Annotated in this window: 208 protein-coding genes, 6 tRNA genes and 1 pseudogene (2 of these 215 cut by a window edge); 99 read left to right on the top strand and 116 right to left on the bottom strand. The window is 72.2% G+C overall.

What is annotated here, in order from left to right; genetic code table 11:
* Positions 1 to 1,636, bottom strand: the 5' portion of a protein-coding gene (locus ABD126_RS02680) for an ATP-binding protein (RefSeq protein ID WP_343931955.1). It extends 1,283 nt beyond the left edge of the window; the window shows 1,636 of its 2,919 coding nt (coding positions 1-1,636); it begins with the start codon at positions 1,634 to 1,636; its stop codon lies off the left edge, out of view.
* A 41-nt stretch (positions 1,637 to 1,677) separates the two neighbouring features.
* Positions 1,678 to 2,265 (bottom strand): TetR/AcrR family transcriptional regulator, encoded by a 588-nt coding sequence (locus ABD126_RS02675; protein ID WP_343931954.1) that lies wholly within the window; start codon positions 2,263 to 2,265, stop codon positions 1,678 to 1,680.
* A 79-nt stretch (positions 2,266 to 2,344) separates the two neighbouring features.
* On the opposite strand from ABD126_RS02675, the gene ABD126_RS02670 reads away from it, so the two are divergent.
* Both ABD126_RS02670 and ABD126_RS02665 read left to right on the top strand, forming a co-directional pair.
* Positions 2,345 to 3,226 (top strand): SDR family NAD(P)-dependent oxidoreductase, encoded by an 882-nt coding sequence (locus ABD126_RS02670; protein WP_343931953.1) that lies wholly within the window; start codon positions 2,345 to 2,347, stop codon positions 3,224 to 3,226.
* Positions 3,219 to 3,857, top strand: a complete 639-nt coding sequence (locus tag ABD126_RS02665) for a class I SAM-dependent methyltransferase (protein ID WP_343931952.1) — start codon at positions 3,219 to 3,221, stop codon at positions 3,855 to 3,857. The genes ABD126_RS02670 and ABD126_RS02665 overlap by 8 nt, the downstream gene beginning before the upstream one ends.
* Positions 3,858 to 3,958: 101 nt before the next feature.
* Here the strand turns inward: ABD126_RS02665 and ABD126_RS02660 are convergent, their stop codons facing one another.
* Positions 3,959 to 6,040 (bottom strand): putative bifunctional diguanylate cyclase/phosphodiesterase, encoded by a 2,082-nt coding sequence (locus ABD126_RS02660; protein WP_343931951.1) that lies wholly within the window; start codon positions 6,038 to 6,040, stop codon positions 3,959 to 3,961.
* 1 nt (position 6,041) lies between these two features.
* On the bottom strand, positions 6,042 to 6,860 hold the full coding sequence (locus tag ABD126_RS02655) for an SAM-dependent methyltransferase (protein WP_343931950.1): 819 nt from the start codon (positions 6,858 to 6,860) through the stop codon (positions 6,042 to 6,044).
* A 155-nt stretch (positions 6,861 to 7,015) separates the two neighbouring features.
* Here ABD126_RS02655 and ABD126_RS02650 point away from each other — a divergent pair, with 155 nt between their 5' ends.
* From ABD126_RS02650 to ABD126_RS02635, 4 genes are all read left to right on the top strand, one after another.
* Positions 7,016 to 8,341 (top strand): cytochrome P450, encoded by a 1,326-nt coding sequence (locus ABD126_RS02650; protein ID WP_343931949.1) that lies wholly within the window; start codon positions 7,016 to 7,018, stop codon positions 8,339 to 8,341.
* 14 nt (positions 8,342 to 8,355) lie between these two features.
* Positions 8,356 to 9,354: an alpha/beta hydrolase gene (locus tag ABD126_RS02645; protein WP_343931948.1), complete on the top strand. Its 999-nt coding sequence runs from the start codon at positions 8,356 to 8,358 to the stop codon at positions 9,352 to 9,354.
* Between the two features lie 150 nt (positions 9,355 to 9,504).
* Positions 9,505 to 10,407, top strand: a complete 903-nt coding sequence (locus ABD126_RS02640; protein WP_343931947.1) for a bifunctional DNA primase/polymerase — start codon at positions 9,505 to 9,507, stop codon at positions 10,405 to 10,407.
* A 31-nt stretch (positions 10,408 to 10,438) separates the two neighbouring features.
* Entirely contained in the window at positions 10,439 to 11,662 is a 1,224-nt protein-coding gene (locus ABD126_RS02635; RefSeq protein ID WP_343931946.1) for an SGNH/GDSL hydrolase family protein, read from the top strand.
* Positions 11,663 to 12,326: 664 nt separating this feature from the next.
* Here the strand turns inward: ABD126_RS02635 and ABD126_RS02630 are convergent.
* From ABD126_RS02630 to hpaD, 8 genes are read right to left on the bottom strand one after another with little or no spacing between them, the layout of a single operon-like run.
* Positions 12,327 to 12,713, bottom strand: coding sequence for a nuclear transport factor 2 family protein (locus ABD126_RS02630; protein WP_343931945.1), 387 nt, complete (start codon positions 12,711 to 12,713; stop codon positions 12,327 to 12,329).
* Between the two features lie 8 nt (positions 12,714 to 12,721).
* A complete protein-coding gene (locus ABD126_RS02625; RefSeq protein WP_343931944.1) occupies positions 12,722 to 13,471 on the bottom strand; it encodes a molybdenum cofactor biosynthesis F family protein in 750 nt (249 codons plus the stop codon).
* 9 nt (positions 13,472 to 13,480) lie between these two features.
* Positions 13,481 to 14,275, bottom strand: coding sequence for an SDR family NAD(P)-dependent oxidoreductase (locus tag ABD126_RS02620; protein WP_343931943.1), 795 nt, complete (start codon positions 14,273 to 14,275; stop codon positions 13,481 to 13,483).
* Entirely contained in the window at positions 14,272 to 15,750 is a 1,479-nt protein-coding gene (hpaE, locus tag ABD126_RS02615; RefSeq protein WP_343931942.1) for a 5-carboxymethyl-2-hydroxymuconate semialdehyde dehydrogenase, read from the bottom strand. The genes ABD126_RS02620 and hpaE overlap by 4 nt, the downstream gene beginning before the upstream one ends.
* A complete protein-coding gene (gene dapA / locus ABD126_RS02610) occupies positions 15,747 to 16,679 on the bottom strand; it encodes a 4-hydroxy-tetrahydrodipicolinate synthase (protein WP_343931941.1) in 933 nt (310 codons plus the stop codon). The genes hpaE and dapA overlap by 4 nt, the downstream gene beginning before the upstream one ends.
* Positions 16,676 to 17,341 (bottom strand): GntR family transcriptional regulator, encoded by a 666-nt coding sequence (locus ABD126_RS02605; RefSeq protein ID WP_343931940.1) that lies wholly within the window; start codon positions 17,339 to 17,341, stop codon positions 16,676 to 16,678. Before ABD126_RS02605 ends, dapA begins: the two co-directional genes overlap by 4 nt.
* Entirely contained in the window at positions 17,338 to 18,735 is a 1,398-nt protein-coding gene (locus ABD126_RS02600) for a fumarylacetoacetate hydrolase family protein (RefSeq protein ID WP_343931939.1), read from the bottom strand. Before ABD126_RS02600 ends, ABD126_RS02605 begins: the two co-directional genes overlap by 4 nt.
* Positions 18,732 to 19,595: a 3,4-dihydroxyphenylacetate 2,3-dioxygenase gene (hpaD, locus tag ABD126_RS02595; protein WP_343931938.1), complete on the bottom strand. Its 864-nt coding sequence runs from the start codon at positions 19,593 to 19,595 to the stop codon at positions 18,732 to 18,734. The genes ABD126_RS02600 and hpaD overlap by 4 nt, the downstream gene beginning before the upstream one ends.
* Before the next feature lie 254 nt (positions 19,596 to 19,849).
* Here hpaD and ABD126_RS02590 point away from each other — a divergent pair, with 254 nt between their 5' ends.
* Together ABD126_RS02590 and ABD126_RS02585 are read left to right on the top strand one after the other, a co-directional pair.
* A complete protein-coding gene (locus ABD126_RS02590) occupies positions 19,850 to 20,815 on the top strand; it encodes an AraC-like ligand-binding domain-containing protein (protein WP_343931937.1) in 966 nt (321 codons plus the stop codon).
* A gap of 132 nt (positions 20,816 to 20,947) precedes the next feature.
* Positions 20,948 to 22,372, top strand: coding sequence for an aldehyde dehydrogenase family protein (locus tag ABD126_RS02585; RefSeq protein ID WP_343931936.1), 1,425 nt, complete (start codon positions 20,948 to 20,950; stop codon positions 22,370 to 22,372).
* A gap of 2 nt (positions 22,373 to 22,374) precedes the next feature.
* Here the strand turns inward: ABD126_RS02585 and ABD126_RS02580 are convergent, their stop codons facing one another.
* The 12 genes from ABD126_RS02580 to ABD126_RS02525 form a co-directional block, all read right to left on the bottom strand.
* Positions 22,375 to 23,403, bottom strand: a complete 1,029-nt coding sequence (locus ABD126_RS02580; RefSeq protein ID WP_343931935.1) for a helix-turn-helix transcriptional regulator — start codon at positions 23,401 to 23,403, stop codon at positions 22,375 to 22,377.
* 81 nt (positions 23,404 to 23,484) lie between these two features.
* Positions 23,485 to 24,441 carry an alpha/beta hydrolase gene (locus ABD126_RS02575; protein WP_343931934.1) on the bottom strand — a complete coding sequence of 319 codons (957 nt, stop codon included), beginning with the start codon at positions 24,439 to 24,441 and terminating at the stop codon, positions 23,485 to 23,487.
* Positions 24,441 to 25,172: an SDR family NAD(P)-dependent oxidoreductase gene (locus ABD126_RS02570; RefSeq protein WP_343931933.1), complete on the bottom strand. Its 732-nt coding sequence runs from the start codon at positions 25,170 to 25,172 to the stop codon at positions 24,441 to 24,443. The genes ABD126_RS02575 and ABD126_RS02570 overlap by 1 nt, the downstream gene beginning before the upstream one ends.
* A gap of 19 nt (positions 25,173 to 25,191) precedes the next feature.
* Complete coding sequence (locus ABD126_RS02565) at positions 25,192 to 26,304, bottom strand: zinc-binding dehydrogenase (RefSeq protein WP_343931932.1); 1,113 nt, start codon at positions 26,302 to 26,304, stop codon at positions 25,192 to 25,194.
* Position 26,305: 1 nt separating this feature from the next.
* Positions 26,306 to 27,052 (bottom strand): dienelactone hydrolase family protein, encoded by a 747-nt coding sequence (locus tag ABD126_RS02560; RefSeq protein ID WP_343931931.1) that lies wholly within the window; start codon positions 27,050 to 27,052, stop codon positions 26,306 to 26,308.
* Positions 27,053 to 27,069: 17 nt separating this feature from the next.
* A complete protein-coding gene (locus ABD126_RS02555) occupies positions 27,070 to 27,936 on the bottom strand; it encodes a branched-chain amino acid ABC transporter permease (RefSeq protein WP_343931930.1) in 867 nt (288 codons plus the stop codon).
* A 2-nt stretch (positions 27,937 to 27,938) separates the two neighbouring features.
* The gene (locus tag ABD126_RS02550; protein WP_343931929.1) at positions 27,939 to 29,093 is read right to left on the bottom strand and encodes an ABC transporter substrate-binding protein; all 1,155 of its coding nucleotides are present in this window, start codon (positions 29,091 to 29,093) and stop codon (positions 27,939 to 27,941) included.
* Between the two features lie 16 nt (positions 29,094 to 29,109).
* A complete protein-coding gene (locus ABD126_RS02545; protein WP_343931928.1) occupies positions 29,110 to 30,834 on the bottom strand; it encodes a branched-chain amino acid ABC transporter ATP-binding protein/permease in 1,725 nt (574 codons plus the stop codon).
* A 1-nt stretch (position 30,835) separates the two neighbouring features.
* Complete coding sequence (locus ABD126_RS02540; protein WP_343931927.1) at positions 30,836 to 31,516, bottom strand: ABC transporter ATP-binding protein; 681 nt, start codon at positions 31,514 to 31,516, stop codon at positions 30,836 to 30,838.
* A 281-nt stretch (positions 31,517 to 31,797) separates the two neighbouring features.
* Complete coding sequence (locus ABD126_RS02535; RefSeq protein WP_343931926.1) at positions 31,798 to 32,904, bottom strand: class II histone deacetylase; 1,107 nt, start codon at positions 32,902 to 32,904, stop codon at positions 31,798 to 31,800.
* Between the two features lie 761 nt (positions 32,905 to 33,665).
* The gene (locus tag ABD126_RS02530; protein ID WP_343931925.1) at positions 33,666 to 34,310 is read right to left on the bottom strand and encodes a hypothetical protein; all 645 of its coding nucleotides are present in this window, start codon (positions 34,308 to 34,310) and stop codon (positions 33,666 to 33,668) included.
* 25 nt (positions 34,311 to 34,335) lie between these two features.
* Positions 34,336 to 35,079 (bottom strand): ABC transporter ATP-binding protein, encoded by a 744-nt coding sequence (locus ABD126_RS02525; RefSeq protein ID WP_343931924.1) that lies wholly within the window; start codon positions 35,077 to 35,079, stop codon positions 34,336 to 34,338.
* Between the two features lie 154 nt (positions 35,080 to 35,233).
* Here ABD126_RS02525 and ABD126_RS02520 point away from each other — a divergent pair, with 154 nt between their 5' ends.
* On the top strand, positions 35,234 to 38,065 hold the full coding sequence (locus ABD126_RS02520; RefSeq protein WP_343931923.1) for an aconitate hydratase: 2,832 nt from the start codon (positions 35,234 to 35,236) through the stop codon (positions 38,063 to 38,065).
* 96 nt (positions 38,066 to 38,161) lie between these two features.
* The gene (locus tag ABD126_RS02515; protein WP_343931922.1) at positions 38,162 to 39,352 is read left to right on the top strand and encodes a hypothetical protein; all 1,191 of its coding nucleotides are present in this window, start codon (positions 38,162 to 38,164) and stop codon (positions 39,350 to 39,352) included.
* Here ABD126_RS02515 and ABD126_RS02510 read toward each other — a convergent pair.
* The 9 genes from ABD126_RS02510 to ABD126_RS02470 all read right to left on the bottom strand — a co-directional run bounded on the left by ABD126_RS02510 (position 39,349) and on the right by ABD126_RS02470 (position 50,615).
* Positions 39,349 to 40,956, bottom strand: a complete 1,608-nt coding sequence (locus ABD126_RS02510) for an alpha/beta hydrolase (protein WP_343931921.1) — start codon at positions 40,954 to 40,956, stop codon at positions 39,349 to 39,351. The two genes, ABD126_RS02515 and ABD126_RS02510, sit on opposite strands and share 4 nt — an antisense overlap.
* A gap of 691 nt (positions 40,957 to 41,647) precedes the next feature.
* Entirely contained in the window at positions 41,648 to 42,622 is a 975-nt protein-coding gene (gene egtD / locus ABD126_RS02505) for an L-histidine N(alpha)-methyltransferase (RefSeq protein WP_343931920.1), read from the bottom strand.
* The gene (gene egtC, locus ABD126_RS02500) at positions 42,619 to 43,362 is read right to left on the bottom strand and encodes an ergothioneine biosynthesis protein EgtC (RefSeq protein ID WP_343931919.1); all 744 of its coding nucleotides are present in this window, start codon (positions 43,360 to 43,362) and stop codon (positions 42,619 to 42,621) included. The genes egtD and egtC overlap by 4 nt, the downstream gene beginning before the upstream one ends.
* Position 43,363: 1 nt before the next feature.
* A complete protein-coding gene (egtB, locus tag ABD126_RS02495; protein WP_343931918.1) occupies positions 43,364 to 44,692 on the bottom strand; it encodes an ergothioneine biosynthesis protein EgtB in 1,329 nt (442 codons plus the stop codon).
* Positions 44,689 to 45,951 (bottom strand): glutamate-cysteine ligase family protein, encoded by a 1,263-nt coding sequence (locus ABD126_RS02490; RefSeq protein WP_425542717.1) that lies wholly within the window; start codon positions 45,949 to 45,951, stop codon positions 44,689 to 44,691. The genes egtB and ABD126_RS02490 overlap by 4 nt, the downstream gene beginning before the upstream one ends.
* A gap of 148 nt (positions 45,952 to 46,099) precedes the next feature.
* A complete protein-coding gene (locus ABD126_RS02485) occupies positions 46,100 to 46,945 on the bottom strand; it encodes a hypothetical protein (protein WP_343931916.1) in 846 nt (281 codons plus the stop codon).
* Entirely contained in the window at positions 46,942 to 47,838 is an 897-nt protein-coding gene (locus ABD126_RS02480; protein ID WP_343931915.1) for an IPT/TIG domain-containing protein, read from the bottom strand. The genes ABD126_RS02485 and ABD126_RS02480 overlap by 4 nt, the downstream gene beginning before the upstream one ends.
* A 62-nt stretch (positions 47,839 to 47,900) precedes the next feature.
* On the bottom strand, positions 47,901 to 49,919 hold the full coding sequence (locus ABD126_RS02475) for a PQQ-dependent sugar dehydrogenase (RefSeq protein ID WP_343931914.1): 2,019 nt from the start codon (positions 49,917 to 49,919) through the stop codon (positions 47,901 to 47,903).
* 96 nt (positions 49,920 to 50,015) lie between these two features.
* Positions 50,016 to 50,615, bottom strand: coding sequence for a DUF5753 domain-containing protein (locus ABD126_RS02470; RefSeq protein ID WP_343932183.1), 600 nt, complete (start codon positions 50,613 to 50,615; stop codon positions 50,016 to 50,018).
* A gap of 131 nt (positions 50,616 to 50,746) precedes the next feature.
* Here ABD126_RS02470 and ABD126_RS02465 point away from each other — a divergent pair, with 131 nt between their 5' ends.
* Genes ABD126_RS02465 through ABD126_RS02455 form a run of 3 tightly spaced genes read left to right on the top strand, consistent with a single transcriptional unit; the run spans position 50,747 to position 52,387 of the window.
* On the top strand, positions 50,747 to 51,337 hold the full coding sequence (locus tag ABD126_RS02465; RefSeq protein ID WP_343931913.1) for a TetR/AcrR family transcriptional regulator: 591 nt from the start codon (positions 50,747 to 50,749) through the stop codon (positions 51,335 to 51,337).
* A gap of 35 nt (positions 51,338 to 51,372) precedes the next feature.
* Complete coding sequence (locus tag ABD126_RS02460; RefSeq protein WP_343931912.1) at positions 51,373 to 51,888, top strand: hypothetical protein; 516 nt, start codon at positions 51,373 to 51,375, stop codon at positions 51,886 to 51,888.
* A gap of 10 nt (positions 51,889 to 51,898) precedes the next feature.
* Positions 51,899 to 52,387, top strand: a complete 489-nt coding sequence (locus ABD126_RS02455; protein ID WP_343931911.1) for an acyl-CoA thioesterase — start codon at positions 51,899 to 51,901, stop codon at positions 52,385 to 52,387.
* A 66-nt stretch (positions 52,388 to 52,453) separates the two neighbouring features.
* Here the strand turns inward: ABD126_RS02455 and ABD126_RS02450 are convergent, their stop codons facing one another.
* Positions 52,454 to 53,710 carry a TetR/AcrR family transcriptional regulator gene (locus ABD126_RS02450; protein WP_343931910.1) on the bottom strand — a complete coding sequence of 419 codons (1,257 nt, stop codon included), beginning with the start codon at positions 53,708 to 53,710 and terminating at the stop codon, positions 52,454 to 52,456.
* A gap of 423 nt (positions 53,711 to 54,133) precedes the next feature.
* Between ABD126_RS02450 and ABD126_RS02445 the strand changes: the two genes are divergently transcribed.
* A complete protein-coding gene (locus tag ABD126_RS02445; RefSeq protein WP_343931909.1) occupies positions 54,134 to 55,405 on the top strand; it encodes a cytochrome P450 family protein in 1,272 nt (423 codons plus the stop codon).
* 161 nt (positions 55,406 to 55,566) lie between these two features.
* Entirely contained in the window at positions 55,567 to 56,862 is a 1,296-nt protein-coding gene (locus ABD126_RS02440) for a cytochrome P450 (RefSeq protein ID WP_343931908.1), read from the top strand.
* Positions 56,863 to 56,980: 118 nt separating this feature from the next.
* Here the strand turns inward: ABD126_RS02440 and ABD126_RS02435 are convergent, their stop codons facing one another.
* Positions 56,981 to 57,973 (bottom strand): GlxA family transcriptional regulator, encoded by a 993-nt coding sequence (locus ABD126_RS02435; protein ID WP_343931907.1) that lies wholly within the window; start codon positions 57,971 to 57,973, stop codon positions 56,981 to 56,983.
* A 164-nt stretch (positions 57,974 to 58,137) separates the two neighbouring features.
* On the opposite strand from ABD126_RS02435, the gene ABD126_RS02430 reads away from it, so the two are divergent.
* A complete protein-coding gene (locus ABD126_RS02430; RefSeq protein WP_343931906.1) occupies positions 58,138 to 58,725 on the top strand; it encodes an HD domain-containing protein in 588 nt (195 codons plus the stop codon).
* Between the two features lie 45 nt (positions 58,726 to 58,770).
* On the opposite strand, the gene ABD126_RS02425 is transcribed toward ABD126_RS02430, so the two are convergent.
* Positions 58,771 to 60,246 carry a peptide MFS transporter gene (locus ABD126_RS02425; protein ID WP_343931905.1) on the bottom strand — a complete coding sequence of 492 codons (1,476 nt, stop codon included), beginning with the start codon at positions 60,244 to 60,246 and terminating at the stop codon, positions 58,771 to 58,773.
* Positions 60,247 to 60,427: 181 nt separating this feature from the next.
* Between ABD126_RS02425 and ABD126_RS02420 the strand changes: the two genes are divergently transcribed.
* The gene (locus ABD126_RS02420) at positions 60,428 to 60,961 is read left to right on the top strand and encodes a TIGR03086 family metal-binding protein (RefSeq protein WP_343931904.1); all 534 of its coding nucleotides are present in this window, start codon (positions 60,428 to 60,430) and stop codon (positions 60,959 to 60,961) included.
* A 338-nt stretch (positions 60,962 to 61,299) separates the two neighbouring features.
* Here ABD126_RS02420 and ABD126_RS02415 read toward each other — a convergent pair whose 3' ends face one another.
* The 5 genes from ABD126_RS02415 to ABD126_RS02395 form a co-directional block, all read right to left on the bottom strand.
* Positions 61,300 to 61,815, bottom strand: coding sequence for a DUF4262 domain-containing protein (locus ABD126_RS02415; RefSeq protein WP_343931903.1), 516 nt, complete (start codon positions 61,813 to 61,815; stop codon positions 61,300 to 61,302).
* Between the two features lie 57 nt (positions 61,816 to 61,872).
* Positions 61,873 to 62,625 carry a YebC/PmpR family DNA-binding transcriptional regulator gene (locus ABD126_RS02410; RefSeq protein WP_343931902.1) on the bottom strand — a complete coding sequence of 251 codons (753 nt, stop codon included), beginning with the start codon at positions 62,623 to 62,625 and terminating at the stop codon, positions 61,873 to 61,875.
* Between the two features lie 20 nt (positions 62,626 to 62,645).
* Positions 62,646 to 63,251, bottom strand: a complete 606-nt coding sequence (gene pdxT / locus ABD126_RS02405; RefSeq protein ID WP_343931901.1) for a pyridoxal 5'-phosphate synthase glutaminase subunit PdxT — start codon at positions 63,249 to 63,251, stop codon at positions 62,646 to 62,648.
* A gap of 348 nt (positions 63,252 to 63,599) precedes the next feature.
* Positions 63,600 to 65,018, bottom strand: a complete 1,419-nt coding sequence (locus ABD126_RS02400; protein WP_343931900.1) for an amino acid permease — start codon at positions 65,016 to 65,018, stop codon at positions 63,600 to 63,602.
* A 21-nt stretch (positions 65,019 to 65,039) separates the two neighbouring features.
* Positions 65,040 to 66,245 (bottom strand): trans-sulfuration enzyme family protein, encoded by a 1,206-nt coding sequence (locus ABD126_RS02395; RefSeq protein WP_343931899.1) that lies wholly within the window; start codon positions 66,243 to 66,245, stop codon positions 65,040 to 65,042.
* 77 nt (positions 66,246 to 66,322) lie between these two features.
* Here ABD126_RS02395 and ABD126_RS02390 point away from each other — a divergent pair, with 77 nt between their 5' ends.
* The 4 genes from ABD126_RS02390 to ABD126_RS02375 all read left to right on the top strand — a co-directional run bounded on the left by ABD126_RS02390 (position 66,323) and on the right by ABD126_RS02375 (position 70,158).
* Entirely contained in the window at positions 66,323 to 66,796 is a 474-nt protein-coding gene (locus tag ABD126_RS02390) for an Lrp/AsnC family transcriptional regulator (RefSeq protein ID WP_170199195.1), read from the top strand.
* 38 nt (positions 66,797 to 66,834) lie between these two features.
* Positions 66,835 to 68,685, top strand: coding sequence for an acyl-CoA dehydrogenase family protein (locus tag ABD126_RS02385; protein ID WP_343931898.1), 1,851 nt, complete (start codon positions 66,835 to 66,837; stop codon positions 68,683 to 68,685).
* 19 nt (positions 68,686 to 68,704) lie between these two features.
* Positions 68,705 to 69,073, top strand: coding sequence for a DUF6292 family protein (locus ABD126_RS02380; RefSeq protein ID WP_343931896.1), 369 nt, complete (start codon positions 68,705 to 68,707; stop codon positions 69,071 to 69,073).
* A gap of 179 nt (positions 69,074 to 69,252) precedes the next feature.
* Complete coding sequence (locus ABD126_RS02375; protein WP_343931895.1) at positions 69,253 to 70,158, top strand: hypothetical protein; 906 nt, start codon at positions 69,253 to 69,255, stop codon at positions 70,156 to 70,158.
* Here the strand turns inward: ABD126_RS02375 and ABD126_RS02370 are convergent.
* The gene (locus ABD126_RS02370) at positions 70,140 to 70,448 is read right to left on the bottom strand and encodes an AzlD domain-containing protein (protein ID WP_343931894.1); all 309 of its coding nucleotides are present in this window, start codon (positions 70,446 to 70,448) and stop codon (positions 70,140 to 70,142) included. The genes ABD126_RS02375 and ABD126_RS02370 overlap by 19 nt on opposite strands.
* Positions 70,445 to 71,128, bottom strand: coding sequence for an AzlC family ABC transporter permease (locus tag ABD126_RS02365; protein WP_343931892.1), 684 nt, complete (start codon positions 71,126 to 71,128; stop codon positions 70,445 to 70,447). The genes ABD126_RS02370 and ABD126_RS02365 overlap by 4 nt, the downstream gene beginning before the upstream one ends.
* Before the next feature lie 57 nt (positions 71,129 to 71,185).
* On the opposite strand from ABD126_RS02365, the gene ABD126_RS02360 reads away from it, so the two are divergent.
* Entirely contained in the window at positions 71,186 to 71,743 is a 558-nt protein-coding gene (locus tag ABD126_RS02360; RefSeq protein ID WP_343931891.1) for a helix-turn-helix domain-containing protein, read from the top strand.
* Positions 71,744 to 71,880: 137 nt separating this feature from the next.
* On the opposite strand, the gene pdxS is transcribed toward ABD126_RS02360, so the two are convergent.
* Both pdxS and ABD126_RS02350 read right to left on the bottom strand, forming a co-directional pair.
* On the bottom strand, positions 71,881 to 72,789 hold the full coding sequence (pdxS, locus tag ABD126_RS02355) for a pyridoxal 5'-phosphate synthase lyase subunit PdxS (protein ID WP_343931890.1): 909 nt from the start codon (positions 72,787 to 72,789) through the stop codon (positions 71,881 to 71,883).
* Between the two features lie 121 nt (positions 72,790 to 72,910).
* Positions 72,911 to 73,756 carry a PaaX family transcriptional regulator C-terminal domain-containing protein gene (locus ABD126_RS02350; RefSeq protein WP_343931889.1) on the bottom strand — a complete coding sequence of 282 codons (846 nt, stop codon included), beginning with the start codon at positions 73,754 to 73,756 and terminating at the stop codon, positions 72,911 to 72,913.
* Between the two features lie 49 nt (positions 73,757 to 73,805).
* Here ABD126_RS02350 and ABD126_RS02345 point away from each other — a divergent pair, with 49 nt between their 5' ends.
* The 3 genes from ABD126_RS02345 (at position 73,806) to ABD126_RS02335 (ending at position 77,995) form a co-directional block, all read left to right on the top strand.
* Positions 73,806 to 74,762 (top strand): alpha/beta hydrolase family protein, encoded by a 957-nt coding sequence (locus tag ABD126_RS02345; protein ID WP_343931888.1) that lies wholly within the window; start codon positions 73,806 to 73,808, stop codon positions 74,760 to 74,762.
* The gene (locus ABD126_RS02340) at positions 74,759 to 75,823 is read left to right on the top strand and encodes a saccharopine dehydrogenase family protein (RefSeq protein ID WP_343931887.1); all 1,065 of its coding nucleotides are present in this window, start codon (positions 74,759 to 74,761) and stop codon (positions 75,821 to 75,823) included. Before ABD126_RS02345 ends, ABD126_RS02340 begins: the two co-directional genes overlap by 4 nt.
* A gap of 108 nt (positions 75,824 to 75,931) precedes the next feature.
* Positions 75,932 to 77,995 carry an elongation factor G-like protein EF-G2 gene (locus tag ABD126_RS02335; protein WP_343931886.1) on the top strand — a complete coding sequence of 688 codons (2,064 nt, stop codon included), beginning with the start codon at positions 75,932 to 75,934 and terminating at the stop codon, positions 77,993 to 77,995.
* Between the two features lie 4 nt (positions 77,996 to 77,999).
* Here ABD126_RS02335 and ABD126_RS02330 read toward each other — a convergent pair whose 3' ends face one another.
* From ABD126_RS02330 to ABD126_RS02315, 4 genes are all read right to left on the bottom strand, one after another.
* Entirely contained in the window at positions 78,000 to 78,962 is a 963-nt protein-coding gene (locus ABD126_RS02330; protein WP_343931885.1) for an anti-sigma factor RsbA family regulatory protein, read from the bottom strand.
* Entirely contained in the window at positions 78,959 to 79,276 is a 318-nt protein-coding gene (locus ABD126_RS02325) for an STAS domain-containing protein (protein WP_343931884.1), read from the bottom strand. The genes ABD126_RS02330 and ABD126_RS02325 overlap by 4 nt, the downstream gene beginning before the upstream one ends.
* Positions 79,277 to 79,461: 185 nt before the next feature.
* Positions 79,462 to 80,952: a CoA-acylating methylmalonate-semialdehyde dehydrogenase gene (locus ABD126_RS02320; RefSeq protein WP_343931883.1), complete on the bottom strand. Its 1,491-nt coding sequence runs from the start codon at positions 80,950 to 80,952 to the stop codon at positions 79,462 to 79,464.
* Positions 80,949 to 82,229: an aspartate aminotransferase family protein gene (locus tag ABD126_RS02315; protein ID WP_343931882.1), complete on the bottom strand. Its 1,281-nt coding sequence runs from the start codon at positions 82,227 to 82,229 to the stop codon at positions 80,949 to 80,951. Before ABD126_RS02315 ends, ABD126_RS02320 begins: the two co-directional genes overlap by 4 nt.
* A gap of 107 nt (positions 82,230 to 82,336) precedes the next feature.
* Here ABD126_RS02315 and ABD126_RS02310 point away from each other — a divergent pair, with 107 nt between their 5' ends.
* Positions 82,337 to 83,947, top strand: a complete 1,611-nt coding sequence (locus ABD126_RS02310) for a PucR family transcriptional regulator (protein WP_343931881.1) — start codon at positions 82,337 to 82,339, stop codon at positions 83,945 to 83,947.
* Between the two features lie 44 nt (positions 83,948 to 83,991).
* Here ABD126_RS02310 and ABD126_RS02305 read toward each other — a convergent pair whose 3' ends face one another.
* The 3 genes from ABD126_RS02305 to ABD126_RS02295 all read right to left on the bottom strand — a co-directional run bounded on the left by ABD126_RS02305 (position 83,992) and on the right by ABD126_RS02295 (position 87,149).
* On the bottom strand, positions 83,992 to 84,438 hold the full coding sequence (locus tag ABD126_RS02305) for a hypothetical protein (RefSeq protein WP_343931879.1): 447 nt from the start codon (positions 84,436 to 84,438) through the stop codon (positions 83,992 to 83,994).
* Between the two features lie 222 nt (positions 84,439 to 84,660).
* A complete protein-coding gene (locus ABD126_RS02300) occupies positions 84,661 to 86,076 on the bottom strand; it encodes a S1 family peptidase (protein WP_343931877.1) in 1,416 nt (471 codons plus the stop codon).
* A gap of 98 nt (positions 86,077 to 86,174) precedes the next feature.
* Positions 86,175 to 87,149 carry a LysR family transcriptional regulator gene (locus ABD126_RS02295; protein ID WP_343931876.1) on the bottom strand — a complete coding sequence of 325 codons (975 nt, stop codon included), beginning with the start codon at positions 87,147 to 87,149 and terminating at the stop codon, positions 86,175 to 86,177.
* A 232-nt stretch (positions 87,150 to 87,381) separates the two neighbouring features.
* Between ABD126_RS02295 and ABD126_RS02290 the strand changes: the two genes are divergently transcribed.
* From ABD126_RS02290 to ABD126_RS38755, 12 genes and pseudogenes are all read left to right on the top strand, one after another.
* Positions 87,382 to 88,884, top strand: a complete 1,503-nt coding sequence (locus ABD126_RS02290; RefSeq protein ID WP_343931875.1) for an NCS1 family nucleobase:cation symporter-1 — start codon at positions 87,382 to 87,384, stop codon at positions 88,882 to 88,884.
* Entirely contained in the window at positions 88,881 to 89,723 is an 843-nt protein-coding gene (locus ABD126_RS02285; RefSeq protein ID WP_343931874.1) for a nitrilase-related carbon-nitrogen hydrolase, read from the top strand. Before ABD126_RS02290 ends, ABD126_RS02285 begins: the two co-directional genes overlap by 4 nt.
* On the top strand, positions 89,720 to 91,105 hold the full coding sequence (gene hydA, locus ABD126_RS02280) for a dihydropyrimidinase (protein ID WP_343931873.1): 1,386 nt from the start codon (positions 89,720 to 89,722) through the stop codon (positions 91,103 to 91,105). Before ABD126_RS02285 ends, hydA begins: the two co-directional genes overlap by 4 nt.
* Before the next feature lie 13 nt (positions 91,106 to 91,118).
* Positions 91,119 to 92,114, top strand: coding sequence for a TIGR03842 family LLM class F420-dependent oxidoreductase (locus ABD126_RS02275; protein WP_343932182.1), 996 nt, complete (start codon positions 91,119 to 91,121; stop codon positions 92,112 to 92,114).
* Positions 92,115 to 92,302: 188 nt separating this feature from the next.
* On the top strand, positions 92,303 to 94,318 hold the full coding sequence (thrS, locus tag ABD126_RS02270) for a threonine--tRNA ligase (RefSeq protein ID WP_343931872.1): 2,016 nt from the start codon (positions 92,303 to 92,305) through the stop codon (positions 94,316 to 94,318).
* Positions 94,315 to 94,857 (top strand): HIT family protein, encoded by a 543-nt coding sequence (locus tag ABD126_RS02265; protein WP_343931871.1) that lies wholly within the window; start codon positions 94,315 to 94,317, stop codon positions 94,855 to 94,857. Before thrS ends, ABD126_RS02265 begins: the two co-directional genes overlap by 4 nt.
* A 156-nt stretch (positions 94,858 to 95,013) precedes the next feature.
* Positions 95,014 to 95,853, top strand: a complete 840-nt coding sequence (locus ABD126_RS02260; protein WP_343931870.1) for a helix-turn-helix domain-containing protein — start codon at positions 95,014 to 95,016, stop codon at positions 95,851 to 95,853.
* A gap of 679 nt (positions 95,854 to 96,532) precedes the next feature.
* Positions 96,533 to 97,141, top strand: a complete 609-nt coding sequence (gene pgsA / locus ABD126_RS02255; RefSeq protein WP_343931869.1) for a phosphatidylinositol phosphate synthase — start codon at positions 96,533 to 96,535, stop codon at positions 97,139 to 97,141.
* Positions 97,138 to 98,070 carry a phosphatidylinositol mannoside acyltransferase gene (locus ABD126_RS02250; protein ID WP_343931868.1) on the top strand — a complete coding sequence of 311 codons (933 nt, stop codon included), beginning with the start codon at positions 97,138 to 97,140 and terminating at the stop codon, positions 98,068 to 98,070. The genes pgsA and ABD126_RS02250 overlap by 4 nt, the downstream gene beginning before the upstream one ends.
* Positions 98,067 to 99,185, top strand: a complete 1,119-nt coding sequence (locus ABD126_RS02245) for a glycosyltransferase family 4 protein (RefSeq protein WP_343931867.1) — start codon at positions 98,067 to 98,069, stop codon at positions 99,183 to 99,185. The genes ABD126_RS02250 and ABD126_RS02245 overlap by 4 nt, the downstream gene beginning before the upstream one ends.
* A gap of 32 nt (positions 99,186 to 99,217) precedes the next feature.
* Positions 99,218 to 99,685: pseudogene (locus tag ABD126_RS38760) on the top strand (exopolyphosphatase); the annotation flags it as partial.
* Between the two features lie 21 nt (positions 99,686 to 99,706).
* On the top strand, positions 99,707 to 100,168 hold the full coding sequence (locus ABD126_RS38755) for an NUDIX hydrolase (RefSeq protein ID WP_425542727.1): 462 nt from the start codon (positions 99,707 to 99,709) through the stop codon (positions 100,166 to 100,168).
* 358 nt (positions 100,169 to 100,526) lie between these two features.
* On the opposite strand, the gene ABD126_RS02235 is transcribed toward ABD126_RS38755, so the two are convergent.
* The 5 genes from ABD126_RS02235 to ABD126_RS02215 all read right to left on the bottom strand — a co-directional run bounded on the left by ABD126_RS02235 (position 100,527) and on the right by ABD126_RS02215 (position 103,388).
* The gene (locus tag ABD126_RS02235) at positions 100,527 to 100,901 is read right to left on the bottom strand and encodes a PH domain-containing protein (RefSeq protein WP_121219447.1); all 375 of its coding nucleotides are present in this window, start codon (positions 100,899 to 100,901) and stop codon (positions 100,527 to 100,529) included.
* Complete coding sequence (locus ABD126_RS02230; protein ID WP_343931865.1) at positions 100,898 to 101,434, bottom strand: DUF4240 domain-containing protein; 537 nt, start codon at positions 101,432 to 101,434, stop codon at positions 100,898 to 100,900. The genes ABD126_RS02235 and ABD126_RS02230 overlap by 4 nt, the downstream gene beginning before the upstream one ends.
* A 38-nt stretch (positions 101,435 to 101,472) precedes the next feature.
* On the bottom strand, positions 101,473 to 102,447 hold the full coding sequence (locus tag ABD126_RS02225; RefSeq protein ID WP_343931864.1) for an aldo/keto reductase: 975 nt from the start codon (positions 102,445 to 102,447) through the stop codon (positions 101,473 to 101,475).
* A gap of 61 nt (positions 102,448 to 102,508) precedes the next feature.
* The gene (locus ABD126_RS02220) at positions 102,509 to 103,174 is read right to left on the bottom strand and encodes a Clp protease N-terminal domain-containing protein (protein WP_343931863.1); all 666 of its coding nucleotides are present in this window, start codon (positions 103,172 to 103,174) and stop codon (positions 102,509 to 102,511) included.
* Positions 103,161 to 103,388, bottom strand: coding sequence for a helix-turn-helix domain-containing protein (locus tag ABD126_RS02215; protein ID WP_343931862.1), 228 nt, complete (start codon positions 103,386 to 103,388; stop codon positions 103,161 to 103,163). The genes ABD126_RS02220 and ABD126_RS02215 overlap by 14 nt, the downstream gene beginning before the upstream one ends.
* Positions 103,389 to 103,522: 134 nt before the next feature.
* Here ABD126_RS02215 and ABD126_RS02210 point away from each other — a divergent pair, with 134 nt between their 5' ends.
* A complete protein-coding gene (locus ABD126_RS02210; RefSeq protein ID WP_343931861.1) occupies positions 103,523 to 104,065 on the top strand; it encodes a hypothetical protein in 543 nt (180 codons plus the stop codon).
* Between the two features lie 2 nt (positions 104,066 to 104,067).
* Here the strand turns inward: ABD126_RS02210 and ABD126_RS02205 are convergent, their stop codons facing one another.
* From ABD126_RS02205 to ABD126_RS02185, 5 genes are read right to left on the bottom strand one after another with little or no spacing between them, the layout of a single operon-like run.
* Positions 104,068 to 104,769 carry a FadR/GntR family transcriptional regulator gene (locus ABD126_RS02205; protein ID WP_343931860.1) on the bottom strand — a complete coding sequence of 234 codons (702 nt, stop codon included), beginning with the start codon at positions 104,767 to 104,769 and terminating at the stop codon, positions 104,068 to 104,070.
* Positions 104,769 to 105,536, bottom strand: a complete 768-nt coding sequence (locus ABD126_RS02200; protein WP_343931859.1) for a 3-oxoacyl-ACP reductase — start codon at positions 105,534 to 105,536, stop codon at positions 104,769 to 104,771. The genes ABD126_RS02205 and ABD126_RS02200 overlap by 1 nt, the downstream gene beginning before the upstream one ends.
* Positions 105,537 to 105,550: 14 nt before the next feature.
* Positions 105,551 to 106,909 (bottom strand): aldehyde dehydrogenase family protein, encoded by a 1,359-nt coding sequence (locus ABD126_RS02195; RefSeq protein WP_343931858.1) that lies wholly within the window; start codon positions 106,907 to 106,909, stop codon positions 105,551 to 105,553.
* Complete coding sequence (locus ABD126_RS02190; protein WP_343931857.1) at positions 106,906 to 107,601, bottom strand: gamma-glutamyl-gamma-aminobutyrate hydrolase family protein; 696 nt, start codon at positions 107,599 to 107,601, stop codon at positions 106,906 to 106,908. The genes ABD126_RS02195 and ABD126_RS02190 overlap by 4 nt, the downstream gene beginning before the upstream one ends.
* Positions 107,582 to 108,922, bottom strand: a complete 1,341-nt coding sequence (locus tag ABD126_RS02185; protein ID WP_343931856.1) for a glutamine synthetase family protein — start codon at positions 108,920 to 108,922, stop codon at positions 107,582 to 107,584. Before ABD126_RS02185 ends, ABD126_RS02190 begins: the two co-directional genes overlap by 20 nt.
* A 156-nt stretch (positions 108,923 to 109,078) precedes the next feature.
* Here ABD126_RS02185 and eat point away from each other — a divergent pair, with 156 nt between their 5' ends.
* Positions 109,079 to 110,491: an ethanolamine permease gene (gene eat / locus ABD126_RS02180; RefSeq protein WP_343931855.1), complete on the top strand. Its 1,413-nt coding sequence runs from the start codon at positions 109,079 to 109,081 to the stop codon at positions 110,489 to 110,491.
* Positions 110,492 to 110,650: 159 nt separating this feature from the next.
* The gene (locus tag ABD126_RS02175) at positions 110,651 to 111,514 is read left to right on the top strand and encodes a 3-hydroxybutyryl-CoA dehydrogenase (protein ID WP_343931853.1); all 864 of its coding nucleotides are present in this window, start codon (positions 110,651 to 110,653) and stop codon (positions 111,512 to 111,514) included.
* Positions 111,515 to 111,563: 49 nt separating this feature from the next.
* Here the strand turns inward: ABD126_RS02175 and ABD126_RS02170 are convergent, their stop codons facing one another.
* Entirely contained in the window at positions 111,564 to 112,553 is a 990-nt protein-coding gene (locus ABD126_RS02170) for a tryptophan dimethylallyltransferase family protein (protein WP_343931852.1), read from the bottom strand.
* Between the two features lie 263 nt (positions 112,554 to 112,816).
* On the opposite strand from ABD126_RS02170, the gene ABD126_RS02165 reads away from it, so the two are divergent.
* The gene (locus tag ABD126_RS02165; RefSeq protein ID WP_343931851.1) at positions 112,817 to 114,178 is read left to right on the top strand and encodes a flavin-containing monooxygenase; all 1,362 of its coding nucleotides are present in this window, start codon (positions 112,817 to 112,819) and stop codon (positions 114,176 to 114,178) included.
* A gap of 118 nt (positions 114,179 to 114,296) precedes the next feature.
* Here ABD126_RS02165 and ABD126_RS02160 read toward each other — a convergent pair whose 3' ends face one another.
* The 7 genes from ABD126_RS02160 to ABD126_RS02130 all read right to left on the bottom strand — a co-directional run bounded on the left by ABD126_RS02160 (position 114,297) and on the right by ABD126_RS02130 (position 122,961).
* A complete protein-coding gene (locus ABD126_RS02160) occupies positions 114,297 to 114,890 on the bottom strand; it encodes a GTP-binding protein (protein ID WP_343931850.1) in 594 nt (197 codons plus the stop codon).
* The gene (locus ABD126_RS02155) at positions 114,871 to 115,179 is read right to left on the bottom strand and encodes a DUF742 domain-containing protein (protein WP_246030183.1); all 309 of its coding nucleotides are present in this window, start codon (positions 115,177 to 115,179) and stop codon (positions 114,871 to 114,873) included. The genes ABD126_RS02160 and ABD126_RS02155 overlap by 20 nt, the downstream gene beginning before the upstream one ends.
* 62 nt (positions 115,180 to 115,241) lie before the next feature.
* On the bottom strand, positions 115,242 to 115,676 hold the full coding sequence (locus tag ABD126_RS02150; protein WP_343931849.1) for a roadblock/LC7 domain-containing protein: 435 nt from the start codon (positions 115,674 to 115,676) through the stop codon (positions 115,242 to 115,244).
* 44 nt (positions 115,677 to 115,720) lie between these two features.
* Positions 115,721 to 118,219 (bottom strand): sensor histidine kinase, encoded by a 2,499-nt coding sequence (locus ABD126_RS02145; protein WP_343931848.1) that lies wholly within the window; start codon positions 118,217 to 118,219, stop codon positions 115,721 to 115,723.
* A gap of 238 nt (positions 118,220 to 118,457) precedes the next feature.
* A complete protein-coding gene (locus ABD126_RS02140) occupies positions 118,458 to 119,381 on the bottom strand; it encodes an SMP-30/gluconolactonase/LRE family protein (RefSeq protein WP_343931847.1) in 924 nt (307 codons plus the stop codon).
* A 152-nt stretch (positions 119,382 to 119,533) separates the two neighbouring features.
* Complete coding sequence (locus ABD126_RS02135) at positions 119,534 to 119,659, bottom strand: hypothetical protein (RefSeq protein ID WP_343931846.1); 126 nt, start codon at positions 119,657 to 119,659, stop codon at positions 119,534 to 119,536.
* 344 nt (positions 119,660 to 120,003) lie between these two features.
* Positions 120,004 to 122,961 carry an AfsR/SARP family transcriptional regulator gene (locus tag ABD126_RS02130; RefSeq protein WP_343931845.1) on the bottom strand — a complete coding sequence of 986 codons (2,958 nt, stop codon included), beginning with the start codon at positions 122,959 to 122,961 and terminating at the stop codon, positions 120,004 to 120,006.
* A gap of 263 nt (positions 122,962 to 123,224) precedes the next feature.
* On the opposite strand from ABD126_RS02130, the gene ABD126_RS02125 reads away from it, so the two are divergent.
* Complete coding sequence (locus ABD126_RS02125; RefSeq protein WP_343931844.1) at positions 123,225 to 124,373, top strand: hypothetical protein; 1,149 nt, start codon at positions 123,225 to 123,227, stop codon at positions 124,371 to 124,373.
* A gap of 117 nt (positions 124,374 to 124,490) precedes the next feature.
* Here ABD126_RS02125 and ABD126_RS02120 read toward each other — a convergent pair whose 3' ends face one another.
* The gene (locus ABD126_RS02120; RefSeq protein ID WP_343931843.1) at positions 124,491 to 126,569 is read right to left on the bottom strand and encodes an ATP-binding protein; all 2,079 of its coding nucleotides are present in this window, start codon (positions 126,567 to 126,569) and stop codon (positions 124,491 to 124,493) included.
* 155 nt (positions 126,570 to 126,724) lie between these two features.
* Between ABD126_RS02120 and ABD126_RS02115 the strand changes: the two genes are divergently transcribed.
* Positions 126,725 to 128,137 carry a DUF1996 domain-containing protein gene (locus tag ABD126_RS02115; RefSeq protein WP_343931842.1) on the top strand — a complete coding sequence of 471 codons (1,413 nt, stop codon included), beginning with the start codon at positions 126,725 to 126,727 and terminating at the stop codon, positions 128,135 to 128,137.
* Between the two features lie 2 nt (positions 128,138 to 128,139).
* Positions 128,140 to 128,493 (top strand): Imm1 family immunity protein, encoded by a 354-nt coding sequence (locus ABD126_RS02110; RefSeq protein ID WP_343931841.1) that lies wholly within the window; start codon positions 128,140 to 128,142, stop codon positions 128,491 to 128,493.
* Between the two features lie 116 nt (positions 128,494 to 128,609).
* Here ABD126_RS02110 and ABD126_RS02105 read toward each other — a convergent pair whose 3' ends face one another.
* Both ABD126_RS02105 and ABD126_RS02100 read right to left on the bottom strand, forming a co-directional pair.
* Complete coding sequence (locus ABD126_RS02105) at positions 128,610 to 128,990, bottom strand: hypothetical protein (protein ID WP_343931840.1); 381 nt, start codon at positions 128,988 to 128,990, stop codon at positions 128,610 to 128,612.
* A 10-nt stretch (positions 128,991 to 129,000) separates the two neighbouring features.
* Entirely contained in the window at positions 129,001 to 130,455 is a 1,455-nt protein-coding gene (locus ABD126_RS02100; protein WP_343931839.1) for a PucR family transcriptional regulator, read from the bottom strand.
* 177 nt (positions 130,456 to 130,632) lie between these two features.
* Between ABD126_RS02100 and uraH the strand changes: the two genes are divergently transcribed.
* From uraH to ABD126_RS02050, 10 genes are all read left to right on the top strand, one after another.
* A complete protein-coding gene (uraH, locus tag ABD126_RS02095; protein ID WP_358247091.1) occupies positions 130,633 to 130,941 on the top strand; it encodes a hydroxyisourate hydrolase in 309 nt (102 codons plus the stop codon).
* Positions 130,941 to 131,813, top strand: coding sequence for an FAD binding domain-containing protein (locus ABD126_RS02090; RefSeq protein WP_343931837.1), 873 nt, complete (start codon positions 130,941 to 130,943; stop codon positions 131,811 to 131,813). Before uraH ends, ABD126_RS02090 begins: the two co-directional genes overlap by 1 nt.
* Positions 131,814 to 131,816: 3 nt before the next feature.
* Positions 131,817 to 132,287 carry a (2Fe-2S)-binding protein gene (locus tag ABD126_RS02085; RefSeq protein WP_343931836.1) on the top strand — a complete coding sequence of 157 codons (471 nt, stop codon included), beginning with the start codon at positions 131,817 to 131,819 and terminating at the stop codon, positions 132,285 to 132,287.
* The gene (locus ABD126_RS02080) at positions 132,284 to 133,639 is read left to right on the top strand and encodes an 8-oxoguanine deaminase (protein WP_343931835.1); all 1,356 of its coding nucleotides are present in this window, start codon (positions 132,284 to 132,286) and stop codon (positions 133,637 to 133,639) included. The genes ABD126_RS02085 and ABD126_RS02080 overlap by 4 nt, the downstream gene beginning before the upstream one ends.
* Positions 133,636 to 135,852, top strand: coding sequence for a molybdopterin cofactor-binding domain-containing protein (locus ABD126_RS02075; protein WP_343931834.1), 2,217 nt, complete (start codon positions 133,636 to 133,638; stop codon positions 135,850 to 135,852). The genes ABD126_RS02080 and ABD126_RS02075 overlap by 4 nt, the downstream gene beginning before the upstream one ends.
* Before the next feature lie 19 nt (positions 135,853 to 135,871).
* Positions 135,872 to 136,354 carry a nucleoside deaminase gene (locus ABD126_RS02070; RefSeq protein ID WP_343931833.1) on the top strand — a complete coding sequence of 161 codons (483 nt, stop codon included), beginning with the start codon at positions 135,872 to 135,874 and terminating at the stop codon, positions 136,352 to 136,354.
* A gap of 254 nt (positions 136,355 to 136,608) precedes the next feature.
* Complete coding sequence (locus ABD126_RS02065; RefSeq protein ID WP_343931832.1) at positions 136,609 to 138,033, top strand: NCS2 family permease; 1,425 nt, start codon at positions 136,609 to 136,611, stop codon at positions 138,031 to 138,033.
* Between the two features lie 13 nt (positions 138,034 to 138,046).
* On the top strand, positions 138,047 to 139,105 hold the full coding sequence (locus tag ABD126_RS02060; protein WP_343931831.1) for an XdhC family protein: 1,059 nt from the start codon (positions 138,047 to 138,049) through the stop codon (positions 139,103 to 139,105).
* On the top strand, positions 139,014 to 139,403 hold the full coding sequence (locus ABD126_RS02055) for an allophanate hydrolase-related protein (RefSeq protein ID WP_343931830.1): 390 nt from the start codon (positions 139,014 to 139,016) through the stop codon (positions 139,401 to 139,403). The genes ABD126_RS02060 and ABD126_RS02055 overlap by 92 nt, the downstream gene beginning before the upstream one ends.
* Before the next feature lie 10 nt (positions 139,404 to 139,413).
* Positions 139,414 to 140,064 (top strand): hypothetical protein, encoded by a 651-nt coding sequence (locus tag ABD126_RS02050; RefSeq protein ID WP_343931829.1) that lies wholly within the window; start codon positions 139,414 to 139,416, stop codon positions 140,062 to 140,064.
* 38 nt (positions 140,065 to 140,102) lie between these two features.
* Here ABD126_RS02050 and ABD126_RS02045 read toward each other — a convergent pair whose 3' ends face one another.
* The 5 genes from ABD126_RS02045 to ABD126_RS02025 are packed head-to-tail and all read right to left on the bottom strand — an operon-like array spanning position 140,103 to position 145,542.
* The gene (locus ABD126_RS02045) at positions 140,103 to 142,076 is read right to left on the bottom strand and encodes a HEAT repeat domain-containing protein (protein ID WP_343931828.1); all 1,974 of its coding nucleotides are present in this window, start codon (positions 142,074 to 142,076) and stop codon (positions 140,103 to 140,105) included.
* Positions 142,077 to 142,086: 10 nt separating this feature from the next.
* A complete protein-coding gene (locus ABD126_RS02040; protein ID WP_343931826.1) occupies positions 142,087 to 142,710 on the bottom strand; it encodes a response regulator in 624 nt (207 codons plus the stop codon).
* Positions 142,707 to 143,906, bottom strand: coding sequence for a sensor histidine kinase (locus tag ABD126_RS02035; protein WP_343931825.1), 1,200 nt, complete (start codon positions 143,904 to 143,906; stop codon positions 142,707 to 142,709). Before ABD126_RS02035 ends, ABD126_RS02040 begins: the two co-directional genes overlap by 4 nt.
* Positions 143,907 to 143,914: 8 nt before the next feature.
* On the bottom strand, positions 143,915 to 144,640 hold the full coding sequence (locus tag ABD126_RS02030; RefSeq protein ID WP_343931824.1) for an ABC transporter permease: 726 nt from the start codon (positions 144,638 to 144,640) through the stop codon (positions 143,915 to 143,917).
* Positions 144,637 to 145,542 (bottom strand): ABC transporter ATP-binding protein, encoded by a 906-nt coding sequence (locus tag ABD126_RS02025; RefSeq protein ID WP_343931823.1) that lies wholly within the window; start codon positions 145,540 to 145,542, stop codon positions 144,637 to 144,639. The genes ABD126_RS02030 and ABD126_RS02025 overlap by 4 nt, the downstream gene beginning before the upstream one ends.
* A gap of 175 nt (positions 145,543 to 145,717) precedes the next feature.
* On the opposite strand from ABD126_RS02025, the gene ABD126_RS02020 reads away from it, so the two are divergent.
* Positions 145,718 to 146,260, top strand: coding sequence for an EF-hand domain-containing protein (locus ABD126_RS02020; protein WP_343931822.1), 543 nt, complete (start codon positions 145,718 to 145,720; stop codon positions 146,258 to 146,260).
* A gap of 53 nt (positions 146,261 to 146,313) precedes the next feature.
* A complete protein-coding gene (locus ABD126_RS02015; RefSeq protein ID WP_343931821.1) occupies positions 146,314 to 146,715 on the top strand; it encodes a hypothetical protein in 402 nt (133 codons plus the stop codon).
* Here ABD126_RS02015 and ABD126_RS02010 read toward each other — a convergent pair.
* On the bottom strand, positions 146,712 to 147,296 hold the full coding sequence (locus ABD126_RS02010; protein WP_343931820.1) for a TetR/AcrR family transcriptional regulator: 585 nt from the start codon (positions 147,294 to 147,296) through the stop codon (positions 146,712 to 146,714). The genes ABD126_RS02015 and ABD126_RS02010 overlap by 4 nt on opposite strands.
* An 81-nt stretch (positions 147,297 to 147,377) precedes the next feature.
* On the opposite strand from ABD126_RS02010, the gene ABD126_RS02005 reads away from it, so the two are divergent.
* On the top strand, positions 147,378 to 147,692 hold the full coding sequence (locus ABD126_RS02005) for an antibiotic biosynthesis monooxygenase family protein (RefSeq protein WP_343931819.1): 315 nt from the start codon (positions 147,378 to 147,380) through the stop codon (positions 147,690 to 147,692).
* Positions 147,693 to 147,705: 13 nt separating this feature from the next.
* On the opposite strand, the gene ABD126_RS02000 is transcribed toward ABD126_RS02005, so the two are convergent.
* Entirely contained in the window at positions 147,706 to 148,329 is a 624-nt protein-coding gene (locus ABD126_RS02000) for a DUF305 domain-containing protein (protein WP_343931818.1), read from the bottom strand.
* A 150-nt stretch (positions 148,330 to 148,479) separates the two neighbouring features.
* Between ABD126_RS02000 and ABD126_RS01995 the strand changes: the two genes are divergently transcribed.
* Positions 148,480 to 149,979, top strand: a complete 1,500-nt coding sequence (locus tag ABD126_RS01995; protein WP_343931817.1) for an LVIVD repeat-containing protein — start codon at positions 148,480 to 148,482, stop codon at positions 149,977 to 149,979.
* Positions 149,980 to 150,034: 55 nt separating this feature from the next.
* Here the strand turns inward: ABD126_RS01995 and ABD126_RS01990 are convergent, their stop codons facing one another.
* The 5 genes from ABD126_RS01990 to ABD126_RS01970 all read right to left on the bottom strand — a co-directional run bounded on the left by ABD126_RS01990 (position 150,035) and on the right by ABD126_RS01970 (position 154,349).
* A complete protein-coding gene (locus tag ABD126_RS01990) occupies positions 150,035 to 150,433 on the bottom strand; it encodes a VOC family protein (RefSeq protein WP_343931816.1) in 399 nt (132 codons plus the stop codon).
* Positions 150,434 to 150,517: 84 nt separating this feature from the next.
* The gene (locus ABD126_RS01985) at positions 150,518 to 151,555 is read right to left on the bottom strand and encodes an ABC transporter ATP-binding protein (RefSeq protein WP_343931815.1); all 1,038 of its coding nucleotides are present in this window, start codon (positions 151,553 to 151,555) and stop codon (positions 150,518 to 150,520) included.
* Positions 151,555 to 152,328, bottom strand: coding sequence for an ABC transporter permease (locus ABD126_RS01980; protein ID WP_343931814.1), 774 nt, complete (start codon positions 152,326 to 152,328; stop codon positions 151,555 to 151,557). The genes ABD126_RS01985 and ABD126_RS01980 overlap by 1 nt, the downstream gene beginning before the upstream one ends.
* Positions 152,319 to 153,224, bottom strand: coding sequence for an ABC transporter permease (locus tag ABD126_RS01975; RefSeq protein ID WP_343931813.1), 906 nt, complete (start codon positions 153,222 to 153,224; stop codon positions 152,319 to 152,321). Before ABD126_RS01975 ends, ABD126_RS01980 begins: the two co-directional genes overlap by 10 nt.
* Before the next feature lie 3 nt (positions 153,225 to 153,227).
* Positions 153,228 to 154,349, bottom strand: a complete 1,122-nt coding sequence (locus tag ABD126_RS01970; RefSeq protein WP_343931812.1) for an ABC transporter substrate-binding protein — start codon at positions 154,347 to 154,349, stop codon at positions 153,228 to 153,230.
* A 444-nt stretch (positions 154,350 to 154,793) separates the two neighbouring features.
* On the opposite strand from ABD126_RS01970, the gene ABD126_RS01965 reads away from it, so the two are divergent.
* From ABD126_RS01965 to ligD, 14 genes are all read left to right on the top strand, one after another.
* Complete coding sequence (locus ABD126_RS01965) at positions 154,794 to 157,052, top strand: hypothetical protein (protein ID WP_343931811.1); 2,259 nt, start codon at positions 154,794 to 154,796, stop codon at positions 157,050 to 157,052.
* 83 nt (positions 157,053 to 157,135) lie between these two features.
* A complete protein-coding gene (locus tag ABD126_RS01960) occupies positions 157,136 to 157,750 on the top strand; it encodes a hypothetical protein (protein WP_343931810.1) in 615 nt (204 codons plus the stop codon).
* Positions 157,751 to 158,290: 540 nt separating this feature from the next.
* Positions 158,291 to 159,529, top strand: a complete 1,239-nt coding sequence (locus ABD126_RS01955) for an ATP-grasp domain-containing protein (RefSeq protein WP_343931809.1) — start codon at positions 158,291 to 158,293, stop codon at positions 159,527 to 159,529.
* Positions 159,526 to 160,296, top strand: a complete 771-nt coding sequence (locus tag ABD126_RS01950) for a Rossmann-like domain-containing protein (RefSeq protein ID WP_343931808.1) — start codon at positions 159,526 to 159,528, stop codon at positions 160,294 to 160,296. Before ABD126_RS01955 ends, ABD126_RS01950 begins: the two co-directional genes overlap by 4 nt.
* Positions 160,297 to 160,299: 3 nt before the next feature.
* A complete protein-coding gene (locus tag ABD126_RS01945; protein ID WP_343931807.1) occupies positions 160,300 to 161,361 on the top strand; it encodes a PLP-dependent cysteine synthase family protein in 1,062 nt (353 codons plus the stop codon).
* Positions 161,358 to 162,404: a dipeptide epimerase gene (locus ABD126_RS01940; RefSeq protein WP_343931806.1), complete on the top strand. Its 1,047-nt coding sequence runs from the start codon at positions 161,358 to 161,360 to the stop codon at positions 162,402 to 162,404. Before ABD126_RS01945 ends, ABD126_RS01940 begins: the two co-directional genes overlap by 4 nt.
* Entirely contained in the window at positions 162,401 to 163,579 is a 1,179-nt protein-coding gene (locus ABD126_RS01935) for an MFS transporter (protein ID WP_343931805.1), read from the top strand. Before ABD126_RS01940 ends, ABD126_RS01935 begins: the two co-directional genes overlap by 4 nt.
* Positions 163,576 to 164,352, top strand: a complete 777-nt coding sequence (locus ABD126_RS01930; protein ID WP_343931804.1) for a class I SAM-dependent methyltransferase — start codon at positions 163,576 to 163,578, stop codon at positions 164,350 to 164,352. The genes ABD126_RS01935 and ABD126_RS01930 overlap by 4 nt, the downstream gene beginning before the upstream one ends.
* Positions 164,353 to 164,363: 11 nt before the next feature.
* Positions 164,364 to 165,878, top strand: coding sequence for an ABC transporter substrate-binding protein (locus tag ABD126_RS01925; protein ID WP_343931803.1), 1,515 nt, complete (start codon positions 164,364 to 164,366; stop codon positions 165,876 to 165,878).
* Positions 165,875 to 166,813: an ABC transporter permease gene (locus ABD126_RS01920; protein WP_343931802.1), complete on the top strand. Its 939-nt coding sequence runs from the start codon at positions 165,875 to 165,877 to the stop codon at positions 166,811 to 166,813. The genes ABD126_RS01925 and ABD126_RS01920 overlap by 4 nt, the downstream gene beginning before the upstream one ends.
* The gene (locus ABD126_RS01915) at positions 166,810 to 167,565 is read left to right on the top strand and encodes an ABC transporter permease (RefSeq protein WP_343931801.1); all 756 of its coding nucleotides are present in this window, start codon (positions 166,810 to 166,812) and stop codon (positions 167,563 to 167,565) included. Before ABD126_RS01920 ends, ABD126_RS01915 begins: the two co-directional genes overlap by 4 nt.
* Positions 167,562 to 169,037 (top strand): ABC transporter ATP-binding protein, encoded by a 1,476-nt coding sequence (locus tag ABD126_RS01910; RefSeq protein WP_343931800.1) that lies wholly within the window; start codon positions 167,562 to 167,564, stop codon positions 169,035 to 169,037. Before ABD126_RS01915 ends, ABD126_RS01910 begins: the two co-directional genes overlap by 4 nt.
* Positions 169,034 to 169,600: a GNAT family N-acetyltransferase gene (locus tag ABD126_RS01905; RefSeq protein WP_343931799.1), complete on the top strand. Its 567-nt coding sequence runs from the start codon at positions 169,034 to 169,036 to the stop codon at positions 169,598 to 169,600. The genes ABD126_RS01910 and ABD126_RS01905 overlap by 4 nt, the downstream gene beginning before the upstream one ends.
* A 134-nt stretch (positions 169,601 to 169,734) precedes the next feature.
* Positions 169,735 to 170,697, top strand: a complete 963-nt coding sequence (gene ligD / locus ABD126_RS01900) for a non-homologous end-joining DNA ligase (RefSeq protein WP_343931798.1) — start codon at positions 169,735 to 169,737, stop codon at positions 170,695 to 170,697.
* Positions 170,698 to 170,699: 2 nt separating this feature from the next.
* Here the strand turns inward: ligD and ABD126_RS01895 are convergent, their stop codons facing one another.
* Positions 170,700 to 171,335 (bottom strand): hypothetical protein, encoded by a 636-nt coding sequence (locus ABD126_RS01895; RefSeq protein WP_343931797.1) that lies wholly within the window; start codon positions 171,333 to 171,335, stop codon positions 170,700 to 170,702.
* A 257-nt stretch (positions 171,336 to 171,592) separates the two neighbouring features.
* Between ABD126_RS01895 and ABD126_RS01890 the strand changes: the two genes are divergently transcribed.
* Both ABD126_RS01890 and ABD126_RS01885 read left to right on the top strand, forming a co-directional pair.
* Positions 171,593 to 173,026 (top strand): MFS transporter, encoded by a 1,434-nt coding sequence (locus ABD126_RS01890; RefSeq protein WP_343931796.1) that lies wholly within the window; start codon positions 171,593 to 171,595, stop codon positions 173,024 to 173,026.
* Between the two features lie 129 nt (positions 173,027 to 173,155).
* Positions 173,156 to 173,974 carry a sirohydrochlorin chelatase gene (locus tag ABD126_RS01885; protein ID WP_343931795.1) on the top strand — a complete coding sequence of 273 codons (819 nt, stop codon included), beginning with the start codon at positions 173,156 to 173,158 and terminating at the stop codon, positions 173,972 to 173,974.
* Here ABD126_RS01885 and ABD126_RS01880 read toward each other — a convergent pair.
* The 6 genes from ABD126_RS01880 to ABD126_RS01855 form a co-directional block, all read right to left on the bottom strand.
* The gene (locus ABD126_RS01880) at positions 173,862 to 174,803 is read right to left on the bottom strand and encodes an ABC transporter permease (RefSeq protein WP_343931794.1); all 942 of its coding nucleotides are present in this window, start codon (positions 174,801 to 174,803) and stop codon (positions 173,862 to 173,864) included. The genes ABD126_RS01885 and ABD126_RS01880 overlap by 113 nt on opposite strands.
* The gene (locus tag ABD126_RS01875) at positions 174,790 to 175,590 is read right to left on the bottom strand and encodes an ABC transporter ATP-binding protein (protein WP_343931793.1); all 801 of its coding nucleotides are present in this window, start codon (positions 175,588 to 175,590) and stop codon (positions 174,790 to 174,792) included. Before ABD126_RS01875 ends, ABD126_RS01880 begins: the two co-directional genes overlap by 14 nt.
* Positions 175,587 to 176,771, bottom strand: a complete 1,185-nt coding sequence (locus ABD126_RS01870; RefSeq protein ID WP_343931792.1) for an ABC transporter substrate-binding protein — start codon at positions 176,769 to 176,771, stop codon at positions 175,587 to 175,589. The genes ABD126_RS01875 and ABD126_RS01870 overlap by 4 nt, the downstream gene beginning before the upstream one ends.
* Before the next feature lie 2 nt (positions 176,772 to 176,773).
* Positions 176,774 to 178,078, bottom strand: coding sequence for a sulfate adenylyltransferase subunit 1 (locus tag ABD126_RS01865; protein ID WP_343931791.1), 1,305 nt, complete (start codon positions 178,076 to 178,078; stop codon positions 176,774 to 176,776).
* A gap of 2 nt (positions 178,079 to 178,080) precedes the next feature.
* A complete protein-coding gene (gene cysD / locus ABD126_RS01860) occupies positions 178,081 to 178,998 on the bottom strand; it encodes a sulfate adenylyltransferase subunit CysD (RefSeq protein WP_343931790.1) in 918 nt (305 codons plus the stop codon).
* Between the two features lie 96 nt (positions 178,999 to 179,094).
* A complete protein-coding gene (locus ABD126_RS01855; protein ID WP_343931789.1) occupies positions 179,095 to 179,793 on the bottom strand; it encodes a phosphoadenylyl-sulfate reductase in 699 nt (232 codons plus the stop codon).
* Positions 179,794 to 180,127: 334 nt separating this feature from the next.
* On the opposite strand from ABD126_RS01855, the gene ABD126_RS01850 reads away from it, so the two are divergent.
* The 5 genes from ABD126_RS01850 (at position 180,128) to ABD126_RS01830 (ending at position 185,960) form a co-directional block, all read left to right on the top strand.
* Positions 180,128 to 181,801, top strand: a complete 1,674-nt coding sequence (locus tag ABD126_RS01850; RefSeq protein ID WP_343931788.1) for a hypothetical protein — start codon at positions 180,128 to 180,130, stop codon at positions 181,799 to 181,801.
* Complete coding sequence (locus tag ABD126_RS01845; protein WP_343931787.1) at positions 181,798 to 183,048, top strand: hypothetical protein; 1,251 nt, start codon at positions 181,798 to 181,800, stop codon at positions 183,046 to 183,048. The genes ABD126_RS01850 and ABD126_RS01845 overlap by 4 nt, the downstream gene beginning before the upstream one ends.
* 17 nt (positions 183,049 to 183,065) lie before the next feature.
* Positions 183,066 to 184,727: a nitrite/sulfite reductase gene (locus ABD126_RS01840; protein ID WP_343931786.1), complete on the top strand. Its 1,662-nt coding sequence runs from the start codon at positions 183,066 to 183,068 to the stop codon at positions 184,725 to 184,727.
* Positions 184,728 to 184,839: 112 nt separating this feature from the next.
* The gene (locus ABD126_RS01835) at positions 184,840 to 185,196 is read left to right on the top strand and encodes a nuclear transport factor 2 family protein (protein WP_343931785.1); all 357 of its coding nucleotides are present in this window, start codon (positions 184,840 to 184,842) and stop codon (positions 185,194 to 185,196) included.
* A gap of 164 nt (positions 185,197 to 185,360) precedes the next feature.
* Positions 185,361 to 185,960 (top strand): TetR/AcrR family transcriptional regulator, encoded by a 600-nt coding sequence (locus ABD126_RS01830; protein WP_343931783.1) that lies wholly within the window; start codon positions 185,361 to 185,363, stop codon positions 185,958 to 185,960.
* A gap of 270 nt (positions 185,961 to 186,230) precedes the next feature.
* On the opposite strand, the gene ABD126_RS01825 is transcribed toward ABD126_RS01830, so the two are convergent.
* From ABD126_RS01825 to ABD126_RS01810, 4 genes are read right to left on the bottom strand one after another with little or no spacing between them, the layout of a single operon-like run.
* Positions 186,231 to 186,725 carry a nuclear transport factor 2 family protein gene (locus ABD126_RS01825; protein WP_343931782.1) on the bottom strand — a complete coding sequence of 165 codons (495 nt, stop codon included), beginning with the start codon at positions 186,723 to 186,725 and terminating at the stop codon, positions 186,231 to 186,233.
* A complete protein-coding gene (locus ABD126_RS01820; protein WP_343931780.1) occupies positions 186,722 to 188,347 on the bottom strand; it encodes a long-chain-fatty-acid--CoA ligase in 1,626 nt (541 codons plus the stop codon). Before ABD126_RS01820 ends, ABD126_RS01825 begins: the two co-directional genes overlap by 4 nt.
* A complete protein-coding gene (locus ABD126_RS01815) occupies positions 188,334 to 192,350 on the bottom strand; it encodes a type I polyketide synthase (RefSeq protein WP_343931779.1) in 4,017 nt (1,338 codons plus the stop codon). Before ABD126_RS01815 ends, ABD126_RS01820 begins: the two co-directional genes overlap by 14 nt.
* Before the next feature lie 20 nt (positions 192,351 to 192,370).
* Entirely contained in the window at positions 192,371 to 192,682 is a 312-nt protein-coding gene (locus tag ABD126_RS01810) for an acyl carrier protein (protein WP_343931778.1), read from the bottom strand.
* 152 nt (positions 192,683 to 192,834) lie between these two features.
* Here ABD126_RS01810 and ABD126_RS01805 point away from each other — a divergent pair, with 152 nt between their 5' ends.
* Positions 192,835 to 193,560 carry a 2OG-Fe dioxygenase family protein gene (locus ABD126_RS01805; RefSeq protein WP_343931777.1) on the top strand — a complete coding sequence of 242 codons (726 nt, stop codon included), beginning with the start codon at positions 192,835 to 192,837 and terminating at the stop codon, positions 193,558 to 193,560.
* 105 nt (positions 193,561 to 193,665) lie between these two features.
* Here ABD126_RS01805 and ABD126_RS01800 read toward each other — a convergent pair whose 3' ends face one another.
* Complete coding sequence (locus ABD126_RS01800) at positions 193,666 to 193,968, bottom strand: hypothetical protein (RefSeq protein ID WP_343931776.1); 303 nt, start codon at positions 193,966 to 193,968, stop codon at positions 193,666 to 193,668.
* A complete protein-coding gene (locus ABD126_RS01795; protein WP_343931775.1) occupies positions 193,953 to 194,945 on the bottom strand; it encodes a bifunctional lysylphosphatidylglycerol flippase/synthetase MprF in 993 nt (330 codons plus the stop codon). The genes ABD126_RS01800 and ABD126_RS01795 overlap by 16 nt, the downstream gene beginning before the upstream one ends.
* Positions 194,946 to 195,279: 334 nt before the next feature.
* Between ABD126_RS01795 and ABD126_RS01790 the strand changes: the two genes are divergently transcribed.
* The 3 genes from ABD126_RS01790 to ABD126_RS01780 all read left to right on the top strand — a co-directional run bounded on the left by ABD126_RS01790 (position 195,280) and on the right by ABD126_RS01780 (position 197,997).
* Positions 195,280 to 196,341, top strand: a complete 1,062-nt coding sequence (locus ABD126_RS01790) for an acyl-CoA dehydrogenase family protein (protein ID WP_343931774.1) — start codon at positions 195,280 to 195,282, stop codon at positions 196,339 to 196,341.
* A gap of 39 nt (positions 196,342 to 196,380) precedes the next feature.
* Positions 196,381 to 196,893 carry a hypothetical protein gene (locus tag ABD126_RS01785; protein ID WP_343931773.1) on the top strand — a complete coding sequence of 171 codons (513 nt, stop codon included), beginning with the start codon at positions 196,381 to 196,383 and terminating at the stop codon, positions 196,891 to 196,893.
* Positions 196,894 to 197,016: 123 nt separating this feature from the next.
* Positions 197,017 to 197,997 (top strand): ferritin family protein, encoded by a 981-nt coding sequence (locus ABD126_RS01780; protein ID WP_343931772.1) that lies wholly within the window; start codon positions 197,017 to 197,019, stop codon positions 197,995 to 197,997.
* A gap of 129 nt (positions 197,998 to 198,126) precedes the next feature.
* Here the strand turns inward: ABD126_RS01780 and ABD126_RS01775 are convergent, their stop codons facing one another.
* From ABD126_RS01775 to ABD126_RS01765, 3 genes are all read right to left on the bottom strand, one after another.
* Positions 198,127 to 199,182 carry an iron-containing redox enzyme family protein gene (locus tag ABD126_RS01775; protein ID WP_343931771.1) on the bottom strand — a complete coding sequence of 352 codons (1,056 nt, stop codon included), beginning with the start codon at positions 199,180 to 199,182 and terminating at the stop codon, positions 198,127 to 198,129.
* A 72-nt stretch (positions 199,183 to 199,254) separates the two neighbouring features.
* Positions 199,255 to 199,337: transfer RNA gene (locus tag ABD126_RS01770), tRNA-OTHER, on the bottom strand.
* Positions 199,338 to 199,356: 19 nt separating this feature from the next.
* Positions 199,357 to 199,442: transfer RNA gene (locus tag ABD126_RS01765), tRNA-OTHER, on the bottom strand.
* 170 nt (positions 199,443 to 199,612) lie between these two features.
* Here ABD126_RS01765 and ABD126_RS01760 point away from each other — a divergent pair.
* Positions 199,613 to 199,993: a cupin domain-containing protein gene (locus ABD126_RS01760; protein WP_343931770.1), complete on the top strand. Its 381-nt coding sequence runs from the start codon at positions 199,613 to 199,615 to the stop codon at positions 199,991 to 199,993.
* Between the two features lie 146 nt (positions 199,994 to 200,139).
* Entirely contained in the window at positions 200,140 to 201,534 is a 1,395-nt protein-coding gene (locus ABD126_RS01755; protein WP_343931769.1) for a pyridoxal phosphate-dependent decarboxylase family protein, read from the top strand.
* A gap of 66 nt (positions 201,535 to 201,600) precedes the next feature.
* Here ABD126_RS01755 and ABD126_RS01750 read toward each other — a convergent pair whose 3' ends face one another.
* Complete coding sequence (locus tag ABD126_RS01750; protein ID WP_343931768.1) at positions 201,601 to 202,392, bottom strand: AfsR/SARP family transcriptional regulator; 792 nt, start codon at positions 202,390 to 202,392, stop codon at positions 201,601 to 201,603.
* A 770-nt stretch (positions 202,393 to 203,162) separates the two neighbouring features.
* Positions 203,163 to 204,131 (bottom strand): MmcQ/YjbR family DNA-binding protein, encoded by a 969-nt coding sequence (locus tag ABD126_RS01745; RefSeq protein WP_343931767.1) that lies wholly within the window; start codon positions 204,129 to 204,131, stop codon positions 203,163 to 203,165.
* A gap of 97 nt (positions 204,132 to 204,228) precedes the next feature.
* On the opposite strand from ABD126_RS01745, the gene ABD126_RS01740 reads away from it, so the two are divergent.
* Complete coding sequence (locus tag ABD126_RS01740) at positions 204,229 to 204,753, top strand: methyltransferase family protein (RefSeq protein WP_343931766.1); 525 nt, start codon at positions 204,229 to 204,231, stop codon at positions 204,751 to 204,753.
* A 4-nt stretch (positions 204,754 to 204,757) separates the two neighbouring features.
* Here ABD126_RS01740 and ABD126_RS01735 read toward each other — a convergent pair whose 3' ends face one another.
* The 3 genes from ABD126_RS01735 to ABD126_RS01725 form a co-directional block, all read right to left on the bottom strand.
* Positions 204,758 to 205,261, bottom strand: a complete 504-nt coding sequence (locus ABD126_RS01735) for a hypothetical protein (protein WP_343931765.1) — start codon at positions 205,259 to 205,261, stop codon at positions 204,758 to 204,760.
* Between the two features lie 521 nt (positions 205,262 to 205,782).
* Complete coding sequence (locus tag ABD126_RS01730; RefSeq protein ID WP_343931764.1) at positions 205,783 to 206,181, bottom strand: hypothetical protein; 399 nt, start codon at positions 206,179 to 206,181, stop codon at positions 205,783 to 205,785.
* A 306-nt stretch (positions 206,182 to 206,487) separates the two neighbouring features.
* A complete protein-coding gene (locus ABD126_RS01725; RefSeq protein WP_343931763.1) occupies positions 206,488 to 206,871 on the bottom strand; it encodes a hypothetical protein in 384 nt (127 codons plus the stop codon).
* Here ABD126_RS01725 and ABD126_RS01720 point away from each other — a divergent pair.
* The gene (locus tag ABD126_RS01720; protein WP_343931762.1) at positions 206,858 to 207,631 is read left to right on the top strand and encodes a site-specific integrase; all 774 of its coding nucleotides are present in this window, start codon (positions 206,858 to 206,860) and stop codon (positions 207,629 to 207,631) included. The genes ABD126_RS01725 and ABD126_RS01720 overlap by 14 nt on opposite strands.
* On the opposite strand, the gene ABD126_RS01715 is transcribed toward ABD126_RS01720, so the two are convergent.
* The 4 genes from ABD126_RS01715 to ABD126_RS01700 all read right to left on the bottom strand — a co-directional run bounded on the left by ABD126_RS01715 (position 207,605) and on the right by ABD126_RS01700 (position 209,578).
* Positions 207,605 to 207,676 (bottom strand) — tRNA-Val (locus ABD126_RS01715). The two genes, ABD126_RS01720 and ABD126_RS01715, sit on opposite strands and share 27 nt — an antisense overlap.
* A 59-nt stretch (positions 207,677 to 207,735) precedes the next feature.
* Entirely contained in the window at positions 207,736 to 208,167 is a 432-nt protein-coding gene (locus ABD126_RS01710; RefSeq protein WP_343931761.1) for a TIGR02611 family protein, read from the bottom strand.
* The gene (locus ABD126_RS01705; protein WP_486374849.1) at positions 208,164 to 208,985 is read right to left on the bottom strand and encodes an anti-sigma factor; all 822 of its coding nucleotides are present in this window, start codon (positions 208,983 to 208,985) and stop codon (positions 208,164 to 208,166) included. Before ABD126_RS01705 ends, ABD126_RS01710 begins: the two co-directional genes overlap by 4 nt.
* Positions 208,940 to 209,578, bottom strand: a complete 639-nt coding sequence (locus ABD126_RS01700) for an RNA polymerase sigma factor (RefSeq protein WP_343931759.1) — start codon at positions 209,576 to 209,578, stop codon at positions 208,940 to 208,942. Before ABD126_RS01700 ends, ABD126_RS01705 begins: the two co-directional genes overlap by 46 nt.
* A 244-nt stretch (positions 209,579 to 209,822) precedes the next feature.
* On the opposite strand from ABD126_RS01700, the gene ABD126_RS01695 reads away from it, so the two are divergent.
* The 4 genes from ABD126_RS01695 (at position 209,823) to ABD126_RS01680 (ending at position 210,670) form a co-directional block, all read left to right on the top strand.
* Entirely contained in the window at positions 209,823 to 210,248 is a 426-nt protein-coding gene (locus tag ABD126_RS01695) for an SsgA family sporulation/cell division regulator (protein WP_073893954.1), read from the top strand.
* A gap of 146 nt (positions 210,249 to 210,394) precedes the next feature.
* Positions 210,395 to 210,467: transfer RNA gene (locus tag ABD126_RS01690), tRNA-Gly, on the top strand.
* Between the two features lie 58 nt (positions 210,468 to 210,525).
* Positions 210,526 to 210,597, top strand: a tRNA-Cys gene (locus ABD126_RS01685).
* A gap of 1 nt (position 210,598) precedes the next feature.
* Positions 210,599 to 210,670, top strand: a tRNA-Val gene (locus ABD126_RS01680).
* Here ABD126_RS01680 and ABD126_RS01675 read toward each other — a convergent pair.
* From ABD126_RS01675 to ABD126_RS01655, 5 genes are all read right to left on the bottom strand, one after another.
* On the bottom strand, positions 210,644 to 210,931 hold the full coding sequence (locus tag ABD126_RS01675; RefSeq protein ID WP_343931758.1) for a hypothetical protein: 288 nt from the start codon (positions 210,929 to 210,931) through the stop codon (positions 210,644 to 210,646). The two genes, ABD126_RS01680 and ABD126_RS01675, sit on opposite strands and share 27 nt — an antisense overlap.
* A 21-nt stretch (positions 210,932 to 210,952) precedes the next feature.
* Positions 210,953 to 211,528, bottom strand: coding sequence for an SUKH-3 domain-containing protein (locus ABD126_RS01670; protein WP_343931757.1), 576 nt, complete (start codon positions 211,526 to 211,528; stop codon positions 210,953 to 210,955).
* A gap of 155 nt (positions 211,529 to 211,683) precedes the next feature.
* The gene (locus ABD126_RS01665) at positions 211,684 to 213,759 is read right to left on the bottom strand and encodes a N,N-dimethylformamidase beta subunit family domain-containing protein (RefSeq protein ID WP_343931756.1); all 2,076 of its coding nucleotides are present in this window, start codon (positions 213,757 to 213,759) and stop codon (positions 211,684 to 211,686) included.
* Position 213,760: 1 nt separating this feature from the next.
* Complete coding sequence (locus ABD126_RS01660) at positions 213,761 to 215,056, bottom strand: FG-GAP repeat domain-containing protein (protein ID WP_343931755.1); 1,296 nt, start codon at positions 215,054 to 215,056, stop codon at positions 213,761 to 213,763.
* 43 nt (positions 215,057 to 215,099) lie between these two features.
* Complete coding sequence (locus tag ABD126_RS01655) at positions 215,100 to 216,410, bottom strand: C40 family peptidase (protein ID WP_343931753.1); 1,311 nt, start codon at positions 216,408 to 216,410, stop codon at positions 215,100 to 215,102.
* A 109-nt stretch (positions 216,411 to 216,519) separates the two neighbouring features.
* Here ABD126_RS01655 and ABD126_RS01650 point away from each other — a divergent pair, with 109 nt between their 5' ends.
* The 7 genes from ABD126_RS01650 to ABD126_RS01620 all read left to right on the top strand — a co-directional run bounded on the left by ABD126_RS01650 (position 216,520) and on the right by ABD126_RS01620 (position 224,761).
* Positions 216,520 to 219,417 carry an AfsR/SARP family transcriptional regulator gene (locus tag ABD126_RS01650; RefSeq protein ID WP_343931752.1) on the top strand — a complete coding sequence of 966 codons (2,898 nt, stop codon included), beginning with the start codon at positions 216,520 to 216,522 and terminating at the stop codon, positions 219,415 to 219,417.
* Positions 219,418 to 219,481: 64 nt separating this feature from the next.
* Positions 219,482 to 219,925: an XRE family transcriptional regulator gene (locus ABD126_RS01645; RefSeq protein WP_343931751.1), complete on the top strand. Its 444-nt coding sequence runs from the start codon at positions 219,482 to 219,484 to the stop codon at positions 219,923 to 219,925.
* Entirely contained in the window at positions 219,912 to 220,439 is a 528-nt protein-coding gene (locus ABD126_RS01640; protein ID WP_343931750.1) for a hypothetical protein, read from the top strand. Before ABD126_RS01645 ends, ABD126_RS01640 begins: the two co-directional genes overlap by 14 nt.
* The gene (locus ABD126_RS01635; protein WP_343931749.1) at positions 220,436 to 221,611 is read left to right on the top strand and encodes an MAB_1171c family putative transporter; all 1,176 of its coding nucleotides are present in this window, start codon (positions 220,436 to 220,438) and stop codon (positions 221,609 to 221,611) included. The genes ABD126_RS01640 and ABD126_RS01635 overlap by 4 nt, the downstream gene beginning before the upstream one ends.
* 265 nt (positions 221,612 to 221,876) lie before the next feature.
* On the top strand, positions 221,877 to 222,032 hold the full coding sequence (locus ABD126_RS01630; protein ID WP_343931748.1) for a hypothetical protein: 156 nt from the start codon (positions 221,877 to 221,879) through the stop codon (positions 222,030 to 222,032).
* 74 nt (positions 222,033 to 222,106) lie between these two features.
* Positions 222,107 to 222,487, top strand: a complete 381-nt coding sequence (locus ABD126_RS01625) for an effector-associated constant component EACC1 (RefSeq protein ID WP_343931747.1) — start codon at positions 222,107 to 222,109, stop codon at positions 222,485 to 222,487.
* A gap of 3 nt (positions 222,488 to 222,490) precedes the next feature.
* Positions 222,491 to 224,761, top strand: a complete 2,271-nt coding sequence (locus tag ABD126_RS01620) for a caspase, EACC1-associated type (RefSeq protein ID WP_343931746.1) — start codon at positions 222,491 to 222,493, stop codon at positions 224,759 to 224,761.
* A 24-nt stretch (positions 224,762 to 224,785) separates the two neighbouring features.
* Here ABD126_RS01620 and ABD126_RS01615 read toward each other — a convergent pair whose 3' ends face one another.
* Positions 224,786 to 225,709 carry the 3' portion of a hypothetical protein gene (locus ABD126_RS01615; protein WP_343931745.1) on the bottom strand. 915 nt of this gene lie beyond the right edge of the window, so the window shows 924 of its 1,839 coding nt (coding positions 916-1,839); its start codon lies off the right edge, out of view; its stop codon occupies positions 224,786 to 224,788.

Here is a 225,709-nt window from a genome sequence, read left to right as displayed (position 1 = left end):
GGCGGGCGACGTCGGCCAGCTCCGCGGTCAGCGCCAGCCGCTTGTGCGCGGTGCCCAGGCCCCACGCGATGTCGTGCGCGGCCCACAGGCCGTCGGCCAGCGCGTCGTCGTCCTGCCCGGACCGGGCGAGGTCGGCGACCTGCACGCTCAACGCGCGCGCCAGCACGTCCTCGGGCTCGTCCGGCGGCGGGCCGATCAGCCCGGCGTAGGCGTCGCGCAGCAGCTCGCGGGTCTCGTCGTCGTGCGCGGCGAACCGGATGCGGGTCAGCGCCACCCGGGCCAGCGCGACCGGGTCGTCCAGCGTGCGGGCCAGGTCCACGGCGGCGGCGAACGCCTTCGCGGACTCCTCGGGCGCGCCGCAGTGGAACAGCTCGTGGCCCAGGCCCAGTTCCAGCTTCATCCGCAGCCGGGGGTCGGCGGCCCGGTCCAGGGCGCGCCGGTAGTGCCCGATGGCCTCCTCCACGGCGAGCCGGCCGCTCGCGTCCCGCGCGGCGGCGACCATCAGGTCCACCGCGCGCTCGGCGGGCAGCCGGTCGCCCGCGAGGTGGGCGTGCCGGGCCAGGTCGGTGGGCAGCACGTGCGCCGTCAGGTCCCCGGTGACCGCGTCGAGCACGGCGGCGTGCCGCACGTCCTTGTCCGCCACCGAGTCGTAGAGGGTCTCGCGGACCAGGTCGTGCGCGAAGGCGAACCGCCCGCCGCCCAGCGCCCGCACCAGCCGGGCCTGCGCGGCCTGGTCGAGCAGGCGGTCCGCGTGCGGCACGGGCAGCCCGGCGGTCGCGGCCAGCACCCGCCGGTGGAACTCGCGGCCCAGCACGGAGGCGGCGGTGAGCAGCTCGCCGACCCGCGGCGGCAGCAGGGAAAGCCTGCGCTCCAACGCGTCCCGCACACCCGGCGCGATGGCGGTGACCGGGTTGCCGCCCTGCCACAGCCGCGCGGTCTGCTCGACGTAGAACGGGTTGCCGCCGGTGCGCTGGTGCACGGCGGCGACCAGGTCGGCGTCCGGCGAGCGGCCCGCGGTGGCGGCCATCAGCTCGCCCACCTCGGCCTCGGACAGCCCGGTGAGGGTGACCGCGGTGGCGCGGCTGATCAGCGGGGTCACCAGCGGGCGCAGCGGGTGCCCGTCGGCCTCGACCTCGACGTCCCGGTAGGTGCCGACCAGCAGGACGCGTTCGAACCAGGTGTGCTGCGCGGCGAACTCCAGCAGCTTCAGCGACGCCGGGTCGGCCCAGTGCAGGTCCTCCAGCACGACGACCACCGGCCGCCGCTGCGACACCGCGACCAGCGCCGAGGACACCGCGTCGTAGAGCGGGAAGCTCTCCGGGGTGTGCTCGGCCGACCCCTCGCCCAGCAGCGCCGACAACCGGGGGTGCCACTCCTCGCCGGTCGCGGCCCGGCGCAGCGCCCGGACCACCTGCACCCACGGCCAGTAGCCGGGCGCGGTGTCGGAGTCCCAGCACGACCCCGCGAGCACCAGCGCGCCCTGCCGGCGGGCCTGGTCGGCGGCGCCGGTCACCAGGGTGGTCTTGCCGATGCCCGCCTCGCCGGCGACCAGGACCAGCCCGCCGTGGCTGTGCGCGGCGCGTTCGACCTCCGCGCGCAGCACGCCACTGGGGTGGTCCCGTCCGATGAGTCGCATGACAGCACGAACCTAGTCCACCCGGGTGGTCGCGCACGGCCTTATCGGCGCGACAAGCCGATCAGCTGTTCGAACGCGTCCTCCAGCGCGGCGGGCAGGGCGACCGGGTCGGAGCCCGCGACGTGCCGGGCGGTGCGGTAGCAGGCGAGGGCGAGCTGGGGCGCGAGGGTGGCGGCCGGTTCGGGGGTGCCCTTGGCGCGCAGGTTCTCGCTCATCGCCTCGACCAGGCGCTGGTACTTGCGCGTGGCGCGGTCGGCGAGCTCCGGGTTGGCCGCGAGCAGGCGTTCGTGCTGGAGGAAGTGGTCGGCGTCGGCGGTCATCTCCCGGACCAGGGCGACGGTGAACCCGCGGGTCTGGTCGAGCGCGGTCGGCAGGTCGGGGGCGGGCGGGAGCGCGCGGTGCCGGGCGACCCAGTCGTCCATGAGCGCCTGCTCCTCGGAGAAGACGACCTCCTGCTTGTCGCCGAAGTAGCGGAAGAACGTCGTGCGCCCGACCTCCGCGCGCTCGGCGATGTCGGCCACCGTCACGTCGGCGAACCCGCGTTCGGCGAACAGCTCGAAGGCGGCGGCCACGATCTGGTCGCGGGCGCGCTGCCGCTTGCGCTGGCGCAACGGGGGTCGGATCGACATGGGGTGAGCATAGCGGTCCTGGGACTTCGTCCGTTATGGTACTGAGTACCAGTTAGAACTACGTACCAGGAGGTGCCCGATGGGCACGACGTTGATGACCGGCGCGACCCGGGGTCTGGGCCGCTACGCCGCCGAGCACCTGTTGCGGTCGTCGGAGCACTTGGTGGTGTTCGCGCGGGGCGAGGTGCCGTTGGCGGGGCCGAACCTGACGGTGATCCCGTGCGACTTGACGTCGTTCGCCGACATCCGGCGGGCGTGCGAGGAGTTCTCCGATCTGGACCTGCCGCCGTTGACCCGGTTCGTGGGCAACGCTGGGGTGCAGCACACGTCCACTTCGGACCGGACGGTCGACGGGTTCGAGCGGACCTTCGCGGTGAACGTGCTGGCCTACCACCTGATGCTGCGGCTGTTGATGGACCGGTTCGGTGCGGGGTCGCGGGTCCTGGTGGTCGGCAGCGACGTCCACTTCGGCACCTGGCAGCACGGGTTCGGGGCGATCCCGCCGCCGCGGTGGGACGACGTGCGCAAGCTGGCGGCTCCGCGTCCCGGTGGGGCCCGGGAGGGGCGGCGTGCTTACGCGACGAGCAAGTTGGGCGTGATCTACCTGGTGCACGCCTTGCAGCGCCGCCTGCCCGAGGGGGTGGACGCGTACACGTACAACCCGGGTTTCGTGCCGGGGACGGGGTTGGTCCGCGACGCCCACCCGGTGGGCCGGGCGGTGGTGGCGTCGATCGGGCAGGTGCTGCGGCTGACGCCCAAGGCGATGGGGCAGGAGCGGGCGGGACGCGTCCTGGCGGAGACGGTGGTCGGGGCGCGGCTTTCCGAGGGCGGGGCCTACATCGACCGGGGGCGGGTGGTGCCGTCGTCGGCGGAGTCGTACGACGTGGAGCGGGAGGAGGAGCTGTGGCGGGTGGCGGACGAGCTGTGCGGGGTGGCGGGCTACCGTGCCGATCATGGATGAGTGGTTGGCCGACACGGCGGCTTCCTACGACACTGTTGCGGGCAGCTATGCGGAGTTCGTGCGGGGTGCGCTTGAGCGGGAGCAGTACCTGAGCGCGGCTTTGACGGTGTTCGCCGGCGCGGTGCGGGCGGCGGGTGGTGGCCCGGTGGCGGACGTGGGGTGCGGGCCCGGGCAGGTCACGGCGCACCTGAGGGGGCTGGGGGTGGACGCGTTCGGCGTCGACCTGTCGCCGGGGATGGTCGAGCTGGCCCGGCGCGAGCATCCCGGGGTGCGGTTCGAGGTCGGGTCGATGACGGCGCTGGAGCTGCCGGCGGGGTCGGTGGCCGGGGTGCTGGCGTGGTGGTCGTTGATCCACGTGCCGGACGACGAGGTGCCGGTGGCGTTGGGGGAGTTCCGGCGCGTGGTGCGGCCGGGCGGGCTGGTGCAGCTGGGGTTCCACGTGGGGGACGTGTCGCGGCTGAAGACCGAGGGGTACGGCGGGCACCCGATGAGGGTGCACGTGCACCGGCGGCGGCCGGAGAAGGTGGCCGGGTGGCTGCGGGAGGCCGGGTTCGCGGTGGACGCGCAGTGGCTGATGCAACCGGACACGGAGGTGCCGCAGGCGATCCTGTTCGCCCGTCGGGAGCCCTGACGGTGGCGCGTCCGGCCGGTATCGGGAGCCGGTCGGCGCGGACCTCCTGTCGTCCGGCCGGCGCTCACAGCCGGTCGGCGACGACTACCGGTGGCCGGCGCTCACAGCCGGTCGGCGATGGCCTCCGGCGGGCCGGCCGGGGCGAACAGCGGGCCCGAGGCCGTTTCCGCCCCGACCTCCCGCCACCACCGCGCCTGCACCGAGGTCGTCACGTCGGCCACCGACACCGCGATCCCCGCCGACCGCAGGACCTCCAGCAGCTGCGCCAACGCCCGGGCCACCAACGGCGCCGGCTGGTCGGTCAACGGACGGCACACCCGCACCGCCCGAGCCGGGAACCCCGCCACCGCCACCAAGTCCGCCGGCGCGGCGGTGAACCCGTCGACCTCCACCGCCACGCCCATGTCCGCCAGGATGCGCAGGTTGTCCGCCGCCTCCCCGTCGGCCAGCACCACCTCCGCCGGCGCGCCCAACCACAGCGACCCGGCCGCCAAACCGGTGTCCCGCAACGCCTCCCGCACCGACCCGACCAGCTCCGGGTCGGCCGCCTGCCGCGCGGTCAGCGACACCCGCACCGGCGCGGACCACTCCGCGGCCTGCGCGCACGCCGCCCGCAGCAGCCACGTCCCCAGCGGCACCACCAGACCCGTGTCCTCGGCCAGCGCCAGGCACTGCCCGTGCGGCACGACGCCCAGGCGCGGGTGGTCCCAGCGCAGCAACGCCTCGCCGGCGACCACCCGCTCGTCGGCCAGGCGCACCAGCGGCTGGTAGCGCACCGCCAGTTCGCCCAGCTCCCACGCGCCCGCCATGGTCGCCGCCAGGCTGAACGTCCGGCGGTCGCGGGTGTCCTGGGCCGGGTCGGCCAGTTCCCACTGCCGGCGGCCGTTGCCCTTGGCCCGGCGCAGGGTCAGGTCCGCCGAGTCCAGCAGGTCGTGCGGTGACGCGTCGCGGGGCGGGCGGTGGACCACGCCGATCGTCGCCGAGCACGCGACCAGTTCGCCGCGCACCGCGAACGGCTCGGACAGCCGGTCGTTGATCCGCCGCACCATCGTCACCACGTCCGGCGTCGTGGCCGAGTTGCGCACCAGCACCGCGAACTCGTCGAACCCGAACCGCGCCACCATCGCGTCCTCGTCGGCGACGACCTGCTCCAGCCGTTCGCCCACGACCTTGAGCAGGTGGTCGCCCACCGGCCGCCCCAACCCGCCGGTCACCAGCGAGAAGCCGTCCAGGTCCAGGTGGTAGACGGTGACGCCGTGCGCCGGGTCGGCGTCGCGCAGCGCCTGCTCCAGCCGGCTGGTGAAGTACTGGCGGTTGGGCAGCCTGGTCAGCACGTCGTGCAGCGACTGGTGGTTGAGCTGGCCCTGCAGCAGGTTGACGTCGGTGGCGTCCTCGGCCAGCACCACCACCTGGTTGTCGCCCTCCTGGCGGCGCAGCGGGGACAGCGTGAGCGCCACCCACGCCAGTTCGTCGTCGGCGCGCAGCAGCCGGTGCGGCTGGGTGACCGAGGTCGTGCCGCCCGCCGCCAGGCGCGCGAAGTCGGACCGCAGCGCCTCCCGCTCGTCCTCGTGCACCAGGTCGAACAGGGTCGCGCCGGTCAGCTCCGCCACCGGCCGGTCGACGATGCGGCCCAGCGCCCCGTTGACCTTGACCAGCTCGCCGGACAGGTCGGCGGTCGCGACCCCGGTGGAGGTCCCGTTCTCCAGCAGGTCGCAGCGGGACCGGGTGAGCTGGAGGTCCACCTGCGCCTGCCGCATCGCCCGGTACAGCGAGCGGCCCAACTGCTCCTGCTGCTCCAACGTGGAGGTCTTCACGCGCTGCGCGAACCCGGCCGCCAGCGCGGCGATCACGTCCACGACCCGGTCGCGCGCCTTGTCCCCGTCGCCGCTGGGCGGCATCGTCAGCAGGCCCTTGGCGACGACCTCGACCGTGCACTGGAGGCCCTCGGGTCCGGTGCAGTTGAGGTCCACCAGCGCCGCGCCGACCTCGTGCCCGACCTTCTGCGCCAAGGCGTCGCTGCCCGCCGCCACCCACAGCCGTTCGACCAGGCCCAGCAGGTGCCGTTCCAGCTCGGGGGTGCTCAGCGGGACGAACGTCCGCGCGCTGAGCAGGTAGGCCCACTTCCTCGCGAGCTTCGCCCGAGCCCGCGGTCCGGCCGCGTCCTGGGGGAGCGCAGCGGTCATGTCAGGCGGCTCCCGCCCGGGGTTTGCGGCCGACACCGACGTAGACCTGGGTGTTGTCGTCGGGGTCGTCGGAGATGTCGCCCATGCCGTCGGGCCGCCACAGGGCGACGCCGACCACGCCGGGCTCCACCAGGTCGAAGCCGGTGAACAGCTCGGTGACCTCGCCGTGCGTGCGGTAGACGAGGTTGTCCTGGGAGTTGCTGCGCCGCACGGTGGCCGCGGCCTCCCGCATGGTGTCCACGCGGCGGTCGGCGGTGGCGTGCGAGATCACCAGGGCGCTGCCGGGCGCGAGCCGGTCGCGGTAGCGGCCCAGGTAGCCGACCGGGTCCTCCGAGTGCGGCGAGAAGTGCAGCACCAGCAGCATGAGCACGGCGATCGGGCGGTCGAAGTCCAGCAGCCCCACCACCTCCGGGCGGGACAGGACGTCCTCCGGCTCGCGCATGTCGGCCTGCACGACGGTGGCGCGGTCGGTGCCGGCGAGGATGAGCCGGCTGTGCGCGACCGCGACCGGGTCCTTGTCGACGTAGACGACCTTCGCGGCGGGCGCGATCTCGTGGACGTTGCCGACGGTCGGGATGCCGGACCCGATGTCGAGGAACTGGTCGACGCCGTCGGCCACCAGGTGGGTGACCGCCCGGCGGAGGAACGCGCGGTTGATCCGCACCAGTCTTCGCGCGCCGGGGAGGACTTTCAGCATTTCGTCACCCATTCGGCGGTCCACCGCGAGGTTGTGCGCGCCGCCGAGCAGGTAGTCGTACGTGCGCGCCACGCTCGGGACGTTCATGTCGATGCCGTCGGGCACCCAGTCGAGATCGGTCATGGCGCACTCCCGTGTGGTTGCGTGACCACAACATCCAACCGTCTACGCAACACAGAAGCCAGCCGATCCAACAACTTAACTCGAATGCGCGATCCCCAGGGCCTCCGAACGGCGCATAGAGTGCTCGCGGTCAATCCCCGGCTGGAGGCCATGCGATGACCACCGGAACGCGAAAACGTGAGGCACCCACAGTTCCCGGACGATTACCCCTGATCGGTCACACCCCCGCCATGCTGCGACAACGGCTCGCGTTCACCGCGAAATTGCGGTCCCACGGCGATCTCGTGCGGGTGTGGCTCGGACCGCTGCCGGTCCACTTCGCGACCACCCCCGAATTGGTCCACCAGGTGCTTTCCGGTCCCGGCGAGAAGTTCCGCAAGGGCCTGCTGGTCGACAAACTGCGCCGCGCGTTCGGGAACGGCCTGGTCAGCACCGACGGCGAATTCCACCGCCGACAACGTCGGATGATCCAACCCGCGTTGCGCCAACCCGCCCTGGAACGCCACGCGGCGGTGATGACCGAATCCGCCGCCGATCTGGTCGATTCCTGGCGACCCGGACAACCGCTCCGGTTCGACCGGGTCGTGCAGGACTTCACCATCGGCGTCGTCGGCCGGACGCTGTTCTCCACCGATTTCGACCCGCGCGTCAGCGCCGAGATCCGCCGGCACACCTCGACCATGCTCCGGCTGGGCGTGGTCCGCGCGCTCGCGCCGGGCCCGCTGGCCCTCCCGGTCAACCGCCGGTTCGACGACGCCGTCGCGCGCGTCCACCGGGTCGTGGACGACATCGTCGCCCACCGCCGCACCGACCGCGCCGACCTGCTGTCCACCCTGGTCGAGGCGCGCGACGAGCACGGCCTGCCGATGAACGCCCGCCAGGTGCGCGACGAGGTGGTGACCCTGCTGGTCGCGGGCAGCGAGACCACCGGCGTGGCGCTGTCCTGGCTGTTCCACGAGCTGGCCGCCAACCCCGACGTCGCCGACCGCGTGCACGACGAGGTGGACGAGGTGGTGGGGCGGCGGCCCGCGACCCTGGCCGACGTGCCGGAGCTGCGCTACACGCGGCGGGTGATCACCGAGGTGCTGCGCAAGTACCCGCTGTGGATCATGATGCGCCGCACCGGCGCCGACGTGACGTTGGGCGGCGTGGACCTCCCGGCCGGCGCGGACGTGGCGTTCAGCCCGCACGCCCTGCACCACGACCCGCTCTCGCACCCCGCGCCCGAGCGGTTCGACCCCGACCGCTGGTCACCCGACCGCGCCGCCCGGGTGCCGCGCGGCGCGTACGTGCCGTTCGCGGGCGGCCTGCACCACTGCCCCGGCCACCAGTTCGCCCAGTACGAGCTGGCCATCGCCACCGCGACCATCGCGGCCCGGTGGCGGCTGGTCCCGGTGCCCGGCACACCCGTGCGCCCCAAGGTCGTCGGCCTGATCCACCCCGACCGACTGCCGATGACCGCTGTTCCCCGTTCTCACTAGGAGGTCGTTCTTCCTTGCGGTACTCACTGGCCGCCGGCGCCGTCGCGCTGCTCGTGGCGTCGTCCCTGACCACCGCGTCCGCCGCCGGCGCGACCTGCCGGGACGTCTACGCCCCGGTCCGGGTCCTCGAACAGCAGCACACGGTGCACGGCGAGCTGTGCACGCCCGCCGGCGGCGCGTCGACCGTGCAGGTCCTGGTCCCCGGCGCCACCTACAACAGCGCGTACTGGAACTACTCCGACGGCACGCACTCCTTCCGCGCCGCCCAGAACGCCGCGGGCTTCGCCACGTTGACCGTGGACCGGCTGGGCACCGGCGCGAGCTCGCGGCCCCTGGCGGTGGCGCTCACCGGGTTCGTGCAGGCCGACGCCCTGCACCAGGTGGTGCAGGGCCTGCGGTCCGGCGCGTACGGCCGGTCGTTCGACAAGGTGATCACCGGCGGCCACTCGCTGGGCGCGGCGATCGCCGTGCTGGAGGCGGGCGCCTACCGCGACGTTGACGGCGTCCTGGTGACGGGCATGACCCACCGCGTCAACCCGGCCGGGGTGGCGGCGGCGTTCGCCAACTTCGTGCCCGCGAACCTGGACCCGAAGTTCGGCCTGCTCTACCCGGTCGGCTACCTCACCACCGCGCCCGGCACGCGGTACGAGAGCTTCCACGCCCCCGGTTTCCTCGCCCCGCCGCTGGAGGAGGAGGAAGAGTCCACAAAGGACGTCTTCTCGGCGACCGAGGCCGCGGACGGCCTGGGCGTGTCGGTGCTGCTGCCCTACAGCCTGCTCATCGACGTGCCGGTGATGGTGGCCGTGGGCAGCCGGGACGCGGCCGTGTGCGGCCCGCTGGCCACGGACTGCTCGACGTCCCAAACCCTGCTGGACGCCGAGGCCCCGTACTACGGCGGCCCGGTGCGGGCGTTCAGCCTGCCCGACCACGGCCACTCGATCAACCTCGCCCCCAACGCGGGCGAGTACTACTCGGCCGCCGCCGCCTGGGCCGCCCAGGAAGTCGGCCGGTGACCGTCGCGCGGGGTCCGCACGCGCCGCGGACCCCGCGCGACGGGTGGCCCACCCCCGAACGGACGCCTGTACGCACGGCCTCCCACCAGGGAGAATGAAGGTGCGGCGCGCTTCCCCCACGCCGAGCCGGCGAGGCGAGGGGGTTTCGGCATGGGCGCGTTCGAGGCGAGGTTGGCGGCGGCGATGGCCGCGGTCGAGCGGGGGTGGCCGGTCTTCCCGCTGCGGCCGTTGGGCAAGGTGCCGGCGCTCAAGGACTGGGACCGGCGGGCGACGCTGGACCGGGACCGGGTCGAGGCCTGGTGGCGGCACCGGCCCTACAACATCGGGATCTCCTGCCGGGCGGCCGGGCTGCTGGTGGTGGACCTGGACCAGGGTGTTCCGCACGGCCGGGACGTGCTGGCGGAGCTGGCGCGGCGCCACGGCGCCGAGGACCCCGTCGACACCTACACCGTGTTCACGCCCAGCGGGGGAGAGCACCGGTACTTCAGAGCGCCGGAGATCCCCTTGCGCAACACGGTCGGCAAGCTCGGGCGGCACGTGGACACGCGGTCGGCGGGCGGGTACGTGGCGGCGGCCGGGTCGATCCGGCACATGACCAGCGGGTTGCGGCTCTACAAGGTCGTGCGGGACGTCGAACCGGCTCCCGCGCCGGCCTGGCTGGTCCGCCTGCTCAGCCCACCGCCGCCGCCACCGCCCCCGACGGCGTCCGCCGTGCCCGCGCCGCGCCGCGTGCGCGCGTACCGGGCCGCCGCGCTGGACGGCGAGGCGCACCGGGTGCGCACCGCCCTGCCCGGGACGCGGGCCAACGCGCTGTTCACCGCCGCGTGCCGGTTGGGCGAACTGGTCGGCGCGGGCTGGCTGGACGAGCAGGACGCCGCCGCCACCCTCCTCGACGCCGCCGCCCGCCACAACGGCGTCGAGGGCTGGACCGAGCGGGAGGCGCGCCACCACGTCGCCAACGGCCTGGCCACCGGTCGGCGCAACCCCCGCGTCATCCCCGACCGCGCGGTCCCCGAGCCGCGCGCGCCCGAGGCCGGACGAGTAGATTGGTGATCATCGATCAACGCCTACTGGGGGCACAGCGATGAAGAAGTTCGGCGCACTCCTGCTCACCGCGGTGGTGGGAGTGGCACTGGCGCCCGCCGCGGCGGCCGACCACGCACGCGGGTTCACCGCGATCTGGGGGGCCGCGCAGCACGCGCCCAGCGACGGGTTCGGCCCGACCTGGGGAGTGACCGGGTTCGACAACCACACGCTGCGCCAGGTGGTGCGGCTCAACGGCGGCGGCCCGGCGCTGCGCATCCGCCTGTCCAACACCTACGGCACGCGCCCGCTGGAGGTGACCGGTGCGACGATCGCCCGCACCGACTCCGGGGCGGCCGTGCAGCCGGGATCGGTGCGGCACCTGCGGTTCCGCGGTGACCGTTCGGTCGTGGTGCCGGCCGGGGCGCAGACCGTCAGCGACGTGGCGGTGTTCCCCGTCGCGCCGCTGTCGAAGGTGACCGTCACGCTGTACCTGGCGTCGCCGACCGGTCCCGCCACCGGTCACTTCTTCGCCAACGCCACGTCGTACCGCGCGGTCGGCGACCACCGGTCCGCCGTGGACGGGGAGGCGTTCACCGAGACCTCGCAGTCGTGGTTCTACCTGGCCGGGGTGGAGGCGGTGGACGCGTCGCCGCGCCGCGACACGGTGGTGGCCTTCGGCGACTCGATCACCGACGGCGCGCTGTCCACGGTCGACGCCGACAACCGCTACCCCGACGAGCTGGCGGAACGCCTGCGGGGCCGCAAGAACGTGGTGAACGCGGGCATCGGCGGCAACCGGGTGCTCACCGACTCGACGTGCTTCGGCGAGAAGGCCACCACGCGGTTCGCGCAGGCGGCACTGGCCCAGCCGGACGTCCGCACGGTGATCGTGCTGGAGGGCATCAACGACATCGGCTTCCCGCAACTGGGCCACGCCTGCGCGCTCCCGGCCCCGAAGGTGACGGCGGCCCAACTCATCGAGGGCCACCGCGAACTGATCCGCCAGGCCCACGCGAAGGGCGTGCGCATCCTCGGCGCGACCCTGCTGCCGTACAAGGGCGCGGCGTACTTCACCGAGGAGGGCGAGACCACCCGGGACGCGCTGAACGAGTGGATCCGCACGTCGGGCGAGTACGACGGCGTGATCGACCTGGACCGGGCCCTGGCCGACCCGACCGACCCGGACCGCATGCTGCCGGCCTACGACAGCGGCGACGCCCTGCACCCAGGCGACGCGGGTTACCGAGCGATGGCCGAGGCCGTGGACCTGTCCCTGCTTTAAAGCATGGGCCCCGCTCACGCTGTAAGGGCTGTGTGCCGTCCCAGGGCGGCACACAGCGCCACAGGGGCACGCTTTTCCTCTGGGCTATTTAGCCACGGGAAGGGCCTCGGTCTCCCTCCGTACGGCCTGGGCGCAGCCCAACCACGGATCGCCGGGGTCGGCCTGAAAAAGTTTCGCGAGGAACGAGCGAAAGTTTTTTGGACGACCCCGGCGATCTGTGGTTGCCTCCGGCAGGCCGTGCGGAGGGAGACCGACGCTCTTCCCCTCCGGGGGCCTGCCCGCCGGCGAGGCTCTTTTTTCTTTCGAGCGCGCAGCGCGTTCGCTTGGGAGCGCTACGCGCGTTGCTCAAAGAGCTTCAAGCGCTTGAACAGCGCAAACGCGCTGACGCGCTCGAAAGAAAAAGAGCCTCGCCGGCGGGCAGGCCGCCGGGGAGGAAAAGCGAAAAGCGGGGGCTTTTCCGTCCTCCCCGTATGGCCTGGCGGAGCCGACCACAGATTTCCCCGGGTGCCGCTAAAATTTTTGCTCGTTCCTCACAAAAATTTCGGCCGCACCCGGGGAAATCTGTGGTAGCCCTTCGGGCAGGCCATACGGGGAGGACGGAAAAGCCCAAAAGCAGGCGCGCTGGCGCGCGCCCCACGAGACAAGGGCGCGCGCTGCGCGCGGTTCAGTTTTCCGCAGCCCTGATCAGCGCGGTGTCGGCTACCTGTTCGAACGACGTCACCCGGCCGTCCGCCACCCGCCACACGTGGGTGAACCGGGCCGTCATCGCCTTGCCCGTCGCTCGGTGGACCCCGACGTAGTCGCCCAGCGCCACCACCGTGTCGCCGGCGGCGAGCACCTCCGACACGTTGGCGCTGAACGTCACCCACTCGGCCCCGATCCGGTGGAACACGTTCTCCCGGATCGCGTCCACGCCGAAGTAGGTGCCCGCGTACGTGGACCCCGCCGCCTCCGTCCACCGGGCGTCCGGGGCCAGTGGGGCGAGCATCCCGTCCAGGTCACCCCGTTCCGAGGCGGCGTAGTGGGCCTGAACGACTTCCAGTGCAGACATCGGTCCCCTCACACGGGCTGGTCGTCGCCGGGGTAGGTGACCCGGCCGAGTGGGATGATGTGCGCCCCGCCGGGGGCGTGGCGGACCTCGCCCGAGCCGTTCAGGCCGAAGAACACGCCGGTGGTGCGCATCGCGTCGAGGTCGTACAGCCACGTCGTGGCGACCGGGATGCGGAACTCGCGGAAGGTGAACACGTACCGGTTCTCGCCGATCTTCCACGCCGTCGCCAGGTCGACGTCACCGTGTCCCCGCTGCTCGCCCACCAGGCACTGCCAGGCGTAGCGCTCCGAGCTGAGGTACACGTGCTCGTACAGGTGGTTGGGGCTGTACCGGTAGAGCGCCCGCCACCCGATCAGGTCGCGGGTCTCCTCGGGCGCCTTCCCCGACGGCTCCTCGCCGGTGTCCAGGACGCCGGGTCGGAACTCCTGCGACACCTGCGGGACCCCTGGTGTCGCCTCCTCCGCGATGGTGGAGGTGACGGTGAGCGTGCGCAGCGTGTTGACGTCCGCGATCACGACCTCCGCCCGCCGGGGCGCGTCGCCGAACGTCCGGGAGACGAAGAACGTCCCCGGCGCGCCCTCGACCGCCTCGTACGGGTCACCGCTGTCCAAAGTGGACTCGTCGGTGAAGGTCAGCGCCGTGGTGCCACCGTCGTCGTGCCGCACGGTCCACTTCAAGCCCGCCAACGCGTTGCTGCGCGGCAACCGGTTGCCGTCGATGCCCGCCGCGAAGTCGTCGACGGTCTTCCACTCCGACATGCGTCCTCCCTAGGCCAGTGCGATGGTGGGCAGGTCGACCGCGCTCGCGCCCGCGTCCGCGGTGACCACGGCCCCGGTGACGATCGAGGCGTCCGGCGAGGCCAGGAACGCGATGAGCGCGGCCACCTCGTCGGCCTCGGCGGGCCGGCCCAGCGGGGTGTTGGACGTGACCAGGGCGTACGCGCCGGCCCGGTCCAGGCCCTTGGCGGCGGCGAAGCGGTCCATCTGCTCGTCGGCCATCGTGGTGCGGACCCAGCCGGGGCACACCACGTTCGCCCGCACGCCCAAGCGCCCGTAGTCGCGCGCGATGGACCGGCTCAGCCCCACCAGGGCGTGCTTGGTCGAGGTGTACCCAGCGACGCCCGGCCCGGCGAACAACCCGGCCAGCGACGACACCAGCACCACCGACCCGCCGCCGTCGGTCAGCTGGGGCAGCGCCTCCCGGATGGTGACGAAGGCGCTGGTCAGGTTGGCGTCCAAGGACAACCGCCACGCCTCGTCGGTGGTGTCGCCGGCGGCCCCGACGCCGTGCCCGCCGGCGTTGGCCACGACGACGTCCACGCGCCCGAACCGCTCGGCCGCCCGCGCCACCACGTCGGCCATCGCGCGCCCGTCGGCGGCGTCGGCGGGCAGCGCCAGCGCCGAGTCGCCCAACGGCCCGGCGACCTCCTCCAGCGGCCTCGGCCGGCGCCCGGTCAGCACGACCCGGCCGCCCTCGGCGACGATCCGGCGCGCGGTCGCCGCGCCGATGCCCGTGCCCGCGCCGGTGATCAGGGCCACCCGGCCCGCGAAGCGGTCGCTCACCGCGCCGCCCCGAACCGCGGCGGCTTCAGGTCGCCGACCGCCACGTGCACGGCCCGCAGGTCGCTGTAGAAGTCGATGCTGTGCGCGCCGCCCTCCCGGCCGACGCCGCTGGCCTTGATGCCGCCGAACGGCGTGCGCAGGTCCCGGACGTTGTGGGAGTTCACCCACACCATGCCCGACTGCACCGCCCGCGCCACCCGGTGCCCGCGCTGGAGGTCGGAGGTCCACACGTACCCGGCGAGCCCGTACTTGGTGGCGTTGGCCAGCGCCACCGCCTCCTCCTCGGTGTCGAACGGCGTCACGCACACCACCGGCCCGAAGATCTCCTCCTGGAAGACCCGCGCGTCCACCGGCACGTCGGCGAACACGGTGGGGGACAGGAAGTTCCCCTCGTCCAGCCCGGCGGGCCGCCCGCCGCCCGCGACCAGCCGCGCCTCGCGCTTGCCGGTCTCCACGTACTCCATGACCCGCGCGTGGTGCTCGGGGTGGATCAGCGCGCCCACCTCGGTCGCCGGGTCCGACGGCAGCCCGACCCGCACGGCCGCCGCCCGCGCCGCGAGGGCGTCCACGAACGAGTCGTAGATCTCCCGCTGCACCAGCACCCGCGACGACGCCGTGCAGCGCTCGCCGTTGAGGGAGAACACGCCGAACACGGCCGCGTCCACCGCCCGGTCGAAGTCGGCGTCGGCGAAGACCACGCACGGCGACTTGCCGCCCAGCTCCATCGACACCTCCTTGAGGTGCTCGGCGGCGGTGCGCATGATGATCTGGCCGGTGCCGCTCTCGCCGGTGAACGACAGGCGCGGCACGTCCGGGTGCGCCACCAGCGCCGCGCCGGCCGACTCGCCGATGCCGTGCACCAGGTTGAACACGCCGTCCGGCACGCCGGCCTCGGCCATGATCCCCGGCAGCAGGCTCGCCGACAGCGGCGACCACTCGGCGGGCTTGAGCACCACCGTGCACCCGGCCGCCAGCGACGGCGCGAGCTTCCAGGTCTCCAGCATGAACGGGGTGTTCCACGGCGTGATCAGCCCGGCGACGCCGGCCGGCTGCCGGATCGCGTAGTTGACCTGCTTGTCGCCGACCAGGTACGCCTCTTCGTGCTGCGCCACGATGACGTCGGCGAAGTAGCGGAAGTTCTCCGCCGCCCGGTGCGCCTGGCCGCGGGCCTGGGTGACCGGGAGGCCGGTGTCGAAGGTCTCCAGCTCGGCCAGCCGCTCGGCGCGGGCCTCGATGGCGTCGGCGATCCGGACCAGGACCTTCGCCCGCTCGCGCAGGGACAGCCGGGGCCACGGCCCGTCGGTGAACGCCCGGCGCGCGGCGGCCACGGCCAGGTCGATGTCGGCCGGCCCGCCGGCGGCCACGCGGCCGTACTCGGTGTTGGTGACCGGGTCGGCGACGCCGAAGGTGGCGCCGTCGACGCTGGGCACGTCCTTGCCGTCGATGTGGTGCAGCAGTTCGTTCGGGATGTTCATGCGGTGACTCCGGCGGGTTCGAGGAGGTCGGCGGCCTGGGCGCGCAGCGCGTCGATGCGGGCGAGGCCTGCGGGGGTGGGGGAGACCAGGGGCGGGCGGACGTGGCCGCTGGCGATGCGCCCGAGGTCGGCCAGCACGTGCTTGGCGGGGGCCGGGTTCGTCTCCACGAACAGCAGCTCCACCAGCGGGTGCAGGCGGTAGTGCAGGTCGATCGCGGCGTCGTGGTCGCCCGCCGCGTACAGCTCGTACATCCGCGCCACGGCGGCCGGCGCGAGGTTGGCCAGGGCGCTGACGAACCCGGCGCCGCCGATCGCGAGCAGCGGCAGGCACAGCAGCTCGATGCCCGACCACATCAGGAAGTCCCGCCCGCACTTGTGCAGCACGTGCGAGAAGTGCTCGAAGTCCTTGGTGGTCTCCTTGATGCCCACGATGTTGGAGTGGGCGTGGCGGAGCTTGGCCACGGTGTCGGGCGCGATGTCCACGGCCGTGCGCGACGGCACGTTGTAGATCACGATCGGCAGGTCGGGGAACTCCCGCGCCACCGCGTCGTACCAGGCGAACAGCCCTTCCTGGGTGGGGCGGCTGTAGTACGGCGTGATCACCAGCGCCAGGTCCGCGCCCAGCCTGCGGGCCTGGTCGGTCAGCTCCAGCGTCTGCTTGAGCGTCGCCGCGCCGGTGCCGGGCAGGAACGGGATGGCGTCGCCGGTCTCCTCGGCCACCACGCGCATCGCCGTGACGCGCTCCTCCAGCGACTGCGCGCTGGGCTCGCCGGTCGAGCCGCCGATGGACACGCCGTGCGAACCGGCTTCCTTCTGCCAGCGCACCAGCGCGCGCAGGCTGTCGGTGTCCAGCTCGCCCTCGGCGGTGAACGGGGTGACGACCGGCGCGATCGAGCCGCGGATGGCCGCCGGGTCGGAACGGAACCTCATGTGTGGAACTCCCCTGGGAACGGGGCCGCGGTCACGGCCCGGAGGGTGTTGAGCTTGTGGTCGCGGGCGTAGCGCTCCACCTGGTCGGCGGGGGCGCCGGCGCGCAGCAGCCGCAGCAGCTCGGCGTGTTCGGCGACGGACTCGTGCGCCCGGCCGGGCACGAGGGTGAACGTGGTGCGCCGGCTCAGGTCCAGCCGCGACCACTCGGTGGTGATCAGCTCGCGCAGCCGCGGGTTGGGCGACGCGCCGCACAGCAGCAGGTGGAACTCGCGGTTGAGCCGGGTGAAGCCCAGCGGGTCGAACTCCACCAGCGACGCGGCCATCAGGTCGTTGAGGTGCGCGGCCCGGTCCAGCAGACCGCGGGTGAGCACCGCGCCCGCGACGGCGTGGCCCTCCAGCAGGGCGAGGGTCTCCATCGTGTGCCGGTAGCCGTCCGGGTCGAACTCGGCGACCTGCGCGCCGACGTTGGGCTCGAACACCACCCAGCCCTCGGCCTGCAACCGCCGCACGGCCTCGCGCACCGGCACGGGGCTGACCCCCAGCTCGCGGGCGATCCGGTCGAACACCAGCCGCGCGCCGGGCCCGTACCGGCCCTGCACGATCCGGTCGCGCAGGGTCTCGTACGCGTACTGGGTCTTGGACTTCGTGGCGGGGACGGTCATCCGTCCCACCGCTCGTACTCGGCCCGCGCGGCCTCCCCCAGCGGGTAGAGCCCGTCCACGGACGCCCCGGCGGCGACCCGTTCGAGGATGAACCGCTCCTCGCGCTCCATCGCCAGCGAGTCGGCGGCCACCTCGTCCACCAGCGCCGGCGGGATGAGGACGACCCCCTCGGCGTCGCCGACCAGCACGTCACCGGGCCGCACCAGCACCCCGGCGCACGCCACGTCCACGCCGACCTCCCACGGCACGTGCCGCCGCCCCAGCACCGCCGCGTGCGCGCCGGCGCTGTAGGCGGGCAGGTCCAGCTCGGCGAAGGCCGGGCTGTCCCGCAGGCACCCGTCGGTCACGACGCCGGCCGCGCCGCGCCGCAGCGCCCGCATCGCGAGGATGTCGCCGAGCGTGCCCGCGCCGTGGTCCTCGCGGGCGTCGATGACCAGCACCTGGCCCGGCCCGATCGCCTCGACGGCCCGCTTCTGGGCGTTCATGCCGCCGCCGCGCTCGGCGAACTGGTCCTCGCGCAGCGGCAGGAACCGCAGGGTGTGCGCGACGCCGACCATGCGCAGGTCCGGCCGCGCCGGGGCCAGCCCGGTCAGGAACGTGTGGTTCAGGCCGCGCTTGCGCAGCTGGCTGGACAGGGTCGCCGTGGACACCTGCCGCAACGCGGCCTCGGTCTCGGGCTTGATGGCGGGCACCTCGCCGCCGACCGCCGCCGCCCGGTCCGCGACCGTCACGCGGGGCCGTGCGCCGGGACCTTCGAGCGCGGCGCCCTCCCGGACCACGTTGCGCAGCCGCGCGGTGTCGTTCAACGCCACTTCCACGACGTCGTCGGGGGAGACCACGGTCGCCCCGGTGGGCGTGCCGGTGAGGATGACGTCCCCGGCCTCCAGCGTCACGTTCCGGCTCAGGTCCGCGATGAGGTAGGCGAAGTCGAACAACAGCTCACCCGAGTTGTCGTCCTGCACAAGTTCGCCATTGATCCACGTTCGTAGACGAATGTCGTGCAGGTCCACTTCGCGCGGGTCCAACAACACCGGACCGATCGGCGTGAACCCGTCGGCGCCCTTGGACCGCAGGTTCGACCCGCGATCGGCATAACGCAGATCGTGCACACCGAAGTCGTTCGCGGCGGCGATACCGCCGATGTGTTCCGCCGCGTCCTCACGCGACACCCGGGAAGCGCGCTTCCCGATCACCACGGCGATTTCGCCCTCGAATGCCGCCAACTCCGTGCCCGCCGGCCGGACCAGGTCACGCCCGGTCCACGACAACGACGACGGCGGTTTGAGGAAATAGGACGGTTCCTCCGGGAACCGGCCCCGTTCGGCCGCGCGGCTGCGGAAGTTCAGGTGCACCGCGATGATTTTCGACGGTTGTAGACCCAAAGGGTGTGTCATGCCTTCAGCCCGTCCGGGATGGGGAAGTCGACGATGACCTGACCGGTGCCGCTGCTGGGGAAGTAGTCGCACAGCTGCTCCCCGTGACCGGTGTAGGCGTCCCAGCCCAGGATGCCGAACAGCATCGCGGTGTCGGCCATGGCCGCCTCGCCGGTGAACCGCTCGTTGTAGGCGGGCAGCGCGGCCAGGAACTCCGCGATCCGCCCGGACCGCCACTGCTCCAGCACGAGCCGGTCGGCCTGCTCGTTGATGGGGTTGCTGATCCGGTCCAGGTAGCGCGAGGACACCTCGTTGGGCGGGAACTGGTGCGACAGCGACCCGCTGGCCAGGAACGCCACCTTGCGGTCGCTGCGCAGCACCGCCCGCGCGATGGCCTCGCCGACCCGCCGGTTCTCGTCGATGGACGAGTAGATGTTGCACCCCACCGGGACCACGGCGATCGGGTCGCCGTCGCGGTTCATGAAGTGCATCGGGACCAGCGTCGCGTACTCCAGGCCCAGGTCCTTGACGTCGTGGACCATCGCCTTCTGGCCGCCCGCGGTGATCTCCTCGCCGATCAGCGCGGCCAGCTCCGGGCAGCCGGGGTAGTCGTACTCCAGGTCCCGGATGAAGTGCGGCAGCTCGTGCGAGGCGTAACTGCCCTGGTGGCGAGCTTTTCCGTTGATGTGGAAGCTCATGCTGTTCATCCAGTGCGAGTCGGCCACGACGAAGGTGTCCGCGCCGCGCTCCTTCGCGCGCCGCCCCACCTCCGCCAGGCCCAGCTCGGCGGGCCTGCGGATGCCGTGGTGCTTGCCGGGGTGGATGGACAGCCAGATCGACGGAACATGCGTGATCTTGGCGGCCAACACGACCTCACCCATGGTCACCTCCGCATCGGGGATCGTGTAGCGGATCGAATACGATCCGCGCTCGGCACGTGTCCACGCGCCGGCCATCCAGGTCTAACAGGACGGTCCTGACCTGCGGTTGACCGCCGGCGCACGCTGTTTGACCCACCGCGCACCGCTGGTTGAACTTTTTACGACTCGGCAACAACCCCTTGACGAACAGCGGAACGCGGACGACCGTGCCCATCACCGATCTCACGCAGCGTCACGAGCCCTGGAGGGCGACGATGTCCTACGTGCTGACCACCGCGGGGGTCCCCGCGACCCAGCAGTTCGACCTCTGGCAGTCGGCGGTCTCGCAGACTTTCGTTCCCCTGGAGGCCACCACCGGCGAGCACTCGGCGTTCCGGGGCCGCCTGCGCGGCCGGAACCTGGGCAGCGTGGCCGTCTACGAGGCCTCCGCCGACGCGCACACCGTCCGCCGGACCAGCCGCACGATCTCCCGTGCGGCCCCGGAGTACTACAAGCTGAGCCTCCAGCTGCACGGCACGGCGAAACTCAGCCAGGACGGCCGTCAGGCGGCACTGCGGCCCGGCGACTTCGCCATCTACGACACGACCCGGCCGTACTCGCTGGCGTTCGACGACGTGTCGTCCACGCTCGTGCTGATGTTCCCGCGCTCCATGCTGTGCCTGCCGACCGGTCAGGTCGAGCAGCTGACCGCGATCCGGTTCGCCGGCGGCCAGGGCGTGAGCGGCATCGTGAGCACGACGCTGGTGCAGCTGGCGCGCAACCTGGACGACCCGCTGGTGCACGGAAGTGTCCGCCTGGCGCGCAACGTCGTGGACCTGTTGGGCACGGCGCTGGCCGACCAGGTCGATTTCCCGGACGTGCCGGCGGAAACGTCGCGGGCCGCGATGCTGGTGAAAATCAAGTCCTACGTGGAATCGCACCTGGAGGACCCGGACCTTTCCCCGGGCGACATCGCGGCGGCCCACCACATCTCCACGCGGTACCTGCACAAGTTGTTCAGCGAAGCGGGCACGACGGTTTCGGCGTGGATCCGCCACCGCCGGCTGGAGCGTTGCGGGCAGGACCTCGCCGATCCCGGCAAGCACCAACTGGCCATCGGCGTGATCGGCGCGCGGTGGGGCCTGGTGGACGCCTCCTACCTGAGCCGGGCGTTCAAAACCGAATACGGCCTTTCCCCGTCGGAATACCGCCGCCGCAGCGTCGAACACCGCACCGCCTAGGCGCCGACCGACAACGGCGGGACACCGCACCGCCTAGGCACCGACCGACAACCGCAGTGCACCCGCAGCCAAGCCGAGCGCCCCGGACGGCCCCCACACTGGCCGCGTTCAGCCAGTCAGAGGGGAGTCGACATGCGCGCGACAGGTCTTTTCATCGGCGGCCGGTGGGTGGCGGCGACGGACACCTCCACCACCACCGACCCGGCCACCGGCGAGCCGCTGGCCGAGGTGGCCGACGCGACCGCCGCCGACGTGGACGCGGCCGTGGCGGCGGCCCGGGACGCCCTGCCCGCGTGGCAAGCGCTGCCCGCGACCGAGCGGGCGGCCCTCCTCTGGCGCCTGGCCGACCTCGTCGAGGCCGACGCGGAGAAGCTCGCCGAGCTGGAGACCCGCGACCAGGGGCAGCCGCTGCCGGTGGCCCGCAACGTCAGCGTGACCGGCGCGGTCGAGCACTTCCGCTACTACGCGGGCTGGGCGACCAAGATCGACGGCGCGGTGCGGCAGGTGTCGTTCCCCAACACCCTCCAGTACGACAAGCGCGTCCCGGTGGGCGTGTGCGCGCTGATCGCCCCGTGGAACTTCCCGCTCATGATCATGGCGTGGAAACTGGCCCCCGCCCTGGCGTGCGGCAACACCGCGGTGATCAAGCCCGCCGAGCAGACCCCGCTGACCACCATCCGCCTGGTCGAGCTGTGCGTGGAGGCGGGCTTCCCGCCCGGCGTGGTCAACCTGGTCACCGGCGGTCCCACCACCGGTCAGGCGCTGGTGCGCCACCCCGGCGTGGACAAGGTCTCCTTCACCGGCTCCACCGCCGTGGGCCGGGAGATCGTCGCCGCGTCGGCGCACGACCTCAAGCGCGTGACCCTGGAACTGGGCGGCAAGACGCCGACCGTGGTGGCCCGGGACGCCGACGTCGACGCGGCCGTGTCCGGCGCCATCGCCGGCGGCTTCCTCAACACCGGCCAGGTCTGCGCCGCCTACGCCCGCCTGTACGTGGACCACAAGCGCCAGGACGAGTTCGCCACCAAGCTGGCCGACGCCGCGTCGAGACTGCGCCTCGGGGCGGGCCTGCACCCCGACACCGACCTGGGCCCCCTGGTCAGCTCGGAGCACCGCTCCCGGGTGGACGGCTACGTCCGGGGCGCGGTCGCCGAGGGCGCGGACCTGCTCACCGGCGGCTCCTTCGGCGACGGCCCGGGGCACTTCTACCGGCCGACGGTCTTCGGTTCAGTGGCCGACACCATGACCATCGCCCGCGAGGAGGTCTTCGGACCGGTCCTCGCGGTCCTGTCCTACGACGACGAAGACGAACTCCTGCACCGCGTGAACGACTCGCCGTACGGCCTGGCGGCGTCGGTGTGGAGCAACGACCTGCGCACCGCGCACCGCCTGGCCGACGGCATCCGGGCGGGCGCGGTGTTCGTGAACATGGCCTGCATCCCGGACGCGGCGGCCCCGTGGGGCGGCTTCCGCACCAGCGGCTGGGGCCGCGAGATGGGCCCGTACGCCATCGACGCCTACACGGAGATCAAGGGCGTCTGGATGCACCACGGCTGAGGTCAGATCCAGTAGGGGTCGGCTCCGCGCGTCAACCTGGCGAGCGGGCCGACCCCGTCGTCGTCCGCCGAAGGGCGCACGAACCCCGCCCGAGCGGCCACCCCCGCCGCCTCACCCCGGGACTGGCAGTCGAGCTTGGTCAACAGCCGCTCCACGTACGTCTCCACCGTCCGCCGGCTGACCACCAGCGCCTCGGCGATCGCCTGGTTCGACAGCCCGGCCACCAACCCGGTCGCGATGTCCAACTCGCGCGCGGTCAAGCCGGACGGGTTCTCGAAGGGCGTGCAGGCCACCACGACCCCGACCCGGGCCCCGTCCACCACGCGCAGCAGCCGCACCCGCCACCACCCGTCCCTCGACGGCCACAGGAACGGCACGGTCCGCACGCCCAACGCGGCGAACGTCTCCGCCAGCTCCCGCACCCCCGGGTCGTCCGCGACCGGGGCCGGCGCCCGGCCCGCCACCGCGCCACCCGCCGGCACGACCCAGCTGGCCGTCCACTCCGGACCGAACCAGGCGTCCAGGTTGGGGCAGTGCAACGGGTCCACGCGGCGGGCCAGCGCCGTGCCCACGGTCGCCGTGAACGCGCGCGCGGCCTCGCCGAACGCGCCCCGGACGGGCGCGTTGGCGTGCAGCACCCCCATCACCCGCGGCGAGCTGCCCACCCGCAGGACCGCGGACAACCCGTCGTCGAACCCGGCCGGCCGCAAGCGCTCCTGGTAGTGCGGGGAATCGCGGAAGTTGTGCGGCATGTCGTCCATCAGCAGCGGCACGGCGGAGTCGAACAGCTGGCCGCCCCAACGCGTCCGCGGCAGCTCGTGGGCCAGCTCCTGGCTGATGCTGTGGTTGTAGCCGTCCTCGGCGAGCACCACGAAACCGCGGGCGACGGGGTCCCAGCCGGTGACCTGCACGGCGCACAGGTCCGGCAGCGCCGCGCGGAGGGCGGCGAACACCTCGCCCCACTCCACGGCCGCGCCGCTGCCCAGGGCGGAGCCGATGCGGACCGCCGAGGCGAGCATCGTGGTGTCCATCACGCCTCCTCGGTAGGCGGACAACCTACGGTGCGTGACGGGACGCGGGCAACACCGAGGAGTCGTCGGGTGCGCTGCCGGTCAACCACCGGTCCCGTGGGGCCAAGGCACCTCCTGCGCGAACGCCGCCCGCAACGCCGCCGCCGCGCGGGCGTGCGCCTGGGCCGACACCGACAGCCGGTCCACCAGCAGCGCGAAGAACCCGTGGATCTGGCCCTCGTAGCGCAGCAGCGTCACCGGCACGCCCGCGTCCAGCAGCCGGTGCGCGTACTCCTCGCCCTCGTCGCGCAGCGGGTCGCACTCGGCGGTCATGACCAGGGCCGGCGGCAGGCCGCGCAGGTGGCCCGCGGCCAGCGGGGCCAGGTAGGGGTCGTCCAGGTCGCCCTCGTCGCGCGGGTACTGCCGGAAGAACCACTCCATGCCCTCGCGGCTGAGGAAGTGCCCCTCGCCGTAGTCCACGTAGGACTTGCGGTCGCTGGGCGGGGCCATCACCGGCGCGGCCAGCAGTTGCAGCGAGATGCGCGGCCCGTCGTGGTCGCGCGACATCAGGCTGACCACGGCGGCCAGGTTGCCGCCGGCGCTCTCGCCGCCGACCGCGAGCCGCCCGTCCACGCCGATCTCGCCGGCGTGCGCGGCCACCCACGTCAGCGCCGCGTAGGCGTCCTCGACGGCGGCGGGGTAGCGGTGCTCGGGCGCGAGCCGGTAGGCCACCGACACCACGACCATGCCGACCGCGTTGCACAGCGCCCGGCAGGTGGCGTCGTTCTCGTCCACCGACCCGACCACCCACCCGCCGCCGTGGAACCACACCATCGCCGGGAACGGCCCGTCCCCGTGCGGCCGGTAGATCCGCACCGGGATCGCGCCCGCCGGGCCGGGGATGGCCCGGTCCCGCACGGAGTCCACGACCTCGCCCCGCCCCGAGGACCGCCACGCCTCGGCGAAGCGGGCCCGCACCTCCGCCGCCGGCGCGTCGAACCGCATCAGCGCGGCGGCGCTGTCCTCCAGCACCGCCCGCGCCTCGGGGTGCAGGGCCATCACACGCTCCTCAGCAGCTGTCCGCCGTCGATGGGCAGGACGGTCCCGGTCACGTGCCGCGCCTCCAGGGAGGTCAGCAGCAGCACGGCGGGCACCAGGTCGTCGGTGGTCGCGAGCCGGCCCAGCGGGATGCGCTCGACCCACGGCGCGCGGGCCGCCGGGTCGGCCAGGGCGGCGGCGGTCAGCGGCGTCTCCACCGGGCCGGGCGCGACGGCGTTGACCCGGATGCCGTGCGGCGCGAGTTCCAGCGCGGCCGAGCGGACCAGGGCGTTCATCGCCGCCTTGGTGGCCTCGTAGTGGCCGAGACCGACGGTGGGCTGGAACGACCCGGCCGAGCTGATGTGCACCATCGCCCCGCCCCGCCGGGCGGTGATCATCGCCTCCCCGACCACCCGGGTCAGCAGGAACGTGCCGCGCACGTTCACCGCGTAGGCGGCGTCCAGCGCCGCCACGGGTAAGGCCAGCAGCGGCCCCACCCCGCCGACCACGCCCGCCGCGTGCACGAGCACGTCGATCGGGCCCAGCTCGGCCACGGTCTTCGCCACCCCCTCGCGCACGGCCGCCTCGTCGCGCACGTCCATCTCCACGGGCAGCGCGCCGAACTCGTCGGCCTTGCGCGCCAGCCCCACGGGGTCGACGTCCGCCACCGCCACCCGGTGCCCGCGCCCGGCCAGGGCGGTCGCGATCGCCCCGCCGATGCCGCCCGCGCCACCCGTCACCAAAGCCACCATCACGCAACCCCCCGCATCTCTAGTCCAGTCCCGGGTCGACGACGGCCTGCACCGCCGCCATCGACGCCGTCTCGCTGATCGCCCGCCCCGCCCCCGACAACCCGACCGGGGGCGAGAACAGGGCGTCCCACTCGAACCGGCCCGCGCAGGCCGACAGGAAGCGCAGGCCCAGGAACAGGTCCGACACGTCGCCGTTGAGCGACCCGACGACCCGGACCTCCCGCATGAGCACCACGTCCAGCGGCACCGCCGCGGCCTGCGCGCCGGCCAGCCCCACCACGACGTGGGTGCCGCGCGGCGCGCACATCAGCACGCCCTCGCGGTTCGCGGTGGGCCCGCCCGCGAAGTCCAGCACCAGGTCCGCGCCGCGCGCCTCGGTCAGCTCCTCCACCTGCGCGACCCGCTCGTCGGGGTCGGTCACCGCCGTGACGTCGATGACGTGGTCCGCGCCGAACGCGGCGGCCACCGCCAGTCGGTGGGCCGGCCCGCCCAGCGTGATCACCCGCCCGGCGCCGGCCACCCGCGCGTAGGCGGTGGCGACCAGCCCGAGCGGGCCCGCGCCCTGCACCACCACCGCCGCGCCCGGCCGCACCCCGCCCGCGTTGGCGAACGCCCGCACGACCGTCTTGACGGCGCACCCCGCGGACGCCGCCCATGTGTCGGGCACCTCCGGGGCCACCACCAGCCGGTGCGCGCCCGGCGGCAGGTAGGCGTACTCGGCCAGCCCGCCGACCGCGTAGGGCCACCGGTCGGCGCGCTGCCCGAACCCGTACCCGCGGTGCTCGCACAGCACCGGTTCGCGCAGCACCGTGCACGCCCGGCACCGCCCGCACACCGACTCCGACCACACCACGCGGCTGCCGACCGCCACCGGCCGGCCGACGGCGTCCGAGCCCGCCCCGGCGCCCAGCGCCACGACCGTGCCGACCATCTCGTGCCCCAGCACGATCGGCAGCCGCACGAACGGCAGCGCGCCCCGCCACAGGCCCGCGTCCGTCCCGCACAAGGTGGTGCACGAGATCCGCACCAACGCCGACCCGGCGGGCAACTCCTGCGGCAACGGCAGTTCGGTCACCTCCAGCGGGGCGCGGAACTCGCGCAGGACCGCCGCGCGCGTCGACGTCGGCCGCACGTCAGCCCGCCGTGGCCCGCAGGAACGCCAGCACCCGGGCCCACGCGTCGGCGGCGTTGTCGGCCTGCTCGGGCAGCGCGCCGTCGAAGAACGAGTGCGGCGCGTCGGGGTAGAGCCGGAACTCGTGCGGCACGCCGGCCTCGGACAGCTCCAGGTCGAACGCCCGGTTGTCCTCGACCGTGGTGAGCACGTCCGCGCCGGCGGCGAGCACGAGCAGCGGCCGGGTCATCCGCCCGATCAGCTCCCGGCACTCCGCCGGCCGCCCGTAGAAGCCGGCGACCCCGGCGAGGCGGGGCTGCAACGCCGACTGCGCCCACGACATCGCCCCGCCCAGGCAGAACCCGACCGTGAACGGCGCGGTCACCGGACCCATCTCGCCGGAGACCAGGTAGTCCACCGCGGCGACGATGTCGTCCTGCGTCCGCTCCCGGTCCAGCTTCGCTACCAGGGAGAACCCGTCGAAGTCGGCGTCGCGGACGTCGTTGTCGGCGATCCGGCCGTAGTAGTCCAGGACCAGCGCGGCGACGCCCGTGGAGGCGAACCGCCGCGCCAGGTCCCGGTAGAACTCGTGCGCTCCCCGCACGTCGGGCAGCAGCACGACGCCGGCCCCGGTCGGGGTCTCCGGGACGGCCCGGTAGGCCAGGAACCCGGCCCCGTCGGCCGAGGTGAGCCGCAGTTCTCCGGCTTCGGCGACGGCACTGGTGGCCTCGGGCGGCGCCGGGGGACGCGACTCGTCAGCGTGACACATGAGATTCCCTTTCGGTGTTATGCGGCGGAGTCCCACCGGTCCCGGCGGCGCGTCCAGAGCAGGACGACGAGGACCACCAGGAACGGCAGGACGCCGCGGTAGTGCTGGAGCGCGACGACGGTGCTCGCGAGGCCCTGGAGCACCCCCAGGGCGACGCCGCCGACGAACGTCCAGGTGAAACTGCGGAAGCCGCCGACCAGGGCCGCCGCGAGCGCGGGCGTGACGAGCAGGGCCTGCGCGCCGAAGTCGCCGGCCAGCTGCGGCGCGACGACCATGACGGCCAGCGCGCCCGCCGCGCCGGCCACCGCCCACACCGCCAGCGACAGCCGGGGGACCCGGATGCCGACCAGTTGCGCCGTGGTGGGCCGCTCGGCCGCCGCGCGCAGCAGCAACCCGACCCGGGTTCGGCGCAGCACGACCGCCGGCAGCACGGCGAACAGCGCGGCCAGCAGCATGGTGACCACCGCCGCCCACGTCACCACCACGCCGCCCAGGGTCAGCGCCGGCCCGCCCAACGGGTTGGGGAACCGGCGCGGGTGCTGCGCGCCGAACAGCCGCAGCCCCAGCGCGACCAGCCCGGTGTAGGCGGCGATGGTCACCGCGGCCTTGACCCCGACGCCGGCCTCGGCGAACCACCGCACCACCACCGCGCCCAGCCCCACGTGCAGCGCCGCGGCCACGACCAGGCCGCAGGGCGCCGCCACCGCGAGCGGCACGCCCGCGTCGAACAGCACGACCATCGTGAACGCGCCGAACGCGCCCACGGCGGCCTGGGCGAAGTTGACCACCGCGACGAGCCGGTGGGTGAGCAGCGTGGACAGCCCCAGCAGGGCGTAGGCCCCACCGGTGGCCAGTCCCGCGACGGCGGCGGACAGCAGCAGCACGGTCAGGCGCCGGGGACGGTGATGAACGTGTCGTCCACGACCACCCAGCGCAGCCCGGTGAGGCGGACGATCTTGGAGCCCTGGTTGGGCGCGTGGGTCTCGCCGGGCCCGAACTCCCACGGCGTGCCCAGCATCGGGTCCTCGATGGGCGTCATGTCGCGCAGCGCGGCGTTCACCGAGTCGCGGGTGACCTCGCCCTTGACGGTCTTGAGGACCTCGACGGTGAATTTCGCCGCCAGGTACCCGCCCTGGGAGAACGCGGTGGCCTGCGCGTCGGCCCGGGTGACGGTGGCCCGCCAGCCCTTGTTGGCCAGGCTGTCGGAGGTGAACGGCTCGAACTCGCTGCCCGCGTAGACGTTCAGGCCCAGCCCGCCGACGGCCTTGGCGACGCTGTCGGTGTAGGCGGGGGCCAGCAGCAGGAAGTCCACGTCGTCCATGCCCTGGGTCTTGGCGGCCTGCAACCACGGCACGACCAGCGACTCCGCCGGGTTGAACAGGACCGCGTCGCACCGCGCCTGCTTGGCCTTGAGCAGGTAGGGGGTCAGGTCGCCGCTCTGCGGCACGGTCATGTCGTTGACGACGAGCTGCTGCCCGCTGAGCTGCTCCCACCGCTCCAGCGCGACCTTCACGGCTTCCTCGCTGCCGGGCAGCACGACGGTGAAGTTGCAGACGCGCTTGTCGTTGAGCTTCTGCGAGGCGTGCAGCAGCACCGCGGTCATCAGGGTGAACGGGCCGACGTTGACCGGGGCGATGTTGGGGCTCTGGAAGCACTTCGGGGTCGCGGCGACCGCCATGACCGAGCTGATCCGGGCCTGCCGGTAGAAGGCGTCGTTGACGTCGCAGTCGGTGAAGCTGGCCGACCCGGCCATCGCGACCACGCCCGCGTCGGCCAGTTCGCGCGCCACCTGGGCGGCGCGCTGCGGGTTGCCCGCGTCGTCCTTGACGACGTACTCGATCTTCTTGCCGTTGACGCCGCCCTTCTCGTTGGCGTCGTCGAAGACCTGTTGGGCGGTCTTGACCACCTCGGCGGTGATGAACTGGCCGGTCAGCCCCGCGATGGCGCCGATCTTGATCGTGTCGTCGCCGCCGCTGCCGCAGCCCGCCAGCGCGGACGCCGCCAACGCGGCGGCGGCGAGGACCGCTTGGTGCCTTCTCATCGTCAGGTCGTTCCTCTCAGGGGGTTGCGGAACCCAGGTAGGCCGCGACGACCGCGGGGTCGGCGAGGACGTCGTCGGGCGGGCCGACGGCGATGACGCGGCCGAAGTCCAGGACCACCACGGAGTCACACGTGGCCCGGACGAGTTCGATGTCGTGCTCCACCAGCAGCACGGCGGTGTCGAAGCGCTCGGGCACCTCGGCGACGCGGCGCTGCACCAGTTCGGTCTCCGCGCCGGAGTGGCCCGCGGCGGGCTCGTCCAGCAGCAGCACCGCCGGGCGGCCCGCGGTCAGGCCCGCGACCTCCAGCAGCCGGCGGGTGGCGACGTCCACGCACGCGATCGGCACGTCGGCGGCGGGCAGTTCGAACAGCGCGAGCTGCTCGTCCACGTCGGTGGCGTCGAGGGTTCGACCGGCGGCGACCTGGAGGTACATGCCGACGGTGAGCGCCTCGGGGACGCGGAGCTGCTGGAAGGAGCGGCGCAGGCCGGCGCGGGCGCGGCGGTGGGCGGGCAGGGCGTCGACGGGCTCCCCGTTCAGCAGCACCGCGCCGTCGTAGTGGTCGGCGAACCCGGTGACCGCGTTGATCAGCGTGGACTTGCCCGCGCCGTTCGGGCCGACCAGGCCGACGACGTGGCCCTTGGGGACGACCAGGTCCACGCCGTCCAGGGCGGTCAGCGCGCCGAACCGCACCCGCAGGCCGCGCACCTCCAGCGCGGGGGTGGCGTCGGCGCATTCGAGGGGCGCGCGCAGGCGCAGCGGCACCAGCGGCCTGGGGTTGGCGGCCGGGATGGGCAGGTCCCCCGTCTGCCGCCGGCGGCGGCGCGCGGCGCGCAGCAGGTCGGTCTGGCTGCCGCCCAGCCGCAGCACCTGCACCGCGCCGACGCCGAAGAACAGGGCGGCGAGGTCCTGCGGGATGCCGACCGCGTCCAGCAGCAGCGGGAAGAACGCGCCCATCAGGCCGCCCGCGACGGCGCCCTCGATGTTGTGGGTGCCGACGAACAGGGCGATCGCGAACAGCGACACGGACGCGAACGTCGTGAAGTTGCCCGCCGCGACCACGCCGAGCTGCCCGGCCATCAACCCGCCGCCGACCCCGGCCACGAACGCGCTGAGCGCGAACGCGGCGAGCTTGCCGCGGGCGACGCTGGTGCCGTGCGCGGCGGCGGCCCGTTCGGAGTGGCGGATCTCCAGCAGCGCGCCGCCCACCCGGCTGCGGTCCAGGGCGCGCAGCCCGAGGAAGATCGCGGTGACGACGGCGAGCGTGAACACGAAGTAGCCGCTGTCGCCGGTGAACCCGTCGGGGCGGCGGACGAAGGTGAAGTCGTCCTGACCGGGGAAGGCCAGGCCACCGAACACCACGTCCAGCGCGGTGGCGAAGGCGAACGTGGCCACGGCGAGGTTGACCCCGCGCAGCCGCAGCGCGGGCAGCCCGATCAGCAGGCCCGCGACCGTCGCGGCCAGCCCGCCCAGCGGCAGCCAGGCGTAGAAGCCGCCCGGGACGTCGGCGACGTTCGCCCAGCCCACCACCCACGCGCCGATCGCGGCGAAACCGAGTTGGCACAGCGAGATCACGCCCGCGCGGCCGGTGATCAGGCCGTAGCTCTGCATGAAGACGGTGGTGATGGCCGCGCCGGTGAGCAGGAACGTCAGGTAGCTGGACGCGAACCCGGCCACCAGCGCCGCGAGCAGGGCCGCGCCGAGGACGCCGGCCACCACCGGGCGCTTCACGACGATGTCCACTTCAGACTCCGCTCCCCAGGTACAGCGCCCGCAACAACTCCGCGTCGGCGCGCAGGTCGGCGCCGCGGCCGTGGAACACGACCTCGCCGCGCGCCAGCACGTACGCGCGGTCGGCGATCTCCAACGCGAGCGCGGCGAACTGCTCGACCAACAACACCCCGACCCCGCCGTCGGCCAACTCCCGCACCGCCCGCGCCAGCCGCCGCACCACGATCGGGGCCAGCCCCAGCGACATCTCGTCGATCACCAGCACCTTGGGCCGGGTGAGCAGCGCTCGGCCGACCACCAGCATCTGCTGCTCGCCGCCCGAGAGCAGCCCGGCCGGCACGTGCGCCTGCTTGCGCAGCTCCGGGAACAGCTCGAACACCGGCTCCGCGTCGCGACCGGCGGTCCGCAGGTTGTCCAGCGCCGACATCTCCCGGAACACGGCCCGGTCCTGCTCGACGTGCGCCAACCCGTGCCGGACCCGCTTCCAGGCAGGCCACCCCTCGACCCGCTCGCCGTCCAGCACGATCCGCCCGGTCACCGGCACGACCCCGGCGACCCCTTCGAGCAACGTCGTCTTGCCCGCGCCGTTGGCCCCGAGCAGCGCGACGACCTCACCCGAGCCGACCCGCAACGACACGCCGCGCACGATCGCCAACCCGGCCCGGTCGACCGAGACGTCCTCAATGGACAGCACAACTCACTCCTGCGCCAGCACTTCGGGGGTGGTGGGCACAGAGTGGTCCGGCGGGAGGCGTTCAGCGGTCCGTAAAAATACCGAAGTCCGCTGTTAACGCAGGTGAGGACTGCTCGCAAGCATGCCTCAAGCGGACGGGTCGCGATCCGCCGGCGGTCCACCGGACCGGTCGTCGCGCAGGGCGAACCCGGCCGGCGACCACCCACGATTCCCCGGCCCGGACCGCCCGTGCGGCGTAGTACGCCTCAGCCCGCGCAACCAGTCGGCGGGCGGGCTGAGGCTCAGCCGATGTCGGCGACCAGTTTCTCCGCCGCCGCGATGGCCGCGTCCTGGTGCGGTTGCAGCTCCTGCTGGCCCTGGTTGTCGAAGTTCACCGCGAACGGGTCCTCCAGCGGCTCCTCGACGCCCGCCAGCACCTCGATCACCGCGTGCGCGCAGAACGGCACGTACACGGGGTCGTACCCGCCTTCGTGCGCGAACGCGATCCGTCCACCGCACAGCGCCGCCGCCTCGTCCACCAGCATCCGCCCGATCTCCCGGTACCCCGACGCGGTCACCATCATCCGCGCCAACGGGTCCACGGCGTTCGCGTCGAACCCGGCCGCCACCAGGATCAGGTCGGGTCGGAACCGGCGCAGCGCGGGCAGCACGACCCGCCGCACCGCCTCCAGGTAGCCGCCGTTGCCCGTCCCGGGCGGCAGCGGGAGGTTCAGCGCGTACCCGAACCCGGCGCCCGAACCGCGCTCGGTCACGTGCCCCGAGTCGGGCGGGAACACGCGGTCCTGGTGCACCGAGATGGTCAGCACGTCCGGGTCGTCCTCGAACGCCGCCTGCGTGCCGTTGCCGTGGTGCACGTCGATGTCCACCACCGCGATCCGCCCCACGCCCCGTGACCGCCGCACCGAGGCCGCCGCGATGGCGACGTTGCCCAACAGGCAGAACCCCATCCCGACATCGGCCAGCGCGTGGTGACCGGGCGGGCGGACCAGGGCGTAGGCGTTGTCCACCTCGCCGTCCACCACCGCCTCCACCGCACGCACCACGCCCCCCGCCGCGAGCCGCGCGACGTCCAGCCCGCCGGGCCCGAACGGGCTGCCGCCGTCCCCGGCGTCGCCACCGGTGTCGTTGGCCGCGACCAGCCGGGCGAGGTGGCCGGGCGTGTGCACCAGCAGCACCTCCTCGTCGGTGACCGGGCGCGGGGCGAGCCGGGTCAGCCGGTCGACCAGCCCGCTGACCACGACCAGTTCGTGCACGCGCCGCTTGGCCTCGGCGTTCTCGAAGTGGCGGTGCGGCTGGAGCCCCCGCCGGGGGTCGGCGGGCAGCAGTCCGGCGTGCGTTCCGGTGTCGTGCCAGCCGTAGACCTCGTGGTACACGTAACCCGTCGACATGCGTCGGATCCTGGTCGCGGCGGGGGCGACGCGCTTGTCCACCAGCGCCCGGCGGTTGACCGTCGGCGATCGGCTCTTCCTCCCGGCGCAGGTGCGCTCCCGCGCCGCCGGCGCGCTGCTCCCGCGCCGCCGGCGCGGTGGGTTTCGCGCCGAAGGCGCGACGCCGTGCTGCAAGCCCACGGGAAGGGCCTCGGTCTTCCTCCGTACGGCCTGGGCGCAGCCCAACCACGGATCGCCGGGGTCGGCCTGAAAAAGTTTCGCGAGGAACGAGCGGGAGTTTTTTGGACGACCCCGGCGATCTGTGGTTGCCTCCGGCAGGCCGTGCGGAGGGAGACCGACGCTCTTCCCCTCCGGGGGCCTGCCGCGCGGCGAGCGCCGCTTTTCATCTTGAGAGCGCGCAGCGCGTTCGCTTGGGAGCGCTACGCGCGTTGCTCAACGCGCTTCAAGGGCTTGAACAGCGCAAACGCGCTGACGCGCTCGAAAGAAAAAGAGCCTCGCCGGCGGGCAGGCCGCCGGGGGAGGAAAAGAAAAAGAGGGGGCTTTTCCGTCCTCCCCGTATGGCCTGGCGGAGCCGACCACACTTTCCCGGGGTTGGTCGAAAAACTTTTGCTCGTTCCTCGCAAAACTTTTTGGCCCAACCCCGGGAAAGTGTGGTAGCCCTTCGGGCAGGCCATACGGGGAGGACGGAAAAGCCCAAAAGCAGGGGCGCTGCGCGCCCCGGAGGGCCTGGCGCTGCGCGCCCACGAAGCAAGAGCGTGCACTCAGGTTCGCCTTGGGCCGAGGGTGCGGGCCAGCCACGTCGCCCCGGTGGTCAAGGCCAGTGCGCACACGGCGGAGATGGTCAGGGCGGTGGGGATTCCACTGTCGCGGCCGAGTGCGCCCAGGATGTTGCCGATCGGTGGCACCTGGCCGAACAGGAACGCGGCGAACACCAGAGTCACCGCGAGCAGCACCGACCAACCGTGCTGGGTCACCACCGGACGCGCGCACAGCACGCCCACGCCGACGCCGGTCAGGCCGCACACCGTCATCGCCGCGAATCCGATCGCGATCACCGACAACGGGTACGACCGGGGCTGGGTCAACAAGGGCGCGAGAGTTGCCAAGATCACCACCAGGAGTGTGGCCAGTCCCGACAGCACCGTCACCGCCGCGTGCACCCGACCCCACCCGGCCGTCGCCACGGTCACCGTCCGCCGCACCGGGTCCTCCGCCGTCGCGATCACGATGGTCAGCCACACGGCCACCGGGTAGACGAACACGCACGTCCCCGCGTAGGCCGACAGCGGCGGGCCGGCGTCGGAGGAGTTGAGCATCGCCAGCACCGCCCCGAACAGCAGCAACGGCGGCAGCCAGCGCTGCGTGCGCAGCACGTCGGCCAGCAGGTAACGCACCAGCGCCGTCACGACCGCACCCTCCGCACCAACGCCGTCACGACCGCACGCTCCGCACCGAGCACCCCAGTTCCAAGACGGCCGCCAGCACCCGGTCGCTGTGCGCGGCGGCGACCTCGACCCGGGCTCCTGTGCCGACCGCCGCCGCCGAGAGCACCCCCTCCAGCGCGCTGACCTCGGGCAACAGCTCCCCCACCCGGGCCAGCTCGATCACCACCCCGGTCGCGGCGGCGCCCAGTGGCAGGACGCGGGCGCCGGGGAGGTCGTGGCCGTGGTGGTCGGTGACCAGGACCGACGCCGGAGTGGAGGCCAGGAAGGAACGCAGGGTGGAGGCGGCGGCCACGTCCAGGCCCGACCACGGCTCGTCCAGGACCAGCAGGTCACGTGCCGTCAACGCCTGGACCAGCGCGATCTTCTGGGTGTTGCCCTTCGACAAGGTGGCCATCGGGGCGTCCGGGTCGCCCACGAAGCCCAGCGCCTCGACCAGGTCCCACCGCGCCGGGACGCCGCGCACGGCCGCCTGGTGCCGCAGGTAGTCGCGGGCGCTCAACCGCACGCCCGACGGGAACCGCTCCGGCAGCCACCCCACCGACCGGGGCCGGGACACGGCGCCGACCGACGGCCTGCTCAGGCCGGCGGCGATGCGCAGCAGGGTGGACTTGCCCGAGCCGTTGCCGCCGGTGACGACCACCGCCTCGCCGGGTTCCACGGACAGCGACACGTCCCGCAGCACCCACGGACCCCGGCCGTACCGCTTCCCGATTCGATCAAGACGGACCACGGGTGTGATGATGCTCCGATCTACGTGGGGCCGGCTTGAAGCCGAATACAGGACACGCGTACTGTTTAGGTCGAGAGCGCGCCGCACTCCCGGGTGCGGAAGACTCACCAGAAGTTCCCAAACCGACTTTGCGCGTCACCAGATGGAGTTTCACGTGACTGCACCAGCGAGCAAGGACAGCTTCGGCGCCCGCGGCACGCTCACCGTGGGGGACGCCTCGTACGAGGTGTTCCGGCTGAGCGCGGTCGAGGGCGCCGAGCGTCTGCCGTACAGCTTGAAGATCCTGCTGGAGAACCTGCTGCGCACCGAGGACGGCGCGAACATCACCGCCGACCACGTGCGCGCCCTGGGTTCCTGGGACCCGTCCGCCGAGCCGGACACGGAGATCCAGTTCACCCCCGCCCGCGTGGTGATGCAGGACTTCACCGGCGTGCCCTGCGTGGTGGACCTCGCCACCATGCGCGAGGCGGTCACCCAGCTCGGCGGCGACCCGTCGAAGGTCAACCCGCTGGCCCCGGCCGAGCTGGTCATCGACCACTCGGTCATCGCCGACATCTTCGGCCGCCCGGACGCGTTCGAGCTGAACGTCGACCTGGAGTACGAGCGCAACAAGGAGCGCTACCAGTTCCTGCGCTGGGGCCAGACCGCGTTCGACGAGTTCAAGGTCGTCCCGCCGGGCACCGGCATCGTGCACCAGGTCAACATCGAGCACCTGGCGCGGGTGGTCATGGTCCGCGGTGGCCAGGCCTACCCGGACACGCTGGTCGGCACCGACTCGCACACCACGATGGTCAACGGCATCGGCGTGCTGGGCTGGGGCGTCGGCGGCATCGAGGCCGAGGCCGCCATGCTGGGCCAGCCGGTGTCGATGCTGATCCCGCGCGTGGTCGGCTTCAAGCTGCACGGCGAGCTGCCCGCCGGCGCGACCGCGACCGACCTGGTGCTCACGATCACCGAGATGCTGCGCAAGCACGGCGTGGTCGGCAAGTTCGTCGAGTTCTACGGCTCGGGCGTGGGCGCGGTGCCGCTGGCCAACCGCGCCACCATCGGCAACATGAGCCCGGAGTTCGGCTCGACCTGCGCGATCTTCCCGATCGACGGCGAGACCATCGACTACCTGAAGCTGACCGGCCGCTCGGCCGAGCAGCTCGCGCTGGTCGAGGCCTACGCCAAGGAGCAGGGCCTGTGGCACGACCCGGCGCACGAGCCGGTGTACTCCGAGACGCTGGAGCTGGACCTGTCGACGGTCGTCCCGTCGATCGCCGGCCCCAAGCGCCCGCAGGACCGCATCGAGCTGGCCAACGCCAAGGAGGCGTTCCGGCAGGCGCTGGGCGCGTACGTGACCGACACCGAGGACCACTCGAAGTCCACTGTGGACGAGGCCGTGGACGAGACGTTCCCGGCCAGCGACCCGATCTCGGTGTCCGACGGTGACGCGGGCGGCGAGCCGCGGGTGTTCCACTCCGCCGCCGAGGGCGCGCAGGGCCGGCCGTCCAACCCGGTGAAGGTGACCGTGGACGGCGCGGAGTTCGAGCTGGACCACGGCGCGGTCGCGATCGCCGCGATCACCTCGTGCACCAACACGTCCAACCCGTCGGTGATGATCGGCGCGGCGCTGCTGGCGAAGAAGGCCGTGGAGAAGGGCCTGGAGCGCAAGCCGTGGGTCAAGACGACCCTCGCGCCGGGCTCCAAGGTCGTCATGGACTACTACGAGCGCGCCGGCCTGCTGCCCTACCTGGAGAAGCTGGGCTTCCACCTGGTCGGCTACGGCTGCACCACGTGCATCGGCAACTCCGGCCCGCTGCAGGACGAGATCTCGGCCGGCATCAACTCCGGCGACCTGGCGGCGGTGTCGGTGCTGTCGGGCAACCGGAACTTCGAGGGCCGGATCAACCCCGACATCAAGATGAACTACCTCGCGTCCCCGCCGCTGGTGGTGGCCTACGCGCTGGCCGGTTCGATGGACAAGGACATCACCACCGAGCCGCTGGGCACCGACCAGCAGGGCAACCCGGTGTACCTGTCCGACATCTGGCCGTCGCCGCAGGAGATCTCCGAGGTCGTCGCGTCGTCGATCTCGCCGGAGGGCTTCACCAAGGGCTACGCGGACGTGTTCGCGGGCGACCAGCGCTGGCAGTCGCTGCCCACGCCGACCGGCAAGACCTTCGAGTGGGACGCCGAGAGCACCTACGTGCGCAAGCCCCCGTACTTCGAGGGCATGGAGATGCAGCCGAAGCCGGTCACCGAGATCGGCGGCGCGCGCGTGCTGGCGCTGCTGGGCGACTCGGTCACCACCGACCACATCTCCCCGGCCGGCGCGATCAAGGCCGACTCGCCCGCGGGCAAGTACCTCACCGAGCACGGCGTGGAGCGCAAGGACTTCAACTCCTACGGTTCCCGCCGCGGCAACCACGAGGTGATGATCCGGGGCACGTTCGCCAACATCCGCCTGCGCAACCTGCTGCTCGCCGACGAGAACAACGGGCAGGGCGTGCAGGGCGGGTTCACCCGCGACTTCCTGGCCGACGGCGCGCCGCAGACCACCATCTACGACGCGTCGGTGGCCTACGCCGAGGCCGGTGTGCCGCTGGTGGTGCTGGCGGGCAAGGAGTACGGCTCCGGCTCGTCCCGCGACTGGGCGGCGAAGGGCACCTCGCTGCTGGGCGTGCGGGCGGTCATCGCCGAGTCCTTCGAGCGCATCCACCGGTCGAACCTGATCGGCATGGGCGTCCTGCCGCTGCAGTTCCCGGCCGGCGAGTCCGCGTCGTCGCTGGGCCTGGACGGCACGGAGACCTACGACTTCACCGGCATCACCGCCCTGAACGACGGTGAGACGCCGCGCACGGTCAAGGTCGTGGCCACGAAGGCGGACGGCGCGAAGGTGGAGTTCGACGCGGTGGTCCGCATCGACACGCCGGGTGAGGCCGACTACTACCGCAACGGCGGCATCATGCAGTACGTGCTGCGCAAGATGGTCCGCAGCTAGTCGCTCGACGTGGAGGGGCCGTCCACCCGTTCGGGGTGGGCGGCCCCTTTGTCGTGATCGGGCTCGCTAGGGTGAACGCCTTCGAGGGGGTCGAGGATGTTCGCGTTGGTGTCGGTGGGGCTGCTCAGCACGCTGTGGGAGTACGGGCCGCTGGTCGGCGCGGGTGTGCTGGCGGTGGTGACCGGGTGGACCCGGTCGGTGCGGTTGGGGGCGGCCACGGCGGCGTTCCTCGTGGCGGCGCTGGTCGGGGACCAGCCGTTCCCGGCGGTGGTCGCGTTGGCCGGGGCGTTGCTGCTCGCGGCGCACGACGTGCACGCGCGGCGGCCGGGTGAGTGGTTCGGGTTGCTGGCGATCGGGGTGGGCGTGCTGGTCGCGTTCCTCGGCGCGGAGTGGCAGGCGTTCCCGCTGGTCCTGGAGGACAGCTCCGCCGACATCACCTTCTACGCGGTGCACGTGGAGCGGTCGGCGTCGACCGTGTTCGCGGGCGGGACTTCGATGTCGGACTGGGCGTTGTCCGTGGTCGTCGCGCTGGTGGTGGCGGTGGGGTTGGCGTTGTGGGCGTGGCGGGCGCGGAGCCTCATGGTGCTCGCGACCGCCTCCGGTTACCTCGCCGCCGCCTGGTACGTCCAGCCCGAGGTGTCCGCGCCGGGGATGCAGTTCCTGAGCCAGCGGCAGTTCGAGGCGGCGCTCGCCACGGCGGACGCGGCCGTGCGGCCGGAGGTGGTGCTGCTCGCCGGGGCGGCGGTGGCGTTCGCGGTGGCGCACGGCCGGCGGGACTGGGTGCCGCTGGCGGTCGTCGGGCCGTTGAGCACGCTGTGGGAGTACGGGGTGGCCGTGGGGACGCCCGTGCTGCTGGTCCTGGCGTGGCGGTGGCGCAGCACCCGGCTGGCCGGCGCGGCGGCGGCCTTCGCGGTCGCGGGGCTCGTCGGGACGCAACCCGTCCCGGCCCTGGTGGCGCTCGCCGGCGTGGTGGTGATCGCGGCGCACGACCTGCACGCCCGCCGGCCCGGGGTGTGGTTCCCGTTGCTCGTGGTCGGCACCGGGCTGTTCCTCGTGGCCGCCAACTGGTTCGCGGCGGCGGGGACCGAGACCTCCGGCTGGTTCGCCTACATGCCGCTGACCCCGACCCCCGACTTCCACATGGGGTGGGTGGACGGGCGGGTGCGCGAGCTCCCGCCGTGGTGGTTCAGCGTGGACCCGCTGGTGGTGTTCTACCCGTCGGCGCTGGTGCTGGCCGGTGCGGCGGTCGCGCTCGTCCTGCGCGACCGCCGCACGCGAACCCTTTAGAACGGCTGGACGTTGGGCTGGAAGACCTGCCCGGCGGCCGGCGTCTTGAGGTTCACCAGGTAGTCGGTCACCGCGGTGTCCGCACCCGCGCTGTCACCCAGGATGCAGTGGCCGAACGCGTCCACGCTCAGCAGCACCGCGTTGCCGAGCTGACGGGTCATGCGCTGGGAGAACTTGTACTGCGTCGCCGGGTCGTAGTAGTTGCCCACCACGACGACCGGGTTCTTGGTGCGCTTGTTCCACGGACCCGCGTACCGGTCCGGCTTGGGCACCGGCCACGACGCGCAGGTCAGCAGGTCGGACGCGGCTTGCTGGCGGCCGAACGTGGGCGACTCGCGCTCCCACTTCGCCGCCACGTACGGGAACAGCTCCGGGATCCGCAGGAACGGCTTGTCGGTGCAGTTCACGCCGTAGTACGAGTCGTCGGACAGGTACTCCGCGTCCGCCAAGCCCGCCCGCACGTCGGCCATGCCGTGCTTGTTGGCCAACGGCTTCTCCAGCTCCGGCTCCGCCTGCGCGGTCAGCGCGGCGGACGGGTGCAGCACGCCGTAGATCGACTGCAGCCACGCCGCGAGCGCCTTGAACCGGGTCGGCGCGTACAGGTCGCCGGTGACCCGGCCGATGTAGCCGGCGTAGGTCACGACCTGGCCCGAGGGCAGGGTGATCGGCGCCTTGCGCAGCGCGTCGCGCACCTCGTCGAACTTGGCCCGCGGGTCGCCGTCGCTGTACGCGCACTTGGCGCCCTCGGCGTCGCAGCGCTTGAGGAACGCGTCCAGGGCCAGTTCGAAGCCCTGCGCGCGCTGCCGGTCGTACTCGGCGCCGTTGCTGGTGCGCAGCGCCGGGTCCACGTTGCCGTCCAGCACCAGCGCCCGCGACCGCTGCGGGAACAGGTTGGCGTAGGTCGCGCCGAGCAGCGTGCCGTAGGAGAAGCCGACGAAGGTCAGCTCGCGGTCGCCCACGCCCTGGCGGAGCAGGTCGAGGTCACGCGCCACGTCCTCGGTGGACATGTGGTGCAGCAACGGCCCGGCGACCTTGGCGCACGAGTCGGTGTAGTCCTTGGTCGCGTCCATCGTGTCGCGGATCTCGGTGCGGGTGACCGGGACCGGCGACATGCGCCCGAAGACGGCGTTGGCCTCTTCCTCGGTCTTGAAGCAGCGCAACGGGGTGCTGCGCCCGACACCCCGCGGGTCGAACCCGATGAGGTCGAACCGCTGCATGACCTCGGGCTGGAAGAACGAGCTGCCGTACGCGGAGTAGATGAGCCCGGCGCCACCGGGTCCACCGGGGTTGATGAACAGCGAGCCGACCTTGTTGGCCTGGTCGGTCGCGGGCGCCTTCATCAGGGCGATGGTGATCTTCTCACCGCGCGGCTTGCGGTGGTCCAGCGGAACGGGGTGGTTGGCACAGGTGACCCGTTCCCGCTGGGCGGCGGGGATCTGCGCCAACACGTCGTCGGCGCACTTGCTCCACTGGACGGGCGCGCCGGCCAGGGCGTCCCGGGCGTCCTGCCCGTCCTGCGCGACGGCGGAACCGGTCGCCACGAGCCCGGACACCGCGGTGCCCAACGCCAGCGCGGCGACCAACGTTCTAGAACCAAACTTCACGAGCGGTGCTCCCTCGCGTCCGAGTCGGTGCCGCCCCTCGTCGAAATTCCACGGCACCGTCGCGCGAGGCTCCCACCCGCGGGGAACGGGGAACACCCGCAGAACGGAGGGTTTCCACCGACCGATCGGCCCACTGCGCCGGAGGGGAGGGCTGTCCCGGGTTGCGCGGGCTGTGCGGTCGGCGGTCAGGCCTGCGCCACACCGGCCCCCACACCCACCCCGCGCCACACGAACCCCCACACCCGCCCCGCGCCACAACACCCCGCGCCACACGCGCCCCGCCACACGCGCCTCGCGCCTTTGCTGCCTGCGCCGCCTAGAGCTGAGGCTGTGTCGCTTCGGGCGTTCCGCCCGCCCACCCCCACCCAGGCCACCCCGCAAAAGCCCCAACTGCACCGCCTTCGGCGGGGCCGCCTGCGGCGGCCGGCACGGCCTGGCTTCGCCGGCCGTGCGACCCGAGCGCGCAGCGCTCGGGTCTGCGCGCGAAGCGCGCTTGGCGCGCCCCGCGCGCCTGGCGCGCCCCGCGCGCCTGGCTTGTGCGGGGTCGGCCTGGGTGGGGGTGGGCGGGCGGAACGCCCGAAGCGACACGGCCCGCTCAACGCCCAGAAGCCGCGCGGGGCGGGGCGTCGCGTCACGCCGCGGCCCGACGGGCCGGGGGAAGGGCACGCGCCTCCCCCGGCCCGGTCAGGGGTCAGCCGAGGGCGCGGGCCAGGGACAGTGCGAACCGGCCCTGCTCGTCGGTCCACCACCGGTGCAGTTCGAAGCCCGCCTCCGCCAGCTCCCGCGTCACGCCCTCCCGCCGGAACTTGGCCGACACCTCCGTCCGCAACTCCTCCCCCGCCGCGAACTCGACGTCCAGCCCCAACGCCTCGACGTGGACCGAGGCCGCCCGATCGGCCCGCAGGCGCATCTCGATCCACTCCTCCTCGGCGTTCCACAGGGCGATGTGCCGGAACCCCTCGGGCACGAAGTCCGCCCCCAGCTCCCGGTTGAGCACCCGCAGCACGTTGCGGTTGAACTCGGCGGTCACGCCGCGGGCGTCGTCGTAGGCCCGTACCAGCACCTCCGGGTCCTTCACCAGGTCCGTGCCCAGCAGCAGCCACTCCCCCGGCTCCAGCACCTCCCGCACCGAGGCGTAGAACTTCTCCCGCTCCTCCGGGATCAGGTTGCCGATAGTGCCGCCCAGGAACGCCACCAGCCGCGGCGACGCCCCCGGCAGCAGGCCGAGGTGCTCGGTGAAGTCGCCGACCACGCCGTGCACCTTCAGTCCCGGGTAGTCGGCCATGATCTGCTTCGCCGCGTCGGTCAGGGCCGACACCGACACGTCCAGCGGCACGAACTCGTTGAGGGTTCCGTGGTCGCGCAACGCGTCCAGCAGCAGCCTGGTCTTCTCCGAGGACCCCGAACCCAGCTCCACCAGCGCGTGCGCGCCGGTGGTCGCGGCGATCTCGCCCGCGCGGGCCACGAGGATCTCGCGTTCGGCCCGCGTCGGGTAGTACTCGTCCAGCCGGGTGATCTCCTCGAACAGGTCGCTGCCCACGGCGTCGTAGAACCACTTCGGCGAGACCCACTTCGGGCTCGCGGTCAGGCCCGCCTTCGCCTCCGCCCGGAGCGCGACCGCGGCCTCCTCCGGGGTCAGGTGCACGTCCAGCACTGGCTCGGTCATCGTCGTCCCATCGGTTGAACGTCCACTGTGGAGGGATCCGCCACGACCACGTGCCCCTCGGGCACCTCCCGCCAGCGCGGGTCGTCGTCGAGCGGTTCCGAGGACACGGTCACCGCGTCGTCGGCGCGGCGGACCCACAGCGAGTGGGTCCAGGTGGTGCCGACGAGCACGGAGCCGTTGGTGAGCAACAGGTTCAGCCGCGAGCCGGGAGCGGCGGCGGCCACTTCGGCGACCACGTCCGCCACGGCTCGCGCCGGCGGCGTGGTGGCCAGGCGCGCCCGCACCAGCGCCCACAGCAGGGCGGAGTCGGTGGGCGCGTCCAGGGTCAGCAGGTCGGTGGTGGGCAGGGTCTTGGCCAGGTCGGCGACCGATCCCGGCCAGTCGGTGACGCGGCCGTTGTGGCTGAACAGCCACTGGCCGTCGGTGAACGGCGCGCACGCGGTCTCCACGACCGGCATGCCGACCGTGGCCGAGCGGACGGCGGCCAGGACCGCCGGCGAGACCAGGACCCGGCTCAGCGCAGCCAGGTTCTCGTCCGCCCACAACGTCCCGACCCGGCGGTAGCGCACCGCCCGGCCCGGCGCCGGGTACCACCCGACGCCGTAGCCGTCGACGTTCACCGTGCCGCCGCCGCGCATGTCCCGCGGCGCGTAGGACTGGTGCAGCAGCGAGTGCGGCGGGTCGTGCACGAGACTCGCGACGGGCACGGCGGGGCCGAGGTAACCCAGGTGGCGGCACACGTCAGGACAGCTCCTCCGGCCGCGCGTCCCGCGCGCAGCGGAAGCCCGCGAAGATCTGCCGCCGGATCGGGTAGTCCCAGTTGCGGAACGTGGCCCGCACCGCCGCCTGGTCGCTGCCGAACGACCCGCCGCGCAGCACCTTGTAGTCCGGTCCGAAGAAGACCTGCGAGTACTCCGCGTACGGGAACACCTCGAACCCGGCGTAGCCGTGGAAGTCCGAACTGGTCCACTCCCACACGTCACCGATGAGCTGGTGCACGCCCAACGGCGACGCGCCCGCCGGGTACGCGCCCACCGGGGCCGGGGACAGGTGCCGCTGGTCGAGGTTGGCGTGCGCCTCCGTCGGGTCCTCGTCGCCCCACGGGTAGCGCCGGGACCGGCCGGTCGCCGGGTCGAAGCGGGCGGCCTTCTCCCACTCGACCTCGGTGGGCAGCCGCTTGCCCGCCCACTTCGCGTACGCCTCGGCCTCGTGGTAGCAGACGTGGACCACCGGCTGGTCCGGGTCGAGCGGCGCGGTGACGCCGAACGCCGTGCGGAACCACTGGTCCCCTTCGCGCTCCCAGAACCTCGGGGCCACCAGGGAGGCCTTCTGGACGTGCGCCCAGCCGGCCTCGGACCACCAGCGGGGGTCGGTGTAGCCGCCGGCGGCGATGAACTCGGCGTAGGCGCGGTTGGTGACCGGGGTCGTGTCGATGAAGAACGGGTCGGTGAACGCCTGGTGCGCGGGGCGTTCGTTGTCCAGCGCCCACGCCTCGGTGGACGTGCCCATGGTGAAGGGGCCGCCGGGCACCAGCACCTCCGGCGGGCCGACCGGGCCGCCGCGCGGCGGTGGCGGCGCGTCGAGCACCGGCGGGCCGACGCGCAGCTGGTGGGTGGCCAGCATGGTCTCGTCGTGCTGCTGCTCGTGCTGCACGATCATGCCGAACGCGAACCCGCCGTCGAGCAGGCGGCGGCCCTCCAGCGGGCTGGTCTCCAGCACGTCGAAGACCTTGTCCCGCACCTCGGTGACGTACTTGCGGGCCTCCGCCGGGCCCAGCAGCGGCAGCTCGGGGCGCACCGCGCGGGCGTGCTTGAACGCGTCGTAGAGCTCGTCGATGTCCTGGCGCACCGGCTCGCGCCCGCCGACGTCGCGGACGAGCCACAGCTCCTCCTGGTTGCCGATGTGGGCGAGGTCCCACACCAGCGGCGACATCAGCTTGGAGTGCTGGCGCACCAGGTCGTGGTCGTCCACCGCGCTGGTGAGCAGCTCGCTGCGCCGCCGCGCGCGGGTGAGCTGCGCGGCGACGTGGTCGCGGACCCGTTCGGTCCCCTCGGTGAACTGGCTGGTCATGATCGGCCCCCTCCGGTCTTCTCAGCTCCGGTCTTCTCGGCGAGTTGTCGGTGCAGTCGCGCGGCGATGGCGTCGGTCTGGCCCACGGGCAGGTCCGTGCGGTGCAGCGCCGCGCAGCCCAGCTCGACCACGTCGCGCGCGGCCCGCGCCAGCACCGGGTCGGCCAGGCCGTGGCGGGCGGCGGCCAGCCAGCGGTTCGCGGCGGTCTCGGTGGCGGCGAGCACACCGTCCACCACGGACCGGTCGCTGAACAGCGCGGCCAGCAGCACCACCGGCGGCTGCCACTGCCCGTCCGGCGGCGTGTCGAGGTAGCGGACCTCCAGGTAGCCGCGCGGGCGCACCGGCGGGAACTGGAGGGTCAGGTGGTAGTCGAGGTCGTCGGTGGTGGGCTGGACCGGCAGGGCGCCGTCGATCCAGTCGGCGAAGGAGAACGTGTGCGGCGGGAACCAGTTGGGCCCCGGCCTTCGCACGACGATCACCGGGGTGTCCAGCACGCGCCGCGCGTAGGCCGCCGCCGGGTCCGCGCAGACCGCCGCCGGGCGGGTGCGGACCGGGTCGGTGGCGTAGAGGCTGCGCATGCGGGCGCTGGCCCACTCGGTGCGCCGGCCGCCGACGCCGGGCGAGTTGGCGAACAACGCCATGAGCACGGGGCCGAGCGCGTGCACGGCGGCCCAGCGCGCGGGCAGGTCCTCCTTGAGGCCGAAGTCCAGGCACACCTGGAGACCGGCCGTGCTGCACATCATCGTGAGGCCTTCGGGGCCCAGGGGGGCGAAGGCCTGTTCCATCGCCGCGTACCGGGGGACCCGCAACACCCGGCGCGGTGGTCGGTGGGGATCGGCGCCGCGGTGCCCGAGGACGAGGCCGTGGGGCTCCAGCAGGCGGGTGAGGTGGTCGATGTCGTCCGCGACGGTCCCCAGCAGCTCGGTCAGGGAGGTGCTCGGCGGGGTGGAGATCTCGACCTGGCCGCCCGGTTCGACGGTGAGCGGCGTGCCGCCGGGAAGCGGCTGTTGGGGGCTGTCGGGGACCAGCGTGGGTGGCGCGTGCTTGCCCAGAGCGGCTGCCAGTGCGGTCGCGTCGACGGGCTTGCTGTGGTCTTCTCGGTGGTGGACGGTCCATTCGATCTCGACTCCGAGCAGCCTCGGAGGTCCGTGCTTGAAGCAGACCGAGGCGACGTAGGCCTCGGCCTCCGCTCGGTCCCGGAACACCGCCGGGCTCGGCCCCGCGGGCGGGGTGTTACGGACAGCAGTCACTTTCGGCACTCCCCGTGATCACACTCGTCGTTCCGACGCTACACGGGGGGACCGACAATCGCATGCCCGGAAAAGCCTTGCGCACCAAGGACAACCGCCGTTCGCGTGATGTATTCGGGGCGTTTCGGACAGTGTCCGCTCCGGGTGAACCCGGCGCTCACCGGGAGAACTGCCAGCGGACGGTCTCGTTGTCGGGCAGCACGACGACCCGGCCGTTCACGGGGTTCCACCGGTCGTGCAGCAGGAACACCCGGCCGCCCGAGCGCACCAGCAGGCGCAGGCCGGTGGTGCGGTGCCGGCCGGTGTCCAGGCGCTCCTCCACCACGTTGGGCGCCTCGATGCCCAGGCTCTCGCCGCTGTAGGCGGTGGCGCGCGGCAGGGTGTGGACGGTCGCGGCCAGCTCGTCGGCGTAACCGCGCCCGGTCACCCCCGCGTACAGGGACAGCTCCCAGAACAAGGCGAGCGTGATCATGCTGCCGACCATCAGCTTGCGCAGGGCGTTGTGCCACGGCGGCGCGGGCGCTTTCGCGTCGCCGGTGACCCGGGTCAGCCACGCCCCGTAGGCGGCGACCACCGTCCCCACGGCGAGCACCAGCGGCACCACCAGCGGGAGGAAGGCGCGTTGCACCGTGGCCACGACGACCACGGCCGCCAGCGCCGCCAGGCCCGTCGCGAACAGGGCGCGTCCGGCCACGCGCAGGCCTCGCCGGCGGGTCTCCAGCACCTTCAGCACCCGGTGGTGCACGGCCAGCCAGCACAGGACGGCGGCGGCCACCACGAGCAGCGGGATGTAGAGCGTGCGGATGCTGCGCAGCACGTAGTCCTGGGTGCTGTAGCCGAACAGGCTGACATCGACGCCCATGAACCGCGCCTGCTCGGCCGTGCGCGCCCACCCGAAGTACAGCATCAGCGAGGTCGCGATGGTGACCGGCGGGGCCAGCGCCCCGACCGCCGAGGCGACCCCGGCGAGGGCGGACAGGTCCCGGCCCTGCTCGTCGCTCATGACGTCGGCACCACCTCTGCCTCGTACTCGAACACCTCCGAGACGACGACCCGCTGCCCCCGGCTGACCACCTCCAGCCGCACGGCCCCCGGCCCGTCCGCCGCCGGTGTCCGGACCGCGACCTGGGTGGTCGTGGCGTAGTCGGGTGTCGCCGCCCGGCCGCCGACCAGGACGGTGACCTCCGCCGAGTCGAACCCCGAGCCGCAGAAGGTCAGCGCGGTGCCGCCGGCCACCGGTCCCCGCAACGTGCTCTCGACGTCGCAGCCCTCCTCCGGGCCGGCCACCCCGGTCACCACCGGCGGGCACGCGGTCCCCTGGCCAGGTTGGGCGAACGTGACGGCCGGGCGGCGGTCCGGGTTGCGCTCGTGCCAGGCCACCGCGCGCTCCAGCAAGGCGCGGGCGGCGCTCTCCAGGCACGGCATCTTCCCCGGACCCGCCACCACTCGCACGTCCGACCACCGGCCCACGTCGCCCTCGACCACGACCGCGCACAGCGCTCGCATCGCCGCCCAGAGCGGCACGTCCGCCGACCCGTCGTCCGGGCACTCGCCCGACTGGAGCCGCCCGTACCACTGGATCGGCGGCGGGTCGCCGGGGTCGGCCGGGCCCCACGGCAGCCACGCGAACCCGCTCTCTCCGGGCGACTGCTTGGTGGTAGTGGTGGTCCTGGTCGTCCGGTCGGCCGGCGGGACGATCGTGCCGACGCGGGTCGTGCCCGCGGCCGTGTCCGTCGTCGTCTCGGCTGCGGGTGCCGTCGAAGCCGTCGCCCTCGCGGGCTCCGCCGCGGGCGGCTCCCCGCCCGCCACCACGGCGGCGACGACGCCGCACACCAAGGCGACGGCCGCCGCCGAAGCGACGGCGGCCCGCCTCCGGGTAAGCCATCTGGGTGCCATACGTGCAGGAGGCACCCGCGAGCCCGAGAAATCCGGGATTCACCCGTTCGTGCGAACCCGGGTCACCCGGAGTAGACGACGTCCACGCGCAGCACGCGGTCGTTGTTCGCGGTGCCGTCCTTGTCGGTGGTCGTGGTGAGCCAGAGGTCGCCGTCGCGGTCCACCTCGACCGTCCGCAGCCGCCCGTAGGCGCCCTGGAAGTAGGTCCGCTGGTCCACCAGGTTCGCCGACGCGTCGATGCGCAGCCGGTACACCCGCTGCCCGACCGTCGTGGCGACGAAGAGGTGGTCGTTGACGATGGTCAGGCCGCTGGGCGAGGCCGAGGAGGTGGACCACGTCCGCTTCGGCGCGACCGTGCCGGAGCACGAGCCGGACGTGCCCTCGCACGCGGGCCAGCCGAAGTTGCCGCCCTTCTGGATCAGGTTCACCTCGTCCTGGCCGGAGTTGCCGAACTCGGTCGCCCACAGCCGGCCCTTCGAGTCGAAGTCCAGGCCCTGGACGTTGCGGTGGCCGTAGCTCCAGATCGCCTTGCCCGCGAACGGGTTGTCCGCCGGGATCGACCCGTCGGGGTGGACGCGCAGGACCTTGCCCGCGTTGTTGTTCAGGTTCTGGGCGTTGTCGCCGTTCTGGGCGTCGCCGGTGGAGATGAACAGGTACCGGCCGTCGGGGCTGAACCGCAGCCGCCCGCCGTTGTGGAACCGGCTCTTGGGCACGCCCGACAGCAGCGTGGTCCAGCCGGTGAGGGTCGTGCCCTCCAGCTTCGCGCGCACGAGCTGGTTGCCCGTGGACGCCGTGTGGTAGACGAACACGTGCCCGTCGGTGGCGAACGTGGGCGACACCTCGATGCCCAGGACGCCGCCTTCACCGCCGGTGGTCTGCGCGCCCGGCACCTTGCCGAGGTTGGTGCGCTGACCCGATCCGGTGAGCCGGTAGACGGTGAAGGCCTCCCGTTCGGTCACCAAGGCGGAGCCGTCGGGCAGGAAGGCCACGCCCCACGGGACGTCCGTGCCGTTGAGGATCGTCGTCACCGTGCCGGGGTCGGGGGTGCCGGGCGGGGTGGTGCCACCGGGTATGGCGGTGATCTCGTTGCTGAACGCGGAGAGGTTGCCCGCCGCGTCGCGCGCCCGCACGGTGAACCGGTAGGTCGTGCCCGCGGTGAGGCCGCCGACCGTGGTGGACGTGCCGTCCGCGGTTCCGGCCTGCGCGCCGTCGAGGAAGACCTGGTAACCGGTGACGGCCACGTTGTCGGTGGCCGCGGTCCAGGCCAGGTCCACCGACGTGGCGGTGCGGCCGGTGGAGCGCAGGTTCGTCGGCGCGGTGGGCGCCTGCGTGTCCGGGGGCGCGGGGTCGGTGCGGACCAGGACGTTGTTGCTGGCCGGTGAGACGTTCGGCGCGGCGTCGCGGGCGAACACCGTCCAGTCGTACTCGGTGTCCGGGGTCAGGCCGGTGACCGTGGCGCTGAGCGTGGTGACGCTCTTCATCAGCTGGCCGTGCTGGTAGACGTCGTAGGCGACGACGCCGACGTTGTCGGTGGCCGCGTCCCAGGCGAGGGAGACGCTGGTCGCGGTCTTGCCGGTGGCGCGGAGGTCGCGCGGCGGGGTGGGGGCCTCGGTGTCGGCGGGGCTGACGGTGAGGCGGTCGGCGTTGGGGCCGCCGCTTGCGGTGGTGGCGGTGGCGCGGACCTTGTTGGCGCCCGCTTTGAGGGTGACCGTGGTGGTGACGTCGCGCCACGTCGTCCACGCGCCCGTGCCGGGGAACGAGACGGTGGTCGCGCCCGCGCCGTCCACGGTCACCGACAGCGGGCGGTCGGTCGTGGTGCCGTTGGCGTAGCGGAACACCAGCCGGTGCGGACCGGCCTGCGCGGCGCTCACGGTGTACTCGACGTGGCTGCCCACGACGTTGTCGTAGTTGACGAACCCGGTGCCGGAGTAGCCGGCGTGGTCGGCCTCCACGACGGCGCGCGACAGCGCGGCGGACTCGGCTTCGTGGACGGTCGGCGCGGCCGTCGCCGCGCCCGGCGGAGCGATCAGGGCGAACGCCGTCAGCGCGACGACGCCGCCGCGCGGGTACCTCGGTGCCACTTCGGTGCCTCCACGTCGGCAGGGGAGCACGAGCGGCGGCGGTGTATAGAAAAGAAACTTTCCAAACTGTGGCCGATCACAGCACCGGTGTCAAGGTCACCGGGCCGCCTCCACCGGGCCCGCGAACACCCGCCGGGACTCCTCGACGTCCAACGAGCACCGCCGCAGCACGTCGACCGCGGCCTGGAACCGCGCCACCGCGTCCACCCGCTCGGACAACCCGTCCGCGTGCACCGCCGGACCGCCCACCGCGAAGGCCAGCAACGTGAACGAGTGCCGCAGCTCCGGCGCGCAGCCGGCGGTGAACGGCACCAGCCGCACGTCGTCGCGCCGGGCCAGCGCCGCGAGCTGGTCGTCGAGCACGCGCCGGTCCCCCGCCCAGGCGTGCAGGGCCGTCTCGTGCACGAAGAACTCGCACGCGGGCGGCACGTGGCGGCGCAGGACCTCGGCGCGCCCCGGGTCGTTGCCCAGGAAGCCCGCGTACTCCGGCGTCTGGAGCAGCGCGGGCACCGCCAGGGCGTCGTAGGCGACGATGCGGGTGGCGCGGCGTTCGGCGGCGCGCAGCGCGTCCGGGCCGTCGGGGTCGGCGAGGTCGTAGTGGGCGAGGCGAACCAGGTCGATCAGGTCGATCCCGCGCCGCACGTCGCCGTCGGCCGGGTGCCGGCCCAAGCGCGCGAACCGGCTGATGTCCTTCATCACGGTGCGCCACCGTAGTGACCCTTGACCAGCGGTTTCGACTCCGGCGCGGGAAGACCACCCCAAAGTGGGTCCGACCAATCCGTACGTACTGATTGGAATTTCTCAGCCGGTCCTGACAACATCGACCGGTGCCCAGGGTGAGCCAGGACCACCTCGATGCCCGCCGCCGCCAGATCCTGGACGGCGCGCGTGCGTGTTTCGCGCGCTACGGCTACGAGGGTGCCACCGTACGCCGTCTGGAAGAGGCTACCGGTCTGTCCAGGGGAGCGATCTTCCACCACTTCCGCGACAAGGAGTCGTTGTTCCTGGCGCTGGCCGAGGACGACGCGCTGCGGATGGCCGACGTGGTGGCGCGGCAGGGTCTCGTGCAGGTGATGCGCGACCTGCTGTCCGCGCCCGAGCCGGACGCCGACCACCCGGCCGACTGGCTGGGCACCCGGCTGGAGGTGTCGCGCCGGCTGCGCACGGACCCCGAGTTCCGGGGCCGGTGGGCCGAGCGGTCGCGGCAGCTCACCGACGCCACCCGGCAGCGCCTCGTGCGGCAGCGCGAGGCGGGCAACCTGCGCGACGACGTGGACATCGACGTGCTGACGTCGTTCCTGGAGCTGGTGCTGGAAGGGCTCGTGTCGCACCTGGCGATGGGGTTGCCGGCCGACGACCTGGAGCCGGTGCTGGACCTGGTCGAGGAGTCCGTGCGCCGGCACCGCCGTTCGGGTTGACGGGTGCTTTAGGACGCGGGGTTCCCCGGTACCTGGTGTCGGCGGGGCTCGCGCGGTTCGCCGACGAGATGGTCGGCGTGTCGGTGGTGCTGCTGGTGTTGGCGCGCACCGGGTCGTCCGTGCTGGCGGGGGCGGCGGTCGCGGCCTACACGATCCCGTCGGTGCTGTCCGGGCCGTTGCTCGGGGCGTGGCTGGACCGGACGCGGCGGCCAGTGCCGGCGTTGGCGGGCAACCAGTTCGTGCTCGCGGCGGTGGCGTGCGGGTTGGTGGCGGTGTCCGGGGTGCTGGTGGCGGTGTGGGGGCCGACCCTGACGTCCGTCATCACCGCGCGGCAGGTCTACACGCCGGCGGCGCTGCTGGGGCAGGTGTCCACGACGGGGGCGAGCCTCAAGCTGGACGGGTTCGCGATCGGTGCGGCGGTCGGCGGCGTGCTGGTGGTCCGGACGGGCGCGACGACGGTGATCTTGCTGGTCGCGGCGGTGCACCTGGTCGCGGCCGGGCTTGGCTCGCTCGCCGCGAGGCCGTCGCGAGCCCTTCGGGTGACCCCATAGGATCACCGACATGGCTGACCCGCGACCTGCCGCTCACGTGCACCGGGTGCGGGTGCGCCCGGTCGACTGCGACCGCCAGGGGATCGTGCACGCGTCCCGGTACGCCGTGTTCTTCGAGGCGGCGATGGTCGAGACGCTGCGGTCCCTGCTCGGGTCGTACAAGGAGTTGGAGAAGCACGGCATCGACTTCGTGATGGCGGAGACGTCCATCCGCTACCTGAGCCCGGCGCGGTTCGACGACCTGCTGCGGATCGGGGTGCGGGTGCGGACGCTGGGGACGACGACGTTGACGATGGGGTTCGACGCGGACGTGGACGGGACGCCGGTGGCGACCGGCTGGAACCGGTACGTGTCCTTCGGGACCCCGGAGCTGCGTTCCACCCCGATCCCGGAGGACTTCCGCAAGCTCTTCCAACCCCGCCGCCCGACGCCCCGCCCCCTGACGCGGACAGCCGAGCGCTCGCCCGCCTCACCGACCCCCCGCTCCGCCACCCGCTGACTCCCAGCCCCTTCCAGCCCCGGTCGTCGACTCCGGCTGCCGGCTCCGGCCGTCAGGTTCCGGCCGTCAGGCTACGGCCGCGGCGATGGCGTGACAGGCGGCGAACCCCTCGGCCCGCGCCACGATCCGCCCGCCGGCGACCCGGATCGCCACCTCCGTCTCGTCACTGACCGCCGGGACGCCCGCGGCCCGCGCGATTTCCCCGGTCTCGTCGCACACCACGCGCACGTCCGGCCAGGTCGGTTCCGGGAAGGCCTGGCGGAGCGGTCCCGTGAGTTGGGCCAGCGTCAGGCGCGCCAACGGTCCCAGCTCCTGCGGTGAGCCGGTGACCAGGACGACGGTCGTCTTCCCGAGGCGGGCCGCCTGCTCGACGCTGGAGAGCCGGTTCAGCCCCAGGACCGCCACCACGCCGTCCGCCACCTCGTGCGGGGTGCCGCGCACCAGGTCGGTGGCCGACGGCGGTGCCCAGACGTCGTCGGTGCGCCGGACCGGCGGTTCGGAGGTCGGCGGGGCCCAGTAGTCGTTGATCGGCAGGTCGGCGAGCCGTTCGACAGCGGTCACCACGTCGTAGGGCTCCAGGAAGTCCGGTGCCGTGGCGGCGAGCTGGGTGGCTCCGAGCAGCGTGGTCAGCAGTGCGCGGGCGTGGCGGACCAGGCGGGTCGGCGGCGCGGCGGGGTCGGGGTTGGGCGGGCGGAGGCGTTCCAGGGCGAGGGCCAGCAGCAGCGCGTCCAGTTCGAGCAGTTGCGTGTAGGGCCGCCGAAGCTCGTCGGCGAGCAGCTCAGCCCCCAGATCCCGCCCCAACCAGTCGTCGGCGACCAGCGGCCGAACCCAGGCCAGCGCCAACGCCCCCAAAATCCGCCGATAAGCCCCCTCCACCCGAATTCCCTCGACCAGGGCTTCCCCGACCAGAGCTTCCCCGAGCCGAACTCCCCCACCCCCGACTCCCCGGTCCCCGACTCCCCCGCCCCCGGACCGACGCCCTTCGCCTTTCTCGCCCGGACCATCCGCACGGAAAGCGCTTTCCCGCCCCTCACTCGCATCCTTCAGCGCAAAAGCCCCACCCTCAGGCCCCACCCCGGCGAAAACCCCGCCGGCACCCGCAGGCGGATAAACCCGCTCAGCCATCTCGGCGAGCACGGCGAAGTACAACGCCCGCTTCCCGGGAAAGTTCGAATACACCGCCCCACGGGTCAACCCGACCCGCTGAGCGATCACATCGACTTTGGCGTCGCGAAACCCTCGCTCGGCGAACTCCTCCCGAGCAGCCGCCAACACCTTCCCGCGATTCCGCTCCTGCGCCTCCGCCCGACTGACCCGCGCCATCAACTCAACCTCCACCCACCCACTACAGACCACCGCCGACCCGGCCGACCGCCACAGAGCGCACGGCCGCCAGAGCCGCGCCGCCACCTTTCCACGCCGCTAACACCAGGCCACCGCCGCCGCACCGCCGGACCGCCGAACCGCCACACCGCCGGGTCGGCCGCACCGCCGGGCCGCCACACCGCCGGGTCGCGCCGCACCGCCGCACCGCCGGGTCGGCCGCACCGCCGGGCCGCCGCACCGCCGGGCCGCCGCACCGCCGGGCCGCCGCGCCGCCGGACCGCCGGACCACCCGACGCCACCCGCCTGACCTGCGACTACTCAACCGCGCTTGCCTCCGCTCCAAGATCCACGATAACGTCCGCACTCAGATGATGAGAACATCTGGTGTGAACATATGGCTATAACATCTGGAGTGAACACATGACCGTCCCCGAGATCGACCCCACCGACCCGAGCGTCCTGTTCGACCCGTTCGCCACCTACGACACCGCGCGGGAGGCCAGTCCGATCGCTCGGATGCAGGTCCCGGGCATGGGCTCGCTCTGGATCGCGACCCGGTACCAAGACGCGCGGGAGGTGCTCGGCGGAGGCCGGTTCGAACTCTCCGGCAGCAGCTTCATGCGGCCACCCGGCATCCCGGAGCACTGCCTCCGCTACCTCCGCACCATGGCCGAGATGGAAGGCCCCGAGCACCTGCGCCTCCGGACGCTCGCCGCTCCCGCCTTCACCGCCAGTCGAGCACGAGCGTTCCGCCCGCGCATCGAACGCATCGTCAACGGCCTCCTCGACGGCCTCCACGACGCACTCCCCCACACCCGCCCCCACACCCGCCCCGACCGGCTCCCCGACGAACCGATCGACCTCATCGAGCACTTCGCGCGACCACTGCCCATGGACGTCATCTGCGAACTGGTGGGCATCCCGACCGAAGACCGTCCACAGTGGAGGGACTACGGCACGGCGGTGGTCAGCGGCTTCGGACCGGCGTTCCTCGACGCCATCCCGCGCATCATCGAAGGTGCCCAGAAGGCCGTGGCCGACAGGAAGGCCCTCGCCGACAGGAAGGCCCTCGCCGACAAAATGGGCGTCTCGGCCAAGAAAGCCGAGGCCGGCGACGACCTGATCTCCACCCTGCTCCAGGTCCGGTCCGACGACGGCGACCGCCTGACCGACGACGAACTGGTCACCCTCGTCTGGCACCTCGTCCTCGCCGGCCAAACGCCGACCAACCTGATCGCCAACGCGGTCGAGGTCCTGCTCACCCACCCGGAACACCTCGCCGCCCTGCGCGCCGACCCCTCCCTCATGCCCCGGGCGGTGGAGGAGTTGACCCGGTGGGTCGGGCCGCAACTGCTCACCACGCCGCGGTTCGCCAAGGAGGACGTGACCTTCGGCGACGTCACCGTGCGCAAGGGCGAACCGGTCAGCGCGGCGATCGTGTCGGCCAACCGCGACCCGAGGGCGTTCGACCAGCCCGACACGCTCGACCTGACCCGGTCCGGCCCCGGCCACCTCGGTTACGCCCACGGTCCGCACTTCTGCCTGGGCGCCGCCTTCGCCCGAGCCGAAACGGAGATCGCCCTGACGGCGCTGATCACCCGCTACCCGAACCTCAAGCTCGCGGGCACGCCGGAACGCAGCCCCGACCCCGGCACCTGGCGACTCACCACCCTGCCGGTCACCCTCCACTGACCCAGAGGAGCCGCCATCCGCCGACCCCGAGAAGCCGCCATCCGCCGACCCCGAGGAGGTGCCATCCGCAGAAGGGAGTGGCGGGAAGAGTCGTCGCGGGCCGTCGAACTGATCGTTTCCGTCCTTGAACAGTCGGCGGTCGAGGGGTCACCGTTGTGGGCATGTCGTCCGTGGTGAAGAACGCAACGTTGCTGTTCCTGGGGCGCTCCGTCGTTCGGTTGCAGGCGCTGCTCGGGGACCCCGCCGCCCGGTTGTTCGGGATGAGCCCGTCCCGCGACCCCTACCCCGCCTACGAGGCCGTCCGGGCGCGCGGGACGCTGGTCAAGAGCCGGATGGGGCTCTACCTCACCGCCTCGCACGAGCTGTGCCTGGACCTGCTCAAGCGCCCGGACTTCGGCACGCTGCCCGCCGGCGCGCTGTCGCCCGTCGACTCGAACGCCCACGTCGACGGCCGGCGGCTGGTCAACCCGGTCGAGGAGTCCTTCCTGGTCCGCAACCCGCCCGACCACACGCGCCTGCGCCGCCTGGTCGCGCCGTGGTTCACGCCCAAGGGCCTGCGCGCCCAGGCCGCGACGGTCGAGCGGGTCGTGGAGGAGTACCTGGACGACGCCGCCCGCCACTCCACCTTCGACCTCGTCGGGGACTTCGCCGCGCGCGTCCCGATCCAGGTGATCGCGGACCTGCTCGGCGTCCCCGGCGCGGACCACCAGGCGTTCGCCCGCTGGGGCAGCGCCCTGGTCAACGCGCTCGACGGCGTCCGCGACCTGGGCGAGATGCGCGCCCTGCACCGGGGCCTGCGGGAGTTCGAGGCGTTCCTGGACGACCTGGTCGAGCACCGCCGCCGGGAACCGGGCGACGACATCGTCAGCGCCCTGGTCGCGCACGACGACCTGACCCGCGAGGACCTGATCGCCACCACGGAACTGCTGCTGGTCGCCGGGTTCGAGACCACGGTCAACCTGATCGGCAACGCGGTCCTGGCCGTCCTGGCACACCCGCGGGTCCGCGAACGCCTCATCGACGACCCGGCCTACGCCGACGCGGTCATCGAGGAGACGCTGCGGCTCGACCCGCCGGTCCAGTACACGGTGCGCATCCCGTTCAAGTCGACGCGGGTCGCGGGCACGTGGATCCCCAAGGGCACGCCGATCATGCTCATGCTGGCCGCCGCGAACCGCGACCCGGCCGTGTTCGCCGACCCGCACCGGTTCGAACCGGGCCGCCCGGACGGACGGGAGCACCTGGCGTTCTCCTCCGGCATCCACTACTGCCTGGGCGCGGGCCTGGCGCGGATGGAGGGCGCGGCGGCGTTGCGCGGGCTGTTCGGCCGGTTCCCGGACCTGCGCGCGGCGGGCCGGGTGCGGCGGCGGCCGTCGCGGGTGATCCGGGGCGCGGCCCGGTTCCCCGTGCACACCGGGGCCGCGCGGCACCACACGATCGTGGAAACCATCAGCTGATCCACAGGAATGTGGGGCATGCTGGAATGCGCGTGGGCGACCCGCCGCACCGCCGCCGCGGCGGGTCGCCCTCGCCTTTCCGCACGGATGCGGACAAGGGATGTTTTTCCATTCCCCGTCAGCCGGGGTGGCGCATGCCGAAACGCTCGCGATAAGCCGCCGGCGTCACGCCGAAGTGCTGCTTGAACACCCGGTGCAGGGTCTCGACCGAGCCCAGTCCCACCGCTTTCGCGATCACCCTGAGGCCGTTGTCGGTGTGGACGAGTTGCCGGGCCGCCGCGTCGACGCGGACCGCCTCCACGTACCGCGCCGGGGTCGTCCCGGCCTGCCTGCGGAACAACCGGGCGAAGTGGCGCGTGCTCAGGCTCGCCCGGCGCGCGAGCGCGTCGTTGGAGAGGTCCTCCGCCGGGTTGCGCCTCATCCACGACTGCAAGCGGGCGATCTCGGCGTCAGGGGCCGAGGAGCGCGCGAGGAATTCGCTGAACTGGCTCTGCCCGCCCGGCCGCCGCAGGTACATGACGAGCCAGCGGGCGACCCGGCGGGCCAGTTCGGCGTCGTGGTCCTCGGCGACCAGGGCGAGGGCCAGGTCCATGCCGGCGGAGACGCCCGCCGAGGTCCAGACGTCCCCGTCGCGCGCGAAGATCGCGTCGGGTTCGACGGTGACACCGGGGTGGTCGGCGGCCAGCCGCGCGGCGGTCGCCCAGTGCGTGGTGGCGCGACGGCCGTCGAGCAGCCCGGCGGCGGCGAGCAGGTGCGCGCCCGTGCAGACGGAGGCGATCCGGTCGGCGCCGCGCGCGACGGGGGTGCGCAGCCAGTCGACCAGTGCCGGGGCGAGCAGGGGTGCCGCGTCGTGGCCCGTCGGCGCGAGAGCCCCGGGCACGAGCAGCGTCCCGATCCCGGGGCGCAGGTCGGTCCAGGCGACCTCGGCGGCGATCGACACGCCGCCCGCGCAGCGCACCAGACCCGGGCGGGGGCCGGCGACGAGCGTCCGGTAGCCGCGGGAGACCGGGTCGCGCAGCCGATCCGCGGCGCTGATCACCTCCAGCGGCCCCGCGACGTCCAGCAGCTCCACGCCGTCGTAGACCGTGATCACCACGAGATGGGGCGGCATGCGACCCACTGTGCCCGCACGGTCTCGACGTCCGCAACGACGACGACCTGTCAGATCCGGACGCGCCGGGCGGAGACCGGATCCGACATGTCCACGTCATTGCCGACCACGAGGTGGACGGCCGACGATCGGCGACGTCCCCCTTCGCAAGACCGATGGAGCCGATGGTGATCGTCGAGATCCCCCAGACACCGACCGCGCGGGCCGCCGCGGACCTCGCCGCCGAGGCCGCGCCTGCCTATCTGCTCAACCACAGCTACCGCGCGTACCTGTTCGGGCGTCGCCTCGTGCCGGAGCCCGACGTCGACGAGGAGGCCGCGTTCGTGGCGGCGATGATCCACGACCTCGGCCTCACCGACGCCCACGGCGGCGCGGCGGAGTTCGCCGACGTCGGGGCCGAACTGGCGTGCCGCTTCCTGGAGCGGCGGGGCTGGGACCGCGAGCGCGTCCACCTGGTCGAGCAGGCGATCGTGCGGCACACGAACCTGGAGCCCGAGCAGGACCCGGTGCACCGGGTCGTCCAAGCCGGGGCGGCCCTGGACGTCGCCGGGCTGAACCTGGAGGCGCTCGGGCGCGACGACGTCCTCGACGTCCTCGCAGCCTACCCGCGGCACGACTTCACCACCGCGATGCGCGCGCTGTTCCTGGCGGAGACCCGCCGCCACCCGGACGGGTCGTTCGCCCGGCTGGAACAGGCGGTGACCCTGTCGCAGCGGTTCGGCGCCAACCCGCTCGACGCGCTCGCGGCGTGACCGCCGACGGGTGGTGGGGCGCCCACCGCCCCACCACCCCGGTGGTCAGTCCACGCCGTGCATCAGCTTGCGGATGTTCTTCGTGCCGGCCGCGAGCAGCAGGCCCAGCACGATGGACACGCCGCCCAGCACGCCGAAGTACGCCACCGCGTTCTCGTCGCTGTAGAACCGCACCACGATCGCGCCCACGCCCTGGCCCGCCGCCGACGCGAGGAACCACAGGCCCATCGTCTGCGACGCGAACGCCCGCGGCGCGAGCTTGGTGGTCACCGACAGGCCCACCGGCGACAGCAGCAGCTCGCCGGACGTCATCACCGCGTACATCGCGATGATCCACAGGAACGACGCCCGCACCGCCGGGTCGCCCTGGCTGGCCACCATCATCAGCACGTAGGACAGGCCCACCAGCAGCAACGCGTACGCGAACTTGCGCGGCGTGGACGGCTGGCGCTTGCCCAGCTTCACCCACAGCAGCGCGAACAGCGGCGCGAACAGGATGATCATCACCGGGTTGATCGACTGGATGAACGACGGCGGCACGTCGAAGCCCAGGAAGTGCCGGTCCAGCCGGGTGTCGGCGAACGCCGCGATGACCGTCGCGCTCTGCTCGAACAGCAGCCAGAACATGGCCGCCGCGATGAACAGCGGGATGTAGGCGGTCAGCCGGGACCGCTCCACCGGCGTGGTCTTCGGGCTGCGCATCATCACCACGAAGTAGCCGACGGGCAGCAGCACCGACGCGAGGCTGATCAGGTTGATCACGCCCTCCGCGCCCACCAGCCCGGTGACCACCAGCAGCGCCACCACGGCCACCGCGCCCAGCGAGACGCCGACGATCCGGCCGATCAGCGCGCCGCGCTCGGCGGCGGGCAGCGGGTTGGGCGGCACCAGGGCCGCGTCACCGAGGTTGCGCCGGCCGAAGCGGTAGGCGACCAGGCCCAGCGCCATGCCGACGGCCGCCGCGCCGAAGCCGAAGTGCCAGTCGACCTCCTCGCCCAGCCACCCGCACACCAGCGGCGCGAGGAAGCCGCCGAGGTTGATGCCCATGTAGAAGATCGTGAAACCGGAGTCGCGGCGCGGGTCGTCCGGCGCGTACAGGCCGCCCACGACCGTGGAGATGTTCGGCTTGAGCAAGCCCGTGCCCAGCACGATCAGGATCAGGCCGGTGTAGACACCGGCGACGCCGATCGGCAGCGCCAGCGCGATGTGGCCGAACATGATCAGCACGCCGCCGTAGAACACCGACCGCTGCCCGCCCAGGACGCGGTCGGCGAGCCAGCCGCCCGCGACGCCGGACATGTAGACCGACGCGCCGTAGATGGCGACCAGCGACAGCGCGAAGCTCTTGTCCAGGCCCAGCGCGCCCTCGTCGACGCTGCGGTACAGGTAGTAGGCGAGGATCGCCTTCATGCCGTAGTAGGAGAAGCGCTCCCACAGTTCGGCGAAGAACAGCGTCGAGAGTCCTCGGGGATGTCCGAAGAAGCCGCGCTGCGGAGTGGAAACCGCGCTCGTGGCGCCCACTGGTTCCTCCTGCTGGTGTCAACGATGTCACCCCGGCGTTCCGGGTCACGTTACGCCGTACGGACGTACTGGATAAAACCGGAAGGCCCCCGAGTGGCCCAACGCACACGTTCGGAGTGCGATCCCGGGCAACCTTTGGTGCACTCGGGGGGTGGATCTGATCGAGGCTCACGGACGCGCGATGACGGAGTTCGACTCGCGGGTGCGCCGGGTGCGCCCCGACCACTGGGACCTGGGTACCCCGTGCAAGGAGTGGTCGGTCCACGACCTGGTGAACCACCTCGTGTACGAACAGCTGTGGGCGCCGGAGCTGCTGGCCGGCTGCACGGTCCAGCAGGTCGGCGACCGCTTCGACGGCGACCAGCTCGGCGACGACCCCCTGCACGCGTGGGTGGTGGCCGCCGCGGCGGCGCGGGAGGCGTGGATCGAACCGGAAGCCCTGGCCAAGACGGTCAACGTCAGCTGGGGCACGATCCCCGCGCGCGAGTACTGCTGGCAGATGACGCTCGACCTGGGCGTGCACGCGTGGGACCTGGCGCGGGCGATCGGCGTGGACGACCGGCTGGACCCGGACCTGGCGCGCACGCTGCTGGAGTACGCGCGGGCCAACGCCGGCTCCTACGCCGACAGCGGGCTGTTCGACGCGCCCGTGCCGGTCCCCGACGACGCGGACGACCAGACCAGGCTGGTCGCGTTGCTGGGCCGGACGCCCTGAGTGCTCGCCGTGCAGAACCGACCCCGTCTTGTCGTGGGGGAAACCCGTCGGGGGCTTCCCCCACGACCTGTTCCTCGACCCCGAGCGGGGCGTCCCGGAGGCCGAGCCCTGGACCCGAACCCGGTGCGCGTCCCGCTCCACGAATCTCCCCGCATCCGCGGAGCGGGACGTGCCTCCCCCTGTGGCTGTGCTCAAGTCCCCGACTACTCGGGCACGCCACCAGTGATAGCCCTCCGCGGTTGTCAGGTGTCGGGGCCCGGACACCTGACAACGATCGCCGGACAACGACGGAAGCCCCGTTCACGGGTGAACGGGGCGGAAAGCGCGGGTGAAGGGGGTCAGGGGCCGCTGACGCCCGGCGTCCAGCTCTCCGGCACGCCGCTCTCGGTCAGCACCAGCTGCCAGTCGGCGAACCCCCGGGGCGCGCCCGGCTGCCACGGGAAGACGCCCTCGACGGTCGGGATCAGGATCTGCACGGCGGCGAAGTCGCCCTTGCCGTAGAGCAGGAACGCGCTGCCGAAGAACTCCGGGTAGAAGCCATTGAAGACGCGTTCGAACGTGATCGGCACGTTGTCGAAGAAGTCGAAGTACAGCTTGCCGGGCACGAACCGCTCGCCGCGGGCGGCGCGGTCGACGTAGCTGCGGATCAGCACCTCGGCGATGTCGGTGGGCAGGCCCAGCACGACGGCCTCCGCCACGCCGAACCGCCGCCACGCCCCGACGGAGAACGAGTAGCCCGCGCCCTCGCGGTCGGCGGCGACGTTGACCACCGCGTGCCCGTGGCGCTCGGTCTGGTCGAACAGCCAGTCGCGGAGCTTGAGGTCTTGCGGGTCAGGGCTCGACACGGCGGCCATTCTGCCCAACCGCGTGTGACCCCGGCGTACGGTCGGCCGGGGTCACACGGGGTGGGATCAGGCGTCGACCTCGGCCATGACGTCGTCGGAGACGTCGAAGTTGGCGAAGACGTTCTGCACGTCGTCGCAGTCCTCCAGCGCGTCGATCAGCTTGAAGATCTTGCGCGCGCCCTCGGCCTCCAGCTGCACGGTGACCGACGGCAGGAAGTTCGCCTCGGCGCTCTCGTAGTCGTAGCCCGCGTCCTGCAGGGCGGTGCGGACGGCGACCATGTCACCGGCCTCGCTGACCACCTCGTAGCTCTCGCCGAGGTCGTTGACCTCCTCGGCGCCCGCGTCGAGGACCGCCATGAGGACGTCGTCCTCGGACAGGCCGTTCTTCGGCACGATCACGACGCCCTTGCGGGTGAACATGTAGGCCACCGAGCCCGGGTCGGCCATGTTGCCGCCGTTGCGGGTCATGGCGGTGCGCACCTCGGACGCCGCGCGGTTGCGGTTGTCGGTGAGGCACTCGACCAGGACGGCGACGCCGTTGGGGCCGTAGCCCTCGTACATGATCGTCTGCCAGTCCGCGCCACCGGCTTCCTCGCCCGCGCCGCGCTTGCGGGCGCGCTCGATGTTGTCCAGCGGCACGGAGTTCTTGCGCGCCTTCTGGATGGCGTCGTACAGCGTCGGGTTGCCGTCCGGGTCACCCCCGCCGGTGCGCGCGGCGACCTCGATGTTCTTGATGAGCTTGGCGAACAGCTTGCCGCGCTTGGCGTCGAGGGCGGCCTTCTTGTGCTTAGTGGTGGCCCACTTGGAGTGGCCGCTCATCAAACTCCTCCGTCGATTGCTCAGCCCGCTGAGCGGACCATGTCCACGAACAGGCGGTGCACGCGTCCGTCACCGGTCAGTTCCGGGTGGAACGAGGTGGCGAGCACGTGCCCCTGCCGAACCGCGACGATCCTACCGGCGGCCTCTCCGGCTTCGGCGGAATCGGGGACCCTGGCGAGCACTTCGACGCCTTCACCCACGTTTTCCACCCAAGGGGCGCGGATGAACACGGCGTGCACGGACCCGACGTCGGTGAAGTCCAGTTCCGCTTCGAACGAATCCACCTGCCGCCCGAACGCGTTGCGCCGGACCACGATGTCCAGGCCGCCGAGCTGGTGCTGGTCGGCGCGGCCGTCGAGGACCTGGTCGGCGAGCAGGATCATGCCGGCGCACGAGCCATAGGCGGGCATCCCGTCCTTGATCCGCCCACGGAGCGGTTCGAGCAGGTCGAAGGTGTCGAGGAGGCGGCTGATGGTCGTCGACTCGCCACCGGGCAGCACGACCCCGTCGACCTCGGCCAGCTCCTCGGGTCGGCGGATGGGGCGGGCGAGCACGTCGGCCTCGGCGAGGGCGACGAGGTGCTCACGGACGTCGCCCTGTAGGGCGAGGACACCGACGACGGACACGGGTGGTCTTCCTCCTTGTGCAGTGCCACCAGCCTAGCCGGAGCGGTCGGGGCCTCTCCCACCAGCCGGTTTGGTCGAGGTGGTCGGGCTGGAGAGGCGGGCCGGGCGCGGGCAGGCAGGCGCGGGCAGGCCGGCGCGGGCGGGCGGGCCAGCGCGGGCGGGCCGGCGCGGGCAGGCAGGCAGGCGGGTCGGGCGCGGGGCGCGGGCGGGCGGCGGGCAAGGCGCGCGGCGGGCAAGGCGCGCGGCGGGGCGAGCGGAGTGGGTGTGGAGAGCAGGTGGCCGGTCGGGGCGGGTGCTCGTGGCACTCGTCCCGACCGGCCGCCCGATGCTCCCGCGGCAGATGAGGTGCTAGTCGCCTGCCGCGACCCGTTCGCCTGCCTGGTGGGCCGACGAACGACGGGACTTGACCGCTCGCCAGCCGACCACCAGGACGACCGCGAGCACGGGGATGGACCAGAACGCGATGCGCTCCGCGGTCCCCGCGAACGCCATCAGCACGATGACCAGCGCAAGGAACCCGAGCGTGGCGTAACCGGTGTAAGGCGCACCGGGCATCCGATAAGACGGGCGCTCGACCTCACCGCGCAACGCCGCCTTCCGCAACCGCAACTGGCACAAGATCAACGTAGCCCATGTCGCCACCACGCCCAAAGACGCCACCGCGATCGCGATGTCGAACGCCTCCTTGGGCACGACGTAGTTCAGGACCACACCCGCCAGGTACGCCACCGAGGTGAACAGGATCCCGCCGTAGGGCACGTGCCGGGCGCTCATCCGACCGGTGAACGCCGGCGCCTCGCCCTTCCGCGCCAGCGACCGCAGGATGCGCCCGGTCGAGTACAGGCCGGAGTTGCACGACGACAGCGCCGCCGTCAGCACCACGGCGTTCATCACGTCGCCCACCCCGGCGATGCCCAGCGCCGAGAACACCGTGACGAACGGGCTCTCCGCCCCGCTGTAGAGGTTCCACGGCAGCAGCATCGCCAGCAGCAGCACCGACCCGACGTAGAACACCCCGATCCGGTACACGACACCGTTGATCGCCTTCGGCATGACGGCCCGGGGGTTCGCGGTCTCGCCGGCCGCGATGCCGACCAGTTCGATCGCCGAGTACGCGAAGATCACGGCTTGCAATGTCATCAGGGCGATGCCGATGCCCGCGGGGAACATGCCGCCGTTGTCGAACAGGTTGTGCACGCCCGCGGGGTGGCCGCCGACGTCCGCGCCGCCGATCACCAGCGCCGCGCCGGTGAACAGGAACACCACGATCGCGGTCACCTTGATGACGCTGAACCAGAACTCCAGTTCGCCGAACAGCTTCACCGACAGCAGGTTGATCGCCACCAGGGCGCCGAGCGCGATCAGCGCGGTCACCCATTGCGGCAGGTCGGGCAGCCAGCGGTGGACGTAGATCGCCACCGCCGTGATCTCGGCGATGCCGGTCATCGCCCAGTTCACCCAGTACAGCCAGCCCGAGGTGAATCCCGCCCACGGGCCGATGAACTCGCGGGCGTATTCCACGAAACTGCCGGCGGTCGGCCGGTGCAGCACCAATTCGCCGAGCGCGCGCATCACGAAGAACGCCGCGATGCCGCACGCCGCGTACGAGAAGACCAGCGACGGCCCGGCCTGGGCGAGTCTCCCGCCCGCGCCCAGGAACAGGCCCACGCCGATGGCGCCACCGATGGCGATCATCTGAACTTGACGCTTCGACAGCGCTTTGGTGTAGCCGTCGGCGTCCGGCTCCATTGCCATCTGCTCATTCATGGTGGCCGGACGTTAGCGGTTCTACACGGCCGCGTAAGAATCGCTTGAGGAAGGCTTGATGTAATCACCCTCACAATCACCGGAAAGGGCTTGGTCCAGATCGTCCCAAATGTCTTCCACGTCCTCCAGGCCGACGCTCACGCGCAGCAGGTTCTCCGGGACGCCGGACGCGATCCGGTCCTTCGAGTCGACCAGCCGGTGGGTCAGCGCGGCCGGGTGCTCGACGAGCGTGTCCACCGAGCCGAGCGACACCGCCGGGGTCACCAGGGTCAGCCGGCGCACGACGGTCGCCGGGTTCTCCCGCGTGGTGAACGCGAGCACCGCGCCGGTCCCCCGCATCTGGGTGCCGATCAACGGCGAGCCGGCCAGGCTCGGGTGGCGGACCAGCCCCACGCCGGGGTGCCCGGACAGCCGCCGCGCCAGCTCGACCGCCGACGCCTGCGCGGCCTCGACCCGCAGCGGCAGGGTCGCCAGGCCCCGGTGCAGCAGGTAGCCGCCCAGCGGGTGCAGCACCGCGCCGGTGATGATCCGGACGTGCCGCAACGCCCGGGCCACGTCCTCCTCGCACGCCACGACACCACCGAGCACGTCCCCGTGCCCGCCCAGGTACTTGGTGGCCGAGTGCAGCACGTAGGTCGCGCCCAGCAGCGCCGGGTTCTGCAACACCGGCGTGGCGAACGTGTTGTCCACCATGACCGGCACGCCACCGGCCTGCGCCACGACCGACGCGATGTCCACCAGGTCCAGGTTCGGGTTGGCCGGGGTCTCCAGCACCACCAGGCCGGTCTCGGGCGTGATCGCCTCGGCGACCCGGTCGGCCGTCGCGTACGTGGTGCGCACGCCGAGCAGGCCCGAGGACAGCAGGTGGTCGGTGCCGCCGTAGATCGGGCGCACGGCGACGACGTGCGGCAGCCCCCGCATCACGCACGCCGCCTGCACCACGGCCGTCACGGCCGCCATGCCGCTGCCGAACGCCACGGACGTCTCGGTGTGCTCCAGCGAGGCCAGCGCCTCCTCGAACCGGGCCACGGTCGGGTTGTGCAGCCGCGAGTACACCGGGGACGCGGCGTGCGCGGCGCCCTCGGCGAGGTCCTGGAGGGCGTGGCCGCCGGCGACCTGGTCGGGCACCGGGTAGGTGGTGGACAGGTCGATCGGCGGGGCGTGCACGCCCAGGTCCGCGAGGTCACCGCGTCCACCGTGCACCGCCGTCGTTCGCAAGCGTGTCATGGCCGAATCGTGGACTTATCCTCGGCGCGACGGCCTTGATTCCGCAGGCCGTTCGGCGGACAAGGGAGTTCACCGCAATGGATTCGATCGACGCCGCCATCGTGCGGGAGTTGCAGAACGACGCGCGGCTGCCCAACAAGGACCTGGCCGACCGGGTCAACGTGGCGGCGTCGACGTGCGTGGTCCGCCACCGGGCGCTGCGCGAGCGCGGCGTGATCACCGGCTACCACGCGGAGGTGGACCTGGCCGCCATCGGCCGCCCGGTGCAGGCGGTGATCGCGGTCCGCGTGCGCCCGCACACCAGGGCCATCGTCGAGCCGTTCATGGAGTACGTGCTGTCGCTGCCGGAGGTCCTGGCGCTGTCCCACGTGGCCGGTCCCGAGGACTTCCTGGTCCACGTCGCCGTCGCCGACACCGCCCACCTGCAACGCCTGGTCCTGGACCGCTTCACCACCCGCCGCGAGGTCAGCGAACTGCACACGAACCTGCTGTTCCAGCACGTCCGCAAGCACACCGTGCCGCCGGTCGAGGGGCGCGGCCCGTGGTCGTGACGAACGGCGACACGCCGCGCGGTGTGTTAGGTAAAGGCATGGCTGACGCACTGCGGGACCTGCTGGACGGGCGTTGGGCGACGTTGCGGCGCACCTCGCTGGAACTGCTGGGCAAGCTGGAGCCGGCCGGCGAGCTGCCCCGCGATCAGTACCGGGCGTGGGTGCTGGACCAGCTGCGCGCGCTGGCCGACGGCGGGCACCCGCTGATCGGGTTCCCGGCCGAGCACGGCGGGCAGGACGACGTCGGCGGGTCGGTCGTGGCGTTCGAGGTGCTCGGGTACGGCGACCTGTCGTTGATGGTCAAGGCCGGGGTGCAGTGGGGGTTGTTCGGCGGCGCGGTGCAGGCGTTGGGGACCAAGCGGCACCACGACGAACACCTGCCCGCGATCATGAGCCTGGACCTGCCCGGCTGCTTCGCCATGACGGAGACCGGGCACGGGTCGGACGTGCAGCACCTGCGCACCACCGCCACGCACGACCCGGAGACCGACGAGTTCGTCGTGCACACGCCGGACCCGTCGGCGCGCAAGGACTACATCGGCAACGCCGCGCGGGACGGGCGCATGGCGGTGGTGTTCGCGCAACTGGTCAGCGGCGGCGCGGAACACGGCGTGCACGCGCTGCTCGTGCCGATCCGGGACGCCGAGGGCAACCCGCTGCCGGGCGTGGGGATCGAGGACTGCGGGCCGAAAGCCGGGCTCAACGGTGTCGACAACGGGCGGTTGACCTTCGACCGCGTGCGGGTGCCGCGGGCCAACCTCCTGGACCGGTACGGGACGGTGCACCCGGACGGCACGTACGAGAGCCCGGTCGAGGGCGAGGGCCGGCGGTTCTTCACCATGCTGGGGACGTTGGTGCGCGGGCGGATCAGCGTCGCCGGCGGCGCGGGCAGCGCGACCAAGAAGGCGTTGACCATCGCCGTCCGGTACGCCGAGCGGCGGCGGCAGTTCACCCGGCCCGACACCGGCGAGGAGGTCGTGGTCCTGGACTACCTGGCCCACCAGCGCCGGCTGCTGCCCGCGCTGGCCACCTCCTACGCGCTGCACTTCGCGCAGGAGGAGCTGGTGTCCGCGCTGCACGACGTGTCCGACGACCGGGCGCAGCGCGAGCTGGAGTCCCGGGCCGCCGGGCTGAAGGCGGTGGCGACCTGGCACGCGACCGCCACCATCCAGGCGTGCCGGGAGGCGTGCGGCGGGGCCGGGTACCTGTCGGAGAACCTGCTGGCCGGGCTCAAGGCGGACACGGACGTCTTCACGACGTTCGAGGGCGACAACACCGTGCTGCTGCAACTGGTCGCCAAGGGCCTGCTGACCAGCTACCGCGACCACGTCGGCGACCTCGACCCGTGGGGCATGGCGCGGTTCGTCGCCGACCAGGCCGTGGGCGTGGTCATCGAGCGGACCGCCGCGCGGGCCATCATCGACCGGCTGGTCAGCGGCAGCTCCGACGCGCTGCTGGACCGGGGTTGGCAGGTCCGGCAGTTCGAGGACCGCGAGCGGCACGTGCTGGAGGGCTTGGCGCGGCGGTTGCGGCGGGCGACGGCGGACAACGCGTTCGAGGTGTTCAACGCGGCGCAGGACCACGTCCTGCACGCGGCGCGGGCGCACGTGGACCGGGTGGTGCTGGAGGCGTTCGTGGCGGCGGTGGACCGGTGCGCGGACCCGTCGACGCGCGACCTGGTGGACCGGGTGTGCGACCTGTACGCGTTGTCGGTGATCGAGGCGGACCGGGCGTGGTTCCTGGAGCACGGGCGGCTGACCCCGGCACGCGCCAAGGCCGTGACCCAGGCGGTGAACGACCTGTGCCGGCTGCTGCGGCCCGACGCTCGCCGACTGGTGGACGCGTTCGGCGTGCCGGAATCGTGGTCGAGGGCTCCGATCATCGCGTGAAAAGGCGACAATGGCCCGTATGGACGAGCTGACCGAAGGTCTGGCCGGGTACGTGCGCGCGGTCGCCCAGCAGGTCGGCGTTCCCCCGGAGGGCACGGAGTACGAGGTCAGCGACACCGTGACCGCGTACCTGGCGCTCGCCGAGGGCACCGAACGGGACCTGATGCTGGTGTGGAGCGACGTCCACGGTTGGTCGATCGCGGTGGAGACGGCGCCCTACGAGGCGCCCGTCGTGCTGGCCCACCTGGGCCATCCCCTGGTCCCGCCGCCCCGCGAGGTGGCGCGGTTCGTGGCCGACGTGCTGGCCGGCGGGTCGGGCGGGGCGGAGCCGACGGCCAAGGGCAACCGGCAGGCGTTGACCGTGCGACTGCGGCCGTACGCCGACTGAGGCCCGGTTCGGCGGGGTCCCGGGCTCGGCGGGGGCCGGTTCGGCGGGGGCCCGGGCTCGGCGGGGGCAGGGTCGGCGGGGTGCTGGTTCGACCCGTTCGGCCGTTACCGCGTGGTTGCGGTGGCTGCGACGATCGCTGTGGGTGGAGGGTCGTCCACCCGCAGTGATCGGGGGATCACGTGGACGAGGGGGTTCCGCGCGGCGCGTCGCGGTGGGCTTCGGTGGCGGTGTTCGCGGGTGCGGCGGTCGTGGTGGCCGGTGCGGTCTACGCGGTGGCGTCGAGCCCTTCCGGTCCGCCGGTGGTCGCCGCGCCCACCGACGCGGCGGCGTTCGCGACTGCCCCGCCTGCTCCCGACTTGGACCGGCTCGTGGTGGCCGAGGGGGACGCGGTCCGCGCGACCGGTCGGGTCGAGGCGCTTCCCGGGCGTCCGCCGAGGTTCTGCGCGCCCGCGCCGGTCTCGGGTGGCGGCGCGGCCCGGGAGTGCGTGTTCGGCGTGGGGATCACCGGGCTCGAACCGGTGCCGGACGGGGCGCTCGTGGCGTTGACCGGGGTGTGGCGGTCGGGCGCGCTGGCGGTGACCGCGCGCGACACGCCGGCCGTGCGGCCCGAGGTGGAGGCCGTCCCGCTGCCTTGTGCGCCGCCCGCGTCCGGGTGGCGCTCGCCGGGGACCGCCGACCGGGCCGCGTTGCAGCGGTACGTGACCGAGGAGCACCCGGAGCGGTTCCGGATGCCGTCGGTGGCGTACCCGGCGTCGGCCGAGGTGGTCGTGGTGGAGGTGGTCAAGGGCGACGTCACCGCCGCCGGGAACGCGCTGCGCAGCCGGTACGCGGGCAACCTGTGCGTGGTGGACGCGGCCGGGCGGATGAGCCTGGCCGACCAGAAGTCATTGCGGGAACGGGTGGACCGGGTCGTCCTGCCGCTCATGGCCGACCCCGCGAACGGCGTGTACGCGGTGGGCGGGGCGGATGTCGTGCGGGTGGAGCTGGTGGCGGTGACGCCGGCCCTGCGGGAGCGGTTGGCGCAGGTGGACGACGCGGTCGAGCTGCGGCCGTGGCTGGTGCCCGTTCAGTCGACGCCGAGGTAGCGCAGGCCGGCGGTGGTCGCCGCCGCGAGGACCACGACCACGATGAAGGGCGCTTTCCGCCAGGCGGCGAGCCCGCCGACCAGCACACCGGCCGGCAGCGCCCAACCGGCGAAGCCCTGGCCCCTGGTGAGCGAGGAGGTGGCGACCAGGGCGACCAGCAGCACGGTCGCGCTGATCGACATCAGCTCCTTGACCCGGTCCGGGAGCCGGAGGCGGTCCCGGAGGAGGGGGCCCGCCAGGCGGAAGGCGTAGGTGCCGACGGCCAGGACCAGCACGGCGGTGAGGGTCACGCGCGGGCCCCCTGTCGGGTGGTGACGGCGGCCGCCAGACCGGCGAGGGCGAGCAGGACCGGCAGTCCGGCGGGCAGGAACGGGGTCGTGGCCAGGGCGACGGCCGAGCCGAGCAGGGCCGCGTCGCGGGTGCGGCGGTCCTTGAGCGCGGGCAGGGTCAGGGCCAGCAGGGCGGCCGGGAAGGCGGCGTCGAGGCCGAACGCGCCCGGGTCGCCGATGGCCTGGCCGACCAGGGCGCCGGCCACGACGGCCAGGTTCCAGGCGGCGAACAGCGCCACGCCGCACGACCAGTAGGCGGCCCGCGCCTTCGCCGGGTCGCGCTGGGCGAGGGCGAAGGCGACCGTTTCGTCGATGAGCAGGTGGCTGCCGATGAGCCGGGCGAACAGCCCGCGCCCCAGCACGTGCCCGACCGCGAGCCCGAAGGGCAGGTGCCGGGCGTTGAGCACGAGCCCGGCCAACACCGCCGCGGCCGGGCTGCCGCCGCCGGCGACGATCCCCACGGCCATGAACTGCGCGCCGCCCGCGAACACGAGCAGGGACATCACGACGGGCAGCCACCAGGGCAGACCGGCCGCGACCGAGATCGCGCCGAAGGAGGCGCCGTTGACCGCGGCGCCGGCGGCCACCGCGGCGACGTCACGCAGCAGCTCGGGGTCTAGAGTTCGCCATATCGAACGCATCGTCTTCCACGATGAACGGTTGTCGGGCCGTTCGTCAAGGCGAACGATTGGACTGTCATGCCGAACACAGGTGCGCCGCTGGAGGTCATCGCCGCTTCCCTGCGCCGCGAACGCGACCGCGTCGGGCTGTCGTTGAGCGAGCTGGCGAAGCGGGCGGGGATCGCGAAGTCCACGCTGTCGCAGTTGGAGGCGGGCACGGGCAACCCGAGCGTGGAGACGCTGTGGGCGCTGGGCGTGGCCCTGGGGGTGCCCTTCAGCCGCCTGGTGGACCCGCCGACGACGCGTGTTCAGGTGATCCGCGCTGGTCAGGGCCCTGCGATCTACTCGGAGCGCGCCCACTACACCGCGACGCTGCTGGCGTCCTGCCCACCGGGGGCGCGGCGGGACATCTACGTGCTGGACCTGGAACCCGGCAACCCCCGCGAGTCGGAGCCGCACATGCCGGGGACGGTGGAGCACGCGATCGTCAGCCGGGGGCGGGTGCTGACGGGGCCGAACAGCGACCCGGTCGAACTGGGGCCGGGCGACTACGCCATGTACCCGGGCGACGTGCCGCACAAGGCCCAGGCACTGGAGCCGAACACCTCGGTCGTGCTGATCATGGAGCACATCTGAGAGGCAGTTCCGTCAACGCCGACCTCCGCCACGCCCCCACCGTTTCGGCGACACCCCGCGGCACGCTCGCTCACCTCCTGAACACGCGACCGCGGCCCCGGCGGGGTGCCGGGGCCGCGGTGCGGGACGGCGCTGGACTACCAGCCGCGCTCCGCCAGCCGGTGCGGCTGGGGGATCTCGTCGACGTTGATGCCGACCATGGCCTCGCCCAGGCCGCGCGAGACCTTGGCGATCACGTCCGGGTCGTCGTAGAAGGTCGTCGCCTTCACGATGGCCTCCGCGCGCTGCGCCGGGTTGCCGGACTTGAAGATGCCCGAGCCCACGAACACGCCCTCGGCGCCCAGCTGCATCATCATCGCCGCGTCGGCCGGGGTGGCGATGCCGCCCGCCGTGAACAGCACGACCGGGAGCTTGCCGGCCTCCGCCACCTCGCGGACCAGCTCGTACGGCGCCTGCAACTCCTTGGCCGCCACGTACAGCTCGTCGGTCGGCAGGTTCTGCAGCCGGCGGATCTCGGCGCGGATCTTGCGCATGTGGGTGGTGGCGTTGGAGACGTCGCCGGTGCCGGCCTCGCCCTTCGACCGGATCATGGCCGCGCCCTCGGTGATGCGGCGCAGCGCCTCGCCCAGGTTGGTCGCGCCGCACACGAAGGGCACGGTGAACTGCCACTTGTCGATGTGGTTGGCGTAGTCGGCCGGGGTCAGCACCTCGGACTCGTCGACGTAGTCCACGCCCAGCGACTGCAGCACCTGGGCCTCGACGAAGTGACCGATCCGGGCCTTGGCCATGACCGGGATCGACACCGCGTTGATGATGCCGTCGATCATGTCCGGGTCGCTCATCCGGGACACGCCGCCCTGCGCGCGGATGTCGGCGGGCACGCGTTCGAGCGCCATGACGGCCACCGCGCCGGCGTCCTCGGCGATCTTGGCCTGCTCGGGCGTGACCACGTCCATGATCACGCCGCCCTTGAGCATCTCCGCCATGCCGCGCTTCACGCGGGAGGTGCCGGTGGCGTGGGTGCCGGAGTCGGTTTCAGTGGTCACGGCGAACCTTTCGAAGTCGAGGAGTCGAACAGGCCAATCGTACGTGCGACGTGGACCCTCCAAGAAGGCCACTCCGACACGTTTTCGGCAGGCCACTCCACGCTGCGCCGCAGGTAGTGGCCTACACCACGTCCGAGCGGATCACACCCGTGTAGGTCTGGAAGAGGGCCGGCAGCTCGTCCGACCGCCGGGCCAGCGCCGCCCAGCACCGCGCGACCAGCGCCCGCGCCCGCGCGCCCGCCCACGGCTGGGGCAGCAGCTCCGGCGGCAACAACGGGTCCGGCTCCACGGCCCGCGTGAACTCCGCCGCCACCTCGACCGCGATGCGCAGCAACGCCGTGCGGTCCGGCTCCTCGCCCAGCAGCCGCAGCCGCACCCGCGCCACCTCGGCCAACCGCTCGTGCCGAGCGGCGACCTCGGCCAACGGCCACAGCCGCGCGGCCAGCGCCGCCGGGTCCCGCTCGGCCCCGACCCGCAGGTCCGCGCTGGTCAGGAAGGTGACCGAGGCCGCCACCCCCAGCCGCGACGCCTCACCCTCGACCAACTCCTCCCAGTCGTGCGGCGACACGTAGAGCCCGCCGTGCAGCGCCGCACCGCCGAACCGGACGATCGCGTCGCGCAACGCGTCCCGCGCGGGCCGCTGCGACTCCGGCACCCCGAACGCCACCAGGTGCCACACGCCGTCCCACGTCACCTCCCCCGCGTCCTGCCGGTACATGAACCGCACGAACTCCACGTCCGGCTCGGCCGCCCGCAACGCCTCGGGCGTCATCCGCAGCACGGCCCGCCGCCCGCGCCCGTCCTGGCTGAACTTCCCCTCCGCCACCAGCCGCTTCAGGCACAGCCGCACCTGCTGGTCCGACATCCCGAGCGCGCCCGCGACGTCGTACAGCTCCCCCGCGTCCACCGTCCCGTCCGGCCTCACGAGCGCTTCCACGACCGTCCTGGTGGGCACTTCCACGTCCATGTGTTCAAATCTACTACGCTCGTAGCGAGAACGATAGTTTGGGGGATGCATGAGGAAGTTGTGGAAGACCCTGGCGGCGCTCCTGATCCTGGCGCTCGTCGCCACGGGGTGGGTCGTCTACCAGCACGACTACGCGCTCAGGGAGGAACGGGTCGAGATCGGCGACCTGCGCGCCGTCCTGGCCCGCCCGCGGACCGGCGACCGGCACGGCCTGGTGGTGTTCGTCCACGGCGACGGCCCGGTGGACGCCACCCACGACACCTTCTACAGGCCGCTGTGGGAGGCCTTCGCCCGCGCCGGGTACGCCTCGCTGTCGTGGGACAAGCCGGGCGTCGCGGGCGCGCCGGGCAACTGGCTGCACCAGAGCATGGCCGACCGCGCCGACGAGGTGCGCCGGGCGCTCGCCTGGGCCAGGACCCGACCCGAGGTGGACCCGGACCGCGTCGGCCTGTGGGGCGCGAGCCAGGCCGGCTGGGTCATGCCCGCCGTGGCCGCCGACACCGACGTGGCGTTCGTGATCGCCGTGGGCACGGCCGTGAACTGGCTGCGCCAGGGCCGCTACAACCTCCTGGCCGAACTCCCGCCGGGCGAGGACCCCGAAGCCGCCCTGGCCCGCCGCGAGACCCGGCTGGACCTGGTCCGCCGGAACGTCTCGTTCGAGGAGTACCGGAACGCCACCGGCGACCGGGAGATGACCCCGGACCGCTGGCGCTTCGTGCTGGCCAACCACCGGTCCGACGCGACCGCAGACCTGGCCCGCGTGCGGGCCCCGGTGCTGCTCCTGCTGGGCGAGCACGACCGCAACGTGGACATCGCCGAGACCGAGACCACCTACCGCCGGCTGATCGGCGACCTGGAGGTCCACCGCTACCCGAACGCGACCCACGGCCTGACCCGCGACACCAACGACCTCGTCCTCGCCGCCACGGCCGTCGCCGCCCCGCGCGCGCTGTTCGCCCCGGGCGTCCTGGACGACCAGGTCCGCTTCCTGGAGCGGGTCCGATGAGGGTCGTGGCGCTGGGCGGCGCGGGCGCGACGGGCGCGGTGGCGGCCCGGGTCGCGGCCAACCTGCCGCGGGTGCGCGAGGTGGTGATCGCCGACCGCGCGGGCGGCGCCCGCGTGGACATCACCGACGAGAAGTCCTTGCGGGACCTGCTCAAGGACGCCGACGTCGTCCTCAACACCGTCGGCCCCTTCTACCGCTACGGCACCACGGTCCTGCGAGCAGCGATCGACACCGGCACCCACTACCTCGACATCTGCGACGACTGGCAACCCACGCGCGACCTGCTCGCCCTCGACGGCTCCGCCCGCGCGGCCGGGGTCCGGGCGGTGGTCGGCATGGGCGCGAGCCCCGGCGCGAGCAACCTCCTGGCCGTCCTGGCCGCGCGCGAGTTGACCGACGTGGACGAGGTCCACACCGCCTGGCCGGCCGACGGCGACGGCGACCCCGCGGCCACCGCGGCGGTCGTGCACTGGATGCTCCAGATCAGCGGCCGGATCGCGGTGGTCGAGCGCGGCGCGATCACCGAGCGGCCGCCCCTGCGCCCGCTGGAGCTGACCCTCCCCAGCGGCGCGACCGGCACCGCCCACACCGTCGGCCACCCGGAACCGCTGACCTTCCACACCACGTTCCGCCCCCGCGCGGCCACCACCCTGATGGTCGCCCCGGCCGCCACGATCGCCTACCTGGACGTGCTGCGCCACGACATCGACACCGGCCGGCTCACCCCCGACACCGCCGCGCGCGCCCTGGTCCGCCCCACCCCGGGCCGGGTGCTGCGGTCGCTGACCCGCCACCCGGCAGGCCCCGGCACCCTGCCGCGCTTCTTCGCCCTGGCGACCGGCGGCGGCCACGCCGTCGAAGCGCGCCTGGACCACCCGACCCTGCTGGACGACATGGCGGAGGCGACCGGGCTGCCGCTGGCGTTGGCGCTGGCCCAACTCGACTCGGTGCCGCCGGGCGTGCACGCGCCGGAGGCCGCGATCGACCCCGACCGCTTCTTCCACGACCTCGCCCGGCACCACCCGGACGCGGTCCCCACCATCCACCGGGGCCGCCGGTGACTCTGCGTGCACCACCGGCCGGGTTCCTCCTGCCGGGGCACTTGGGGTTGTCCCATCGCCGCCACGGGTGTGAGATCGAGCACTAAACACTTGTGGAGGGTGGTCACGATGGCAGCGAAAACCTCCGACAACACCCACTCGGCAGGCGCGGTCGCTGTGGACGACCCGGCCAAGGTCCGCAACGTCGTGCTGGTCGGCCCGTCCGGCTCCGGCAAGACGACGCTCACCGAGGCCCTGCTCGCCACCACGGGCGTCCTGACCCGGGCGGGGTCGGTCACCGAGGGCAACACCGTCTGCGACCACGACCCGGCCGCCGTGCGGCAGCAGCGCTCGGTCGGCCTGGCCGTCGCCCCCGTCAAGCACGGGGACGTGAAGATCAACCTGATCGACACGCCCGGCTACGTCGACTTCGTCGGCGAGCTGCGCGCCGGGCTGCGGGCCGCCGACGCGGCGCTGTTCGTGGTGAGCGCGGCGGAGGGCGTGGACGCGTCCACCGTGGCGCTGTGGGAGGAGTGCGCGGCCGTCGGGATGCCGCGCGCGGTGGTGATCGCCCGCACCGACCACCACCGCGCCGACGTGGTGGCGGAGATCGCCGCGTGCCAGGAGGCGTTCGGCGCGGGCGTGGTGCCGCTGTACCTGCCCGGCGACGACGGCGGCCTGGTCGGCCTGCTCACCACCGACGACCCGCGCTACGAGGAGCAGCGCAACGCCCTGATCGAGGGGATCATCGCCGAGAGCGAGGACGAGACCCTCATGGACCGCTACCTGGGCGGCGAGGAGATCGACCAGGCGACCCTGATCGCCGACCTGGAGACCGCCGTGGCGCGCGGCTCCTTCCACCCGGTCATGCCGGTGTGCGCGCTGACCGGCCAGGGCCTGCCGGAGCTGCTCGACGGCATCGCCCGCGCGTTCCCGTCCCCGCTGGAACACGACCTGCCCGACGTCACCGGCGTCGACGGCATCCCCCACCCGCGGCTGGCCGCGGACCCGAACGGCCCGCTGGTGGCCGAGGTCGTCCGCACCGCCGTGGACTCCTACGTCGGCCGGGTGTCCCTGGTCCGCGTGTTCTCCGGCACCCTGCGCCCGGAACGGCCCGTCCACGTCTCCGGCCACGGCATGGCCGACCGGGGCCACGAGGACCACGACGCCGACGAACGCGTGGCGCACGTCTACTCGCCGCTGGGCGCGAACCTCCGTGAGGTCCCGTACTGCGTGGCGGGCGACCTGTGCGCGTTGACCAAGCTGGGCTCGGCCGAGACCGGCGACACGGTCTCCGCGCCGGAGAAGCCGCTGCTGATGGCCCCCTGGGAGATGCCCGAACCGCTGCTGCCGGTCGCGGTCGTGCCGCGCTCGCGCAGCGACGAGGACAACCTGGCGCGCAACCTGGGCAAGCTGGTGGCCGGCGACCCGACCCTGCGCCTGGAGCGCAACGCCGAGACCCACCAACTGGTCCTGTGGTGCATGGGCGAGGCGCACGCGGACGTGGTCCTGGCCCGGCTGCGCGCCGGCGGCGCCGAGGTGGACACCGAGCCGGTCCGGGTGGCGCTGCGCGAGACGTTCGCCGCGCAGTCCAAGGGCCACGGCCGGCACGTCAAGCAGTCCGGCGGGCACGGCCAGTACGCGGTGTGCGACATCGTCGTCGAACCGCTGCCCCGGGGTTCGGGCTTCCAGTTCGTGGACAAGATCGTCGGTGGCGCGATCCCGAACCAGTTCATCCCGAGCGTGGAGAAGGGCGTGCGGGCCCAGCTCGACCGCGGGCTGCAGGGCGGCTACCCGGTGGTCGACGTGAAGGTCACCCTCGTGGACGGCAAGGCCCACTCGGTCGACTCTTCCGACGCGGCCTTCCAGACCGCCGGTTCACTGGCCCTGAAGGACGCCGCCGCCAACGGGAAGATCCAGCTGCTGGAACCGGTCGACGAGGTGTCCATCCGCCTGCCCGACGACCACCTGGGCACCGTCCTGGGCGACCTGTCCGGCCGGCGCGGGCGGGTCCTGGGCACCGAGGCGGACACGGCCGGCTACACGGTCATCCGCGCCGAGGTGCCGCAGACCGAACTGCTCCGGTACGCGATCGAACTGCGCTCCCTGACCTCGGGCACCGGCACCTACACCCGCCGCTTCTGCCGCTACGACCCGCTGCCCGCGTCCCTGGCCGCCGCGCAAGCGAAGTGACCGCTCACCAGCGAACCGGGCCCACGGCCTCCGCCGACCGCGGGCCCGGCATCTGGAGCCGCAGGACCACGGTTCCGCGCTCGGCGCGCACGTCCACGGCCTCGCAGATCTGCCGGGTCACCCACAGCCCCTCCCCCGGTGTGCCCGGGCGGTGCAGCTCGGGCGGTGTGAAGCCGGCGAACGGCGCGAGGTCGCCGACGGGCGCACCGCCCAGTTCGCACACCACCGAGCCCTGGTTCGGCCACAGCGCCACGTAGCCGTCGTCGCGGACGAACCGCAGCGCCTCGCCCAGGGCCACGGTCAACAACGCCGAACGCTGCTCGGACAGGCCGAGTTCGCCCGCCTGCTCGACGACGAACCGGCGCAACGCGTGGGGGTCGCCGCGCAGCGGCAGGACTCTGGCGTGCTCCGGTCGCGGCGGCATGGGCGCGGCGTCGCAGCCCCGCGCGTACTCCTCGGGGTCGACGTAGGCGGGCGAGGGCAGGACCTCCTCGCCCCGCACGTGCTCGGGGTGGGTGCGCAGCGCGTGGTCCAGGCCCTCCTCGGGCACCACCCGCGCGTCGTACGGGCAGATCATCCACACGTTGGTGTCGGCGAGGACGACGTTGAGGCCGGACTCCATGCGCCGCCACGCCCGCGCGTCGCGCTCGGTGCGGCCCGCCCACAGCGGTTCGGCCAGCACGCGCACGTTGCGCACCGGCGCCTCGGCGGCCCTGCGCCGCCAGTACCGGAAGAATTCCGCGGCCCGTTCCGGCGGCCGGCGGCCGAAGTACGCCGTCTCCGCGTAGTCGAATCCCACGGCACCACCCAAGGCCGAGCTCAGCAATTCGAAGTTCGCCGGCGTGGTGGTGACCAGCACCGGTTCCCCGCGCTCGACACCCCCTCGCACGAACGGCACCGCCATCGCCAGGAATTCCCGGTCGTCCGCGTACACCGCCGCGTGGTGGCGGAAGTTCTCGTTGCTCATCGCGGCAAGTCTCCGTTCGCCAGGACGAGACCGGGGGCGCCGGCCCAGCCGACGGCGTTGATCGCCCATTCGTGGTGGGGCGCGAGGTGGAGGAGCAGGCGGTGGCCCCCGTGCGCGAGTTCTTGTGCCGTGGTCACGATCGTGCGCAGCTCCGCTATTCGCAGGAACGGGACGCCAATGAGGTCGAGCACCACCTCGGGGTGCCCCGGTCGCGCCGCGTCGAGCAGCGCGGCGCGCAGTCTTTCCAGGTCCGACAGCTCGATGATCCCGGTCAGCACGAGACCGGGCGAGTCGCCGTGGCGGGTGATGACCACCTGTGAACTCCTAGCCGGATTCGCGTTCGGACGAGTCCGGCGAACCCGAACCGGACCGACGACGTCGTGGGACCCTAGCCCTTCGCGGGGTTTCGGTCCAAACCGGAAGAATTTCGCGTTGGAAATGCGACACGGCGGCGATCCCGATCGGATGACCGAATGGATCGCCGCCGTGTGAACGGTGCTCAGGTGTTCTGCGGGAAACCCAGGTTCACGCCGCCGTGGGACGGGTCGAGCCACCGGCCGGTCACGACCTTGGTGCGGGTGAAGAAGTGGACGCCCTCGGGGCCGTAAGCGTGCGAATCGCCGAACAGCGAGTCCTTCCAGCCACCAAAAGAGTAATATGCCACCGGCACTGGGATCGGCACGTTAACACCGACCATCCCGACCTCGACCTCGTTCTGGAACCGCCGCGCCGCGCCGCCGTCGTTGGTGAAGATGGCGGTGCCGTTGCCGTACGGGTTCGCGTTGACCACGTCCAGGGCGTCGTCGTAGGTCGCCGTGCGCAGGACCGACAGCACCGGGCCGAAGATCTCGTCGCGGTAGACCGACATGTCCGGGCCGACGTGGTCGAACAGGGTCGGCCCCAGCCAGAAGCCCTCGGCGGCGCCGTCGATCGGGTGCCCGCGCCCGTCGACCACCAGCGCGGCGCCTTCGGCGACCCCGGCGTCCACATAGGACACGACCCGGTCCCGGTGCGCACCGGTCACCAGCGGCCCCATCTCGCACCCCGGCCGCCGGCCGTCGCCCACGTGCAGGGCGGCGATGCGCTCCTTGATCTTGGCCACCAGCTCGTCGCCCACCGGGTCCACCGCGACCACCACCGAGATGGCCATGCACCGCTCGCCGGCCGAGCCGAACCCGGCCGACACCGCCGCGTCCGCCGCGAGGTCCAGGTCCGCGTCGGGCAGGACCACCATGTGGTTCTTGGCCCCGCCCAACGCCTGCACGCGCTTGCCGTGCCGCGTGCCCGTCTCGTAGACGTACCGGGCGATCGGTGTCGACCCCACGAACGACACCGCCTTGACGTCCGGGTGCTCCAGCATCCGGTCCACGGCCACCTTGTCCCCGTGCACCACGTTGAGCACCCCGTCGGGCAGCCCGGCCTCCGCGAACAGCTCCGCGATGAACACCGACGCCGAGGGGTCCTTCTCCGAGGGCTTGAGCACGACGGTGTTGCCGCACGCGATCGCGTTGGGCACGAACCACAACGGCACCATCGCGGGGAAGTTGAACGGCGAGATCACGCCGACGACGCCCAGCGGCTGCTGGATGGAGTACACGTCCACGCGCGTGGAGGCGTTCTCGCTGAACCCGCCCTTGAGCAGGTGCGGTACGCCGCAGGCGAACTCCACCGCCTCCAACGCCCGCTGGACCTCCCCGGCCGCGTCCGACAGCACCTTGCCGTGCTCGGCGGTCACGATCTCGGCCAGCTCGGCCTTGCGGGCGTTCAGCAGCTCCCGGAACGCGAACATGACGTTGGCCCGCCGCGCCAGGGAAGCGCCGCGCCAGGACGTGAAAGCCGCCCGCGCCGCCGCGACCGCCTCGTCCACAGTGGACGCGTCAGCGAAGTTCACCCGCGCCGCCACCCGCCCGGTCGCCGGGTCGTAGACGTCACCCGCCCTCGACCCCTCGCCGTTCCACGACTTCCCGCCGATCCAGTGCGTGATCCTCACAGCACGTCCCCCAGGATGCCCAGCGCTTCCTCGACCTCGTCCTCGGTCACCGTCATCGGCGGCGCGAGCCGAATCACGTTGCCGTACAAGCCGCCCTTGCCCACCAGCAACCCGCGTTCCCGCGCGCCCTCCAGCACGCCGGCCGCCTTCTTCGCGTCCGGCTCACCGCCCGGCCCGACCAGTTCGACACCGACCATCAGGCCCTTGCCGCGCACGTCCCCGACGGCCGGGCGGTCCTCGGCGATGGCGCGCAGGCCGTCGATGAGCCGTTCGCCCATCTTCTCGGCGTTCTGCTGCAAGTCGTTGTCCAGCAGGAAGTTCAGGGTCGCCAGCGCGCCCGTGGTGGAGACCGGGTTTCCGCCGAAGGTGGAGATGGAGTTGGCGGTGATGCAGTCCATCAGGTCGCCGCGCGCGACCACGCCGCCGATGGCCAGGCCGTTGCCCAGGCCCTTGGCGAAGGTCATGGCGTCGGGCGTGACGCCGTGCGCCTGGATGCCCCAGAAGTGCGACCCGGTCCGGCCCCACCCGGTCTGGACCTCGTCGGAGACGAACAGGATGCCGTACTCGTCGAGCACTTCCTTGAACGCGCCGAACAGCCCGTCCGGCGGGGTGGCGAACCCGCCCACGCCCTGGATCGGCTCGGCGATCATGCACGCCACGTCCCCGGCCGTGGTCGTCTCGATGACCTCGCGCAGGTCGGCGACGCAGGCCTTGACGTAGTCGGCGTCGGAGTAGTCCTTGAAGGGGCTGCGGAACCGGTAGCCGCCGTGCACCCAGCTGACCTTCACCGGGCTGAGCGAGGACGCCGACCAGCCCCGGTTGCCGGTGATCGCCTGGCTCGCGAACGAGCGCCCGTGGTAGGAGTTGCGCAGCGCCAGCACCTGGTCGCTGCGGCGGAACCGGGTGGCGAGCATGAGCGCGGTCTCGTTCGCCTCGGTACCGGAGTTGGTGAAGAAGACCTTGGCGTCCGGGATGCCGGACAGCTCGGCGATCTTCTCCGCCAGCTCGACCTGGGACCGGATCAGGTAGAGCGTGGAGGTGTGCAGGACGCCGGTGGCCAGCTGGCCGCGCACCGCGTCGCTGATCTCGGCCACGTCGTAGCCGATGGCGTTGGTCAGGATGCCCGCGAAGAAGTCCAGGTAGGTGCGGCCGTCGCGGTCGGTCACCCGCCGCCCGGAGGCGCTGGCCAACTCGATCGGGTTGTCGTAGTACAGGGCGAGCCACCGGGGCATCACCGCGCGGTGCCGGGCCAACAGATCGCCTTCGGTCGCTGACATCGCGTCCTCCTCGTCACCATCCCTGCCCACGGAGTCTGGTCGGGACCGCGCGACGCCGCCATGCACAACCTGTACCGCTTTTCGGGACATCGCATTACGTTGTGTCCATGTACCCCACGGTCGCCGAAGCGCTCGCCCTGCCCGTCGTCCGGCGCGGCGAGCCGAGGGTCCTCGCGGGCGCGGCCGGGATGCAGCGGCGGGTGCGGTGGGTGCACGCGGCGGAGGTCGCCGACATCGCGCACCTGCTGCGCGGCGGCGAGCTGGTCCTGACCACCGGGATCGCTCTGCCCGACGACGACGCCGGCCTGCGAAAGTACGTGGACGACCTCGCGGCGGTGGGCGCGTCGGGGCTGGTCGTGGAGCTGGTGCGGCGGTGGAGCGACGGGGTGCCGGGGGCGTTGGTGGCCGCCGCCGAGCGGCACGGGCTGCCGCTGGTGGCGCTGGCGCGGGAGACGCGGTTCGTGGCGGTGACCGAGGCGGTGGTGTCGCTGATCGTGGACGCCCAGCTCGACGAGCTGCGCGCGGCCGAGCAGGTGCACGAGACGTTCACCGCGCTGACCGTGGCGGGCGCCGAACCGGCGGAGGTGCTGCGCGAGGTGGCCCGGACGTCCGGGCTGCCGGTGGTGCTGGAGACCCTCGGGCACGAGGTGCTCGCCTACGACGCCGCCGGGCAGGACCCGACCGCGCTGCTGGCCGACTGGGGCGCGCGGTCGCACGCGGTGACCGTGCCGGAGCGGACGGCCTACCACGAAGGGGCGGGGTGGCTGGTCACCGTCGTCGGGGCGCGCGGGGCGGACTGGGGCCGGCTGGTGGTGGTCACGCCGGAACCGCCGCCGCACCGGCTGGTCGTCGTCGCCGAGCGGGCCGCGTCGGCGCTGGCCGTGCACCGGCTGGTGGCGCGGGACCGGGAGTCGCTGGAACGCCAGACCCACCGGACCCTGTTGACCCAGCTGTTGGGGCACCCGCCGCACGACCTGCCCGCGCGGGCCGCCGCGCTGGGCGTGCCGGTGGAGCGCCGCCAACTGGTCGGGGTCGCGATCCGGCCGGGGACGGCGTCGACGCCCGCGCAGGCGTTGGCCACGCAGGAGGTGTTGCGGGACCTGGCCGAGGCGACGGCGCTGGCCACGCGGCGGGTGACCGTGCCCGCGCTGGTCGGGGTCGTGGACGACACGAGCGTGCGGGCGCTGCTCTCGCTGCCGCCCGCCGCCGGGCTCGACGGGGTGCTGCGGCGGCTCGCGCGGGAGGTCCACCGGTCCGCCGCCGCGACCCAGCACGCGCTGCCGGTGGTGATGGCCGTCGGGACGACCGTGTCGGCCGTGCCCGACGTGCGGCGCAGCCTCGGGGAGGCGGCGCACGTCGCGGGTGCCGCGCTGCGCTCCCCCGGGACCCGGCTCTACCACCGGCTGGACGACGTGCGGCTGCGTGGCCTGCTGCACCTGTTGCGCGAGGACGAGCGGGTGCGCGCGTTCGCGGAGCGGGAGCTGGGGGCGCTGGCGTCGCGCGACGCGGGCCAGGGCAGCCGGTTGCTGGAGCTGTTGCGGTGCTACTGCGAGGCCGGGGGCAACAAGTCGGCGGCGGCAGCGGCGGCGCACCTGTCGCGGACGGCGTACTACCAGCAGCTGGCGCGGATCGAGCAGGTGCTCGGGGTGTCGCTGGAGGACCCGGAGTCGGTGCTCTCGCTGTACGTGGCGCTGCTGGTGCGCGAGATGACCGACTGACCACGCGGGGCCGCCCCGTCCTCGTGGACGGCCCCGCGCCGACGTCAGCCCGCTTCGGGCGCGTCCACCGGGGGCTGGCCGATGTTCGGCAGCTCCGGCACCTCGGGCAGGACCGGCTTCTGCACGTTGGGCAGCTTGATCTCCGGCGGGGTGATCGCCTTCGGGGTCGAGGGCAGCGCGACGCCGTCGGTCAGGCTGCGCTCCTGCGCCGCTGCGGGCGCCTGGTCCGCCTTGAGGGCGGCGGAGGCCTCCGGCAGTGCGACCGGCAGCGAGGACGGCAGCGACGAGGGCAGCTTCAGGGTCTCGGACCCCAGCAGGTCGGTCACCTGCTTGGTCACGTCGAGGTCGACCTTCGGCGCTTCGCCCAGCTTGCCCTCGGCGAGGTCGAGCGGCTGGGCCGCCGCGGAGCCGGCACCGGCCATCAGCGGCGAGGCACCGACGGCGAGGAGGGCGGCGGCACGCAGGATTCCGCGGGTGCGGTGTGCAGACACGATGTTCCTAACCTTTTGGGGACCGATCACGTTGACTTCCCCGACATCGGCACGGCTCCACCGGTTCCACACCCGCTCGATAGGGTGACTGACGCTGCGTATCGCCACGTCACCCGAACGGGGATCCCGCTGGACGGCGACTCGACCCAGGTGGTGGACCCGTAGCGGTCCCGCGCCGGGGGGACGGCGGCGCGGGACCGCTTGGTCACCAGACCCTGGAGGCTAGGGGTTGGTGATGCCCAGGGTGTAGGAGCCCGAGCCGCTGTAGGCGTGGACCCGGTAGCGGTAGTAGCCCGGGGTGCCGTTGTAGGTCAGCGACTCCGTCGCCGACGGGCTGTCGGCCTTCGCCACCACGGCCCACGAGCTGCCGTTCCACTTTTGCAGGTACAGGTCGTAGTCCGCGCCGGTCGGGCCGACCAGGCAGCCGACGTGCGCGCCGGAGACCGTGGACTGGTAGTAGCTGCCGTTGGGCTGGTACGCCTGGCCGCCCGCGGCCAGCGACCCGTTGAACGTGGCCTCCGACGACGAGCAGCCGGTCGGCGGGTTGGGGTCGCCGCCACCGCCGGTGATCAGGGTCAGGCCGTAGGCCTGCAGGATCTCGTTGACCGGCTGGAAGTACGTGGTGCCGCCCGAGGAGCAGTTGCCCGAACCGCCGGAGGTCACGCCCTGGGCCTGGTTGCCGGCCAGCAGGGAGCCGCCGGAGTCGCCCGGTTCGGCGCACACGGTGGTCTGGATCAGACCGGTCACCGTGCCCTGCGGGTAGGTCACCGACGAGTTGCGCGCCTGGATCCGGCCGCAGTGCCAGCCCGTGGTGGAGCCCGAGCGGCACACCGTCGCGCCGACGGCGGCGTCCTGCGAACCCGCTACCGACACCGTGCCGCCGGAGTAGTTGTTGACCAGGCCGCGCGGGGTGTTGCCGGCCGCGACCTGCACCCAGGCGTAGTCGTTGCCGGGGAAGGACGAACCGCGGAAGGTGCCGCTCGGGTTGGACGTGGTGGCCCCGGTCGAGCCGCAGTGCCCGGCGGTGACGAAGCCGCCGTTGACCGAGAAGCCCACCGAGCACCGGCTGCCGCTGCCGATGTTGTAGGCGTTGCCGCCGATGACGTCGATCAGCGGCCGGGGCGACTCGTCGGTGGTCACGTGCCGCACGGCCGCCGCCGGGACGCCGCTGGCCGCGACGAACGCGCGGGCGGCGGCGAGCTTGGCCGGGTGCGACTTCACGACCACGGAGTTGGTGGCCACGTCCACGTACCAGCCGACCGCGGGGACGGGCGCGGACGCCGCCCGACCGTCCAACTTGGACTTCAGGGCGTCCAGCTCGCGCTCGCTGCGCGCCACCACCCGGGCGCCGGGCAGGGCGGCGGCGTCGGTGACGGCGACCCGCAGGGTGCCGGCCGCGTCGATCCACGCCCCGCCGAACCGGTCCGCGAGGCGTTTGCGCAGGTCGCCCGCCTGGATGCTGGACGCGGAGTCGGCGGCCAGCCGGGCGCGGGCCTGGTCGGCGGACAGGCCGAGGTCCCGCTGGATCGCCGACAGGATCTCGGCGTCCTGACCGGCGGGCGCGGCGGACGCCGGGGCCGTGGCGACACCGGCCGCCAGCGCCGCCGCGACGACGAACGGTCTCAACAGTCTTGACATGGGGGTTCTCCTCGAAGGGAGGCAGGGATTCCCCGTGAAAAGTAATTGCGTCCGTCCGTTCGCGGTAATACCGCTTCGGTCATAAGAACGGCTGATGGTCAGACGACCGCGTGGTGCGGCACTGCGCCGAACTCCGGGTGGTCGCCGAGCCAACCGGTGTAGCGCGGGTTGCGCTCGGCGGTCTCCCGGTAGGCCTCGGCCGCGTAGCGCAGGACCTGCGGGCCCAACGCCGCCGCCGGGCTCTCCGGGTCCCAGCCCATCAGGTGCCGCCAGCGCAGCGGCACGCCCGCGATCGGCAGCACGGCCAGGCCCGGTGTGCGGCGGAACGTCGGCTGGCACAGCGCGATCACGTCACCGGACTGGGCGAGGTCGATGCAGCCCATGATGTCCACCTCGTACAGGGTGCGCGGGGCGAACCCGGCCCGCGTGCACGCGGCGGAGAAGCAGTCGCCGAAGCAGCCGTCGCCGGGCGTCGCGGCCCACTGCATGTCCTTCAGCGCCGACAGCGGCACCTCGTCGAGCAGGGTCAGCGGGTGGTCCTCGGCGATGAGCACGCACACCGGGTCCACGGCGACCACGCTCCAGGTCAGGCCGTACTCCGAGGGCGGCGGCGCGTCCCCGCACACCCCGACCAGCACGTAGTCCAGGCGGCCCTGCGCCACCGAGGCCGCCAGTTCCTCCCCCGACCAGGACACCTGGGTGCCGACGTGCGCGCCGGGGTGCGCCTCGGTGAGCCGGTGCACCAGGCCGCCGAGCATCGGGCCGTTGACCGCGCCCACCCGGAACCGGTCGGTCGGCAGGTCCTCGTCCACCAGGCGCAACGCGTCCTCCTGCAAACGGGAGAACGCCGGCAGGAGCACCCGGGCGCGTTCGAGCACCAGTTCGCCCAGCGCGGTGGGCCGGGCGCCCTTGTGGTCGCGGTCGAACAGCTTGCCGCCGAGGAGCCCTTCGATGCGGTGCAGCTGCGCGGTGAGCGCCGGCTGGGCCAGTCCCAGGACGGAGGAGGCCTTGGACAGGCTGCCGGCGTCGGCGATCGCGCAGACCACGCGGAGGTGCCGCAGTTCGAGCTTCACCCGACCGACGGTAGGGACTGTGAACGGGGGTGTCGAGGGCCGGCGGGACCCGGCGCACCCGGCCCGGCGGGCCGCTCGGGGTGGCAATGGACAGAGTGTGCCCTGATCATGGCAAACGTGGACACTCTGACACTGCCCTTCGCACGCGGGCCGACCCGAGGATTCCGGGATGGGAAACGCGCCGAATCGCCTGACCGGACGGTGTTCCACGAGCGTAACAGGGGAGTGACCGATGGCCCTCGACTCCGCAACCCAGGTCACATCCGATCCCGACGGCCGAGTGGAGCTGCGCGACCACTCCGCGATCTCCGACAGCCCGCACTACAACCCCGAGCTGGCCCCGGTGCCGCTCGACCAGCGCACCTGGACGACCTACAACTTCTTCGCGCTGTGGATGGGCATGGCGCACAACATCCCCAGCTACACCCTGGCCGCGTCCCTGGTCGCGCTGGGCATGGACTGGCTCCAGGCGTTCCTGACCATCACCCTGGGCAACCTGATCGTGCTGGTGCCCATGCTGCTCAACAGCCACGCGGGCACGAAGTACGGCATCCCGTTCCCGGTGTTCGCCCGCGCGTTCTACGGCGTGCGGGGCGCGAACCTGGTGGCGTTGCTGCGGGCGTTCATCGCGTGCGCGTGGTTCGGCATCCAGACGTGGGTGGGCGGCAAGGCGCTGCACGTGATCGTCGGCCGACTGGCCGGTGACGGCTGGACCGACGCGCCGGTGGTGCTGGGCCAGGTGTGGACGCTGTGGCTGTGCTTCCTGGGCTTCTGGGTGGTGCAGATGCTGGTGATCTGGCGCGGCATGGAGGCCATCCGCCGGTTCGAGAACTGGACCGCTCCCCTGGTCAGCGTCGGGTTCCTGGTGCTGCTGGCGTACGTGGCGGTCAAGGCGGGCGGGTTCGGGCCGATCCTGTCCGAGCCGTCGAAGCTGGGCTGGGGCCCGGACTTCTGGAAGGTGTTCTTCCCGGCGCTGATGGGCATGATCGCGTTCTGGTCGACGCTGTCGCTGAACATGCCCGACTTCACCCGGTTCGGCGGCAGCCAGCGCAAGCAGGCGGTCGGGCAGGTGCTCGGCCTGCCCACGACGATGTCGTTCATCGCGCTGGTGGCCATCCTGACCACCTCCGGCGCGGTGGCGCTCTACGGCGAGGCGATCTGGGACCCGGCGGAGCTGGCCAGCCGGTTCGACTCGACCGCGGTCGTGCTGGTGGCGCTGGTCGCGCTGGTGCTGGCGACCATCTCGGCCAACCTCGCCGCGAACGTGGTCAGCCCGTCCTACGACTTCTCCAACGCGTTCCCGAGGAGGATCACCTTCGCGCTGGGCGGCCTGATCACCGGCGTGATCGGCATCGTCATCCAGCCGTGGCGGCTGATCTCGGACCCGAACATCTACATCTTCGCGTGGCTGGGCTTCTACGGCGGGTTGCTGGCGTCGGTGGCCGGCGTGTTCGTCGCGGGCTACTGGATGCTGGCGAAGACCCGCTTGGAGCTGCCGGACCTGTACCTGTCCGGGCGCGGCGCCTACTGGTTCCGCGCGGGCTGGAACTGGCGCGCGGTCGTCGCCACGGCCGTGGGCTCGGTGCTCGCGGTGGGCGGCGCCTACGGGGGCCCGTTCCCGGCGGACGGGCTGATCCCGCCGCTGAAACCGCTCTACGACTACAACTGGGTCGTCGGTCTGCTCGGCGGCCTCCTCGTCTACCTGGCGCTTGCGCCGCGGAGGGAGCACGCGTGAGCAACATCGTCCGTGCGGGGCTGGTCCAGCAGAAGTGGACCGGCGACAAGGAGTCGATGATCGCGAACGCGGTGGAGGCGGTCCGCACCGCCGCGTCGCAGGGCGCGCAGGTCGTGTGCCTTCAGGAGCTGTTCTACGGCCCGTACTTCTGCCAGGTGCAGGACGCGGACTACTACTCCTACACCGAGGGCATCCCCGACGGGCCGACCACCGAGCTGATGTGCCAGGTGGCCGAGCAGAACGGCGTCGTGCTGGTCGTGCCGATGTACGAGCAGGAGCAGCCGGGCGTCTACTTCAACACCGCCGCGGTGATCGACGCCGACGGCACGTACCTGGGCAAGCACCGCAAGAACCACATCCCGCAGGTGAAGGGGTTCTGGGAGAAGTTCTACTTCCGGCCCGGCAACCTCGGCTACCCGGTGTTCGACACCGCGGTGGGCAAGGTCGGCGTCTACATCTGCTACGAGCGGCACTTCCCCGAGGGGTGGCGCGCGCTGGGGCTGGGCGGGGCGCGGATCGTGTTCAACCCGTCGGCGACCTCGCGCGGGCTGTCGGAGTACCTGTGGCGGCTGGAGCAGCCCGCGGCGGCCGTGGCCAACGAGTACTACGTCGGCACGATCAACCGGGTGGGCGTGGAGCCGTTGGGGGACAACGAGTTCTACGGCCAGTCCTACTTCGTGGACCCGCGCGGGCAGCTGGTCGGCGAGGCGGCGTCGGACACCGAGGAGGAGGTCGTCGTGCGCGACCTCGACATGGACAAGCTCGCCGAGGTGCGCGACCTGTGGGCGTTCTACCGCGACCGCCGCCCCGACTCCTACGAATCGCTGGTGAAGCCATGACGATCCTGATCAAGGGCGGCCTGGTGGTGAACGCGACCGGGGCCGTGGCCGCCGACGTGCTGGTGGCCGGCGAGACGATCGCCGCGCTGGTCGCCCCGGGGTTCCCGCTGGCGGCCGACGAGGTCGTGGACGCCGCCGGGAAGTACGTGATCCCGGGCGGGATCGACGCGCACACCCACATGGAGATGCCGTTCGGCGGCACGTTCTCCGCCGACACCTTCGCCACCGGCACCACGGCGGCGGCGTGGGGCGGCACGACCACCATCATCGACTTCGCGGTGCAGGCCAAGGGCACCTCGCTGCTGTCCACGTTGGACAAGTGGCACGCGAAGGCGGACGGGAACTGCGCGATCGACTACGGGTTCCACATGATCGTCTCCGACGTGACCGACACGTCGTTGAAGGAGATGGAGTCCTGCGTCGAGGCGGGCGTGAACACCTTCAAGATGTTCATGGCCTACCCCGGCGTCTTCTACGCCACCGACGGGGAGATCCTGCGCGCGATGCAGAAGGCGCGCGAGACCGGGTCCACGATCATGATGCACGCGGAGAACGGCATCGCGATCGACCAGTTGGTGGCGCAGGCGCTGGCGGAGGGCCGCACCGAGCCGGTGGAGCACGGCCTGACCCGGCCGGCGGAGCTGGAGGGCGAGGCGACCTCGCGGGCGATCACGCTGGCGAAGGTGACCGGCTCGCCGCTCTACATCGTGCACCTGTCGGCGGCGCAGGCGCTGGACGCGGTCACGAAGGCGCGCGACACCGGGCAGAACGTGTTCGCCGAGACGTGCCCGCAGTACCTGTACCTGTCGCTGGAGGACCTGGCCAAGCCGGACTTCGAGGGCTCGAAGTACGTGGCCTCTCCCCCGCTGCGGCCCAAGGAGCACCAGTCGGAGCTGTGGCGGGGGCTGCGCACCAACGACCTGTCGGTGGTGTCGACCGACCACTGCCCGTTCTGCTTCAAGGACCAGAAGGAGCTGGGCCGCGGGGACTTCTCCAAGATCCCCAACGGGATGCCCGGCGTCGAGCACCGGATGGACCTGCTGCACCAGGGCGTGGTGAAGGGCGAGATCAGCCTGGCCCGCTGGGTGGAGATCAGCTCCACGACCCCGGCGCGCATGTTCGGGCTCTACCCGCGCAAGGGCGTCATCGCGCCGGGCGCGGACGCCGACCTGGTGGTCTACGACCCGAAGCCGCGGCAGACGATCTCGGCGGCCACCCACCACATGAACGTGGACTACTCGGCGTACGAGGGCATGGAGATCACCGGCCGGGTGGACACGGTCCTCTCGCGCGGCCGGGTGGTGGTGGACGCGTCGGGCTTCCGGGGCTCGACCGGCCACGGCCGGTTCCTGTCCCGAGACCTGAACCAGTACCTGGTGTGAGGGGGTGGTCGCCGTGGACTTCGGCGTGGTGCTGCAGACCGACCCGCCCGCGCGGGACGTCGTGACCGGCTTGAAAGCCGCCGAGGACAACGGTTTCCGCTACGGCTGGACGTTCGACTCGACGGTGCTGTGGCAGGAGCCGTTCGTCATCTACTCGCAGGTGCTGGCGCGGACGTCGGAGCTGGTGGTCGGCCCGATGGTGACCAACCCCAGCACGCGGGACTGGTCGGTGCTGGCCAGCCTGTTCGCCACCCTGAACGACATGTTCGGCAACCGCACGGTGTGCGGCATCGGGCGCGGCGACTCCGCGCGGCGGGTCATCGGGCGCAAGCCGGCGTCGCTGGCCTACCTGTCGCAGGCCATGACCGTGATCAAGGGCCTGGCCGAGGGCCGGGAGGTCGAGCACCACGGCACGCCCGTGCGCATCCCGTGGGTGCGGGACGGGAAGCTGGAGATGTGGATGGCCGCCTACGGGCCGCGGGCGTTGAAGGTGGTCGGCGAACAGGCCGACGGGTTCATCCTGCAGACGGCCGACCCGGACATCGCGCGGTGGACCATCGGGTCGGTCCGGGAAGCGGCGCAGGCGGCCGGCCGCGACCCCGCGGAAATCACCATGTGCGTCGCCGCGCCGGCTTATGTCGGTGACGACCTGCCGCACCAGCGCGAGCAGTTGCGGTGGTTCGGCGGGATGGTCGGCAACCACGTGGCCGACCTGGTCGAGCGGTACGGCGCGGGGGGTGTGGTGCCCAAGGCGCTGACCGACTACATCAAGGACCGGGAGGGTTACGACTATTCCCACCACGGGAAGGCGGGGAACCGTTCCACGGATTTCGTGCCCGATTACATCGTGGACCGGTTCTGCCTGTTGGGACCGGCGAGTGCGCACGTCGAGCGGTTGCGGGAACTCAAGGAATTGGGCGTGACCAATTTCGCGCTCTATTTGATGCACGACGACAAGGACAAGACCCTGACCGCTTACGGGAATGAGGTCATTCCGCACGCCCGGTGATTCTCGGCCGGTGGACGCGGAGTGACCGCCCGCGTCCACCGGCCGGCAGAGCGGGGTGCGGCCTGACGAGGGCTTGACCGCCGCCGGCGCGGCTTGACCCGGCCGGGAACCCATGTCCGGCGATAAGCGCTGGGTGAGCACCGATAGCATCTCGGGGAAAGGCACCACCAGCGACCCGAGGAGTCACCGTGTCCCAGTCGAGCCCCGCAGCCGCTCTCGCCCCACCGCGCGTGGTGGTGCCGGCCGGGACCACTGCGGGCACGGCCGTCCGGGAGGCCGGGCTGCCGGGCAAGGGGCCGGACGCGATCGTCGTGGTCCGCGACGCCGAGGGTCACCTGCGCGACCTGTCGTGGGCGCCGAGCGTGGACGTCGAGGTCGAGGCGGTGGCCGCGGACACCCCCGACGGCCGCGGCGTGATCCGGCACTCCGCCGCGCACGTGCTGGCCCAGGCCGTGCAGCAGCAGTTCCCCGAGGCCAAGCTGGGCATCGGCCCGCCGGTCAAGGACGGCTTCTACTACGACTTCCAGGTCGAGAAGCCGTTCACGCCCGAGGACCTCCAGGCGCTGGAAAAGCGCATGAAGCAGATCATCAAGGGCGCGCAGCGGTTCGACCGGCGCGTGGTCGAGTCCGTGGACGCGGCCAAGGCGGAGCTGGCCAGCGAGCCGTTCAAGCTCGAACTGGTCGACATCAAAAGCGATGTGGACACCGCCGAGGTCATGGAGGTCGGCGGCGGCGAGCTGACGATCTACGACAACCTCGACCCGCGCTCGGGCGAGCGCGTGTGGGGCGACCTGTGCCGCGGCCCGCACGTGCCGACGACCAAGCACATCCCGGCGTTCAAGCTCACCCGCGTGGCCGCGGCGTACTGGCGCGGCAACGAGAACAACCCGCAGCTGCAGCGCATCTACGGCACGGCGTGGGAGTCGCAGGAGGCGCTGGACGCCTACCTGGAGCTGCTGGCCGAGGCCGAGCGCCGCGACCACCGCAAGCTCGGCGTCGAGCTGGACCTGTTCAGCTTCCCCGACGAGCTGGGCTCGGGCCTGGCGGTGTTCCACCCCAAGGGCGGCATCATCCGCCGGGAGCTGGAGAACTACTCGCGCCGCCGGCACGAGGAGGCCGACTACGAGTTCGTGAACACGCCGCACATCAGCAAGAGCGGCCTGTTCCACACCTCCGGCCACCTGCCGTACTACGCGGACACGATGTTCCCGCCCATCGAGTTCGAGGGCGAGGACTACTACCTCAAGGCCATGAACTGCCCGATGCACAACCTGATCTTCAGGTCGCGCGGGCGGTCCTACCGCGAGCTGCCGCTGCGGCTGTTCGAGTTCGGCACGGTGTACCGGTACGAGAAGTCCGGTGTGGTGCACGGCCTGACCCGCGTGCGCGGCCTGACGATGGACGACTCGCACATCTACTGCACCAAGGAGCAGATGGGCGCGGAGCTGCGGTCGCTGCTCAAGTTCGTCCTCGACCTGCTCGCCGACTACGGCCTCACCGACTTCTACCTGGAACTGTCCACCCGGGACGACTCGCCGAAGTTCATCGGCGACCCGCAGGAGTGGGAGGACGCCACCGAGACGCTGCGGCAGGCGGCCGAGGACTCCGGGCTGGAACTGGTCCCGGACCCGGGCGGCGCGGCCTACTACGGGCCGAAGATCTCGGTTCAGGCCAAGGACGCCATCGGCCGGTCGTGGCAGATGTCCACCATCCAGCTGGACTTCAACCAGCCCAAGCGGTTCGAGCTGGAGTACACCGCGCCGGACGGGTCGCGGCAGCGGCCGATCATGATCCACCGGGCGCTGTTCGGGTCGATCGAGCGGTTCTTCGGCGTGCTGACCGAGCACTACGCGGGCGCGTTCCCGGCGTGGCTGGCCCCGGTGCAGGTGGTCGGCATCCCGATCGCCGACGAGCACGTGGAGCACCTGGAGCAGGTCGCGGCGGCTTTGAAGTCGCACGGCATCCGGGTCGAAGTGGACGCTTCCGACGACCGGATGCAGAAGAAGATCCGCAACCACACCACGCAGAAGGTCCCGTTCATGCTGCTGGCAGGCGGCAAGGACGTGGAGAACGGCGCGGTCTCGTTCCGGTTCCGCGACGGCACGCAGATCAACGGCGTGCCGGTGGCGCGGGCCGTCGAGACCATCGTGGACTGGGTGGCGCGGCGCGAGAACGCCTCGCCCACGGCGGAACTGGTCCAGTGACGCCGCGGTACGAGGAGCAGGACGGGGTCGGGGTCCACGACGCGTTGCAGCGGCTGTGGACCCCGCACCGCCTCTCGTACGTGCGCGGGGAGGGCAAGGCGGTCGGCGACGAGCCGGAGGGCTGCCCGTTCTGCCGGGTGGTCGAACTGGACGACGCCGACGGCCTGATCCTCGCGCGCGGCGAGCGGGTGTTCGCGGTGCTCAACCTGTACCCGTACAACCCGGGTCACCTGATGGTGCTGCCGTACCGGCACGTCCCGGACTACACGGACCTGACCGTGGAGGAGACGGCGGAGTTCGCGGCGTTCACGCAGCGGGCGATGCGGGTGATCCGGGCCGTGGCCTCGCCGCACGGGTTCAACATCGGCATGAACCAGGGCGTCGTGGCCGGGGCGGGGATCGCCGCGCACCTGCACCAGCACGTGGTGCCGAGGTGGGGCGGCGACGCGAACTTCATGCCGGTCATCGGGCAGACGAAGGTCCTGCCGCAGTTGCTGGGGGAAACCCGGCAGTTGTTGTCGGAAGCGTGGCATTCGTGACGATTCGCCGTCACTGGTAATCGCACGTGCAGGTGCATTGGCGCGTGCGAGGTGGCGTGAATCACGTCCTCTTGTGCCGGATGATCATCGTGTAACGGCCAGTATTCCCTGTGTGGCCGATCGTCACGGATCGCGTTCATCGATAACGTGCGTTTCATGACCGCACCTGAGCGTTCGCGGCTGGCCCGAGAACGGCTCTCGCGCGAGTTACGCAGGCTGCGCACGGAGGCCAAGATGACCGGCACGGCCACCGCGCGGGCGACCGGGATGAGCCAGTCCAAGCTGTCCAAGATCGAGAACGGCATGCTCCTCCCATCCGTGACCGACGTGGAGCGCCTGGTGGCCGAGCTGTCGGCGACCCGGGAGACCAGGCTCGAACTGGTCGAACTGGCTCGCCAACTGCACGCCGAGGCCGAAACCCGCCGAGTGGTCCTGCACCGCGGCGCCCACCGCCACCAGCAAACCGTGGCCCGCATCGAGGCCAGGGCCACGACCAGCCGCTTCTTCCAGAACGCCGGCGTCCCGGCGCTGTTGCAGAGCGAGAACTACCTGCGGGTGGTCCTGTCCGCGACGCCGGCGCACGAGCAGGAGACGGCCGTGGCGACCCTGCGCAGCCGCAGGGCGCGCATGGACGACCTGGGCAAGCGCTTCGTGTTCCTGCTGGCCGAGGCGGCGCTGCGGTGGCGGATGGGGTCGGCGGACCTGATGTGCGAGCAACTGGACCACCTGCGTGGCTTGATGCGACGGCCGAACGTCCAGCTGGGGGTCGTGCCGTGGACGGCCGACGTCAACCTGGTCGCCCTGCACGGGTTCCAGGTGTACGACGAGCGGGTGGTGACGTTGAGCGTGCTGACCGGGAACGCGACGATCACCGACCCGCACGACGTGCGCGAGTACTTGACCTTGTTCAACCGGCTGGAGCGGCTGGCCATGCGGGGGGAGCAGCTGGAGGACCTGCTGGACACGATCGCCACGGACCACCGGAAGCTGGGCTGACCTGCCGGGTGGCGGGTTGGCGCTGGCTCATTGGGGCTGGCTCGGCTGGGGTTGGTCGGGCTGGTCGGGCTGGTCGGGCTGGGCTGGTCGGGCTGGGCTGGCTCGGCGAGGGCTGGGCTCGGCTGGGCTGACCGGGCCGGGCGGGCGTCGCGGGTCGGGCGTCGCGCGGCTGTCTCGTGGGGCCGGGAGGGCGCGGCGGCGTCCGGGCGGTGCGTGGTCGGCACGGCACACAGCGCACAAGCCAGGGCGGCGCGACCGCCGCCTCGCGGCTCCGCCGCGCGCGACTTCGTCGCCGGAGTCCCGCCGAGGTGACTCGCGCCGCGCCCCCGACCGCCGGATCGCCCCGAACCACCGCCCCCGCGCCGCACTTCCCCACCTCGCCGCGCCCATCTGCCCCCGCCGCGCCTCGCCCCTCGCCGCGCCTCGCGCCCCGCCGCGCATGTCCGCGTCACCCTCCCGAGCTGCTTGCCTCCCGTCCCCACACCGGCTCGTCTCGCGGTTTTGTCGGTGGTCCGTGGGAGAATGGTGTCGGGGGCCGGAGGCCGCCCACCTCCCGTTCCGGGTGGGCGTGGGCGACACGACAGGGATCTTCCGGCCTACCGCGTCGGCTCGGGCTGAGCTGGGCCGTTAGGCTGCCTGGGACCCAGTCGTCCCCACCGGTAGGTGCAGTCGCCGCCCCATGCTGAACATCTTCGCCCGCGCGTCGGTCTCGCGCGTCACCGATCCGATCGGTGCGTGGCTGCTGCGCCGCGGCCTCACGCCGAACATCGTCACCGTGGCCGGGACCATCGGGTCCGTCGCCGCCTCGTTGTGGTTCATCCCGCGCGGGCAGTTGTTCGTCGGGGCCGCCGTGGTGACCGCGTTCGTCCTGTTCGACCTGATCGACGGCGCGATGGCGCGGGCCCAGGGCGGTGGGACGAAGTTCGGGGCCGTGTTGGACGCCAGTTGTGACCGGATCGCCGACGGGGCCCTGTTCGCCGCCGTCACCTGGTGGTGCTTCGGCGCGGACGAGCACGGGTTGGCGGCGGCGTCGATGGTGTCGTTGGTGGGGGCACAGGTCATCTCGTACGTGAAGGCGCGGGCGGAGGCGTCCGGGCTCGCCGCCGACGGCGGGGTCGCCGAACGGGCCGAGCGGTTCATCGTCGTGCTTGTCGGTGTCGGGCTGCACGGGCTGGGCGTGCCCTACGTCCTCCCCGTCGCGCTGTACCTGCTGGCCGCGCTCGTCGTGGTCACGGTGGTGCAGCGGGTGCTGGCCGTGTGGCGCGCCGCGAAGGAGCTGGGGACATGAAGGAGCGGCTGGCCGACCTCGGGTACGCGGCGGGGTGGCGGCTGGTGCGGCTGTTGCCGGAGCGGGTGGCGGTCGCGCTGTTCGACCGGGCCGCCGACTTCGCCGCCAAGCGCGACGGTGGCGGGGTCCGGCAGTTGCGCGCGAACCTGCGGCGGGTGGTGCCCCGGGCGGGCGAGGCCGAGTTGGACGAGCTGGTCCGGCTGAGCCTGCGCTCCTACGCCCGGTACTGGCGGGAGGCGTTCCGGCTGCCGTCGATGGACCTCAAGGCCGCGTTCGCCGAGTGCGACCGGACGATCAGCGGCGTCGAGAACCTCGACGCGGCGCTCAAGGCGGGCAACGGCGCGGTGGCCGCGCTGCCGCATTGCGGCAACTGGGACATGGCGGGCGTGTGGCTGGTCGGTCACACCGGAACGTTCACCACGGTCGCCGAACGGCTCAAGCCCGAGTCGCTCTACCAGCGGTTCATCCGGTTCCGCGAGTCGCTGGGCTTCGAGGTGCTGCCGTTGACCGGCGGCGAGCGCAACCCCGCGGTGGTGCTGTCCGAACGGCTGCGCGCGAACGGTGTCGTGTGCCTGCTCGCCGACCGGGACCTGACGGCGGGCGGCGTGCCGGTGACGTTCTTCGGTGAACGCACCCTGATGCCCGCCGGCCCGGCGCACCTGGCCGCGACGACCGGCGCGGCGCTGCTCCCGGTCGGTCTGTGGTTCACCGAGGACGGCTGGTCGTTCCGCATCCACCCACCGATCCGGGTCTCGGGCACCGGCGGCGTCGGCTCGGCCACGCAGCAGCTGGCCGACGTGTTCGCCGCCGACATCGCCGCGCACCCCACCGACTGGCACATGCTGCAGCAGCTGTGGCTCGCCGACCTGCCGGCGAGCCGGCAGAAGGCGCTGGAACGGGTGCTGGCCCGCAGGGAGGGCACCCGGTGAAGGTCGGCATCGTCTGCCCGTACTCCTTCGAGGTGCCCGGAGGGGTGCAGGCGCACGTGGTCGACCTGGCGCGCGCGCTGCGTTCCCTGGGCCACGAGGTCGAAGTGCTGGGGCCGGCGGACGACGACACGCCGGTGCCCGAGTTCGTGACCCCGGCCGGGCGGGCGGTGAGCATCCCCTACAACGGGTCGGTGGCGCGGCTGTCGTTCGGGCCGGTGTCCTTCGCGCGGGTCCGGCGGTGGATCGCCGAGCACGACTTCGACGTGCTGCACCTGCACGAACCGACCGCGCCGTCGCTGTCGATGCTGGCGCTGATGGTGGCGGACGGGCCGATCGTGGCCACCTTCCACACCTCGACGCCGCGGTCGAAGATGCTGTCCGCGTTCCAGGGCGTGCTGCAGCCGTTCCTGGAGAAGATCACCGCGCGGATCGCGGTGTCCGCGCTGGCCCGGCGCGTGCAGGTGGAGCACCTGGGCGGGGACGCGGTGGAGATCCCCAACGGCGTGGACGTCGGGTTCTTCGCCGACGCGACCCCGTTGGACGGGTACCCGCGGGCCGGCGGGACGGTCGGGTTCGTCGGCCGGTTCAGCGAGCCGCGCAAGGGCATGCCCGTGCTGCTGGAGGCGTTCCGGGCGTTGCCCGGGGACGTGCGGTTGCTCGTGGTGGGGCGCGGTGACGAGGACGAGTTCCGCAAGGCGGCCGGGCCGGAGGTGGCCGCGCGGACGGTGTTCCTGGGCATGGTGGACGACGAGACCAAGGCGCGGGCGCTGCGCAGCGTCGACGTGTACTGCGCGCCGAACACCGGTGGTGAGAGCTTCGGCATCATCCTGACCGAGGCGATGTCGGCCGGCGCGGCGGTGGTGGCCAGCGACCTGGACGCGTTCCGGCGGGTGCTCGACGACGGCAAGGCGGGCGTGCTGACGCCGGTGGGCGACTCGGCGGCGCTGGCGGCGGCGTTGGGCAAGCTGCTGGCGGACCCGCGGCGGCGGGCGGCCTACGTGGACGCCGCGCGGCAGCGGGTCATGACCTACGACTGGTCGGTGGTGGCGGCGCAGGTGTTGCGGGTGTACGAGAGCGCGATGGCGGCCGACCCGCGGCGGGTGGCTGAGGCGTGACGCGGAGTGGGTGAGGCGTGACCAGTTCGGGTGTGGCGCTGACGTTCCTGGTGCTGCTGGGCGTCGTGGTCCTGGTCGGGCCGTGGGTGCTGGGCACGGCGAACCGGCTGGACCGGCTGCACGTGCGGACCGACGCGGCGTGGGCGGCGTTGGACGCGGCCCTGGCTCGGCGGTCGGTGGTGACGCGGGCGGTCGCGGTGGTGTGCGGGACGCCCGAGCTGCGTGCGGCGGCGGATCGGGCGGAACGGGCCGGGCGCGCCGACCGCGAGACGGCCGAGAACGAGCTGAGCGCCCTGCTCGACGGGCTGGACCGGTCCGTGCTGGCGCCCGCGCTCGCGGCGGAGCTGGCCGACGCCGAGCAGCGGGTCGTCCTGGCGCGGCGCGTGCACAACGACGCCGTGCGGGACACGTTGGCGCTGCGGCGGTGGCGGTTGGTGCGCTGGCTGCGGCTGGCCGGCACCGCGCCGACGCCGTCGTACTTCGAGATCGCCGAACCGGACACCGACGCCCCGACGCCACGCGTGTCGGCCCGGGTGGTGCTGGCCGACCGCGAGGGCCGGGTACTGCTGTTCGAGGGCTTCGACCCGGCGCGGCCCGACGAGCTGTTCTGGTTCACCGTGGGGGGCGGCGTCGAGGCGGGCGAGGGGCTGCGGGACGCGGCCGTGCGCGAGGCCCACGAGGAGACCGGGCTGGTGGTGGCGCCGGACGCGCTGGTCGGGCCGGTGTGGAAGCGGCACGTCGCGTTCACGTTCGACGGGCTGAGCTTCGCGTCGGAGGAGTGGTTCTTCGTGCACCGGGTGGAGGGCGCGGAGGTCGACACCTCGCGGTTCCAGGAGCTGGAGCAGCAGACCATCCGCCGGCACCGGTGGTGGTCGGTGGACGAGCTGCGCGAGACCGGGGACACGGTGTACCCGGTGCAGCTGGCCGAAGTCCTGCCCGATGCCCTGGATGGCTGGGACGGCACCACCCGCTCCATCCGCTGAGCAGCCGCCCCGCATTCGCCGAGCAACCGCCCCGCATTCGCCGAGCAGCCGCTGGGCAGCCGCTGGGCCGGACCGGCCGGGATCGGGAGGCTGACCGCCGGTCCGGACTGGGTCGGTTCGCTGGGTCGGGAGGCTTGCTGGGTCGGGCCGCTCGCCGGGCCGGGTCGGGCCGCTCGCCGCCGGGCCGGGCCGCTCGCCGGGTCGGGGCGCTTGGTGCGTGTTCGGCTCGGTTGTCCCGGGACCGTGGGCTCCCCCGTCCCGCGCTCCTTGTTTACGGGACGCGCGAGTCGGTGTTTGGTGCCGAGATCGACATGTCGCACGATCGGGTGACGTGTCGGCAGCGGCGGGCTCGGGGGCGTCAGAGCACGAACGTGGCGATCATCTGGCCCAGCAGGCGCACGTCGGCGTGCCCGCGGAACTCCAGTCGGACCTTGCCCAGGCCGGAGAACCACAGGTCGAGTTCGGCGTCCATGTCGAAGGTGCCCGCCGTCTCGATCGAGAACGCCTGCACGCGGCTGTACGGCAGGGACGTGAAGTCCTTCTTCCGGCCCGTCATCCCCTGCACGTTCACCGCGATCACGCGCTTGTTGGTGAACACCACGAAGTCGCGCACCGTCTTGAAGCACGACACGATCTGCTCGCCCTGGATGAGGATCGGGGACACCTGGCCCGCGATGTCCTCCGGCTTGCACGGGGCGAGCTTGAACACGGACGCCTTCTCGAAGTCGATCACACCTCCGACGGTACCTCCGCTCGGGCCCACCCGGCCTGGTTCGCGCCGGATTCCCGGGAGATCCCCGACCCCGTCTCCGGGAATTCCCCGAACCGCTCCTCGTGCAAATGGGCGAAGAAGTAGCAGAAGTCCTCGGCCGAGGCGTCTTCCACCGCCAACCGCGGATCGCGCGCGACCGCCTCGTAGAACTCCCGCCCGAGCACCAGGATGAAACCGCGCGCGTAGAGGAACCCGTCGTCGGACCCGTCTGTGTGCTCGTGGACGTCCTCCCGGTCGATCTCGTACAACTTCCGCTCGCCCACGCGGTCGAGCGCGGTCAATTCCTCGCTCGTCAGGTCGGCGCACAGCTCTGTCAGCCGGTCGAGCACGCCCTCGACCTGCTCCTCCAGCACGGCGGCCTGGTCGAAGCCGTCGTCCTCCTCCGGGTCGCGCCGGACCAACGCGCGACGGGCGTGCGCGGCCTCGGCGCTCGCGCCGGCCCACGCCTGTTCCAACAGGGCCCAGAACCGGGCCTCTTCCTCAGCGGTGATCATGTCGAGGACGGTACCGAGGGGGTACGACAATTCCGCGCTCAGCGGTCGACGAAGCGCAGGCTCGTCCGGTCGTAGCGCTCGCCGGCGACCTGGTCGCCGACCTCGTCCAGCACCTTGAGGTCGTCCTCGGACAGGACCACGTCCAGCGCCCCCAGGTTCTCCTCCAGGTTGCGCCGGCGACGCGTTCCGGGGATCGGCACGACGTCCTGCCCGCGGTGCTGGACCCAGGCCAGGGCGAGTTGCCCGGCGGTGATGCCCTTCGCCGCGGCCAATTCCTCGACGACGGCCACCACGGCGAGGTTGTGCTCCAGGTTGCCGTCGGAGAAACGTGGCTGCGACCGCCGGACGTCGTTGTCCGCCAACCCCTCCACCGACCGGTACCGCCCGGTCAGGAAACCCCGTCCCAGCGGCGAGAACGGCACCAGGCCGATGCCCAGTTCGCGGCACACCGGCACGACCGGGTCCTCGATGTCCCTGGTCCACAACGACCACTCGCTCTGCAACGCCGAGATCGGGTGGACGGCGTGCGCGCGCCGGATCGTGGCCGCGCTCGCCTCCGACAACCCCAGGTGCCGCACCTTGCCCAGCCTGACCAGCTCGGACATCGCGCCGACGGTCTCCTCGACCGGCACGGACGGGTCGACGCGGTGCAGGTAGTACAGGTCGATGTGGTCCACCCCGAGCCGCCGCAACGAGTCCTCGCACGCCTTGCGCACGTGGAACGCGTCGCCGCGGATCACGGTCGGTTCGCCCAGGCGGTTGGCGAACCCGAACTTGGTGGCGATCACGGCCTGGTCGCGTCGCCCGGCGACGGCCCGCCCGATCAGCTCCTCGTTGTGCCCGGAGCCGTAGAAGTCGGCGGTGTCGAGCAGCGTGACGCCGAGGTCCAGGGCGCGGTGCAGGGTCGCGATCGACTGGGTGTCGTCGGAGGTCCCGTAGCCGTGGCTCATGCCCATGCAGCCCAGGCCTTGCGCGGAAACGGCGAGGTCGCCCAGGTGTCGGGTGGGGATCATGTCTGCCTCCTGTGTGTTCGGCCTTCCACACAGGACGCTACGAACTGGAGCGCGCTCAAGGTCAAGCGCGCTGGGTGGTGATGAAGGCGGCTATCGAGGAGGTTGCCGTGCGGCCCGTGGTGCGTTGGTAGCGGGTTACCAGGTCGCGGTGGCGGATGGCGCTGCCCAGGCGTCTTTCCAGGCGCAGCAACGGGTTTCGGCGTGGGGGTGGGAAGGTTCGGGCCAGGCGGTGGGCCAGTGCGAGGCGGTCGACCCGGGCGGTGTCGAGGACCCAGGCCACCCCGGGGTCGAGGGCGACCAGGACCAGGGCGAGGTGTTCGGGGCGGTGTCGGCGCTCGCGGCGGGCCAGCGCGAAGCGCAGGGAGGCTTCGTAGGCGGCTTGGGCGTCGAGGCCGAGGGGTGGGTCGAGCCGGGCGCAGCGTTGGCGGGCTCGGGCTGCGCCCAGCGGGAACAGCGGTTCCCCGACGGGTGGTTCGTCCAGGCGGATGCCGGCCGTGAGCTGGTCGAAGTCGATGCCCAGAGCGGCGAGGGCTGCGCGGTCCGCCGCCGCGCCGGCTCCCCGTGGCGCGGCTTCTCGGACGGCTTCGCGGATCGCGTCTTCGTGGCCGGTGAAGGAGGTGAGGGCCAGCAGGAGGTGTTCGCTGCCGGTGCGGGGGTGGCCCAGGTCGCGGGCGATCCTGAGGGCGCGGCCGACGACGCGGCCGAGTTCGGGGTCAGCGCGGAACATCGGGCTCACTCCGTCCGTGTTTGCGGTGCACGGTCTGCTTGGTGACGCCGAGGCGGGTGGCGATGTCGCGCCAGGACCAGCCGGCGCGGCGGGCGGCGGCGACGTGCGCGGCCTCCAGTTGCTCGACCAGGACCCGCAGGCGGGCGACGGCGCGCAACCCGGCGTCCGGGTCGGTGCCCTGCGCGGCCCGGCCGAGATCGGCGATGGTGGACATGTCGTCAACATATGCTGACGGCGGGCGGGCGTCAACACATGCTGACGACAGCTCTTTCACAGCCGGCGATCAGGGTCCGCTCAGGTGGGGGACGCACGCTGGTGGGGCAGACCCTTGAGCACAGGAGCCGAGCCATGCCAGACCAACGCCCCGAGGACACGCCGGACGCGGGCACGCGCCCCTTGCCCACTCCGCCGGCCGAGGGCTTCGCGCACACCGCCGAGGCCGAGCCGGCGCGCGGGGCGCAGGCCGCCGACACGGGGCCGCACACGCCCGCCGAGGCCGAGCCGCCCGACCGACCGGTGAGTGGGGCGCAGGCGGGGGCCGAGCCGCCGGCGGCAACCGCGGCGGAACAACCGCCGGCCGCACCCGAGCCGCAGCCCGCCGGCGCGCAGGCGGGGGCCGAGCCGCAAAACGGACCGGGAGGCGGGATTCCGCCGACCCACACGCCGCCCGGTCACCCGGGCTTCCCGCCGCCCCGCCGAAGCTCGGCCGTCGGCAGGTTCGCCCGGCACCGGGCCACCCAACTGGTCGCCGTCGGGCTGCTCGGCCTGGTCCTGGGCGGCGGGATCGTGTCCATGGTCGACCACGACCGCGGGCACGACCGGCGCGGTGGGGCGTTCGAGCGGCCCGGGCATTCCCGGATGGACGATCGGGGGCCCGCCCGGGAACGCTGACGTCAGCTCAGGAAGCCGCGCAGCAGTGAGGCCGTGCCGTCCAGGTGTTCGGCCATCGCCCGCCGCGCGGCTTCCGGGTCGCCTTCCAGGATGCGCGTCACGATCAGCTCGTGCTGGTCGTTCGAGTGCGCCAGGTTCGGCGGCAGCAGCGGGATGCGGTCCAGCAGCTCGTTCACCCGCATCCGGACGTCCGCGATCGCCGCGGTGAGTGACGCCGAGCCCGTGGACTCCGCGATCGCCAGGTGCAGGCGCGAGTCCTTGCGGCGGTACTCGTCCAGGGACGCGCACGAGCACTCGGTCAGGCGGGCGCCGAGGTTGCGGCGTTCCGCGGGACCCAGGGAACGGGACGCGGCGCACTCGGCGGCGCCGGTCTCCAGGACCGTGCGCAGGGTCAGGGCGTCGAGCAGCTCGGGTGTCGCGATGGGACGGCCCGGGGAGGCCGCCGGCAGGGTGGTGTTCACGAACGTCCCGCCGTACCGGCCGCGCCGCGACTCGACGTACCCGGCGTCCTGCAACGACCGGATCGCCTCGCGCAGCGTCACCCGGCTCACCCCGAGCCGGGTCGCCAGCTCCCGTTCCGCGGGCAGCCGCTCCCCCGGCGGGACGACGCCCAGCCGGATCGCCTGCATGAGCCGCTCGACGGTCTCCTCGAACGCGTTGCCCGCCCGGACCGGGCGGAACAACGCGTCCTGCAAGGGCATCATCACAGCGGGGTAACGTAGGCGCCCGCGATGCCGCCGTCCACCAGGAAGTTCGACGCCGTGATGAACGACGAGTCGTCGCTGGCCAGGAACGCCACCGCCGCCGCGATCTCCTCCGGCTCGGCGAACCGCCCCAGCGGCACGTGCACCAGCCGCCGCGCCGCCCGCTCGGGGTCCTTGGCGAACAGCTCCCGCAGCAGCGGCGTGTTGACCGGTCCGGGCGACAGGGCGTTGACCCGCACCCCCTGCCGCGCGAACTGGACGCCCAACTCCCGGCTCATCGCCAGCACGCCGCCCTTGGAGGCGGTGTAGGAGATCTGGGACGTGGCCGCGCCCATCGTCGCCACGAAGGACGCCGTGTTGATCACGGAGCCCTTCCCCTTCTCCAGCATGTGCGGGATGGCGTACTTGCAGCACAGGTAGACCGACGTGAGGTTGACCTTCTGCACCCGGTCCCACGCCTCGATGCCCGTGGTGAGGATCGAGTCGTCGTCCGGCGGCGAGATGCCCGCGTTGTTGAACGCGATGTCCACCGACCCGTAGGTGTCCGCGGTGGTCTGGTAGAGCGCCGACACCTGCTCCTCGTCGGTCACGTCCACCTGCACGAACAGGCCGTCCACCTCGTCGGCGGCGGCCTTGCCGGTGCCCGCGTCGAGGTCCGCGACGACCACCCGCGCGCCCTCGCTCGCGAGCCTGCGCACCGAGGCCAGCCCGATCCCGCTGCCGCCGCCGGTGACGACGGCCACCCGGCCGTCCAATCGCTGTGCCATGTCTCTCCCAATCATCAATGAGCGATGAAGACGTTCTTGGTCTCGGTGAACGGTTCGAGCGCGTCGGGCCCCAGCTCCCGCCCCAGGCCGGACTGCTTGAACCCGCCGAACGGCGTCCAGTAGCGCACCGAGGAGTGCGAGTTGACCGACAGGTTCCCGGCCTCCACCGCCCGCGACACGCGCAGCGCCCGGCCCACGTCCCGCGTCCAGATCGACCCGGACAGCCCGTACTCGCTGTCGTTGGCCAGGCGGACGGCGTCCTCCTCCTCGGCGAACGGGATCACCGCCACCACCGGCCCGAAGATCTCGTCCACCGCCGCCGGGTCGCGCGGGGACACCGGCGCGAGGACCGTGGGCGGGAACCAGAAGCCGGGTCCGCCGGGCGCTGAACCCCGGAACGCGACCGGCGCGTCATGGGGGACGTAGGCCAACACCCGGTCCAGCTGCGTGGCCGAGATCAGCGGCCCCATCTCGGTCTTCTCGTCGCCCGGGTCGCCCACGACGACGCCCTTGACCGCGGGCTCCAGCAGTTCCATGAACTTGTCGTACACCGAGGCCTGGACCAGGATGCGCGACCGGGCGCAGCAGTCCTGCCCGGCGTTGTCGAACACGCCGTAGGGCGCGGTCGCGGCGGCCTGCTCCAGGTCGGCGTCGGCGAAGACGATGTTGGCCGACTTGCCGCCCAGCTCCAGCGTCACCCGCTTCACCTGCTCGGCGCAGCCCGCCATGATCTGCTTGCCCACCCGCGTGGACCCGGTGAACAGGACCTTCCGGACCGCCGGGTGCGTCACGAACCGTTGCCCCACAACGGGTCCCGCTCCCGGAAGCACCTGGAAGACGCCCTCCGGGATGCCCGCCGCCAACGCCAGCTCCGCCAGCCGCAGGGCCGTCAACGGCGTCAGCTCGGCGGGCTTGAGCACCACGGTGTTCCCGGCGGCCAACGCGGGCGCGAAGCCCCAGCCCGCGATGGGCATCGGGAAGTTCCACGGCACGATCACGCCCACCACGCCGAGCGGCTCCTGGAACGTCACGTCCCAGCCGCCCGCCACCGGGATCTGCCGCCCGAACAGCCGTTCCGGCGCGGCGGCGTAGTAGTGCAGGACGTCGCGGACGTTCCCGGCCTCCCAGCGGGCGTTGCCGATGGTGTGCCCGGCGTTGAGCACCTCCAGCGCGGCCAGCTCCTCGATCGCCCCGTCCACCTCGTCGGCGAACCGGCGCAGCAACCTGGCCCGATCGCCGGGCGCGACCGCCTGCCACGCCGGGAACGCGGCCCGCGCCCGCTCGATCGCCGCGTCGGTCTCCTCCACCGACGCCAGCTCGACCGACCGCACGACCTCCGCCGTCGCCGGGTTGATGACCTCGAAGGCAGTCACTCGCCCCCACCCTTCCTCGCCGCCTCGACGAACGCCCCGAAGACCCGGTCCTCCCGGCTCGCCTCCGGGTGCGACTGGACACCCACCACGAACCGCCGGTCCGGCAGCTCGACCGCTTCCACGACCCCGTCCGGGGCGCGGCCCACCACGGACAGCCCCTCCCCCACCACGTCCACCGCCTGGTGGTGGTGGCACAGCACCGACACCGCCGGCCCGACGACCCCGGAGAGCAGGCTGCCCGGCGACACCGCCACGTCGACCTTCTCGAACACCGCCGGCGTCACGTTGTGCCCGTCGACGTGCTGGACCAGCGTCCCGCCCAGCACCACGTTCAGGACCTGCATCCCCCGGCACACCGCCAGCAACGGCAGGTCCGCCGCGAGGGCCGACGCCACCAGCGCGAACTCCGCGGCGTCCCGCTCGACGGCCGCCGGGCCGGTGCGGGGGTCGCGGGCCGCGCCGTAGCGGGCGGGATCGACGTCCGCGCCGCCGGCGACCACGAGACCGTCCAGGAAGGACAGGTCCGACCACTGCCCCACCGGCGGCAGCAGCACCGGCTGGCCGCCCGCCCGCACGACGGAGTCGAGGTAGTCCCGGTGCAGCACGGCCGCGTCCACGTCCCACACGCCGAACCGCGTCCGTTCCAGGTACGTGCTGATCCCGATGAGCGGCCTAGAGCCGTTCGAAGCCACGGATGCGCTCCCAGTCGGTGACGGTCGAGTCGTAGGCGGCCAGCTCCACCCGGGCCGCGTTGAGGTAGTGGTCCACGACGTCCTTGCCGAACGCCTCCCGCGCGATGCCGCTCTGGGCCAACAACGACGCCGCGTCGCGCAGGGTCGTCGGCACGGTCGCCCGGTCCGAGCCGTAGGCGTTGCCCTCGAACGCGTCCTCCAGCCGGAGGTCGTTCTCCACGCCGTGCAGCCCGGCCGCGATCAGCGCCGCCACCGCCAGGTACGGGTTGACGTCCCCGCCGGGCACGCGGTTCTCGAACCGCAGCGACTGCCCGTGCCCGACTACGCGCAGCGCGCACGTCCGGTTGTCCCGGCCCCACGCCACCGCCGTCGGCGCGAAGCTGCCCGGCACGAACCGCTTGTAGGAGTTGATGTTGGGCGCGAGGAAGTAGGTCAGCTCGCGCAACCCGGCCAGCTGCCCGGCCAGGAACGACTTCATCAGCCCGGACATCCCGTGCCCCTCGGCGAACACCGGCTCGCCGTCGGTCGAGCGCAGGCTCAGGTGGATGTGGCAGGAGTTGCCCTCGCGCTCGTTGTACTTCGCCATGAAGGTCAACGACTTGCCGTGCTGGGCCGCGATCTCCTTGGCGCCGGTCTTGTAGACGCTGTGGTTGTCGCACGTGGCCAGCGCTTCCTTGTAGCGGAAGGCGATCTCGTGCTGACCGGGGTTGCACTCGCCCTTGGCCGACTCGACCTCCAGGCCCGCGCCCGCCATGTGGTTGCGGATGGCCCGCAACAGCGGCTCGATGCGGGCGGTGCCCAGCAGGGAGTAGTCGACGTTGTACTGGTTCGACGGTGTCAGGTCGCGGTAGCCGCGCTTCCAGGCGTCCTCGTAGGTGTCGTCGAAGACGATGAACTCCAGCTCGGTGCCCACGAAGGCTTGCAGACCGCGTTCGGCCAACCGGTCGAGCTGGCGGCGCAGCACCTGCCGGGGCGAGGCGACGACGGGTTCGCCGTTCTCCCACTCGACGTCGCACAGGACCATCGCGGTGCCCTCGTGCCACGGCACGCGGCGCAGCGTGGACAGGTCGGGCTTCATCACGAAGTCGCCGTAGCCGCGGTCCCAGGACGACATCGAGTAGCCGGCCACGGTGTTCATGTCGACGTCCACCGCGAGCAGGTAGTTGCAGCCCTCGGCGGCGTGCGCCAGGACCTCGTCCAGGAAGTAGCGCGCGGCGCAGCGCTTGCCCTGCAACCGGCCCTGCATGTCCACGATCGCCACCAGGACGGTGTCGATCTCACCGGTGTCCACGAGCCCGCGCAACTCCTCGACGGTGAGCATCCCGGCGTACCTCCAAAGGTATGACAGCGAGCCATTGGACGCCCCATCCTGACATCAACCAGCTCAGGACACTAGACCCCCATTGACATGACCGCAGGCCACGCGCCACCCTCAACCACCTTCAAAGGAGCGCAACTAACCCATTAGGGAGCGCAGATGGCGAAGCACGTCGAGTACGAGAAGGTGGGCGACGAGTACCTGGAGCACCGACAGCTCAAACGCGGCGCGGCGGGCTGGGTCCTGCTGGCCGGACTCGGTGTCTCGTACGTGATCTCCGGCGACTTCGCCGGCTGGAACTTCGGCCTGGCCGAGGGCGGGTGGGGCGGTCTGCTGATCGCCACGGTCCTGATGGGCGCCATGTACACGTGCATGGTGTTCGGGCTGGCCGAACTCGCCGCGGCGCTCCCCGTGGCGGGCGCGGGCTACGGTTTCGCCCGCCGCGCGCTCGGCCCGCTGGGCGGCTTCGCCACCGGTGTCGCCATCCTCATCGAGTACGCCATCGCGCCCGCCGCCATCGCCGTGTTCATCGGCGGGTACGTCGAGACGCTGGGCCTGTTCGGGCTGACCAACTCGTGGCCGGTGTACCTGGTGTGCTTCCTGATCTTCATCGGCGTGCACCTGTACGGCGTGGGCGAGGCGCTGCGGCTGATGTTCGTGATCACCGGCGTCGCCGTGGTGGCGCTGCTGGCGTTCATCATCGGCATGATCCCCAAGTTCGACGCAGACAAGCTGTTCGACGTCGGCGGCGGCTCGTTCCTGCCGTTCGGCGTGACCGGCGCGTTGGGCGCGTTGGTGTTCGCGATCTGGTTCTTCCTGGCCGTGGAGGGCGTGCCGCTGGCCGCCGAGGAGGCGCGCGACCCGAAGCGGGACATGCCGCGCGGCATCATCGGCGCGATGCTGGCGCTGCTGCTGTTCGCCGGGGCCATCCTGGTGTTCGCGCCCGGCGGGGCGGGGTCGGAGGCGTTGAAGGCGTCCAACAACCCGTTGCCCGACGCGGTGCGGGCCGCGTACGGCGGGGACAACCTGCTCGCCCAGGTCGTGAACTACGTGGGCCTGGCCGGTCTGGTCGCCAGCTTCTTCTCGATCATCTTCGCCTACTCGCGGCAGCTGTTCGCGCTGTCCCGCGCCGGGTACCTGCCGCGCTGGCTGTCCCGGACGGGCAAGCGCAAGACGCCGTACCTGGCCTTGATCGTGCCCGGCGCGATCGGGTTCGTCCTGGCGTCGGTGACCCGCAACGGCGCACTGCTGATCAACATCGCGGTGTTCGGCGCGGCGCTGTCGTACGTGCTGATGATGTTGTCGCACATCGTGCTGCGGGTGCGCGAGCCGAACCTGGAGCGCCCGTACCGCACGCCGGGCGGCATCGTCACCACGGGCGTGGCGCTGGTGCTGGCGGTCGCGGCCGTGGTGGCGACGTTCTTCGTGGACGAGCTGGCCGCCGGCATCACCGCGGGCATCGTCGTGGTCGCCCTGGCCTACTTCTGGTTCTACAGCCGCCACCACCTGGTCGCCGCCGCGCCGGAGGAGGAGTTCGCGGCCATCGCGCAGGCGGAGAAGGAGCTGGGCTGATCCACCTCTCCCGCGACCGCGTCCACCACGGTCAACGGCTCGCCCGCCGGGTGACGGAAGATCCTTCGGCCCACGCGGCGGCCGGCCGGTGAACCTACTGGCCGGTCGCCCTCCGACTGGAGATGTGCGCGCCCGACCCCTCCTGGCAGTATCCAGGGCGTGAGTGACATTCAACGAGTTGGAGTGGTGGGTGGCGGGCTCATGGGGTCCGGCATCGCCGAGGTCTGCGCGCGCGCCGGCCTCGACGTGCTGGTCTCCGAGGTCGGCCACGACGCCACCGAGGCCGCGCGGGGGCGGATCGCCTCCTCGCTCGGCAAGGGTGTGCGCAGCGGCAAGCTGAGCGCGGAGGACCGGGACGCCGCGCTGGAGCGGCTGCGGTTCACCACCGACCTCGCCGACTTCGCCGACCGGAACCTGGTCGTCGAGGCCGTCGCGGAGAACGAGCAGGTCAAGACCGAGGTCTTCGCCACGCTGGACAAGGTCGTCGAGGACCGCCGGGCGATCTTCGCCTCGAACACGTCCTCGATCCCGATCATGAAGCTGGGCATGGCCACCAGCCGCCCCGAGCAGGTCATCGGCGTGCACTTCTTCAACCCGGTGCCGGTGCTCAAGCTGGTCGAGCTGGTCCCCTCGCTGCTGACCGGCGAGCAGACCCGGGAGCGGGCCGAGGCGTTCGTGACGCAGGTCCTGCACAAGGAGGTCATCCTCTCCCAGGACCGCGCCGGGTTCGTGGTGAACGCCCTGCTCATCCCGTACCTGCTGTCCTCGATCCGGATGCTGGAGTCCGGCTTCGCCTCCGCCGAGGACATCGACAACGGCATGGTGCTGGGCTGCGCGCACCCGATGGGTCCGCTGCGCCTGGCCGACCTGATCGGCCTGGACACCACCAAGGCGATCGCCGAGTCGATGTACGAGGAGTTCAAGGAGCCCCTGTACTCGCCGCCGCCGCTGCTGCTGCGCATGGTCGACGCGGGACTGCTGGGCAAGAAGAGCGGGCGCGGGTTCCACAACTACTCCCGCTGACACCCGCGGCGCGGGCGGGTCTCCCCTCCCCGGGAGACCCGCGTGCGCGTCAGGCGTGCAGGCCGGGGACGGGCCGGCCGTACACGTCGAACCGGAAGTACACGCCGAGGTCGGGCCGCGACCCGGTCGCGCGCACGCTGAGCAGCTCGTGCCGGCCGGGAGCCGTGCCCGGTCCCACCAGCGCCGCCGCCACCGCCCGGTGCCGCCCGGGGTCCACCCCGTAGCGCCGCAGCACCGCCGCGACCCGGTCGGCCGCCTCCCGCTCGTCCCGCGCCGCGCCGGGCAGTCGCAGGTAGACGTTCGCCTCGTCGGGGACGTCCACTCCCGACCGGAACGCCAGGCACGTCATCGGCTCGTTGTCGGGCAGCGCGGGCGAGCCGTAGACGTCCCGGTAGGCCGGTTCGAGCAGACCCGGGTCGTGCCGCCGCGCCAGCGACGCCACCTCGTCCAGGTCGACCAGGCCGACGTGGCGGAAGTAGACCTTCACCCGCGCCTGCGGGGTGTCGGCGAGGTCGAGGGCGAAGAACTCCAGCTGGTGCCCCGCTTCGGCCAGGGCGTCGTAGGAGCGGGCCACCCGGTCCCACGCCCGCGCCAACCCGAGCCGCGACATCGCGGCGCACATCACCTCCGGCACCGCCGGCACGCCCCGCGCCTGCGGGTTGAGGTAGACCTTGTAGCCGGGCGCCGCGCCGGGGCGGTGGGACATCGAGAGCCACACCGTCGGCCGGAACGACTCGGGCTCGTCCACGACGAACAGGTCCTCCACGGCGAGGTAGCGCTCCAGGGAGACGCCCGGTCGGGCGGCCAGCGTTCGGGTGAGCGCCCGACCCGCCTCTTGGGCGGCCCGCGGCGTCGGCACGTCACCACCGGGTTCGAACAACACCCGCAATTCCGGCCGGCCGCGCCGCCAGCTCACCGAGAATTCGACGGGAAATCCGTCGCGCGAGACGAACGACGGATAGGCGCAGTCCGCGCCGATCGGGCGGTCGGCCCACGGGCCGAGCAGGGAATCCAACTCGGCCGCCGCCGCGGGGCCCACCGGGTGGTCCAGGGCGAGCGACGCCGCACGCCATTTTTCGTTGATGAATTCTCGGAAAGTCGCATAAGCGACCTCGAACCGGACCTCACGGTTTGAGGTTTGAGCCACAGCGGGGGAACTGGACACTAGGCACCTCCGGGCGCAAGGCTTACCTTGTGCACGGGTCGAAACGCAACGGAGGATCGGGCGGTTGGCGCAGATCACAGACCCGGGACACCGGGCACGGAGTGTGACGGAAATGAGCCGAAAGAGTGGTGCGACTTGTGGCTGAATTCCTCGCAAGTCAATACGCCGAACGTCCCATTCAAGATCACACCTGCGTGATCGGCGCCGGCGTGTCCGGTCTCACGGTCGCCGGAACGCTCCAAGCCAGAGAACTCCCGGTGACCGTTCTGGAACGAACGGGCGGCATCGGCGGGCTGTGGCGCTTCGAGGGGCCGGGCAGCCGCGGCCCGGCGTACGACTCGCTGCACCTCAACACCTCCGCCCGGCTCACCGGCTTCCACGACTTCCCGATGCCGGCGAGCTACCCGCGTTACCCCCGGCACGACCAAGTGGCGTCCTACCTGCGCAGTTACGCAGATCACAAGGGCGTGACCGACCGGGTCGAGCTGCACACCGAGGTCGAGGACGTGAGCCGCACCAGTGCGGACACCTGGCTCGTGACCAGCCGTGACGGCGCCGGGGTCCGGCGGCGCCGGGAGTTCGGGCACGTGGTGGTCGCCACGGGCCACCACTGGGTGCCGCGGCTGCCCGAACTCCCGGGGGACGAGACGTTCCCCGGCCGCAGGCTGCACTCCTTCGACTACGCCAACCCGGTGGCCCACGCGGGCAGACGGGTGGTCGTCATCGGGTTCGGGAATTCGGCCGCGGACATTTCCGTCGAATTGTCGAGAGTGGCGGCGAAAACGGTTCTGGTGCAGCGGCGCGGGGTGCACGTGGTGCCGAAGACGATTATGGGCCTGCCCATCGACGAGATCGCCTCGGCCCCGTGGTGGGCCCGGCTGACGTTCCCGCAACAACGCGGTCTCATCGAAACGCTGTTGCGGCTGATGCGGGGGCGGCTGGCCGACTACGGGCTGGCCGAGCCGGACCACCGCATCTTCGGCGGGGCCCTGACGATATCGGACGAACTGCTGAGCCGGATCAACCACGGGACCCTGACGGTGAAGCCCGCGGTGGACCGCATCGAGGGGTCGGTGGTGCACTTCTCGGACGGCACCAGCGAGGAGGCCGACGACCTCGTCTACTGCACCGGGTACCACATCGAGTTCCCATTCCTGCCATTCGAATGGGTGTTCGAACCGGGTGGGCGGATTGCGCTCTACCAGCGGGTTGTGTCGCCGGCCCAGCCGGACCTCTACTTCGCGGGCCTGATCCGGCCGTTCGGGGCGATCACGCGGTTGGTCGAGGCGCAGGCGGAGTGGATCGCGGACCTGGTGGAGGGGGTGGCGGTGCTGCCGCCGGTGTCGGCGATGCGGCGCGAGGTGGAGCAGCACCTGACCGCCGCGGCGGCCCGCTTCGGGACGACTCGTGCGGCTTCGATGCAGGTCGACTTCGGCACCTACCTGGCGGCGCTGCGCAAACAGCGCGGGTCGAAGGTGCTGACGACTCGGCGGAGCTGACGGGTGTGGCCTGCCGGAAGACGGCTTGGTCGGCGCGTGGGCGGGCCCGTCGTGTGAGAGGCGGGGCGTTGGGCGAGGGGTGGCCGGCGCGCGGGTGGTGGCCTGCGCGCCGGGGACGTCAGACCGTGGCGTCCAGGCGGTCCATGGTGTGCTGGATCAGGCTCACCAGGACCGACTTGCTCGACTCCCGGTCGCGGGCGTCGCACAGGACGACCGGGATCGCGTCGTCCACGTCCAGTGCCCGCCGCACCTCGTCCACCTCGTACAGGTGCGAGCCCTCGAAGCAGTTGACCCCGATGACGAACGGGATGCCGCGCCGCTCGAAGAAGTCGATGGACGGGAAGCTCGAATCCAGCCGCCGCGTGTCCACGAGGATCACCGCGCCGATCGCACCGTAGGCCAGCTCGTCCCACATGAACCAGAACCGGTTCTGGCCGGGGGTGCCGAACAGGTACAGCACCACCTCGGGGTTGATCGTGATGCGGCCGAAGTCGAGGGCGACCGTCGTGGTCTCCTTCTGCTCCAGCCCCACCACGTCGTCGACCCCGACACCGGCCTCGGTGAGCAGCTCCTCGGTGTGCAGCGGGGGTATCTCGCTGACCGAGTTGACCATGGTCGTCTTGCCGGTGCCGAAACCACCGGCGATGACGATCTTGACTGGGGTGGGGACCAGCAGTTCCCCGCCCGGCCGCTCAGATTCCACGGACACCATCCAGCACTGCCTGCAACAGGTTCCGGTCCGGCACCACCGGAACTCGGGAAGGGTCTCTGATCACGACGTCGCCGCGCTGGATCAGGTCGCTGAGCAGCACCTTGACCACCACCAGCGGCACGTCGAGGTACGCCGCCACCTCGGCCACCGACAGCGGCCGGCGGCACAGCTCCATGATCTCCAGGTGCTCGACCGAGAGCGCGTCCGGGTCCGACGGCGACGGCATCGCCCGCACCTGGGTCACCAGGTGCAGCTCCGGGCGCAGCGGCCGGGTCCGGCCGCGCACCATCGCGTAGGGGCGGACCAGCGGGCCCGCCGCCTCGTCGTACCACCAGTCCCCGCGGCCGGGCTTCACGACGACCGCCGGGCGGTGGGCAAGGCCGAACCGGTGCCGCGCGGCGCCGAGGACAGGTACGTGCCGACGCGCTTGACGAGCATGTTCATCTCGTAGGCGATCATGCCCATGTCGGAGTCCTCTTCGCCCAGCACCGCCAGGCACGCGCCGTGCCCGGCCGCCGTGACGAAGAGGTAGGCGTGCTCCATCTCCACGATGGTCTGCCGCACCGCGCCGCCGCCGAAGTGCCGCCCGGTGCCGCGCGCCAGGCTCTGGAACGCCGAGGCCATCGCCGACAGGTGGTCGGAGTCGTCCTTGGACAGTCCCGGTGAGCGACCCAGCAGCAGGCCGTCCGCGGACAGCACCACCGCGTGCCGGGCGCCCACCACGCGGCTGACCAGGTCCTCCAACAACCAGTTCAGTTCGTTGTGCTGGCTGGTCATGTCGTTCATCGGATTGCCTTTCCGGTTTCCAGTCGTCCGGTCGCGGGTCGTGGTCAGGGTTCGAGTGCGTCGTCGGAGCGGCGTGCGTCGCGCGTGCCCCGCTGGAACGCCGACAGGCCCTTGCGGGTCCGCTCGGCGGACTGCTCGACGTCGACCTCGGCGAGCGGTTCGGGCGAAGGGTGGAAATCGTTGCGCACCAGCTGCGGGGCGAGGTTCTGCTGCCGGCGGCGGCGGGGCAGCTCCGGCCGGGAGCCGGTGTCCTCGTCCGCGGCGGTGGTGCGCTTGCGCTGCGGCAGTTCCAGCTCGCCGCTGCGCTGCGGCAGGTCGAGGGACCCGCTGCGCTGGTTGAAGTCGAGCGATCCGCTGTGCGAGGACAGGTCGAGCCCCCCGCTGTGCGAGGGCAGGTCGAGTCCTCCGCTGTGCGAGGGCAGGTTCAGTCCTCCGCTGAGTCGGTCGTCCGCTGGAAGGGAATCGTTGTTGGCCGCGGCCTCGGCTTGTGCCCAGAAGCCTTCCAGCTCTCGGGAAGTACCGGGAAACCTGGCCTCGGGCGCCGCCTCCTCGCCCGCCTCGGGCACCAGGTGCTCCTCGTAGGCGCGTCGCGGCAGCTGGCCGGTCTCGGCCAGGTCGCCCGCGGTGGACGGACCGGCCACGATCGAGGACGGGATGAGCACCAGCGCGAGCGTGCCGCCGTAGGGCGACTCGCGCAGCTCGACGTGGATGCCGCGGCGGGCGGCCAGGCGCGCCACCACGAACAGGCCCAGCCGGGACTCGCCGCGCAGCCGCATCGCGTCGAACTCCGGCGGGTCGGCCAGCATCGCGTTGTGCTGCTCGCGGTCCTCGGGGTTGATGCCCAGGCCGTGGTCCTCGATCTCCACCACCACGCCCTGCGGCACCTCGCTGGCGTGCACCTGCACCTGCGAGCGGGGCGAGGAGAACGCGGTGGCGTTGTCCACCAGCTCGGCGATCAGGTGGATGGTGTCGGCGACGGCCGCGCCCACCAGCGCGGTGTCGGGCACCGGGTTGACCTTGACCCGCACGTACTGCTCGGTCTCGGCGACCGCGGCGCGCAGGACGTCCAGCAGCCGCACGGGCTTGCGCCACTGCCGGCCGGGCTGCTCGCCGGCGAGGATGATCAGGTTCTCGGCGTTGCGGCGGGCGCGCGTGGCGAGGTGGTCGAGCTGGAACAGCGCGTCGAGCTGCTCGGGGTTCTCCTCCTCGCGCTCCAGCCGGTCCAGGATCTTGAGCTGGCGGTGCACCAGGCCCTGGTTGCGGTGGGCGATGTCGAGGAAGACCCGGTTGACGCCCTCGCGGGCCTGGCTCTCCTTCACCGCGGCGGCGACGGCGGTGTACTGGGCGGCGTTGAACGCGTCGGCCACCTGGCCGATCTCGTCGGTGCCGTAGTCCAGCGGCGGCACCTCGGCCTCGACGTCCACGTGCTTGCCCTCGCGCAGCCGGTCCACGATGTCGGGCAGCCGCTCGTGGGCCAGCGCCAGGGAGTCCTTCTTCAGCGAGGTCAGGCGGGTGATCAGGGCGCGGTTGACCAGGCGGTTGGAGATCCGGACCGCGAACACGATGCCGCCGAGCACCACGACCAGCGCGATGAGCGAGCCGATCAGCACGGTGATGAACCGGGTGTTGCCGCGCTCCAGGCCGGTGTCGGAGGCGTGCGAGGCCTGGTCCACGGCGAGGTCGACCAGCTTGTCCGAGACCGGTCCGGCGACGGCCTGCCACTCCTCCAGCGTCACCTTGGCGCCGGGCGCGGCGATCAGGTCGTTCTCCAGGCGGACCAGCTTGCGCCAGTCCTCGGACTCGGTCACCGCGCGGAAGTCGCGCTGCACGGCGTCGGCCGCGTAGGGCGTGGTCGTGCTGAACTGCGCGTGGTAGGAGCCGACGAGCGTGACGAACTCCAGCCGGTCCTCGGGTGAGGGCGCGCCGGCGGCGAGCATGCCCACCGCGATCGAGGACGCCCGCGCCATCCAGTCCGCCGCGCGGAACAGGTCGGTGGCGTTGAGGCCCTGCTGGGAGGCCACGGCGTCGGGCACGACCCGGGCCTGGGTGCCGAACAGCGCGGTGCCGGCGTCGACCACCCGGTTGTAGTAGTCGTAGACCTCGTTCTTGTCGGCCTTGCCGGACTCGACCGCCGCGCGGCGCTGGGCCAGCTCGCCCAGCAGCGCGTACAGCTCGGTGATCTTGACCTTGACCTCGTCGGGCGCGTTGCCGGTGGCGGCGTCGAACGCGGTCCGCATGGACTTGGTGGTCTCGTCCACCACGCGTTGCTGCGCGTGCAGCTCGGACAGGTCCGGGGCGCGCTGACCGAGGGCGGTCATCGCCAGTTCGCGTTCCTTCTGGATGGCGACGAACGCGCTGACCGCGGGGATGGAGGCGTCCTTGACGCTGACCGCGACCGCGCGGGTGTAGAACCCGTCGAACACCGTGTAGGAGGAGAACGCCAGCCACATCACCAGCAGGACCACGCTCGGCACCACCACCACGCCGGTGAGCCGTGAGCGGATCGTCTTCTGGCTCGTCTCCGCCTTGCTCTTCTGCTTCACAGTGCTCCGCAGCCTCGTGAACTCGTCCACCTGGTCAGGCGCAGCACAATGAGCGCTGCCTCCTCGTCACCTGATCGTTGGCCACGGAACGGTAACACCTGAAGATCATCATTACGAAGAGACAGCGATCACTCGCGCGACGCGACTGCGAGGTTACCCAGTCGAGTGACATGCGGAACAGGGGGATGATGTGAACTTTGCACTCATCAGCCCCCTCACTGTTAACCCCAAGGATGGCCTATGGCTTGGGAACAGCCACCGCGTTGTACGGCGTGGTGGGTGTCGGGGGCGTGGTGAAACGCGCGTTGGGCAGATAGAGGCGGTTGGCGAAGCCCGCCACGGTGGTCGGGACGTCGAACCGGGCGTCCGTGATCTTCGTCACGAGCTTTCCGCTGGTGCCGGCTTTGTCCAGTTCGAAAACGGCCACCGTGTTGAGCCGGTTCTGCACGACGTGGAGGGTCCGGCCCTCCACCAGCAGGCCGTCACCGTTGGTCAGGACGTGTCCGCCCAGGTCAACGACCCTGGTGACGCCGTCGTCGGCGACCCGGTGCAGCAGCCCGGTGTTGCTCTGGACGACCAGCAGCGCGCGGCGGTCGGGCGTCCGCGCGATGCCGTTCGCGTTGTTGACGTTCGGGGTGAGGGTGAAGTCACCGGTCAGCGGGATCGCGGTGTGGGTGTCGGGCAGGCTGCCGTGCCGGCCGAATGCGATCTTGTAGAGCAGCGCCTTGCGCGAGTCGGTGAAGTACGCGGCGTCATCGGTGATCACGACGTCGTTGACGAACGTGTCGGACGCGGCGAATTCATAAGACCTGAGGATCTCTCCTGTTTTCGCGTCCACAACCCGGGCGTCACCGCCCGCGCCGCCGGCGACGAACAGCCGTTCCCACCGGTCGACCTTCAACCCGACCGAAGCCGTGCCGGGCCCTTGGCTGAACACCTCCCCGCGCCCGGTCCGCAGATCGACCCGGAAAAGATCACCGTCCGCCCGCGACCCGAAGTACGCGACGGGCGCGTGCCCGATGGCGATGCCCTCCGGCAGGAACCCGTTCGGCAGTGCGAACCCGTCGGGGAAGGGCTGCGCGCTCTCGGCGGCGGCGGGCACGGCGACGACGAGGGAGACCCCGAGCACCACCGCGGCCAGCACACCGGTTCTGCGTGACATGACCACTCCTTCGGTTGTCCGTGCGCGCGAGTCTGGCCCAGCGCGGGCGGCGGGGAGAACGGTCTACAGCAAACCGACAGGATCACCGCACCCGGACACGGGTCCGGCCCGCCTCGACGGATCGAGACGGGCCGGACCGGTGGGGACTCGCGTCAGGCGCCCTGAGCGGACCCGGACTCGGTGACCGAGTTGACCGACCAGTAGTCGGTGGTCACAGCGCCGACGGTCGCCAGCACGGCGAAGGCGAGGGACATCGCCGCGACGGTACGAGAGATCACGCCTTGAAACCTCTTTCGAACGGATGGTTGTCTCCGGACCCGATCGGGTGGAGGCGGCTGATCTTGCAGGGAAACAATGAAAAAGTCCACTCCACTGGGATTATCCAGCGATTATCGAGCGTGACCAGCGACGATCCGCCCGGAGTAGCCGGAACCCGACGACCCCACACGTTCGGCGGCTGGACCAGCGGCTCTGTGCTCGCCGAGTGACCGGCCGACGGGCCGACGAATGCTCATCTTCACTCCAACGCCAATGACTGCGCCGCCCGGGCGAGACCCACCGCCAGTAGATCACAGCTCTGGAATAAACGCTTACGGGTGATTTCCGCAATATTGCGTGCGGATCAGGTCGGTTGGTTTTCCCGACCGCAGTCCGCCGGGTCGCAGCCGGTGCGGGCGGTCGGGATGGGGTGGTCGCGGGTCAGCCCGTCCAGGCGGGTGGCCACCTCGGTGGCGCGCGGGTCGCCGGCGTCGGTGAAGATCTTCAGCGCCTGCTCCCAGCCCTCCTCGGCCGCCGCGTACGCGCCCGCGTCCTCCCGCAGGTCCGCCAGCAGCAGCAACGCCTCGGCCCGGCCCAGCGAGTTGCCCGCGCGCTCGGTGAGCTGCACGGCCTGGCGGGCGCACTGCGTCGCGGCGACCACGTCCCGCATGTCCCGCCTGATCGAGGCCAGCACCACGTAGGCGTGCGCGGCGGTCGCCCGGTCGCCGCTGCGCCGGTGCAGGTCCACCGACGCCCTGGCGTACCGGTCGGCCGTCGGCAGGTCGCCCCGCCGCCGGAACAGCTCGCCCAACCCGCACAGCGTGTCGGCTTGGCCGGAGACGTTGTTCGCCCGCAGCGCCAACGCCTTGCGGAAGCACACGGCCGAGTCGAGGCGGCGGTTCTCCGCCATCGCCACCACCCCGAGCCGGTGCCAGGTCGCGGCCTCGATCTCGACCAGGCTCGAACCGCCGCCGCGCACCATGGCCAGCACCTCCTCGTAGCGCTGGATGCCGCGTTCGACCAGGCCTTCCGCCACGTCCGCCTGCGCGAGGTTGTGGACGGAGGAGGCCATCGCCAACCGGCCGCCCGTGCGGCGCGCGATCAGGTGGCCGTGGTGGAAGTACTTGCGCGCTTCGAGGTAGGACGACTCTTTGAGCGCCATCAGCCCGAGATCGTTGTACGCCGCGCCTTCCGCGTCCAGATCGCCTTCGAGCTGGGCCGCGCCGATGGCGAGGGTGAGCGCGGACCTCGCCTCGTCGTAGAAGCCGCACCGGCGGAGCATGTCACCCAGCAGGTGCGCCAACCTGGTGACCTTGGTGTGCATGCCACGACGGGCGGCGAGGTCGAGCACGGACATGAGGTTTCCTCGCTCTCCGGCCACCCACGCCAGGGCTTCGGCGTCACCGCGGAACCGCAGCGGCAGCACGCCGTCGACCGGCGGCGGCACCTCGATCCCGGGGCGGTAGGGGAACGCGGTGGAGTCGGCTTCCTTTGCGGTGTGCAGGAAGAAGTCGACCAGGCGCTGTTCGGCGGCGGCCCGCTCGTCGGCGGGCACGTCGGCGTGCGCGCACTCCTCGGCGTAGTCGCGCAGCAGGTCGTGGAAGCGGTAGCGGCGCAGCGAGCCCGGTTGTTCGACCAGGTGCGTGGCGACCAGGAGGTCCAGGCAGTCCAGCGCCGCCGCGCGCCGCACGCCCAGGATCGCGGTCGCCGCGTCGACGCCGATGTCCGGGCCGGGGTGCAGGCCCAGCAGCCGGAACGTCCGCCGGTCGTCGTGCCGCAACGCCCGGTACGACCACGAGAAGACGGTCTTGAGGCTGATGTCCCCACCGTGGCCGCCGAGGTCGAGCAGCCGCCGTTCGTCGCGCAGCTGGTCGACGAACTCGGCGAGCGGCGCGCCGGGGCTGGCGGCGATGCGGTGCGCCACGATGTCGATCGCCAGCGGCAGGCCCCGGCACAACGCCACCAGGTCCTCCACGGCGCGCCGCTGGTGGGCGCCGCGGTCCCCGATGCGCGCGTCGAGCATCCGGACCGCGTCGGCGGCGTCCATCGAGGACACCGCGAACGCGCGGGAACCCAAGCCGGACAACCGGTTCCGGCTGGTGATCACCACGGTGCAGTCGCGCAGCACCGGCAGCAGCGGTTCGACCTGCGCGCGCTCGCGGACGTTGTCCAGCACCACCAGCACCCGCCGGTCGGCCAGCAGCGACTCCAGCCGCCGCGACCGCCGTTCCGCCGTGGTGAGGTGGTCGACGTCCGCGCCCAACGCCTCCAGGAAGCCGTCCACGACGGTGGCCGGTTCCAGGGCGGCGTCGGCGGAGAAGCCCTTGAGGTCGCGGTGCAGCACCCCGCCGGGGAACTGGTCGGCGACCCGGTGCGCCCAGTGCACCGCGAGCGCCGTCTTGCCGACCCCGGCCGCGCCGTCGAGCAGGACGACGCCGGGCCGCGGCGCGCGACGCCCGCACCCGGTCACCGCGTCGATCTTGGCCAGCAGGGCTTCCCGGCCGACGAAGTCCTCCACGTCGTGCGGCAGCCGGCGCGGCACGATCGTCCCGCCGCGGAGGCGACGCGGTTCGGCCGGCGCGGGTGCGGACAGCCCTTCGAAGAACGTCTTGAGCGTCGCGGCGGCGGCGTCCTCGAACTCGTCCTGGAGGCGCCGGCGCATCGCGAAGTAGTAAGCCGTCATCTCGGTGCGCAGGTGCAGGCCGTGCAACGCTTCCAGCCGACGCATGACCAGCGGCAGGTGCGCGGAGTCCGCGGGCGGCAGGCCGTCGGTGTGGGCCAGGACCGCGCGGTGGTCGCCGAGGGCGTGCAGGTTCTCGCACAGGGCGTTCTGCAGCGGCAGCCACAGGTTGTCGCGGGCGTTGCGCCGCCACGCCTCGGCGGGCTCGCCGGGCAGGTCGGCGAGCGGCTCGTCCAGCCAGTGGTCGATGGCCTCGCGCAGCAGCACCACGGCCGCGGCGGGGTCGCGCAGCGCCCGCGCGCGGTCGAGCAGCTCGGCGGCGGCGAAGTAGTCGATCGCCGAGTGCGGCACGACGATCCGGTACGCGCCCCGGCGCTGCTCCAGTTCGGCCACGCCGCTCATCGCCCGCAGCCCGTCCCGGATGCGCTTGGCGTAGTTGTAGAAGGTCTGCGCGACGTTCTTGGGCAGCCGGTCGTCGGTGGTCCACATCCAGTCCACGAGGCTCGTGGTGGTGAACCACTCCCCCGGCCGGGTCAGCAACGCGCCGAGCATCGCCCGGGTCTTGGGCGCGGCCCAGTCCCGGCGCAGGCCGGCGGCCGAGCGGATGCGGGTCTGCCCCAAGATCGTGAACTGACAGGTCACAGCGCCACCCCTCGCGCAAAGCCCGTCCAGTATTGTGCCGCACCCCCGCGAACACGGTGCGCCGTGTTTGAAACGTTATCGCTTGTCCACCTTCTGACAGATCCCTGACAGATCGTCGCGAATTGTTCCGCAAGAATGCGGAACCGCCCGTGCAGAAGGGGTCTGACCAGCGTAGACATGGCAATGCGAGACCGGTGACAGGACTTCGCGAAGTTCGTGCCGCACGTTTTCCCCATCGGCTCGAATCAAATGGGGAGGCACTCGTGACCGGTGACGTACGGACAAATGGACCCATCGGCTTGGACGCGGCTGCGCGGATCACGCGGACCGGGTGCGCGACGGTGCTCGTGGTGGTGCCGCACGTGGTCGCGGGCACGCGGCTGGCGGACCTGCTGCCGCTGCTGGAGACCGACCACCGCGTGCAGGTGCTGTTCACCGTGCACGGCGCGACGCACGGGACGGAGGAGTTCGTGCGCGGCCTCGGCGGGCACGTGCTGCCGTGGCACCAGGCGGTCGGCCACCGCTTCGACCTGGTGCTCGCGGCGAGCCACCGCGGCTTGGACGAACTGCACGGGCCCGTGCTGGCCCTGCCCCACGGCGCGGGCGCGCTCAAGTCGCGCTCGAAGCCGCGCCGGGGCGGCACGTTCCCCGTCCACGGCCTGAGCCGCGACCGCCTCGTGCGCGACGGCCGCGTCCTGGCCTCGGCGATCGTGCTGGCGCACCACGACGAACTCCGCGTGCTCGCCGAAGCGTGCCCGGAGGCCGTGCCCGCCGCCGTGGTCGCCGGCGACGTGTGCCTGGACCGCTTGCTGGCCAGCGTCCCGTACCGCGACCACTACCGGCGGGCGCTGGGGGTCGGGCCGGACGAGCGGCTGGTCACGGTCAGTTCGACCTGGACCAGGCACTCGACGTTCGGCGCCCACATCGGGCTGTACGGCGCGTTGCTGGACCGGGGCGAGCGGGTGGCGGCCGTGCTGCACCCGAACGTCTGGAGCGTCCACGGCTCCCGGCAGGTCCGCGCGTGGCTGCCGCGCGAGGTCTTGGTGGTGCCACCGGACGAGGGCTGGCGCGCCGCCGTGGTGGCGGCGGACGCGGTGGTCGGCGACTTCGGCTCGACCACCCAGTACGCCGCGGCGGCGGGTCGGCCGGTGTCGGTCGTGCCGATCCCGGACGGCCTGCTCCGGCCGGGCGGCTTGGCCGACCTGGTGTACCGGGTCGCGCCCGTGGTGGACCCGGACCGCCCGCGCGTGGAGGACGCCGTCGTGGTGCCGGGGCTGGCCGACGCGATCAGCTCGTGCGTCGGCGGCGCGGGCGCGGCGACCCGCCGGGCGGTGTACCGGTTGCTGGGCTTGGCGGAGCCGGCGCGGGCGGTGCCCGTGTCGCCGGTGGGGGTGCCCCGTGTGGTGGGGTGAGTGGGAACCGGTGGCGGTCGGGGTGTGGCGGGCGGTCGGCGGTCGGTGGGACGGGTTCCTGGTGGCGGACGGGGCGGTCGCGGCCACCCGGTGGGTCGCGGTGGCCGACCTGGTGGTCTAGCCCGGCGGCTGGTCGCCGAGACGGGCGCGGAGGCGGTCGGGCACCGGTTGCCCGGCCCGCGCGTACGCCGCCGCCGCCGCGCGGAGGTGGCTCTCCGCCGCGCGCGGGTCGTCGCGGCGCTCCGCCACGTCGGCCAGGGGCAGCAGCACACCGGCGAGGTAGGTCGGGGAACCGGTCTCCGCCAGGACGGGGTGCGCCGCTTCCAGCAGCCGCGCCGCCTCGTCCACCCGGCCCAGCGCCAGCAGCGGGCGGGCCATGAGGCTGCGGAGGCGGGCGACCTCGACGGTCTGGTCCAGCTCGACCAGGATCGCCTCGGCCTCGGCGAACTCGGCGATCGCCTCGTCCGGGCGGCCCAGGTCGGCGAGGGCCTCGCCGATCCGGCGGTGCGCCAGGCCCACGCTCCTGGACCGGCCCAGCTCGGTCGCGACCGCCAACGACCGCCGGTAGTGCCCGAGGGCGCCCTCGACGTCGCCGCGGGCGCGGGCGATCCGGCCCAGTTGCCGCAGGGCCGTGGCGACCGACGCCAGGTCGCCGGCGGCCTGGCCCAGGTCCAGGGCGCGGGCCACCTCGCGCGAGGCGTCCTCCGCGCGCCCCTGCTCCACGTAGCCGATCGCCAGTTGCAGGCGCAGCCTGGACTCGGCCACGGCGTGACCCGCCCGGTGGGCCGCCTCCGCGCCGATCTCGTGCGTGGCCACCCAGTCGGTCAGGTGCCGTCGGTGCAGGAACAGGCCCCACTGGGCCTCCGCCAACTGCCACGCGAGGTCGGGTCGGCCGCGGTCGGCGGCCTCCCGGGTGGCGGTCACCAGGTTGCCGCGTTCGGCCTCCAGCCAGGCCAGGGCCTCGCCGACGCCGGCGAACGCGGGCGGCACCACGGCGTAGCGGGGGCCGACCCGGGGGCGGTCGGGGATCACGACGCGGTCGGCCGCCACCGCGCCGTCCAGGTACCACTCCACGACCCGGCGGGCGGCGTCGTCGCGTTCGGCTCGCGAGTGCCACTCGGCGTGCTGCCGGGCGTGCGCGCGCAGCAGGTCGTGGTAGCCGTACCGCTCGTCACCGACCTCGCTGAGCAGGTTCTTCTCCACCAGGTCGGCCAGCACCGGCGCGATGTCGGGCGGTGGTTCACCGGCGGCGGCCGACGCGGCCCCGATGCCGAAGGTGGTGCCCGGGTTGACCGCGCACAGCCGGTAGACGCGGGCGTGGCGCGGCGGCAGCTCCACGTAGGACAGGTCGAACACCGCCTCCACCGACACCTCGCCGGCCAGTTCCAGCGAGGCCAGGCGTTCGGTGCGCAGGGTGCCGACCTCGCCGGACAGGGTGCGGCGCGGGTGGGTCGACAGGCGGGCGCCCACGACGGAGAGGGCTATCGGCAGGCCGCCGCACAGGTGGGCCAGTTCGCGGGCCGCGTCGGGTTCGGAGGTGACGCGGGGGCCAAGGGCGCGTTCCAGCAGTTCCAGGGACGCCGCCTCGTCCAACGACTCCACGTCCACGAAGCGCGCGCCGTCCACGGCCAGGCCGCTCAGCCGCCAGCGGCTGGTGACCAGGACCGCGCTGTGCGGCGAGGTGGGGAACAGCGGGCGGACCTGGGCGGCGGAGACCGCGTCGTCGAGCAGGACCGCCAGCCTGCGGTCCGCGGTCAGGGTGCGGAACATGGCCTGTTTCCGGGGCAGGTCGGCCGGGATGTCGCCGGCCGGGGTGCCCAGGGCCTGGAGGAACCATTCGAGGACCTCCGACGGGGTGGCCGGGCCCGCCGGGGCGTGGGCGCCCAGTTCGACGTAGAGCTGGCCGTCGGGGAAGCGGGTCCGCGCGTTGTGCAGCCAGCGCAGGGCCAGCGACGTCTTGCCCACGCCGCCCGGACCGCTCACCACCGCCACCAGTGCCTCCTCGGCGGCGAACCAGCGGTCGAGGTCGGCCAGCTCCCGGCGGCGGCCGGCGAACAGCCGCGGCGCGGGTGGCAGTTGGCGGGGGATGGCCGGGGCGGGCTCGTGGTGGTGGACGTGGACCTCGTCGATGCGGCCGGCTTGGACGACCGGGCCGTGGGTGGTGCCGGACATGACGTTCTCTGCGCCGTGGTCCACGACCCCGAGTGTCCAAGTCAGGGGTGGGCTTCAGATAACGAAGCGGTAACGGCCAGGTCGCGGACCGGGATCGGCACGTATGCCCCGGTGTCCACCGCCCACCGGCGGTCGGGGTTCGAAGCGAATGCGCGTACCTACGACGAGGTGACAAATCCATGACGCGAAACCAGGGGCGGCACCGCTTCTCGCGGCGCACCAAGCTCACAGCCGGCGCCGCCGGGTTGGCGCTGACGATCGGCCTGGCGGTCGCGATCTCCACCACCGGAGACCAGGGCACCGCCCAGGCGGACGGGGCCGACAAGTCCCTGTTCGTCGACATCACCAAGCAGGCGCGCAACGTCAAGGCGCCCAGGCCGGAAGGCGACGCCACCAACGGCACGTTCACCGTCGACTGCGGGCGCAACGAGAACGGGCACTTCAACCCGGACAACTTCATCGCGCAGCCCGGCGTCCGCAACGGCGCCCAGCACCTGCACGACTACGTCGGGAACGTGTCCACCGACGCCGACTCGACCAACGAGAGCCTCCAGGAGGCCGACACCACCTGCAAGAACGGCGACAAGTCCACCTACTTCTGGCCCGTGGTCCGCATCGACAAGGACAACGAGGAGGAGGAACCCGGCCGGCCCGACAACGCCGAGGTCGAGTGCCCCGACGTCAAGCGCAAGCTGCGCAACGTCCCCCAGCAGGCCCGCGCCGAGGTCGACCGCAACCTCGGGCAGCTCAAGGGCCAGATCGCCGAGGCCAACGACAAGCTCAAGAAGGCCGCCAACGTCAACGACCCGGACTTCGTCAACAACACGGTGTTGAAACCGTTGCGCGACAAGCGTTCCGCCACCATCGGCCGGATCGTGGAAGCCATCGACCGGGTCGCGCAACGGCCTCGCGGCCTGCAACGCCTCGCCCCCTGCACGGTCAAGGACGGCGACGCCAAGGACGCCAAGGTGGCCGAGGCGCAGAAGGAAGCCGAGGCCGACGCGCCGGAGAAGGGTGACGGCAAGAGCCAGAGCGACGAGAACGAACTGCCCGGCAACGAGGGCCAGATCCAGCGCCCCGAGGTGGTGGACCTGACCTTCCGCGGCAGCCCCACCGGCGAGGTCGTCGCCATGCCGCAGTTCCTGCGCATCCTCTACGGCGACGCCAAGGTCTCCACCAACGGCCCGAAGAACGCCCGGAAGTCCTGGACCTGCACCGGTTTCGAGGACAAGGTGCTGATGGACAAGTACCCGATCTGCCCGCAGGGCAGCAAGGTCAAGCGCGTCCACGACTTCCCGAGCTGTTGGGACGGCAAGAACACCGACAGCGCCAACCACCGCGACCACATCGTCTACCCGAACGAGAACGGCAAGTGCCCCAGGGGTTTTCGCGCCGTGCCGCAGCTGCGCATCAGCCTCACCTACAACATCCCCCGCGACGTGCAGCGAAACGGCCAGTACGCCGTCGACGCGTTCCCCGAGGAGGAGCACAACCCGCTGTCCGACCACGACGACTTCGCCAACGTCATGGGCGAGGAGATCATGAACCGCGTGGTGGACTGCATCAACACCGGCAAGAAGTGCAGGGAGTGACGATGATCCGGGCACACCACCGGACCGGCGTGGACGAGGTGCGCGGCACCGAGGACGTCCGCCGCCTGCTCGACCTGCTCTCCGTCGCCGAGGACGCGACGCTCGTGCACCGCGACACCCCGGACAACCGGGTGTGGGTGGGCGTGCGCGGCGACCGCGGGGCGATGCTGTTCACCGACGTGGGCACCGGGTCGTGGGCCAGCCTCGGCGAGGGCCCGCGGCGGCGCCCCCGCTACGCCGGGGTCCGGTTCCCCACCCACTGCGAGATCCCCGTGGCGGACCTGGCGAAGGCGATCGAGGAGTTCCTGGCCACCGGCGAGCGCCCGACCCGGGTCCCCTGGCAGCAGGTCCGGTAGCGAACGGCCGCGACCGGCGAGTCGCGGTGTCCGATCGCGCCGCCTCCGGCGCCGCGGCGAGGCCGCCCGGTAGTCGGCCCGTCGCGGGCCATCCCCTGACGCGCGGCGGCGGCGCCTCAGGGGATGGCCAACCCCTCCTGGCGCAGGGCTTCCTCGACGCGAAGCCGCTCGATGTCCCGGTCGACCCCCTCCGGCAGGTCGTCGAGCCTGTGCGGCACCCCGACCGCCGCACAGGCCTGTGCCAACAGGACGTCGTACGCCTGCCGTGCCCCTGCGCGGCGGGCGTACGACGTGCCCGGCCGGATGAGCGCCAGCACCCGGTGCACCCGACGCAGGTCGGCGGCCAACTGTTCGATCGGAAGTCCCTGCGGTGTCAACGGTTCCCGCCGCAGACGCCGGAGCAGACGGGGGATGTGGAGCACAGCCCAGCACAGCGCGGACGGCGCGAGCGCGACGCCCGCGAACAGCAGGGCGTTGCCCCACGGCGCGGAGGCCATGGCTCAAGTATCAGCCCGCGTGCAGGGCGAGGTACAGGTCCACGCGAGACGTGAAATCAGAGAGGTCCACGCCCAGCAACTCCTCCACCCGGCCGACCCGGTAGCGCAGGGTGTTCACGTGGACGTGCAGCCGCGCCGACGCCGTGGTCCACGACCCCGAGCAGTCCAGGAACACCCGCAGCGTCCCCACCAGGTCCGACCCGTGCTCGGCGTCGTAGTCCAGCACCGGCCCCAGCACCCGCCGCCGCAACGACCCGCGCAGCTCCTCGGGCACGCCGGCCAGCAGCAACTGGTGCAGCGCGATCTCCTCGCCCGCCACGACGCAGGTCCGGCCCGGCCGCCGCTCCCCCAGCCGCCGCGCGTGCGACGCCTCCTCGGCCGCGCCCCGCAGCCCGGCCGCGCCGACCGCCGACGAGATCCCGACCAGGACCCGCACCGACCCCAGCCCCGGCTCGACGGTCCGCAACGCCTGCCGGACGGCCTCCGCCCAGCCGGGCCCGGACGGCGCGATCGCGTACACCTCGTCGCCGTGCACGGACACCAGCGCGTGCGGCGCGATGGGCGCGAGCACCTCCTCCAGCAACGCCGCCGCCTGCTCGACCCGGCCGTCCGTGCACGACGCGACGACCACGCGGAACTCCGCCGCGTCCCACCCGACGGCGGCCAGCCGGGGACCCAGGTCGCCGGACCCGGCCAGCACCTCGCGCAGCAGCGGCCCGGCGGCCCGGTTCTCGATGCGCCGCTCCTGCACCACCCGCGTCCGCTCGACGCCGACCAGGCTGGCCAGCTCCGCCGCGACCTCGTCGTGCGCCCGGTCCCCCTCGACCACCACGATCCACGTGGCCACCCGCGACCCGCCGCGCTCGGAGACCGGCAGCAGCGTCGTCCGCCGCACCACCCGGGGCAGCCGGTCGGCCAGCAGGAACTCGCGCACGAACACGCCCGCGTCGGCCAGTTCCGGGCCGGCCACCACGTGCCCGGTGGTGGACAGCACCCGCACCGGCGCGTCCAGTTCCGCCGCGCCCGCCGCCACCAGCTCGCCCAGCCCGCCGCCGTCGGCGACCACGGTCAGCAGCCGCCGGTGCCGGCCCAGTTGCGCGCCCGCGTCGCCGACGCGTTCGGCGGCCAGTTCCAGCACGACCCGTTCGGTGATGGTCGCGAACGACAGGTCGATCGGAACCTCCAACAACGGCACCCCGTGCCGCCGGCAGGCCTCGACGAGCGCCGCCGGCAATTCCCGGGCCTCCGGGTCGCTGGCCGCCAACGCGGCGACGCCGGCGTGCGCCAGAGACGCGACGAAGGTCTCGCAATCGGCCGCCGAACGGTGCCAGAGCAGCCCCGACAACACCAGCTCGCCACCGGAGAGGTACCGCGCCGGGTCGGGCAGTTCCGTGCCGTAGAGCCTGGTCACGGGCCGGTCGAGGAACTCTTCGCCGTGGACGAGGCGCAGTCGGAGCTCCGGCATCCGCAGCAAGCTGCGCACGCGCAACACGATCGCCTCCCTCACGTCATGCGAGCGCCTTACCTTCGTCCGATCGTGTTTGTAGGAAAGCACAAAACCACTCGTCGTAGGAGCCTGGGATTCATGCGCCGTGGCCGTAGCTGAACGGCCGGCCCGGTCTGTGTACTGGCTCACACACCGATGGGAGGGCGAGTGACGATCAGCACCCACGTGCTCGACGCACAGCGCGGCAGGCCGGCGGTCGGCCTGGCGGTGCGCCTGGAGCACGACGGCGAGACGGTGGCGGAAGCCCGCACCGGCGAGGACGGTCGGATCACCGGCTGGCCCAGCGAGCGGGCGGGGGTCTACCGGCTGGTGTTCGACACCGGCGACGTGGCCCCGTTCTTCCCCGAGGTGGTGCTGACCTTCCGGGTCACCGAGCCCGGCGAGCACCACCACGTGCCCCTGCTGTTGTCCCCGTTCGCGTACTCCACCTACCGAGGCAGCTGATGGACTTCCTTCGACCCGACACCCTCGCCGAGGCCCTGGCGCTCAAGGCCGAGCGCCCCGACGCCGTGCCGATCGCGGGCGGCACGGACGTGATGGTGGAGCTGAACTTCGACCACCGCCGCCCGGCGGCCCTGCTGGACCTGACCCGCGTGCCGGAGCTGAAGGAGCACTCGTCCGAGGGCGGCGTGGTGCGGATCGGGTCCGGCGTGCCGTACGTGCGGATCATCGAGGAGTTGGGCGGCGCGCTGCCCGCGCTGGCGATGGCCTCGCGCACGGTCGGCTCGCCGCAGATCCGCAACCGCGGCACGGTCGGCGGCAACCTGGGCGCGGCGTCCCCGGCGGGCGACACCCACCCGGTGCTGCTGGCGGCGGGCGCGACCGTCGAGGCGGCGTCGGCGCGCGGGGTGCGGTTCATCCCGGCCACCGAGTTCTACCTGGGCGTGAAGCGCAACGCGCTGGAGCCCGACGAGCTGATCACCGCCGTCCACGTGCCCGCCACCCGGGCGCCCCAGCAGTTCTCCAAGGTCGGCACCCGCAACGCCATGGTGATCGCCGTGTGCTCGTTCGCCGTGGCGCTGCACCCCGGCCAGAACCGGGTGGGCGCGGCCGTGGGCAGTGCCGCGCCGACCCCGCGCCGGGCCACCGAGGCGGAGGAGTTCCTGTCCGGGGAGCTGACCGCGACCGGCCAGTGGGAGTCGCCGAAACCGCTGCTGGACTCGGTGAAGCGCCGGTTCGGCGAACTCGTCGCGCGGGCGGCGAGCCCCATCGACGACGTGCGCGGTTCGGCCGCGTACCGCAAGCACGCACTGTCCGTGCTGGCCCGCCGGACGCTGGGCTGGGCGTGGCAGGACTACACCGGGAAGGCGGCCTAGGCGATGCGCGTGAACGTGACGGTCAACGGCGAGCAGCGGCAGGCCGACGACGTCTGGGAGGGCGAGAGCCTGCTGTACGTGCTGCGCGAGCGGCTGGGCCTGCCCGGCTCCAAGAACGCCTGCGAGCAGGGCGAATGCGGCTCGTGCACGGTGTACCTGGACGGCGTGCCGGTGTGCTCGTGCCTGGTCGCCGCCGGTCAGGCGCAGGACCGCGAGGTGCGCACGGTCGAGGGGCTGGCCGAGGGCGACTCGCTGGACCCGGTGCAGGAGGCGTTCGTGGAGGCGGGCGCGGTGCAGTGCGGGTTCTGCACGCCCGGTCTCGTGGTCGCCGCGCACGACCTGGTCGACCGGGTGCCCGAGCCGTCCGACCCGGAGATCCGCGAGGCGCTGGCCGGGAACCTGTGCCGCTGCACCGGCTACGAGAAGATCCTCGACGCGGTCAGGCTCGCCGCCCGCAAGAAGAGCGCGCGATGACCCCGACCATCCTCGACGGCGTGGCGGTGTCCACGATGGACCCCGCCGGCACCGAGCACGCCTTCGGGCACGTGGTGTTCGAGGACGGCCGCATCACCGCCGTCGGCCCCGGCCAGGCCCCGAAGCCGACCGGCCCGCACACGTGGGTGGACGGCAGCGGGTGCCTGGTGACGCCGGGCCTGGTCAACACCCACCACCACCTCTACCAGTGGGCCACCCGGGGCTACGCGCAGGACGCGACCCTGTTCGAGTGGCTGACCACCCTGTACCCGGTGTGGCGCGGGCTGGACGCGGAGATCACGCACGCGGCGGCGTCGGCGGGCCTGGCCAAGCTGGCGCTGACCGGCTGCACGACCGCCGCCGACCACCACTACGTGTTCCCCCGCGAGGGCGGCGACCAGTTCGAGGCCCTCGTCACCGCGGGCCGGCGCGTGGGCATCCGCCTGCACGCCGTCCGCGGCTCGATGGACCGTGGGCAGTCGCACGGTGGGCTCCCGCCGGACAACCTGGTCGAGGAGACCGAAGCGGCGCTGACCGCGACCGAGAAGGCGATCGACGACCACCACGACCCGTCCCCGGACGCCCTGGTCAAGGTGGCCGTCGGCCCGTGCTCGCCGTTCTCGGTGAGCCGGGAGCTGATGACCGGCGCGGCCGAGTTGGCCCGGCGCAGGGGCGTCCGCCTGCACACCCACCTGGCCGAGACGCTCGACGAGGAGGAGCAGTGCCGGGCCGAGTTCGGCTGCTCCCCCACGGAGTACGCCGAGCGGGTCGGCTGGCTGGGCGACGACGTGTGGCTCGCCCACACCGTGCACCTCGCGCCGGACGCGGTGCAGAAGCTCGGCGCCACGAGCACCGGTTCCGCCCACTGCCCCACCTCCAACGGCCGCCTGGGCACGGGCATCGCCCCGGTCCGCGACCTGCTCGACGCGGGCGCGCCGGTAGGCCTGGGCGTGGACGGGGCGGCGTCCAACGAGTCCTGCGGAATGGTCGAGGAGCTGCACCAGGCCGTGTTGCAGGCCCGGCAGCGCGGCGGGCCGAAGGCGTTGGACGTCCGGGAAGCGCTGTGGCTGGGCACCATGGGCGGCGCGAAGTGCCTGGGCCGCGCCGACGAGATCGGGTCGATCGAGCCGGGCAAGCTCGCCGACCTCGCCGTGTGGCGGCTGGACGGCCTGGACCACGCGGGCATCGAGGACCCGGTGGCCGCGCTCGTCCTGGGCCCGCTGCCGAGGCTCAAGCTGCTGCTGGTGGGCGGCCGGGTGGTCGTGGACGACGGCGAGCTGCGCACCGCATCCGAATCCGACCTCGCACGCGACCTGCGTGCCGCGAGCGCACGACTGAAGGTGACCCGATGAGCCTCACGCCCGCTGAACTGACGTCCTCGGTGTCCGGTGGCATCGGCTCCAGCCCGCAGCGCCCGGACGGCACGCTCAAGGTGCGCGGCGAGTACGCCTACGCCTCGGACCTGTGGCACGAGGACATGATCTGGGGCGCGACCCTGCGCAGCCCCCACCCGCACGCGCGGATCGTCTCGATCGACCTGACCGAGGCGCTGAAGGTGCCCGGCGTGTACGCGGTGCTCACGCACCAGGACGTACCCGGGCAGAACCTGTACGGCTTGGAGCACAAGGACCAGCCGGTGCTGGCCGTGGACGTCGTGCGCTACCAGGGTGAACCGGTGGCGCTGGTCGGCGCGGACCACCCCGAGACGGCGTTGCGCGCCATGAAGCGCATCAAGGTCGAGTACGAGGTGCTGACGCCGGTCGTGGACATGGAGACCGCGATCGACGACACCCCGTTGCACTCCGGCGGCAACCTGGTGCGGCACGTGCCGATCCGGCGCGGCGACCCCGAGGTGCCGGCCGACGTCGTGGTGACCGGCCGGTACGAGGTCGGGATGCAGGACCAGGCGTTCCTGGGGCCGGAGTCGGGTCTGGCGGTGCCCGCCGAGGACGGCGGCGTGGACCTCTACGTCGCGACCCAGTGGCTGCACGTGGACCAGAAGCAGGTCGCGTCCGCGCTGGGGATGCCGTTGGAGAAGGTGCGGCTGACGCTGTCCGGCGTCGGCGGCGCGTTCGGCGGGCGCGAGGACCTGTCCATGCAGGTGCACGCCTGCCTGCTGGCGCTGCACACCGGCAAGCCGACCAAGATGGTCTACAACCGCGAGGAGTCGTTCTACGGGCACGTGCACCGCCACCCGGCGGTCCTGTACTACGAGCACGGCGCGGACCGCGCGGGCAAGCTGGTGTACGTCAAGGCCAAGATCTACCTCGACGGCGGCGCGTACGCGTCCAGCACGCCGGCGGTCGTCGCGAACGCCGCCACGCTGGGCATCGGGCCGTACGAGGTGGACAACCTGTCCATCGACGCTTGGGGCGTCTACACCAACAACCCGCCGTGCGGCGCGATGCGCGGGTTCGGCGCGGTGCAGGCGGGGTTCGCCTACGAGTCCCAGATGGACAAGTTGGCCGAGGCGCTGGGCATGGACCCGGTGGACGTGCGGATCGTCAACGCGATGACCGAGGGTTCGGTCATGCCGACCGGCCAGGTGGTCGACTCGGCCGCGCCGGTGGCGCAGTTGTTGAAGCTGGTCAAGGACAAGCCGCTGCCGCCGCCGTCGGACCGCGACCTGCGCAACCTGCCCGGCGGTGTCTCGAACACCACGCACGGGGAGGGCGTGGTGCGAGGTGTCGGCTACGCCGTGGGGATCAAGAACATCTGCTTCTCCGAGGGCTACGACGACTACTCCACCGCCCGCGTGCGGTTGCAGGTCATCAACGGCGAACCGGCCGCGCTGGCGCACACCGCCGCGTGCGAGGTCGGGCAGGGCCTGGTGACGATCATGCAGCAGATCGTGCGCACGGAGCTGGGCGTCGAGCGGGTGACGATCCTGCCGATGGACACCAGCATCGGCAACGGCGGCTCCACGTCCGCGTCCCGCCAGACGTACGTGACCGGCGGCGCGGTCCGCGCGGCCTGCCTGGCGGTGAAGGACAAGCTGGCCAGGCTCGCCGCCGGCCGGATGGGCTTGGACCTGGTGGAGCTGCTGGGCGACGAGGTGATCGACGAGACCGTGGAGTGGCGGCACCGCGCGACCGAGCCGCTGGACCCGGTGACCGGGCAGGGCAACGCGCACGTCCAGTACGGGTTCGCCGCGCACCGGGCGGTGGTGGACGTGGACGTGGAGTTGGGCCTGGTGAAGGTGGTCGAGCTGGACTGCGCGCAGGACGTCGGCAAGGCGCTCAACCCGCAGGCCGTGCTGGGCCAGATCCAGGGCGGCTCGGCGCAGGGCCTGGGCCTGGCGGTGATGGAGGAGATCCAGACCGCCGGCGGCAAGGTGCGCAACCCGTCCTTCACCGACTACCTGATCCCGACCGTGCTGGACATGCCGCCGATGAGCATCGACGTGCTCGAACTGGCCGACCCGAACGCGCCCTACGGGGTTCGCGGGGTGGGCGAGCCGCCGACGATCTCCTCGACTCCCGCCATCGTGGCGGCCATCCGCAACGCGACCGGCTTGGCCTTGACCCGCGTTCCCGTGCGCCCAGAGCACATCACTGGAACCTGATCTTTTGGAGCTTCGCACAATGACAACGTCCGTTTCGCCCGACCACGCCTGGCTGCGGGAGTCGATCGAGCTGGCCACCCGCAACGTCGCCGCCGGCGGTGGGCCGTTCGGCGCGGTGATCATCCGGGACGGCGAGGTGATCGCCACCGGCACCAACCAGGTCACCCCGACGCTGGACCCGACCGCGCACGCCGAGGTGGTGGCGATCCGCGCCGCCTGCCGGGCCATCGGCGACTTCCGGCTCACCGGCTGCGTGCTGGTGTCCTCCTGCGAGCCGTGCCCGCTGTGCCTGTCCGCCGCGCTGTGGGCGCGGGTGGACCGGGTCGTCTACGCCGCCGACCGGCACGACGCCGCCGCGGCCGGCTTCGACGACCGCGAGTTCTACGAGCTGTTCGGCAAGCCCCGCGAGCTGTGGAGCCTGCCGGTGCACCAGATCTCCACGGGCGAGGACAACGCGCCGTTCACGGCCTGGCTGTCCCGGACCGACCGCGTCGACTACTGACGCATCACCCGGAGCGGCCACGAGCCGCGTGCTGACCGGAGCACAACCACCTCAAACGCGTTCGGAGGGGCGAGCCTGCCGGCATCGCACGGCGGTGCCGCGTCGGCCTGCCGCGGCGCTTTTTCCGACGATCACGCTTTTCGATCGGCGGAAAAAGGGTCGCGGCAGGCCGACCCGCAGGCGGCATCGCCGCGCCGCGACGGAGTCGCGGCCATCCAACACCGACGCGCCCACCGGCATGGGAAGGAAGCGTCATGACCCAGCTCAGGGATGACGTACCCACGCAGTCCACACAACTCGACCGGTTCTTCCGCATAACCGAGCGCGGCAGCACCATAGGTCGCGAAGTGCGCGGCGGTATCACCACGTTCGTGGCGATGTCGTACATCGTATTGCTCAACCCGCTCATCCTGGGCGCGTCGGCCGACATCACCGGCGCGCGCCTGACCACCGAGCAGCTCACCACCGCGACCGCCATGGCCGCGGGCGTGATGACCATCCTGATGGGCGTGGTCGGCAACGCGCCGCTGGCCCTGGCCGCCGGCCTCGGCGTGAACGGGGTCGTGGCGTTCCAGATGGCGCCGACGATGACGTGGGCCCAGGCGTTCGGCCTGGTCGTGCTCGAAGGCCTGTGCATCGTGGTGATGGCCGCCTCCGGGGTGCGGGAGAAGATCATCAACGCCATCCCCGGCCCGCTCAAGACCGCCATCACCGTCGGCATCGGCCTCTACATCGCCCTGGTCGGCCTGGTCAGCGCCGGGTTCGTCACCCGCACGCCGGACGCGGTCGGCTCGTCGGTCCCCGTCCGGATGGGGCTCGACGGTCACCTGTCCGGGTGGCCGATCGCGATCTTCTGCCTCGGCCTGCTGCTGATGATCGTGCTGATGGCCCGGGGCGTGCCGGGGGCGGTGCTGATCAGCATCGCGGCGGCGACCGTGCTGGCGATCGTGGTCAACGCGGTGTTCGACGTGCGGGGGTGGGGGCTGGTGACGCCGAACGTGCCGGACAGCGTCGTCGCCGCGCCGGACTTCGGGTTGTTCGGGCGGGTGGACCTGTTCGGCGGGTTCGTCTCGGCGGGCGTGATCACGGCGACGGTGTTCCTGTTCACGCTGGTCCTGTCCGGGTTCTTCGACGCGATGGGCACCATCACGTCGGTGTCGGACGAGGCCGGGCTGACCAAGGACGGCAAGGTCCAGGGCATGGGCCGCATCCTGCTGGTCGACGGCGCGGGCGCGGTGGCCGGCGGCGTGACCGGGTCGTCGCCGAACACGGTGTTCCTGGAGTCGGCGGCGGGTGTCGGCGAGGGGGCGCGCACGGGGCTGGCCAGCGTGGTGACCGGCGTGATGCTGGCCGCGACCCTGCTGTTCACGCCGCTGGCGGCGGTGGTGCCGGCGCAGGCCGCCGCACCGGCGCTGGTGGTGATCGGCGGGCTGATGATGGCCCAGTGCCGACGCATCCCCTGGCAGGACACCGATTACACGATCCCGGTGTTCCTGACCGTGGCGGTGATCCCGTTCACCTACTCGATCACCAACGGCATCGGCGCGGGCCTGGTGTCGTACGTGGTGATCAAGATCTGCAAGGGCCGGTGGCGGTCCGTCGGCTGGCTGATGACCGTGATCGCGGCGCTGTTCGTCCTGTACTTCGGGGTCGAGGGCGTGACCGCGGTGCTGCACTAGAGGAGGACCCGGGGTGCGCGAGCTGGCTTCGCTCGTCTCGGACTGGGACGGGCCGTACGCGGTGGCGTCGGTGGTGGCCGTGCGGGGCAGCGCGCCCCTCGAGGTCGGCGCGGCGCTGGCGGTCCACCCGGACGGGCGGGTCGTGGGCAGCGTGTCCGGCGGGTGCGTGGAGGGCGCGGTGTACGAGCTGGCGCTGTCCGTGCTGGCGACCGGCACGCCGCGGCTCGCGCGCTTCGGGTACTCGGCGGAGGACGCGTTCGCCGTCGGGTTGACCTGCGGCGGCGAGCTGGAGGTGTTCGTCCAGGTCGTGACGCCGGAGATCCGGTCGGCGCTGCGGGCTTGTGTCGAGGGCCGTCCGGTGGTGCTCACGCGGTCGTTGGAGACCGGTGACGGCGAGGTGTCCTTCCCGTCGTGCGCGGTGAGCGGTTCGTCTGTTGTGGACGGTCGGCTGGTCGAGTCGTGGGGCACCGCACCGAGGTTGCTCGTGTTCGGCGCCATCGACTACGCGGCGGCCGTTGCCCAGCAAGGGAAGTTCCTCGGTTACCACGTCACGGTGTGCGACGCGCGGCCGGTTTTCGCGACACCGGAACGGTTCCCGGCCGCCGACGAGGTGGTGGTGGACTGGCCGCACCGCTACCTCGCCTCGACCCCGGTGGACGCCTCGACAGCGGTGTGCGTCCTGACCCACGACCCGAAGTTCGACGTGCCGCTGCTCAAGGCAGCACTGCGCCTGCCGGTGGGCTTCGTCGGCGCGCTGGGCTCGCGGCGCACCCACCTGGACCGGCTCGCCCGGCTGCGCGCCGAGGGCGTGACCGAGGCCGAGCTGGCCCGCCTGCGCTCCCCCATCGGCCTGGACCTGGGCGCGCGGACGCCCGAGGAGACGGCCGTGTCCATCGCCGCCGAGATCATCGCCGTGCGGCGCGGCGGCGGTGGCCTGCCCCTGACCGGCACCGACACCCCGATCCACAAGGAGGACCCGAATGGCGCTGATCTTCCTCAACGGCGGCGGGATGCGTGGCGGCCCGCTGCACCACCAGCTCCAGGGCACGCCCCTGCTGCGTGTCGCGCGTAGTGCGCCCAAGTACCGGTACTTCTCCGTGGGCGACCGGTTCCCGGCGATGCACGCCTCCGGCACCGGGAGCGTCGTCGGCGAGCTGTACGACCTGCCGCTGACCGTGCTGCGCGACCACCTGCTGCCCGCCGAACCGCCCGAGCTGGAGATCGGCGTGGTCGAACTGGCCGACGGCAGCGCCGCGCTGGCGACCGTGCTGCGCGACGCGTGCCTGGGCAGCGCCGAGCTGACCGACATCACAGCCGTCGGCGACTGGCGGGCCTACCTGGGCTCCCGGCGCCGACCACCCGTTTCCTAGAGTCCCGCCCATGAGATTCGGGGGGATCGTCCTCGCACTGTTGTCGCTGGTCGGCTGCTCGTCGAGACCGGCCGCCGCGCCGCCGGCGAGCAGCACCGCGACCACCACCACGACCACGTCCACCACGCCGACCGCGCCGGACCCGGAAACCATCGAGCCGCGCATCAAGGCCGCCCAGCTGACCGCCGACCTGCTCCGCCCGCTGGGGTACGTCGCCGACTCGCGCGGCGAGGGGCAGCACTGGTACCGGGTCGTGTCGTGCCCGGAACAGCTGGAGACCGACGGCTGGCAGTCCGCGACCAAGACCGCGAGCCACTGGGTGGACCCGCGCGGACGCACGTCGATGATCCAGTACACCGTCTCGTACGGGAAGATCTCGGCGGCGGCGGAGACCGTGCGGCTGGCCCGCCAGTCGCTGGAGTGCGGTGCGGTCACGATCGCCGACGACGAGTACACGTCGGTGGACGAGCTGGAGGTCCCGCCGCTGGGCGCGGACGCCCAGTTCGCGGTGTGCTACCACGCGGCCACCCACGAGCGGTGCGAGCTGCTGCTGAGCAAGGCGGACCTGCTGACCGTGCTCACGATCTTCACCCCGCAGCGCGCCCGCGCGTCCCAGGACCTCGAAGCCGCCGGTCGAGCCGTCCTCCCGCTGCTGACCTGACGTCCCCGACCCGCTGTCCCCGCCCCGACAGCGGGCCCTCAGCCGAGCACGGCGAGCGCGGCGCGGCACTCACGCCGCAACTCCTCGTCGGCCCGCACCCCGTCGCTGCTCCACACCCCGCCCGTCGAGGAGCCCAGCCGCTCCGGCCGGGCCACCTCGTCGCGCAGGAGCGGTGCCAGCGAGGCCGCCGCCGGCCCCATCCGCGCCACCGCACGGGCGATCCCGGCGCGGGTGTGCCGGTTCTCCTCCCACACCTCCCGCAGGACCGGCAGCGCGCCGGCCACGTCCCCGGTCGCCCGCCACAACGCCACCGCGGCCCCGAGCCGGACCCAGCCGCGGTCGTGGTCCAGCAGCGGGCGCAGCGCGGGCGCGGTCTCCGGCCGGCCGATCTCCGCCAGCGCTTCCAGCGCTCTCGTGTCCTCGACGTGCCGCAGGAGCACCGGCAGCACCCGGTCGGCGGCGCCGGCCACCCGCCACAGGGCGAACGCGGCCTGGACCTCGTGCCCCGGGTCGTCGAGCAGCGCGTGCAGCGCCGGGACGGCGGCGGAGGCGTGCGGCCCGAGGGTGGTGACGGCGGGCAGCGCGTCGGGCAGGTGGGCGACCAGGTCGGGCACGGCCGGTCCGGCGTGGCCGCCCATCGCGCCGAGCGCGGCGAACAGGCCGGACCGGTGCCGGTCGTGGCCCTCGGGCACCGGCAGGTCGGCGAGGCGGCGGCGGATCAGCGGCACCAGCGCCGCCGCCCCGGCGGCCTGCCCGCGCAGCGCGTGGCCGATGTCGGCCGGCGGCACCGGCCGTTCCAACGCCCAGGTCAACGCCGGCAACGCCCGCGCGTCACCCAGGGCGGCGAGCGCGGCGAGGGCCGTGCCGACCGACGAGCCGCCGGCCGGCCACTCGACCACCCAGGCGAGCGTGTCCGGCGGCGCGGTGCGGGGCGACCGCTCGACGCTGCGGGCGAGCGCGTCGGCGGCGGGCGCGGCGACCAGGTCCAGGTACCGCAAGGCGTCCGCGGCGGCCCCCGGCAACCGGGGTTCGGGGGCGAGCAGTTGGTCGCCGATCAGCCGGACCAGCTCGGTGTGGTCGCCACGCCACCCGCTGACCACCTGACCGGCGACCCGGACGGCGTCCAGGCGCACCTCCCAGTCGTCGGCGGTCAGCAGGGGCCGCAGCAGCCGGGTCCGGTCGGCCACCCGGTCGCCCAGCGCCCGGCTCAGACCCGCCAGCAGCGGCATCGCCCGCGCCGCGCGCCGACCCCGGGCGGCGGCCTCCTCGTGCTCGCGGATGCGCCCGACCAGGGTGTCGGTGGAGAACCCGGCGGGTTCGGGGGTCGAGGTGCCCTCGGCGTAGACCCGCCGCACCAGCTCGCCCGCCACGGCCACGACGTCGTCCGGCAGCCGGTCGGGGTCGAGGTCGGCCACGCCGGCGAGCGCGGTCAACCGCACCGCCGGGCTGTCGCCGCCCCCGGCCACCGCGACCAATCGGTCCACTTCGGACAGTGCGCGCAACCCGTCCACCACGGCGATCCGCACGTCCACGTCCGGTTCGACCGCCAACCGCGCGGACAGCGCCCGCGCCGCACCCCGCGGACGGCACGCGACCACCCCGGTGCACGCGGCGGTCCGGACCGCGGGATCGGGGTGGGCCAACGCGTCGAGGAACACCGGCCCGGCCGCCACGACCGCGCCCGACTCCTGCTCCACGCCCGACTCCTGCTCCGCGCCCGGCTCCTGCTCCGCGCACGACCCCGCCACGGCGGCGAGGAACTCCAACGCCGCCGCCCGGCCGGGCACGTCGGCCGAGGCCAGCCGCAGCAGGAACGGCACCGCCGCCAACGTGCTGTCGTAGACCGAACCCTGGTGCAGCACCGCCCCGTAGAGGCCGTCCAGGGCCACCTCACGGACCTCCGGGTCATCGGAGGCCAAGCCGCGCAGGAGGTCGGGCACCTCGTGCGCGGGCCCGTAGGCGTGCCGCAGCGCCGACCAGTCGATCTCGTCCAGACCCGTGAGAACCCCCATGCGGCGAAGACTATCGATCCGCCGCCAGCACTCCCCGCTCGTAGGCCACCGCCACCGCCGCCGCCCGGTCGTTCACGCCGAGCTTCGCGTAGACGTGCACCAGGTGGGTCTTCACGGTCGCCTCGCTGATGAACAGCCGGGCCGCCGCCTCGCGGTTCGTGCAGCCCCGCGCGATCAGGCCCAGCACCTCCACCTCGCGGTCGCTCAGCGGTTCCGCGGCCGGTGCGCGCACCTGCCCGACGAGCCGGGTCGCCACCGACGGCGACAGCACCGCCTCCCCGCGCGCCGCCGACCGGACCGCCCGGAACAGCTCGTCGCGGGGCGTGTCCTTGAGCAGGTAGCCGGTCGCGCCCGCCTTGATCGCGGGCAGCACGTCGCTGTCGGTGTCGTAGGTCGTGAGCACCAGGACCCGCGCCGGCACGTCGCGCAGCCGCCCGATGGCGGTCACCCCGTCCACCCCGGGCATCCGCAGGTCCATCAGCACCACGTCCGGCACGACCGCCCGCACCACGGCCTCCGCCTCCGCGCCGTCCGCCGCCTCGCCGACCACCTCGACGTCCCCGGCCACCGCGAGCATCCCGCGCAGCCCGTCGCGCACCACGGGGTGGTCGTCCACGATCACCACCCGGATCACCGCACGACCTCCGCCGGGATCGCGGGCACCGACGCCGACACCGCCGTGCCGCCACCGGGTTCGGACTCGACCACCAGCGACCCGGCCAGCCGCGACACCCGCTGCCGCATCCCCACCAACCCGAACCCGGCGCTCCCGCGCGACGGGTCGAACCCGGCGCCGTCGTCCCGGACGTCCAGCGTCACCACGTCCTCCATGTAGGACAGCGTCAACCCCACCCGCGACGCCCGCGCGTGCTTGGCCACGTTGGACAGCGCCTCCTGCGCGGCCCGCAGCAACGCCACCTCGACCTCCGGGTGCAACGGCCGCGCCGCGCCCGTCGTGGCCACCGACGCGGGCACGCCGGTCTGGTCGGTCCACCCGCCCGCGACCTCGACGAGCGCGTCGGGCAGGTTCGCGTCCTCCAGCGCGGGCGGGCGCAGGGCGTGCACGGACCGGCGGGCCTCGGCCAGGTTCTCCCGCGCCAGCCGCAACGCGGTGTCCACGTGCCGCGAAGGCGCGTCCACCGCCTGGAGCTGGGTGATGATGCCGGTGAACCCCTGCGCCAGGGTGTCGTGGATCTCCCCCGCCAGCCGCTGCCGCTCGTCCAGCACGCCCGCCTCCCGCGCCTGGATCAGCAGCTGTGCGTGCAGGCCGGCGTTCTCCTCGACCATCGCGGCCAGCTCGGCGACCATCTCCTTGCGCCGCCGGGCCTGCTCGGTGGTGATGTGCCCGAGCATGGTGAACGTCAGGGCGATGGTGGCGAAGAACAGGGCCACCACGACGAACACCACGACCGCCACCGGTTCGGGCGGCGGCGGCCCGCCGTAGAGCGCGAGCGCCGCCAGGACCGCGTTGGCCAGCACGCCGGCGAACATCCGCCGCCCCCGCAGCACCTCGACCGCGTAGACGTACCCGGCGAAGGAGTAGAACCCGAAGATCGGGTCCCGCAGCCCCAGCGACGCGTAGAAGACCAGCACCCCGACGAAGAACACCGTCATCAGCCCGGACCGGGTGCGCCACGCCGGGTGCAGCGTGTAGAACCACGCCATCCACAGCACCGCGCCGGCCACGATCCCCAGCGAGACCGCCTTCTCCGCCACCGGGTCGGGCACGGTCAGCGCGTAGAGCAGCGCGGGCAGCAGCAACGCGAAGTACGGCACGACCTGGCCGGCCCGGCTCAGCCGGCGCTCCCACACGTCGAGGCTGTCCGACACTCCCCCACCTACTCCCAGCGGAACGACCTGGCCGCGACGGTACCCGCCACGACCGTCGTCAGGGCCAGGATCCCCAGGTGCACCAGGCTCGGCGCGGTGCCCAGCCACGCGTCCTGCAACGCGCCCACGCCCGGCGGCAGGTGCTCGCCGATGCGCACCAGCACGTCCGGCAGCAGGAACCGGGGCAGGTACGCGCCGCCGAAGAACATCACCAGCATGAACACCGCGGTGGCCCACCCGTTGGCGGCGCGGGCGGTGGGCGCCCAGGCGGCGATCAGCAGACCCACCGCGGACAGCGCGGTGGTGCCCAGCAGGCACGCGGCGAAGAAGCCCAGCGGGTGGTGCGGCAGGTCGATGGCGAACACGAGCCGGCACACCACCATGACCAGCACGACGGAGATCGCCGCCGCGATCGTGTTCACGACCAGTTGGGCGGCCAGCAGCTTGCCCGGGTGCACCGGCGTGGTCGAGTACCGGCGCAGCACGCCCTTCTCGCGGTAGGTCGCGACCGTGCTCGGCAGCTTGTTCAGGCACAGGAACGCCAGCGCGATCACGACCAGCGTGGACACGTAGGCGTCCACGAACCGCTGGTTGCCGAACGCCGGGTCGGGTGTGCGCAGGGCGGGGACCGCGCCCAGCACGAGGATCAGCACGGTGGGGAACAGGATGCCGAACACCGCCGCGGCCGGCTCCCGCAGGAACAGCTTCCACTCGATGGCGATGATCTTGGTCACGTGAGCTCCCGGCCGGTGAGTCGGATGAAGGCGTCGTCCAGGCCGGCCTGCTCGATGCGCAGGTCGGCGGCCACGACGTGGTTGCGGGCGAGGACGGAGGTGACGGCGTGCAGCAGGTTCCCGGTGCCGGTCACGACGACCTGCGGGCCGTGCTGGGACACCGCGGTCACCTCGGGCAGGGCGGACAGCAGCGCGGTGTCCAAAGCGGACGTCGGCCGGAACCGGACGGTCTGCTCACCGCCCAGCCGCGCCACGAGCCCCGCCGGGCTGTCCACGGCGACGACCTTCCCGGCGTCGATGAGCGCGAGCCGGTCGCACAGCCGCTCGGCCTCCTCCATGAAGTGGGTGACCAGCACGACCGTCACGCCGGCGTCCCGCACGCCCTCGACCAGGTCCCACGTGTCGCGGCGGGCCTGCGGGTCCAGTCCGGTGGTCAGCTCGTCCAGCACGGCCACCCTCGGCCTGCCGACCAGCGCCAACGCGATGGACACCCGCTGCTTCTGCCCGCCGGACAACGCCCGGTACTCGGTCTTGGCCCGGTCCGGGATGCCCAGCAGCTCCAGCAGCTCGCGCCAGTCGGCCGGCTGGGGGTAGAAGGAGGCGAACAGCTCCATCACCTCCCCCACCCGGATGCGCTCGGGCAGCTCGCTCTCCTGGAGCTGCGCGCCCAGCACCCGCCGGACCTCGTCCCGGTCCGCGCGCGGGTCGAACCCGAACACCCGCACCGACCCCGAGTCGGGCGCGCGCAGCCCTTCCACGCACTCGACGGTGGTGGTCTTGCCGGCCCCGTTGGGCCCGAGGATCCCGAAGATCTCCCCCTCGTCCACGGAGAACGACACCCCGTCGACGGCAACCTTCGACCCGTACCTCTTGACCAGGTCGACAACCTCGATCACTGCCATGCGTCCAGCCTCGCGGTCCACCCGTTCGGGTGAATCGCTCAGCGGGCCAGACCCGGCATCAACCGATCGGTTGATACCCGGGTCCACCGGATCAAGTGAACAAGGCGGCGCGGGACGTCCCGCCGACCACGCCGCTCGTACTCTCGCCCGCGGACCACCACAGGGAGGACGGGCAATGTCGGAACAGGTGCGGCTGGACAACATCTTCCGCGTTTTCACGGCGTTCGACACCGACGACGACAGCCGCGTCTCCTGGCGGGACTTCGACGTCAAGGCCCGCGGCATCGGCGCGGAGTTCCGCCTGGACCTGGACTCGCCCGAGGTCACGGCCCTGATGCGGGCCTACCGCGACATCTGGGACTACATCCGCGGCGCGGACGGCGACGCCGACGGCGAGGTCACCGAGGAGGAGTTCCGCGAGGCCCACGACGCCGGCCGCCTGACCACCGGCGAACTGCTGCGCAAGTGGGAAGCCGCCGCCGCGCAGGCCTTCGCCATCGCCGACCGCGACGAGGACGGCCGGCTGGACGAGCGGGAGTTCGCCCGGCTCTACCGGGGCGCGGGGATCACCGACCCGCAGGTGGCGTCGATCGCCTTCGCCTCGCTCGACCTGGACGACGACGGCCTGCTGGAGCTGCCGGAGTTCATCACCCAGACCCGCGGCCTGTTCACGGCGACCGACGAGTCCGCGAAGGGCACGCACCTGCTCGGTGAGTGACCTGTTGCCCAACCGTTGCCGGTTCCCCACGCCCGTCACGCACCATGGAACCCGTGACCGACTTACCGGAGGAGCGCCACGACTGGGTCTGGGCGCTGTGGCTGGGACTGGGGCTGCTGTGGGTGCTGACCGTCCCGCTGTTGGCGTTCCAGGCGGCGTTGTCGGTCCCGTTCCTGGGTGGTGCGCCGACCGACGCCCAGCTGGCCCGGCGCGAGCACCTGTCGACGTGGGCCGGACGCGCCGCGATCGGGGTGCCGCTGCTGGGCCTGGTGGCGGCGGTGCTGCTCAAGCGGTGGATGGCGGCGATCGTGCTGGGCAGCGTCCTGCTGTTCACCGCCGGGGCCATGGTCATCGAAGGGGTGCGTGACGCGGTCCGCAACCAGCCCACCGTCGTCTACGGCCCCGGCGGCTGCCAGGAGCACAGCGGCGGCGACACGAGGTGCCCCGGCGGCTAGGCGGTGCCCAGGCCGTGCAGGGTCTGGTCGAGCAACGCGCTCACCACGGCCTCGCTCTGCGACACGTCCCCGGGCCGCAACGTCCGCGCCGCCGCCTCCACCGACCCGTGGATCAGCAGCGCCCGCAACCCCGGCTGGGGCACCCGCGCCTCCAGCAACACGCCCGCCAACGGGGCCAGCAGCTTCTCGTGCTCGGCCCGGATCCGCCGCCGCGACTCCTCCGGCAACGCGTGCGCCGACAGCGCCACGACGGCGCCGTGGCTGCCGTCCACGATGATCTCCAGCACGGTCCGCAGGTAGGCCTCGACCTTCGCCGGCACGCCCGAGACCGCGTTCACCGCCGCCGCCAGGCGGCGCGCCTGGTCGGGCAGCTCGTCGGTCACGATCGCCGCGACCAGCTCTTCCCGCGACTTGAAGTACTCGTACAGCGACGGCCGCGACAGGCCCACCCGACGGGCCAGCGCGGCCAGCGTGAGGGCGTCCGGCCCCTCCTCGGCGACGATCTCGCGGCCGGCGGCCAGCAGGGAGCGCAGCCGGTTCGCGCGGTGCTCCGCGAGGGTCTCGGCGCTGATCCTGGGCACGCGCCGAAGCCTACCCCCTTGTTTTCCCGACGCCGCGTTGGAATAGTTGCCTACGTAGCGTCGGGAACCTGGAGGTGCCGGATGTTCGTCGCGACCAACCGCCTGTTCGTGCCCGCCGAGCGCGCGGAGGAGTTCGAGGCCCACTTCCGGGAGAACATGCGCACGTTCCTGCCGGGCGTCCCGGGCCTGCGCCGCAGCACGCTGCTGCGCCCCACCCGCCCCGACCAGCCCTACGTCTCGGTGAACGAGTTCGACACCGAGGAGGACTTCAAGGCGTGGGTCGCCTCGGCCTCCTTCAAGGAGGCGCACCGGCGCAACGCCGGCATCGCCCGCCACGTGACGGGCAACGCCGTGGAGACCTTCCAGCCCAGCGAGGACCTCGTCCTCACCCGGTAAGGCGAACTCCGCCTCAGCCGATCTTGATCGACCGCATCGTGTCGATCTCGTCCTGCTGGGACACCAGCACGTCGTTGGCCATCTCCTGCACCCGCGGGTCCACGCCCGCCTTCAGCAGGTCCAGGGCCATCTTCAGCGCGCCCTCGTGGTGGGCGATCATCAGTTGCAGGAACAGCCGGTCGAAGTCCGCGCCGCGGGCGTTCTTCAAGGCGTCCAACTGCTCGCCGGTGGCCATGCCGGGCATGGACGCGTGGTCCACGTCGGGCATCTTGCCGGAGTGGCCGTGCGCGGGGGCCTTCTCGCCGTACTGGCGCTGCCACTGCTCCATGGCCCCGATCTCCGGGCCCTGGGTGTCGTGGATGCGCGAGGCCAGTGCCTTCACCGTCTCGTTCTGCGCGCGCTCGGGCGCGAGCGCCGACATCTCCAGCGCCTGCCGGTGGTGCCCGATCATGCTCACCACGTAGGTCAGGTCCGCCTCGTTGGGCGCCGTCCACCGGTCGGTGCCGACGTCCTCGGGCGCGAGCGTCTGCGCCTGCTCGCCCGGTCCCTTCGGGACGATCACCGGCGGCGCGTCGTCCGTCTTCGCCGTGCACGCCGCCAGGAAGGCGACCAGCGCCGCCACGAACAAGATCCGCATCTGCCACGACCCCCTCGACTCGCCCCGACAAGTTACCCGCACGTTCCACCTGCCGGAAGTCTGCTCCTTACCGACGAATGGGTCTGGTGGTTAGCCATGCAAAAGGTAATACTGCGGTCCCTGCTACAGGTTTGGAAGGGGAGACCTGAAGTGAACGCACGCGATTCGGCCCGCCGCCGCAGAGCCGGCGCGGCCCTGGGGGCGCTGGCACTCGCCGCCTCGTCGCTGTTGCTCGGTCCGCAAGCCCTTGCGGAGCCCGAGGTGGACGCGGACGTGGCCGGGCTGTCGGAGGCCCAGCTGTCCGAGCCCGCCCAGGCCGACACCGGCATCCCCGGTGTCGACGAGATCCGCCACACCCGCAACATCAAGCACCTCGCGAACCTGCCGAAGCCGGCTCCGTTCACCGAGGCGTCCACGTGGTCGGACCTGGCCTTCCAGGACGGCTACGCGTTCGACGGCAACTACGACGGGTTCGTCGTCTACGACATCCGCAACCCGCACAAGCCGAAGATCGCCGCGACGGTGCTGTGCCCGGGCTCGCAGAACGACATCTCGGTGAAGGGGAACCTGCTGTTCCTGTCCACCGACTCGTCGCGCTCCGACGACTCGTGCTCCAGCACCCCGCTGTCGGCCACGAACAAGGCCGCGTGGGAGGGCATCAAGATCTTCGACATCTCCGACAAGCGCAACCCGCGCTACATCAAGTCGGTGGAGACGAAGTGCGGTTCCCACACCCACACGCTCGTGCCGGACAAGAAGGGCACGGACGTCTACGTCTACGTCTCGTCGTACGGGCCGAACGACACGTTCCCGGACTGCAAGACGCCGCACGACCTGATCTCGATCGTCAAGGTCCCGCTGAAGAACCCGACCTCGGCGCACGTGCTGTCCGAGACCGTGCTGTTCCCCGACGGCGGCAACCCGGGCCGTGACGGCACCGTGGAGACCGGCTACGTGCGCGCCACGTCCGGTTGCCACGACATCACCGTGTACCCGTCCAAGGACCTCGCCGCGGGCGCGTGCATGGGTGACGGCGTGCTGTGGGACATCTCCGACCGCGAGAAGCCCCGCGAGATCAACCGCGTGCAGGACAACGTGAACTTCGCGTTCTGGCACTCGGCCACGTTCAACAACGCCGGCACCAAGGTCGTCTTCACCGACGAGCTGGGCGGCGGCGGCGCGGCCACCTGCAACCCGAAGATCGGCCCGCTGCGCGGTGCGGACGGCATCTACGACATCACCGGCCAGGGCGACGCCCGCAAGCTGGAGTTCCGGTCGTACTACAAGATCTCCCGGACCCAGGCCGACACCGAGAACTGCGTCGCGCACAACGGTTCGCTGATCCCCGTCCAGGGCCGCGACATCATGGTGCAGGCGTGGTACCAGGGCGGCATCTCCGTGTGGGACTTCACCGACTCCCGCAACCCCAAGGAGATCGCCTGGTTCGAGCGCGGCCCGCTGCCCGACGGCAAGGGCGGTGGCGCGTGGTCGACGTACTACTACAACGGCTACATCTACTCCTCCGACATGGCGAAGGGTTTCGACGTCCTGGACATCCGCGACCCGCGGACCGCGACGGCGAAGCTGATCCGCGTGGGTGAGCTGAACGTCCAGACGCAGGGCCACTACCGGGAGCTGTTCCCGCGGTAGTCCTCGACGGACGTGAAGGGGCCTGTCCGGTTTCCGGACAGGCCCCTTTCTCGCGTCACTCGACGGGCTCGCCCAGCTCGGTGAACAGCGTGAGCTGGAGCCCGGCCGGCGCTTCCAGCCGGGCGTTCAGCGAGTTCCACGGCGTGCGGGTCGGCTCGGCCACGACCGTCGCCCCCGCCCGCTCCAGCTCGCGCGTGGTGGCCGCGGAGTCGTCGACCTCGAACGCCACCCGGACGTGCCCGGCCACCCGCCGCCCGACCTCGACCCGGTCGATGTACTCGGCGTGCGGCGGGTCGGTGATCTCCAACGTGGCCCGCCCGGCCTCCAGGATCGTGACCCGGCCGCCGGGCGAGCTGAACGCCGCCCGCTCGGGCAGGCCCAGGACGTCCCGGTAGAAGCGCAGCGCCTCGTCGTAGTCGTCGGCCGTGACGACCAGCCGCAGCTCGCGGACCATGTCTTTTCCCCCTCGGTGTCGTGCGGTCACCCGTTCGCACGGGGATCATGCCCACCGCCGGGCGGCACCGCACGCCCGGGGTGCTCAGGCCTCGACCACCATCACGCGGGACAGGTCCAGCGCCACCGACGTCCCCGGCGGGAAGTCGCCCGCCCGGCTCGACGGCTGGTCGACCCGCACCACCTCGTCGCCGCCGGCCAGCCGCACGGACAGCCGCGTCACCGGCCCCAGGAAGCTCTGCGTGAGCACGCTGCCCACCAGCGCCCCGTTGGGCTGCCCGCTGTGCTGGGCGATCCCGATGTCCTCCGGCCGCACGATGACCTTCACCTCCGCCCCGGCGTCGAGCCCGTGCTCCGCGTCCACCCGGAACGCCCCCAGCCGCACCCCGCCGGGCTCGGCGACCCCGTGCACCGCGTTGGTCACCCCGACGAACTGCGCCACGAACGCCGACGCCGGCTGCCGGTACACCACCGCGGGCGTGTCCAGCTGCTCCAGCCGCCCCTGCGACATCACGCCCACCCGGTCGGAGACCGCCAGCGCCTCCTCCTGGTCGTGCGTGACGAACAGCGTGGTCATCCCCAGCGACGTCTGGATCCGGCGGATCTCCTCGCGCAGCGCGACCCGCACCTTGGCGTCCAGCGCCGACAGCGGCTCGTCCAGCAACAGCACCCGCGGCTCGATCGCCAGCGCCCGCGCCAGCGCCACCCGCTGCTGCTGCCCGCCGGAGAGCTGGTGCGGGTACCGGCCCGCCAGGTGCCCGAGCCCGACCAGGTCGAGCAGCTCGGCCGTCCGGCGCGCCCGGTCGGCCGTGCGCCGCAGCCGCAGGCCGAACGCGATGTTCCGCGCCGCGGTCATGTTCGGGAACAGGCTGTAGGACTGGAAGACCATGCCCATGTCGCGCTTGTTCGCGGGCACGCCCGTGACGTCGCGCCCGGCCACCGCGACCGTCCCGGCGTCCGCGGTCTCGAAGCCTGCGACGATGCGCAGCGCGGTCGTCTTGCCGCACCCGCTCGGGCCCAGGAGGCTGACCAGCTCACCCTCCGCGAGGCTGAGGTCCAGCCCCGCCAGCGCCGGCTGCCCGCCGAACGACTTGCGCAGCCCGTGCAACTCCAGGTGGGACATCACTGGCCTTCCTCGGCGACGGGACCGCCCCGCCGCCCGCCGACGAACGAGAGCAGGAACAACAACACGAACGCGAACACCAGGCTCAGCAACGACACCGCGATGGACACGCCCGCGTCCCGCTTGCCGAGCAGGTTCACCCGCACCTGCAACGTGTCGAAGTTCAACAGCGACGCGATGGTGAACTCCCCCAGCACCAGCGCGACCGACAGCAACGACGCGCCGATCAGGGCCGTGCGGATGTTGGGCACCACGACCCGCAGCAGCACCGTCGCCCACGACGCGCCCAGCGACCGCGCCGCCTCCGCCAGCGTCTTCAGGTCGATCGCCGACAGCCCCGTGTCGATCGCCCGGTACGCGAACGGCAGCACCAGCACCGCGTAGGCGAAGGTCAGCGTCAACGGCGAGTCGCCCAGGAAGTAGTCCACCCACGCGTACAGCGGGGCCAGGCCGACCACCAGCACGATGGCCGGGATCGTGATCGGCAGCAGGCACAGGAACTCCACCAGCCGCCGCAACCCCGGCAGCCGCAACCGGATCCACGTCATCGTCGGCACCAGCAGCGCCAGCACCAGCGCCGAACTGGTCACCGCGAGCTGCACCGACGCCAGGATCGCCTCGACCAGGTCGGGGTCGGAGGCGATGCCCGTCCACGACGCGAGGCTGCGCGACCCGCCCGCGCCCCGCGTGGAGAACTCCGCCATCGCCAGCAGCGGCACCAGGAAGAACGCGCCCAGCACCAGCAGCACCAACCGGCGCACCACTACTGCCATCGCGCGAACCTCCGTTGCAGCACCGCGTACAGGCCCATCGCCACCGCCACCACGACGACCATGCCCAACCCCAGCGCCTTGCCGAGGTTCTCCTGACCGAGCAGGACCTCACCGGTCAACGCGCCCCGGATCTGCAACGGCACGATCGGCGAGCCCTGCGACACCAGCGCGGCGGCCGTCGCGTAGGCGGAGAAGGCGTTGGCGAACAACAACAGCAGCGCGCCCAGGAACGCCGGCAGCAGGATCGGCCCGCCGACGTGCCGCCAGTACGTCCACGCCGAACCGCCCAGGCTGTCCACGGCTTCCCTCCACTGTGGACGCAGGCCGTCCAGCGCGGGCAGGAACACGATGACCATCAACGGGATCTGGAAGAACGTGTAGACCAGCGTCAACCCGGGCAGCTCGAACAGCCACGCGCCGGAGGCGAACAGGTCCACGCCGAACCAGTCGCGCAGGAACCGGGTGACGAAACCCTGGAACCCCACCGTGGCCAGGAACGCGAACGCCAGCGGCACCCCGCCGAACTGCGCCAGCACCCCGGCCCCGGCCACGACCACGCGCCGCGGCAACCCTTCCGGCTTCCCGGAGGCGACCGCCCACGACAGCAACGCGCCGAACACCGCGCCCAGCAGGGCGGTCAGCGCGGACAGCTCGACGCTGCGCAGGAACGCCTGGAGGTACACCCCCTTGGTCAGTGCGGCCAGGTTGTCCAGCGTGAACCCGCCGGAGGAGTCCTGGAACGCCCCGGCCAGCACCAGCGCGGTCGGGTAGAGCAGGAACGTGCCGACGTAGGCCAGGAACGGCACGACGACCAGCCAGGCGAGCCAGGTCCGCCCGGCCCGGCCGGGAGCGGCGGGCGCGCCACCCCCGGCGGCCGTGGGAACGGGTGCGACCAACGGTCAGCCCACCGCCCGCGCCCACGTCTCGGACAGCGTCTTCTTGGCCTTGTCGGCCTGCTCCTGGGTCAGGAACACCTGCTTGCCGTCGGTCTTGGGCAGCTTGGCGTGCGCGGCGGCGTCCACCTTGCCGGACTTGACCATCGCGTCCAGCCGCACCGGCCGGGACAGGCCCTTGAGGTAGAGGTTCTGGCCCTTGTCGGAGTACAGGAACTCCTGCCACAGGCGTGCGGCGGCCGGGTGCGGCGCGTCCTTGTTGATCGCCTGGTTGTAGTACGCGCCGACCTGCGCGCCCCGCGGCACCACGACCTTCCAGTCCGCCTTGCCGGCCAGCTTCGCGGTCTGCGCGGCGTTGGTGTAGTCCCAGTCGATGACGACCGGGGTCTGGCCGGACTCGATGGTCGCGGGCGTCGGGTCCACCGGCAGGAAGTTGCCGGCGGCCTTGAGCTGCTTGAAGAACTCGACGCCGGGCGCGATGTCGTCGGCCGAGCCGCCGTTGCCCAGCGCGGCCATGACGACGCCGGAGAACGCCGCGCCGGCCTGCGTCGGGTCGCCGTTGAGCGCGACCTTGCCCTGGTACTCGGGCTTGAGCAGGTCCTTGACCGTGGTCGGCGCGGGCACCTTGGCGGCGTCGTAGCCGATGGACATGAAACCGCCGTAGTCGCCGTAGTAGAGCCCGCTCGGCTCCTTCAGCTCGGCGGGGATGTCGTCCCAGGTCTGCACGCGGTAGGGCGCGAACAGGTTCTTGTTGGCCAGGGCGACGTTCAGGCCGAGGTCGAACACGTCCGGCGCGCGGTCGCCGCCCTTGAGCTGGTTGGCGGCGTTGATCTCGTCCTGGCTGGAGGCGTCGGGCTGCGCGGAATCGACCTCGATGCCGTACTCCGCCTCGAACGCCTCGATGATCTCGCCGTAGTTGGCCCAGTCCGGGGGCAGCGCGATGACGTTGAGCTTGCCCTCCTTCTTCGCCGCCTCGACGAGCTTGTCCACACCGCCGAGGTCCGCGGCGGACGCGGCGGTGGCGGCGGAGGAGGTGGCGCCGGCGTCCTTGGGCGGCGGGGTGCCGCACGCGCCGAGCAGGGCCAGGGCGGTGGCGACGACGCCGGCCAGCCGCAGGGATTTCGTCACGGGTCGGACCTTCCTGGGAGGGCTTGGGGGAACCCCGGGCGCGCTCCGGGCCAGCGGAGCTTCCGTTCCGCCGCGCGCGCTTGTCAAGCCGGCCGCACCGCTCGTGGTCCATCCGGTGAACTGGGCGAATTCCCGGTGTCGGCTCAATGGCGCAAAGGTGGCCGGACCCCGCCCGGTGAACCCGGTCCGGGATCGACCGGAACGGCCCAACCGCTGGGCCGTCCGGGTCCCGACACGCCGGGAGCCGCCACCCGGCGCAGGCGGCGCGCTGGTCCACGCGCTCCCCCCCGGACGCCTTCGGGATGAATTCGGGACCCGAATTCGGCGGTGGCGCACCACACCCATACCCGCCCCCGGTAACGGGTTCACCAAGTCGCCCGACATCCGGGTGTCACGTGACGGAAATGCCCGAGACCTGCTTCTCCCCAAGAAGGGCAGATCCCCATGCACCGACCCCGAAGATCACTGGCGACGCTGGCGGCGGGCGTCCTCGCGCTCCCCGCCGCGCTGGTCGCCCTGCCGGCCGGGACCGCCGCCGCGGCGCCCGTCCCCGGCTCGGACGTGCTCTACACGCTCGACGCCGATTTCGACCAGGGCGTGCTCCAGGACGTCAACCACGACTCCCCCAACGACGACCAGCTCCAGCTCGACCGGGAGACGGCGTTCTTCCCGTTCGTCAACGTCGCCGCGTCCGCGCGCGGCACGATGGTCCGCATCGACGTGGACACCGGCGCGATCGTCGGCGAGTGGCGGTCCGCGCCGGACGGGCGGGGCCGCAACCCGTCCCGCACGACGGTGGACAAGCTCGGCAACACCTGGCTGTCCAACCGGGACGAATCGGCCGGCGGCAAGGGTTCCGTCACCCGGGTGGGCGTGATCCTCGGCGGCGCCCGCGCCAACGCCGACGGCACGCCCAACCCGGCGGGCGACTACCTGAAGGGCCCGTTCGCGTACAACACGTGCGCGGACCGCGACGGCGACGGCCTGTACGCCACTTCGCGCGGCCTGGGCGACATCCGACCGTGGACCAACGCGGGCGGCGCGGACGACAACGGGGGCGTCACCACGGCGGCCGACGAGTGCATCATCACCTACAGCCGGGTCGCCGGCACCAACACCCGCACGGTCGCGGTGGACGCCAACAACGACCTGTGGACCGGCGGTTCCAACACCCAGCACGAGAAGATCTCCGGCATGGACGGCTCGTCGCTGGGCGCGCCGTTCAGCCTGGGCTGCGGCGGCTACGGCGGCCTGGTCGACCAGGCGGGCACGCTGTGGTCGGCCCGGTACGGCACCAACCTGCTGCGCTACGAGCCCGGCACCGGGTCGGGCGCCTGCCTGGACACCACGCACGGCGACTACGGCCTGGGCCTGGACCCGAACACCGGGCACATCTGGCACACCAAGGTCGCCGGCAACCAGGTCGTCAAGCTCGCGCCGGACGGCACCGTGCTCGGCGCCTTCCCGCACGGCAACACCAACGCGCAGGGCGTCGCGGTCGACAAGAACGGCAACGTGTGGGTCGCGCACGCGCTCTTCGGCGCGACCACGGTCGGCCACCTGCGCACCGACGGCACGTACGTCGGCAACGTGACCCTGCCCGGCGGCACCGGCCCCACCGGCGTCGCGGTGGACAGCAACGGCAAGGTGTGGGTCACCAACATCACCACCAACAACGCCATGCGCATCGACCCGGCCGCCGGGCCGATCGGCGGCGGCGGGTTCCCGGTCGGCGCGGTCGACCTGACCGTGGACCTCGGCGCGGGCGCGGGGCCGTACAACTACAGCGACATGACCGGGTCCGTCCTGGGCGAGATCACCGCCCCGGTCGGCACGTGGTCGGTGGTGCAGGACGGCGGCGTCGCGGGGCAGACGTGGGGCACCGTCACCTGGAACACCGAGGCGCAGGGCAGCGTCCCGGCCGGCACGTCCATCGTGGTGGAGGCGCGCACGTCCGACACCGAGGCGGGCTTGGCGGGCGAGGCGTTCACCGCCGTGGCCAACGGCGTGAAGTTCGCCCAGACCGGCCGGTACATCGAGGTGCGAGCGACCCTGACCGCCGCTCCGAACGGTGCCAGCCCGGTGCTTTCGGACTTGCGGATCAAGACCTCGGAACGGACCGGCGTGTTCTCCTGCCAGGCCACCGCGCTCAACCTGGCCGGAATCGTCGTCGCCCGCGCCAACCCGCCGGACGTGCCGTGCGCGGACGACTTCGAGGAGGTCGCCAACGTCAACCTGAACGCGGGAATCCTGAACGTCCGCGCCAACGCCCTGACCGCCCGGACCGACCAGACCCCGGACGTGCTCACCGGAACCCCGCCGATGCCGGGTGACGGCGCGACAGCGTCGGCGCGGATCGACCACACCCGCATCTCCAGCCTGCTGGTGACCATCGAGGTGGGCGTGATCCAGTCGAACGCGACCGTGACCTGCGGCCCGGACGGCACGGAACGCTTCGCGGGCTCGTCGCACATCGCGAGCCTGTCCATCAACGGCGTCCCGGTGACGGTCGGCAGCGCACCGCTGACCATCCCGTTGGTGATCGGGTCGCTGCGCCTGAACAGCACGACGACCACGGGCACCAGCGTGGTGCAGCAAGCGCTGGTCCTGGACACCGCGTTGACCGACGTGGTGCTGGGCGAGGCGAAGGCCAACGTCGAGGCGCTGCCCGGCCGCCCGGGCGGCAGCCCTTGCCGCGTCTGACGCTCGACTCGATCGACTCGATCGACCAGTGACCTACAAGTAGCCGTACTATACGTAGTGCGGCTACTTGTAGGAGGTCGGTTGTGACGCGGAAGTTGCTGGTGTGGCTGCACGTCGTCACGTCCACGGGCTGGATGTGCATGGCCTTGGCGCTGTTCGTGGTGGTGAGTTACGCGTTGAACGGGCACATGTCGGCGTTCGACGTGGCGCTGCTGCTGGACGTGCACGTGCTCCAGTTCATGGCCACGACGTCGGCGTTCACGGGGTTGATGCTGTCCGGCCTGACGCCGTGGGGGTACTTCCGCCACTGGTGGGTGGCGGTGAAGACGTTCGTGTCGTTGAGCCAGCTCTACATCGGGATCTTCGTGCTGAGCCCGAACCTGCACCCCGGCGGTTCACCGGTGTTGATGCGGCTGGGGTCGCTGCTGATGGCGTCGGCGCTGGCGTTCCAGGTGTGGCTGTCGGTCGCCAAGCCGTTCGGCCGAACACCGTGGGCACGCCCGGGCAAACTCCCTACCGCGCCCGTTTGGACGTTCGCCGCGTGTCTAGCCATCCCTGCGGCCGACTACTTCTTGGGCGAGGTCTTGTTCAACTCCCCCGTTCCCGCTCTCTCCCTTCTCACTGTTCTCTTCTTCCCTCTCTGGCGGAGCGCTTCGCTTTCTGGACGCGCTGCGCGCTCTCCGGCTTCGTCGCGCTGACGCGCTCTTAAACGCGCTGACGCGCTCTCAAACTCGTACGCGCTGCGCGCTCTCAAGATCAAAAGCGCCTCGCCGGCGGGCAGGCCCCCGGGGGAGGAAGAGCGTCGCTTCGTCTCCCGTACGGCCTGGGCGCAGCCCAACCGCGCTTTGGGGGTCTTGGCAACCAGCTTTTCGGTTGCCAAGACCCCCAAAGGGTGGTTGCCTCCGGCAGGTCGTGCGGGAGACGAAGCGACGCTCTTCCACCCCCCGGGGGCCTGCCCGCCGGCGAGGCGCTTTTGATCTTGAGAGCGCTCCGCGCGACACGCTTGAGAGCGCGCCAGCGCGTCAAACCAAAGAGCGCGCAGCGCGTCCAACCAAAGAGCGCGCAGCGCGTCCAGCCCAAGAGCGAAGCGCGTCCCAGACCCAGCGCGAAGCGCGTCCAAGAAACCAGTGACGCAGGTCACCCATAAAGAGGCATCTTAGCGAAACTGATAACGGTTACCATTCCCGACGATCACCGCTGAGGCGATCACCCCATCGAGGACCGTCGGAGGGACCTGCGTGGCGCACTTGCTGATGATCGAGAGCTGGGTTGGCGCGATGAGCAGCCTGCTGCCGCGCGCGATCCGCGAGTCCGGGCACCGCTTCACCTTCCTGACCCGCGACCTGCACCACTACCTGCGCTCGGCTCCCAGCCACCCGCACCCGCTGCTCACCGCCGACAACGTCCTCACCACCGAGACCAACGACCTGGACCACCTCCTGCCCTTCGTGGACCAGGCGCACGCGCTGCTCGGCTTCGACGGCGTGATCTCCTCCTGCGACTACTACCTCGCCACCGTCGCCAGGGTCGCGAACCACCTCGGCCTGCCCGGCCCGGCCGCCGAGGCCGTCGAGCGCGCCTACCGCAAGGACCTCACCCGCCAGGCCACGGCGAACGTCCCCGGCCCGCGCTGGGCCCTCGCCCACGACTGGCCCTCCACCGCCAAGGCCGCCGCCGACCTCGGCTACCCGCTCGTCGTCAAACCGGTGGACCTGTGCGCGGGCATGCACGTCCGCAAGGTCCAGGACGAGAACGGTCTGCGGGACGCGTTCCTCGCGCTCGAAGCCTTCCCGGTCAACGCCCGCAACCAGCCGCGCATCCCCACGGTCCTCCTGGAAGAGCTGCTGGTCGGCCCGGAAGTCAGCGTGGAGACCGTCACCACCGGCGGCGCCACGCACGTCATCGGCGTGACCGACAAGAGCATCGCCGGCGACCCGTGGTTCGTGGAAAGCGGGCACATGTTCCCCGCCGCCCTCCCGGAAGCGCAGACGCGGCAAGCCGTCGACACCGCCCTCGCCGCCATCGAAGCGCTCGGCCTGGACGAGTCCGTCGCCCACACCGAGGTCAAGCTGACCGCCGACGGCCCCAAGCTCATCGAGGTCAACCCGCGCCCCGCGGGCAACCAGATCACCGAGCTGGTCCGCCGCACCACCGGCATCGACCTGCCGGCCGTGTTCGCCCAGCTCGCCGTCGGCGAGCGCCCCGACCTGCGCCCGCGCGAAACCGGGGTGCGCAGCGCGGCCATCTCCTTCCTCCTGCCGCCGCGGGCCGGTGTGGTCGCGGGCATCGACACCCCCGACCACCCGGACGTCGTGGACTGGTCGGTCAAGCCCGCCGGGCACCGCGCGGGCGAGCCCACCAGCAACAACACCTACCTCGGGCACGTCATGGTCACCTCGCCCGAGCACGACGCCCGCGCCCGCGCCGAGCGGGTCGTCGCCGGCCTCGGCATCCGCTACGCCGAGGACGACAAGTGACCCTCGCCGACCTCGTGCGCCGGGTCCGCGCCGGCGAGCTGGGGCCGGACCCGGCGGGCACGGCGGTGAGCGTCGCGTTCACCACCCGCCAGAGCGCCCGGCACGCCACCCGCGACCGGTCCTACCGCAACACGGTGGTGAGCCTGCGGGTCGGCGAGGCGGTCGGGTCGTGCGCGGTCGAGCCGGACGACGAGCCCGACGTGGCGGACTGCGCCGGGGCCGGCGTCGCCGAGCTGCTCGACCACCCGCACGCGGCGGTCCGCACGGCCGCCCTCGACGCGTACCTCATGCACGTCCACCCGCACGAGACGGCGAAGGCCGAGCCCATCACCATCCCCCGGGGCGACTCGCTGGCCAAGTCGATGGACCGCGCCGAAGCCGTCATCGACCTGCTCGACCCGCGGCCGGGACAACGGGTCCTGGTCGTCGGCGTGGTGAACTCCCTGCTGCACCACCTCCGCGCGCGAGGCGTCCCGTACGTGCCGTGCGACCTCAAGGGCGGCCGGACGGAGTGGGACGAGCCGATCCTCGCCGACGCCGACGGCACGGACTTCGACCTGGTGCTGGCCTCGGGCATGACGCTGGGCAACGGCACGTTCGAACCCCTGCTCGCCACCGGACGCCCGGTCACCCTGTTCGCCCAGACCGCGAGCGCCGTCGCGCCGTGGTTCCTGGGCGCGGGGCTGCGGGCGGTGTCGGCGGAGCCGTACCCGTTCTTCTGGCTGCACGGCGGCCCGACCACCCTGTTCCACTACCGGGAACCGTGACCCATGCGCGCCAGCCTGCTGGACCTGCTCGGCAACACGCCGGTGGCCCGCATCGACACCCCGCTGCCCCACCGGCACGGCGGGTTCTGGGCCAAGCTCGAACACCTCGGCGCGGGCGGCATGAAGGCCCGTTCGGCGGTCGCCATGCTGCTGGCCGCCAAGCAACGCGGTGACCTGCGGCCGGGCGCGGTCGTCGTGGAGTCGACCAGCGGCACGCTCGGCCTGGGCCTGGCCTTCGCGGGCCAGGCGCTGGGCCACCCCGTGGTGCTGGTGGTGGACCACGAGCTGGAGCCGTCCATGCGGGCGCTGCTGCGCGCGCACGGGGCCCGGCTGGAGATCGTGGACCGGCCGCACCCGACCGGCGGCTGGCAGCAGGCGCGGCTGGACCGGCTGCGGGCCGTGCTGCGCGGCCTGCCCGGCGCGTACTGGCCCGACCAGTACAACAACCCCGACAACCCGGCGGGGTACGCGGGCCTGGCCCGGGAACTGGTCCGGCAGCTCGACCGCGCGGACGTGCTGGTGTGCAGCGTCGGCACCGGCGGGCACAGCGCGGGCGTCGTCGCGGCGCTGCGCCGGTACTGGCCGCTGCTGCGGCTGGTGGGCGTGGACACCGTCGGCTCGACCATCTTCGGCCAGCCCGCGCGGCAACGCGTGATGCGCGGCCTGGGCAGCAGCATCCACCCGCGCAACGTGGCCTACCACGAGTTCGACGAGGTGCACTGGCTCGGCCCGGTCGAGGTGGTGGACGCGTGCCGGCGGCTGGCCCGCGACGGGTTCGTCACCGGCGGGTGGAGCACCGGCGCGGTGGCGCTGGTGTCGGCGTGGGTGGCGCGGCTGGAGCCTTCGGCGCGGGTGGTGACGATCTTCCCCGACGGTCCGCACCGCTACCTGGGGACGATCTTCGACGACGACTTCTGCCAGTCGCGCGGCCTGCTGGGCGTGCCCGCCGACCGCCCGGTGGAGATCGGGCACTCCGGCGAGATCGAGGTGACCAGCTGGGCGCGGTGCTCGAACGTGGCCGCGCCGGACTCTTCGGGCACGCACGCGGTGGAGGTGCCGGTGTGAAGCTCTCCTGGCACGTCTACGGCCTGGACCTGGCCTCGCCGCTGCGCATCTCGCGGTCGGTGATGACCCGGCGCGACGCCGTGCGCGTGGTGCTGGAGCACGACGGGGTGCGCGGCCACGGCGAGGTCGTGACCAGCGTCTTCTACCAGCTTGACGTGCCCCGGATCGTGGAGCTGCTGACCGGGGTCGCGCCCGCCGTCGCCGGTTCGTCCCCCGAAGAACTGCTGACCCGGCTCCCGCCGCTGCCGCCCGGTGTGCTCGCCGCCCTCGACGCGGCGGTGCACGACCTGCTGGCCGTGCGCGCCGGCGCACCCCTGCACGCGCTCGTCGCCGATCCGCAGTGGACGGACGTGCCGACCGCCTTCACCATCGGCATCGGCGATCCCCGCGACTGCGCCGCCCAGGCCGCCGAGCTGACCGCGCGCGGGTTCTCCGTGCTCAAGGTCAAGGTCGGCGGCGAGCACGACGTGGCCACCGTCCAGGCGGTCCGCCGAGCGGCACCCGACGCGCGGCTGATCCTCGACCCCAACGGCGGCTGGACGGCCGAACGGGCGGTGCGCGTCCTCGACGACCTCCCCGCCGTCGACGCGCTCGAACAACCCCTCCCCGCGGGCCGCCTGGACGAGCTGGCCTGGCTCAGGCAACGCTGCCCGGTCCCGTTGGTCGCCGACGAGGACGCCGCCACCGCCGCCGACGTGAAGGCGTTGGCGGGCCTGGTGGACGGTGTGAACGTCAAGCTCGCCAAGTGCGGCGGGATCGCCCGGGCCCGCGAGATCATCGACACCGCCCGCGCCGCGGGTCTCGACGTCATGCTGGGCTGCCTGGTCGCCAGCTCGCTGGGCATCGCCCCCGCGGTCCACCTCACCGGGCACGCCCGCTGGGTGGACTTGGACGGCCACCTGCTGCTCGCCCGCGACCCGTGGCGCGGGATCGGCGGGGAAGACGGAACCCTGCGACTCACCGGCGCGCCCGGTCTCGGCGTGACACCCCGCCCCGACACCACCGCGGTGCCCCGACCCGATCCCGGCCCGGTCCCGCGATGAGGCGGTTCCCGCTGCCGGTGCGGCTCCTGCTGGTCAACCAGTTCGGCGTCAACACCGGGTTCTACCTGCTCATCCCCTACCTCGCCACGCACCTGGGCGACGTGGGCCTGTCCGCGGCGGCGATCGGTGTCGTGCTGGGCGTGCGGACGTTCAGCCAGCAAGGCCTGTTCCTGCTGGGCGGTTCGGCGTCCGACCGGCTCGGGCCACGCCGGGTCATCATCGCGGGTTGCGCCCTGCGGACCGTGGGGTTCGGCTTGTTCGCGGTGGGCGAGACGATGACCGTGCTGCTCGCCGCGTCCGTCCTCAGTGGACTCGCGGGGGCGCTGTTCAACCCGGCCGTGCGCGCGTACATCGCCGAGGAGTCCGACGACCGGGTCGGCGCGTTCGCGTTGTTCAACGTCTACGCGCAGGCCGGCGCGCTGGCCGGGCCGCTGCTGGGCAGCGTGTTGCTGCTGTGGGACTTCCGGGTGTCGGCGCTGGTCGCGGCCGGGATCTTCGCCGTGCTGACGGTGGCGCAAGCGCTCGTCCTGCCCGCGCGAGAGGCGTCCCCGCAGGGCGGCACCGTCCTGGACGACTGGCGGGAGAGCCTGGCGGACAAGCGGTTCCTGGCCTTCACCGTGGCGTTGACCGGCATGTTCGTGCTCCAGAACCAGCTCTACCTGGTGCTGCCGCTGGAGGTCGAACGGCTGACCGGGTCGGCGCGGGCGGTCGCGGCGGTGTTCCTGGTCTCGACCGTGGCGACCCTGCTCCTGCAAGTGCGGGTCACGCGGTGGTTCGAGCGGGTGCCGCGCGGGCGGGCCATCGCGGTCGGGCTGGCCGTGATGGGCGTCGGGTTCAGCGCGACCGCGCTGGGCCACGTCTGGGCGGGCGGGCTCGCCGGGCCGTTGGTCGCCGCGTTCTTCCTGGCCCTGGGCGTGATGATCGCGCACCCGTTCGTCTACGAGCTGATCCCCGCGTTCGGCCGCGCCGGGCTGTCGGGCACCTACTTCGGCGTGTTCTACCTGGTGTCGGGCATCGCGGCGACGGCGGGCAACGCCGCCATCGGCTGGGTGTTCGGCGTGTCCGGCGCGGCGGCGTCGCTGGGGTGCGTCGCCGTGGGGCTGGGCTGCGCGGCGGCCGTGGTGTGGCTGCACCGCCGCGGCGTCCTGACCCCGACCCGAGAGGCGGCCCGATGAGCGTGGGCGAGAACTTCCTGACCGACAACCCGGCGCTCTACGAGCACCAGTTCCCCGACCCCGACCACGTCGCCGCCCGCTGGGTCCACGACGTCGTGACCCGCTTCGGCGGCGGAAACACCCTGCTGGACATCGGCAGCGGCACCGGCCGGGACGCGGGCTGGTTGGCTCGCAACGGTTACCACGTCGTCGGGCTGGACAGCTCCGAGCGGATGGTGGCTCACGCCCGGGAGCACCACTCGGCCGAATTCGTGCTCGGCGACATGCGGACCTTCGCGCTGGACCGGGTCTTCGACGTCATCACGTGCCTGGACAGCGCGTTCCTGTACTGCCACACCAACGCCGACCTGACCGCGTTCCTCCAGCGCTGCCACGACCACCTGGTCCCCGGCGGCCTGCTGGTCGCCGAGATGCGCAACGGCGCGTTCTTCCTGGGCAACACCGAACTGCTCGACGGCGTGCGCACCCGGACCGTCGAGTGGGAAGGCGTGCCCTACACCTCCCGCACGCGACTGTGGATCGACCACGCCGCCCAACTGCTGCGCCGCCGCCGCGAGTGGACCTGGCCGGGCGCGCCGCCGCTGGTGCAGCGCTCGGCGTGGCGGCTGCTGTTCCCGCTGGAGCTGCGCCACCTGCTCGACCTCGCCGGGTTCGAGGTGCTCGCCCTGTTCGACGGCCCCGGTCCCCGCACCGACGAACCGTGGTCCCCGGACGCGCGGTTGAGCGAAGCCCTGTCCGGCGACCGCCTGCACGTCGTCGCCCGCCGCCTGTGAAAGGAACCACCATGCCCACCCGCCGCCACTTCCTCGGCCTGCTCCCGCTGGCCGCCCTGTCCGCGTGCGCCACCCCGGCCGCCCACCAGGCCTCCGCCCCGAAAGCCGGCGGCCGGCTGCGCGCGGCGTTCGCGGGCGGCGGGGCCAAGGAGGTGCTCGACCCGCACCTGGCCAACCTGTTCGTCGAGGCCGCCCGCGCCAAGGCGCTGTTCGACAAGCTCGCCGACCTCGGCCCGGACGTCGCGGCGCAGCCCAGACTGGCCGAGAAGTGGGAGCCCGACGCCACGCTGACCAAGTGGCGGATCACCCTGCGGGACACCAAGTTCCACAACGGGCAGCCGGTGCGCGCGGAGGACGTGCTGGCCAGCTACGCCCGCATCCTCGACCCGAACCGGGCGTTCCGGGCGAAGTCCAGCCTGAGCCTGGTGGACCTCGCGAACAGCCGCGCGGTGGACGCCCGGACCGTGGAGTTCGCGCTGAAGCGGCCGTTCATCGAGTTCCCCAACGCCCTGGCGGCGTTCGGCGCGTACATCGTGCCCGCCGGCGCGGAGGACTTCTCGAAGCCGGTCGGCTCCGGCCCGTTCAGCTTCGTGTCGTTCGAGCCGGGCAAGTCCGTGGTGCTGAAGAGGAACCCGGACTACTGGGAGGGCGCGCCGCACCTGGACGAGCTGGAGTTCGTCATCGCCAACGAGGAGTCGGCGCGGGCGAACGCGCTGCTCGGCGGCCAGGTCCAGTACGCGCACGACCTCACGCCCACGACGGCGCGCAGCCACACCGACGGCCGCATCGCGATCCACCGCTCCCCCAACAGCGCCGTGCAGGCGTTCGCGATGAAGCTGGACCGGCCGCCGTTCGACAACCGCGACCTGCGCGAGGCGATGTTCCTGCTGGCCGACCGGCAACAGTTGGTGGAGTCGGTGCTGGCGGGCAGCGGGCAGGTGGCCAACGACCTGTTCGGCAAGGGCTACCAGTACTACGCCGACGACATCCCGCAGCGCACCCGTGACCTGGACAAGGCGAAGTTCCTGATCCGCAAGGCGGGCGCGGAGGGCCTGACGGTCAAGCTGGACACGTCCACGGCCGCCGCCGGCATGGTCGAGGCGGCGACCGTGTTCGCCGACCAGGCCAAGGGGTCCGGCCTGACCATCGAGGTGGTGACCGGCAACAAGGACAGCTACTGGTCGGACACGCTCAAGAACGGGTCGCTGTCGAGCTTCCGGTCCGGCGCCATGCCGATCGAGACGCACATCGCGCAGCGGCTGCTCAGCGACTCCGGCACCAACGTCACCAAGTGGGCGCGGCCGGAGTTCGACGAGCTGTACCGCAAGGCGGTGTCCACCGCGGACGCCGGTGAGCGGGCGTCGTTGTACCGGGAGATGCAGCGGTCGCTGCACGCCGAGGGCGGCTACCTGATGTGGGGCTTCGCGGACTGGATCGTGGGCGCCGCGCCCAACGTCGGCGGCATCTCCACCGCGCCCGCGAACACCCTGGACTGGGCCCGGTTCGACAAGGTGTGGCTGGGGTGACCCGGTACGCCCTGCGGCGGCTGGCGATCGGCCTGGCGCAGGTGGTCGCCGTCGTCACCGCCGTGTTCCTCCTGGTGCAGGCGCTGCCGGGGGACGCGGCGGTGGCGTTGGCCGGCGACCACCCCGACCCGCGCCGGATCGAGGAGATCCGGGCGGCGATGGGGCTCGACCGGCCGGCGCTGGACCGGTTCGGCGCGTGGCTGGGCGGGCTCCTGCACGGTGACCTCGGGGTGTCGCTGGTGTCGGGGCGGCCGGTGGCGGAGTTCCTGGCCGACGGGCTCGGGCCGACGCTGGTGCTCGCGGTGGTGTCGCTGGTCCTGCTGGTGCCGCTGTCGGTGCTGCTCGGCGTGGCGGCGGCGGTGCGCGAGGGCGGTCCGCTGGACCGGGCGCTGACCACGGTGACGGTCGGCCTGCACTCCATCCCGGAGTTCGCGCTGGCGGTGGTGCTCATCGCGGTGTTCGGGGTGCAGCTGGGGTGGCTGCCGCCCACGGCCGTGGGCGCGGACCTGCTGGCCCAGCCGCAGGTGCTGGTGCTGCCGCTGGTGGTGCTGTTGGCGCGGCCGGTGTGCTCGGTGAGCCGGCTGGTGCGGGCCGGGATGATCGACGCCCTGGCCTCCGACCACGTCCGGCACGCGCGGCGGCTGGGCATCGGCGAGCGGCGCGTCCGGTTCGCGCACGCCCTGCCCAACGCGGTCGCGCCGGCCGTGCAGCAACTCGCCCGCACCACGGACTGGCTGCTGGGCGGGGTGATCGTGGTGGAGGCGGTGTTCGTGATCCCGGGGCTGGGCACGATCCTGGTGGACGCGGTCGCCGGGCGGGACCTGCCGGTGGTGCAGGGGCTCGCGGTGGTGTTCGCGGTGACGACCGTGCTGGTCAACCTGGTGGCGGACCTGGTCGGGTTCCGGCTCGCGCCCCGGTCGGCGGTGGTCGCGTGATCCGGGCGTTGCTGGTGGCGGTGCCGCTGCTCCTGGCGCTGGTGGGGCCGTTGTTCGTGGCCGACGACGTGCCGCGCGGTGCGCCGTTCACGCCGAACTCCGCGCTGGGCACGGACTTCGTCGGGCGGGACGTGTGGCAGCAGGTGTTGCTGGGCGGGCAGACGGTCGTGCTGGTCGCGTTGCTGGCCACGGTGTTCTCCTACGCGGTCGGCGTGCCGTGGGGGGTGGTGGCGGCGATGTCGCGGGTGGTCGACGACGTGCTGATGCGCCCGCTGGACCTGCTGCTGGCCGTGCCGTCGCTGCTGGTGCTGATCCTGGCGGCGGCGATCGCCGGTCCCGGGCTGCCGGTGCTGATCGGCGTCGTGACGTTGGTCAACTTCCCCGACGTGGCGCGGATCTCGCGCGGCGCGGCGCTGGAGATCGCGGCGCGGCCGGCGCTGGAGGCGATGCGGTTGCAGGGCGAGTCGTGGTGGCGGACCTCCGTGGTCTACACCGGGCGGTCGATGCTGCGGACGCTGGCCGCCGACGCCGGGGTCCGGCTCACCGGGGCGCTGTACCTGGTGGCGTCGGCGAGCTTCCTGGGCGTGGGCGTGCCGCCGGACGCCGCCGACTGGGCGGTCATGGTCGACCGCAACCGGGTCGGGTTGTTCCTCCAGCCGTGGGCCGTCGTGGTGCCCGCGTTGCTGATCGTGGCGTTGTCGGTGGGCTTGAACCTGACGTTCGACCGCGCCCTGCGCAAGGAGGCCGTGTGACCGTCGTGCGCGTGGAGGACCTGCGGGCGGTCGCGGGCGGGCGGACCCTGGTGGACGGGGTGAGCTTCGCGCTGTCCGCCGGGCGGGTGCTGGCGCTGGTCGGCGCGTCGGGCAGCGGCAAGACCACGACCGGGCTCGCGCTGCTGGGCGAGCACGCGCCGGGCGTCACCGTGACCGGGCGGGTGTCGGTCGAGGGCCGGGTGGGGTTCGTGCCGCAACAACCCGCCGGCGCGCTGAACCCCGTGCGCCGCATCGGCGGGGTGTTCCGGGAGGTCGCGGCCGTGCGGGAGGGCGATGCGGAGGAGCTGATCGCCACCGCGCTGCGCCGGGCGCGGGTGCCCGCCGAGCTGTTGCGGCGCTTCCCGCACGAGCTGTCCGGCGGGCAGCAGCAGCGGGTGGTGCTGGCGCAGGCGCTGGTGGGCGACCCGGCGGTCATCGTGGCCGACGAGCCGACCACCGGGCAGGACCCGATCACCCGCGCGGAGATCGTGGACGAGTTGGCGTCCGTCGCGGCCCAGGGGGTGGCGGTGGTCCTGCTGACCCACGACCTGGACGTGGTGCGGGCGCTGGCCGACGAGGTGGTGGTGCTGCGCGACGGCCGGGTGGCGGAAGCCGGGCCGGTCGGACTGCTGGACCAGCCGAGCTCGCCCTACACGCGGGCGCTGGTGGCCGCCCAGCCGCGCGTGACCGTGCCGGTTCCGGCGGCCGAGAAACCGCCGTTGATGCAGGTCAGCGGGCTGACGGCGCGGCACCGCAACGCCGTGGTGCTGCGCGATGTGGACCTGTCGCTGGGCGCCGGGCAGTGCCTGGCGGTCGTCGGCCGGTCGGGCAGCGGCAAGACCACGCTCGCCCGGTGCCTGTCCGGCCTGCACGCCCGCTACGACGGGACGGTCGCGCTGTCCGGGCAGGTGCTGCCGCGGTCGCTGCGGCGGCGGTCGCGGGCGCAACTGGCCGCCGTCCAGTACGTCTTCCAGGACCCGAGGTCGTCGTTCGACCCGAGCCGCACGGTGCTGGCCCAGGTGGCGCGGACCGCCGTGCGGCTGCGGGCGGGCGGCGAGGCGGAGGCGCTGGCCGGGCTCGCCGCCGTCGGCCTGGACGAGGACACCGCGCGGCGGCGACCGCCCGGCCTGTCCGGCGGCGAACTGCAGCGCGCCGCGCTGGTGCGCGCCGCGCTGGTGCGCGCCCTGCTGGCCGAGCCGGACGTGCTGGTGTGCGACGAGATCACCTCAGGGCTGGACACCCTGACCCAGGCGAGCCTGCTCGACCTGCTGGCGGACCTGCCCTGCGCGGTCGTCCTGGTCAGCCACGACCTGGCCGTGGTGGCCCGGCTGGCCGACCGGGTCGCCGTGCTGCACCAAGGCCTCCTCGTCGAGCACGGCTCGGCGGCGGAGGTGCTGGACTCCCCCACCCACCCGGTGACCATCGGCCTGCTGGGCCGCGCGATGGAAGGAACAGAGGAGAAGAGGACATGACCACGCACCACCGCCAGGCCGCGCCGACGCTGTCGGCCGTAGGGCCCTACGACGTGCGCCTGGCGACCGAAGCCGACCTGCCCGGGGCCCGCGGCGTCATGCTGGACACCTTCTACCACGAGTTCGGCTACGGCTACCGGCCCGAGTGGCACGCCGACGTGGTCGACCTCGAAGGGGCGTACCTGCGGCCGGCGCGGCACGCGCTGTTCGTCGCCCTGAAGGGTGACGAGGTGGTCGGCACGACGGGCGTCCGGGCCCAGGGTCCGGCCAGCCCGCCCCACCCGGCGTGGCTGGCCGCCCGGTACCCGTCGGCGAGCACGGCGCAGCTGTTCCGGGTGTACGTGCGGCCCGACCACCGCCGGGCCGGGCTGGCCCGCGCGCTGGTGGACCTGGCGACGCGCTTCGTGGCGGCGACGCCGGGCTACTCGAAGCTGTACCTGCACACCGACACGCGGGTCCCGGGTGCGGAGCCGTTCTGGCGCTCGGTGGCCACCGAGGTGCACGACGCCCGCGACGGTGACCCGTTGGCGTTCCAGACGGTGCACTTCGAGATCCCGCTGTAACCGCATCACCCCGACGGGGGCGTTTTCGGGCGCCCCTGTCGGGTTTATCTCCTTCGCAGAGCTAGCCGCACTGCGCGCTTGCCCTCCTCGACCGACACTGGGTGGACCGGAGCCGTCTACAGAGGACGGACGAGTTGGCGCAGCGGCAGCACTTCCCGGACCTGGTCCGCCCCATGCTGGCGGTCCCGGGCGACCTGCCGGAGGGCGGGGGCTGGGCGTTCGAGTTCAAGTGGGACGGCGTGCGCGCGACGACCTACGTCCGCGACGACCGCCTGCGCGTCCTGACCCGCAACGACCTGGACGCCTCGCGCACCTACCCCGAACTGCACGCCCTGACCACCCTGTTGGACCACCGCCCGGCGGTCCTGGACGGCGAGATCGTGGCCCTGGACCCGGAGGGCCGCCCGAACTTCAGCCGCCTGCAGTCGAGGATCCACACCCGCCGCCCGACCGACGAGCTGCTGGCGCGCATCCCGGTCTCCTACTACGTCTTCGACGTCCTGCACCTGGACGGCCGCACGCTGCTCGCCGAGCCCTACACCACCCGCCGCCGGCTCCTGGAGGAGTTGGGGCTGAGCAGGCACCCGTCCATCCGCGTCCCGCCGTACTTCACCGACCTGCCGGGCGCAACCGTCCAGTCGATCGCCGCCGAGCACGGCTTGGAGGGCGTGGTGGCCAAACGCCTGACGTCGCGCTACGACCCGGGCCGCCGCTCGCCGTCGTGGATCAAGGTCCCGCTGATCCGCACGCGGGAGGTGCTGATCGGCGGGTGGCGGCCGGGCGAAGGCCGCCGTTCCGGCACCATCGGCGCGCTGCTCCTGGGCGTCCCGACCCCGAACGGCCTGCACTACGCGGGCAAGGTGGGCACCGGCTTCACCGCCCCGATGCTGTCCGACCTGCTCTCGCGCCTGCACCCGTTGACCCGCCCCACCCCGCCGTTCGTCGACGAGGTCCCCGCCGACCACGCCCGGGGCGCCCACTGGGTCCAGCCGTCGTTGGTGGGCGAAGTCCAGTTCCGCCACTGGACCACCGAGGGCCGCCTCCGCCACCCGAGCTGGCGCGGCCTGCGCCCCGACAAATCGCCGGCCGACCTCTGACCTCACTCGGCCAGCACCTGCGCGGGGAAGGCCACGCTGTAGGTGTCGGTGACGGTCCCGCTCCCCGCGTTGGCGGCCTCCTCCCAGACCTCCCGCACGGCGGTGAAGAGCCGATCGACCTTGTCCGCGGCCCGGGCCCCGCGTGACCGGCTCCTGGTCCAGTCGACCGGTCGCCAGCCACCGTCCGGAGTCCGCCGGGACGCGTTGGCCAACGGCGCGAGCAGCGACTGGAGCCGGTACTCCAACGCCAGGCTGATGTCCTCGTCCGCCAACTCGCCCGCCAGCGCGACCGCCTCGGGCAGCCGGGGCCACGCCACCACGACCACGCGGTGCCAGATCTCGGGCGGGAACGTGTTCGCCAAGTGGTGGCTCTCCCCGACCACCAGGTCCCGCAACCGCCGCTCGGCCTCGGAGGTCTGACCGACGTACAACAACCCCCACCGCAACCACACCCCGTACAGGACCCTGCCGGTCAGGAGGGGCGAACCGTCCTGCCGCACCCCGGTGAGCGCCCGCCCCAACCGGTGCGCGTACCGGTACCGCCGAACCCGCCAAGCCTCCGCGGCCTCGGCCGAAGCCGAAAGCTCGTCAAGCGCACGCCTCCACGCGTCGAACGCATCCCCGTCGGCCGAAGTCACCCGGCCAACGTATCCGGTCGACCACGGCCGACATGCCCGATCGGGCAAGCGGGCCAACCGCCCCCAGGGCTCGACGGCACGGCTCTCGACGGCCGACTCGACAGCCCACGAAGACCCGGTGCCGGGTGTACGGACGGCAAGGGCCGCAATTGCCTCTGTTGACAGAGGCATTCGTCTGGCCGGAAGATGGACCGACCAGTCCGGGACTGATCGGTCCACTAAAGGTGGTTCGGCGTCCCACATGAGCGGAGCTGATCATGACCGAGCCGTCCCCAGCGGCCTCGCCACCCATCCACCAGGACCCGAAACCGCCGGTCGGCGCCACAGTGGTGAAGAACCTGCCGCTGCTGCTGGCGGTCGTCTGCGCGGTCCAGTTCCTCGACGCCATGGACATCGCGTCCATGGGGCCGGCCCTCCCCCTGGTCCAGGACGACCTGGCCATGTCACCCGCGGCCCTCCAGTGGGTGGTCAGCGCCTACGCGCTCGGCTTCGGCGGGTTCCTGCTGCTGGGCGGCCGGCTCGCCGACGTCTACAACCGCAAGAAGCTGCTCATCGGCTGGCTGGTCGTCTTCATCGTGGCCAGCCTCGTGGGCGGTTTCGCCGACAACGGCCTGTTGCTCGTCGTCGCGCGCCTGGCCAAGGGCATCAGCGCCGGCATCACGGCGCCGGTGGCCATGGCCGTGCTGCTGGACGCCTTCCGCGAACCCAGCGCGCGCAACCGGGCGCTGGGCACGTTCCTCGCCGTCGCCTCGGCCGGGTACTCGCTGGGCCTGGTGCTCGGCGGCCTGCTGTCCAGCATCTCCTGGCGGCTGACCATGTTCCTGCCGGCCGTCGTCGGCCTGATCGTCGCCGTGCTCGCGGGCGCGGTGGTGCCCGGCCGGCAGGAGGCGTCGCAGCGCCAGCGCATGGACGTGCTGGGCGCGGTCCTGGTGACCGCGGGTGCGGTCGCGCTCGTGTACGGGCTCAGCCGGGCCGCCACGAACGGGTGGGGCGACTGGATCACCATCGCCTCGCTCGCCGCCGCGGTCGTGCTGTTCCCGATCTTCGCCGCGGTCGAGCGCAACCACCCCGCGCCGCTGGTCCCGCTGGGCATCTTCCGGCGGCCCCAGCTCACCCGGGCCAACATCTGCATGCTGTTCTTCGGCGCCTACGTCGCGTTCCAGTTCGTGCTCACTCTGTACTACCAGGTGGAACTGGGCTGGTCGCCGCTGCAGGCGGGTCTCGCCTTCCTGGTCGGCGGCGTGCTCACGGCGGGCACCGCCCGCTACGGCGCGGTCCTGGTGACCAAGCACGGCGCGTGGCCGGTCGCCTCGATCGGCCTGGTCATGATGTGCGTCGGCTACCTGGCGTGGGTGCTGTTCATCGGCTCGGTCGACCCGCTGGTCCTGCTCGCGGTCCAGCAGCTGCTCGGTGGCTTCGGCTTCGCCGCGGTCTACCCGGCGCTCAACATCGCCGCCGTCGGCAGCGCCGCGGAGGACGAGCAGGGCCTCGCGTCCGGCCTGTTCAACGCGGGCGCGCAGATCGGCAACGGCATCGTGGTCGCGATCACCGCCACCGTCCTCACGGTGGTCACGAGCAGCGCGCTGAGCGGCTACCGGGCCGGCCTGTGGGTCGTGACCATCACGACGATCGCCGTCACGCTGCTGGCCCTGGCCGGCGCGGTCACCTACCGCAAGAAGGCGACCGCCTGACCGGGCCCGCCTGAACCCGGCCTCCGCACGGAGGACCCCCTGCCGCGTAGCGCGAACACCCCTCCCGGTGGTGTCCCCACCACGGTTCGCGCTACGCGGCTCTTTCGCGTCCAGGGACGAGGAGTGCGGATGACGTCGGCGTTGATGCTCGTCGCGCACGGCAGCCGCGACCCGCGGCACGCGGCCACCGTCGCCGCCATCGCCGACCGGGTCCGCGCCCTGCGGCCCGACCTGGCGGTGGCGCCTGCGTTCCTCGACTTCGACCACCCCGGCCCGCCGGAGTGCGTGGACGTCCTGGCCGCCGGCGGCGCCTCGGACGTGGTGGCCGTGCCGCTGCTGCTGACCAGCGCGTTCCACGACAAGGTGGACCTGCCCGCGGTGCTGCGCGCCGACCACGGGGTGGCGGTCCGCCGCTCCGCCGTGCTCGGCCCCTCCCGCCTGCTCGTGCGCGCGCTGGAACGCAGGCTCGCCGAAGCCGGTGTGCGGCGCGTCGACCGGGCCTCGACCGGTCTCGTGCTGGCCGCCGCCGGCTCGACCGACCCCGACGCGGTCGCGGTGGTCCGGCGGATCGCGCGGGTGTGGGCGGGGAGCGGGTGGCGCGCGGTGGTGCCCGCGTTCGCCACCGGGTCCTCCCCCACCGGCGTCCCCGCGCCCGAGGACGCCGTCCGGGCGTTGCGCGCGGCCGGCGTGCGGCGGGTGGCGGTGGCCCGGTACGTGATCTGCCCGGGTCGGCTGTCCGACCGGATCGAGCGCGGCGCGGCGGACGCGGACGTCGTGGCGGCCGAGCTGGGCGACGCGCCGGAGCTGGTGCGCCTGGTGCTCGACCGCTACCGGGCTACGGCGCGGCTTCGGCCGCGGGCCGCCGGAACCACGTCGTCCGGCAGTTCTCCCCTTCCTGGAGCAGACCGCGGTGGCGCAGCACGACCCGTTCCACGGGGCAGAAGATGAGCAGGTCGATGGCGATGCCGACGACCAGGATCAGCAGGATGGCCAGGAAGATGCCCGCCATGTCGGCGTTGTTGCGGCCGTTGTCGAGCAGCTGGCCCAGGCCGATGCCCAGGTCGGGCGAGGAGGCGATGATCTCCGCCGCCATCAGCGAGCGCCACGAGAACGCCCAGCCCTGCTTGAGCCCGGCGACGTAGGCGGGCAGCGCGGCGGGCAGCACGACGTGCCGGACGCTGCGCACGCCGCGGATGCCGATCGCCCGCCCGGCGCGCAGGTACAGCGGCGGGATCTGGTCGATGCCCGCGATCAGGCCGTTGGCCACCGACGGCACCGCGCCCAGCAGGATCACCGCGTACATCATGGTGTCGTTGAGCCCCAACCAGATCACCGCCGGCGGCACCCACGCGATGGACGGCAGCGACTGGAGCCCGGACAGCACCGGCCGGACCGCCGCGCGCACCAGCGCCACCCGCGCGACCAGCAGCCCCAGCGGGGTGCCGATGGCCAGCGCGAGCAGGAAGCCGAACAGGCCGCGCGACACGCTGGTCCACACGATGTGCAGCAGCTCGCCGCGCAGCCACAGCTCCCGCGCGCTCGCCCACACGTCCAGCGGCGCGGGCAGCTTGTAGTCGTCGGTGACCCGCGCCCACACCAGGACCTGCCAGGTGAGCAGGACCAGCAGGAGCGCGAGCACCGGCGGGAGCACCTTGCGCCGCAGCACGTCACCCACCGGCACGCGCCGCTGGGTCGGCGACTCCAGCGCGTCCAGCCCCGCTTCCAGGCGGGCCAGGTCGTCCAGGCCGCCGCCGTCCCGGTGGTCAGTGCCGGCCATGCCGTCGGATCTCACTGCGCAGCACCTCGGTGATCTCGACCGACAGGTTCGCCACCGCGGCGTCCTCGTCGCGCCGCGGGTGGGGGATGTCGACGCGCCACTCGCGGGCGATCCGACCGGGGCGGGACGACATCAGCACCACCCGCTGGGCCAGCCGCACCGCCTCGCGCACGTTGTGCGTCACGAACAGCACCGACAGGCCGGTCTCCCGCCACAGGCGGGTCAGCTCCTCGTGCAGCACGTCGCGGGTGATCGCGTCCAGCGCGGCGAACGGCTCGTCCATCAGCAGCAGGCGGCAGTCCTGGGCCAGCGCGCGGGCGAGCGCGACGCGCTGCCGCATCCCGCCCGACAGCTCGTGCACCCGCTTGCCGTGCGCGCCGCCCAGCCGGACCAGGTCGAGCAGGCGTTCCGCCTCGGTCCGGCGCTCGGCCCTGCCCATGCCGCGCAGCCGCAGCACCAGCTCGATGTTGCGGCCCGCGGTGAGCCACGGGAACAGCGCGTGCTCCTGGAACATCAGCGCGGTCCGGTCGCCGCCGGTGTCGATGGTGCCGGCCGAGGGCCGGTCCAGCCCCGCGATCAGGTTGAGCAGGGTGGACTTGCCGCAGCCGGACGCGCCGAGCAGCGTGACGAACTGGCCCGCCTCGACGTCGAGGTCGATGCCGTCGAGCACGGCGGTCGTCGTGCCGCCGGCGTGGAAGGCCTTCGACACCTTCCGCACCCGCACCCGGTACACCGGCGGCGCGGGCGGCGCCTCCACGGCCGCCGGGCGTGGCTTCGCGGACGTCATTTCGCCCCCAGACCGGCGTCGGTGACCTCGGGCCGGCCCGCGGCCCGCAGGACGTCGTTGAGCAGGCTCAGGTCGTACAGGCCGCGCAGGTCCGGCGGTTCGACCAGGCCGAGGGCCACGGCGTGCGCGGCCTGGGTGGCCAGGGTCGAGGCCAGGGGGTCGTCGGTGACCTCGACGGAGTCCCAGGCGCGGTCGATCACGTCGGCGGGCAGGGCCTTGCCGGTCAGCCGCCGCAGCGCGCCGTTGACCGACTCCTTGGCCCGGGCGGGGTTGGCGTTGATCCACGCGTTGGCCGCGACGGAACCGCGCAGCACGGCGGCCACGACGTCGCGGTGCTCGGCGAGGAAGCGTTGCGAGACGACGACGTTCGTGGTGGCGAAGGACCCGCCGGGCCACAGGTCCGACTCCTCCAGCAGCACCTTGGCGCCTTCGGCCACCAGCTTCGCCGCGGTCGGCTCGGGCGCCCACGCCCCGTCGATCGCGCCCGTCCGGTAGGCGCTGGGCGCCTCGGCGTTGGCGGTGCGCACCACCGACACGTCGCCCCGGCCGCTGCGGGCGTCCACCCGCAGGCCCTGGTCGGCCAGCCAGGTGAGCAGGGCGACGTCCTGGGTGTTGCCCAGCTGCGGCGAGGCGATCCGGCGGCCCTTGAGCTCGCGCGCGGAGCCGATCTCCGGGCGGACCACCAGCCGCACCCCGCCGGACGCGGAACCGGAGATCACCCGCAGGTTCGCGCCGGCGGCCCGCGCGTAGCCGTTGATGATCGGGGACGGGCCGATCCAGCCGATGTCGACGGAGTCGGCGTTCACCGCCTCGATCAGCGACGGCCCGGCGTTGAACACCACGTCGGACACGCCGGTGCCGCCCAGTTCGCGGGCGAAGAACCCGTCGCGCACGCCGACCAGCGGGGTCGCGTGGGTGAGGTTGGGCAGGTAGCCGATCCGGACCACGTCGACCGACAGCTTCGGGCCGCTCGCCGCGACCGGGGCGGGGTCGGCGTCGCGCAGGGAGCCGTAGCCGCAGCCGGCCAGCACGAGCGCGGCGAGCACGACGGCGACGCGCCGGACGCGCGCCGGCAGTGCGCTGCGCCGGACACGTGCCGGCAGTGCGCTGCGCCGGACACGCGCCGGCAGTACGCTGCGCCGGACGCGCGCCACCGAAGTGCCGCGGGCGGTGACCGCCATCCTCACCAGCTCCCGTCGGCCCGCGGCGCGGACCGGACCATGCCCGCGGTGAGCGTGGCGCCGTCGGACGGGTCGATCAGCAGGAACGATCCGGTGGACCGGCAGTCGGCGTAGGCGTCCACGGCCAGCGGCTCGGCGGTGCGCAGCGCGAGCCGGCCAATCTCGTTGACCGCCAACCGGTCCGCGGCCCGCCCGCCCGTGCCCGCCCACCGCGCGGCGTCCTCGACGCCCGGCTGCACCTCGATGCCCTCGACGACCACCTTCACCGTGCGGGTGGCGGTCCGCAGCAGCACCCGGTCGCCCACCACGAGCGGCCGGGCCGCGACGTGGCACGCCATCGCGTCGACCGCCCGCGTCGGCGTCGGCGCGCTGCCGACCGGCGCGATGAGGTCGCCGCGCGCCACGTCCAGGTCGTCGGCCAGCCGGATGGTCACCGACTGCCGCGCCCACGCCGCCGGCACGCTGCCGCCCAGGGCGTCGATGCCGGTGATGGTGGTCGTGGTGCCGGCGGGCAGCACGGTGACCCGGTCGCCGACCCGCAACACGCCCGAGGCCACCTGGCCCGCGTAACCGCGGTAGTGGGCGTGCGCCGCGCCGCGCGGCCGGATCACGTACTGCACCGGGAACCGGCCCGGGAACGCCGTCGGGTCGTGGCTGACCGGCACGTCCTCCAGGTGCCCCAGCACGGTCGGGCCGTCGTACCACGGCATCCGGCCCGACGGCTCCACCACGTTGTCCCCGGTGAGCGCGGCGATCGGGATCTCGGTGACCCCGCGCAGGCCCAGGGTGTCGGTGTAGGCCCCGAACTGGTCGGCGATCTCGCGGAACCGCCGCTCCGACCAGTCCACGAGGTCCATCTTGTTCACCGCCAGCGTCACGTGCGGCACGCGCAGCAGCGCGGTGATGGCCGCGTGCCGGCGGGTCTGCTCGACCACGCCGTGCCGGGCGTCCACCAGGATGATCGCCAGCTCGGCGGTGGACGCGCCGGTGGCCATGTTCCGGGTGTACTGCACGTGCCCGGGGGTGTCGGCGAGGATGAACCGGCGGCGCGGCGTGGCGAAGTAGCGGTAGGCCACGTCGATGGTGATGCCCTGCTCGCGCTCGTCGCGCAGCCCGTCGGTGAGCAGCGCGAGGTCGATGCCCTCGCCGCCGCGGTCGCGGGAGGCCTGGTCCACCGACGCCAGCTGGTCCGCAGGCACCGACTTCGAGTCGTGCAGCAGCCGTCCCACGAGGGTGGACTTGCCGTCGTCCACGCTGCCCGCGGTGGCGAACCGGAGGAGGGTGGTCGTCGTGCCGGGTGTCACCATGGCTAGAAGTACCCTTCGCGTTTGCGGTCCTCCATCGCGGACTCCGACAGCCGGTCGTCGAACCGGGTCGCGCCGCGCTCGGTCAGCCGGGACGCGGCCAGCTCGGCGATCACCGCGGCCGGGTCGGTCGCGTCGGACTCGACCGCGCCGGTGCACGACATGTCGCCGATCGTGCGGTAGCGCACCACCCGGGTCTCCACGGGCTCGTCGGCCCGCGGCCCGCCCCACCCGCCCGGCGCCAACCACATCCCGTCCCGGCGGAACACCTCGCGCCGGTGGGCGTAGTACAGGTCGGGCAGCTCGATGTGCTCGCGGTGGATGTACTGCCAGACGTCCAGCTCGGTCCAGTTCGACAGCGGGAACACCCGGACGTGCTCACCCGGCGCGTGCCGGCCGTTGTAGAGCTGCCACAGCTCCGGGCGCTGCCGCCGCGGGTCCCACTGGGAGAACTCGTCGCGCAGCGAGAACACCCGTTCCTTGGCGCGCGCCTTCTCCTCGTCGCGCCGGCCGCCGCCGAACACCGCGTCGAAGCGGTGCTTGCGGATGGCGTCGTTGAGCGGCAGCGTCTGCAGGGGGTTGCGGGTGCCGTCGGGACGCTCGTGCAGCAGGCCGCGGTCGATGTAGTCCTGCACGGAGACGACGTGCAGCTTGAGGCCGCACTCGGCCACCACGCGGTCGCGGTAGTCCAGCACCTCGGGGAAGTTGTGCCCGGTGTCCACGTGCATCAGCGCCAGCGGCGGCGGCGCCGGCGCGAACGCCTTGAGCGCCAGGCGCAGCATCAGCACGGAGTCCTTGCCGCCGGAGAACAGCAGCACCGGCCGCTCGAACTCGCCCGCCACCTCGCGGAAGATGTAGACCGCCTCGGATTCGAGGGCGTCGAGGTGGGTCAGGGCGTAGGGGTCGTCAGTCCACTCGCTCACCGCTGCGGCCGTCGTCACAGGCGTGTGTCCTCTGTGGTGGTAGGGGTGGTCGGCCGGCCGGAGGGGGCGGTCGGCCGTGGAGCTGTCGTCGTCGGGTCAGGTGTGCAGGCCGCACTCCGTCTTGCCCAGCCCGGCCCACCGGCCCGCGCGGGCGTGCTCCCCCGGCCGCACCGGGCGGGTGCAGGGCGCGCAGCCGACGGTGGGGTAGCCGGCCGAGAGCAACGGGTTGAGCAGCACGCCGTGCTCGGCGGCGTAGGAGTCCACTTCGGACTGCGTCCACCGGGCCAGGGGCGAAATCTTCACCATGTCCCGCTTGGCGTCCCAGCCGACCACGGGCGTGTCGGCCCGGGTCGGCGAGTCCTCGCGGCGCACACCGGTGACCCACGCGTCGTAGCCCGCGAGGCCTTCGTCCAGCGGCGCCACCTTGCGCAGGGCGCAGCACAGGTCGGGGTCGCGGTCGTGCAGCTTCGGCCCGTGTTCCGCGTCCTGCTCCGCGACGCTCTGGCGGGGCACCAGGTCGACCACCGTCACGTCCATGAACTCCGCGACGGCGTCGCGGGTGCCGATGGTCTCGGCGAAGTGGTAGCCGGTGTCCAGGAACAGCACGGTGATCCCGGGCGCGACCCGGGACGCCAGGTGCACCAGGACCGTGTCCGCCATCGACGAGGCGACGCACAGCCGCTCGCCGAACGTGGTCGCGGCCCACTCCAGGACCTCCTCGGCCGAGGCCTCCGCCAACCGCCGATCCGCCCGCGCGGCCAGCTCGGCGAGTTCGGGGGTGTTGCTGCGAGTCATTGTTCGCAAACCACCTTCCACAGCCGAACTCCGCGTTGCGGCGGTGGTTCGGGGAACGTATTTCGAACAAAGGCGCCCGGTGTGAGCGACATTAGCAGCACGGGCCGACGCGGTGCTGACAGCGCGCTGATCCGCATTGCGCGAGACCGCACCCCGCGCGTATCAGCAGCACGTCAGCGAGTGTCTGCGACAGTACCGCGGGAGGTGTGCTAATGCGCATGCCCAGGCACCGCGGGATCACCGTCCGTCTCCCGAAAGAGCGGGTACAAGTGTGAGGCTCCTCAATTTCCGACAAAGCCCGGCAGCAAGGGCGCTGGGGCTTGTTTCAGTGATTGTGACGGCCGCTGCGCTGCTCACCGGCGCCAATGCGGCCGGCAGCGAAGCGGTCCAGTGGACGACCAGCTTCAAGGGTTCCGACGGGACCACCTACACCGCCACCAACCACCTGCTCCCGGCGTCCCGGGGCGAGGGCCGGCAGTGGCTGCTCGCCTGGTCCGGTCCCGCGAAGCAGCCGGCGCCGGACTTCCTGGCGGTCATCGACGCCACGCCCAGCTCGCGCACCTACGGCAAGGTCGTCAACACCGTCACCGTCGGCCCCGGCATGGGCAACGAGCCCCACCACATGCAGTACGTGTGGCACAAGGGCGACCACATCTACGCCGGCGGCATCATCTCCGACACGACGTTCGTCTTCGACTCCAAGGCGTTGCCCGCGCTGCGCCTGGTCGGCGTGAACACGCCGATGGACACGCCGTGCGGCACCCTGCCGGACGCGTACCAGACGCTGCGCGACGGCACCGCGTACGCGACCTACATGGGCGGCCCGAACGTCGCCGGCCCGTGCACCTACACCAACGGCGAGGTCCGGATCGGCAACGGCGCGGCCGGGTCGCCCGGTGACATCGTGCTGATCGGCAAGGACGGCCGCACGCTGGCCGAGATCCCGGCGGCGACCAAGGAGGGCGAGGACCCGGCGCAGTGCGGCAACGTGCCGGCCCTGCCGCAGTCCAGCTGCGCCAACCCGCACGGCATCGCGGTCCGCGAAGACCTCAACATCCTGGTGGCCAGCGACTTCGCCGAGGCGCGCAACTTCATGACGCCGGACTCGCCGCTGCGCGAGGAGCTGGCCCGGCAGACCGTGCGCGTCTTCGACATCACCAACCGCACCAACCCGACGCTGAAGTCGGTGTCGAAGGTCGCCGACGGCCCGCGTTCGGTCCTTGAGGAGAAGGCGTTCTTCAAGGAGTCGCGCGTGGTCATGGAAGTCGCGATGACCAACAAGCCCGGCCACAAGGGCGCTTTCGTGTCCTCCATGGCCGGTGGCGCGGTCTTCTACACGCCCGACATCACCGCGCCCGCGCCGCAGTGGCGTGAGGTGTTCGACGACACGACCGCCTACAAGCGGTTCCACCCGGACGGTTCGGTCACCGGTGGCGGCGACAACTCCAGCTGGCTCGCGGTCAGCCCGGACGACCGCTTCCTGTTCCACGCGGTCATGGGTCAGTCCATCCCGTACGGCGAGCCGCTGGACAAGACCACCGGCATGATCTACGTGCTGGACATCCGCAAGCTGCTCGACTCGGGCGAAGGGGTCCGGTGCAGCGTGGACGAGCTGCGCGAGGTCTACGCAGGCGGCTCCGAGCGCGACTGCCCCGAGCTGACCGCGGTGGTGCCGATCCGCGACACCAGCGACGGCGGCCCGCACTGGGGCGCGATGGACAACTTCGAGCGCGACCACCGGGGCATGTACCGGGAGACCGAGCACGTCAAGCGCTTCGCGGTGTCCAACTACTTCGTCGCCGGCTCCTTCGGCGGCGGCGGCGACCACCGGATCTGCATGTTCGACATGAACCGCGCGGGCAAGGTGGAGCTGGACAAGAAGTTCCGCGACGAGCGGACCGGCCGGCCGTGCGTCAGCTTCAACCGCCCGTCGTGGCCGCACGGCGACTACGGCGACAGCCAGCCGCACGGCGTCCTGTTCGCGGTCAGCGACGGGAAGCTCAAGTGAGTGGATCGGTCTCCAACCAGGTGTCCGTGCTGATCGCTCAGCACGGGCACCTGGACCGGCCGGCGGTGGCCGCGGACAAGGCGGCGGTCGTCGCGATGATCGTCGCCGGTCTCGCGGCCGTCGCCGCCGCGGGCGTCGTCCTGCTCGGCCGGGAGCTGTCGCGCGGGCGGTTCGCCGCCGCGCTGGCGGTCTCGCTGGCGGTGGCCACCGGCGCCCTGCTGGTCAGCGTCACCCGGGCCGAGGACTCCGGGCTATTCCCCGACGCGGGCACGCCCCGGCTCGGCGCGCTCGCGCTGGCCGGCAAGCAGGTGCCGGTGCTGGTGGTGCCGAACCGGCCGGGGTTCAACCTGGTCGCGGTCGGCGCGCCGGACGCGGGCGCGGGCACCGACCGCGACCGCCTCACCGCGGGCGAGCGGCGTCCGGGCAGCGCGCACACGTGGGTGGCCGTGGACCTGCCGGCGGGCCCGAGCAAGCTGTGGGTGTCGGCGGGCGGGGCGACCGGCGCGCTGGACGTGGACACCGGCTCCGACGCCGCTCCCGCGCGGGCGGCGCTGCGCGGTCCGGACGGTCCCGAGTGCGCCAGCGCCGTCGTGGGCGCGTTGCTGGCCAACGGTGACGCCGCGGACGCCTGCCCGTCCGACGGTCTGTCCGAAGCGGACGCCGAGGCGTTGCGCACGACGGTGGACTTCCTCGCGGGGCGCGGTGAACGCAGCCTCGCGCTGGTGTCCGACGAGTCGCCGCGCGGTGTGGCGGCGGCCGGCGAGGTGCGGTCGGCGGCGCAGCGCGCCGGGCTGACCGTGACCGCGCCGGACGGCTCGAACCGACCGCTGGTCGTCGTCGCCGGGTGGGCGGGCGCGGAGGCCGTCGTGCGCGACGTGGACACCGGCGCGGTCGTGGCGCAGAGCACCTACCTCGCGCCGTGGCTGCTGTCCTCCGCGTTGCTGCGGCGGGCCAGCGGCCAGCAGATCCCGTTGCGCTACCCGCCGCGCGACCCGGCCGCCGGCGACTACCTCGCCGCGCTGGCCGCCCGGGTGCCGGGCGAGGCGCCGAGCGCGGCCGGCTACCTGGCCTGGCACCAGGCGCGCGGCCGGTCGGTCGCGGCCGACCCGGTGCGCCTCTACGCGGTCGCCGCCGCGCCCTACATGCCCGGCATGGGCGGCGTGACCGCGCACGACCACGGTTCGACCCCCGACTGGCTGCCCGGCGGTCTGATCATCCCGGTGACCGGGCCGCTGCCCGAGAGGTGAGAGGGGCCACCCCCACGATGACCGACACGTCGACACCCACCAAGTCACAGGGCCAATGGGCGCTGGGACAGCGAGACGCGCTCAACCCCAACGAGAAGTTCAAGGCGGAGGAGAACCCGCTGCTCGTGCGCGACCGGATCGAGCGGGTCTACGCGCGGGAGGGCTTCGCGGCCATCCACCCCGACGACCTGCGCGGCCGGTTCCGCTGGTGGGGCCTCTACACCCAGCGCAAGCCGGGGATCGACGGCGGTCGCACCGCCGTGCTGGCGCCGGAGGAGCTGGACGACGAGTACTTCATGATGCGCGTGCGCAGCGACGGCGGTCAGCTCGACCTGGCGCAGCTGCGCGCCATCGCGGACATCTCCACCCGCTACGCGCGGGACACCGCGGACGTCACCGACCGGCAGAACATCCAGCTGCACTGGGTGCGCATCGAGGACGTGCCGGAGATCTGGCGGCGGCTGGAGGCGGTCGGCCTGTCCACCACCGAGGCGTGCGGCGACTGCCCGCGCGTGGTGCTGGGCAGCCCGGTCGCCGGGGTGTCGGCGGACGAGGTCGTGGACGCGACCCCCGCCATCCGGGAGATCGTCGACCGCTTCGTGGGCGACCTGTCGCTGTCCAACCTGCCGCGCAAGTTCAAGTCGACCGTGTCGTGGCTGGCCGACGTGCCCTACGAGGCCAACGACGTGGCCTTCCTGGGCGCGGTGCACCCCGAGCACGGGCCGGGCTTCGACGTGTGGGTGGGCGGCGGCCTGTCCACCGCGCCGATGCTGGCCCAGCGGCTGGGCGCGTGGGTGCCGCTTTCCGAGGTGCCCGACGTGTGGGTGGCGATCGCCCGGCTGTTCCGCGACTACGGCTACCGGCGGCTGCGGCACCGGGCGCGGCTGAAGTTCCTGGTCGCGGACTGGGGCGTGGAGCGGTTCCGAGCGGTGCTGGAGGAGGAGTTCCTCGGCCGCCCGCTGCCCGACGGCCCGCCGCCCGCGCTGCCCGCGACGCCCATCGACCACATCGGCGTGCACCGGCAGCGGGACGGCCGGCACTACGTCGGCGTCGCGCCGGTGGTCGGGCGGGTGTCGGGCAAGCAGCTGACCCAGCTCGCCGACATCGCGCAGGCGCACGGGTCCGGGCGCGTCCGGCTCACCGCGTACCAGAAGCTGCTGGTCCTGGACGTGGCCGACCCCGAGCCGCTGGTGCGCGACCTGCGGGCGATCGGCCTGGAGGCCGAGCCGTCGCCGTGGCGGCGCAACACGATGGCGTGCACCGGCATCGAGTTCTGCAAGCTCGCCGTGGTGGACACCAAGAACCGGGCCGCGACCCTGGTGGCGGAGCTGGAGGAGCGGCTCGCCGACCGGCCGGTGGCGTTGAGCGTGAACCTCAACGGCTGCCCGAACTCGTGCGCCCGCGCCCAGGTCGCCGACATCGGCCTGAAGGGCATGCTGGTCACCGACGCCGACGGCGCGCAGGTCGAGGGCTTCCAGGTGCACCTGGGCGGCGGCCTGGGCATGGCGGAGAGCCGGGGCGGCGGGTTCGGCCGCAAGCTGCGGGGCCTGAAGACCACCGCGGCCGAGCTGCCCGCCTACGTCGAGCGGCTGAGCCTGCGCTACCTCGACGGCCGGGTGGACGAGTCCGAGTCGTTCACCGACTGGGTGGCGCGCGCGCCCGAGGAGCAGTTGCGCTGAACGGCGGAACTCTGACACGGCACTGATACGGCCGCCGATGGACGTGGCATCGGCGGCCGTATGTGGCTTTACTGCACGTAGCAGACCGCCGACAGGGAGGTACGAAACACCGATGTCCGACGACAAGACCTTGCAGGTGCTGAACCAGTTCAACGCGGCGTTCCAGAAGCACGACCCGAGCCTGCTGGAGGGACTGCTCGCCGAGGACTGCGTCCTGGAGAACTCGGGACCGGCGCCGGACGGCTCGCGGCACGAGGGGCTGGCCGCGTGCCGGGAGTTCTGGTCGGCGATCGCGGCGGACGCCAACAACAACTTCGAGCCCGAAGAGGTGTGGGCCTCCGGTGACCGGGGCATCATCCGGTGGAAGCTCACCTGGGGTCCCGGCCCGAACGACCACGTGCGCGGCGTCAACCTCATGCGCCTGCGCGACGGGTTGATCGTCGAGGGCATGGGCTACGTCAAGGGCTGAGCCCGTTCGCCGCGGCCGGGCCGTGAGGGGGCTTCCACCCCTTCGCGGCCCGGCCGTCGCACGTGTGGGCGGGATGACGCAGACCGATCGGTCCACAGCCCGGCCGGCGGTGTTAATCTGGATCTCATCAGGGATTGGTGTGTAGCCGGATTCGAGGAGCACACATGGCGCGCCGGCAAGCCCCCGACACCAAGCAGCGGATCCTGGCCGTCGCCGCGCGGCTGTTCGGCCGGCACGGCGTCCGCTCGGTCGGCATGCAGCGGCTCGTGGACGAGACGGGCCTGGGCAAGAGCCTGGTCTACCGCGAGTTCAGCAGCAAGGACTACCTGGTCGCGGAGTGGCTGAAGGAGACCGACGCGGCGTGGGGCGAGTACGCCGACGCGGCGACGCGACCGCACGAGGGCGACCCGGCCCGGCAGATGCTGGCGCTGGTGGAGTTCATCCACGACAGCGTCCTGGCCGACGACTTCTACGGGTGCGTCTTCTACAACACCATCGCCGAGTTCCGCGACGAGGACCACCCGGGGCGGCGGGCGGCCGTGGCGCACCTGGAACGCGTGCGCGCGCTGCTCGCCCACTACGGCCGCGACGCCGGGGCCGAGGACCCCGAGGGCCTGGCGGACACGCTCCTGCTCATCATCGGCGGCCTCCTGGTCAACGGCACGGCGTTCGCCGGCAAGGGCCCGGCCGAGCACGCGGTCCCGACCGCGGCGGCGATCATCCGCCAGGCGTGCCCGGCGACCGCCGGCTCGGCCCTGGGCTGACCCGCTCCGGCTCGGGCTCGGTGGGGGCGCGCCGCCTGCCTGCCACAACCGCCCGGCCGGCCGCCCAGCCGGCCACCACAGCCGCATAACCGGCTGCCCAGCCGGCCCACCACCACCGCCGCAGCCGGCCCACGCCGCCCAACCGGCCCACCACCGCCGCCCAGCCAGCCGCACCGCCGGCCCACCGCCGCGCGATCAGCCCACCGACGACCGCGAGGCCGGAGCCGAAGCCCCGACCTCGCGGACACGTGTCACCTCACCGGCGGGCGGTCACCCGGCGGCTCCGCCCGGTGACGCCTCCAGCTGGTGCGGCCACGGGATGACCCGCTCGGGCCGGGCGGGGCGGGTGGCGACGCCGTCGGTCTCGTAGCCGTCGTTGTAGACGAACGACTTGGGCAGCTCGTCGTGGAACTGGTAGTCCGACAGGATCCGCCCGTCGTCGTCGAGCACCAGCAGGTCCTCGCCGCGCATCTCCGTCTCGCCGGTCGCGGCCAGCACCATCATCCAGTTGAGCCGGACCAGGTTGTGGTGGCCGACCGCGTTGTGCGCCGAGCGGAACACGTACCCCATCGGGTCGTAGATCTCGTGCGTGTAGGCCAGTTGGTCGATGATCGCCTCGTGCCCGACCACCGGGTCCTTGCGGTAGAACACGTACGTGGCGTCCGGCGCATACAGCTCCACCACGCCCTTGCGGCGGCGGTCCGGGTCGGTCTCGTTCCACAGCGCCACGTACCGGTCGGCGAACTCTTCGGGGTCGAGGGTCACGGTGTCCTCCGCGGGGAGTCGGTGGTCTGCGGTGTCCCGTACTGCTCGCGCAGCACCCGGCGCAGGAGCTTGCCGGTGGGGTTGCGCGGCAGGGCGTCCACGGTCACGAACCCGGTGGGGATCTTGAAGTCGGCGAGCTTGCCGCGCAGGAAGCGGACCAGCTCGCGGGGCGGCACGGCGGCGTCCGGGCGGAACACCACGGCGGCGCGCACGGCCTCGCCCCAGTGCGGGTCGGGCACGCCGAACACCGCGACCTCCACGACGCCCGGGTGGTCGCGCAGCACGGCCTCCACCTCGGCCGGGTAGATGTTCTGCCCCGCCACGATGATCGTGTCGTTGACCCGGTCGACCAGGAACAGGTGGCCGTCCTCGTCCAGGTACCCGAGGTCGCCCATCCGCAGCCAGTCCCCCACCAGCGCGTCGGCGGTGGCCTCGGGCAGCCGCCAGTACCCGAGGAAGCGGCCCGGGGCGCGCACCAGGACCCGGCCCAGCCGCCCGGCCGGCAGCGGCGCGCCCTCGTCGTCCACGATGCGCACCTCGTTGCCGGGGCACACCAGGCCGGCCGAGCCGAGCACCCCGCTGTCCGGCGTGTGCGCCGCGGGCGGCAGGACGGTCACGAAGCTGCCCGCCTCCGCCGACGAGTAGCCCTGCACCAGCTCGCAGCCCATGACCTCCATGCACGTCAGCAGGAGTTCCCGGTCGATCGGCGAGCCGCTGTAGACGACCTTGCGCAGCGAGGCGAACGTCGCGCTGGTCACGCCCCGCTCGGTGATCATCATGCGCATCATCGCGGGGGCCGCCCACAGCATGGTGATCCGCTCGCGCTCGATGATCCGCGCGGCCTCGTCGGCGATGAACCGGCGCATGACCACCGTCGTCGCGCCGACGTTGAACGAGTGGAAGAACCAGCCGAACCCCGCGGTGTGCAGCGCCGGGAAGCAGCTCAGCCCCCGGTCGGTCGGCTGCCAGTCGATCCAGTCGACGCCGTGCCGCCGCATGTCCGCGATGAAGGTGAAGAACGTCCGGTGCGCCAGCACCACGCCCTTGGGCAGACCGGTCGTGCCGCTGGTGTAGAGCTGGGCGACCGCGTCGTCACGGCCGGTGCCCGGCGCGAGGTCGGTGTCGGGCCGACCGGCCTTCCACTCCAGCAGGCCGCCCGCGACGTGCGTCGGGCTGTCCAGCGCGACCACCGTGCGCAGGGCGGGCAGCGTGGGGCGCAGCCGGTCCACGACCTCGCGGAAGGCGTTCTCCACGAACAGCAGCTCCGCGCCCGAGTCGCGCAGCACGTGGTCGATCTCGCGGGGCGTGAGCCGCCAGTTGATCGGCACGAGCACGGTGCCGCTCTTCGCGCAGCCCAGGGCGATGTCGAAGTAGTGCTCGGACTCCATGCCCAGGTAACCGACCCGCGTGCCGGGCGCCAGGCCCTCGGCCAGCAGGGCGTGGGCGGTGCGGTTGCTCTCGGCGTGCAGCTGCCCGAACGTCAGCGAGCGGTCCTCGCAGACCACCGCCACGGCGTCCGGCCGCAGCGCGGCGTGCAGCGCCGACCGCGCCGTCAGCGTCTGCTCCTCCTCCAGCAGGGCTTGGACGTGCTGGTCAAGGCCGGTGATCTCAACCCCGGTCATCATCACCTCCGGTGCGGGACCCGACCGGGTCGCCCGCGAGTTGGCGGTCGAGGAAAGTGGCGAGCTGGTCGACCGTCGGCCGTTCGAGCACCGCGGACAGCGGCAGCGTCAGGCCGAGCCGGGACTGGAGGCGGTCCTTGAGGTCCACGACCACCAGCGAGTCCACCCCGAGTTCGAGGAACGTGGTGTCGCCGTCGACGCGGTCCGCCTCGTCCATGGACAGCAGGTCCGCCAGGGTGCGGCGGATGACGTCGGCGATGGGCGCGCCCGCCACCTCGCCGGTGCCGCCGCCGTTGACGGTGCTGGTGCTGGTGCTGCCGCCGTTGACAGTGCTGGTGCTGGTGCTGCCGTTGGCAGTGCTGGTGCTGGTGCTGCCGTTGCCCTTGACGGTGCTGGTGCTGCCGTTGCCGTTGCGGGTGGCGGCGGCCGGTTCGGCGGGCGCGCGGGACAGGCGCACGAAGGCCATGCCGGACAGCTCCAGCACCGGCGTCCCGTCCTCCACCAGGACGGCGTCGAGCGTGAACGCCGGGCCGCGCTCGGGCCTGGTGAACCGCAGCACCGCGCGCAGCAGCCGCGCCCGCGGCTTCTTGAACACGCGCACCCGCCCGATCCCGGTGGCCACGTAGTTCTCGCCGTCGTCGGCGAACGCCGCGAGGCCGTGCGTCACCCCGTCCATCAGCGGCGGCGGCAGGTGTTCGGCGGTGGACAGGCCCTCGCCGGACAGGTCGCACACCGCGAGGTCCGCGCCGTGCCGCCGCACCTCCCGCGCCCGGGTGAACTCCGGGCCGTAGTCCAGGCCCGCCCGCAGGTAGGCGGCGCGCACGTCCTCCGCGCTCAGCACCTGGTCCGGCGCGCCCAGGTCGTCCAGGCGGCGCAGCAGTTCCCGGCCGGTGTCGGTCAGGGCGGGCGCGTCCGGCGCGCCCAGCACCGCCGAGGCGCACCGGCGTTCACCGGAGTCGTCGTGGCTGTGCACGTCGACCCGCCACGTGCCGTCCGCGCGGGGCGTCGCCCTGGTGCGCAAGCCGGTGGGGCGGTCGTCCAGGAACACGGCTTCGTGGAAGCGGAGGTCCTCGACCGGGCGGCCGGTGTCGCCGTGCAGCTCGTCGGCCAGCGCGAGCAGGACCTCGACGTGCGCGGCGGCCGGCAGGAAGGCCTTGCCGCCCACCCGGTGGTCGCCCAGGTACGCGGGCCGGGCCGCGCTGATCCGGCTGGTGAACTCCCGCGCCGGCGCCTCGGTCGGCACGGCCGAGCCGAGCAGCGGGTGCCCGGTCGCGGAGGCCTCCGCCGAGCGCCGGGGCAGCCCGTAGCGGCGGCGGTCGAAGGCGTAGGTGGGCAGGGCGACCCGCTGCCGCTGCCGGCCCTCGTGCACCGCCGCCCACGCCACGTCCACCCCGGCCACGTAGAGCTGGGCCAACGTCTCGCGGATGGTCCGCGCGTCGGTGTCGCGGGGGCTGAGCGAGGCCAGCCACCGGTGGTCGTCCTCCGGCACGCACTGGCGCGCCAACGCGGTCAGCACCCCGGCCGGCCCGATCTCCAGCATCACGTGCCGGCCGCGCTCGGCGATGGCGGCGACGCCCGCCGCGAAGTGCACTGTGTCGTTGACGTGCCGAACCCAGTACTCCGGCGTGGTGATCTCCTCCACCGCCGCGGGCTCACCGGTCGCGTTGGAGACGACGGTCAGCTCCGGCTCGTGGAACTCCACACCCGCCAGGAACTCCCGCAGCTCGTCGGAGGCCGCCGCCACCAGCGGGGAGTGGAACGCGCTGGACACCCGCAGCGGCTTGACCGCCGTGCCGCGCTCGCGCAGCGCCTCGACCGCGGCGGCGAGCGAGTCCGCGCCGCCGGAGACCACGCACTGGCGGGGCGCGTTGACCGCGGCGACCGCGAGGTCGGGCCACCGCCGCAGCAGCGGGGCGACCTCCGCGACGGGTGCGGTGACCGCGGCCATCCCGCCCGCGTTGGCCACCGACTCGATCAGCCGGGCCCGGGTGGCCAGGAACGCCACGCCGTCGGCCAGGGAGAACACGCCCGCGACCGTGGCCGCGACGACCTCGCCGACGCTGTGCCCGATCAGCACCGCGGGCTCGACCCGCCACGACCGCCACAGCGCCGCCAGCGAGTACTCCAGCGTGAACAGGGCGGCGTGGGCGAACCGGGTCTCGGCGATCACGTCGGCGGCGTCGGGCGCGCGGCCGAACATCAGCTCGGCGATCGACCGGCCCAGGTGCGGCCGGAACAGCGCGTCGCACTCGTCGACCCGCGCCCGGAACGCCGGGTACCGCTCGTAGAGCACCTCGCCCATGCCGACGTGCTGCGACCCGGACCCGGTGAACAGGAACGCGGTCCGGCGGAACGACTCGCGCGGGCGCACGCCGGGGACGGCCGCCGCGCGGTCCAGCAACGCGGTCAGCTCGGCGTGCGAGCGCACCTCGCCCGCGACGCGGTGCCGGAAGTGGGCGCGGCCGGTGTTGGCGGTGAAGCAGAAGTCGGCCAGGTCGAGGTCCGGGTGCGCGGCGACGAACTCCCGGTACCGCTCGATCTGGCGGCGCAGCGCCGTCTCGCTCTTGGCCGACAGGGTGAACACGTGCCCGGTGTCGCGCGGCAGCTCGCGCGGCGGCGCCTCCGGCGCGGGCGGCTGCGGGGCCTCCTCCAGCACCGCGACGCCGATCGCCCCGGTGACGCCGAACCCGTTCACGGTGGCGCGGCGGACCGGCGCGTCCCACGGCCGGACCTCGGTCGGCACGGTCACCGAGTAGTCGTGCCACGGGATGCGGCCCGACGGCGCGTCGATCAGGCTCGGGAAGAACACGCCGGACCGCAGTTGCAGGATGACCTTCATGACCGCGCCGACGCCCGCGGCCGGTTCCATGTGGCCGATGTTGGACTTGAGCGAGCCGACGGTCAGCCGGTCGTCGTGCGACCGGGTCCCGCCGAACACGCCGTGGATCGAGCCCATCTCGATCGGGTCGCCCAGCGGCGTGCCGGTGCCGTGCGCCTCGACGTACTGGATGTCGGCCGGCTCCAGCCTGCTGTTGGCCAGCGCCGTGCGCATGACCGCTTCCTGCGCCACGCCGTTGGGCGCGGTCAGGCCCGCGCTCTCGCCGTCCTGGCCGATGGCGGTGCCGCGCACGATGGCGAGCACCGTGTCGCCGTCCTGCCACGCGTCGGACAGCCGCTTGAGCACCAGCACGCCGCAGCCCTCCGCGCGGGCGTAGCCGTCGGCGGCGTCGTCGAAGGCCTTGCAGCGGCCGTCGGGCGAGAGCATCCGGCCCTTGGACAGGATGATGAACGAGCGCGGGTCGTGCAGCGCGTTGACCGCGCCGCACAGCGCGATGTCGCTCTCGTGGCGGCGCAGGCCCTCCACGGCCAGGTGCAGCGCCGTCAACGACGACGCGCACGCGGTGTCCGCGGTCAGGCTGGGTCCGCGCCAGCCGAGGAAGTAGGACAGCCGCCCCGACAGCGAGTAGGCGCCGGAGCCGGTGGCCATCGCGCCGTCGAGCTGGTCCACCCCGAGGGTGCCCAGGCCGAGCGCGAAGTCCAGCGGCGACGCGCCGACGTACACCGCGCCGTTGCCGTGGCGCAGCGCCGTGGGGTCGATGTTGGCGTTCTCCAACGCCTCCCACGCGGTCTCCAGCAACAGCCGCTGCTGCGGGTCCACGTACGGCGCGGTCTTGGGCGGGATGTTGAAGAACTGCGCGTCGAACTCGTCGACGCGGTCGAGGAAGCCGCCCGCGACCGTGCCGATGAGCCCCTCGACGTCCCGGTCGGCGACGTCCCAGCGCTCGCGGGGCAGCGGGCGGATGCCCGACCCGCCCGCGCGCAGGAACTCCTCGAACCCGTCGAGGGTGTCGTTGCCGCCGGGGAAGCGCAGCCCGGTGCCGACGACGGCGATCGGTTCCAGCCGTTCCAGGACGATCTTCTCCAGGCTGCGCTGCTGCTGCTGGATGGTTTCGTAGGCGGCCAGCAACTCCGCCCGGATCGTCGCGACATCCTCGTCCGGCATGGCCGGCGTCTCCTGTCCGGTCACTGTCGACGCGCCGGGAACAACTCGGTGAGCACGTCGGTGGTCAAGTAGTCCAGCAACAGCTCCACGGTGGGACTGTTGAACAGCATCGTGCTGCCGATGCCGCGGCCGAGCAGTTCCTCCAGGCGTTGGCGGACGTCCATCAGGCCCAACGACGTCAGCCCCAGGTCGAAAAAGCTGTCGGTCAACGGCAGTTCGTCGTCCTCGTCCATCAGCAGCGCCGCCTTGAACTCCGCCACGATCAGCGTTTCGAGTTCGGCGAGCCGTTCCGCCCTGGACAGCGACTGCAATTTTTCGAGCACCGCGGTCATCGCATCCGCCCCCTTCGGCTGGCGCTCCGAGTAAATCACCGCGACGTGACCCGGAGCTGACTACGCGCTGACACCGCGAACGTGTCAGTTCGCTGTCAGGAGCATTTTGGGATCGTCGGGGTGGACCAGCCGGCGGATGGAGGAGGAGAGCGGTGCCCGACGCCCGCGAAGAGCTGCGGACCAGGGGTTACGCCCTGGTGCGCGAGGCCGAGTTGACGATCGACCCGGAACTGCGCCGCTTCGAGGCCGATCTGGCCAAGGAGTGGGAGAACCTGGAACTGGACCAGTACCTGAAGAACGGCGCACGATTCCGCGAGCGGCGCTACGACCGCTTCCGCTACGTGCCGGCCACCGACTCGGTCCGGTTGCGCCCGCACCGGCCCTACTTCCAATCGGCCGACGTGAACGACTACGGCGGCGGCATCGACCGGTCGGTGGCCCCGCTGACCGCGAGCAGCGTGCAGAACCCGTTGTTGCAGGCGTTGATCCGGTGGAACTTCGCGCACTTCCCGGTGCGGCCGGAACAATTGCACCAGCCGTGGGACGTGCAGTGCCACCAGTTCCGGATCATCGGCCGGGCCGAGGAACTGGGCGAGCCGACGCCGGAGGGCCCGCACCGCGACGAAGTGCACTTCGGCGCGATCCACCTGATGTCGCGCACGAACGCGGCCGGTGGTTTCTCGCAGGTCTACACGAAGGACAAGGAACTGGTCACCGAATTCCAGTTGCAGGACACGATGGACACGATGTTCTGGGCCGACGAGATGATCCTGCACGCGGTCACGCCGATCACCGTGGTGGACGACAGCACCCCGGCGGTCCGGGACGTGCTGATCATGGGCTACCGCTGCGACCCGACGCTGGGCGAGGACGACTGAAGCGCCCGCCGGCGCGGCCGGCGGGCGGTGCGACCGGACCGGCGACCCTGGGGGGCCGGTCCGGTCGGGCGTTTCCGGGCGGGGCCGCCGCGGCGGCGACGGCCCCTACGACGCGCCGGTCCCGGCGTCGGTCCCGGTCCCGGCGTCGGTCCCGGTCCCGGCGTCGGTCCCCACCTCGGCCCCGGACCCGGTGGCGGTTTCGGCGTCGGTGGCGGTTTCGGCTTCGGTGAGCAGGACTTCCAAGCGGGCCAACGCCTCGTCGGCGGCGCGGGCGACGTCCAGGTCGTCCGGCGCGGACCCGCACGCGGTGAACAGCTCCACCACGCGCAGGCCTTGTTCAGCGATCCGCTGCTCCAGCATCGGCACCCCTTCGGTGGCGCGGTCGGACGGCGTCAGATGGCGTTGCACGCCCGGAAGACGTGCACCAGCGCGGGCAGACTCGCCCCGTGCTGGAACGCCAGGTACTCGGGCAGCACGAGGCTGGGCGCCCACTTCTCCTTGTAGGCCAACTGGGTCCGCGCCGGGTAGATGTGCTCGCCGTGCTCCCACAGGTGGTTGATGAACCAGTGGAAGGCCTTGCTGTAGCCGGGGAACTTCGGCGCGTCCAAGGACGTGAACGGGGTGAACCCGAAGTGCAGCCACTTCACGCCCTCCTCTCGGAAGGTGTCCAGGGCGGCCTTGTTGATCGCCTCCATCACGCCCGGCGGCGAGTCGGGCTGCCGGCGGCTCAGGTCGTGCATCCACCCCGGCTGCGGGCCGTACACCGGCGCGTAGGACACGTACCCGATGAGGTCGCCCGCGCGCTCGGCGACGAACAGCCGGCGCAGGTGCTGGTAGGGCCCGCCGGTCTGGCCGACCAGGAACTCCAGCGGCTTGACGTCGGGCCCCTTGGTGCCCAGCCACGCCTCGTCCAGCGCGCGGACCTGGTCCGCCCACTGCTCGTAGGGGGCCTCGCGGATCTCCAGACCCGTGCGGATCGCGCGGGAGATCTTGTTGCGCAGGCGCATGAACTTCGTGCCCGCCAACGAGAAGGTGTCCAGGTCCACCGCGTAGGAGGCGCCCATCTGGTTGATGGTGAACCCCTCCGCCAGGTACGGGCCCGCGTCCGCGCCTTGCAGCTGCACGGCGACGACCTCGCGGCCCTGCTCGGCGGCCAGCGCGACGAACCCGCGCAGCAGCTCGCCCGCGGCCTCCGGCGGCGCGAACGGCCCGCCGAACTGCACCAGGTACCGGCCGACCGCCCGGTAGACGATCAGGCCGGGCACCCCGGGCAACCGGAAGTGCCGGTTGCCGGTGTTGAACGCGAAATAGGCGCTGGGATTGCCCGATCCGGCGTACCGCCGAATGGTGTCCACCACGTCCGATTCCACTGACAGATCTGTCATGACGGCATCCCAACTCGCCCGCGGCGGTCGTCGGCTCCACCTCGTTTATCGCACGGTTTCCGCACCCGCCGCAAGAGCCGGCCGCGCGCGGTCAGCACGCCGTCAGCACGCCCGGCCGCCCGCCGGGTCGGAGCAGGTCAGAACGGTGTCAGGGTCGGGTCAGCGCGGGGCTGCCAGGCTGGGTCGGCAAAGACGTGCGGCGCCTCGGCGCACCATTGCGTCGCCTATTCGGCCCTCTCGCGTGAAAGGCACGGCAATGCGTTCTCTGGAAACCGCTCGGGAGGCTTGCGAACGCTTCCACCCCGGACTGCTCGGCACTCTGGAGAGCCTGCCGATGACAGAGCGGGAGGCCGCCGACAGCCCGGTGGTCGAGATGTACCGGAAACACTCCGGACCCGGTCTGCTGGTGCCCGCGCAGTTCGGCGGCATGGCGGCCGGGCCGCTGGAGGCGACCAGGGTGCAGCGCGGCCTGGCGTCGGCGTCCCCGTCCCTCGGCGTCGCCACGGTCATGCACCACTTCACCGTGGCGATGCTGTTCAGCCTCGCGCAGACCGCGGAACGGCTCACCGCGACGCAGTTCGCCCTGCTGTCCTCGGTGGCCGGCGACCGGCTGCTGCTCGCGTCGGGCTGGGCCGAGGGCCGCACCGACCAGAACATCCTCGCCCCGGCCGTCGTCGCCGAGCCGGTCGAGGACGGCTACCGGGTCAACGGCTCGAAGAAGCCGTGCAGCCTGTCGCAGTCGATGGACGTGCTCACCGCGAGCGTGAACCTCACCGACTCCGACGGCTGGTCGGGCCTGGCGCTGCTGCTGATCCGGGCCGACTCGCCCGGCATCGACGTCACCCCGTTCTGGACCACGCCGATCCTGGCCGCCGCGCAGAGCCACGAGGTCCGGATGACCGACGTGCACGTGCCGCGCGAACTGGTCATCCGCAGCACGCTGGAGGACCAGCAGAGCCTGGACGACCTCCAGCGCGCCGGGTTCACCTGGTTCGAGCTGCTCACGTCGGCGGCCTACGTCGGCGCGGCCTCCTCGCTGGTGGACACCGTGCTGTCGCGCAAGCGCGGCAGCGACAGCGACCGCGGCGCGCTCGCGGTGCGCATGGAGGCGGCCGTCGACCTGGTCGAGGGCGCGGCGCGCGCCCTGGAGGACGGCGTGACCGACGACGAGGCCGTGGCGAAGGTGCTGGTGGCCCGGTACGCGTCGCAGGACCTGCTCTCCAGCACCGTGGCGCAGGCCGTGGAACTGCTGGGCGGCATCGCGTTCATCCGCCAGCCCGAGGTCGCCTACCTCGCTTCCGCGGTGCACGCGCTGGCGTTCCACCCGCCGTCGCGCGGCAGCGTCGCGGCGCAGCTGGCCGACTACTTCGCGGGCGGCCCGCTGCACCTGTCCTGATCACCGCAGACCACCACGAGGTCGTGGAAGGGCGCAACCATGGACATCAAGAACCCCTACGAGTCGCCGACCACCTTCGCCCTGCACCGGGCGGAGTACCTGGTGGCGTTCGCCATCACGATCGTGCTGATGATCGTGCACTTCACCGAGATCAACTGGATCGCGGCGATCGGCCTGTTCCTCTACATCGACGTGTTCGGCTACATCCCCGGCGCGATCGCGTACCGGCGCAGCAAGGACGGCCGCATCCCCAAGTTCTACTACGTCCTCTACAACACCATGCACAGCTTCATCACGTGCGGTGTCGTGGTGGGCCTGTGGATGCTGATCTTCGGCCCGGAGTGGGCGCTGCTGGCCGTCGCGTTCCACGTCTTCGGCGACCGCGGCGTGTTCGGCAACTTCCTCAAACCGTTCGGCCTGCCGTTCGAGCCGGAGGACAGCCCCCGCTACCAGCAGCTGGTGGACCTCATGCGGCGCCGGTCGCAGTCCGACCGGGTGCCCGCGCCGGTGGAGGACGACGTCACCGCCGTGCCGGCCCAGGCCGCCCACTGATCCACCCGACCGCGCCCGCACCGGGCCGGCCCGACGAGCGCGGGCCGACGGGTTTCGCGCCCGTCGGCCCGTGTCGCGTGCGGGCGGTCTCCCGCACAGCACCCACCACCGCGAAAGGAAGACATGACCATCGACGTACCGGTCGAGGCCGATTGGGACCGCGCGCCCAACCTGCTCGACGGCGCCCAGGAGCTGACGATGTCGGCCGAGCAGTGCGACCTCGCGTACTGGCTGAGCGCCGTGGCGCAGGGCACCCTGCGCGGGCGCGCCGAGCGCGGCCATGCGACCACCACGCCGGACTACATGCGCGAGCCCGGTCCCCTGCGCGAGGCGCTGGTGCTCGAACTGGGCAACCGCTCCATCGCCGAGGCGCGGGCGGTGCGGGTGCTGTCGAACTACGTCATCGCCGCGCCGGGGATCGCCGAGCTGGAGTTCTTCACCACCCAGGTGGTCGACGAGGCCCGGCACGCGATGATCTTCCGGCGGCACCTGCTCGAACTCGGCGTGCCCGAGGACAAGCTGCACCCGCTGATCGAGGAGCAGGGCGCGGACTACACCGAGCGCGTGCTCAACCCCATCGCCGACTTCGCCACGCAGGTGGTGCGCGACGAGGGCGACTTCATCGGCGCGGTGGCGGTGTTCACCATCGTCATCGAGGGCGTCCTGGCGCCCGCCGCCGAGCTGAGCGAGCGCAAGTGGACGCTGCTGGACCCGGCCGCCGCGGAGATCGCGCGCGGCGCGTCGATCGACGAGATCCGCCACCTCGCGGTGGGCAGCGACATCGTCCGCAAGCACCTGCTCCAGCACCCCGAGTACCGGCCGCGGCTGATCGAGCTGGTGCGGCGCGGCAAGGCGCTGTGGGACGAGCTGCCCGTGGACGAGTTCGTGCTGCACCGGGAGGAGCTGTTCCAGGAGGGGATGGCCGCCCACGCCGACCTGTTGCGCGACTACGAGGTGTTCCCCGGCCGCAAGCTGCTGGAGACCACGCCCCGGGAGCGCTACGACCTGGCCGAGCAGTGGACCGACGACATGGCCGAGGTGCGCCTGCCGTACATGGGCGTGCCGGAGGCGGTCGAGCTGATCCGCACCACGCCGAAGCGCTGAGGGAACGGGAAGAAGCCACGAGCCGCACGGCTCGTGGCTTCTTCGGGTTCGAGCACCCGACGACGCGAAGGGTCCGGCCCGCGGCTGTTCCCTTGCCGCGGGCCGGACCGTGGAACGGGGGTGCTCGCGTCAGGCCCTGGCCGTGACGCGGGCGTAGGACAGGCGCTCGTCGAGGTGGCGGGCCGAGGAGTTCACCCGCCACAGCGCGCCGCGGGCGATGCCGCGGCGCATGTACTCCGACGTCGCGGCGGGCAGCACCACGTTGTGGAACCAGCCGGCGGCGTGCTGGGAGTCGATGGTGACGTGCAACCGGTGGTAGGTGATGCCGACCTCGGGCAGCCCCAGCCGCTCCCACGCCCGGATGACGTTGAGGAAGCGGTCCGGCACCAGCCACTCGGTCATGCCGAGGTAGCCCACGGCCTCCGGGTAGAAGTTGCGGTAGCGGCACAGCAGCACGGCGAGGTTGCCCGAGAGCAGGTCGCTGCCGGTGAGCAGGTGCTCGACCTCGTCGCCGCGGACGTCGAAGACCTCGTAGATCTTGTTGAACAGGTGCGTGTGGACCTCGGCCGGGTCGCCGTTGCCCATCTCGTCCCAGAAGTTGTTCGCGATCTCCATCTTCGCCTGGCCGGACGTGCCGACCTGCATCATGGCGAGGAAGTCGTCGAACCGGCCGTCGACCAGGGACTCCTGGATCACGTAGGTCCGCAGGTCGTCCTGCCCGGCGGACTCGTTGATGAACTCGGTGTAGTAGGGGTGCTTGAACGCGCGGTGGCCGCGCACGATGCCCTTGAGCCAGGACAGGTACTCCCGGGGCTCGGTGGGCGCGGACTCCAGGAAGCCCGGCTCGATCCACCGGTCCTCCGAGGCGATGGTGGCGACCTCAAGGGAGCGGGTGACCTCGTGCAGCACCCGCGACCCCTCGGCCGTGGGCGCCTGGGGGATCTGCATGATCGTCTGGTAGATGCGCGAGAGCAGCAGCTGTTGCAGGTAGTAAGCGTCGTCGTCCCCGGACTCGGCGTCGCCGTTGAGCCGGTCGACCGCCGCCACCACGCGGGCCTGTTCGGGCGCGAACTTCGCGTCCACCTCGTCCGCCGGACGCGTGAGCCAGGAGGTCACCTCGTCGACGACCGCCCGGTGGTCGACCGGGTCGTCGACCGCCACGTCGGGAGTATCGATGCTGGGCACCGCGGCTCCGTTTCTGTAGTTGTGACCGGATCGGATGGGGCACGACCGGCCGCGCCGCCCGTGCCGTGTGTGCGGAGAGGGCAGGATTCGAACCTGCGTGGGCGTGAACCCGTCCGGTTTCCCGGACCCCATTGGGCCGCTTTGGGTACCTCTCCCGACTTGCCGGGCGAAAGGTGGCGGAGAGGGCAGGATTCGAACCTGCGTGGGTGTTAACCCGTCCGGTTTCCCGGACCCCGTTCGGCCGCTTCGGGTACCTCTCCCGACTTCGCTTCCGCTGCGTCGTGTTCCCTTTCGCTGTCACCACCTTACGACAGGGGTTCTGACGCGTTCCTGATCTGGCGCTGAGCCGGGCCGGTGCCGACTCGCATCAGCGTGGAATCAGCGCCTTCTGGGATGCTCGGGGCGAGCGTCCGATTCGAAGGAGAAGAACTTGAGCGACGAGTCACGCAAGATTGCGGTCCAGCGGCTGTACCACGACGAGTCCGGTGAGTCGCACTTCGTCGACGAGATGCTGGAGGTGGTCGCGCAGGACTTCGCGCCGCCCGCGCCGCCGTTCTACGTCTCCGCCGGCGTGCCCGCGAAGCAGGCCGTCTACCTGTTCCTCCCGGCCGGTTACGTGGGCGACTTCCACCCCGCCCCGCGCCGCCAGCTCATGACCCTGATCAGCGGCGACCTGGAGTCGCGGGTCAGCGACGGCGAATCGCGCCGGTTCGTCCCGGGCAACACCATGCTGGTCGAGGACACCGAGGGCAAGGGCCACTGGACCAAGGCCCACACCGACTGCACGATGATCGTCTCCCAACTGGAGTGACCCGTTCCCACCACATCCCCTCGGCGCTCGCGTCCGATGGCCCCGGCCGTCGGCAGCGAGTGCCTTGGCGTTTCCGCCGGTGAATTCCGACAGGCCTTTCGACAATGGTCAGGACCCGGTCAGCGCCACTGCCTATCGTGTAGTTCGTGACCAATATCGAACGAGCGCCACTCGACCTCGCCTATCGGCAGGCAGTGGACTACCTGACCGGGTTGCGGGAACGGCCGGTGGGCGCCACGGCTGGTCTCGAAGAACTCGTGGAACTGCTCGGCGGCCCGATGCCGGAGAACTCGCTGCCGGCGCACGACACCATCGCGTTGTTGGGCGAGGCCGTGGAGCGCGGCGGAATTCCGTCGGCGTCGGGTCCGCGGTACTTCGGCTACGTCACCGGCGGCACGCTGCCGGTGGCCATCGCGGCCGACTGGCTGGTCGCGGCGTGGGACCAGACCGCCGGCCTCTACAACCTCTCCCCCGCCGTCATGGTCGCCGAGGACGTCGCCGGCGACTGGCTGGTGGACCTGTTCGGGCTGCCGGCGGGCACGTCCGTGGGGTTCCCGACCGGCTGCACGATGGCCCACCTGACCGCGCTGGCCGCGGCCCGCAACCACCTGCTCGGGCAGCGCGGCTGGGACGTGGAGAAGCACGGCCTGCGCGAAGCCCCGGAGATCGAGGTGATCGCCGGCGCGCAGCACCACATGACCATCGACCTGGCCCTGCGCTACCTCGGGTTCGGCTCGGGCGTGGTGCGCAACGTGCCGGTGGACGACAAGGGCCGGATGCGCCCGGACGAATTGGCGCGCGTGCTGGCCGACTGCAAGTCACCGCCGATCGTGTGCGTGCAGATCGGCGACGTGAACTCCGGCGCGATCGACCCGGTGGGCGAGATCTGCGACCTGGCGCACCGGTACGGGGCGTGGGTGCACGTGGACGGCGCGTTCGGGCTGTGGGCGGCGGCGAGCCCGTCGTTGCGCCCGTTGGTCGAGGGCGTGGAGCGGGCCGACTCGTGGGCGTGCGACGCGCACAAGTGGCTGAACGTCCCTTATGACTGCGGGATCGTGTTCGTGACGCGGCCGGAGGCGCACCGGGCGGCGATGCTGAACGAGCGCGCCGGGTACCTGCCCGCGCAGCGGCCGGGCGAGCGCGACGCGATCGAGTGGGTGCCGGACTTCTCCCGCCGCGCGCGGAGCCTGCCGGTCTGGGCGGCGCTGCGCACGCTGGGCAAGTCCGGGGTCGCCGAGCTGGTCGACCGCTGTTGCGCGCTGACCCGCCGGTTCGCCGAGCAGCTCGGCGAGATCGAGGGCGTGGAGCTGCTCAACGACGTGGTGCTCAACCAGGTGATGGTGCGGTTCGGCGACGACGACGCGGTCACCCGGGACGTGATCGCCCGGGTGCAGGCCAGCGGCGAGTGCTGGTTCGGCGGCACGGTCTGGTACGGCCGGGCGGCGATGCGCGTGTCCGTGGTGTCGTGGCGGACCACCGAGGACGACGTCGACCGCTCGGTGAAGGTGATCAGGGCGGCGGTCGCCGAACGCATCGGGTGACGCGGGAACGTCCGCGCCACCCACCGGTTGGGCGGGTGGCGCGGACGTCTTCGGCGTTGGGCGGGTTCAGCCGGCCGCCCGTGCGGGCATCGCGGGCTGGACCAGGTCCAGGCGGCGCCGGGCGTGGTCGGTGGTGCGGGCCACCCGGAGGAAGTCCTCCACGAGGATCGGGTCGTGCGCCAGGATCGCGCGCTCGTAGCGCTGCAGGGCCGGCGTGGGTTCGATGCCGAGGTTGTCGGCGAGGACGCGGCGGAACTTGCGGTAGACGTCCAGCGCGTCGATCTGCCTGCCGGAGCGGTAGAGCGCGACCATGAGCAGGAGGCAGAGCTGCTCCTGGGAGGAGTTCTGGGCGAACAGCTCGGTGAGTTCGGGCAGCACCTTCGCGCTGTGCCCGCTGCTGATCTCTAATTCGTAGAGCAGGCTCAGGGCCGAGATCCGGGACTCGGCGAACTTCGCGGCGGCCGTCTGGCACAGCAGCCCGCCGGTCAGGCCGCCGAACACCGGTCCCCGCCACTGCGCGAGCGACGCGCGGACCTCGGCGGCGCAGGCGGACGGGTCGGCGACCAGCCCGGCGTCCACCCTGGCGCGGATCGCGTCGATCGTGTCGACGAAAACGCAGGCGTCCAATTCGGACCGGTCCACGCGCAGCACGTAGCCCGACGGGCTGGTGGTCAGCCGCGGTTCGGACTGGTCGGCTTCCAGCCGGGCCAGGCTGCGCCGCAAGCGGCTCACCTGCGCGTGCAACGCGTTGGCGACCTTGGCCGGCGGGGTGGTGCCCCACAGTTCTTCCATGAGCACGTCGACGGTCAACAACGTGCCGCCGGACATCAGCAAGGCGACCAGCAGCGTCTGCTGCATCGCCCCGCTGAGCCGGATAACCTGGCCTTGATGACGGATCTCAATGGACCCGAGAACCGAGAATTGCACGACTGATCCCCCAGACGGCGAAGAAAACCCATCGTGAACGACTCCACAAGGTGGGCCGACGCCGCGGCGGAGCCATCAGGCAGCCGGGTCCACCGGCCGTGCGCGGGGGACGAACTCGTCGTCCAGCCACCTCACGCGCCGGCGGTCCCACCGTTTTCGATTTCGGCGGGGAGCTTCGGCCCCCGCATTGACACGTTTCACGGAGTAGGCCCTGACCAGGCCGGACCTGAAGCTACGTGACGCCCACCACAGCGTCAACGATGCGGACCGAACCGGGTGCGGTGCGGTTCCGCCGGGGGCGGGGCGCGGTGGCCGAACTCCGGACCGACAACGGTCGCAAGTGCCGGCGGGAGCCGCGGGACGGCGTGCGCCGAACGTTATCGCCACCTGGACGGGAGGTTTCCGACATCTGCACCCCAGCCAATTTCAATGAATTGGACCGAACGTTCCGCAAACATTGATCAAAAGTAGTCGAGGGTGATACCTCTGTCAACGAGCCATCTGGCCCAGTCACGACGGATAACCGGCCCCGTCCGCCGGACCAGCTTCTTCAAACGTGCGCACAAGGCGTCAGGAAGCATTGCGAAACGCTTTCGTTCACCAAGCAAAATAGATTACCGACCGTCACGCCGACGGCATGATCACAATGATCGGGAGCGGTCGAAGAAGGCCGCGCCGGCCGCGCCGGCGCGGTGAAAGTCTCAGGACAGGGTGCGCGCGACGCTCTTCGGCACGCACATGCGCCAAGCGTCCACAACCAACTCTTCGAGTTCGTCGACCGTCAACTCCGCCAGCGACGCGCACACCCAGTTGAACCGCATGTCCGAACGCGACGGGGCGTGGAACCGGTGCGGCGCGGACGCGATGAGCGCTTCCCGTTCCTCCTTCGGGAACGCGAAGCCCATCGTCTCCTCGTCCGGGGACAGGTTCAGGTAGACGAGCCGGCCGACGCGGAACCGGACCTCGTCGCGCACCACGTACTCCTCGGTGCGCGGCAGGGAACGCGCGACGCGCCGCACGTCGTCGGCCGTGGCCCGCGTGCGCGGGACCGTCCACCCGCGGGTGAACACGAGGTAGCAGTACTCGTCGAGCACCTTGGCCAACGACCTCCCGGGCCGTCCCAGCCCGTCGAGCAGCTCGCTTTCGGACACACCGGCCTCGGCCAGCAGCCGCGCCGCCCAATCCCGCGTCAACCGGAGGTGGGCGCGGTAGGCCGCGCCGTCACGGCCGCCGTGGAGCCGTTGCGCGATCAGGTTGTCCCAGGGCGGCAGACTGTTGGGCCGCAACGCGAACAGCAACTTCGACGCCGCGGTGGGCCCCAGTGTCCGAACGCCACGCCCACTGCGCGCGGCGGCCGTGGCGGACAACGCGGCGAAGGCGTCACCCACCCGTTCCACGGCGTCGTCGGTCAACCCGGCCAGCCGCACCCCCGGCCCGGGCAGCGAGTCCCGCCAGACTTCCCACCATCCCGCCAACCCGTCATCCAACAACCGCGGCTCGCCGGCACGCGGCACCCGGATGCGACACCCCCAGGCGTTCAACCACACGTGCACGGCATCACGATGCGCCGACACCCCGAGGTCGATCACCCCGCCGGTCGCGGCACTCAACACACCCCACGACCGCTCCGGCTGCCCGTCCCCACCGAACTCGGCGACAGCGGCTCTCAAAGAGGCAACATCCGGCTCCACACACAAACCCTAGGCCCAACCCCACCGCACCGTCCGCACTTCCACCCCCACGCCCCGATCCGTACAGTCCGCCCACATGGGAACCGGCGACTCCCCCACCCCTCCCCCGTCACGGACGACCCGAGACAAAGCGGTAGCCGCAACGCTGGTAGCCCTCCAGCTGATCCTGCTGCTGATCCTGGCCTTCCCCCAACCCCACTGGACTCCCCCGCCCTTGGTCCGCTGGACGGGCGTCCTCCTGATCACCATCGGCCTGCTGACGATGGCCGCAACGGCCACGACCCTCCGCCGAGGCCTGACCCCGTCCCCACTCCCCAACGCCCACGCGGAGCTGCGCACCACCGGCCCGTACAGGTTCGTCCGCCACCCGATGTACACAGGCCTGCTGACCACCGCGCTGGGCTGGACCCTGACCACCCCGAGCCTCATCCGAGCCGGCGCCCTACTAGCCCTGACCGCCCTGCTGACCACCAAGGCCCGCTGGGAAGAGATCCACCTGACCAGCCGCTTCCCGTCCTACGCCACCTACGCCGACCAGGTCCCCCGCCTGATCCCCACCCTCCGCCCCCGCCGCCGGAACCCGAACGACGATCCGACGTGACCGCTCACGCCCCGCTTGGTCCGGGCTCCGCCGTGAAGCAGGAGAGGAACAGGTCGACCACCCGGCGCGAGAACGGGTGCACATCAGGGTCCTCGGGCGTCACGATGGTGACGATCACCGCGTCCCCGATCAGCAGACGCCGCCGGTCGTCCATTTCGTGCACGTTGTCGGCGAACGCGTCATGCGCGCGCAGGACGTTCACCTCCCAGTCGAGGTAGCGCTGCCGACGGTGGAAGATCGCGAACGGCCCCTCGCCATCCCGCATGGTCGCGTAGCCGTTCTCTTCCCAGAACCGGTCCATCTCGGCATCGCGGGCGAACGGAAGAACGTCCGAGACGGCCCCTTCGACGTCGGGCAACCTCAAATCCGAGACGTCAACGTCAACCAACCGCTCGTCACCGACAACAGCATCGGGCCACATCTGTCGAACCTTCCCGACAAACGCAACCAACCACCACACCCCGAAGCCACTGACAACAACCTCCGTGCCAACCCCAGTGATCTCCATAGCCACCCCCCTGTAACACACCGCAGACAACCCACCGCCGCCAACCACACCACCCACACGCGGGGACGCCCGCCGTCCTCGGGCACCGGCAGACCATCGCAGGTCAGACCCCGCTGCTCACCTCCATCGCCCCCGACCGGCGCAACCATCCCGCCCCAGGGGCCACGACCAAACCCAGCTATCCGCTACCCCACACCCACAACAACTCGCCGCTCAACGAACACACCCTCGGCTCCAGACCACGTCCTCGGGCATCACCCCGCGAACCAGAGCCACGCAGCGCCGGTTCACCCAGTGGACCCAGGCGGGGTTGTGGCGGCGCATCCACGTGCCGACAGCAGCACCGGACGCCACCGCCAGGCCGTCGAACGCACCTTGTACTGGCTCGGCGACTACCGACGCCTCAACCACCGCCACGAACGCCACGGCACCCTCTTAGCCGCATTCCTCGGCCTCGCCGCCCCCCTGCCCCGCTGGAACGCCTCACCAAAGCCACAAGAGACAAGCTCTTGTTGTTACCGCTATGAAAGGTCCTCATGCTCCGCCAGGAAGAGCGCCACACTGTCGATGACGTGTTCCGGGGCGCTTTTCGGCGATACCTTGATTTCCGCGACAGCCAGCGGCCACCACGGCGGAGCAGCCTTATCTTGGACGTGATCGAATATTCTGCATTGCTGACACCATTCGACACCGTCAGCAGCGTTTTCAGCCTTGCGAATACGCTCCCTCAGCCACTCCGAGGCGACCTCCCGGTCGACCTCCGAGACCGCTTCATGGCGAATGTAGAACTGATGGAGACCGCGCTGACCACAGTTCGGGCACGCCGCATCGACACGGATACCCGGCTCGTGCCAAGCACGCCCGAACAATCGAGTCCACGCTTCACTGGCCCCACTAGGCATGACCCGCCATTTTGTCATGCTAACGTCCTCATCCAGCTCATCGTCGACCCATGATCCCCTCTTCGAGGGCGTTGCCCGAGCCGCATGGCGTTCCGTCCGCGATGGATCCGACATTGCCGTGCTGCCCTCCTTCGAAGGTGCCGTGACGCAGATAATAACGCGCGTGTCACAACTCGTGGGCAATCGTGTTGGCGACTGCAACGTCACCACCCTGAATCGCGTTAAGCCCCACCCTGTTCGCCCGGCCGCCTCCTTGGCCCGGGTCACGCCATCGAGCCCCGGACCCAACGTGAGGTCGGAAACCACTCGGATGTCGCGACCGCTTCATCGCAGGTTGATCCCGTAATGGCTGGCCACCGCTGCCAGGTAAGCGTCCGGGTCTATCCCTGGAGGGGTTTCGTGGGTGCGTTCGAACGGCCACTCGAACCCAAGATGTATCTGGTGGTGCCGCGGGTCAGCAGGTAATTGCGCTGGTGGTGGTGAGGCGGCCTGCCGGGTCGTAGCCGTAGCTGGTAGCGCCGGTGGCGGTGGCACTTTGGACAGCCGGTTGTGGTTGCCAAGGTGAACGACGAGTTCCCGGACGGACCGGTGGCGTTGACGAAGCTCGCGGTCGTCGTAGGTGTAGGTGTTCCCGCCGGCGGAGGTAATGCGGCCCACGTACGCCGAGGCGGAGGAGCTGCTGTCGCGGAACGTGATGAAGCTGGTCAAGGTGCCCAAGGTCAGCCGGCGGCCCCGTAAGCGAAAGGGCCGGCGGTGGACCACAGAGCAGACCAAGACGTTCCTGGTCTCGGCGCGGGTCAACGATGACCCCATGTACGCCGCGTACGTGCTGGTCATCGCGATGGCGATGCGCAAGGGTGAGGTGCTCGGGCTGCCGGAGGACGCTGCCGACCTAGGGGCGGGGATGCTGGACATCGGCTACCAGCTCCACCGGGTGCGGAACGAGCTGCTGCACCGGGAGACGAAGACGGAGGCGTCGGAGGACACACTCCCCCTGCCTCCGATCGCCGCGACCGCGCTCCGGCGTCGCCGCAAGCAGCGCCAGGCCGACCGGGAGGCGGCGGACGTCGCCTGCCAGGCCAACGGCCTGCTGTTCACGACCCGCTACGGCACCCCGATCGAGCCCCGGAACTTCAACCGGTCATGGGACCGGCGGCGCGAGAAGGCGGGCGTGCCGAAGATCCGTTCACGACGGGCGGCGGAGCTGCGCGTCCTTGCTCGCAGAGCTGGGCGTGCACCCCCGGGTGATCATGCGCATCCTTCGTCACGCGAACATGAAGGTCACGATCGAGATCTACACCGAGGGCTCCGACGAGGCGACGCGAAAGGCGCTACAGCAGCTCAGCGAATGTCTCGATCTTTGACGCGCTGCTGTACTGGGCTGCTTGCACAACGTCAGAGGCCCGGAACCAATGAATGGTTCCGGGCCTCTGACCTGCGGTGGGCGATACAGGGATCGAACCTGTGACCTCTTCGGTGTGAACGAAGCGCTCTCCCGCTGAGCTAATCGCCCCTATTCGGTTTTCCTGCCCCGCTCTCGCGGTGTGTCCATACCCTACAACATCAACCCCACTACTTGAAAATCGGGCTGGCCAACCACGGCCAGTCCAGGCCGAACCAGCCCCCGACCAGCGCGAACGCCCCCAGCAGCCAGCACGTCACCGCGACGACCAAGCCGGTGGCGGCCAGCACCAGCGCCTTGACGACCATGTTCTGGCGCTTCAGCCACTCCACCCACGCGTCGTAGTACCGCTTCGCGAAGCGCAGTACCCGGCCGGCCCACTCGAACTCCGTCGCCAGGATCGCCAAGCCCGCGAAGACAACCAGCCAGCCCGGACCCGGGTACGGGATCATCAGCACGCCCGCCACCAGCACCAGGCCGCCGACCACGCCCACACCGATGCGGTAGGTCAGGTTCAGCGCCGGGTTGCGGCGGAACCAGTGGCGGTGGCCGTCGGTGGCCTTGTCGTCCTGCTCGGTCGTCACCTGACCATCATGGCTCACGACGCCTCCACTTGGCCGGAACCGAGCTTGTTCGTCGGACGCGCCGGGGCCGTGCGGCCCGGTTCCAGCGAGATCGCGAACAACTGGTGCTTGTGCGCCTCCCTGGACCAGTTGAGGCGCTCCAGGCCGCCGCCGGGTTCGACGTCGAACGTCGCCAGCGGCACCGGGTCCGGCGTGCTCGCGCCCCACACCACGTAGACCTGGTCCGAAGCGCTGTTCGGCGCGAGTGTGGTTTCGATCACCATCGCGTCGTCCTCGCCGGACAGGAGAACACCCAGCTTGTCGCCGGTCTCCGAGCGCAGCACGGCCCGGTTCGTGCTCGGGTCCGCGGCCATCCGCAGCGCCTCGTCCAGCAGCGCCACGCGTTGTTGCTGCGCGGCCACCTGGTCACCTAGCTGCGCGATCCGCACGCCGCCGAACGCCAGACCCGCCACCAGCACGACGGCCGCCGCCGCGGCGAGCAGGCGCGGCGCGGTGGAACGCTTGCGGTCCAACGGGATGGGTGGCGCCATCACGGGCACGACGTGTTCCTGCGGCGTGTGCTCGACGGCGGTCATCAGTCGTGCCCGCAGCCGTGCCGGCGGGTCGTACTGGCGCACCGAGCCGCCCAGTGCGGCGGTCACCTCCTCGGTGGCCCGGACCGTGTCCCGGCACCGCGCGCAACCGGGCAGGTGGGCGCGCAGCCGCGCCTCCTCCTCCGGTTCGAGCGAGTGCATCGCCCAACCGACCGCGAGCTCCTCCTGAGGGCACCAGTCGTCCCTCCGCTCCCCGGTCACCGATGTGCTCCCGTCGTCTCGCCGCCGGTCTCGCCGGCCCATGCCGACCGCAGTGACGTGCGCAACCTGCGGATCGCCGCGAACGTGCGCGACTTGACCGTCCCCAGCGGGATGCCGGTCAGCGCCGCGACCTCTATCTGCGTGTAACCGCCCAGGTACGCCAGCGCGATCACCTGCCGCTGGTCGTCGGGCAGCCGTTGCAGCGCCGCCCGCACCTCCGCGCCGACCACACCGGTCAACGCCGCGTGGTCCGCGCCCTCGGTCGGCGGCATCGTGTGCTCGGACACCTCGTCGGTCAGGGGCACGTTGCGCCGCCGCCGCGTGTCCTCGCGCCGCACCGCGTCCACCGCCCGGTGGTGCACGACGGTCATCAGCCACGTCCCGAAGCCGCCGCGCGACGGGTCGTAGCCGGCCGGGTTGCGCCACAGGACCAGGAACGCCTCCTGGACCACGTCCTCCGCCAGCTCCGGGTCCACGCACACGCGCCGCGCCAGCGAGTAGGCAGGGCGGGAGTAGCGGTCGTAGAGCTCCCCGAACGCGGCCCGGTCGCCGGCGGTCACCCGCTCGACCAGCACGGCGTCGGGAGGTCGCCCGTCGGATCCCGGCCCGGGTGCCGGGGCGGGTGAGTCAGCCACCAGAGTTGTCCTCACGTCCAACATTCGCGCAACAGCCGGTACCGGGTTCAGGTTAAACCCAGCAAGATGTGGTGCGGCGCAGATGGCACGGACACGCAACGCAGCGACCCGGTCGCCCACCGGAGTTCCATTGGCCCGGATGGGTGATAAACCACCCGATGTCGAGCGTTCCTCGCCACATACACGTCACAACTAGAGAATCCGGTCGTTTCCTTGACCGGGAAGGGAGAAGTGGGTAACGACGATGCGCAACGACCACGTGACGCTCCGCTCAACAGCGGTGTTCGACCTGTTGGCACCGAGGACGCCTGCCGTCCCGGTGCAGGTGGAGCTTCGATATGACACGAAAGATCCGTACGCGGTGGTGGCCGCGTTCCGCACCGGCCGCGCCGGCTGGGTCGAGTGGGTGTTCGCCCGCGACCTCCTCGCGGACGGCCTGATCGCGGACGCGGGTGACGGCGACGTCCGGATCCGCCCGGCCGCCGACGACCCCGAGGTCGTCGTGATCGAACTCAGCTCCCCGTCCGGCCACGCCATGTTCGAGGCGTCCGCGCAGGAGCTCGCCGACTTCCTGGACCGCACCTACGACGTGGTCGTGCCCGGCAACGAGCACCTGTGGGTGGACGTGGACGAGGCGCTGACCCACCTGATCTCGAACGACTTGACCTAAAAGTGCTGGTAGCGGGCTCGCGGGGGCGGTAGGTACCCCCCGATTTGATCCCGCGTGGGGGGATGTAATAAAGTTCCTCCTGCACCGAGAGAGACCGGAACGGCAAGACCCCAAAAGGGTAAAAGGTCCGGGAAATCACGGGGCATGCGGATGTAGCGCAGTTGGTAGCGCATCACCTTGCCAAGGTGAGGGTCGCGAGTTCGAGTCTCGTCATCCGCTCGGCAGAGGGCCCCTTGGGCTCAGGCCAGTCTTCCTGGTGCTAGCCTTCAGGAATCTTGGCGGAGTGGCCGAGTGGCTTAGGCAAGGGCCTGCAAAGCCCTGTACACGGGTTCGATTCCCGTCTCCGCCTCGGACGATTAGCTCAGCGGGAGAGCACTACCTTGACACGGTAGGGGTCACTGGTTCAATCCCAGTATCGTCCACAAGAGAACAACGCAGGTCAGAAGCCCGGTCCTCGATCTTGAGGCCGGGCTTCTTGCATGTGGTGCAAGATCAATGGCGATGAAATGGCGATCCGCAGGCTCGGACGGTAGTGCTCGCCGGCTGTCGATGGTCGCTGCGGAACGCGGGAGCCATCCGATGATCCGCTCCTGCTCGCACAGCCGCAGGGCCGGCAGGGAGCCGAGCCAGCGGGCTTCAAGCCCGGCGATGATCCGGGCGAGCATGACGCTCGTCACATTCACGGGCGGTCCCCTTCGCGTCGATCAGGCTACGTTCTTCGGCAGATCTCCCCGGACCAGCGCCTCCACGCCTTCGTCCAGCGCACCGAACCGCGCGACCCAGGTCGCCACGAGGTAGATCACCCCGTCCTGGTCGATCCCGAGCGGGTAGATCCCCTCGGCCCGGCCGACGGGGAACAGCGAGATCCCCAACTCCCGGCTCCAGTGGAGGAACCGATCTCCCTCGTCCGCGCACAGTTCCGGATCCAGGTCGACCACCTCCGCGGCCGACAGAACCCACCACCACCCGCCCCGGAACCGCAGTCCGCCGAACTCCGCGAGGAACCGCTCAGCCGCAGGGTGCATCACCACCCCGCCAGCCGCGAACTGCTCCCGCCACCGCGTGGTGTCAACCTGGCGGCCGGGCCGCCACCCCGCTTTCCGCAGCGCCTTCGCGGCGGCGTAGGACCACTCGTGCACGACTACCTCGCTCCCAGTGCCCGTGGCCGATCCGAGCATGTCGTCGGACGTCGCGCGGACTTTGAACAGCGGGTGGTTCAAGGGATTCACGGCGTCGGCCGCGCCGCGCATGAAGTTGTTGTGCCCCTGGAGCCTAATCATGGAGTCGGATTTGGGTCTGGCGTGTAGTCGGCCGTGACGGGCGTGTGCGGTGGGTGCTCGCCGAGTGGTGGAGCGCCGGTTTGGTGCTCCACCACTCGCTCGACCGGCCGCCGCCACCTGGGGCGTGCCCGCGACCGGATGTCCTGCCCGTCCTTTCAGCGCAGTGCGAGGGTGAAGACGTTGTGCAGGATCTGGCGGATCGCCGCGTCGTGCGGCAGGGCGCCGTTGAACGACATCGACGAAGCGCTGAAGACCCAGCCCCCGTTGGGTTTCGGCCAGAACACCATGTCAGCGCCGCCACCCGGGTTCAGGCCGCGGGCGATGTGCTGGACCCCGGACATGGCGGGGTTGAGCGCGTCGACCTCCCAGCCGCTCGCGGCGCCGTTGTCCGCGTAGCCGCCGAACCTGTCCTTGGGCTTGAGGCCCGTTCCCGCGAGCAAGGGGTGGTCCGCCACGACCTCGTACGGGTGGAAGTTCATGTACGCCCCGGTCAGGGCCACACCGAGGATCTGCGACTCGGACTTGCCGAGGTTGTGGAACTCGTCGCGGGCCCCCGAGGTGTTGCGGTGGGTCGCCGTGGTCCCGTTGGCGAAGCCCATCCGCTCGTACATGCCGTTGCCGCCGGTGTAGATCAACCTGCCGCCGCCCGCGAGGTAGTCCACGACCCGCTGGCGCATGGTGTCCGACCAGTACTCCGGGTGGCTGCCGAGGACGAGCGCCTTGTACTGCCGCAGCCACGTGCCGTCCGCGTCGAGGTCGCCGTCGATGTACGTGTCGTAGGCGAACCTGTTGTCCTCCATCCACTTCAGCAGGAAGAGGTCGCTGTAGAGGAGGTGGTCGATGCGTCCCGGCGGGTCCACCGGGATGGACGTGCTCGGCCGCATGAACGTCACCTGCCGCTGCCGTCCCGCCTCGCCCTCGGAGTACTGGTTGTGCCCGCCCCACGTGTTGTAGGCGTTGTAGGTGTTGGTCGGCAGGAGGAAGGCGATCTGCGAAGCCGGCGCGGACGGTCGCACCACGAACGGGATGTGCCGGCGCAGACCGCCCGGCGACCTCAGCTCCAGCGCGTACACGCCGGGAGCCCACGAGACCGTCATGGACAACCGTTCCGCCCAGCCGCACCCCGCGGTCCGGTAGTCCGGGGGCAGCACCTGCAGCCCGCTCGCGACCGAGGAGGACGCGGACACGCTCTGCCTGCCGGGCAACCGGATCACCGACGCCGTGACGCCGGTGAGGCTCGTCGAGATCGGGAAACCGATCCGCTCCCCGGGGCGAACGGTGAGCGAGCTCGCGTAGCCCTGCAACGCTCCGGTCGCCTCGACGGAGAACCCGTTGCCGACGACGGCGGCGCCCCCGCCGTTCGCCCAGTTCGGACCACCGTCGGTCGCCACCGTGCGGGCGTTGAGCAGGCGGAACCAGTGCAACGTGTCGTCGTTGACCGGCACGGCTCCGCGGTCGACGCTCACCGCGTAGACGCAGCCGTTGTTGTCGGAGAACACCTGCTTGTGGAAGCCCTCGCCCCAGCCGTTGCCGATGGTGACCGGGTTGCCGCCGTTGGCCCAGGTTCCGCCGTCCGGGTCGAAGCGGAACCAGTGCAGGTCGGTGCCCTGCCGGACGCCGTAGACCACGCCGTCCGGACCGGCGGTGAGGGTCTGGTACTGCTTGAAGCCGCTGCCGATCAGGACGCCGGCACCGCCGTTGGCCCAGCCGTCCTGGTAGCGGTACCACCACAGACCACCGTTGGCGTCCACGCAGTAGATCACGCCGTCCCACCCGCCGAAGACCCGCGGGAACTGCTGGAAGCCGTCACCGATCTGCGTGCCACCGCCGTCGGTCCACTGCCCCGCGCCGGTCGCCGGGTCCGTCACGACGTAGCGGTAGCGCCGGATGGCGCCGGAACCGGTGCGGCACAGGAACGTTCCGTCGTCGTCGGCCAGCACGTCGGCGAACTGGTGGAAGCCGTCGCCGATCGGGTGTCCGGCACCGGGCGACCACGACGCACTGCCCTCCGCCCAGCCGGTGTGCCGGTAGTACAGCAGCGTGCCGTCGGCTTGGAGTGCGTAGATGACGCCGTTGCCGGCCGGGATGAGTTTGAGGAATCGCTGTCGCGGGTCGAACGCCGCCGCGGCGGCGGAAGCGGTGAGGCTCCCGCCGCCGAGCAGGCCGGCGCCCGCGAGCAGGGCCGCGCCTTGCAGCACCCGCCTGCGTCCGTAAGCCTGGTGATCGCTCATGTCAGACGATCGCGGTGAAGACGTCGAAGCCGACACCGATCTGCGAGCTGGTCGTGAACGGCCGCCCGCCGGCGTTGCTGTTGATGTTGTTCGGGAAGTAGTGCAACGTCCCGTCCGACTTGCGCGCCATCAGATCGGCGTAGCCGTCACCGCTGAGGTCGCCGGTCACGATCTCGTCGAACACCTGGAAGCCGCTGCCGATGTTGATGCTGTCGCCATAGGGCTTGCCGCCGGGGTTCGAGTTGATGTTGTTCGGCAGGTAGTGCAGTGAGCCGTCGGCCTGCACACCGATCAGGTCGGCGTAACCGTCACCGCTGACGTCACCGGCCCGCAACATCGTGAAAGCCTCGAAGCCCACACCGACCTGCGTGCTCGTCGTGAACGGCCGCCCACCAGGGTTGCTGTTCATGTTGTTCGGGAAGTAGTGCAACGTCCCATCAGACTTACGCGCCAGCAGATCCGCGTAACCATCACCCGACACATCGGCGAGCAGGATGTCGCTGAACACCTGGAAACCACTGCCGATGTTGATGCTGTCCCCGTAAGGCCTGCCCTCCGGGTTCGTGTTGATGTTGTTCGGCAGATAGTGCAACGAACCATCCGACTGCACACCGACCAGATCGGCGTAACCATCACCGCTCACATCCGCCGAACGCACCCACCGGAACGGCCCGAAACCGACACCGACCTGCGCACTGCTGGTGAACGGCTTACCATCGGCGTTCCCGTTGACGTTGTTCGGGAAGTAGTGCAACGTGCCGTCCAGCTTCAACGCGGTGAGGTCGGCGTAGCCGTCGCCGCTCACATCACCGACGCGGTCGCCGCGACCGGACGTCGTGGCCACCTCGGCGAGCAACTGCCGAGCGGTGCCTTCGGCAGCGTCGTAGCGGTCGGGGCGAGCGGACCTCTGCACCGCCTGCGCGACCTGACCGGCGGTGTAACCGGGGTTCGCCCTGTCGACGTTGATGGCTCTGGTGAAGAACTGGGTGGCGGCGTAGTCGACGTTCAGGATCTGTTCCGGCGTGCCCCAGCCCTGGCTGGGGCGCTGCTGGAAGACGCCGAGCGAGTCGAGGTCACCGCAGTTCAGGTTGTTCATGTGGGACTCGACCCAACCGGCCTCGAAGCCGGCCAGCATCACCTTCGGTGACACGAGGTACCGCATGCCGACCTGGTGGACGGTCTTGGTGACGTTGAGGTCGCGCGGCGGCAACGGCATCGGGCACTCGACTGCCGTAGCCGTCGGCGGCAACACCGTCATCCCCCCGGAGATCAGCGCGGCCATCGCCACGCCGAGCACCGCTTTCCTCATTGCTGCACGCATGGTTGTTCCCCCCGACCAGTCAGACGATCTCGATGAAGACGTCGAAGCCGACACCGATCTGCGAACTGGTCGTGAACGGCCGCCCGCCGGCGTTGCTGTTGATGTTGTTCGGGAAGTAGTGCAACGTCCCGTCCGACTTGCGCGCCATCAGATCGGCGTAGCCGTCACCACTCACATCGCCGGTCACGATCTCGTCGAACACCTGGAAGCCGCTGCCGATGTTGATGCTGTCGCCATAGGGCTTGCCGCCGGGGTTCGAGTTGATGTTGTTCGGCAGGTAGTGCAGTGAGCCGTCGGCCTGCACACCGATCAAGTCGGCGTAACCGTCACCGCTGACGTCACCGGCCCGCAACATCGTGAAAGCCTCGAAGCCCACACCGACCTGCGTGCTCGTCGTGAACGGCCGCCCACCAGGGTTGCTGTTCATGTTGTTCGGGAAGTAGTGCAACGTCCCATCAGACTTACGCGCCAGCAGATCCGCGTAACCATCACCGGACACGTCGGCGAGCAGGATGTCGCTGAACACCTGGAAACCACTGCCGATGTTGATGCTGTCCCCGTAAGGCCTGCCCTCCGGGTTCGTGTTGATGTTGTTCGGCAGATAGTGCAACGAACCATCCGACTGCACACCGACCAGATCGGCGTAACCATCACCACTCACATCCGCCGAACGCACCCACCGGAACGGCCCAAAACCGACACCGACCTGCGCACTGCTGGTGAACGGCTTACCATCGGCGTTCCCGTTGATGTTGTTCGGGAAGTAGTGCAACGTGCCGTCCGACTTCAAACCCAACAAATCCGCATAACCATCACCGCTCACATCACCGACATGGTCGGCGCGCGGCCGTCCGTGCGTCCCGTCGTCGACGATGTTGTTGTAGCGCTTGGGCTCGAACGTGTTCGCGTAACTGGCGGACCACACGCGCTGCTCCGCGACCCGGCCGGGTTGGTACTCCTCGCGCACGATCGGCCTGGTCATGGCGTTGTCGTCCCAACCGACGAACAACGCGACGTGTTGCACGCCCGCCGGGTCGTGCCGGAAGAGCGCGTCGCCCGGCTTCAGGTCGCCGCGCGGGATGTCGTGCATGACCTCGCCGAGGTTGCCGGTCCAGCGCGAGGTGCTCAGGTGCCAGGCCATCGAGACGTAGCCGGAGCAGTCCCGGCGGTAGGTCCCGTACTGGTTGGTGTAGCTGCCCTGCTGGCTGTAGGGCACGCGCGCGTCGATCCACGACTGCGACCGCGTCAGCACCTCCGACCTGGTGATCGGGCCGTCGGGCACGCTCGCCGAGGCGGGCGTGGTGAAGAGGACCGCCACCAGCGCGGTCACCGCGACGAGCAGCGTCGTTCTCAGGGTTCGTTCCATGCCGCCGAGGTTCGCGAGCCGGGCTACACGAACCGACACACGTCGCTACACGGATCGGTGTAGAACGGACGGCATGGAGTTCCGGGTGCTCGGCCCGCTGGAGATCAGGGCGGACGGCGAACGCCCGGCAGCACCCACCCGCCGCAAGCAGCGGCTGCTGCTCGGCATGCTCTGCCTGCACGCCAACGAGGTCGTGCCCCGGGACACCGTCGTCGACTGGCTGTGGGGCGAGGCGCCGCCGGTGTCGGCCGTCGCGAACCTGCAGTCCTACGTCAGCGAACTGCGCAAGGTGATCGGCAAGGAGCGGTTGCGCACCGGCAAGGACGGCTACCTGCTCAGGATCGCGGAGGACGAACTCGACGCGGCCCGCTTCGAGGGCCTGGCCGCGGAGGGCACGGCGGCCGTGCGCGCCGGACGGCCGGTGGTCGCCGTGCAGCAGCTCGGCCGAGCGTTGGCGTTGTGGCGCGACGACGTGCTGAGCGGCCTGGCGTTGCCGGACGCGGGACGGGCCGAGGCGGCGCGGCTCGACGAGGTCAGGCTCGCCGCCGAGGAGGGCCACGTCGAGGCGCGGCTCGCGCTGGGCCTGCACCACGAGGTGGTCGGCGAGCTGCGCAAGCTGGTCGACAGACACCCGCTGCGCGAAGGGGTCTGGGCGCAGTACGCACTGGCGTTGTACCGCTGCGGCAGGCAGGCCGAGGCCCTCGACGCCCACCGGGACGTGCGCGACCTCCTCGACCGCGAACTGGGCGTGCGCCCTGGTGCCAGGCTGCGCGACCTCCAGCTGCGCATGCTCCGCGCGGACCCCGACCTGGACCTGAAGCCGGTCGTCGCGGTGGCGTCGGCGCCGAGGCAGCTCCCGGCCGGCACGCGGGGGTTCATCGGCAGGCAGGCCGAGCTGGCGGAACTGGACTCGCTGCCGGACAGCACGGGGGTCGGGCTGGTGACCGGCGCGCCCGGCGTCGGCAAGACGGCCCTGGCACTGCACTGGGCGCACCGGGTCCGGGAACGCTTCCCGGACGGCCACCTCTACTCGACCGGCGCCACCCCGGTCGACGTGCTCGGTCGCTTCCTGCGCGCGCTGGGTGTCGCCCCCGAACGGGTGCCGACCGACGTCGACGAGGCGTCGTCGGTGTTCCGGACGCTGCTGGCCGACCGACGCGTGCTCATCGTGCTCGACAACGTCGAGTCGGCCGAGGACGCCCGCCCGCTCCTGCCCGCGGGCAACGGCTGCTTCGCGCTCGTGACCAGCAGGGACAGGTTGAACGGCCTGGTCGTCGTGGACGGTGCGCACCGGATGACGCTCTCGGTGCTCCCGGCGGAGGAGTCCGCGCAGCTGCTGGTCGGGGCTCTCGGCGAGCGCCGGGCCGCCGCCGAACCCGACGCCGTCGCCGAGCTCGCGGACCTGTGCGGCCACCTGCCGTTGGCCCTGCGGATCGCCGCCGCCAACCTCACGAACGCCCCGTTCCGCACCCTGTCGGAGGGCGTCCGCGACCTCACCGCGGGCGGGCTGTCCTCGTTGGTCGTGCCCGGAGCCGGCGACCTCGCCGTGCGCAGGGCCTTCGACATGTCCTACCGTGCGCCCACGCAGTCGGCGCGGCGGCTGTTCCGCAAGCTCGGCCTGCTGCCGGGCCCCTCGTTCTCCGTCGAGTCCGCGACGGCGTTGGCGGGCGCCGGCGACCTGCGCACGTTGCTCGACGAGCTGGCGAACGCGCACCTCGTCGTCCAGTCCGATCGGGAGCGTTTTGTCATGCACGACCTGTTGCGGATGTACGCGGCCGAGCTCGCCGAGGCGTTCGACGACGCGGAGGACCGGGCGACGGCCACGCGGGCGCTGGTGGGCGCCTACGCGACGGCCGTGGAACGGGCCGCGGCCGGCATCGCGTCCGGGGACCCCGACGCGCGCGACCGGGCGATGCGCTGGACCGAGGCCGAGTTGCCGAACCTGGTGGCCGTCGCCGAGACCGCCGCGGAGGTCGGCTGCCCGGACGCCGCGTGGCGCATAGCCGAACAACTCGGCGGCTACTTCTGGCTGAGCAGGCCGGTGTCCCACTGGCTGCGGCTGGCCAAGGCCGCCGAGGACGCCGCGTGCCGCGCCGGCGACCACCGGGCCCTGGCGGCGGCGAAGCGGCTGCTCGGTGAGGCGCGGCACTGCCTCGGCCAGAACGACGAGGCGATCGTGCACCTCACGGACGCGTTGCGCCTCGCCCGCGAGTCGGGGGACCGCGCGGCCGAGGCGGCGAACCTGATGTTCCTCGGCCTGGTCGAACAGGACCGGGGCCGCTTGAGCGAGGCGGAACGCCACTTCAACGACTGCATGGGCAGCGGCGACCGGCTCATGGAGGCGGGCGCCAAGGGCAACCTCGGCTACGTCCGGCAGCTGATGGGCCGCTACGACGCCGCCGAGGAACTCTACCGGTGGGCCCTGACCTGCTACGACGAGATCGACCCGGCGCTCGTCGGCTCGGCTTGCAACATGCTCGCCCTCCTCGCGCACGAACGCGGCCGGTACGACGACGCGATGGAGCACGTCGAGACGGCGTTGTCCCTGAGCCGGGGCTATGACCGCGGTGTCGAGGCGCACGCGCTGGACACGCTCGCGCGGCTGCAACGCGACACCGGCCGGCTCGACGCCGCCTTGGAGACCGCGCAACGGTCGATGGAACTCGCGGTCGAGATCGCCGACGTGCGCGCGGAGACCGACGCGTTGAACACCCTCGGCTCCATCGAACTGCTCGCCGGCCGCTTGCCCGCGGCGGCCCAGCGCCACACGAGCGCCGTCACGCTGGCCCGCAGGTCGGGTGTGGTGGCGCAGCAACTGGAGTCGTTGCTGGGCGAGGCCAAGGTGGTCTTGGCGATGGGCGAGGCCGACGCCGCCCGCGAGTTGCTGCGCGACGTCGAGCAGCGCGCGGCAGGCGGTTCGTTCGCCGTGCTGGCGGCGACCGCACGAGCACTCCGGGAGTCCGTTAACTGAGGTTGACGCCTTCGCCGCGGCTGTGTCAACCTGAGTGAGCGACACCAAGGGGGGTGTGTTTCGCATGTCGGACAACGACGGCACGAGTCTGTCCAGCAAGATCAGTTTCTTGTTCGACACCGTGCTCGGGCCGAACGACGAGCTGTTCACGCCGCGCACGCTCGCCGCTCACATCCAGGAGCGGTTCGACGTCAAGATCTCGCACACCTACCTGTGGCAGCTGCGCACCGGCGAGCGCGACAACCCGACCAAGCAGCACATCGAGGTCCTCAGCAGAGCGTTCGGCGTGATGCCCGCGTACTTCTTCGCCGACGACGAGGCGTACCTGGCGCGAGTGCGCAACCAGGTGCAGGCGTTGCAGGCCATGAAGACCACGAAGGTCGACGCGCTTCAGGCGCGCGTCCTGGAGCTCAACGACGCCGAGCCCGAGGTGCGGGACCGGATCGCCCAGCTCATCAACCTGGCGCTCAACCTGCATCGTGACGGGGGCCGCGATGAGGAGGACTGACCACCGGGTGGTGCGCGGCAGGATCACCGCGGCCATCGAGGGCGTGGAGATCCCGCGCCCGTTCGACATCGAGGAGTTCGCCCGCAGGCTCGGCGAGCACCGAGGCCGCCCGATCCACCTGTTCGCCGTCGAGCTGCCCCCCGCGAACGACGTGCGCGGGCTGTGGCTCGCCACGGGCACCGAGGACTTCGTCTTCCACGAACTGGGCACGTCCAAGCTGCACCAGGAGAACACGATCCTGCACGAGTTCGCGCACATGCTGCTCGACCACCGCGGCAACGGTCACCTGGACGAAGAGCAGGCGCGCGTGTTCTTCCCCGACCTCGACCCGGGCGCCGTGCGGGACGTCTTCGGCAGGTCCGCCTACAGCTCCGCGCTGGAGCGGGAGGCGGAGTTCGGCGCGGCCGTGCTGTGGGAACTCGTCGGCAGGCGCCTGGTTCCCGAACGGCGCCTCGACCTGGCCTCGGCGGCTGTCGTGGACAGGTTCGACGAGGTGCTGGGCGGGACCCGATGATCGTCGACCAGGGCCTGCACATCACGATCGCCGTCCTGTTCACCGCGTTGATCGTCCACAAGTTCACCGACCTGGTGCGCAAGCCCACCAACCCCGCCATGTGGGGCCTTTGGGGCTCGTTGGCGGGCTTCGGGTTCGGCCTCACCATCGGCGTCGACGTCGTGTTCAAGGCGATGGACCGGCTCGCGCCGGGAAGCCCGTGGTGGTTGCAGCACGTCCTGCTCTGCGGCGCCGGCTGGGCCTTGCAGGTCTTCTTCACCCACTCGATCGAGCAGGGCCACGCGGCTCGCCGGCGGGCGCTGCGCTGGGGACTCGTCTTCCTCGCCGGCCAGGCGCTGATCACGGCCCTGTACGTGCCCGCCTACCTGCGCGGTGACGTCGCCGCGATGCTGCGCCACGACTTCGTGCACGCGCCGCTCGCGGTCCTGATGAACGTCGTGTACGTCGCCTACATCGGCGTCGTGCTGGTGACGGTCGCCCGCATGGCGTGGACGTGGGCCGAAGTGGCCGACCGGGCCTGGCTGCGGCGCGGCCTGCGGCTGATCGCGATCGGCTCGGCGGTCAGCGCGCTGCTGCCGCTGCACAAGATCGGTTACATGTCGGCGGTGTACCTCGGCCGCCAACCGCCGTGGTCGGAGTTCAAGTGGAGCTTCTACCCGGCCGCGATCGGCGTCGCGCTGGCCACCGCCGGCTCGTTGGTCCCCAAGTGGGGTCCGCGCTGGGACAGCGTGCGCCAGTGGTGGCTGCACTACCGGTCCTACCGCCGGCTCGCCCCGCTGTGGGCGGCGCTGGTCGAGGCCTTCCCCGAGGTGCAACTGGAAGAGCCGTACCGGCCGGGCCGTGACGGTCACCGGCTCGACGACCTGCGCTACTTCGTGTACCGCCGGGTGATCGAGATCTGGGACGCCCGCCGTGCCCTGCGTCCGTACACCAGCCGCGCGCACCGCGACGCCGCCATCGCCGCGGCGAAGGCGGAGGGGCTGACCGACGCGGAGATCACCGCGGTCGCCGAGGCGGTGACCGTGGCCGAGGGTCTGCGGGCCCGCGCGTCCGGCCACGGCCGCCGCGACGACGACCACGCCCCGAAGATGCCGGGCGGCTCCGACCTCGCCGCCGAGGTGGCGTGGCTGGAGCGGGTCGCCGTCGCGTTCGCCCGCGCGGAGGCGCGATGACCGTCCGGTCGGGCCCCTCGCCGTTCAGACCGCCGGTGCGGACGGTCGATCCGGTCGAACCCGCCCCGGAAGCGCCGCCCACCCCCCGCCCGACGCCGAAAGGCCGTCGCGGGCTCCCGGCCGAGGAGCCCGGGAGCGGCTCGGCGGCTCGGCCTCGGACGCGGTCGAACCGCTTGAGTGGCGCACCACGACGAGTGAAGGCGGTGTGGCACGGGTACTCCGCGAACGCACAAGCCCGTACGCACCTGACGACCGTGGAGCAGCCATGCCTTGGGTTCGCCGACACCGCCGCCACACGCCGTACAGCTTCTTCCGCGGCACCACCGTGCGCAGCCACTTCCGGCGCGCTCCGGGCCGGGTCCCGATCGTGCCCATCGTCATCGCCGTCGCCGTGATCCTGCTGCTCATCGCGATCTTCTGACCCGATCCGGCGTAACGGCCGCTCGTCCGCGGCGACATCCCCGGTGTAGGCCTGTTGCCACGACGGGAGGGCCGATGGACGACGAACGCGTCGTGCTGCTGGTGGTCGAGCCGGACCCGGAGGTCGACCCGGACAGCGCCGACCGCCTCGCGCGCCGGTTGCGCACCGAGGTCGCCGCGCTGGACGTGGACGCCCGGCTGGCCGCGGACGGGCCGCCGCCCGAGGGCGCGAAGGGGGCCGACGCGGTCACGCTGGGCGCGGTCGTGGTGGCGATGAGTGCCGCCGGCGGGGTGTTCCCGCTGGTCATCGAGACGGTGCGGGACTGGCTCGCCCGGCAGGCCGCGCGGCACCGGGTGTCGGTGACCATCGACGGCGACACCATCGCGTTGGAGAAGGCGTCCGCGGCCGAGCGGCGGGCGCTGGTCGACGCCTACGTGCAACGCCACTCGGGGTGACCCGTGAGCCGGCGGCTGGCGCTGTTGATCGCGACCTACGAGTACGAGGACGCGGGGCTGCGCCGCCTGACCACGCCGGCGCACGACGCGGAGACCTTCGCCGAGGTGCTGGCCGACCCGTCGATCGCCGGGTTCGAGGTCACCACGCTGGTCAACGAGCCGCTGCACCGGGTCGGCCGGGCGATCGGCGAGTTCTACCGCGACCGCCGCCGCGACGACCTGACGCTGCTGTACTTCACCGGCCACGGCCTCAAGGACGACGAGGGCCGGCTGTACTTGGCGATGACCAACACCGTGCGGGACAACCTGCTGTTCACCGGGCTCGCGGCGGAACACGTCGACCAGGCGATGGAGGGCTGCGCGTCGCGCCGCAAGATCCTCGTGCTGGACTGCTGCTACAGCGGCGCGTTCCCGGCGGGACGCCTGGCGAAGGCCGACCCGACCGTGCACACGCTGGAACGCTTCCAGGGCCGGGGCCGGACCGTGCTGACCGCGTCGGACGCCACCCAGTACTCGTTCGAGGGCGGCGGCGACCAGCCGCGGGGGCGGGCCGCGCAGTCGGTGTTCACGCGGTACCTGGTGGCGGGGCTGCGGGACGGCAGCGCGGACCTCGACGGCGACGGCGACATCACCGTGGACGAGCTGTACAGCTACGTGCACGACCGGGTGGTCGAGGAGATGCCGCAGCAACGCCCGAAGAAGCAGGACGACGTGCAGGGCCGCACGGTCATCGCCCGCAACGTCAACTGGACCCTGCCCGCCTACCTGGCCAACGCCCTGGCGAGCCCCATCGCGACCGACCGCCGCAACGCGCTGGAGGGCCTGGCCCGCTTGCGCCGCGTGGGCAACGAGGTCGTGCGGGCACGGGCGGAAGCCGAGATCCGCCGCCTCGCCGACGACGACAGCCGCCAGGTCTCGGCGGCGGCGAACGCCCTGCTGACCACCGCTGAACCACCCACCGCGCCCGCACCGCCCGCACCGCCTGCCACGCCAGCACCGCAAGACGCGCCTGCGCTGGCTGCCGAACACGCACTGCCGGCACCGCCCCGGCCGGCCGAACACGCGCAGCCGCCCGCAGCACCACCCGCAGCCACTCCCCCACCCGCCGCCACCGCCCCGCCGACCGCCGCGCCCCCGAAGCCCCGCCGGCCGAAGTTCGAAGTCCGCCGCCTGGCCTCCCGCCGCACCCTGCTCGTCGCCGTCCTCACCACGATCGCCCTCGCCACCACCGCGGTCGTCGTGTGGCTCAACCGGGACAAGACGGAAAGCGGCGGCGGAGAAGTGAGAGCGGCGGCCTACGTCATCACCGGCACGGCCGAGAAGGTGGTGCTCAGCCCCGACGGCAAGACGCTCGCCGGCTTCACCACCGGCGCGGCGGGCGAACGCGTCCACCTCTGGGACGTCCACACCGGACAGGAGATCGACAACCTCGCCGGCGACGACTTCTCCTTCGCTTTCAGCACCGACCCGAACACCATCGCCCTGGGCACGGACACCGGCGCGGCGACGCTCTGGGACCGCAGGACCCACCTCGTCCGGGCGACCCTCGAAGGCACCAACACCGGACCGAGGCCGGCGTTCAGCCCGGACGGCGGCACCATCGCCACCGCCTCCACCTGCGCGTGCGACAGCCCGTTCGACAACCCCGTCCGCCTTTGGAACACCGTCGACGGTCAGCTGAGATCGACCCTCCCCGGCCACACGAACGGCGTGCAGCACATGTCGTTCAGCCGTGACGGACGCCTGCTGGTCACCGGCGCGGTCGACCGGACGGTCCGCGTGTGGGACGTCGCCACCGGCAGGAACACCGCCACCCTCGACGCGGGCTACGTCGCCGCGTTCAGCCCCGACGGCAGCGTCATCGCCGCCGGCAGCTCCTACACCGAGAAGATCAGCCTGTGGGAGACCACCACCGGCAAGCAGATCCGCCTCCTCGACACCACCGGCGATCCCGTCTCGTTCAGCACCGACGGCAAGACGCTCATCACCACCGGGTTCGACCGGAAGACGGGGCAGCTGTGGGAAGTCGCCACCGGCAAGCTGGTCAACACCGGCACCCCGGACGGCCCGTGGACCGTCAGCCCCGACCACAAGACCCTCGCCTTCGGCGCGCCCGACAACACCGTGCAACTGGTCAACGCCGCGACCGGAGCCGTCAGGGAGTCGCTCACCGGCCACACCGCCCGCGTCGCGGACCTGACCTACAGCGCCGACGGCCGGACCCTGGTGTCCGCCGGCGCCGACGGCAAGATCCGCGTGTGGCCGACCGGGTGACGCGCACCCGGCCGGCCCCACCGCCTACGGGTACTCGGTCACGTACACCGGCACGCCGACGCGCGTGGTGTCCGCCGCCTCGCCCAGCCCGTTGACGACGTGGTCGATCGTGCCCGCGCTGAGGTTGACGGTCATGATGTGGCGCAGCCGCACGCCGGGTGTCGTGGGCACCTCGAACCCGTTCTCCGTGTGGATCGACGGGTTGTTCTGGTTGAAGACATAGACGCCGCCGCCGTGCAGGGTGTGGTGCTTCACGCGGTCGCCGACCTTGTAGCCGGCGAAGCCCTCGACGGCGCCGTTCATCCAGTCCGCCTGCGTGGGCGGGTCGTAGGGCAGTTCGTTCTGGTACAGCACGGTGGTGCCGTGCTCGCCGTTCCACACCGTGTTGTAGCGCTGGAAGTGCTCCACGAACAGGCCGGTCGCGGTGACGTGGTCGCCGTTGACGACGACGCCCGTGCGGCCGGTGTTGGTCTGCCAGCGTTGGGTGTCGGTGAAGCCCTCCACGCCGTGGTCGCCGCGCCACACCCACGTGTGGTCGATCAGGACGTGGTCGCTGTTGACCTCCAGCGCGGTGTCGGTCTTGCCGACGTGCGGGCCGCCGACGCGGAAGTACACGTCCGACAGCGTGGTCGGGTTGCCCGGGACGCTCCAGCCCCGCGTGTTCTTGTGGCCCACGCGCAACAGCACCGGCGACTCCTCGGTGCCGGCGTCGATCGTGACGCCGGCGATCACCACGCCCGGCACGTCGGCGACGTTCAACGGGGTCGAGCCGCCGACGGCGGTCAGGGTGGCGTGCCCGAGGCCGAGCACGACCGTGCCGGGGCGCTTGACCTCGATGCCGCGCGCGACGTCGTACACGCCGGGCGTGAGCAGGAGGTGCTTGCCGCGGGCCAACTGCCGGTTGATGTCGCGGACGGAGTCGGTCGGCTTGGCGACGAAGAAGTCCGT

The sequence above is a fragment of the Saccharothrix mutabilis subsp. mutabilis genome (genome assembly GCF_039521145.1).
Taxonomy (GTDB): Bacteria; Actinomycetota; Actinomycetes; order Mycobacteriales; family Pseudonocardiaceae; genus Actinosynnema; species Actinosynnema mutabilis.
The sequence above is the reverse complement of the archived record's forward strand: the minus strand, read 5'-3'. Positions and strand labels throughout refer to the sequence as shown.

What these genes read in the sequence shown, in the direction of transcription:
- ABD126_RS02675 (WP_343931954.1), bottom strand. Translation starts at nt 2,265, where the DNA reads ATGTCGATCCGACCCCCGTTGCGCCAGCGCAAGCGGCAGCGCGCCCGC.
- ABD126_RS02670 (WP_343931953.1), top strand. Translation starts at nt 2,345, where the DNA reads ATGGGCACGACGTTGATGACCGGCGCGACCCGGGGTCTGGGCCGCTAC.
- ABD126_RS02665 (WP_343931952.1), top strand. Translation starts at nt 3,219, where the DNA reads ATGGATGAGTGGTTGGCCGACACGGCGGCTTCCTACGACACTGTTGCG.
- ABD126_RS02660 (WP_343931951.1), bottom strand. Translation starts at nt 6,040, where the DNA reads ATGACCGCTGCGCTCCCCCAGGACGCGGCCGGACCGCGGGCTCGGGCG.
- ABD126_RS02655 (WP_343931950.1), bottom strand. Translation starts at nt 6,860, where the DNA reads ATGACCGATCTCGACTGGGTGCCCGACGGCATCGACATGAACGTCCCG.
- ABD126_RS02650 (WP_343931949.1), top strand. Translation starts at nt 7,016, where the DNA reads ATGACCACCGGAACGCGAAAACGTGAGGCACCCACAGTTCCCGGACGA.
- ABD126_RS02640 (WP_343931947.1), top strand. Translation starts at nt 9,505, where the DNA reads ATGGGCGCGTTCGAGGCGAGGTTGGCGGCGGCGATGGCCGCGGTCGAG.
- ABD126_RS02635 (WP_343931946.1), top strand. Translation starts at nt 10,439, where the DNA reads ATGAAGAAGTTCGGCGCACTCCTGCTCACCGCGGTGGTGGGAGTGGCA.
- ABD126_RS02630 (WP_343931945.1), bottom strand. Translation starts at nt 12,713, where the DNA reads ATGTCTGCACTGGAAGTCGTTCAGGCCCACTACGCCGCCTCGGAACGG.
- ABD126_RS02625 (WP_343931944.1), bottom strand. Translation starts at nt 13,471, where the DNA reads ATGTCGGAGTGGAAGACCGTCGACGACTTCGCGGCGGGCATCGACGGC.
- hpaE (WP_343931942.1), bottom strand. Translation starts at nt 15,750, where the DNA reads ATGAACATCCCGAACGAACTGCTGCACCACATCGACGGCAAGGACGTG.
- dapA (WP_343931941.1), bottom strand. Translation starts at nt 16,679, where the DNA reads ATGAGGTTCCGTTCCGACCCGGCGGCCATCCGCGGCTCGATCGCGCCG.
- ABD126_RS02605 (WP_343931940.1), bottom strand. Translation starts at nt 17,341, where the DNA reads ATGACCGTCCCCGCCACGAAGTCCAAGACCCAGTACGCGTACGAGACC.
- ABD126_RS02600 (WP_343931939.1), bottom strand. Translation starts at nt 18,735, where the DNA reads ATGACACACCCTTTGGGTCTACAACCGTCGAAAATCATCGCGGTGCAC.
- hpaD (WP_343931938.1), bottom strand. Translation starts at nt 19,595, where the DNA reads ATGGGTGAGGTCGTGTTGGCCGCCAAGATCACGCATGTTCCGTCGATC.
- ABD126_RS02590 (WP_343931937.1), top strand. Translation starts at nt 19,850, where the DNA reads ATGTCCTACGTGCTGACCACCGCGGGGGTCCCCGCGACCCAGCAGTTC.
- ABD126_RS02585 (WP_343931936.1), top strand. Translation starts at nt 20,948, where the DNA reads ATGCGCGCGACAGGTCTTTTCATCGGCGGCCGGTGGGTGGCGGCGACG.
- ABD126_RS02580 (WP_343931935.1), bottom strand. Translation starts at nt 23,403, where the DNA reads ATGGACACCACGATGCTCGCCTCGGCGGTCCGCATCGGCTCCGCCCTG.
- ABD126_RS02575 (WP_343931934.1), bottom strand. Translation starts at nt 24,441, where the DNA reads ATGGCCCTGCACCCCGAGGCGCGGGCGGTGCTGGAGGACAGCGCCGCC.
- ABD126_RS02570 (WP_343931933.1), bottom strand. Translation starts at nt 25,172, where the DNA reads ATGGTGGCTTTGGTGACGGGTGGCGCGGGCGGCATCGGCGGGGCGATC.
- ABD126_RS02560 (WP_343931931.1), bottom strand. Translation starts at nt 27,052, where the DNA reads ATGTGTCACGCTGACGAGTCGCGTCCCCCGGCGCCGCCCGAGGCCACC.
- ABD126_RS02550 (WP_343931929.1), bottom strand. Translation starts at nt 29,093, where the DNA reads ATGAGAAGGCACCAAGCGGTCCTCGCCGCCGCCGCGTTGGCGGCGTCC.
- ABD126_RS02535 (WP_343931926.1), bottom strand. Translation starts at nt 32,904, where the DNA reads ATGTCGACGGGTTACGTGTACCACGAGGTCTACGGCTGGCACGACACC.
- ABD126_RS02515 (WP_343931922.1), top strand. Translation starts at nt 38,162, where the DNA reads ATGTTCGCGTTGGTGTCGGTGGGGCTGCTCAGCACGCTGTGGGAGTAC.
- egtD (WP_343931920.1), bottom strand. Translation starts at nt 42,622, where the DNA reads ATGACCGAGCCAGTGCTGGACGTGCACCTGACCCCGGAGGAGGCCGCG.
- egtB (WP_343931918.1), bottom strand. Translation starts at nt 44,692, where the DNA reads ATGACCAGCCAGTTCACCGAGGGGACCGAACGGGTCCGCGACCACGTC.
- ABD126_RS02485 (WP_343931916.1), bottom strand. Translation starts at nt 46,945, where the DNA reads ATGAGCGACGAGCAGGGCCGGGACCTGTCCGCCCTCGCCGGGGTCGCC.
- ABD126_RS02480 (WP_343931915.1), bottom strand. Translation starts at nt 47,838, where the DNA reads ATGGCACCCAGATGGCTTACCCGGAGGCGGGCCGCCGTCGCTTCGGCG.
- ABD126_RS02470 (WP_343932183.1), bottom strand. Translation starts at nt 50,615, where the DNA reads ATGAAGGACATCAGCCGGTTCGCGCGCTTGGGCCGGCACCCGGCCGAC.
- ABD126_RS02455 (WP_343931911.1), top strand. Translation starts at nt 51,899, where the DNA reads ATGGCTGACCCGCGACCTGCCGCTCACGTGCACCGGGTGCGGGTGCGC.
- ABD126_RS02450 (WP_343931910.1), bottom strand. Translation starts at nt 53,710, where the DNA reads ATGGCGCGGGTCAGTCGGGCGGAGGCGCAGGAGCGGAATCGCGGGAAG.
- ABD126_RS02445 (WP_343931909.1), top strand. Translation starts at nt 54,134, where the DNA reads ATGACCGTCCCCGAGATCGACCCCACCGACCCGAGCGTCCTGTTCGAC.
- ABD126_RS02440 (WP_343931908.1), top strand. Translation starts at nt 55,567, where the DNA reads ATGTCGTCCGTGGTGAAGAACGCAACGTTGCTGTTCCTGGGGCGCTCC.
- ABD126_RS02435 (WP_343931907.1), bottom strand. Translation starts at nt 57,973, where the DNA reads ATGCCGCCCCATCTCGTGGTGATCACGGTCTACGACGGCGTGGAGCTG.
- ABD126_RS02430 (WP_343931906.1), top strand. Translation starts at nt 58,138, where the DNA reads ATGGTGATCGTCGAGATCCCCCAGACACCGACCGCGCGGGCCGCCGCG.
- ABD126_RS02420 (WP_343931904.1), top strand. Translation starts at nt 60,428, where the DNA reads ATGACGGAGTTCGACTCGCGGGTGCGCCGGGTGCGCCCCGACCACTGG.
- ABD126_RS02415 (WP_343931903.1), bottom strand. Translation starts at nt 61,815, where the DNA reads ATGGCCGCCGTGTCGAGCCCTGACCCGCAAGACCTCAAGCTCCGCGAC.
- ABD126_RS02410 (WP_343931902.1), bottom strand. Translation starts at nt 62,625, where the DNA reads ATGAGCGGCCACTCCAAGTGGGCCACCACTAAGCACAAGAAGGCCGCC.
- ABD126_RS02400 (WP_343931900.1), bottom strand. Translation starts at nt 65,018, where the DNA reads ATGAATGAGCAGATGGCAATGGAGCCGGACGCCGACGGCTACACCAAA.
- ABD126_RS02395 (WP_343931899.1), bottom strand. Translation starts at nt 66,245, where the DNA reads ATGACACGCTTGCGAACGACGGCGGTGCACGGTGGACGCGGTGACCTC.
- ABD126_RS02390 (WP_170199195.1), top strand. Translation starts at nt 66,323, where the DNA reads ATGGATTCGATCGACGCCGCCATCGTGCGGGAGTTGCAGAACGACGCG.
- ABD126_RS02385 (WP_343931898.1), top strand. Translation starts at nt 66,835, where the DNA reads ATGGCTGACGCACTGCGGGACCTGCTGGACGGGCGTTGGGCGACGTTG.
- ABD126_RS02380 (WP_343931896.1), top strand. Translation starts at nt 68,705, where the DNA reads ATGGACGAGCTGACCGAAGGTCTGGCCGGGTACGTGCGCGCGGTCGCC.
- ABD126_RS02365 (WP_343931892.1), bottom strand. Translation starts at nt 71,128, where the DNA reads ATGCGTTCGATATGGCGAACTCTAGACCCCGAGCTGCTGCGTGACGTC.
- ABD126_RS02360 (WP_343931891.1), top strand. Translation starts at nt 71,186, where the DNA reads ATGCCGAACACAGGTGCGCCGCTGGAGGTCATCGCCGCTTCCCTGCGC.
- ABD126_RS02350 (WP_343931889.1), bottom strand. Translation starts at nt 73,756, where the DNA reads ATGGACGTGGAAGTGCCCACCAGGACGGTCGTGGAAGCGCTCGTGAGG.
- ABD126_RS02345 (WP_343931888.1), top strand. Translation starts at nt 73,806, where the DNA reads ATGAGGAAGTTGTGGAAGACCCTGGCGGCGCTCCTGATCCTGGCGCTC.
- ABD126_RS02340 (WP_343931887.1), top strand. Translation starts at nt 74,759, where the DNA reads ATGAGGGTCGTGGCGCTGGGCGGCGCGGGCGCGACGGGCGCGGTGGCG.
- ABD126_RS02335 (WP_343931886.1), top strand. Translation starts at nt 75,932, where the DNA reads ATGGCAGCGAAAACCTCCGACAACACCCACTCGGCAGGCGCGGTCGCT.
- ABD126_RS02330 (WP_343931885.1), bottom strand. Translation starts at nt 78,962, where the DNA reads ATGAGCAACGAGAACTTCCGCCACCACGCGGCGGTGTACGCGGACGAC.
- ABD126_RS02315 (WP_343931882.1), bottom strand. Translation starts at nt 82,229, where the DNA reads ATGTCAGCGACCGAAGGCGATCTGTTGGCCCGGCACCGCGCGGTGATG.
- ABD126_RS02310 (WP_343931881.1), top strand. Translation starts at nt 82,337, where the DNA reads ATGTACCCCACGGTCGCCGAAGCGCTCGCCCTGCCCGTCGTCCGGCGC.
- ABD126_RS02300 (WP_343931877.1), bottom strand. Translation starts at nt 86,076, where the DNA reads ATGTCAAGACTGTTGAGACCGTTCGTCGTCGCGGCGGCGCTGGCGGCC.
- ABD126_RS02290 (WP_343931875.1), top strand. Translation starts at nt 87,382, where the DNA reads ATGGCCCTCGACTCCGCAACCCAGGTCACATCCGATCCCGACGGCCGA.
- hydA (WP_343931873.1), top strand. Translation starts at nt 89,720, where the DNA reads ATGACGATCCTGATCAAGGGCGGCCTGGTGGTGAACGCGACCGGGGCC.
- ABD126_RS02260 (WP_343931870.1), top strand. Translation starts at nt 95,014, where the DNA reads ATGACCGCACCTGAGCGTTCGCGGCTGGCCCGAGAACGGCTCTCGCGC.
- pgsA (WP_343931869.1), top strand. Translation starts at nt 96,533, where the DNA reads ATGCTGAACATCTTCGCCCGCGCGTCGGTCTCGCGCGTCACCGATCCG.
- ABD126_RS02250 (WP_343931868.1), top strand. Translation starts at nt 97,138, where the DNA reads ATGAAGGAGCGGCTGGCCGACCTCGGGTACGCGGCGGGGTGGCGGCTG.
- ABD126_RS02230 (WP_343931865.1), bottom strand. Translation starts at nt 101,434, where the DNA reads ATGATCACCGCTGAGGAAGAGGCCCGGTTCTGGGCCCTGTTGGAACAG.
- ABD126_RS02225 (WP_343931864.1), bottom strand. Translation starts at nt 102,447, where the DNA reads ATGATCCCCACCCGACACCTGGGCGACCTCGCCGTTTCCGCGCAAGGC.
- ABD126_RS02220 (WP_343931863.1), bottom strand. Translation starts at nt 103,174, where the DNA reads ATGTTCCGCGCTGACCCCGAACTCGGCCGCGTCGTCGGCCGCGCCCTC.
- ABD126_RS02215 (WP_343931862.1), bottom strand. Translation starts at nt 103,388, where the DNA reads ATGTCCACCATCGCCGATCTCGGCCGGGCCGCGCAGGGCACCGACCCG.
- ABD126_RS02210 (WP_343931861.1), top strand. Translation starts at nt 103,523, where the DNA reads ATGCCAGACCAACGCCCCGAGGACACGCCGGACGCGGGCACGCGCCCC.
- ABD126_RS02205 (WP_343931860.1), bottom strand. Translation starts at nt 104,769, where the DNA reads ATGATGCCCTTGCAGGACGCGTTGTTCCGCCCGGTCCGGGCGGGCAAC.
- ABD126_RS02200 (WP_343931859.1), bottom strand. Translation starts at nt 105,536, where the DNA reads ATGGCACAGCGATTGGACGGCCGGGTGGCCGTCGTCACCGGCGGCGGC.
- ABD126_RS02185 (WP_343931856.1), bottom strand. Translation starts at nt 108,922, where the DNA reads ATGCTCACCGTCGAGGAGTTGCGCGGGCTCGTGGACACCGGTGAGATC.
- eat (WP_343931855.1), top strand. Translation starts at nt 109,079, where the DNA reads ATGGCGAAGCACGTCGAGTACGAGAAGGTGGGCGACGAGTACCTGGAG.
- ABD126_RS02160 (WP_343931850.1), bottom strand. Translation starts at nt 114,890, where the DNA reads ATGGTGTCCGTGGAATCTGAGCGGCCGGGCGGGGAACTGCTGGTCCCC.
- ABD126_RS02155 (WP_246030183.1), bottom strand. Translation starts at nt 115,179, where the DNA reads ATGGTGCGCGGCCGGACCCGGCCGCTGCGCCCGGAGCTGCACCTGGTG.
- ABD126_RS02150 (WP_343931849.1), bottom strand. Translation starts at nt 115,676, where the DNA reads ATGAACGACATGACCAGCCAGCACAACGAACTGAACTGGTTGTTGGAG.
- ABD126_RS02140 (WP_343931847.1), bottom strand. Translation starts at nt 119,381, where the DNA reads ATGTCACGCAGAACCGGTGTGCTGGCCGCGGTGGTGCTCGGGGTCTCC.
- ABD126_RS02115 (WP_343931842.1), top strand. Translation starts at nt 126,725, where the DNA reads ATGACGCGAAACCAGGGGCGGCACCGCTTCTCGCGGCGCACCAAGCTC.
- ABD126_RS02110 (WP_343931841.1), top strand. Translation starts at nt 128,140, where the DNA reads ATGATCCGGGCACACCACCGGACCGGCGTGGACGAGGTGCGCGGCACC.
- ABD126_RS02105 (WP_343931840.1), bottom strand. Translation starts at nt 128,990, where the DNA reads ATGGCCTCCGCGCCGTGGGGCAACGCCCTGCTGTTCGCGGGCGTCGCG.
- ABD126_RS02100 (WP_343931839.1), bottom strand. Translation starts at nt 130,455, where the DNA reads ATGCCGGAGCTCCGACTGCGCCTCGTCCACGGCGAAGAGTTCCTCGAC.
- uraH (WP_358247091.1), top strand. Translation starts at nt 130,633, where the DNA reads ATGGGAGGGCGAGTGACGATCAGCACCCACGTGCTCGACGCACAGCGC.
- ABD126_RS02090 (WP_343931837.1), top strand. Translation starts at nt 130,941, where the DNA reads ATGGACTTCCTTCGACCCGACACCCTCGCCGAGGCCCTGGCGCTCAAG.
- ABD126_RS02085 (WP_343931836.1), top strand. Translation starts at nt 131,817, where the DNA reads ATGCGCGTGAACGTGACGGTCAACGGCGAGCAGCGGCAGGCCGACGAC.
- ABD126_RS02080 (WP_343931835.1), top strand. Translation starts at nt 132,284, where the DNA reads ATGACCCCGACCATCCTCGACGGCGTGGCGGTGTCCACGATGGACCCC.
- ABD126_RS02075 (WP_343931834.1), top strand. Translation starts at nt 133,636, where the DNA reads ATGAGCCTCACGCCCGCTGAACTGACGTCCTCGGTGTCCGGTGGCATC.
- ABD126_RS02070 (WP_343931833.1), top strand. Translation starts at nt 135,872, where the DNA reads ATGACAACGTCCGTTTCGCCCGACCACGCCTGGCTGCGGGAGTCGATC.
- ABD126_RS02065 (WP_343931832.1), top strand. Translation starts at nt 136,609, where the DNA reads ATGACCCAGCTCAGGGATGACGTACCCACGCAGTCCACACAACTCGAC.
- ABD126_RS02055 (WP_343931830.1), top strand. Translation starts at nt 139,014, where the DNA reads ATGGCGCTGATCTTCCTCAACGGCGGCGGGATGCGTGGCGGCCCGCTG.
- ABD126_RS02050 (WP_343931829.1), top strand. Translation starts at nt 139,414, where the DNA reads ATGAGATTCGGGGGGATCGTCCTCGCACTGTTGTCGCTGGTCGGCTGC.
- ABD126_RS02045 (WP_343931828.1), bottom strand. Translation starts at nt 142,076, where the DNA reads ATGGGGGTTCTCACGGGTCTGGACGAGATCGACTGGTCGGCGCTGCGG.
- ABD126_RS02025 (WP_343931823.1), bottom strand. Translation starts at nt 145,542, where the DNA reads ATGGCAGTGATCGAGGTTGTCGACCTGGTCAAGAGGTACGGGTCGAAG.
- ABD126_RS02020 (WP_343931822.1), top strand. Translation starts at nt 145,718, where the DNA reads ATGTCGGAACAGGTGCGGCTGGACAACATCTTCCGCGTTTTCACGGCG.
- ABD126_RS02005 (WP_343931819.1), top strand. Translation starts at nt 147,378, where the DNA reads ATGTTCGTCGCGACCAACCGCCTGTTCGTGCCCGCCGAGCGCGCGGAG.
- ABD126_RS02000 (WP_343931818.1), bottom strand. Translation starts at nt 148,329, where the DNA reads ATGCGGATCTTGTTCGTGGCGGCGCTGGTCGCCTTCCTGGCGGCGTGC.
- ABD126_RS01990 (WP_343931816.1), bottom strand. Translation starts at nt 150,433, where the DNA reads ATGGTCCGCGAGCTGCGGCTGGTCGTCACGGCCGACGACTACGACGAG.
- ABD126_RS01985 (WP_343931815.1), bottom strand. Translation starts at nt 151,555, where the DNA reads ATGTCCCACCTGGAGTTGCACGGGCTGCGCAAGTCGTTCGGCGGGCAG.
- ABD126_RS01980 (WP_343931814.1), bottom strand. Translation starts at nt 152,328, where the DNA reads ATGGCAGTAGTGGTGCGCCGGTTGGTGCTGCTGGTGCTGGGCGCGTTC.
- ABD126_RS01965 (WP_343931811.1), top strand. Translation starts at nt 154,794, where the DNA reads ATGCACCGACCCCGAAGATCACTGGCGACGCTGGCGGCGGGCGTCCTC.
- ABD126_RS01945 (WP_343931807.1), top strand. Translation starts at nt 160,300, where the DNA reads ATGCGCGCCAGCCTGCTGGACCTGCTCGGCAACACGCCGGTGGCCCGC.
- ABD126_RS01935 (WP_343931805.1), top strand. Translation starts at nt 162,401, where the DNA reads ATGAGGCGGTTCCCGCTGCCGGTGCGGCTCCTGCTGGTCAACCAGTTC.
- ABD126_RS01930 (WP_343931804.1), top strand. Translation starts at nt 163,576, where the DNA reads ATGAGCGTGGGCGAGAACTTCCTGACCGACAACCCGGCGCTCTACGAG.
- ABD126_RS01925 (WP_343931803.1), top strand. Translation starts at nt 164,364, where the DNA reads ATGCCCACCCGCCGCCACTTCCTCGGCCTGCTCCCGCTGGCCGCCCTG.
- ABD126_RS01905 (WP_343931799.1), top strand. Translation starts at nt 169,034, where the DNA reads ATGACCACGCACCACCGCCAGGCCGCGCCGACGCTGTCGGCCGTAGGG.
- ABD126_RS01890 (WP_343931796.1), top strand. Translation starts at nt 171,593, where the DNA reads ATGACCGAGCCGTCCCCAGCGGCCTCGCCACCCATCCACCAGGACCCG.
- ABD126_RS01885 (WP_343931795.1), top strand. Translation starts at nt 173,156, where the DNA reads ATGACGTCGGCGTTGATGCTCGTCGCGCACGGCAGCCGCGACCCGCGG.
- ABD126_RS01880 (WP_343931794.1), bottom strand. Translation starts at nt 174,803, where the DNA reads ATGGCCGGCACTGACCACCGGGACGGCGGCGGCCTGGACGACCTGGCC.
- ABD126_RS01875 (WP_343931793.1), bottom strand. Translation starts at nt 175,590, where the DNA reads ATGACGTCCGCGAAGCCACGCCCGGCGGCCGTGGAGGCGCCGCCCGCG.
- ABD126_RS01870 (WP_343931792.1), bottom strand. Translation starts at nt 176,771, where the DNA reads ATGGCGGTCACCGCCCGCGGCACTTCGGTGGCGCGCGTCCGGCGCAGC.
- ABD126_RS01865 (WP_343931791.1), bottom strand. Translation starts at nt 178,078, where the DNA reads ATGGTGACACCCGGCACGACGACCACCCTCCTCCGGTTCGCCACCGCG.
- ABD126_RS01855 (WP_343931789.1), bottom strand. Translation starts at nt 179,793, where the DNA reads ATGACTCGCAGCAACACCCCCGAACTCGCCGAGCTGGCCGCGCGGGCG.
- ABD126_RS01840 (WP_343931786.1), top strand. Translation starts at nt 183,066, where the DNA reads ATGACCGACACGTCGACACCCACCAAGTCACAGGGCCAATGGGCGCTG.
- ABD126_RS01835 (WP_343931785.1), top strand. Translation starts at nt 184,840, where the DNA reads ATGTCCGACGACAAGACCTTGCAGGTGCTGAACCAGTTCAACGCGGCG.
- ABD126_RS01830 (WP_343931783.1), top strand. Translation starts at nt 185,361, where the DNA reads ATGGCGCGCCGGCAAGCCCCCGACACCAAGCAGCGGATCCTGGCCGTC.
- ABD126_RS01820 (WP_343931780.1), bottom strand. Translation starts at nt 188,347, where the DNA reads ATGACCGGGGTTGAGATCACCGGCCTTGACCAGCACGTCCAAGCCCTG.
- ABD126_RS01815 (WP_343931779.1), bottom strand. Translation starts at nt 192,350, where the DNA reads ATGCCGGACGAGGATGTCGCGACGATCCGGGCGGAGTTGCTGGCCGCC.
- ABD126_RS01810 (WP_343931778.1), bottom strand. Translation starts at nt 192,682, where the DNA reads ATGACCGCGGTGCTCGAAAAATTGCAGTCGCTGTCCAGGGCGGAACGG.
- ABD126_RS01795 (WP_343931775.1), bottom strand. Translation starts at nt 194,945, where the DNA reads ATGACAGATCTGTCAGTGGAATCGGACGTGGTGGACACCATTCGGCGG.
- ABD126_RS01790 (WP_343931774.1), top strand. Translation starts at nt 195,280, where the DNA reads ATGACAGAGCGGGAGGCCGCCGACAGCCCGGTGGTCGAGATGTACCGG.
- ABD126_RS01785 (WP_343931773.1), top strand. Translation starts at nt 196,381, where the DNA reads ATGGACATCAAGAACCCCTACGAGTCGCCGACCACCTTCGCCCTGCAC.
- ABD126_RS01780 (WP_343931772.1), top strand. Translation starts at nt 197,017, where the DNA reads ATGACCATCGACGTACCGGTCGAGGCCGATTGGGACCGCGCGCCCAAC.
- ABD126_RS01750 (WP_343931768.1), bottom strand. Translation starts at nt 202,392, where the DNA reads ATGCAGCAGACGCTGCTGGTCGCCTTGCTGATGTCCGGCGGCACGTTG.
- ABD126_RS01740 (WP_343931766.1), top strand. Translation starts at nt 204,229, where the DNA reads ATGGGAACCGGCGACTCCCCCACCCCTCCCCCGTCACGGACGACCCGA.
- ABD126_RS01735 (WP_343931765.1), bottom strand. Translation starts at nt 205,261, where the DNA reads ATGGAGATCACTGGGGTTGGCACGGAGGTTGTTGTCAGTGGCTTCGGG.
- ABD126_RS01730 (WP_343931764.1), bottom strand. Translation starts at nt 206,181, where the DNA reads ATGACAAAATGGCGGGTCATGCCTAGTGGGGCCAGTGAAGCGTGGACT.
- ABD126_RS01720 (WP_343931762.1), top strand. Translation starts at nt 206,858, where the DNA reads ATGAAGCTGGTCAAGGTGCCCAAGGTCAGCCGGCGGCCCCGTAAGCGA.
- ABD126_RS01705 (WP_486374849.1), bottom strand. Translation starts at nt 208,985, where the DNA reads ATGGGCCGGCGAGACCGGCGGCGAGACGACGGGAGCACATCGGTGACC.
- ABD126_RS01695 (WP_073893954.1), top strand. Translation starts at nt 209,823, where the DNA reads ATGCGCAACGACCACGTGACGCTCCGCTCAACAGCGGTGTTCGACCTG.
- ABD126_RS01670 (WP_343931757.1), bottom strand. Translation starts at nt 211,528, where the DNA reads ATGATTAGGCTCCAGGGGCACAACAACTTCATGCGCGGCGCGGCCGAC.
- ABD126_RS01665 (WP_343931756.1), bottom strand. Translation starts at nt 213,759, where the DNA reads ATGAGCGATCACCAGGCTTACGGACGCAGGCGGGTGCTGCAAGGCGCG.
- ABD126_RS01650 (WP_343931752.1), top strand. Translation starts at nt 216,520, where the DNA reads ATGGAGTTCCGGGTGCTCGGCCCGCTGGAGATCAGGGCGGACGGCGAA.
- ABD126_RS01645 (WP_343931751.1), top strand. Translation starts at nt 219,482, where the DNA reads ATGTCGGACAACGACGGCACGAGTCTGTCCAGCAAGATCAGTTTCTTG.
- ABD126_RS01640 (WP_343931750.1), top strand. Translation starts at nt 219,912, where the DNA reads ATGAGGAGGACTGACCACCGGGTGGTGCGCGGCAGGATCACCGCGGCC.
- ABD126_RS01635 (WP_343931749.1), top strand. Translation starts at nt 220,436, where the DNA reads ATGATCGTCGACCAGGGCCTGCACATCACGATCGCCGTCCTGTTCACC.
- ABD126_RS01630 (WP_343931748.1), top strand. Translation starts at nt 221,877, where the DNA reads ATGCCTTGGGTTCGCCGACACCGCCGCCACACGCCGTACAGCTTCTTC.
- ABD126_RS01625 (WP_343931747.1), top strand. Translation starts at nt 222,107, where the DNA reads ATGGACGACGAACGCGTCGTGCTGCTGGTGGTCGAGCCGGACCCGGAG.